The 223,296-nt window shown below is 65.6% G+C and carries 229 protein-coding genes (2 of these 229 cut by a window edge); 136 read left to right on the forward strand and 93 right to left on the reverse strand.

Annotated features, from left to right (window positions below):
* The 3 genes from AC1DWU_RS11525 to AC1DWU_RS11535 form a co-directional block, all read right to left on the reverse strand.
* Positions 1–2 carry a 2-nt sliver of a type II toxin-antitoxin system HicA family toxin gene (locus tag AC1DWU_RS11525; protein WP_477150122.1) on the reverse strand. Its footprint begins 196 nt before the window's first position, so a 2-nt sliver of its 198-nt coding sequence is all that appears in the window; the start codon is cut by the window's left edge — 2 of its three bases fall inside, at positions 1–2; its stop codon lies off the left edge, out of view.
* Positions 2–247 (reverse strand): DUF1902 domain-containing protein, encoded by a 246-nt coding sequence (locus AC1DWU_RS11530; RefSeq protein WP_477150123.1) that lies wholly within the window; start codon positions 245–247, stop codon positions 2–4. Before AC1DWU_RS11530 ends, AC1DWU_RS11525 begins: the two co-directional genes overlap by 1 nt.
* 87 nt (positions 248–334) lie before the next feature.
* Complete coding sequence (locus tag AC1DWU_RS11535) at positions 335–1,657, reverse strand: TIGR03808 family TAT-translocated repetitive protein (RefSeq protein ID WP_477150124.1); 1,323 nt, start codon at positions 1,655–1,657, stop codon at positions 335–337.
* 247 nt (positions 1,658–1,904) lie between these two features.
* On the opposite strand from AC1DWU_RS11535, the gene AC1DWU_RS11540 reads away from it, so the two are divergent.
* Together AC1DWU_RS11540 and AC1DWU_RS11545 are read left to right on the forward strand one after the other, a co-directional pair.
* Positions 1,905–3,422, forward strand: a complete 1,518-nt coding sequence (locus AC1DWU_RS11540; RefSeq protein WP_477150125.1) for a helicase HerA-like domain-containing protein — start codon at positions 1,905–1,907, stop codon at positions 3,420–3,422.
* Positions 3,412–3,978: an LOG family protein gene (locus tag AC1DWU_RS11545; RefSeq protein ID WP_477150126.1), complete on the forward strand. Its 567-nt coding sequence runs from the start codon at positions 3,412–3,414 to the stop codon at positions 3,976–3,978. Before AC1DWU_RS11540 ends, AC1DWU_RS11545 begins: the two co-directional genes overlap by 11 nt.
* Before the next feature lie 94 nt (positions 3,979–4,072).
* Here the strand turns inward: AC1DWU_RS11545 and AC1DWU_RS11550 are convergent, their stop codons facing one another.
* On the reverse strand, positions 4,073–4,495 hold the full coding sequence (locus tag AC1DWU_RS11550; RefSeq protein WP_477150350.1) for a winged helix-turn-helix transcriptional regulator: 423 nt from the start codon (positions 4,493–4,495) through the stop codon (positions 4,073–4,075).
* A gap of 40 nt (positions 4,496–4,535) precedes the next feature.
* On the opposite strand from AC1DWU_RS11550, the gene AC1DWU_RS11555 reads away from it, so the two are divergent.
* Complete coding sequence (locus AC1DWU_RS11555; protein ID WP_477150127.1) at positions 4,536–5,522, forward strand: NADPH:quinone reductase; 987 nt, start codon at positions 4,536–4,538, stop codon at positions 5,520–5,522.
* Between the two features lie 62 nt (positions 5,523–5,584).
* Here AC1DWU_RS11555 and AC1DWU_RS11560 read toward each other — a convergent pair whose 3' ends face one another.
* From AC1DWU_RS11560 to msrB, 6 genes are all read right to left on the reverse strand, one after another.
* Complete coding sequence (locus AC1DWU_RS11560) at positions 5,585–6,088, reverse strand: hypothetical protein (protein WP_477150128.1); 504 nt, start codon at positions 6,086–6,088, stop codon at positions 5,585–5,587.
* A 158-nt stretch (positions 6,089–6,246) separates the two neighbouring features.
* A complete protein-coding gene (locus tag AC1DWU_RS11565; RefSeq protein ID WP_477150129.1) occupies positions 6,247–6,855 on the reverse strand; it encodes a superoxide dismutase in 609 nt (202 codons plus the stop codon).
* Between the two features lie 103 nt (positions 6,856–6,958).
* On the reverse strand, positions 6,959–9,031 hold the full coding sequence (locus AC1DWU_RS11570) for a S9 family peptidase (RefSeq protein ID WP_477150130.1): 2,073 nt from the start codon (positions 9,029–9,031) through the stop codon (positions 6,959–6,961).
* 7 nt (positions 9,032–9,038) lie between these two features.
* On the reverse strand, positions 9,039–9,491 hold the full coding sequence (locus AC1DWU_RS11575; RefSeq protein ID WP_477150131.1) for a hypothetical protein: 453 nt from the start codon (positions 9,489–9,491) through the stop codon (positions 9,039–9,041).
* Positions 9,492–9,512: 21 nt separating this feature from the next.
* Entirely contained in the window at positions 9,513–9,980 is a 468-nt protein-coding gene (locus AC1DWU_RS11580) for a hypothetical protein (protein ID WP_477150132.1), read from the reverse strand.
* A gap of 44 nt (positions 9,981–10,024) precedes the next feature.
* A complete protein-coding gene (msrB, locus tag AC1DWU_RS11585; RefSeq protein ID WP_477150133.1) occupies positions 10,025–10,426 on the reverse strand; it encodes a peptide-methionine (R)-S-oxide reductase MsrB in 402 nt (133 codons plus the stop codon).
* 167 nt (positions 10,427–10,593) lie between these two features.
* Between msrB and mbhE the strand changes: the two genes are divergently transcribed.
* From mbhE to AC1DWU_RS11635, 10 genes are all read left to right on the forward strand, one after another.
* On the forward strand, positions 10,594–12,969 hold the full coding sequence (mbhE, locus tag AC1DWU_RS11590; RefSeq protein ID WP_477150134.1) for a hydrogen gas-evolving membrane-bound hydrogenase subunit E: 2,376 nt from the start codon (positions 10,594–10,596) through the stop codon (positions 12,967–12,969).
* The gene (locus tag AC1DWU_RS11595; protein WP_477150135.1) at positions 12,966–13,388 is read left to right on the forward strand and encodes an MnhB domain-containing protein; all 423 of its coding nucleotides are present in this window, start codon (positions 12,966–12,968) and stop codon (positions 13,386–13,388) included. The genes mbhE and AC1DWU_RS11595 overlap by 4 nt, the downstream gene beginning before the upstream one ends.
* Complete coding sequence (locus tag AC1DWU_RS11600; protein WP_477150136.1) at positions 13,388–13,765, forward strand: Na+/H+ antiporter subunit C; 378 nt, start codon at positions 13,388–13,390, stop codon at positions 13,763–13,765. The genes AC1DWU_RS11595 and AC1DWU_RS11600 overlap by 1 nt, the downstream gene beginning before the upstream one ends.
* The gene (locus AC1DWU_RS11605) at positions 13,765–15,342 is read left to right on the forward strand and encodes a proton-conducting transporter transmembrane domain-containing protein (protein ID WP_477150137.1); all 1,578 of its coding nucleotides are present in this window, start codon (positions 13,765–13,767) and stop codon (positions 15,340–15,342) included. The genes AC1DWU_RS11600 and AC1DWU_RS11605 overlap by 1 nt, the downstream gene beginning before the upstream one ends.
* Positions 15,339–15,818, forward strand: coding sequence for a Na+/H+ antiporter subunit E (locus AC1DWU_RS11610; RefSeq protein WP_477150138.1), 480 nt, complete (start codon positions 15,339–15,341; stop codon positions 15,816–15,818). Before AC1DWU_RS11605 ends, AC1DWU_RS11610 begins: the two co-directional genes overlap by 4 nt.
* The gene (locus AC1DWU_RS11615) at positions 15,815–16,120 is read left to right on the forward strand and encodes an MrpF/PhaF family protein (protein WP_477150139.1); all 306 of its coding nucleotides are present in this window, start codon (positions 15,815–15,817) and stop codon (positions 16,118–16,120) included. The genes AC1DWU_RS11610 and AC1DWU_RS11615 overlap by 4 nt, the downstream gene beginning before the upstream one ends.
* The gene (mnhG, locus tag AC1DWU_RS11620; protein WP_477150140.1) at positions 16,117–16,443 is read left to right on the forward strand and encodes a monovalent cation/H(+) antiporter subunit G; all 327 of its coding nucleotides are present in this window, start codon (positions 16,117–16,119) and stop codon (positions 16,441–16,443) included. The genes AC1DWU_RS11615 and mnhG overlap by 4 nt, the downstream gene beginning before the upstream one ends.
* A gap of 153 nt (positions 16,444–16,596) precedes the next feature.
* Entirely contained in the window at positions 16,597–17,019 is a 423-nt protein-coding gene (locus tag AC1DWU_RS11625) for a Ros/MucR family transcriptional regulator (RefSeq protein WP_477150141.1), read from the forward strand.
* Positions 17,020–17,163: 144 nt separating this feature from the next.
* Entirely contained in the window at positions 17,164–17,577 is a 414-nt protein-coding gene (locus tag AC1DWU_RS11630; RefSeq protein WP_477150142.1) for a helix-turn-helix domain-containing protein, read from the forward strand.
* Complete coding sequence (locus AC1DWU_RS11635) at positions 17,564–18,325, forward strand: DUF6456 domain-containing protein (RefSeq protein WP_477150143.1); 762 nt, start codon at positions 17,564–17,566, stop codon at positions 18,323–18,325. The genes AC1DWU_RS11630 and AC1DWU_RS11635 overlap by 14 nt, the downstream gene beginning before the upstream one ends.
* A gap of 20 nt (positions 18,326–18,345) precedes the next feature.
* Here the strand turns inward: AC1DWU_RS11635 and AC1DWU_RS11640 are convergent, their stop codons facing one another.
* The 3 genes from AC1DWU_RS11640 to AC1DWU_RS11650 form a co-directional block, all read right to left on the reverse strand.
* The gene (locus AC1DWU_RS11640) at positions 18,346–19,023 is read right to left on the reverse strand and encodes a class I SAM-dependent methyltransferase (protein WP_477150144.1); all 678 of its coding nucleotides are present in this window, start codon (positions 19,021–19,023) and stop codon (positions 18,346–18,348) included.
* A 21-nt stretch (positions 19,024–19,044) separates the two neighbouring features.
* The gene (locus tag AC1DWU_RS11645; RefSeq protein ID WP_477150145.1) at positions 19,045–19,464 is read right to left on the reverse strand and encodes a SufE family protein; all 420 of its coding nucleotides are present in this window, start codon (positions 19,462–19,464) and stop codon (positions 19,045–19,047) included.
* A 272-nt stretch (positions 19,465–19,736) separates the two neighbouring features.
* Positions 19,737–19,994 carry a hypothetical protein gene (locus AC1DWU_RS11650; RefSeq protein WP_477150146.1) on the reverse strand — a complete coding sequence of 86 codons (258 nt, stop codon included), beginning with the start codon at positions 19,992–19,994 and terminating at the stop codon, positions 19,737–19,739.
* 383 nt (positions 19,995–20,377) lie between these two features.
* On the opposite strand from AC1DWU_RS11650, the gene AC1DWU_RS11655 reads away from it, so the two are divergent.
* From AC1DWU_RS11655 to AC1DWU_RS11670, 4 genes are all read left to right on the forward strand, one after another.
* Positions 20,378–22,192, forward strand: coding sequence for a PAS domain-containing sensor histidine kinase (locus AC1DWU_RS11655; protein WP_477150147.1), 1,815 nt, complete (start codon positions 20,378–20,380; stop codon positions 22,190–22,192).
* Positions 22,189–23,526, forward strand: coding sequence for a peptidoglycan-binding domain-containing protein (locus AC1DWU_RS11660; RefSeq protein ID WP_477150148.1), 1,338 nt, complete (start codon positions 22,189–22,191; stop codon positions 23,524–23,526). The genes AC1DWU_RS11655 and AC1DWU_RS11660 overlap by 4 nt, the downstream gene beginning before the upstream one ends.
* A 97-nt stretch (positions 23,527–23,623) precedes the next feature.
* Positions 23,624–24,154, forward strand: a complete 531-nt coding sequence (locus AC1DWU_RS11665; protein ID WP_477150149.1) for a shikimate kinase — start codon at positions 23,624–23,626, stop codon at positions 24,152–24,154.
* Between the two features lie 32 nt (positions 24,155–24,186).
* The gene (locus AC1DWU_RS11670; protein ID WP_477150150.1) at positions 24,187–24,522 is read left to right on the forward strand and encodes a DUF1491 family protein; all 336 of its coding nucleotides are present in this window, start codon (positions 24,187–24,189) and stop codon (positions 24,520–24,522) included.
* On the opposite strand, the gene AC1DWU_RS11675 is transcribed toward AC1DWU_RS11670, so the two are convergent.
* Complete coding sequence (locus tag AC1DWU_RS11675) at positions 24,519–25,661, reverse strand: DUF2336 domain-containing protein (RefSeq protein ID WP_477150151.1); 1,143 nt, start codon at positions 25,659–25,661, stop codon at positions 24,519–24,521. The two genes, AC1DWU_RS11670 and AC1DWU_RS11675, sit on opposite strands and share 4 nt — an antisense overlap.
* Positions 25,662–26,026: 365 nt before the next feature.
* Between AC1DWU_RS11675 and AC1DWU_RS11680 the strand changes: the two genes are divergently transcribed.
* Positions 26,027–26,818 carry a hypothetical protein gene (locus AC1DWU_RS11680; protein WP_477150152.1) on the forward strand — a complete coding sequence of 264 codons (792 nt, stop codon included), beginning with the start codon at positions 26,027–26,029 and terminating at the stop codon, positions 26,816–26,818.
* A gap of 1 nt (position 26,819) precedes the next feature.
* On the opposite strand, the gene AC1DWU_RS11685 is transcribed toward AC1DWU_RS11680, so the two are convergent.
* The 3 genes from AC1DWU_RS11685 to AC1DWU_RS11695 are packed head-to-tail and all read right to left on the reverse strand — an operon-like array spanning position 26,820 to position 30,112.
* Positions 26,820–27,368 carry a DUF1254 domain-containing protein gene (locus AC1DWU_RS11685; RefSeq protein ID WP_477150153.1) on the reverse strand — a complete coding sequence of 183 codons (549 nt, stop codon included), beginning with the start codon at positions 27,366–27,368 and terminating at the stop codon, positions 26,820–26,822.
* The gene (locus AC1DWU_RS11690; protein ID WP_477150154.1) at positions 27,365–27,943 is read right to left on the reverse strand and encodes a DUF1214 domain-containing protein; all 579 of its coding nucleotides are present in this window, start codon (positions 27,941–27,943) and stop codon (positions 27,365–27,367) included. The genes AC1DWU_RS11685 and AC1DWU_RS11690 overlap by 4 nt, the downstream gene beginning before the upstream one ends.
* Before the next feature lie 3 nt (positions 27,944–27,946).
* Positions 27,947–30,112: a transglycosylase domain-containing protein gene (locus AC1DWU_RS11695; RefSeq protein WP_477150155.1), complete on the reverse strand. Its 2,166-nt coding sequence runs from the start codon at positions 30,110–30,112 to the stop codon at positions 27,947–27,949.
* Between the two features lie 132 nt (positions 30,113–30,244).
* Between AC1DWU_RS11695 and AC1DWU_RS11700 the strand changes: the two genes are divergently transcribed.
* Positions 30,245–30,700 (forward strand): YcgN family cysteine cluster protein, encoded by a 456-nt coding sequence (locus AC1DWU_RS11700; RefSeq protein WP_477150156.1) that lies wholly within the window; start codon positions 30,245–30,247, stop codon positions 30,698–30,700.
* A 144-nt stretch (positions 30,701–30,844) separates the two neighbouring features.
* Here the strand turns inward: AC1DWU_RS11700 and AC1DWU_RS11705 are convergent, their stop codons facing one another.
* From AC1DWU_RS11705 to AC1DWU_RS11725, 5 genes are all read right to left on the reverse strand, one after another.
* Positions 30,845–31,627, reverse strand: coding sequence for a sulfite exporter TauE/SafE family protein (locus AC1DWU_RS11705; protein WP_477150157.1), 783 nt, complete (start codon positions 31,625–31,627; stop codon positions 30,845–30,847).
* A 94-nt stretch (positions 31,628–31,721) separates the two neighbouring features.
* Positions 31,722–32,042, reverse strand: coding sequence for a protein tyrosine phosphatase family protein (locus AC1DWU_RS11710; RefSeq protein ID WP_477150158.1), 321 nt, complete (start codon positions 32,040–32,042; stop codon positions 31,722–31,724).
* 28 nt (positions 32,043–32,070) lie between these two features.
* On the reverse strand, positions 32,071–32,973 hold the full coding sequence (locus AC1DWU_RS11715) for an MBL fold metallo-hydrolase (protein ID WP_477150159.1): 903 nt from the start codon (positions 32,971–32,973) through the stop codon (positions 32,071–32,073).
* Positions 32,974–32,984: 11 nt separating this feature from the next.
* Positions 32,985–33,431 (reverse strand): DUF6691 family protein, encoded by a 447-nt coding sequence (locus AC1DWU_RS11720; protein ID WP_477150160.1) that lies wholly within the window; start codon positions 33,429–33,431, stop codon positions 32,985–32,987.
* Positions 33,431–33,859, reverse strand: a complete 429-nt coding sequence (locus tag AC1DWU_RS11725) for a YeeE/YedE family protein (protein WP_477150351.1) — start codon at positions 33,857–33,859, stop codon at positions 33,431–33,433. Before AC1DWU_RS11725 ends, AC1DWU_RS11720 begins: the two co-directional genes overlap by 1 nt.
* A gap of 104 nt (positions 33,860–33,963) precedes the next feature.
* Between AC1DWU_RS11725 and AC1DWU_RS11730 the strand changes: the two genes are divergently transcribed.
* Complete coding sequence (locus tag AC1DWU_RS11730) at positions 33,964–34,275, forward strand: ArsR/SmtB family transcription factor (protein ID WP_477150161.1); 312 nt, start codon at positions 33,964–33,966, stop codon at positions 34,273–34,275.
* An 86-nt stretch (positions 34,276–34,361) separates the two neighbouring features.
* On the opposite strand, the gene AC1DWU_RS11735 is transcribed toward AC1DWU_RS11730, so the two are convergent.
* The 4 genes from AC1DWU_RS11735 to AC1DWU_RS11750 form a co-directional block, all read right to left on the reverse strand.
* Positions 34,362–35,195, reverse strand: a complete 834-nt coding sequence (locus tag AC1DWU_RS11735) for an FTR1 family iron permease (protein WP_477150162.1) — start codon at positions 35,193–35,195, stop codon at positions 34,362–34,364.
* A 9-nt stretch (positions 35,196–35,204) separates the two neighbouring features.
* A complete protein-coding gene (locus tag AC1DWU_RS11740) occupies positions 35,205–35,546 on the reverse strand; it encodes a cupredoxin domain-containing protein (RefSeq protein ID WP_477150163.1) in 342 nt (113 codons plus the stop codon).
* A gap of 154 nt (positions 35,547–35,700) precedes the next feature.
* Positions 35,701–36,471, reverse strand: coding sequence for a nuclear transport factor 2 family protein (locus AC1DWU_RS11745; RefSeq protein WP_477150164.1), 771 nt, complete (start codon positions 36,469–36,471; stop codon positions 35,701–35,703).
* 185 nt (positions 36,472–36,656) lie between these two features.
* Positions 36,657–37,082, reverse strand: coding sequence for an Rrf2 family transcriptional regulator (locus AC1DWU_RS11750; protein WP_477150165.1), 426 nt, complete (start codon positions 37,080–37,082; stop codon positions 36,657–36,659).
* A 705-nt stretch (positions 37,083–37,787) separates the two neighbouring features.
* Between AC1DWU_RS11750 and AC1DWU_RS11755 the strand changes: the two genes are divergently transcribed.
* Positions 37,788–38,171, forward strand: a complete 384-nt coding sequence (locus tag AC1DWU_RS11755) for a response regulator (RefSeq protein WP_477150166.1) — start codon at positions 37,788–37,790, stop codon at positions 38,169–38,171.
* A 36-nt stretch (positions 38,172–38,207) separates the two neighbouring features.
* Entirely contained in the window at positions 38,208–38,570 is a 363-nt protein-coding gene (locus AC1DWU_RS11760) for a hypothetical protein (RefSeq protein ID WP_477150167.1), read from the forward strand.
* A 40-nt stretch (positions 38,571–38,610) separates the two neighbouring features.
* Here AC1DWU_RS11760 and AC1DWU_RS11765 read toward each other — a convergent pair whose 3' ends face one another.
* From AC1DWU_RS11765 to AC1DWU_RS11775, 3 genes are read right to left on the reverse strand one after another with little or no spacing between them, the layout of a single operon-like run.
* Entirely contained in the window at positions 38,611–38,865 is a 255-nt protein-coding gene (locus tag AC1DWU_RS11765; RefSeq protein WP_477150168.1) for a hypothetical protein, read from the reverse strand.
* Entirely contained in the window at positions 38,862–39,068 is a 207-nt protein-coding gene (locus AC1DWU_RS11770; protein WP_477150169.1) for a hypothetical protein, read from the reverse strand. Before AC1DWU_RS11770 ends, AC1DWU_RS11765 begins: the two co-directional genes overlap by 4 nt.
* On the reverse strand, positions 39,065–39,376 hold the full coding sequence (locus AC1DWU_RS11775; RefSeq protein ID WP_477150170.1) for a hypothetical protein: 312 nt from the start codon (positions 39,374–39,376) through the stop codon (positions 39,065–39,067). The genes AC1DWU_RS11770 and AC1DWU_RS11775 overlap by 4 nt, the downstream gene beginning before the upstream one ends.
* 858 nt (positions 39,377–40,234) lie before the next feature.
* Here AC1DWU_RS11775 and AC1DWU_RS11780 point away from each other — a divergent pair.
* Both AC1DWU_RS11780 and AC1DWU_RS11785 read left to right on the forward strand, forming a co-directional pair.
* Entirely contained in the window at positions 40,235–42,967 is a 2,733-nt protein-coding gene (locus tag AC1DWU_RS11780) for an autotransporter family protein (RefSeq protein WP_477150171.1), read from the forward strand.
* Between the two features lie 318 nt (positions 42,968–43,285).
* Entirely contained in the window at positions 43,286–43,669 is a 384-nt protein-coding gene (locus tag AC1DWU_RS11785) for a DUF2147 domain-containing protein (RefSeq protein WP_477150172.1), read from the forward strand.
* 176 nt (positions 43,670–43,845) lie between these two features.
* Here AC1DWU_RS11785 and AC1DWU_RS11790 read toward each other — a convergent pair whose 3' ends face one another.
* Complete coding sequence (locus AC1DWU_RS11790) at positions 43,846–44,427, reverse strand: TetR/AcrR family transcriptional regulator (protein WP_477150173.1); 582 nt, start codon at positions 44,425–44,427, stop codon at positions 43,846–43,848.
* Between the two features lie 147 nt (positions 44,428–44,574).
* On the opposite strand from AC1DWU_RS11790, the gene AC1DWU_RS11795 reads away from it, so the two are divergent.
* Together AC1DWU_RS11795 and AC1DWU_RS11800 are read left to right on the forward strand one after the other, a co-directional pair.
* Positions 44,575–45,162 carry a DUF308 domain-containing protein gene (locus AC1DWU_RS11795; protein ID WP_477150174.1) on the forward strand — a complete coding sequence of 196 codons (588 nt, stop codon included), beginning with the start codon at positions 44,575–44,577 and terminating at the stop codon, positions 45,160–45,162.
* A 208-nt stretch (positions 45,163–45,370) separates the two neighbouring features.
* Positions 45,371–45,892 carry an AAA family ATPase gene (locus AC1DWU_RS11800; protein ID WP_477150175.1) on the forward strand — a complete coding sequence of 174 codons (522 nt, stop codon included), beginning with the start codon at positions 45,371–45,373 and terminating at the stop codon, positions 45,890–45,892.
* A gap of 106 nt (positions 45,893–45,998) precedes the next feature.
* Here the strand turns inward: AC1DWU_RS11800 and AC1DWU_RS11805 are convergent, their stop codons facing one another.
* The gene (locus tag AC1DWU_RS11805) at positions 45,999–46,682 is read right to left on the reverse strand and encodes an STM3941 family protein (protein WP_477150352.1); all 684 of its coding nucleotides are present in this window, start codon (positions 46,680–46,682) and stop codon (positions 45,999–46,001) included.
* Between AC1DWU_RS11805 and AC1DWU_RS11810 the strand changes: the two genes are divergently transcribed.
* Positions 46,624–47,049: an alpha/beta hydrolase family protein gene (locus tag AC1DWU_RS11810; RefSeq protein WP_477150358.1), complete on the forward strand. Its 426-nt coding sequence runs from the start codon at positions 46,624–46,626 to the stop codon at positions 47,047–47,049. The genes AC1DWU_RS11805 and AC1DWU_RS11810 overlap by 59 nt on opposite strands.
* 870 nt (positions 47,050–47,919) lie before the next feature.
* Here the strand turns inward: AC1DWU_RS11810 and AC1DWU_RS11815 are convergent.
* The 9 genes from AC1DWU_RS11815 to AC1DWU_RS11855 form a co-directional block, all read right to left on the reverse strand.
* A complete protein-coding gene (locus AC1DWU_RS11815; RefSeq protein WP_477150176.1) occupies positions 47,920–48,237 on the reverse strand; it encodes a hypothetical protein in 318 nt (105 codons plus the stop codon).
* Positions 48,238–48,372: 135 nt separating this feature from the next.
* Positions 48,373–48,975, reverse strand: a complete 603-nt coding sequence (locus AC1DWU_RS11820) for a TetR/AcrR family transcriptional regulator (protein WP_477150177.1) — start codon at positions 48,973–48,975, stop codon at positions 48,373–48,375.
* A 27-nt stretch (positions 48,976–49,002) separates the two neighbouring features.
* Positions 49,003–49,788, reverse strand: coding sequence for a hypothetical protein (locus AC1DWU_RS11825; protein WP_477150178.1), 786 nt, complete (start codon positions 49,786–49,788; stop codon positions 49,003–49,005).
* 13 nt (positions 49,789–49,801) lie between these two features.
* On the reverse strand, positions 49,802–50,668 hold the full coding sequence (locus tag AC1DWU_RS11830) for an alpha/beta fold hydrolase (RefSeq protein ID WP_477150179.1): 867 nt from the start codon (positions 50,666–50,668) through the stop codon (positions 49,802–49,804).
* A 373-nt stretch (positions 50,669–51,041) separates the two neighbouring features.
* On the reverse strand, positions 51,042–51,614 hold the full coding sequence (locus AC1DWU_RS11835) for a dihydrofolate reductase family protein (protein ID WP_477150180.1): 573 nt from the start codon (positions 51,612–51,614) through the stop codon (positions 51,042–51,044).
* Entirely contained in the window at positions 51,614–52,129 is a 516-nt protein-coding gene (locus AC1DWU_RS11840) for an SRPBCC family protein (RefSeq protein ID WP_477150181.1), read from the reverse strand. Before AC1DWU_RS11840 ends, AC1DWU_RS11835 begins: the two co-directional genes overlap by 1 nt.
* Complete coding sequence (locus AC1DWU_RS11845; RefSeq protein WP_477150182.1) at positions 52,129–52,464, reverse strand: ArsR/SmtB family transcription factor; 336 nt, start codon at positions 52,462–52,464, stop codon at positions 52,129–52,131. Before AC1DWU_RS11845 ends, AC1DWU_RS11840 begins: the two co-directional genes overlap by 1 nt.
* Before the next feature lie 64 nt (positions 52,465–52,528).
* Entirely contained in the window at positions 52,529–52,942 is a 414-nt protein-coding gene (locus AC1DWU_RS11850; RefSeq protein ID WP_477150183.1) for a cupin domain-containing protein, read from the reverse strand.
* Positions 52,943–53,067: 125 nt separating this feature from the next.
* Entirely contained in the window at positions 53,068–54,471 is a 1,404-nt protein-coding gene (locus AC1DWU_RS11855; protein WP_477150184.1) for an MFS transporter, read from the reverse strand.
* Between the two features lie 128 nt (positions 54,472–54,599).
* Here AC1DWU_RS11855 and AC1DWU_RS11860 point away from each other — a divergent pair, with 128 nt between their 5' ends.
* Both AC1DWU_RS11860 and AC1DWU_RS11865 read left to right on the forward strand, forming a co-directional pair.
* Positions 54,600–55,559, forward strand: coding sequence for a LysR family transcriptional regulator (locus AC1DWU_RS11860; RefSeq protein ID WP_477150185.1), 960 nt, complete (start codon positions 54,600–54,602; stop codon positions 55,557–55,559).
* 32 nt (positions 55,560–55,591) lie between these two features.
* Positions 55,592–55,984: a VOC family protein gene (locus tag AC1DWU_RS11865; RefSeq protein WP_477150186.1), complete on the forward strand. Its 393-nt coding sequence runs from the start codon at positions 55,592–55,594 to the stop codon at positions 55,982–55,984.
* An 83-nt stretch (positions 55,985–56,067) separates the two neighbouring features.
* On the opposite strand, the gene AC1DWU_RS11870 is transcribed toward AC1DWU_RS11865, so the two are convergent.
* Positions 56,068–56,316 (reverse strand): KTSC domain-containing protein, encoded by a 249-nt coding sequence (locus AC1DWU_RS11870; protein WP_477150187.1) that lies wholly within the window; start codon positions 56,314–56,316, stop codon positions 56,068–56,070.
* Between the two features lie 45 nt (positions 56,317–56,361).
* Between AC1DWU_RS11870 and AC1DWU_RS11875 the strand changes: the two genes are divergently transcribed.
* Genes AC1DWU_RS11875 through AC1DWU_RS11885 form a run of 3 tightly spaced genes read left to right on the forward strand, consistent with a single transcriptional unit; the run spans position 56,362 to position 59,173 of the window.
* Positions 56,362–56,781: a hypothetical protein gene (locus AC1DWU_RS11875; protein WP_477150188.1), complete on the forward strand. Its 420-nt coding sequence runs from the start codon at positions 56,362–56,364 to the stop codon at positions 56,779–56,781.
* Positions 56,762–58,009: a DNA-packaging protein gene (locus AC1DWU_RS11880; RefSeq protein ID WP_477150189.1), complete on the forward strand. Its 1,248-nt coding sequence runs from the start codon at positions 56,762–56,764 to the stop codon at positions 58,007–58,009. Before AC1DWU_RS11875 ends, AC1DWU_RS11880 begins: the two co-directional genes overlap by 20 nt.
* Positions 58,010–58,024: 15 nt before the next feature.
* On the forward strand, positions 58,025–59,173 hold the full coding sequence (locus tag AC1DWU_RS11885) for a phage portal protein (protein WP_477150190.1): 1,149 nt from the start codon (positions 58,025–58,027) through the stop codon (positions 59,171–59,173).
* Positions 59,174–59,177: 4 nt separating this feature from the next.
* Here AC1DWU_RS11885 and AC1DWU_RS11890 read toward each other — a convergent pair whose 3' ends face one another.
* A complete protein-coding gene (locus tag AC1DWU_RS11890; protein WP_477150191.1) occupies positions 59,178–59,408 on the reverse strand; it encodes a DUF2442 domain-containing protein in 231 nt (76 codons plus the stop codon).
* A gap of 221 nt (positions 59,409–59,629) precedes the next feature.
* Between AC1DWU_RS11890 and AC1DWU_RS11895 the strand changes: the two genes are divergently transcribed.
* The 10 genes from AC1DWU_RS11895 (at position 59,630) to AC1DWU_RS11940 (ending at position 64,494) form a co-directional block, all read left to right on the forward strand.
* Positions 59,630–59,818 carry a hypothetical protein gene (locus AC1DWU_RS11895; RefSeq protein WP_477150192.1) on the forward strand — a complete coding sequence of 63 codons (189 nt, stop codon included), beginning with the start codon at positions 59,630–59,632 and terminating at the stop codon, positions 59,816–59,818.
* A gap of 141 nt (positions 59,819–59,959) precedes the next feature.
* On the forward strand, positions 59,960–60,445 hold the full coding sequence (locus tag AC1DWU_RS11900; protein ID WP_477150193.1) for an HK97 family phage prohead protease: 486 nt from the start codon (positions 59,960–59,962) through the stop codon (positions 60,443–60,445).
* Between the two features lie 10 nt (positions 60,446–60,455).
* Complete coding sequence (locus AC1DWU_RS11905; protein WP_477150194.1) at positions 60,456–61,673, forward strand: phage major capsid protein; 1,218 nt, start codon at positions 60,456–60,458, stop codon at positions 61,671–61,673.
* Between the two features lie 63 nt (positions 61,674–61,736).
* A complete protein-coding gene (locus AC1DWU_RS11910; RefSeq protein WP_477150195.1) occupies positions 61,737–62,300 on the forward strand; it encodes a head-tail connector protein in 564 nt (187 codons plus the stop codon).
* Positions 62,297–62,638 carry a phage head closure protein gene (locus AC1DWU_RS11915; RefSeq protein WP_477150196.1) on the forward strand — a complete coding sequence of 114 codons (342 nt, stop codon included), beginning with the start codon at positions 62,297–62,299 and terminating at the stop codon, positions 62,636–62,638. The genes AC1DWU_RS11910 and AC1DWU_RS11915 overlap by 4 nt, the downstream gene beginning before the upstream one ends.
* Positions 62,635–63,024, forward strand: coding sequence for a DUF3168 domain-containing protein (locus AC1DWU_RS11920; protein WP_477150197.1), 390 nt, complete (start codon positions 62,635–62,637; stop codon positions 63,022–63,024). Before AC1DWU_RS11915 ends, AC1DWU_RS11920 begins: the two co-directional genes overlap by 4 nt.
* Before the next feature lie 12 nt (positions 63,025–63,036).
* A complete protein-coding gene (locus AC1DWU_RS11925; RefSeq protein ID WP_477150198.1) occupies positions 63,037–63,450 on the forward strand; it encodes a phage major tail protein, TP901-1 family in 414 nt (137 codons plus the stop codon).
* A complete protein-coding gene (locus AC1DWU_RS11930) occupies positions 63,450–63,764 on the forward strand; it encodes a gene transfer agent family protein (RefSeq protein WP_477150199.1) in 315 nt (104 codons plus the stop codon). Before AC1DWU_RS11925 ends, AC1DWU_RS11930 begins: the two co-directional genes overlap by 1 nt.
* Entirely contained in the window at positions 63,761–63,958 is a 198-nt protein-coding gene (locus tag AC1DWU_RS11935) for a rcc01693 family protein (protein ID WP_477150200.1), read from the forward strand. Before AC1DWU_RS11930 ends, AC1DWU_RS11935 begins: the two co-directional genes overlap by 4 nt.
* Positions 63,958–64,494 carry a phage tail tape measure protein gene (locus tag AC1DWU_RS11940; protein ID WP_477150201.1) on the forward strand — a complete coding sequence of 179 codons (537 nt, stop codon included), beginning with the start codon at positions 63,958–63,960 and terminating at the stop codon, positions 64,492–64,494. The genes AC1DWU_RS11935 and AC1DWU_RS11940 overlap by 1 nt, the downstream gene beginning before the upstream one ends.
* On the opposite strand, the gene AC1DWU_RS11945 is transcribed toward AC1DWU_RS11940, so the two are convergent.
* Positions 64,491–64,796 (reverse strand): hypothetical protein, encoded by a 306-nt coding sequence (locus AC1DWU_RS11945; RefSeq protein WP_477150202.1) that lies wholly within the window; start codon positions 64,794–64,796, stop codon positions 64,491–64,493. The genes AC1DWU_RS11940 and AC1DWU_RS11945 overlap by 4 nt on opposite strands.
* Positions 64,797–64,879: 83 nt before the next feature.
* On the opposite strand from AC1DWU_RS11945, the gene AC1DWU_RS11950 reads away from it, so the two are divergent.
* The 11 genes from AC1DWU_RS11950 (at position 64,880) to AC1DWU_RS12000 (ending at position 76,647) form a co-directional block, all read left to right on the forward strand.
* A complete protein-coding gene (locus AC1DWU_RS11950) occupies positions 64,880–65,506 on the forward strand; it encodes a phage distal tail protein, Rcc01695 family (protein ID WP_477150203.1) in 627 nt (208 codons plus the stop codon).
* On the forward strand, positions 65,503–66,393 hold the full coding sequence (locus AC1DWU_RS11955; protein ID WP_477150204.1) for a DUF2163 domain-containing protein: 891 nt from the start codon (positions 65,503–65,505) through the stop codon (positions 66,391–66,393). Before AC1DWU_RS11950 ends, AC1DWU_RS11955 begins: the two co-directional genes overlap by 4 nt.
* Positions 66,390–66,806 (forward strand): NlpC/P60 family protein, encoded by a 417-nt coding sequence (locus AC1DWU_RS11960; RefSeq protein WP_477150205.1) that lies wholly within the window; start codon positions 66,390–66,392, stop codon positions 66,804–66,806. The genes AC1DWU_RS11955 and AC1DWU_RS11960 overlap by 4 nt, the downstream gene beginning before the upstream one ends.
* Positions 66,807–70,511 carry a baseplate multidomain protein megatron gene (locus AC1DWU_RS11965; protein ID WP_477150206.1) on the forward strand — a complete coding sequence of 1,235 codons (3,705 nt, stop codon included), beginning with the start codon at positions 66,807–66,809 and terminating at the stop codon, positions 70,509–70,511. It begins immediately after the preceding gene.
* A complete protein-coding gene (locus AC1DWU_RS11970; protein WP_477150207.1) occupies positions 70,504–70,779 on the forward strand; it encodes a hypothetical protein in 276 nt (91 codons plus the stop codon). Before AC1DWU_RS11965 ends, AC1DWU_RS11970 begins: the two co-directional genes overlap by 8 nt.
* Before the next feature lie 137 nt (positions 70,780–70,916).
* Complete coding sequence (locus AC1DWU_RS11975; protein WP_477150208.1) at positions 70,917–71,981, forward strand: DUF2806 domain-containing protein; 1,065 nt, start codon at positions 70,917–70,919, stop codon at positions 71,979–71,981.
* 164 nt (positions 71,982–72,145) lie between these two features.
* A complete protein-coding gene (locus AC1DWU_RS11980) occupies positions 72,146–72,400 on the forward strand; it encodes a hypothetical protein (protein ID WP_477150209.1) in 255 nt (84 codons plus the stop codon).
* A 94-nt stretch (positions 72,401–72,494) separates the two neighbouring features.
* Positions 72,495–73,154 carry a response regulator transcription factor gene (locus AC1DWU_RS11985; protein WP_291311524.1) on the forward strand — a complete coding sequence of 220 codons (660 nt, stop codon included), beginning with the start codon at positions 72,495–72,497 and terminating at the stop codon, positions 73,152–73,154.
* A 218-nt stretch (positions 73,155–73,372) separates the two neighbouring features.
* Positions 73,373–74,794, forward strand: a complete 1,422-nt coding sequence (locus AC1DWU_RS11990; RefSeq protein WP_477150210.1) for a sensor histidine kinase — start codon at positions 73,373–73,375, stop codon at positions 74,792–74,794.
* 26 nt (positions 74,795–74,820) lie between these two features.
* Positions 74,821–75,306, forward strand: a complete 486-nt coding sequence (locus AC1DWU_RS11995; protein ID WP_477150211.1) for a hypothetical protein — start codon at positions 74,821–74,823, stop codon at positions 75,304–75,306.
* A 135-nt stretch (positions 75,307–75,441) separates the two neighbouring features.
* Positions 75,442–76,647 (forward strand): hypothetical protein, encoded by a 1,206-nt coding sequence (locus tag AC1DWU_RS12000; protein WP_477150212.1) that lies wholly within the window; start codon positions 75,442–75,444, stop codon positions 76,645–76,647.
* Here AC1DWU_RS12000 and AC1DWU_RS12005 read toward each other — a convergent pair whose 3' ends face one another.
* Both AC1DWU_RS12005 and AC1DWU_RS12010 read right to left on the reverse strand, forming a co-directional pair.
* Positions 76,648–78,648: an FAD-dependent oxidoreductase gene (locus AC1DWU_RS12005; RefSeq protein ID WP_477150213.1), complete on the reverse strand. Its 2,001-nt coding sequence runs from the start codon at positions 78,646–78,648 to the stop codon at positions 76,648–76,650. It abuts the gene before it with no gap.
* Complete coding sequence (locus AC1DWU_RS12010) at positions 78,645–79,742, reverse strand: hypothetical protein (protein WP_477150214.1); 1,098 nt, start codon at positions 79,740–79,742, stop codon at positions 78,645–78,647. The genes AC1DWU_RS12005 and AC1DWU_RS12010 overlap by 4 nt, the downstream gene beginning before the upstream one ends.
* A gap of 101 nt (positions 79,743–79,843) precedes the next feature.
* On the opposite strand from AC1DWU_RS12010, the gene ccmI reads away from it, so the two are divergent.
* The 9 genes from ccmI to AC1DWU_RS12055 all read left to right on the forward strand — a co-directional run bounded on the left by ccmI (position 79,844) and on the right by AC1DWU_RS12055 (position 88,845).
* Positions 79,844–80,911 carry a c-type cytochrome biogenesis protein CcmI gene (gene ccmI, locus AC1DWU_RS12015; RefSeq protein WP_477150215.1) on the forward strand — a complete coding sequence of 356 codons (1,068 nt, stop codon included), beginning with the start codon at positions 79,844–79,846 and terminating at the stop codon, positions 80,909–80,911.
* On the forward strand, positions 80,908–81,351 hold the full coding sequence (gene ccmE / locus AC1DWU_RS12020; RefSeq protein WP_477150216.1) for a cytochrome c maturation protein CcmE: 444 nt from the start codon (positions 80,908–80,910) through the stop codon (positions 81,349–81,351). The genes ccmI and ccmE overlap by 4 nt, the downstream gene beginning before the upstream one ends.
* A 58-nt stretch (positions 81,352–81,409) precedes the next feature.
* Positions 81,410–83,377: a heme lyase CcmF/NrfE family subunit gene (locus AC1DWU_RS12025; RefSeq protein WP_477150217.1), complete on the forward strand. Its 1,968-nt coding sequence runs from the start codon at positions 81,410–81,412 to the stop codon at positions 83,375–83,377.
* Positions 83,374–83,820, forward strand: a complete 447-nt coding sequence (locus AC1DWU_RS12030; RefSeq protein WP_477150218.1) for a cytochrome c-type biogenesis protein — start codon at positions 83,374–83,376, stop codon at positions 83,818–83,820. Before AC1DWU_RS12025 ends, AC1DWU_RS12030 begins: the two co-directional genes overlap by 4 nt.
* Positions 83,821–83,920: 100 nt before the next feature.
* Positions 83,921–84,670, forward strand: a complete 750-nt coding sequence (locus AC1DWU_RS12035) for a sulfite exporter TauE/SafE family protein (RefSeq protein ID WP_477150219.1) — start codon at positions 83,921–83,923, stop codon at positions 84,668–84,670.
* Positions 84,671–84,787: 117 nt separating this feature from the next.
* On the forward strand, positions 84,788–86,344 hold the full coding sequence (locus AC1DWU_RS12040) for a Do family serine endopeptidase (protein ID WP_477150220.1): 1,557 nt from the start codon (positions 84,788–84,790) through the stop codon (positions 86,342–86,344).
* Between the two features lie 126 nt (positions 86,345–86,470).
* The gene (locus AC1DWU_RS12045) at positions 86,471–87,142 is read left to right on the forward strand and encodes a winged helix-turn-helix domain-containing protein (RefSeq protein ID WP_477150221.1); all 672 of its coding nucleotides are present in this window, start codon (positions 86,471–86,473) and stop codon (positions 87,140–87,142) included.
* 2 nt (positions 87,143–87,144) lie between these two features.
* Positions 87,145–88,554, forward strand: coding sequence for a sensor histidine kinase (locus AC1DWU_RS12050; RefSeq protein WP_477150222.1), 1,410 nt, complete (start codon positions 87,145–87,147; stop codon positions 88,552–88,554).
* 81 nt (positions 88,555–88,635) lie between these two features.
* Complete coding sequence (locus AC1DWU_RS12055) at positions 88,636–88,845, forward strand: hypothetical protein (RefSeq protein ID WP_477150223.1); 210 nt, start codon at positions 88,636–88,638, stop codon at positions 88,843–88,845.
* On the opposite strand, the gene AC1DWU_RS12060 is transcribed toward AC1DWU_RS12055, so the two are convergent.
* Positions 88,842–89,450 (reverse strand): hypothetical protein, encoded by a 609-nt coding sequence (locus AC1DWU_RS12060; protein ID WP_477150224.1) that lies wholly within the window; start codon positions 89,448–89,450, stop codon positions 88,842–88,844. The genes AC1DWU_RS12055 and AC1DWU_RS12060 overlap by 4 nt on opposite strands.
* A 92-nt stretch (positions 89,451–89,542) precedes the next feature.
* On the opposite strand from AC1DWU_RS12060, the gene AC1DWU_RS12065 reads away from it, so the two are divergent.
* On the forward strand, positions 89,543–92,311 hold the full coding sequence (locus tag AC1DWU_RS12065) for a bifunctional [glutamine synthetase] adenylyltransferase/[glutamine synthetase]-adenylyl-L-tyrosine phosphorylase (protein ID WP_477150225.1): 2,769 nt from the start codon (positions 89,543–89,545) through the stop codon (positions 92,309–92,311).
* A gap of 57 nt (positions 92,312–92,368) precedes the next feature.
* On the opposite strand, the gene AC1DWU_RS12070 is transcribed toward AC1DWU_RS12065, so the two are convergent.
* Positions 92,369–92,794 carry a VOC family protein gene (locus AC1DWU_RS12070; protein ID WP_477150226.1) on the reverse strand — a complete coding sequence of 142 codons (426 nt, stop codon included), beginning with the start codon at positions 92,792–92,794 and terminating at the stop codon, positions 92,369–92,371.
* 71 nt (positions 92,795–92,865) lie between these two features.
* Here AC1DWU_RS12070 and AC1DWU_RS12075 point away from each other — a divergent pair, with 71 nt between their 5' ends.
* Positions 92,866–93,570 carry a helix-turn-helix transcriptional regulator gene (locus tag AC1DWU_RS12075; protein ID WP_477150227.1) on the forward strand — a complete coding sequence of 235 codons (705 nt, stop codon included), beginning with the start codon at positions 92,866–92,868 and terminating at the stop codon, positions 93,568–93,570.
* Positions 93,571–93,584: 14 nt separating this feature from the next.
* On the opposite strand, the gene AC1DWU_RS12080 is transcribed toward AC1DWU_RS12075, so the two are convergent.
* From AC1DWU_RS12080 to pepN, 4 genes are all read right to left on the reverse strand, one after another.
* Complete coding sequence (locus AC1DWU_RS12080; RefSeq protein WP_477150228.1) at positions 93,585–94,091, reverse strand: hypothetical protein; 507 nt, start codon at positions 94,089–94,091, stop codon at positions 93,585–93,587.
* A gap of 306 nt (positions 94,092–94,397) precedes the next feature.
* The gene (locus tag AC1DWU_RS12085) at positions 94,398–94,691 is read right to left on the reverse strand and encodes a hypothetical protein (protein ID WP_477150229.1); all 294 of its coding nucleotides are present in this window, start codon (positions 94,689–94,691) and stop codon (positions 94,398–94,400) included.
* Positions 94,692–95,089: 398 nt separating this feature from the next.
* On the reverse strand, positions 95,090–96,346 hold the full coding sequence (locus tag AC1DWU_RS12090) for a sensor histidine kinase (RefSeq protein ID WP_477150230.1): 1,257 nt from the start codon (positions 96,344–96,346) through the stop codon (positions 95,090–95,092).
* A gap of 179 nt (positions 96,347–96,525) precedes the next feature.
* A complete protein-coding gene (gene pepN / locus AC1DWU_RS12095; protein ID WP_477150231.1) occupies positions 96,526–99,165 on the reverse strand; it encodes an aminopeptidase N in 2,640 nt (879 codons plus the stop codon).
* Between the two features lie 318 nt (positions 99,166–99,483).
* Here pepN and AC1DWU_RS12100 point away from each other — a divergent pair, with 318 nt between their 5' ends.
* From AC1DWU_RS12100 to AC1DWU_RS12110, 3 genes are all read left to right on the forward strand, one after another.
* The gene (locus AC1DWU_RS12100; RefSeq protein ID WP_477150353.1) at positions 99,484–101,334 is read left to right on the forward strand and encodes an ABC transporter ATP-binding protein; all 1,851 of its coding nucleotides are present in this window, start codon (positions 99,484–99,486) and stop codon (positions 101,332–101,334) included.
* Positions 101,335–101,522: 188 nt separating this feature from the next.
* On the forward strand, positions 101,523–103,391 hold the full coding sequence (locus AC1DWU_RS12105; protein ID WP_477150232.1) for an ABC transporter ATP-binding protein: 1,869 nt from the start codon (positions 101,523–101,525) through the stop codon (positions 103,389–103,391).
* 242 nt (positions 103,392–103,633) lie between these two features.
* Positions 103,634–105,502, forward strand: coding sequence for an ABC transporter ATP-binding protein (locus AC1DWU_RS12110; protein WP_477150233.1), 1,869 nt, complete (start codon positions 103,634–103,636; stop codon positions 105,500–105,502).
* A 6-nt stretch (positions 105,503–105,508) separates the two neighbouring features.
* On the opposite strand, the gene AC1DWU_RS12115 is transcribed toward AC1DWU_RS12110, so the two are convergent.
* The 4 genes from AC1DWU_RS12115 to AC1DWU_RS12130 form a co-directional block, all read right to left on the reverse strand.
* Positions 105,509–106,111, reverse strand: coding sequence for a dihydrofolate reductase family protein (locus AC1DWU_RS12115; RefSeq protein WP_477150234.1), 603 nt, complete (start codon positions 106,109–106,111; stop codon positions 105,509–105,511).
* An 81-nt stretch (positions 106,112–106,192) separates the two neighbouring features.
* Complete coding sequence (locus AC1DWU_RS12120) at positions 106,193–106,750, reverse strand: TetR/AcrR family transcriptional regulator (RefSeq protein WP_477150235.1); 558 nt, start codon at positions 106,748–106,750, stop codon at positions 106,193–106,195.
* Positions 106,734–107,150 (reverse strand): DUF4260 domain-containing protein, encoded by a 417-nt coding sequence (locus tag AC1DWU_RS12125; RefSeq protein WP_477150236.1) that lies wholly within the window; start codon positions 107,148–107,150, stop codon positions 106,734–106,736. The genes AC1DWU_RS12120 and AC1DWU_RS12125 overlap by 17 nt, the downstream gene beginning before the upstream one ends.
* A gap of 256 nt (positions 107,151–107,406) precedes the next feature.
* Positions 107,407–107,973, reverse strand: coding sequence for a TetR/AcrR family transcriptional regulator (locus AC1DWU_RS12130; RefSeq protein WP_477150237.1), 567 nt, complete (start codon positions 107,971–107,973; stop codon positions 107,407–107,409).
* Between the two features lie 112 nt (positions 107,974–108,085).
* Here AC1DWU_RS12130 and AC1DWU_RS12135 point away from each other — a divergent pair, with 112 nt between their 5' ends.
* On the forward strand, positions 108,086–109,258 hold the full coding sequence (locus tag AC1DWU_RS12135; protein WP_477150238.1) for an FAD-dependent monooxygenase: 1,173 nt from the start codon (positions 108,086–108,088) through the stop codon (positions 109,256–109,258).
* A 36-nt stretch (positions 109,259–109,294) separates the two neighbouring features.
* Here the strand turns inward: AC1DWU_RS12135 and AC1DWU_RS12140 are convergent, their stop codons facing one another.
* Both AC1DWU_RS12140 and AC1DWU_RS12145 read right to left on the reverse strand, forming a co-directional pair.
* Positions 109,295–109,603 carry a YciI family protein gene (locus AC1DWU_RS12140; RefSeq protein ID WP_477150239.1) on the reverse strand — a complete coding sequence of 103 codons (309 nt, stop codon included), beginning with the start codon at positions 109,601–109,603 and terminating at the stop codon, positions 109,295–109,297.
* 32 nt (positions 109,604–109,635) lie between these two features.
* On the reverse strand, positions 109,636–110,412 hold the full coding sequence (locus AC1DWU_RS12145; protein ID WP_477150240.1) for an ArsR/SmtB family transcription factor: 777 nt from the start codon (positions 110,410–110,412) through the stop codon (positions 109,636–109,638).
* 127 nt (positions 110,413–110,539) lie between these two features.
* Between AC1DWU_RS12145 and AC1DWU_RS12150 the strand changes: the two genes are divergently transcribed.
* The gene (locus AC1DWU_RS12150) at positions 110,540–113,032 is read left to right on the forward strand and encodes a beta-mannosidase (protein WP_477150241.1); all 2,493 of its coding nucleotides are present in this window, start codon (positions 110,540–110,542) and stop codon (positions 113,030–113,032) included.
* Positions 113,033–113,146: 114 nt separating this feature from the next.
* On the forward strand, positions 113,147–116,188 hold the full coding sequence (locus AC1DWU_RS12155) for an alpha-mannosidase (protein WP_477150242.1): 3,042 nt from the start codon (positions 113,147–113,149) through the stop codon (positions 116,186–116,188).
* Positions 116,189–116,251: 63 nt separating this feature from the next.
* Here the strand turns inward: AC1DWU_RS12155 and sseA are convergent, their stop codons facing one another.
* The 5 genes from sseA to AC1DWU_RS12180 are packed head-to-tail and all read right to left on the reverse strand — an operon-like array spanning position 116,252 to position 121,047.
* Positions 116,252–117,088 carry a 3-mercaptopyruvate sulfurtransferase gene (gene sseA, locus AC1DWU_RS12160; protein ID WP_477150243.1) on the reverse strand — a complete coding sequence of 279 codons (837 nt, stop codon included), beginning with the start codon at positions 117,086–117,088 and terminating at the stop codon, positions 116,252–116,254.
* 50 nt (positions 117,089–117,138) lie between these two features.
* Complete coding sequence (locus AC1DWU_RS12165; RefSeq protein ID WP_477150244.1) at positions 117,139–118,206, reverse strand: ABC transporter ATP-binding protein; 1,068 nt, start codon at positions 118,204–118,206, stop codon at positions 117,139–117,141.
* Positions 118,207–118,209: 3 nt separating this feature from the next.
* Positions 118,210–118,998, reverse strand: coding sequence for an ABC transporter permease (locus AC1DWU_RS12170; protein ID WP_477150245.1), 789 nt, complete (start codon positions 118,996–118,998; stop codon positions 118,210–118,212).
* Positions 118,995–119,933 carry an ABC transporter permease gene (locus AC1DWU_RS12175; protein WP_477150246.1) on the reverse strand — a complete coding sequence of 313 codons (939 nt, stop codon included), beginning with the start codon at positions 119,931–119,933 and terminating at the stop codon, positions 118,995–118,997. The genes AC1DWU_RS12170 and AC1DWU_RS12175 overlap by 4 nt, the downstream gene beginning before the upstream one ends.
* Position 119,934: 1 nt before the next feature.
* A complete protein-coding gene (locus AC1DWU_RS12180) occupies positions 119,935–121,047 on the reverse strand; it encodes an ABC transporter substrate-binding protein (RefSeq protein WP_477150247.1) in 1,113 nt (370 codons plus the stop codon).
* Positions 121,048–121,414: 367 nt separating this feature from the next.
* Between AC1DWU_RS12180 and AC1DWU_RS12185 the strand changes: the two genes are divergently transcribed.
* The 6 genes from AC1DWU_RS12185 (at position 121,415) to AC1DWU_RS12210 (ending at position 128,381) form a co-directional block, all read left to right on the forward strand.
* Positions 121,415–122,668, forward strand: a complete 1,254-nt coding sequence (locus AC1DWU_RS12185) for an imelysin family protein (RefSeq protein ID WP_477150248.1) — start codon at positions 121,415–121,417, stop codon at positions 122,666–122,668.
* A gap of 98 nt (positions 122,669–122,766) precedes the next feature.
* Positions 122,767–124,275, forward strand: coding sequence for a di-heme oxidoreductase family protein (locus AC1DWU_RS12190; RefSeq protein ID WP_477150249.1), 1,509 nt, complete (start codon positions 122,767–122,769; stop codon positions 124,273–124,275).
* Positions 124,275–125,348, forward strand: a complete 1,074-nt coding sequence (locus AC1DWU_RS12195) for an imelysin family protein (protein ID WP_477150250.1) — start codon at positions 124,275–124,277, stop codon at positions 125,346–125,348. The genes AC1DWU_RS12190 and AC1DWU_RS12195 overlap by 1 nt, the downstream gene beginning before the upstream one ends.
* Before the next feature lie 2 nt (positions 125,349–125,350).
* Complete coding sequence (locus AC1DWU_RS12200; RefSeq protein WP_477150251.1) at positions 125,351–126,448, forward strand: DUF1513 domain-containing protein; 1,098 nt, start codon at positions 125,351–125,353, stop codon at positions 126,446–126,448.
* Positions 126,449–126,638: 190 nt separating this feature from the next.
* Positions 126,639–127,532 (forward strand): alpha/beta hydrolase, encoded by an 894-nt coding sequence (locus AC1DWU_RS12205; protein ID WP_477150252.1) that lies wholly within the window; start codon positions 126,639–126,641, stop codon positions 127,530–127,532.
* A gap of 60 nt (positions 127,533–127,592) precedes the next feature.
* The gene (locus tag AC1DWU_RS12210) at positions 127,593–128,381 is read left to right on the forward strand and encodes a PP2C family serine/threonine-protein phosphatase (protein WP_477150253.1); all 789 of its coding nucleotides are present in this window, start codon (positions 127,593–127,595) and stop codon (positions 128,379–128,381) included.
* A 2-nt stretch (positions 128,382–128,383) separates the two neighbouring features.
* Here the strand turns inward: AC1DWU_RS12210 and AC1DWU_RS12215 are convergent, their stop codons facing one another.
* Complete coding sequence (locus AC1DWU_RS12215; RefSeq protein ID WP_477150254.1) at positions 128,384–129,403, reverse strand: substrate-binding domain-containing protein; 1,020 nt, start codon at positions 129,401–129,403, stop codon at positions 128,384–128,386.
* A gap of 474 nt (positions 129,404–129,877) precedes the next feature.
* Between AC1DWU_RS12215 and AC1DWU_RS12220 the strand changes: the two genes are divergently transcribed.
* The 7 genes from AC1DWU_RS12220 to AC1DWU_RS12250 all read left to right on the forward strand — a co-directional run bounded on the left by AC1DWU_RS12220 (position 129,878) and on the right by AC1DWU_RS12250 (position 137,218).
* The gene (locus AC1DWU_RS12220) at positions 129,878–131,140 is read left to right on the forward strand and encodes an ABC transporter substrate-binding protein (protein ID WP_477150255.1); all 1,263 of its coding nucleotides are present in this window, start codon (positions 129,878–129,880) and stop codon (positions 131,138–131,140) included.
* A 174-nt stretch (positions 131,141–131,314) separates the two neighbouring features.
* Entirely contained in the window at positions 131,315–132,208 is an 894-nt protein-coding gene (locus AC1DWU_RS12225) for a carbohydrate ABC transporter permease (protein ID WP_477150354.1), read from the forward strand.
* Entirely contained in the window at positions 132,208–133,047 is an 840-nt protein-coding gene (locus tag AC1DWU_RS12230) for a carbohydrate ABC transporter permease (RefSeq protein WP_477150256.1), read from the forward strand. Before AC1DWU_RS12225 ends, AC1DWU_RS12230 begins: the two co-directional genes overlap by 1 nt.
* Positions 133,048–133,052: 5 nt before the next feature.
* Positions 133,053–134,063 (forward strand): ABC transporter ATP-binding protein, encoded by a 1,011-nt coding sequence (locus AC1DWU_RS12235; RefSeq protein ID WP_477150257.1) that lies wholly within the window; start codon positions 133,053–133,055, stop codon positions 134,061–134,063.
* Between the two features lie 192 nt (positions 134,064–134,255).
* Positions 134,256–135,026: a ThuA domain-containing protein gene (locus tag AC1DWU_RS12240; RefSeq protein ID WP_477150258.1), complete on the forward strand. Its 771-nt coding sequence runs from the start codon at positions 134,256–134,258 to the stop codon at positions 135,024–135,026.
* A gap of 60 nt (positions 135,027–135,086) precedes the next feature.
* Positions 135,087–136,121: a Gfo/Idh/MocA family protein gene (locus AC1DWU_RS12245; RefSeq protein ID WP_477150259.1), complete on the forward strand. Its 1,035-nt coding sequence runs from the start codon at positions 135,087–135,089 to the stop codon at positions 136,119–136,121.
* A 50-nt stretch (positions 136,122–136,171) separates the two neighbouring features.
* Positions 136,172–137,218, forward strand: a complete 1,047-nt coding sequence (locus AC1DWU_RS12250; protein WP_477150260.1) for a Gfo/Idh/MocA family protein — start codon at positions 136,172–136,174, stop codon at positions 137,216–137,218.
* Between the two features lie 18 nt (positions 137,219–137,236).
* Here AC1DWU_RS12250 and AC1DWU_RS12255 read toward each other — a convergent pair whose 3' ends face one another.
* On the reverse strand, positions 137,237–138,223 hold the full coding sequence (locus AC1DWU_RS12255) for a quinone oxidoreductase family protein (RefSeq protein WP_477150261.1): 987 nt from the start codon (positions 138,221–138,223) through the stop codon (positions 137,237–137,239).
* Between the two features lie 102 nt (positions 138,224–138,325).
* Between AC1DWU_RS12255 and AC1DWU_RS12260 the strand changes: the two genes are divergently transcribed.
* The 4 genes from AC1DWU_RS12260 to AC1DWU_RS12275 all read left to right on the forward strand — a co-directional run bounded on the left by AC1DWU_RS12260 (position 138,326) and on the right by AC1DWU_RS12275 (position 141,223).
* Entirely contained in the window at positions 138,326–138,706 is a 381-nt protein-coding gene (locus AC1DWU_RS12260; protein ID WP_477150262.1) for a winged helix-turn-helix transcriptional regulator, read from the forward strand.
* 60 nt (positions 138,707–138,766) lie between these two features.
* The gene (locus AC1DWU_RS12265; protein WP_477150263.1) at positions 138,767–139,288 is read left to right on the forward strand and encodes a DUF6580 family putative transport protein; all 522 of its coding nucleotides are present in this window, start codon (positions 138,767–138,769) and stop codon (positions 139,286–139,288) included.
* Between the two features lie 102 nt (positions 139,289–139,390).
* Positions 139,391–140,302 (forward strand): DMT family transporter, encoded by a 912-nt coding sequence (locus tag AC1DWU_RS12270; RefSeq protein ID WP_477150264.1) that lies wholly within the window; start codon positions 139,391–139,393, stop codon positions 140,300–140,302.
* Between the two features lie 3 nt (positions 140,303–140,305).
* Complete coding sequence (locus tag AC1DWU_RS12275; RefSeq protein ID WP_477150265.1) at positions 140,306–141,223, forward strand: DMT family transporter; 918 nt, start codon at positions 140,306–140,308, stop codon at positions 141,221–141,223.
* On the opposite strand, the gene AC1DWU_RS12280 is transcribed toward AC1DWU_RS12275, so the two are convergent.
* The 4 genes from AC1DWU_RS12280 to AC1DWU_RS12295 are packed head-to-tail and all read right to left on the reverse strand — an operon-like array spanning position 141,220 to position 144,738.
* Positions 141,220–142,074, reverse strand: coding sequence for a metal ABC transporter permease (locus tag AC1DWU_RS12280; protein WP_477150266.1), 855 nt, complete (start codon positions 142,072–142,074; stop codon positions 141,220–141,222). The genes AC1DWU_RS12275 and AC1DWU_RS12280 overlap by 4 nt on opposite strands.
* On the reverse strand, positions 142,074–142,931 hold the full coding sequence (locus AC1DWU_RS12285) for a metal ABC transporter permease (RefSeq protein ID WP_477150267.1): 858 nt from the start codon (positions 142,929–142,931) through the stop codon (positions 142,074–142,076). The genes AC1DWU_RS12280 and AC1DWU_RS12285 overlap by 1 nt, the downstream gene beginning before the upstream one ends.
* Complete coding sequence (locus AC1DWU_RS12290; protein WP_477150268.1) at positions 142,928–143,845, reverse strand: manganese/iron ABC transporter ATP-binding protein; 918 nt, start codon at positions 143,843–143,845, stop codon at positions 142,928–142,930. The genes AC1DWU_RS12285 and AC1DWU_RS12290 overlap by 4 nt, the downstream gene beginning before the upstream one ends.
* Positions 143,842–144,738 carry a metal ABC transporter substrate-binding protein gene (locus AC1DWU_RS12295; protein WP_477150269.1) on the reverse strand — a complete coding sequence of 299 codons (897 nt, stop codon included), beginning with the start codon at positions 144,736–144,738 and terminating at the stop codon, positions 143,842–143,844. Before AC1DWU_RS12295 ends, AC1DWU_RS12290 begins: the two co-directional genes overlap by 4 nt.
* A 143-nt stretch (positions 144,739–144,881) precedes the next feature.
* Here AC1DWU_RS12295 and AC1DWU_RS12300 point away from each other — a divergent pair, with 143 nt between their 5' ends.
* Positions 144,882–146,270 carry a M24 family metallopeptidase gene (locus AC1DWU_RS12300; RefSeq protein ID WP_477150270.1) on the forward strand — a complete coding sequence of 463 codons (1,389 nt, stop codon included), beginning with the start codon at positions 144,882–144,884 and terminating at the stop codon, positions 146,268–146,270.
* A gap of 193 nt (positions 146,271–146,463) precedes the next feature.
* The gene (locus AC1DWU_RS12305; protein ID WP_055879654.1) at positions 146,464–146,673 is read left to right on the forward strand and encodes a cold-shock protein; all 210 of its coding nucleotides are present in this window, start codon (positions 146,464–146,466) and stop codon (positions 146,671–146,673) included.
* A gap of 82 nt (positions 146,674–146,755) precedes the next feature.
* Here the strand turns inward: AC1DWU_RS12305 and AC1DWU_RS12310 are convergent, their stop codons facing one another.
* The 6 genes from AC1DWU_RS12310 to AC1DWU_RS12335 all read right to left on the reverse strand — a co-directional run bounded on the left by AC1DWU_RS12310 (position 146,756) and on the right by AC1DWU_RS12335 (position 152,238).
* Complete coding sequence (locus AC1DWU_RS12310) at positions 146,756–148,030, reverse strand: NAD(P)/FAD-dependent oxidoreductase (protein ID WP_477150271.1); 1,275 nt, start codon at positions 148,028–148,030, stop codon at positions 146,756–146,758.
* Positions 148,031–148,151: 121 nt separating this feature from the next.
* Positions 148,152–148,505, reverse strand: coding sequence for a winged helix-turn-helix transcriptional regulator (locus AC1DWU_RS12315; protein ID WP_477150272.1), 354 nt, complete (start codon positions 148,503–148,505; stop codon positions 148,152–148,154).
* Positions 148,483–149,010 (reverse strand): TetR/AcrR family transcriptional regulator, encoded by a 528-nt coding sequence (locus AC1DWU_RS12320; protein WP_477150273.1) that lies wholly within the window; start codon positions 149,008–149,010, stop codon positions 148,483–148,485. The genes AC1DWU_RS12315 and AC1DWU_RS12320 overlap by 23 nt, the downstream gene beginning before the upstream one ends.
* Before the next feature lie 61 nt (positions 149,011–149,071).
* Positions 149,072–150,625 (reverse strand): DHA2 family efflux MFS transporter permease subunit, encoded by a 1,554-nt coding sequence (locus tag AC1DWU_RS12325; RefSeq protein WP_477150274.1) that lies wholly within the window; start codon positions 150,623–150,625, stop codon positions 149,072–149,074.
* Between the two features lies 1 nt (position 150,626).
* Positions 150,627–151,772, reverse strand: coding sequence for an HlyD family secretion protein (locus tag AC1DWU_RS12330; protein ID WP_477150275.1), 1,146 nt, complete (start codon positions 151,770–151,772; stop codon positions 150,627–150,629).
* Between the two features lies 1 nt (position 151,773).
* Positions 151,774–152,238: a MarR family winged helix-turn-helix transcriptional regulator gene (locus AC1DWU_RS12335; RefSeq protein ID WP_477150276.1), complete on the reverse strand. Its 465-nt coding sequence runs from the start codon at positions 152,236–152,238 to the stop codon at positions 151,774–151,776.
* A gap of 203 nt (positions 152,239–152,441) precedes the next feature.
* On the opposite strand from AC1DWU_RS12335, the gene AC1DWU_RS12340 reads away from it, so the two are divergent.
* On the forward strand, positions 152,442–153,860 hold the full coding sequence (locus AC1DWU_RS12340; protein WP_477150277.1) for a homospermidine synthase: 1,419 nt from the start codon (positions 152,442–152,444) through the stop codon (positions 153,858–153,860).
* A gap of 61 nt (positions 153,861–153,921) precedes the next feature.
* Positions 153,922–154,938 carry a tRNA dihydrouridine(20/20a) synthase DusA gene (gene dusA / locus AC1DWU_RS12345; RefSeq protein ID WP_477150278.1) on the forward strand — a complete coding sequence of 339 codons (1,017 nt, stop codon included), beginning with the start codon at positions 153,922–153,924 and terminating at the stop codon, positions 154,936–154,938.
* 168 nt (positions 154,939–155,106) lie between these two features.
* Here the strand turns inward: dusA and AC1DWU_RS12350 are convergent, their stop codons facing one another.
* Genes AC1DWU_RS12350 through AC1DWU_RS12360 form a run of 3 tightly spaced genes read right to left on the reverse strand, consistent with a single transcriptional unit; the run spans position 155,107 to position 157,268 of the window.
* The gene (locus tag AC1DWU_RS12350; RefSeq protein ID WP_477150279.1) at positions 155,107–155,598 is read right to left on the reverse strand and encodes a nucleoside deaminase; all 492 of its coding nucleotides are present in this window, start codon (positions 155,596–155,598) and stop codon (positions 155,107–155,109) included.
* Between the two features lie 43 nt (positions 155,599–155,641).
* Positions 155,642–156,328: a retropepsin-like aspartic protease family protein gene (locus tag AC1DWU_RS12355; protein ID WP_477150280.1), complete on the reverse strand. Its 687-nt coding sequence runs from the start codon at positions 156,326–156,328 to the stop codon at positions 155,642–155,644.
* 52 nt (positions 156,329–156,380) lie between these two features.
* Positions 156,381–157,268: a LysR family transcriptional regulator gene (locus AC1DWU_RS12360; RefSeq protein WP_477150281.1), complete on the reverse strand. Its 888-nt coding sequence runs from the start codon at positions 157,266–157,268 to the stop codon at positions 156,381–156,383.
* A gap of 119 nt (positions 157,269–157,387) precedes the next feature.
* Here AC1DWU_RS12360 and AC1DWU_RS12365 point away from each other — a divergent pair, with 119 nt between their 5' ends.
* Entirely contained in the window at positions 157,388–158,020 is a 633-nt protein-coding gene (locus AC1DWU_RS12365) for a glutathione binding-like protein (RefSeq protein WP_477150282.1), read from the forward strand.
* Here AC1DWU_RS12365 and AC1DWU_RS12370 read toward each other — a convergent pair.
* Positions 158,017–158,865 carry an adenosylcobinamide-GDP ribazoletransferase gene (locus AC1DWU_RS12370; RefSeq protein ID WP_477150283.1) on the reverse strand — a complete coding sequence of 283 codons (849 nt, stop codon included), beginning with the start codon at positions 158,863–158,865 and terminating at the stop codon, positions 158,017–158,019. The genes AC1DWU_RS12365 and AC1DWU_RS12370 overlap by 4 nt on opposite strands.
* 61 nt (positions 158,866–158,926) lie before the next feature.
* Here AC1DWU_RS12370 and AC1DWU_RS12375 point away from each other — a divergent pair, with 61 nt between their 5' ends.
* The 3 genes from AC1DWU_RS12375 (at position 158,927) to AC1DWU_RS12385 (ending at position 161,288) form a co-directional block, all read left to right on the forward strand.
* A complete protein-coding gene (locus AC1DWU_RS12375; protein WP_477150284.1) occupies positions 158,927–159,391 on the forward strand; it encodes an SRPBCC family protein in 465 nt (154 codons plus the stop codon).
* Between the two features lie 88 nt (positions 159,392–159,479).
* Positions 159,480–160,493 carry a nicotinate-nucleotide--dimethylbenzimidazole phosphoribosyltransferase gene (gene cobT / locus AC1DWU_RS12380; protein WP_477150285.1) on the forward strand — a complete coding sequence of 338 codons (1,014 nt, stop codon included), beginning with the start codon at positions 159,480–159,482 and terminating at the stop codon, positions 160,491–160,493.
* 3 nt (positions 160,494–160,496) lie between these two features.
* The gene (locus AC1DWU_RS12385) at positions 160,497–161,288 is read left to right on the forward strand and encodes an aminoglycoside adenylyltransferase domain-containing protein (RefSeq protein ID WP_477150286.1); all 792 of its coding nucleotides are present in this window, start codon (positions 160,497–160,499) and stop codon (positions 161,286–161,288) included.
* Between the two features lie 69 nt (positions 161,289–161,357).
* Here AC1DWU_RS12385 and AC1DWU_RS12390 read toward each other — a convergent pair whose 3' ends face one another.
* A complete protein-coding gene (locus AC1DWU_RS12390; protein WP_477150287.1) occupies positions 161,358–162,872 on the reverse strand; it encodes a sensor histidine kinase in 1,515 nt (504 codons plus the stop codon).
* Positions 162,873–163,052: 180 nt separating this feature from the next.
* On the opposite strand from AC1DWU_RS12390, the gene AC1DWU_RS12395 reads away from it, so the two are divergent.
* The 3 genes from AC1DWU_RS12395 (at position 163,053) to AC1DWU_RS12405 (ending at position 165,151) form a co-directional block, all read left to right on the forward strand.
* On the forward strand, positions 163,053–163,679 hold the full coding sequence (locus AC1DWU_RS12395; RefSeq protein WP_477150288.1) for a thermonuclease family protein: 627 nt from the start codon (positions 163,053–163,055) through the stop codon (positions 163,677–163,679).
* 109 nt (positions 163,680–163,788) lie between these two features.
* Positions 163,789–164,268 carry an Lrp/AsnC family transcriptional regulator gene (locus AC1DWU_RS12400; protein ID WP_477150289.1) on the forward strand — a complete coding sequence of 160 codons (480 nt, stop codon included), beginning with the start codon at positions 163,789–163,791 and terminating at the stop codon, positions 164,266–164,268.
* Between the two features lies 1 nt (position 164,269).
* Positions 164,270–165,151 carry an alpha/beta hydrolase family protein gene (locus AC1DWU_RS12405; RefSeq protein ID WP_477150290.1) on the forward strand — a complete coding sequence of 294 codons (882 nt, stop codon included), beginning with the start codon at positions 164,270–164,272 and terminating at the stop codon, positions 165,149–165,151.
* Here AC1DWU_RS12405 and AC1DWU_RS12410 read toward each other — a convergent pair.
* Positions 165,148–165,387, reverse strand: coding sequence for a helix-turn-helix domain-containing protein (locus AC1DWU_RS12410; protein ID WP_477150291.1), 240 nt, complete (start codon positions 165,385–165,387; stop codon positions 165,148–165,150). The two genes, AC1DWU_RS12405 and AC1DWU_RS12410, sit on opposite strands and share 4 nt — an antisense overlap.
* A 552-nt stretch (positions 165,388–165,939) precedes the next feature.
* On the opposite strand from AC1DWU_RS12410, the gene AC1DWU_RS12415 reads away from it, so the two are divergent.
* Positions 165,940–167,586: a GMC family oxidoreductase gene (locus AC1DWU_RS12415; RefSeq protein ID WP_477150292.1), complete on the forward strand. Its 1,647-nt coding sequence runs from the start codon at positions 165,940–165,942 to the stop codon at positions 167,584–167,586.
* A 9-nt stretch (positions 167,587–167,595) separates the two neighbouring features.
* Positions 167,596–168,363, forward strand: a complete 768-nt coding sequence (locus tag AC1DWU_RS12420) for an SDR family NAD(P)-dependent oxidoreductase (RefSeq protein WP_477150293.1) — start codon at positions 167,596–167,598, stop codon at positions 168,361–168,363.
* Between the two features lie 73 nt (positions 168,364–168,436).
* On the opposite strand, the gene moaA is transcribed toward AC1DWU_RS12420, so the two are convergent.
* Both moaA and AC1DWU_RS12430 read right to left on the reverse strand, forming a co-directional pair.
* Positions 168,437–169,477 carry a GTP 3',8-cyclase MoaA gene (gene moaA, locus AC1DWU_RS12425; protein WP_477150294.1) on the reverse strand — a complete coding sequence of 347 codons (1,041 nt, stop codon included), beginning with the start codon at positions 169,475–169,477 and terminating at the stop codon, positions 168,437–168,439.
* Positions 169,478–169,571: 94 nt separating this feature from the next.
* Positions 169,572–170,165 (reverse strand): L,D-transpeptidase, encoded by a 594-nt coding sequence (locus tag AC1DWU_RS12430; protein ID WP_477150355.1) that lies wholly within the window; start codon positions 170,163–170,165, stop codon positions 169,572–169,574.
* A 234-nt stretch (positions 170,166–170,399) separates the two neighbouring features.
* On the opposite strand from AC1DWU_RS12430, the gene rpiA reads away from it, so the two are divergent.
* From rpiA to AC1DWU_RS12450, 4 genes are all read left to right on the forward strand, one after another.
* Positions 170,400–171,092: a ribose-5-phosphate isomerase RpiA gene (gene rpiA / locus AC1DWU_RS12435; protein WP_477150295.1), complete on the forward strand. Its 693-nt coding sequence runs from the start codon at positions 170,400–170,402 to the stop codon at positions 171,090–171,092.
* 38 nt (positions 171,093–171,130) lie between these two features.
* Positions 171,131–171,670 (forward strand): DUF2059 domain-containing protein, encoded by a 540-nt coding sequence (locus AC1DWU_RS12440; protein WP_477150296.1) that lies wholly within the window; start codon positions 171,131–171,133, stop codon positions 171,668–171,670.
* Positions 171,671–171,737: 67 nt separating this feature from the next.
* A complete protein-coding gene (gorA, locus tag AC1DWU_RS12445; protein WP_477150297.1) occupies positions 171,738–173,111 on the forward strand; it encodes a glutathione-disulfide reductase in 1,374 nt (457 codons plus the stop codon).
* A 65-nt stretch (positions 173,112–173,176) separates the two neighbouring features.
* Positions 173,177–174,559 (forward strand): class II 3-deoxy-7-phosphoheptulonate synthase, encoded by a 1,383-nt coding sequence (locus AC1DWU_RS12450; RefSeq protein ID WP_477150298.1) that lies wholly within the window; start codon positions 173,177–173,179, stop codon positions 174,557–174,559.
* Here the strand turns inward: AC1DWU_RS12450 and AC1DWU_RS12455 are convergent, their stop codons facing one another.
* Entirely contained in the window at positions 174,560–174,988 is a 429-nt protein-coding gene (locus AC1DWU_RS12455) for a response regulator (protein ID WP_477150299.1), read from the reverse strand.
* Positions 174,989–175,219: 231 nt separating this feature from the next.
* Between AC1DWU_RS12455 and AC1DWU_RS12460 the strand changes: the two genes are divergently transcribed.
* The 3 genes from AC1DWU_RS12460 to AC1DWU_RS12470 all read left to right on the forward strand — a co-directional run bounded on the left by AC1DWU_RS12460 (position 175,220) and on the right by AC1DWU_RS12470 (position 179,478).
* A complete protein-coding gene (locus AC1DWU_RS12460; RefSeq protein WP_477150300.1) occupies positions 175,220–176,329 on the forward strand; it encodes a hypothetical protein in 1,110 nt (369 codons plus the stop codon).
* A 102-nt stretch (positions 176,330–176,431) separates the two neighbouring features.
* Positions 176,432–178,156 carry an NAD+ synthase gene (locus AC1DWU_RS12465; protein ID WP_477150356.1) on the forward strand — a complete coding sequence of 575 codons (1,725 nt, stop codon included), beginning with the start codon at positions 176,432–176,434 and terminating at the stop codon, positions 178,154–178,156.
* Positions 178,153–179,478: a glutamate--tRNA ligase gene (locus AC1DWU_RS12470; RefSeq protein WP_477150301.1), complete on the forward strand. Its 1,326-nt coding sequence runs from the start codon at positions 178,153–178,155 to the stop codon at positions 179,476–179,478. Before AC1DWU_RS12465 ends, AC1DWU_RS12470 begins: the two co-directional genes overlap by 4 nt.
* On the opposite strand, the gene AC1DWU_RS12475 is transcribed toward AC1DWU_RS12470, so the two are convergent.
* Positions 179,423–180,586 carry a DUF2865 domain-containing protein gene (locus AC1DWU_RS12475; RefSeq protein WP_477150302.1) on the reverse strand — a complete coding sequence of 388 codons (1,164 nt, stop codon included), beginning with the start codon at positions 180,584–180,586 and terminating at the stop codon, positions 179,423–179,425. The genes AC1DWU_RS12470 and AC1DWU_RS12475 overlap by 56 nt on opposite strands.
* A gap of 308 nt (positions 180,587–180,894) precedes the next feature.
* Between AC1DWU_RS12475 and AC1DWU_RS12480 the strand changes: the two genes are divergently transcribed.
* From AC1DWU_RS12480 to AC1DWU_RS12545, 14 genes are all read left to right on the forward strand, one after another.
* Entirely contained in the window at positions 180,895–181,368 is a 474-nt protein-coding gene (locus AC1DWU_RS12480; protein WP_477150303.1) for a c-type cytochrome, read from the forward strand.
* Between the two features lie 131 nt (positions 181,369–181,499).
* Positions 181,500–181,946 (forward strand): hypothetical protein, encoded by a 447-nt coding sequence (locus AC1DWU_RS12485; RefSeq protein WP_477150304.1) that lies wholly within the window; start codon positions 181,500–181,502, stop codon positions 181,944–181,946.
* 279 nt (positions 181,947–182,225) lie between these two features.
* On the forward strand, positions 182,226–183,623 hold the full coding sequence (gene cysS, locus AC1DWU_RS12490; protein ID WP_477150305.1) for a cysteine--tRNA ligase: 1,398 nt from the start codon (positions 182,226–182,228) through the stop codon (positions 183,621–183,623).
* Between the two features lie 121 nt (positions 183,624–183,744).
* On the forward strand, positions 183,745–184,137 hold the full coding sequence (locus tag AC1DWU_RS12495) for a VOC family protein (protein ID WP_477150357.1): 393 nt from the start codon (positions 183,745–183,747) through the stop codon (positions 184,135–184,137).
* Complete coding sequence (locus AC1DWU_RS12500) at positions 184,134–184,517, forward strand: VOC family protein (protein ID WP_477150306.1); 384 nt, start codon at positions 184,134–184,136, stop codon at positions 184,515–184,517. The genes AC1DWU_RS12495 and AC1DWU_RS12500 overlap by 4 nt, the downstream gene beginning before the upstream one ends.
* On the forward strand, positions 184,504–185,004 hold the full coding sequence (locus AC1DWU_RS12505; protein ID WP_477150307.1) for a GFA family protein: 501 nt from the start codon (positions 184,504–184,506) through the stop codon (positions 185,002–185,004). The genes AC1DWU_RS12500 and AC1DWU_RS12505 overlap by 14 nt, the downstream gene beginning before the upstream one ends.
* Positions 185,001–185,960 (forward strand): prolyl aminopeptidase, encoded by a 960-nt coding sequence (pip, locus tag AC1DWU_RS12510; protein WP_477150308.1) that lies wholly within the window; start codon positions 185,001–185,003, stop codon positions 185,958–185,960. Before AC1DWU_RS12505 ends, pip begins: the two co-directional genes overlap by 4 nt.
* Positions 185,957–186,499 (forward strand): GFA family protein, encoded by a 543-nt coding sequence (locus AC1DWU_RS12515; protein WP_477150309.1) that lies wholly within the window; start codon positions 185,957–185,959, stop codon positions 186,497–186,499. The genes pip and AC1DWU_RS12515 overlap by 4 nt, the downstream gene beginning before the upstream one ends.
* A 7-nt stretch (positions 186,500–186,506) precedes the next feature.
* Positions 186,507–186,995, forward strand: a complete 489-nt coding sequence (locus AC1DWU_RS12520; RefSeq protein WP_477150310.1) for a GFA family protein — start codon at positions 186,507–186,509, stop codon at positions 186,993–186,995.
* 10 nt (positions 186,996–187,005) lie between these two features.
* The gene (gene cimA / locus AC1DWU_RS12525; RefSeq protein ID WP_477150311.1) at positions 187,006–188,604 is read left to right on the forward strand and encodes a citramalate synthase; all 1,599 of its coding nucleotides are present in this window, start codon (positions 187,006–187,008) and stop codon (positions 188,602–188,604) included.
* 14 nt (positions 188,605–188,618) lie between these two features.
* Positions 188,619–190,364 carry a LysM peptidoglycan-binding domain-containing protein gene (locus tag AC1DWU_RS12530; RefSeq protein WP_477150312.1) on the forward strand — a complete coding sequence of 582 codons (1,746 nt, stop codon included), beginning with the start codon at positions 188,619–188,621 and terminating at the stop codon, positions 190,362–190,364.
* Between the two features lie 200 nt (positions 190,365–190,564).
* Positions 190,565–190,882 carry an ArsR/SmtB family transcription factor gene (locus AC1DWU_RS12535; protein ID WP_477150313.1) on the forward strand — a complete coding sequence of 106 codons (318 nt, stop codon included), beginning with the start codon at positions 190,565–190,567 and terminating at the stop codon, positions 190,880–190,882.
* A complete protein-coding gene (locus AC1DWU_RS12540; protein WP_477150314.1) occupies positions 190,882–192,780 on the forward strand; it encodes an ABCB family ABC transporter ATP-binding protein/permease in 1,899 nt (632 codons plus the stop codon). Before AC1DWU_RS12535 ends, AC1DWU_RS12540 begins: the two co-directional genes overlap by 1 nt.
* 131 nt (positions 192,781–192,911) lie before the next feature.
* Positions 192,912–193,901, forward strand: coding sequence for an acyltransferase (locus AC1DWU_RS12545; protein ID WP_477150315.1), 990 nt, complete (start codon positions 192,912–192,914; stop codon positions 193,899–193,901).
* Positions 193,902–193,968: 67 nt separating this feature from the next.
* Here the strand turns inward: AC1DWU_RS12545 and AC1DWU_RS12550 are convergent, their stop codons facing one another.
* The 5 genes from AC1DWU_RS12550 to nadC all read right to left on the reverse strand — a co-directional run bounded on the left by AC1DWU_RS12550 (position 193,969) and on the right by nadC (position 200,939).
* Positions 193,969–197,322 carry an efflux RND transporter permease subunit gene (locus AC1DWU_RS12550; RefSeq protein ID WP_477150316.1) on the reverse strand — a complete coding sequence of 1,118 codons (3,354 nt, stop codon included), beginning with the start codon at positions 197,320–197,322 and terminating at the stop codon, positions 193,969–193,971.
* Positions 197,319–198,539, reverse strand: a complete 1,221-nt coding sequence (locus AC1DWU_RS12555; protein WP_477150317.1) for an efflux RND transporter periplasmic adaptor subunit — start codon at positions 198,537–198,539, stop codon at positions 197,319–197,321. Before AC1DWU_RS12555 ends, AC1DWU_RS12550 begins: the two co-directional genes overlap by 4 nt.
* Before the next feature lie 15 nt (positions 198,540–198,554).
* Complete coding sequence (locus AC1DWU_RS12560) at positions 198,555–199,103, reverse strand: PadR family transcriptional regulator (protein WP_477150318.1); 549 nt, start codon at positions 199,101–199,103, stop codon at positions 198,555–198,557.
* Between the two features lie 142 nt (positions 199,104–199,245).
* Entirely contained in the window at positions 199,246–200,058 is an 813-nt protein-coding gene (gene cysQ / locus AC1DWU_RS12565) for a 3'(2'),5'-bisphosphate nucleotidase CysQ (RefSeq protein ID WP_477150319.1), read from the reverse strand.
* A complete protein-coding gene (gene nadC / locus AC1DWU_RS12570; protein WP_477150320.1) occupies positions 200,055–200,939 on the reverse strand; it encodes a carboxylating nicotinate-nucleotide diphosphorylase in 885 nt (294 codons plus the stop codon). Before nadC ends, cysQ begins: the two co-directional genes overlap by 4 nt.
* 181 nt (positions 200,940–201,120) lie before the next feature.
* Here nadC and AC1DWU_RS12575 point away from each other — a divergent pair, with 181 nt between their 5' ends.
* The 5 genes from AC1DWU_RS12575 (at position 201,121) to AC1DWU_RS12595 (ending at position 206,968) form a co-directional block, all read left to right on the forward strand.
* Complete coding sequence (locus AC1DWU_RS12575) at positions 201,121–202,950, forward strand: OmpA family protein (RefSeq protein ID WP_477150321.1); 1,830 nt, start codon at positions 201,121–201,123, stop codon at positions 202,948–202,950.
* A gap of 262 nt (positions 202,951–203,212) precedes the next feature.
* The gene (locus AC1DWU_RS12580; RefSeq protein WP_477150322.1) at positions 203,213–203,818 is read left to right on the forward strand and encodes a TetR/AcrR family transcriptional regulator; all 606 of its coding nucleotides are present in this window, start codon (positions 203,213–203,215) and stop codon (positions 203,816–203,818) included.
* A gap of 370 nt (positions 203,819–204,188) precedes the next feature.
* On the forward strand, positions 204,189–204,875 hold the full coding sequence (locus AC1DWU_RS12585) for a PspA/IM30 family protein (protein ID WP_477150323.1): 687 nt from the start codon (positions 204,189–204,191) through the stop codon (positions 204,873–204,875).
* A gap of 46 nt (positions 204,876–204,921) precedes the next feature.
* Entirely contained in the window at positions 204,922–205,185 is a 264-nt protein-coding gene (locus AC1DWU_RS12590; protein WP_477150324.1) for a YiaA/YiaB family inner membrane protein, read from the forward strand.
* Between the two features lie 250 nt (positions 205,186–205,435).
* A complete protein-coding gene (locus AC1DWU_RS12595) occupies positions 205,436–206,968 on the forward strand; it encodes an acyl-CoA carboxylase subunit beta (protein WP_477150325.1) in 1,533 nt (510 codons plus the stop codon).
* Between the two features lie 211 nt (positions 206,969–207,179).
* Here AC1DWU_RS12595 and AC1DWU_RS12600 read toward each other — a convergent pair whose 3' ends face one another.
* On the reverse strand, positions 207,180–208,130 hold the full coding sequence (locus AC1DWU_RS12600; protein ID WP_477150326.1) for a hypothetical protein: 951 nt from the start codon (positions 208,128–208,130) through the stop codon (positions 207,180–207,182).
* Between the two features lie 141 nt (positions 208,131–208,271).
* On the opposite strand from AC1DWU_RS12600, the gene AC1DWU_RS12605 reads away from it, so the two are divergent.
* The 6 genes from AC1DWU_RS12605 (at position 208,272) to AC1DWU_RS12630 (ending at position 215,268) form a co-directional block, all read left to right on the forward strand.
* Positions 208,272–210,248 carry an acetyl-CoA carboxylase biotin carboxylase subunit gene (locus AC1DWU_RS12605; protein ID WP_477150327.1) on the forward strand — a complete coding sequence of 659 codons (1,977 nt, stop codon included), beginning with the start codon at positions 208,272–208,274 and terminating at the stop codon, positions 210,246–210,248.
* On the forward strand, positions 210,245–212,368 hold the full coding sequence (gene scpA / locus AC1DWU_RS12610; RefSeq protein ID WP_477150328.1) for a methylmalonyl-CoA mutase: 2,124 nt from the start codon (positions 210,245–210,247) through the stop codon (positions 212,366–212,368). The genes AC1DWU_RS12605 and scpA overlap by 4 nt, the downstream gene beginning before the upstream one ends.
* Complete coding sequence (gene mce / locus AC1DWU_RS12615; RefSeq protein ID WP_477150329.1) at positions 212,365–212,790, forward strand: methylmalonyl-CoA epimerase; 426 nt, start codon at positions 212,365–212,367, stop codon at positions 212,788–212,790. The genes scpA and mce overlap by 4 nt, the downstream gene beginning before the upstream one ends.
* Positions 212,791–212,845: 55 nt before the next feature.
* Positions 212,846–213,688: a DUF2793 domain-containing protein gene (locus tag AC1DWU_RS12620; protein WP_477150330.1), complete on the forward strand. Its 843-nt coding sequence runs from the start codon at positions 212,846–212,848 to the stop codon at positions 213,686–213,688.
* Positions 213,689–213,778: 90 nt separating this feature from the next.
* On the forward strand, positions 213,779–214,567 hold the full coding sequence (locus AC1DWU_RS12625; protein ID WP_477150331.1) for an ABC transporter permease: 789 nt from the start codon (positions 213,779–213,781) through the stop codon (positions 214,565–214,567).
* The gene (locus tag AC1DWU_RS12630) at positions 214,567–215,268 is read left to right on the forward strand and encodes an ABC transporter ATP-binding protein (RefSeq protein WP_477150332.1); all 702 of its coding nucleotides are present in this window, start codon (positions 214,567–214,569) and stop codon (positions 215,266–215,268) included. Before AC1DWU_RS12625 ends, AC1DWU_RS12630 begins: the two co-directional genes overlap by 1 nt.
* A 111-nt stretch (positions 215,269–215,379) precedes the next feature.
* Here AC1DWU_RS12630 and AC1DWU_RS12635 read toward each other — a convergent pair whose 3' ends face one another.
* Positions 215,380–216,123: a creatininase family protein gene (locus AC1DWU_RS12635; protein WP_477150333.1), complete on the reverse strand. Its 744-nt coding sequence runs from the start codon at positions 216,121–216,123 to the stop codon at positions 215,380–215,382.
* A 68-nt stretch (positions 216,124–216,191) separates the two neighbouring features.
* On the opposite strand from AC1DWU_RS12635, the gene AC1DWU_RS12640 reads away from it, so the two are divergent.
* The 4 genes from AC1DWU_RS12640 (at position 216,192) to AC1DWU_RS12655 (ending at position 220,693) form a co-directional block, all read left to right on the forward strand.
* Positions 216,192–216,644 (forward strand): RbsD/FucU family protein, encoded by a 453-nt coding sequence (locus AC1DWU_RS12640; protein ID WP_477150334.1) that lies wholly within the window; start codon positions 216,192–216,194, stop codon positions 216,642–216,644.
* A 296-nt stretch (positions 216,645–216,940) separates the two neighbouring features.
* On the forward strand, positions 216,941–218,575 hold the full coding sequence (locus AC1DWU_RS12645; protein WP_477150335.1) for an extracellular solute-binding protein: 1,635 nt from the start codon (positions 216,941–216,943) through the stop codon (positions 218,573–218,575).
* 88 nt (positions 218,576–218,663) lie between these two features.
* Entirely contained in the window at positions 218,664–219,758 is a 1,095-nt protein-coding gene (locus AC1DWU_RS12650) for a carbohydrate ABC transporter permease (RefSeq protein ID WP_477150336.1), read from the forward strand.
* Positions 219,758–220,693, forward strand: coding sequence for a carbohydrate ABC transporter permease (locus AC1DWU_RS12655; protein WP_477150337.1), 936 nt, complete (start codon positions 219,758–219,760; stop codon positions 220,691–220,693). The genes AC1DWU_RS12650 and AC1DWU_RS12655 overlap by 1 nt, the downstream gene beginning before the upstream one ends.
* Positions 220,694–220,788: 95 nt before the next feature.
* On the opposite strand, the gene AC1DWU_RS12660 is transcribed toward AC1DWU_RS12655, so the two are convergent.
* Both AC1DWU_RS12660 and AC1DWU_RS12665 read right to left on the reverse strand, forming a co-directional pair.
* Positions 220,789–222,279: an FGGY-family carbohydrate kinase gene (locus AC1DWU_RS12660; protein WP_477150338.1), complete on the reverse strand. Its 1,491-nt coding sequence runs from the start codon at positions 222,277–222,279 to the stop codon at positions 220,789–220,791.
* Positions 222,276–223,296, reverse strand: the 3' portion of a protein-coding gene (locus AC1DWU_RS12665) for a M42 family metallopeptidase (protein WP_477150339.1). Its footprint extends 77 nt past the window's final position; 1,021 of the gene's 1,098 nt are visible here — the last part of the coding sequence; its start codon lies beyond the right edge, outside the window; the stop codon is at positions 222,276–222,278. The genes AC1DWU_RS12660 and AC1DWU_RS12665 overlap by 4 nt, the downstream gene beginning before the upstream one ends.

The following is a 223,296-nucleotide window of genomic DNA, read 5'->3' on the forward strand; positions in this document are numbered from 1 at the left end:
ATCAAGCGGCGTGAGACGCTTGAAGATCAGAGACTATCTGAACCGAGATCTGTTCGTCGGCGGCGCGGCCGCCGGGCACGAATTGGGCGTTGTCATCGAGGAGTTCCGGCGCGACCGCGTTGACGCGTTCGACTAGGGCATCGAGGGTCGCAGCCTCAGTGGTGAGGCCGGGAATGTCGTCGCTGGTGGCGACCCAAACCTTCGCCACGTCGTCCCAGAACGCGCTGACGATATACTTCTTGGCCATCTCGCTTCCCACTCGTTACACCCAATCATATGTCCACGCAGCTGCCGGCGACAAGACCGCGGGCGAGGGGCGCGAGGGGAAGACCGCTCAGGTCACCGAATTGTCCGCCACCGTTACGTGCGGGTACTTCGCGGCATCCTTGACCAGATCCTCCGTCACCACCTTGTCCCACTCCATGCCGACGATGGCGTGGTCTTGGGGGGCGTGGACGATGTTGCCGGTGATGGTGACCGGGCCGGGAGCGGGGTTCTGGACGACGCTGACGCCGATGCCGGTGTTCGTCGCGTAGAGCACGTTGTCGGCGATGATCACGTCGCGCAGGAACGTGCCGTAGCCGGCCATGATGCCGATGCCGGGGACGTTGTCGATGCTGTTGCCCGAGATGCTGGTTTCCGCTTCGGCGTAGATGCCGAAGGGCTTGGTGTCCGGGTTGACCTCGGAGCGGGCGCGGATGTTGCGCACGATATTGCCCGAGCAGACCGCGAGGCGACCGCCGGAATCGAGGTTGGTGATCGAGATGCCGGCGGCGGCGCCGTCGACGATGTTGTTGGAGATCACCGAGCCGGTGAAGGCGAACTCGGAGAAGATCGCGACCTCGCCGGAGTTGCGGCAGACATTGCCGGTGACGGCGACATTGCCGGTCGAGTTGAGGCGCACCGCGGTGAAGGCGCAATCGGCGATCTGGTTGTTGGAGATGATTACGTCGTTGCAGCGGAAGACGTTGATGCCGTTGCCGTTCTGCCCGTTGCCGCCATTGGTGTTGCCGACGCCGGTAATGGTGTTGCCGGTGATCACCGAGCCATCGTGGCGCGGCTGGCTGCCCCAGATCAGGAAGCCGCCATTGCCGCACTTGTCGACGCGGTTGGATGCGATGTTGAGGCCGCGGCCATCGACCGAGAAGATCGCGGCGAGTGCGTGGCCGGTGAAATCGCAATCCTCGATATCGGCGCCGGCATCGCGTACGGCAAGACCATTAGCCGCGCCGCCAACGAAGCTGCAATTGCTGATGGTGACGTGGTCGCTGGCTTCGATCTCGACAAGGCCGCGGTCGGCTCCCGAGGGGCCGCCATTGCCGCGGGTGAAGGTGACGCCGGAAAAGCTGACATGGGCGCTGCCGGCAATGCGGATCACCGGCGCGCCGTCTGCGGCGGCGAGGATGGTGCCGCCCGGGATGCCATGGACCACCACGTTGCTGGGGACCTGAAGGTTCTGCACGTAGTAGTTGCCGGATTGGAGGAACAGCGGCCGCCCTTCGCCCGCGGCGCGCAGCAGGGCCTCCTGCATCGCGCTGCTCTGATCGTCGAGACTGCCCGGCGTCAGGTTGAGCGACGACGAATCGAGCGATTGCGCGCGCACAGCGCCGACGAGCGGCAGGGCAGCGAGGCCGGCGAGGATGTGACGGCGGTTCATACGCATGGCACGGAGTGTAAGGGCGTAGGGGCGCTTTTGGGAACTGCCGAATGCTGTGGCTTCCCCAGGGGATGCGGGGTTGAAATTGGACACCGGTTCACGGGGCCGGCTCGCGGATAGGCTGGTGGGGGTATCCTTTGCGCACGATGGACGTGGCGCACAGCCTCCGTCGCCCCGCTTTCATTTGGCAGCCCAACCCCTCGCCGCTATAGAGTCCTGAACCGGCCATCGAATCCAGTGAGGCGTCATGCTCCTTCCCGACAAGATCTATCTCGGCCAAAGCACTCGGCCGGAATATCTGGCGCTGAAGTACGGCAACCGCCACGGGCTGGTGACCGGCGCCACGGGCACCGGGAAGACGGTGACGCTGCAGTCGATGGCCGAGGGCTTTTCGGCGGCCGGCGTGCCGGTGTTCGCGGCCGACATCAAGGGCGACCTGTCGGGCATTGCCGCCACGGGCAAGATGCTCGACTGGCAGGTGAAGCGGGCCGAGGAGATCGGCTTCACCGACTATGTCGCCGACAAGTTCCCGGTGATCTTCTGGGACCTGTTCGGGCGGCAGGGCCACCCGGTGCGGACCACGATTTCGGAGATGGGGCCGCTGCTGCTGAGCCGCATTCTCGACCTCAACGACACGCAGGAAGGCGTGCTCAACATCGCCTTCAAGTATGCCGACGATAACGGACTGCTGCTGCTGGATTTGAAGGACCTGCGCGCGCTGCTGGTGGAAATCGCCAACAACTCCAAGGACATCTCGGTTCAGTACGGCAACGTGGCTTCGGCGACCGTGGGTGCGGTGCAGCGCTCGCTCCTGGTGCTGGAACAGCAGGGTGGCGACCAGTTCTTCGGCGAGCGCGCGCTCGATATCCGCGACCTGATGCGCACCACGACCGACGGCAAGGGCTATGTCTCGATCCTCGCCGCGGACGAGCTCATGCGCGCGCCGCGGCTCTATGCGACGTTCCTGCTCTGGCTGATGTCCGAGCTGTTCGAGGTGCTGCCGGAAGTGGGCGATCCGGATAAGCCCAAGCTCGTGTTCTTCTTCGACGAGGCGCACCTATTGTTCGACGACGCGCCCAAGGCGCTGGTCGACAAGGTCGAACAGGTGGTGAAGCTGGTGCGCTCGAAAGGCGTCGGCGTCTATTTCGTGACGCAGAACCCGATCGACGTTCCGGACGCGGTGTTGGCGCAGCTGTCGAACCGGGTGCAGCACGCGCTGCGCGCCTATACGCCGAAAGAGCAGAAGGCAGTGCGGATGGCGGCCGACTCGTTCCGGCCCAACCCCGATTTCTCGACCGAGGAAGTGATCACCCAGCTCGGCACTGGCGAGGCGCTGGTTTCGGTGCTGGAGGAGAAGGGTGTGCCGTCGATCGTCGGGCGGACGCTGATCCGGCCGCCTTCGGGGCAGGTCGGGCCTCTCTTGCCGGAAGAGCGTCGCTCGGTGATCGCCAATTCGCCGGTAGCCGGGGTGTACGACACGCCGGTCGATCGTGAGTCAGCGTTTGAGGTGCTGACCAAGAAGACGCAGGAGCGGCAGGCGATCGAGGCGGGTGCGAAGCAGGCGGAACTCGACGCAAAGACGGCTGCTGCGGAGGCAAAGGCCGCGGCGGCGCAGGAGCGGGCCGAACGCGCGGCGCAGCCGCGGCGCTCGACCCGGCAGACGCCGACCGAGGCAGCGATTACCTCGTTCACTCGCACCATGGCGAATGGGCTCGGCAAGGCGCTGCTGCGCGGCATTCTCGGTGGCCTGACCCGTGGCCGGTAACGTCGCGCAGAACCACCCGGCGCTGGCCGTGTTTGCCTCGGACAAGGGGCCTGGCGATGCCGAACGCAGCTCAATCATGTCGCAGGCGGGAACGCTCCTGGCGCGGCATGGGGCGCGGATCATTTGCCTTGCTGACGAGACGCTGGACAACATCCCGCTGATCACCAGCGCCCGGGCCGCAGGCGGCGAAGTGCTGATCGTCGCCGATGCGGCGTTCCAGGCACCGGCGGCGCTGGCCGAAGTGCCGGTGGAGCGGATCGACGATCCCGAGGCGCGGGTGAAGCGGGTGGGCGAACTGGCGCAGGGCTTTGTCGGGCTGCCGGGCTCGCTGGCCTCGGCGGCGGCGCTCTATCGCACCTGGGTGCGGGCCGGCGCGGGCGGCGGTGGCAAGCCGGTGGTGCTGCTGAACCACCATCGGGCGTTCGAGGCGATGCGCGGCATGGCGACGGACATTCTCAGCCACTCGGTGAGCCATGCGGATCGGGTGGTGGTGTTCACCGATAATGTCGATGATCTGTGGAACAAGGTGGCCTGGGCGCTGAACGTGACCGCCTGAGGGCAGGCACGCTCTCCAAACCACACTCGATGTCATCCCCGCGTCGGAGGGTCGGCCTGTCTAGCAAGTTAGACGGACTGCCGCGAGAGCGCGCTTAGGGGCAAACATGGAGGTGCTCGCGCTCCTCGTCCGAGCTGAAGCCCATCCCCCAATTTCGCATGCTGAGCAGCACCGGCTCGAGCGAACGGCCCAGTTCCGTCAGCTCATATTCGACTCGCGGGGGCACTTCCGGATAAACGATGCGATTGATCACCCCGTCACGCTCCAGTTCGCGCAATTGCAGCGTCACCATGCGCGCCGTCGCATTGGGCACCATCCGGCACAGCGCATTGAAGCGCAATTTGCCGTCGAGCAGGTGAAACAGGATCACCGGTTTCCATAGGCCCCCGATTACCGAAAGGGTCACTTCCACCGCGCAACCGGTGCGGCCAGCCCTGCGGCGCGGGCGAGTCAGGATAGGGGTGCTATCATTCATGATAGTACATGATGCCTTTGTGCGTACTGTTCTCAGATGCATTGAAGACCTAGTTAGGCTGGGAAACAAGAGGAACGTGCGAATGAAAGCTGCCTGGTTTTCCACCAAGGGCCCCGCCCGCGACGTATTGCAGGTCGGCGAGTTGCCGACGCCACAACCCGCGCCCGGCGAAGTGCTGATCCGCGTCCGCGCCTCGGGGGTCAATCCGTCCGACACCAAGGGTCGCAGCGGCAGCGGCGCCCCGGCTTTCCCGCAGGTCGTGCCCAATCAGGATGGCGCGGGCGAGATCGTCGCCGTGGGTTCCCCCGAACTCGACAGCCGGATCGGTGAGCGCGTCTGGTTCTACGAATCCCAGCTTGGCCGCTGGAACGGCTCAGCCGCCGAATACACTACCCTCCCTGCCTGGAAGGCTGTGCACCTGCCCGATGGCGTCAGCTTCGAGGAAGGCGCCTGCCTCGGCATTCCCGCCATGACCGCCTATCGCTGCGTCTTCGTCGATGGTCCGGTCACTGGTAAGACCGTCTTCGTCTCCGGCGGTGCCGGCGCGGTCGGCCGCTACGCCATCCAGTTCGCCAAGCTCGGTGGTGCCCGCGTCATCGCCTCGGTCGGCAATGACGAGGCCGCCGCATCAGCCACTGCGGCCGGTGCCGATCTGGTCCTCAACCGCCATACTGATGATCTGCCCGCCCGGGTTGCTGCCTTCACTGGCGACAGCAAGGGCAGGGGTGTCGACCGCTTCGTCGAAGTCGCCTTTGGCGCCAATCTCGACCTGATCGGCAAGACCCTGGCGCCCAACGGCGTCGTCGCCACCTATGCCAGCGATACCGTGCCGCAGCCCACCCTGCCGTTCTGGCCGATGATCTTTCTCGACGCCACCATCCGCTTCGTGCTGGTCTATGTGATGACTGCTGAGGCCCATCGCGAAGCCGCCGCCGGCATCAACGCCGCGCTTGAGGCCAATCAACTCACCCACCAGATCGGCCGCGTGCTGACCCTCGACGACATCGTCGCCGCCCACGAAGCCGTCGAACGCGGCGAACTCGGCAAGACGATTATTGCGCTGGGCTGAGGCAACAGCTTGATTGGTCCACTGGGGAGGGTCGCCGGATGAGGGGTCGCGAAGCCCGGCTGTCAGTGCGTCGGCAGCGGTCGTTCGCGGGTCCACAGCGGGATGACGTTGCTGTACTGCGAGAAATCCGGGCGGCGCAGCGTTGGCTGGCGGGCCGGGCGGTAGCCCTTGAGGCTGGCGGCGCGGCGGGCGAGGCGTGATTGCACGCGCTCCAGCAGATATTTCGGCGACATCGGTTTGACGATGACTTCGTCGATGCCGGAGGCGATGCAGAGTTCCTTGGTTTCCGGCGACACGGTGCTGGCGAGCGCGATCACCTGGTAGTCGTGGTTCGAGATCGCGGTATCGGCGCGCAGGTCGCGGGTGACGCGGTCGGCGCGGGCCGACGCGCTGTCGAAATCGGTGACGACGACATCGACGGGGGCGAGCCGCATGTAGGTGACGAGCGCCAGTTCGGAGTCGAAGGGGCGGACGCGAAAGCTCGGCACGGACGCGAGCACCATCGAGAGAATCGAACTCAGCGCCGGGTTGGCGACGAGGACAGCGATGGTGCGTTGATCGGCCACGATCTTCCGGCTCCCAATGGTTAATCAATTGTTACCATTGTGCGACGGGACGGGGAAGGTGGTGACAGGCTGCGCGCGCTGTTTTTTGGGGGCCACAGCCTCCATGCCAAAAGCAAAGGGCCCGCCGGAGCGGGCCCTGAACTTGATCTGCGGGAAGCTTATTTGGCTTCGTCGAACAGCAGCTCGACATGTTCCCAGTTCACCAGGTTGTCGAACCAGGCTTCGAGGTACTTCGGGCGCGCGTTGCGGTAGTCGATGTAATAGGAGTGCTCCCACACGTCGACACCGAGCAGCGGCTTGGCATTGCCGTGCACCAGCGGCGACTCGCCATTGGCGGTCTTGGTGACCTGGAGCTTGCCATCCTTCAGCGACAGCCAGGCCCAGCCCGAACCGAACTGGGTGGTGCCGGCCGCGATGAAATCGGCGCGGAACTTGTCGAAGCCGCCGAGATCAGAGTCGATGGCTTTGAGCAGCGCCGCCGGGACCTTGGTGGCACCGCCGCCACCATTGGGCTTCATCCAGTTCCAGAAATGCACGTGGTTGTAGTGCTGGCCAAGGTTGTTGAAGAGCGCCGGATCCTTGCCGAACACTTCCTTCACCGCGTCCTCGAGCTCGAGCACTTCGAGACCCTTGCCCTCGGCGAGCTTGTTGCCGTTGGTGACATAGGCCTGGTGGTGCTTGTCGTGGTGGAACTCAAGCGTTTCCTTGCTCATGTAGGGGCCGAGCGCATCGTAGGCGTAGGGCAGGGGGGGAAGTTCGTATGCCATTCTGGATGCCTCCTTGGGGGACAGTCTCTATGATTGTTGGCCGCTGGGCTGGCTCCGATATAGGCCCTTTGGCATTGCTCAACAATTCCCGCTTTGGGTGGATTTATGCCAATCCTACGCACCAGAGCGCAAAGGCGTAGCTCAGGCCGGTCTCCTTGAGCTGGTCGAAGCGGCCCGAGGCGCCGCCGTGGCCGGCGCCCATGTGAGTCTTGAGATAGAGCGGCGCGTCGCCGAGCTTGGTGGCGCGGAGCTTGGCTACCCACTTGGCCGGCTCCCAGTAAGTGACGCGCGGATCGGTGAGACCGGCGAGCGCGAAGATCGGCGGATAATCGATGGCGCCCGCCTGCTCGTAGGGGGCGTAGCCGGCGATGCGGTCGTAGGCGGCCTTGTCGGTGATCGGGTTACCCCACTCGGGCCACTCGGGCGGGGTGAGGGGCAGGGTCTCGTCGAGCATGGTGTTGAGCACGTCGACGAACGGTACTTCGGCGATGACGCCGGCCCAGAGATCGGGGCGCAGGTTGGCGATGGCGCCCATGAGCAGGCCGCCGGCCGAGCCGCCTTCGGCGACGATGCGGCGCTTCGACGTATAGCCGAGCTCGATCAGCGTTTCGGCGGCGGCGATGAAATCGGTGAAGGTGTTGGTCTTCTGCTCGCGCCGGCCGGTCTTGTACCAGGCATAGCCCTTGTCCATGCCGCCGCGGACATGCGCCGTGGCGTGGACGAATCCGCGATCGACCAGCGACAGCTTTGACACTGAGAAGCCCGCGGGCAGCGCCATGCCGTAGGCGCCGTAGCCGTAGAGCAGGGCGGGCGCCTTGCCGTCGAGCTTCAACCCTTTACGGTAGAGCAGGGTGACCGGCACGCGCTCGCCATCCGTGGCGGTGGCGAAGATGCGCTTGGTCTCATAGTCGGCGGGGTTGTGGCCGGAAGGGACCTCCTGCTCCTTGAGCAGGGTACGCTCGCCGGTGACGAGGTCGAGATCATAGGTACGGGACGGCGTCGTCGGCGAGGAATAGGTGAAGCGGATAGTCTTGGTGTCGAACTCGTAGCCGGCCGACATGCCCAGCGCATAGGCCTCCTCATCGAACTTCACCGTCCACTCGTCGCCATCCTCGAGGTCGCGCACGACGATGCGCGGCAGGCCTTCGGAGCGCTCGAGGCGGATGAGGTGATGCTGCAAGAGGATGATGTCGAGGATCAACACGCCCGGCCGGTGCGGCACGACGTCGATCCAGTTCTCGGCGGCGGGGTTGTCCGCAGCGACGGTGACGATCTTGAAGTCCTCGGCGCCCTCGGCATTGGTGAGGATGTAGAACACCCCGTCGCGGTCCTCGACATCGTATTCGCGATCGGTGAGGCGGGGGGAGACGAGCTTGGGAGCGCCGCCGGTACGGGTGTCGATCAGCCAGAACTCGGAGGTCTGGTGGTCGTGCGCGTCGATGACGATGTAGTTACGCGACAGCGTCTCGTCGACGCCGACGAAGAACCCCGGATCCTTTTCCTCGTAGACGATCTCGTCATCGGCCTGCGGCGTCCCGAGCACGTGCCGGCGCACGCGGTACGGGCGGTGGTTGTCGTCGTACTCCGAATAGTAGATGGCGCTGGAATCGGCGGACCATACGCCGCCGCCGGCGATGTCCTCGATCACTTCGCCGGTGTCCTTGCCGGTCGCGAGGTCGCGGATATTGAGGGTGTAGAACTCCGAGCCCTGCCGGTCGGCGCTCCAGGCGAGCAGGCGGTGCGACGGGTCATGGTCGCCGCCGCCGAAGCCGAAATACTCGTCGCCCGCTTCGACGTTGCAGTCGAGGAGGATCTGCTCGTCGCCGCCGTCGCGCGGGGTGCGGACGAGGATCGGGTACTGCTTTCCCTCCTCCATGCGCGAGTTGTAGGCCCAGGGGCCGTCGGCCGACGGGATGCCGGTCTCGTCCTCTTTGATACGGCCGCGGATCTCGCGGTAGATCTTGTCGACGAGGGCTTCGTGCGGGGTCTCGAAGGCCTCGGCGAAATAGGCGTTCTCGGCTTCGATGTAGCCGCGGATATCGGCGGGCAGGGTCGACGGATCCTGCATCACCTCCTGCCAGTTGTCGGCGCGCAGCCAATGGTAGGGGTCCAGTCGCGTGATGCCGTGATTGGTCGTGGCATGCTGGCGGCGTTCGGCGACGGGTGGGGTGGGCATGGGGGACCTAAGACTGCTTGGTTACGAGGGTGCTGGTTTCCGTGGATGCCATCTTGGTGTCAATGAACCTTATGAACACGTTGGCGACCTCCTTGCCGATGTCGGCAAGGCCCAACTCCATTTGCCAAAACGAGTCCTCCAGAACTCGCCACCGCTCTCGCCACGAGTCGCTGAACTCAAGGCCAGGCCCTTGAAGGAGAGGGATCGTCCTATGGAAGAGCCAGCTGACCTCACAGAATCTGTTCATGAACATTGCATCCATGACCTCTGGGTCGGAGAAGATATGAAGCTTCCTTCTCTTCTTGATCCAATCCGTAGCTATTGCGGACGATGAGATGAATGACCCATGGGTCTCGCGATCGAAGAAACCAGACCAAAGAGTCAGCTCTCGAATATCATCTTCGGAAAGGCCAGAGTACTTGCCAAAACTCTCACCTAACACCGTTCGCTCAGTACGCATCCGGCGTTGCCGTTGATTGTCCTACACCAGCTCCGGTGCGAGGTTGGCGTCTTTGACCGGATCGATGCCCATCAGTTCGGAATAGCTGATCCTTCCCGTGAGTACTGAACTTAGAAGGATTGATCGATCCTTGACCTCCCGCAGCAGCGCCAAGGCGGGGCCAAGATACCCGCTAGTCGATAGTACGTGTGCCGAGCGGATTCGTCTGAAAACGAGACCGACATCGATATAGATGAGTGGATATTCAGGGCAGGGGTATGCTGCGGTTCCGGACAGATGCCTCTCGATGGCGCCGAGTGTCTCGACGAAGAACGACTGCGAAGCGTCACCGAGGTACCTGTGGCCATGATACGTGCTGTAGAGCTTCGCTCCAGCTGCCTCTTCTAGCCGCCCAAGCGGCAACAAGTGCCCTCCCACGACTCCATCGTAGGAGAAGTGTTTGGCGAGACGAGTTTGATACTCTTCCAGTGGAATCTTTTGTCGCGCCACGGCGGCCTCCAGCGGCGCGACAATTGCGCTTCAATCCGCCCGCGTCAAACCTTCGGCTCGAACTGCAAGCTTGTGCCGTTCATGCAGAAGCGGTCGCCCGTTGGGTTGGGGCCGTCGGGGAAGATGTGGCCGAGGTGGGCGCCGCAGTTGGCGCAGTGGGCTTCGACGCGGACCATGCCGTGAGTCTTGTCGATCGTCTGGGCGACAGAGCCCTCGATGGCCTTGAAGAAGCTCGGCCAGCCGGAGCCGGATTCGTACTTGGTGTCGGCCGTGAACAGCGCAGCGCCGCACGAGGCGCAGTGATAGATGCCGTCACGCTTTTCGGTGTTGTAGATGTGGGACCACGGACGCTCGGTGCCGTGCTCGCGTGCGACGCGATAGAGCTCGGGGGTGAGCGTGGCGCGCCACTCTTCATCAGACTTCTGAACCTTGAAGGTCTCGCTCATCGGGAATCTCCGTTACGGCGCAAGATATGGCGATTGTGCCCGTGGATCGCAAATCCCCCAGTGCTCACAAAGCTGTGGTGCATCTGGCCGGGTTGACCGGTTTGCCTTGCCGGGGCGGGGGGAGGGGCTAAGCTGACGCCAGCGAATCCCACAGGGGGCGGACCCGGGTGGAGGCCACACCGGCAATAGCGATTGCACTCGTCGTGCTGCTGCCCTTCGTGGCGGCGGCTTTGGCGCCGCTTGTGCATCGGCTGGTCGGCGACTTCGCCGGCTGGGTGGTGGCGCTGGTGCCGGTGGCCGGATTCATCGCGCTGTGGGGGCTGCTTGGGCGGATCGCCGATGGTGAGGTGATCACTGTCGCCTGGCCGTGGGCGCCGTCCTGGGGGCTCGAGCTGAGCTTCCTTATCGATGGGCTGAGCCTGGTTTTCGCGCTGACCATTGCCGGGATCGGGGCGTTGATCCTGCTGTACTCGGGTGCCTACCTGAAGGGGCACAAGCAGGGGCGGTTCCTCGGGTTCTTGCTGGCCTTCATGGGGGCGATGCAGGGGTTGGTGCTGGCCGACAACCTCGTGGCGCTTTACCTGTTCTGGGAGCTGACTTCGGTCGCCTCATTCCTGCTGATCGGCTTCGACCACACCCGGCAGGCAGCGCGGCGGGCGGCGATCCAGGCGCTGGTGGTGACCGGGTTGGGCGGGTTGGCGCTGCTCGCGGCGGGGGTGGTGATCTACGGCATTTCGGGTGGCTGGGAGCTGAGTGCGGCAGGCGATCTCAAGGGCAACGTCGCCTATCCGCTGCTGGTCGGCCTGGTGTTGCTCGCTGCCTTCACCAAATCGGCGCAGCTGCCGTTCCATTTCTGGCTGCCCAACGCCATGGAGGCGCCGACGCCGGTTTCGGCATACCTGCATTCGGCGACCATGGTGCAGGGTGGCGTGTACCTGGTGGCGCGGATGACGCCGCACTTGGGCGGTGAGGCGATCTGGAACTTGACGCTCATGGCGTTCGGCGGCGCGACGCTGCTGTGGGGGGCGATTGCGGCGCTGCGGCAGACTGACTTGAAGCAGATGCTGGCGCAGACGACGCTGGCGTCGCTTGGGCTGCTGATGCTGCTGCTTGGGGCGGGGACAGAACTCGCGGTGACGGCGGCGGTGCTCTATTTCATCGCCCACGCGCTCTACAAGGCGGGGCTGTTCCTCGTCGCCGGGGCGATCGACCATGGCACCGGGACACGCGATATCACCATGCTTGGGGGCTTGCGCGATCCGATGACGGTAAGCTTCATCGGCACCATCATGGCGAGCGCGGCGATGTTCGGGCTGCCGCCGCTGATCGGGTTCTTCGCCAAGGAAGAGATGTACGCGGCGCTGGCGCTCGGGCAGTTCGAGTCGCTGGTGGCGTTGGCCGCGCTGGTCGCCGGCAACGCACTGCTCGGGGCGATCGGGCTGGCGCTGCTGATCAAGCCGTTCATGGGGCAGCTGCTGCCGACGCCAATCGAGGCGCACGAGGCGCCGGTGGCGATGCTGGCGGGGCCTATCGTGCTCGGGGTGCTCGGCATCTTTTTCGGCTTCGTGCCGGCGCTGGCGGGACAACTGGCGGTGGCTCCGGCGACATCGGCGATCCTCGGGGTCGAGGTGGTGACGCACCTGGCGTTCGGCCTGGACCTGCTCGGGCCGGCGTTCTGGCTGTCGGTGGCGACGTGGCTGCTGGCGATCGGGCTGTTCATGCGGCTCGACTTTGCCCGGACGCTGTTGCGGCGGGCGGCGACGGTGATCGGCTGGAGCTTCGATATCGGCTTCGACTGGGTGTATTTCGGCATCGTGCGGATTGCCGGCGGGGTGACGCGGCTGCTGCATCACGGGCGGCTGGAGCTGTATTTGTTCGTGGTGTTCGTGCTGCTGGCGGCAGCGGCGGTCGGGCCGCTCTGGCTGATGGACGGGCTGCCGCGGGGGCCGCGGGCGATCGACCTCACATTCTACGAGTGGGGGCTGGTCGGGCTGGCGGTGCTCGGCGTCGTGACGGTGGTCTATGCGCGGAGCCGCCTGTTCGCGATCCTGGCGCTCGGGGTGCAGGGGCTGGCGGTGGCGCTGCTCTATTTGCTGGTCGGCGCACCGGATTTGAGCTTCACCCAGTTCATGGTCGAGATCCTCAGTGTGGTGATCCTGGCGCTGGTGATGACCCGGCTCGATCTCGACACCGCCGACCCGCGCCCGCTCGAGGACTGGGCCCGCGACGGCGCCGTGGCGCTGCTCGGGGGCGTGGCGGTGACGATGCTGCTCTGGGCGGTGATCGAGGGGCCGTTCGATGCGCGGCTCTCGACGTTCTTCAACGCGCACAGCGTGCCGTTGGCGCATGGCCACAACGTCGTCAACGTCATTCTCGTCGACTTCCGCGGGCTGGATACTCTGGGCGAGATTTCGGTAGTGATGACGGCGGGCATCGCCATCCTGGCGCTGATCCGCGGGGCGAAGCGGCGGAAGCCGGTAGTGCCTGAGACGGAGCCGACGCCTGCGTCGAAGCCTCGGCGGACGCGAAAGGCGGCGGCATGAACTCGCTGATTTTCCGCACCATCGCGCCGCTGCTGGTCGCCGTGATGCTGGTGTTCTCGGTGTTCGTGCTGCTGCGCGGGCACAACGAGCCTGGCGGCGGGTTCATCGGCGGGCTGATCGCGGCGTCGGCGCTGGCGATCTACGGCATGGCGATGGGGCCCGATGCGGCGCGCGTGGCGCTGAAGGCGCATCCGCTAGCCTATGCCGGGTTCGGCGTGGCGCTGGCGGCGCTGGCCGGGGTGCTGTCGATCCTGTTCGACGTGCCGTTCCTTACCGGGCTCTGGACCATTTTCGAGTTCGACGAGGTGGAGGTCGCGGTGTCGACGCCGATGGTGTTCGACATCGGGGTCTATTTCGTCGTCTTCGGCACCATCTCGGCGGTAGCGCTGGGCCTCGAAGACGAGGGGGGCGAGGGCTGATGGATCACGTCATCGCCGCGCTCTCGGGCGTGTTCCTCACCGCCGCGATCTACCTGCTGCTCTCGCGCTCGCTGATCCGCATGCTGCTCGGGCTGGTGCTGCTGGGGAACGCGGTGAACCTGCTGATCCTCGTCGCCGGACGGCTGGGGCGGATCGTGCCACCGATTGCGCTGGGTGATGCGAAGGCGCCGCTGGAGGGCGCGGCCAACCCGCTGCCGCAGGCGCTGATCCTCACGGCCATCGTCATCGGCTTTGCGATGTTTTCGTTCCTGCTGGTGCTGGCCTATCGGGCCTACCAGTCGCTCGAGGCCGACGATACCGACCGGATGCGCGTCGCCGAGCCGCGCGGTGGCCCCAAACCGCCGATGAGCTACTGATGGCCGGCGCGTTCCAGGATTTCGCGACGCATCCAACCGACTGGCTGGTGATCCTGCCGGTGGTGCTGGCGCTGCTCGGCAGCGCCGTGCTGCTGATGCTGCGCGAGGCGAGGGAAGCGCAGTTCTGGCTGGCGCTGGCGGTGGTGGCGGTGATCTTCCTCTCCGACATCGCGCTGGCGCTGCGGGTGGACGAACTGGGGCCGGTGGCGATGACCATGGGGCGCTGGCTGCCGCCGTTCGGCATCAGCCTTGTCGCCGATATCACCAGTGCAGTGTTCGCGATGGTTGCCGCCGGGGTGACGCTGCTGCTGCTGGTTTACCTCCGGATGGACATGCCTGACCGGGCGCGGCGGGACGGGGTGTATCCGCTGATGCTGCTGCTGCTGGCCGGCGTCAGCGGCTCGTTCCTCACCGGCGACCTGTTCAACCTCTACGTCTGGTTCGAGGTGATGCTGATCGCCAGCTTCGGGCTGATGGTGCTGGGCGGGCGCAACATCCAGCTCGACGGCACGGTGAAGTACGGCTTCCTCAACTTCCTCGCGACTACCTTCTTCCTCGCTGCGCTCGGGCTGCTCTACGGCACGCTGGGGACGCTCAACATGGCCGACATCGTGGCGCGCGCCGGCATGGCGAACCCGGCGATCATGACCTCGATCGCGGCGCTGCTGCTGTTGGCCTTCGGCATGAAGGCGGCGGCGTTTCCGGTGAATTCGTGGCTGCCGGCGAGCTATCACGCTCCGCCTGCGGCGATCTCGGCGCTGCTAGCGGGGCTGCTGACCAAGGTCGGCGTCTATGCGCTGCTGAGGGCGCTGGTGATGCTGCTGCCGGCGAGCCGCGAGGTGCTGGAACCGGTGCTGGCGGTTGTGGCCGTGGCAACGCTGATCCTTGGGCCGCTCGGGGCGATCGCTGAGACCAACCTCAGGCGGGCGCTGGGCTTCCTGGTGATTGGCGGGATCGGGGCAACCATTGCGGGCGCGGCGCTGGGCAACGCGGCGGGGCTGGCGGGCTCGGCGACCTACGTGCTGCACGCCATGCTGAGCATTACCGGACTCTATCTCGTCGCCGGGTTGATCGAGGCGATGACCGGGGAGACCGATACGCGACGGATGGGCGGGCTCTATGCCGCCGCGTCCTGGCCGTCGTTGTTGTTCTTCGTCTTGATGCTGGCGGTGGCGGGGGTGCCGCCGTTCCTCGGTTTCTGGCCGAAGCTGTTGTTGGTGCAGGGCGGTATCGAGGGCTGGGGTCTCGGGCGCGATGGCTGGGGGCTGGCGGTGTGGGTCGCTGTGCTGGTGAACGCGCTGCTGACGCTGATCGCGGTGAGCCGGCTCTGGGCCCATATATTCTGGCGCGCCGGGCATGAGGGGGCCGCGTCCGAGGCGCCGAACCCGGACCTGAGGCCGCTGACGCGACCGGCAAGCTGGTTGGGGCTCGGCTCGGCCGGGGTGCTGGCGTTGGTGGTGCTGGCGCTCGGGCTGTGGCCGGAGCCGCTGCTCGGCTTCGGCAAACAGGCGGCTGCTGGGTTGCTGCGGCCGGTGGGGTACATTGCCGCCGTCGGGTTGGAGGGAGCCGTGCCATGAGCCTTGTCCTCCTCACTGTTGTCCTCGCGTTGGGCTGGGCGGCGGCGACCGGCAGTTTCACGCTACCCAACCTGCTGCTGGGCGCTCTGGTCGGCGGTGCCGGACTGTTCGTGGTGCGCCGGTATGTGTCGCGCCCGCAACTGCTGCCGCGCGCCTGGCGAATCGTCTCGCTGGCGCTGCTGTTCATCGGCGAGCTGGTGATCAGCGCGCTGCGCGTGGCGCGGCTGGTGATCCGGCCTGATCTCAACGCGCATATCCGGCCGGCGATCATCGCGTTTCCGCTCAGCGTGACGAGCGACGCCGAAATCACGCTGCTGGCCAACCTGATCACCCTGACGCCAGGGACGTTGAGCGTCGATGTTTCCGAAGATCGGCGGTTTCTCTACATCCACGTCATCCACGTCACCGACCGTGCGGCGTTCATCAAGGATATCGCCGACGGCTTCGAGGCGAAGGTGATGGGAGCGTTCCGATGAGCGGCGCGCTGGCACTGCAGTGGGCGAGCCAGGCGGCGCTGGGGCTGCTGCTGGTCGGGATGCTGCTGGCGGTGATTCGGCTGATCCGTGGGCCGAATCTGGGCGACCGCATCCTGGCGCTCGACCTGATTACCGTGCTCGCCACCGGCTTCATCGTCGGGGTGGCGGTGCTTACCGGTTTCTCGCTCTATGTCGATATCGCCATCGCCTTGGCGCTGGTCGGATTTCTCTCCACCGTGGCGCTGGCGCGCTACCTGATGAGCCGTGCCGCGCGGCGTGAAAACCGGGGAACCGAGCAATGATCGTCGAGCTTGCTCAATATCTTGCGGCGTTGCTGATCATCGCCGGAGCGTTGTTCGGCCTGATCGCGGCGATCGGGGTTTTGCGACTGCCGGACCTCTATACTCGGCTCCACGCAGCATCGAAGGCGGGGGCTATAGGTGCCGGGCTGATATTTCTCGCCCTGGCGGTGACCTCGTTCGACGGCGCGGTGGTCCTTCGCGCGATCCTGGGCATTGTGTTCTTGCTGCTGTCGACGCCGGTGTCAGCACACTTGCTGGCCCGTGCGGCATATCGCAGCGGTGAGGCCCCGACGCCTACGACGACTGTCGACGATTTCAGTTGATGTGCTGATGCAACTGCACATTATTGCCGCAAATCAAAGGTTATACACATCGACGACAGTTGCTATTGCATTTGCAGTGCAGCGGTTCTAATGAACAGTCCAGGGCAAGGCTGCCACCCCTTCGCCCTGACATACCGCAGAAAAGGACCCGAAATGACCGACATCATCAGCGGCAATGCCGCGGCTGACAACGATCTCATCGATCTGAGCGCCGACATCGTCTCCGCTTATGTTAGCCACAATGCACTCAGCGTTACCGACCTGCCCAAGCTGATTGCAGACGTACACTCCGCCCTGCGTAACCTGCAGTCCCCCGTTGCCGCCGAACCGGCCGAGGAACTGAAGCCCGCCGTCCCGGTTCGTAAGTCCGTTGCTCCGGACTTCATCATCTGCCTCGAGGACGGCAAGAAGTTCAAGTCACTGAAGCGGCACCTCCGCACGCACTACAATCTCTCGCCCGAAGAATATCGCGAGAAGTGGGGCCTGCCGGCTGATTACCCGATGGTCGCGCCGAACTACTCGGCGACCCGCTCGCGTCTTGCCAAGGACAATGGTCTCGGCCGCAAGGCTGCCTGATCTCGTCCAGTTGATAGCCGATTTCGTCCGTGGCCGCTCCGAAAGGGGCGGCCACGCTGCATTTCCGGACTATCTCGACCGACTTATCCCCGCTCCAGCCATTGCCCGGTATAGGAATATCGTCCTATATCGTCGGAGGTGGCAATGCGGAGCGAATTGGCACAGGCGGGCGAGGCCCTCGCATCGAGACTGCGAACCCGGGGGCGGTTGCTGCGGCTCGACCCGCGCCGCGCCGACCCGCGTGGCTGGCGGCTGGCTGAACTGGTGGCGGCCGAGCGCGGCGTACGCCTCAAGGCGCTGTTCCAGCCAGACCGCGGACAGGCCGATATCGCGCTGGCGCGGCAGCTGGCGATGTACCTGATGCATGTCGAATTTGGCCGGCTGTATGCCGATGTCGGTCGCTTCTTCCATCGCGACCGCACGACGGTGTCGCACGCCTGTGCGCTGATCGAAGACCTGCGCGACGATTGCGAGTTCGACGCGATGCTGGAGCGGCTGCGGCTGGCGCTCCTCGACGAGGCAAAGCGCGAGCGGGAGGCTGCTGATGCAGCGGCCTAGCAAAGCGGCATTGCGGTTCGTGCGCGCGCTGTTGCCGGATGGGGTGGCACGAGTTGGGGATGAGGTGTTCGCCGTTGAACATGACGGGCGTCAGGTGTCGCTGGCCGCCGGGGAGGTGCAGCGTTTGGCGTCGCTCGGTGTGCTCGACGCCGATGCCGGGACCTGTCGGGCCAACCGGAGCACGGCGCAGTGGCTGAAGCGGCAGATGCTCGAGGAAGACGCGTTTGCGGCGCAGCACCGCGTCGAGGCACGCGGTGAGGGCGGCACCGTGCTCAACCTCGCGGAGAGCCCGCTGGCACGGCTGGCAGTGGCGACGGGTGAGGGCGAAGCCTTTCTTGCGCCGCATCAGGTAGAGGCGGGCGAACGGCTGCGCCGGCTGGTCGAGCGGGCGCAACTGCAGCCGCGGCTGACGATGAGCTATTCGGCAGCGCACACCGCCGGCAAGGGAGCCGGGCATGCCGGCGAAATCGGCTACATGGCGGCCGATGCGCGCAAGGCCCTGGCCGATCTGCACCGGCAACTTCCGCATGACTGCGCCGAGGTGGTGCTCGACGTCTGCGGCTTCGGCAAGGGCCTGCAGCAGATCGAGACCGAGCGCGGCTGGCCCCGCCGCAGCGCCAAGCTGGTGCTGCGGATCGGGCTCGACCGGCTGGCGGAGATCTGGGGGATCGGTGCTATGGCGATCGGGGTTGAGACGAGGCGGCGGCGGGCCTGGATGGATGGAGTGCGGGTCGCGATGTTTAGGTGAGGGGCTCTGCGGAGTGGCCGCTAGCCAGCGTAACCGACCCAGCCCCTGAAGCTCAGGCCGGCGTAGAACAGGCTGACCTCAGTAAAGCCGGCTTCGCGGAGCATGGCTTCGTCTTCCTCGGGCGGCAGGATCGTCAGCCTCGTGGCGATGGCTTCGCGGGCGCTGGCCATCTTGCTGGGGTCGCTGCCCTCCGGGGCGCCGTAGGCGACGTGGCGGGCGACCCATTGCGAACGCTCGGGCTCGGTCTGGGGGAAACTGATATGCGCCAGGGCGAAGGGGGCACCCGGCTTCAGGCGGGTGCGAACCTGCCGGAGTGTTTCGAGACGCTGGTCGCGCGGGATGAAGTGGAAGGTGAGGAGGCTGACGGCCGCGTCGAACGGGCCCGAAGGAGCGCCGTCGATGTAGCCTTCGTGCAGCTGCATCCGCGGCAGGTGCTCACCCACCGTGTGTTCAGCCAGCCGGAGCATGTCGGCGGACGGATCGACGCCGACGAAGGACCAGCCGGGATGCGCGTCGGCAAGCGCCTTGAGCTCGAGCCCGCCGCCGGCGCCCAGCACCAGTACGCTGGCCTCTGGCGGCGTGCGTTCAGCCAGCAGCAGCGAGACCATGCGATGGAGGCTCGCAAACCCCGGCACCTGCCGCGGCGGGCCTTCGGCATAGGTATGGGCGGCGCTGGCGCTGAAGGGAGTTTGGGTCATCGGAGGTTTCGGTACGACCGGCTAAGCCGCCGCCAGCGCCTTTGCCTCACCGCGCATGCGGTTGACCATCGCGACGAGCCCGTTCGAGCGCTGCGTCGTGAGGTGTTCGCGCAGGCCCAGTTCGTCGAAGATGGCGATGGCGTCGGTCTCGGCGATTTCGCGAGCCGGGCGGCCGGAATAGAGGGCGATCAGCACGGCAACGAGGCCGCGGACAATCATGGCGTCGGATTCGCCGCGATAGGTGAGACTCGCGCCGTTGTGGTTGGAGACCAGCCAGACCTGCGAGGTGCAGCCGTGCACCTTGTTCTCGGCGTTCTTTTCGCTCTCGGCCAGCGGCGGCAGGGCCTGGCCGAGTTCGATGATGTAGCGGTAGCGGTCCTCCCAATCGTCAAGGAAGGACAGGTTCTCGGCGATCTCGGCGAAGGCTGGCGGATGAGTCATAGGGGATAGATAGGCGATCAAGGGCGGCGATTGAAGCGCTTCCCGACTAATCGCGCGCAAAGAACGTGGCGAGGTCGGCGGCGGTCTCGGCCGGATGCTCCTCGGGAAAGAAGTGCCCGCCCGTTATCGCGTGGCCATGCTCCCTGAACTCGCCGGGCACGTGCAGGGTTCGTCGCCGCAGAAGAAAGAGAGCCGCAGTGCGGGGCAGCGCACTGCGGCTCGGCCAGGGATCGCTGTTGGAGTAGCGTCGGGGAAGCGACGCAACCCCTGGCTTAACCCATCCGATCCGGTCGCGGTCGGGGGAGCGGGACCGGGTTCGACGTCATTTGCATGGGCATGTCGACGGACGGGAACTTGCTGCCGGCGAGCACCGTGAGCGCGGCTTTGCCGCCGGCGCACTCGAGGGTGCTGCATTCGCTGGCGAGAACCTGAGAGACGATGGCTAGCTGGCCGGCCTTGAGGGCCTGCTCGGATGCCTCGCCGGCGGTCTTGCCCAGATCGAAGTCCTTCGGCGCGATGATGAGAAACATCACCGTCAGCCAGAATGCAGACCTCAACAAGAACATCGTCGCCTCTTCCCGTACCGGCAGACCTGCTGCCTTTGTTGGGGGGACATTGGGCGCGGCGGCTTAAGTCGGGTTTCGCCTATTCGATAAAATTAGACACAAATGCGTCGCGTCGAGTCGGATCGCGACTATTGCGAGTGTGGCGGGAGTTGGGTCGACGGGCCGCCGCCTCGGAACCACGCGTCGCTGCAAGGAACTGTTTACGCTAACCCCAGAAAGCCCCCGCGTAACCCCGTGGAACGGGTGCGGAACCCGCTCGGGACGGCTTCCCCTTAAACCCGCATTAGGCGTTCGGGTGGAAGCTCCGGGCAACAAGAAAAAGGGTGGCGGGGCGTTTGGTTCGAGTTATGCGTAGCCTCTGGTCATGGTTGAGCGATGTGTGGCGCACCGAGCCGGTGCGAGGCGCCGGCGGCCGTCCCGAGGCCCTGCGGCGGCAGGCCATTGCAACCAACGCCCGGCTGATCCTGATCCTCAGTCTCATCGGCATGCCGGCGGCGCTCTATGCGCTGACCCAGTCCATTCTGCTGCCCTTCGTCCTCGCCACCACAGGCATCGCCGCGGGCGTGCTGACCATGGCCTGGTGCCAGCGTGGCCAGTATGAGCGCGCGGCGGCCGGGCAGGTCTATGCCACGCTGCTCTGCGGGGCGCTTCTGACCGTCGCCGACCCGTCGATCGCCGATTTCGGCCTCGCCGTGGCGGTGCTCGGGCCGGTGCACGCGTCGCTCCTGACCCGCACCCCGGTGAAGAAGCGCGCGTGGGCGATGCTCGTCGTCGTGGTGGCGCTCGGGGTGTTGGCGAGCCTGGGCATTCTCGCCTGGCCGCAGCCGTTCCACTTCGGCAATACGCTGCTCGGCGGCTTCGTGTTCCTCGCCTCGGCGGCGATCGTTGCGCACTCGGCCAACCGGCTGAACTCGGTATTCGAGGTGTACGAGAAGGCGCAGATCAACGCCTATCGGCACCTGATCGAGCATGTGCAGGACGCGGTGATGCGCTTTGCCAGCGACGGCACGGTGCTGTTCACCTCGCGCTCGGCTGAAAAGCTGTTCGGCTGCCGGCGGTTCGAACTGAGCGGCAACGGCCTCGTCGAGCGCATCCACGTGATGGATCGCCCGACCTATCTCACCGCCTTCGCCGAAGCCAACCAGGACGGCCAGACCCGCCGCGTCGAGATCCGCATGCGCCGCGACGAGCCCGGCCCTTCCGCCGCCGCGCCGCGCTACGTGTGGGTGGAAGCCTCGCTTTCGCCGGTTATCGACGCCGATGCGCCCGGAGCGCGCAACGAGGTCGTGGTGCTCTTGCGCGACGTGACTGAGCGGCACGACTACATGAACGAGCTGCAGCGGGCCCGGAAGATCGCCGAAGAGGCGTCGAACGCCAAGTCGCGCTTCCTCGCCACCATCGGGCACGAGCTGCGCACACCGCTGAACGCCATTGTCGGCTTCTCCGAGATGATGACCTCGGGCGTCGTCGGCGAGCTTTCGCCGCAGCACAAGGAATACGCCACGCTGATCCAGCAGAGCGGCCATCACCTGATCGAGGTGGTGAAGATGCTGCTCGACATGAGCCGGCTGGAAGCGGGCAAGTTCGAACTGACCACCGAGCCGATCGCGCCCGAATCGCTGGTCGAGCCGTGCCTGAAGATGGTCGACGCCATGGCGCGGGCCAAATCGGTGCGGCTGATGACCGATATTCCGCGCAGCCTGCCGATGCTGGTGGCCGACGAGCGCGCCTGCCGGCAGATCCTGATCAACCTGCTGTCGAATGCCGTGAAGTTCTCCAACGAGCACTCGGTGGTGACCCTCGCGATGAAGCGGCAGGGCCGGCATCTTGCCATTTCGGTGGCCGACCACGGCATCGGCATGGGCGAGGAATCGGTGCGCCGAATCGGCGAGCCGTTCTTCCAGGCCCAGGACGGCCTGGCGCGCCGCTACGAAGGCACCGGACTGGGGCTTTCGATCGTCAAGGGACTGGTCGAATTGCATGATGGTGTGCTGCACACCAGCTCGTCGCCGGGCGAGGGCACCGTGATGACGGTTTTGCTGCCGATAAACGGTCCGGAAACCAAGGTGGAGGAAACTGCTGCCGTTACGCCCCTTCATCGGGACCCGGTTCAGCAGCAAATGCCCACCACATGGCACGACGAAAGAAAAAGAGCCCTATGACGGCAGCAACTCTTGCGCACCTGCCCTTGCAGGTCGGCGGCGTCGCATTGGCCCAGGCGGGCCGTGCGGCGCTCTGGGTCATTGCGCGCTACATGCGCTCGCCCCTCACCAATTCCGCGATCGCCGCGCTGGTGGTAACCACCGCCATGGCCGGCTCGAACGCACTTTACGGCCAGCGCCACCAGCATCCTGCGCCGCTGTTCTCGGCCGGGATCGATTCGCAGATCACCGCCGATATCGAGCCGGTGATTCCGAAGACGCGGCCGAAGAGCTTCGTCGTGGCGACGCCGGCCAAGGTGCAGCGCCAGCTCGCAGTGGCGACGCCGGTCGACACCCAGGGCGGGCCGATCGGCAACAAGGACGTGTTCGAGGTGCAGCGCAAGCTCGAGCGGCTGCAGCTGTTTACCGGCACCGTCGATGGCTATTACGGCCCGCAGACGGCGCGGGCGCTGAAGAAGTTCGAAGAGTTGCGCGGGCTGAAGCCGACCGGTGAGCTGACGCGCGATATTATCGAGATGGTGCTGGCAGCGCCGCTGTCGACGCCCGAGGCGAAGCCTGCGGCACCGGTTGCCGCGCCTGCCGCGGCGGTGGAACAGCCGGCCGCGGTGACGCTGCCCAAGCTGCAGGCGCCGCCTGTCGAGGCGGACCTGCCGGCGGCCACGAAGGTGAAGCCGCAGTCGCTGGCGGCGCTGGAAAAGCCGAAGCCGCTGACCGCGGACGTGGAGACGACCGGCTCGATCGAACCGGTGAAGCGCGCCAAATCCAACACCGTACTCGGCCGCGCCGTACCCGAGACGCCGGAAGCGGCGCTGGAGATGGCGGCGGATACCGCCGGCGACGCCATCAACACCATCATCGATGGCGTGCAGTCGATGGCGATGACGACGGCGCCCGAGAAGAAGCCGGTGAAGCAGCAGTTCGCCGCGGAGACGAACGCGCTGACGACGGCGGAAGCCGTCGCGCCGATCCCGCTGGTGCCGAAGTCGCAGCAGCGAACCGAGGTCGCGGCTCTACCCGACAACCCGCAGGTCGGCGTGCCCCTGCAGATCGAGGAAGCGCCGCCCAAGCCGGGCGAGGATATTGCCGTGCTCGACACCGAAGCGACCCCCGACCAGATCATGGCGCCGTTCTCGGTGACCGATCCGGTGATCGTTGCCAAGGTGCAGCGCGGACTGGGGAGCCTCGGCTTCCTACATGGCCCGGCCGATGGCGTGGCCGGCGAAGCGACCGCCAAGGCGATCCGCAACTTCGAGGTCTACTTCAACTACAAGGTGACCGGCCGGATCTCGCCCGAGCTGCTTGACCTCCTGGTTGACAACGGCGCTTCGATCTAGCGCCGTTTGAGGTTGCACCCATCGTCCGGTCGCGGTCCGATGGGGCATGGATTCGGCGGTTCATATTGAGAGTCGGCGACCCTGGCGGCAGGGTGAGATGCTCGTCCTGCTGGGGCCGGGAGGCGTCGGCAAGTCGACGCTTGGTCGATCGCTGGCCAGAACGCTCGGTTGGTCGCTGATCGATCTCGATCTCGAGTTCTGCGAGCGGATCGAGGTGATCGGCAGCTTCATCGGCACGCATGGCTACGAGCTGTATCGGGCCGAGAATCTTGCCTTGGCCGAGCGGCTGGTTGGCGAGGCGGCTCCGTCGAGCATCTTCGTTACGTCCTCCGGTTTCCTTGCGGCAACGCCGACCACCGACGATCGCCGCCGTGCAGACCGGTTGGTTGCCTCCGGCTATGGCGTGACCCTGCTGCCTTCGCTCGACATCGACATTGCTACCTCCATCGTGGTGGAGCGGCAGCTGACGCGTGGTTTTGGGTCTCAGCGCGAGTCGGAGGATCAGAAGTTTCGCGTGCGGTACGAGATCTACCGGGAGACGGGGGATATGCTTGTCTGCTCGGTGGCTGCGCCTGACCAGATCGCGGTAGCCGTGCTCGCCAGCCTTGGCCTGACGGCGCCAGCCTAGCCAGGCGCCGGGTTTTCCGGCACACGTGAACGATGTTTCGCACAGACCTCTGGGTTTCGGCGTTCGTTCGCCGGCATAACGATATCGGCCACATGTGCGTGGTGTCCCGCCGCGGCGATCCGATCGCCGGGCAGATCTTCGTCGAGGTGGATCACCTCAACGGCGAAGTTTCGCTCTACACACCGGCGCCGGCGACGAGCCTCGGCGACAATTCCGAGGCCCGGGTGTTCCAGCTACGCTTCGACCATGTGGAGCCCGAGAAGGTGCGCGAGCGGATTGCGCGCGAGCACGATTTCGACCCGGATTTGTGGGTGGTGTCGCTGGAGATGCGGAGCGGGGATTTAGGGCTGGAGTTGGCGAAGGGCTAGCTCGCCCTGGCCCCGATCCGCGCCAGTGCCTCGATCGCCTGATCCACCACCGGGTTGCGCTCGCGGGTTTGCGGGGGCGGGATGCGGCGGCGTTCGATTTCGAACGGCCGGTATTCCGGTTTGGTCATGTCGAGGAGGTTCACCTCGCCGCGCCAGGCGCTCATCAGGAAGGCCGTGGCGTCGACGCTTACGCTGTCGAACAGCTTGGAGAACTCGGCGAGCGCCTTGGAGCGATCCTCGTCGTGCGACGTGGCGTGGATCAGCACCTTGAGGCCGTCCTGGGCGTTGCAGCCAAAGGCCCGCAGCACCACGAACAGGGCGGCGCCGGAGGTATCGTGGGCGATCTGGCCGCAGCGGACTTCGTCGAGCCCCGTGATCTGATGCAGCAGCTTGGTGACTTCCGGGCGGCGGTTCTCGGAGAACAGCTTCATCAGCGCGCGGGTGAGCTCGCCGGTGGCGACCGATAGCTGTTCGAGCGTGCGCTTGATCGGGGCGTCCGGTGTCTCGCGCCTGGCGAAGGCGTTGATCACCTTGACCCGGTCGTTCTCGCCCAGATCGAAGAAGGCGGGGGCGAGGAGGGCGGCATCGAAATCCTCGCGGGCGGCGAGCGACCAGGCGACCTGGTGATCCATCTGCGCCGAGCGGGCGAGGGCGCTGAGATAGGGGCCACGCGGCGAGATCGCCGTGTTGGTGGCGAGCGCGCGATAGACCTTGCGGCTGTTCATCTGAAACAGGCGGCCGAGCACGTTGTTGGAGAGATCGGCCCGGCGAGCGAGGGCGGCACCAAGCGTCACGTCGTTCGACGAGATCACCTTCAGCATGGTGCCTTCGGAGAGCTTTGGCGCCGAAACGAGGAAATCCGGCAGGTCGTCGCCGAGGTGGCGCACGACGAGTTGCTCGAGCTCGGGGGACAGGTCCTCGGACCGGCCGAGCGTTGCCGCAGCCTTGGCGCGGGCAGCGGGCGCCGCAGCCGGGAACAGGCGCTGGGCGAGCGCCGCAAACTGTTCCATTTCGGCACTGGTCGGCCGTCCGCGACGCGCAAACGCATCGCATGCTGCGCAGAGCAGCGTGTTCGTTCGATCGACGCCGCCCGTCTCGATGAGGAGCTGAAACGTCTCGTAAGGCTGGAAACCGATCATATTTTGCCCTGAAAGGCCCCAGGATTCGGGCCTCAACCACAAGGCTGACTATTTCAGGGAAATCGTTAGCGAACTGTTAACCTTGACGAACTCTTAATGGCTTTCATCGGGTCCCTGCGTCGCTCCCGATCTGCCGATGGAAATGGGTCCCCGGCAGATATCGCCCGCCCGCCCGGAGGCAAGGTTGGGAAAGCTGGTTCAACTACCAAAGCGTGGACGCACGAAAACGCGCTCCCAATCGGCGGGCACGGGCGAGGTCCTGTTGTTCACCGGGATACGCTACGAGCGGGGAGGCAACTCGCCGCTGCCGGACAAGCCGGTCGGAACGGCATCGGGCGGCAAGCGCCGCCGTGGCTGACCGGACGATGCTTCGCGCGCTGGGGCTGGCGCTGCTGCTTTGTGCTGCGCCGGTGGCCGGGCACGAGCTTGGCGACTTCGGTCGGGTGAAGCCGGGCGTACTCAATGACGAGATCATTCCCGAGACCGACCGGCTGATGCGGCGGCTGGGCAACCAGCCTGTCTCGAACTTCAATATCACCGATCAGGAACGCGAGATGCACGGCCGGGTGTACCGGTTCCTCATCGCGCGCCACGCCAGGGACTGGGCCTTCGACTACGAGCAGATCGTTTTCGTGGCCGGCGTGTTCAGCTCTCGCCCGGACAGGGTTGATCTTTATTACCACTGGCTGACCAACGAGCGCTACGCCTCGTCGCGGGTGCGCTACAACACCATCGCCGATGACATCGGGGCGGACCTGCTGACTTTGCCGACCACTTTCGCGGCGATCTGCGCGGTGATCGAGATCGACCGGCAGCGCGCAGTGGCCGCCGCCGAGATCGGCGATATCGAGGCGGGCATGATCGAGCAGATGCACCTGCGCAAGGCCGAGAACGACCTCTATGTCGGTCGCTTCATCGCCGCGCTCGGCTACCGCTATGGCTCCTACAGCTACGCACTGGACCATTTCCTGGTGGAGACGCCACACGGCGAGGCCATCGAGGTGGATGAACGGCTGAGCCGCATGGCCCCGTGGGTCGATCGGGCCGAAGCCTGGGACTTCTGCGGCGGTGGTCCGAACGGCTGGGATGACGACGAAGCGGCCATCCCCGGCCGCGTGCTGCTCGATGCGCCCAGCGAGGGCGAGTTCCGGAAGTAGCTCAGGTAGCGATGGTGCCACATTTGAGGCCGGTCAGCGCCTTCTCGTAGCGGGCGCGCATTTCCGGATGGGACGGGGCCAGGCGGACGACGACGAACAGGTCGTCTTCCTTGGCTTCGACGATCAGCAGGCCTTCGGCGACATCCAGCTTCTGCTCGGCGAGGAGGCGCGTCTGGCCCGGGTTGAAGATCCCCAGGTCGAGCGCCGTGCCGATACCGTCGCGGTTGGTGGTGGAATAGACCACCGTGCCGGCGCGGCTGTAGACCGCGACCGACCAATAGGCCTGGGGCAGGGTGCCGCTGACCGAAGCGGGCCCGTTCCTGAGGTCGATCTTGCAGACGGCGTAGGCGAGTTCGGGGTCGAGCCGCAGCGGGTTGGCCTCGCCGGCCTTGGCCGCAGGCAGCACGGTGGGGCCGGGGCCGGCGCCGACTGCGGCGACACGATCCCAGGCGGCGGTGGCCGACAGCGACGGCAGGCTGAGGATCACCGCGATGTGGATGATGCCGCCGAGCACGACGCCGCCGAACAGCCAGAGCAGGGTGCGGATCATGCGCAGGCCTCGCGGATGATCGAGGGCAGGGCCGCGACATCAGCGCCGACGCCGGAGAGGCTGGATGTGTCGTAGAGCGTCAAGATCAGGTCGAAGGCGCCATTGCCGGTGATTTCCAGCCAGTTCTGCGGGGCAAGGGTCTTGGAGACATAGAGCTCGACCGAGCCGTCACCGGCCCGGCTGAGCCTGGCGCTGTGGAAGTCCATGGGGCCATCTTCGCGGCTGATCGGCGCGCCATTGTCGGGCGCCACGGGGACCAGGGTCCAGAAGCGCGCGGCTGGCGTCGTGCCATCGATGCGGTAGCGGCAGGCTCGATCGAGCCGGCGGTTGTCGCTGTCGGTGGTGGCGACGAACTGGATGCCCTCGCTGGCGCCGAGCTCGAGTGCGCCGGAGCGGGCGATGAAGGCGCGGGTGTAGGGATCGGGCGTGGGGATGCCGACATCGCGCCAGGCGGACCAAGGGCCGATCTCGATGGCGCCGAACAGCCGGCCGTCGCTGAGCGCGTACCAGCTGAGCCCGAAGCCCACGACCAGTGCGACCATCAGCATGGCCCCGAGATGAACGAGAAAGCGCAAGGGTTACAGCGCCTTGGCTGGAGTAGGGGGAGCAGCGACGGTGAGTGCGGCCTGGTTGCCGGCGCCGCCCAAGGCACTGCGCAACCGATCGGCAACCTCCAGTAGCTTGTCGGCGGCGCGGGGCTTCAGCCCCGGCGGGCGCTCGGCGACCGGGGCCAGCGGCTGGCCTTCCTCGGCGTTGGCGATGACGAACGGAGCGGGCTGGAAGTCGACGCCTTCGACCGGTTTGATCTCGATATTGGTATGGGCGTAGGCCATGAACTTCTGCCACGCGATGGTCGGCAGGATACCGCCGGTCAGCTTCTTGGTTGGCCGGTAGTCGTCATTGCCGAACCAGACGGCCGCCACGTAGTTGCCGGTGAAGCCGCAGAACCACGCATCGCGATAGGAAGAGGTGGTGCCGGTCTTGCCGACGGAGGGCACGCCCTCGATCTGCGCACGCCGGCCGGTGCCGCTTTCGACCACGGCGCGCATCATGCGGTTCATGTACTGCACGGTCTGCTCGCTGACCACGCGCACCTGCGGCGGGTTGGCTTCGGCGTCGAAGATCGGATCGCCGGCCAGCGTGGTGATGCGCGTGATGCCGTAGGCCGGCGTCTTGTAGCCGTGGTTCGCAAACACGGCGTAGGACGACGCCATGTCGATGACGCTGACTGAGGCGGCGCCGAGCGCCAGCGAGCGGGTGACCGGGAAATCGTTGGTGAGGCCGATCTTGTGCGCGAAATCGGCGATCGGCTGCCGGCCCATCTTGATCGAGAGGTTGACCGGCACGGTGTTGATCGACTGCTGGAAGGCCGAGATCAGGCTGATGCGGCCGACGGCGTTGCCCGAATAGTTGCGCGGGCACCAATTGCCGATGCATTGCGTCGCGCCGCTGACGACGGTGTCGGGGTCGTACTCGGGGATGTTCTCGAACGCCGCGCCATAGTCGAACAGCTTGAAGGCCGAGCCCGGCTGGCGGTTGGGGACGATCGAGCGGTTGAACTGGCTCTTGCCGTAGTCCATCCCGCCGACCATGGCGCGGATCTGCCCGTTGGGCTCGAGCACGACCATCGCCGCCTGGCTGACATTGTAGGCCTCGCCCTGCTCGCGGACGACGGAGGTGACGGCGTCCTCGGCATAGGACTGCAGCACCGGATCGATGGTGGTGCGCACGACGAAGGTGTTGGAGTTGCTGCTTGAGGTCTCGATGACCTTCTTGGCCTCCTCGAAGGCATAGTCGAGGAAGTAGTTCGGCGAGTTGGCCTCGGCCGAGCGATCGATCGGCACGGCAGGGTTGCGCCGCGCCGCCGTGACCTGCCCCTCGGTGAGAAAGCCCGCGTCGACGAGGTTCGAGAGCACCAGGTTGGCGCGACCGCGGGCTGCGGCGAGGTCGACATGCGGGGCGTACTTGGTCGGCGCCTTGAACAGGCCGGCCAGCATGGCCGCTTCGGCGAGGTTCACCTCGGTGATCTTCTTGCCGAAATAGAACTCCGCTGCGGCAGCAGCGCCGAAATTGCCGCCGCCCATATAGGCGCGATCGAAATAGAGCTTGAGGATCTCGTCCTTGGTGTAGTGCCACTCGAGCCAGACCGACAGGAACGCTTCCTTGATCTTACGCTCGAGCGTGCGCTCGGAGCTGAGGAACAGGTTCTTCGCCAACTGCTGGGTAATCGAGGAGCCGCCCTGGGTGGAGTTCTCGCCCTGGGCGTTCGAGACCAGCGCCCGCATGGTGCCGACGACGTCGATGCCCCAGTGGTCGTAGAAGCGCCGATCTTCAGTGGCGAGGGCCGCCTTGACGAAATAGTCCGGCAGCTTGTCGAGCGGGTAGGAATCGTCCGACCGGATGCCGCGCCGGCCGATCTCGTTGCCGTAGCGATCGAGGAAGGTGACCGCGAAATCCTCGGCCTTGTTGAAGCGGCCGCTGACCGTGGCATCAAATGCCGGCAGCGCCAGCGCGGTGACCAGCACCATGCCGATGGCGAGGAAGCTGAAACCGTCCGACAGAATCTCGACGAAGAAGCGCTTGATGCCCGAAACGCGGAAGCGCGAGAAGAAGTCTTCGACCTGCGTGAAGCCGCGGCCAAGCGACTGGCCGAACTCGTAAAGCGCCGAGTCGAGCCAGGCATCGGCTGCCAGCATGCGGGTTTTCTTGCGCCGCTTCTCTTTGTGGTAGAACGGGTCCTGCAACCGAAAACTCCGCGACGTGCCCCGACGCTGGTCTTGAATCTCCCCAATTTGGGGCGCATTGGCAAGGCAGTCGCTCGAATATGATCAGCGGATAGTTTGCGCAAGCGTGTTGGCGCCACACGGGAATTCTGAATGGCCTTCTGGGAAGAAAAGACGCTCGAGGAAATGACTGACGTGGAGTGGGAAGCGCTCTGCGACGGCTGCGGGCGCTGCTGCCTGATGAAGCTCGAGGATGAGGACACCGGCGACATCTACGTGTCGGACGTGCGCTGCAAGCTGCTCGACGGCGACAGCTGCAAGTGCTCGGACTATCCCAACCGGCTGAAAGTGGTGCCCGACTGCATCAAGCTGACGCCCGAGAATGTCCGCACCATCGAGTGGATCCCCAAGACCTGCGCCTATCGCCGCATCGCCGAAGGCAAGGGCCTCGCCTGGTGGCACCCGCTGGTCTCGGGCGACCCGGAGACAGTGATGGCCGTCGGCGTCTCGGTGCGCGGCCGCACCGTGCCGGAGCAATCGGTGAAGCCGGGCGAGTGGGAAGACCACGTGGCGGATTGGCCCAACTGGGAGCCACCGGAGGAGATTTAGGGGCAGGGGACGCCGCGCATAGCGGGACCGGGGCGGTGCGTCGCCGCGGAACCGACTGCTCTTGCGCCGCCAATATTGGTGCTGATGAGCGTCCGCTTTGCGCCGACCCGGCCGATGCACCGGCTGATGTTGGCTCGGTAATTTCTACAGGATCGCCAGCGCCGACCGTGCCGCCATATAGACGGCGACAATGATGATCAGCCCAGCAAACGCGCCATTGAGCACGCCCTTGCGCGTTGCGAGCCGTCCGGCGAACCAGGTGCCGGCGTACCCTCCCGCAACGCCGCCAACGACGAACACGGCCGCCAGCGCCCAGTCGACGAGACCCGACAGTGCATAGCTCGCCGCCGTGGTGAGGCCGAAGGCGGTTACTGCAACGAGCGAGGAGCCGATGGCGTTCAGGATCGGCATGCCGGTCGAGGCAACAAGGCCGGGCACGATCAGGAATCCGCCACCAATGCCGAAGAAGCCTGATAACGCGCCGGTGACGCCGCCATAACCCACCACCCGCGGCGCCTTTTCGCGGTTGCACACCACGTCCGGTGTGCCAGGGTTCCGGCGGGCCCGGAACATCAGCACGCTCACCACGACCATGAGCGCCGCGAACAGCAGCAGCAACACGTCACCGTTCATCGCCTTTCCAGCGATCGAGCCCAAGGTCGCACCCGCCACGCCAGCTATTGAGTACAGCATAGCGCAGCGCCAGATCACGTTGCCGCGCCGCGCATGTGCGACGAGGTTGGAAGCGGCATTGACCGCCACAGCGACCGCGCTGGTGCCGATAGCAACGTGCGGCAACGGCACACCCACGACGTAGACCATCAGCGGCACGGCAAGGATCGAACCGCCGCCGCCGAACAGTCCGAGCGTGAAGCCGACGAGGCCACCCGACGCGGCGCCAAGAAGATAGTGGAGTGTGTCGAGCATCGCGCCGTCCTGTGGATGAGACAATAGGAGGCCGTCCCCGCAGGGGGTGGGGGCAGCCTGGCATGTGGATGGAGGCGTTGGGCGTAAGGCGGTACTAGAGCAAGGCCTGGTACAGGCTGCCGGCCCGTCCGCCGGACCTGCAGTAGCCAAGAATCGGGCCCTCGATCTCGGCCAGCGCCTGCTCCATGCGTATCAACTGGGCCTCGCCGAGCGGGCCGGAGACCGGGATATGGATGGCCTTGATGCCGGCCTTGCTGGCCGCCGCAGCGATTTCGGCGAAGCTTGGCTGTCCAGCGTCTTCGTTATCGGGGCGGGCGCAGATGATGCCTTTGTAGCCGGCATCGGCCAGAGCGGACACGTCGTCGGGCTGGATCTGCGGGGCAATGGCGAAACGATCGTCGATCTTGCGGAACATGGAACTCACTGTCTGGAAAGTGGTGGGATCAGAGCTTGTTGATTGGGACCCGGAGGTAGGTCTGGCCTTCGTCGTCCTCGGGCGGGAACCTGCCGGCGCGCATGTTGACCTGCAGCGACGGAATGATGAGCCGTGGCATGGCCAACGTGGCGTCGCGTCCCTCGCGCATCTTGACGAAGGCGTCCTCGCTGGTGCCGTGGCCGACATGGATGTTGTGCTCGCGCTCGTCGGCCACCGTGGTCTCCCACTGGATCTCGCGGCCGTTCGGACCGTAGTCGTGGCACATGAAGAGCCGCGTCTCGCCGGGCAGAGTCAGCACGCGCTGGATCGAGCGGTAGAGCGTGCGTGCGTCGCCGCCGGGGAAGTCGGCACGCGCCGAACCGCCGTCGGGCATGAACAGCGTGTCGCCGACGAAGGCCGCATCACCGATGACATGCACCATGTCGGCTGGCGTATGGCCGGGGGTGAACAGGGCGTAGGCGACGAGGTTGCCGATCCGGTAGCTGTCGCCGTCTGCGAACAGGCGATCAAACTGCGAGCCGTCGCGGCGGAACTCGGTGCCCTCGTTGAACACCTTCCCGAACGTGTCCTGCACAACCCGGATCTGATCACCGATCCCGAGCTTGCCGCCAAGCTTGCCCTGGATATAGGGGGCAGCGGACAGGTGATCGGCATGCACGTGGGTTTCGATCAGCCACTCGAGCGTCCAGCCGTTGTCACGGATGTGCTCGACGATCCGGTCGGCACCCTCATAGGAGATGCGCCCGGAGGCGTAGTCGAAATCGAGCACGGAATCGATGACGGCGCAGGCGCTGGAGGTCGGATCCTTGACCACGTAGCTGATGGTGTTGGTCGGTGCATCGAAGAACGGCACCACTACCGGCTGTACGGTCAGGTCAGCGGCGAAGGGAAGAGGTAGGACCTTGGCCATAGCGGTTCCTTTCAGTTGACCAGTGTCTGGGGCGCCGCACGGCGCCAGACATGGCGAAGAAGTTGAGTGACGAGCAGGCCGGCCATCATGGCCGCGACGAAGAGGAGGACGCTCGGCTGACCCAGGCCAAGCGCCGGGATGGCGCCGCCGGGGCAGAAGCCCGAGATACCCCAGCCGACGCCGAACAACGCCGAGCCTCCGACTAGCGGCAGGTCGATGTCGCGCCGGGTCGGCAGGTGAAACCGGGAGCCGAACCGCGGGGCCGGCCGCTTTAGCACCACGCGGTAACCCGCGAAGGTGACGGCGACGGCCGACGCCATGACCAGCAGCAGGCTGGGATCCCAAGTGCCGAACACATCGAAGAAGTTCAGCACTTTGGCAGGGTTGGCCATGCCGGAAATTATGATGCCGGTGCCGAATGCCAGGCCGGCGACGCCGGCCGAGAGAAGGCTACGCATCAGAACCCTCCCAGCAGATGGCGGATGACAAACACCGTGGCCAGCGCGAAAGCCATGAATACGGCCGTTGCCACGATCGAACGCGGCGACAGCCTGGCAATTCCGCACACGCCGTGACCGCTGGTGCAGCCGCCGCCAAAGGTGACTCCGATCCCCACCAACACGCCGCTGAGTACCGTGGCCCAGCCGGGCATATCGGTCGCGAACGGCGCGGGCGCGCCCAGCGCCAGCCACATCAGGGCCGGAGCGAGGACCGACGCCGCAAGGAAAGTGATACGCCACGCGCGGCCATCGCCGTTCGGCGCCAGCGCGCCGGACAGGATGCCAGTCATCCCGGCGATGCGTCCGTGGAACGCCATCAGCGCCACGGCGCCGACACCGATCAAGGTGCCGCCGAGTATGGCTTGGATTGGGGTGAATTCTGTTATCATCGACAAGGGGTCCGGTCATGGAGTGGTAGGCCTGCGGCCGGGCCCGGCTACAAACACGTTGCATTAGCTAATTAGAATGTTCTAATATGTCAAGCATGGACATGACCAAGCTTCAGCCCCGCGCCGAGGAGGCCGCCCAGCTACTCTCCGCCATGGCGAACCCAAAGCGGTTGCTGATCCTGTGCAACCTGCTCGATCGCGAGCGGTCGGTGACTGAACTGAGCTCGATCGTCGAACTCGAGCAGTCGCCACTCTCGCAGCATCTGGCCAAGTTGCGGGCCCTCGGCCTCGTGCGCACGCGCCGGGACGGCCAATCCATCTACTACCGCTTGGCGTCTCAGGAGGTCTGGGAAGTGCTCGAGACGCTGTACCGGATCTATTGCGGTCCAGCCGTAGAGGTCGCGGCCAAGTAGGCCATCCCGACCGTCCGCTTGAGGTCAGAAGTGGTCGCTCGCGGTGTCAGCATCCGGGCGCTGATGCAACCCCGCTTCAGCCCAGCCTAGCCAGCGGCAGACCGAGCGGGCGCACGATGCGCCCGAAGCACCAGGGCCGAGGCCAGAAGGATGCCGATGAGGGTGGCCGCGTAGACCAGCACCTGGATGCCCATCGGCCGCGCCACATAGCCGACGAGGATGTGCAGGAACACCCCGATCGGGTTGTCCTGCGCGAGGAGCGCCGAGGAATCCCAGATATCGTAGCCGAGCGCCGGCAGGTACCCCGCCTGGACGAGATAGGCCGAGGCCTGCGCCGCGAGGCCTGCGGTCAGCAGCAGCATGATGATGCCGGTCACCTTGAAGATGTGCTTGACCGGCACACGCACGAGGCCGGCATAGAGCACCCATCCGAGCGCTGCGGCGGAGAGGACGCCGAGGCCCCCGCCCATAAGCATTGACTTGGTGTCGGCGGTGCCGTCGGCCGCGATGCCGTACATGAACAGCACCGTTTCCGAGCCTTCGCGCAGCACCGCGATCGCCGTCACCAGCGCCAGCGCCGATACCGGGCGTACGCCCTTTTGCACGCTTTGGCCCAGCTGGCGGCTTTCGGCTGCGAGCTCAGCGCCATGCGCCCCCATCCACACCTGATGCCAGGCCAGCATCAGCACCGCGATCAGCAGCACGCCAGCGTTGAACAGCTCGCGGCCCATGCCGTCGAAGAAGCCGGAAATGGCATCGGCGAACACCGCGACGAGGCCAGCGCCGAGCAGCCCGGCAACGAGCCCCCCGGCAACCCAGAGGGTCCGGCCCGGGATGTCGCGGCTTGCGCCCAGAACGATCGAGACGATCAGGGCCGCTTCGAGCGTTTCGCGGAAGGCGATGATGAAGGTCGAACCCACCGTGGGCTCCTACTTTGCGACGAGGGTGCCCTTGGCGGTGTCTTCGTGGAACTCGCCCACGAAATTGTAGGTGCCGGCCTCGAGCGGGCCGACGAAGACGGCGATGGTCTTGCCGCCGGAGACGATCTTTTCGACGTGCAGGTCGTGGCTCTCGAACTCTTCTTCGGAGGCGTCCTGGTTGATGACGATAAGCTTGATCTTCTGGCCGACCGGGACCTCAAGCGTCGCCGGCGTGAACAGATGGTCCTTGATCGTCAGGGTGAATTCGGGCTCGGCGGCGATAGCCGGCGCTGCGGTGACACAGATGGCAGCGGCGATGAGCATCGCCCCAAGGGTCGTCTGGCGGATCATGTTTCCTCGTTCGGGTCTGGCCGGTGATCGGGCGTCTTCGGTCAGGCCGCTCAGTAGGAAAGGTGATCGCGCATGTCAACTTACTTTCCCGGGAATGGTGGATGGAGCCCCGGCTCTGCGTCGAAAGGGGACGCCATAGGCGCCCCCTTCATGCTCAGAAACCGAACTTGCCGTTCTGGTTCTTCCATTCACCCTTGGGCGGAATGGTCTCGAGCGTGTCCCAGTGCTCGGCGATCTTGCCGGCCTCGACACGGAACAGGTCGTAGAACGACGTCGGCTTGCCGCCGAAGCTGCCCTCGCTGACGACCAGGACGAAGTTGCCCTCGCCCAGCACCTTGTGCACGGTGTCGTACTTCATGGTGATGCCGGCCTTGGCCAAACCCTCGAGCGCGGCGCCCAGGCCCGATAGGCCGTTGGCGATCTGCGGGTTGTGCTGGATGTAGTTGTCGCCATCGAAGTAGCCGGCGAGCTTGTCGAGCTCGCCGTTGACGAGGATGTCGTCGACGAACTGCGCAACCAGCGTCTTGTTCGCTTCGGTCTTGTCGAGATCGAGGACGGTGGTCGCGCCGTCGATCATGGTGTTGCCGCTCGGATTGGCCGAGGCCGGCGTCTCCTGCAGGTTGTCCCAATGCTCGACGATCTTGCCGTTCTCGAAGCGGAAGATGTCGAAGCCGATCTTTGGCCCGAAGAAGTCGTACTCGGTGTGGGAGAAGACGTAGTCGTCATCCTGGAAGACGCGGGCGGTGTTCACCTTCGCCGAGTTCGGCGGCAGGGCAGCGAGCAGGGCGCCAAAGCCGGCGAGCCCGTCTGCGGCCCCCAGATTGTGCTGCTTGTACTGATCGGGATTGATGACGGCCACCGGCCCTCCGGCGCCGGTCTCGATGGCTTTGAGGAGGTCGACGACCTGCTGTTCCTGGGCGCTCATGGTTTGCTCCTGTGCGAATGAGGCTGTGATCGGCAGAGCTGCTGCTGAAGCCAGCAAAGCTGCCAGGGCGACTGCGGCGAGGGTTCGGGTTGTCATGTGTGTATCCATGTTGGTCACATATATTGGTATCTAATATGGATACACATGTCTGTAAAGAGGCATCCGTTCTCGGGTCGATCGGTGGGTCAGGCTACCTTGTTTCGCTCGGCAATGTCGGCGGCGAGGTCTGCAATTGTGGTTTTGCCGAGCTGCGCCTGGAGCGCGCGTTCCGCCTCGAGCATGCGGCCCCTCAGGACCACGTCGATGTTGCGGCCGACCGGGCACTTTGGGTTGGGCGCCTCGTGCAGGGCAAAGACCTGCTGCTCCTCGTCAATCGCCCTGTACACGTCCAGCAAGCTGATCTTGCCGGCCTCGTGTGCAAGCAAGGCGCCTCCGCCGGCGCCCAGTTGCGACTTGGTAAGGCCTGCCTTTGCCAGCTGTGTCAGGAGGCGACGGATGAACGTCGGATTGGTGTTCACGCTTGCAGCGATGAGCTCCGACGTGGCGGGTTGCCCGGCCTGGTACGCAAGAAAGGTCAGAATGTGCGTAGCAACCGCGAAGCGGGTGTTCATCGGCAGATCTCCATGTGTGCCTAAGATAGGAACACACCGGGCGCCTGGCAACTGGGTGCCATGGCTTCGAGCGGGTGGCCGGCGCCGACCGGGTCACGGTCGCATTTTGGCCCACTGGGCTAAGTATTTTCCGTGCCTATGGAGATCTTGGATCGGCCTGCTGGCACGTATCTGATGATAAATGGCTTGTCCTACTCGGACTGGGAGGACGAAGCGGACCAGTTGCGGCGGTTGGGTAATGGTCTGGGCGCGGCGCGCAAATACCATGTGACACGGGCGCAGAAGCTGCTTGCCAGCCTTCAGGAGGAACTGGACGCGATCGATAGCGTGAGCCCGGGCCTCACCGGCTTCGATGCCATAAGGGTTGGGTGCGTTCGGGACCTGGTCGTCGCCATGCGGAGCAGCCTCGAGGAGACTCTGCGGCTGCTGCGGGAGCGAGTTCCAAAGCGAGCCAGTCGACCGCGGAAGACTGCGGCTGCCACTTAGGCCCTCGCGGCATCCGCCGGCGAAGCCGAGCATGTCTTGAAGCGAGCATGTCTTATTTAAGTGCGGGGGGCTCCTGATCGGCATAAAGTCTGTATGGACCGGACGAGCCGATGCCCTGCGGGCACCACCAAACTCGCTGCTTCCGGGCGTTTAGCAAGCGCACTGAGTTATGCCAGTCCACCAGCCGGTGGACGGTACTTCTGTGTTTGTGAAAAAGACATGTCAATCCAGCAGTTCCCTCGCACGGCCATAGTCGTGGAAACCAACTTTCTTGTCGCCTCGGTGATTGAATCGCCGCTGGCCAACGCCGGGTATCGGGTGCTGATTGCCACGGATCCGGCTGAGGCATTCACGTTGATGGGTGCCCATCAGGTGCATCTCGCCCTGATCGACTTCCGCCTGCACCATGGCGGGCCCGAAGGGCTCGTCGCCGAGCTGGATCGGCGCGGTATTCCTTTCATCATCTGCACCGCTGCCAGCGCGGAAGAGGTCTGCGAACATTTCCCCGATGCGCGCGTGATGCTGAAGCCATTCAGCGACCACGACCTGGTGGCGGCCGTCACGGCCCTGTTTTCCCCCGAAGGTTTCTACCAGGGGGCGTGAGGGGGAAATCGGCAGACGACGCATAGGGAGCATATCATGCAACGCCTCGACACAGCCCCACATCGACGTGCGCAGATCAGCGTTCTGGAACGGAAGCGTGTCGATGAGACGCTGAAACCCTTTGTCGGGCCGATCAGCGGCTGGAACGCGAAAGCGGCCCATCTTCGGGTGCGCGCCGTCTCCGCCTATAATTCAGAAGAGGAACGCAGCCTGGCCCGTCTTGAAAGCGGGGCGTTGCTCGCCGAGATCCGCCATCTGCACAGCGACTTTCGATCCGCCGTTAAAGGCGAACCCCCGCACAGTCGGTTGGATGATGTTATCGCGGCCTTTGAGCGGCTGATCGACCAGTTGCAGCGGATATCGGACGGCTATCGCGAAGAGTCTTCGCCACGCCGCTAATTGAAGGGCCCGCCTTTGAGAGAGACCGCATGCGGCCCGATCACGAGGGGGCTTTCGAAGTGGCTTGGTCCCGTGCAAGTGCCTCATCGAGCGTTGCCTTTGCGACCTGAAGGGCCTCGATCGTTCCACGCCCATCGGACAGCATGATCGTCGTCGTCACGCGAAATGCCGGGAAAGACACATCCAACGCCTCCCGATCGCTGACGACGGTGAAGGCTCCGGCCGGATGCGGCTGATCCAGCCCCGGAAGCAGGAACGGATGATGGAACGTCACGAGTTCCGAGGTGCTGGTCATTCCGCAGCCAATCGGGTGACGACTTGGCCCCTACCGGTCTCATCGTCCCAGACGATCTTCCACTTGCCGGACCTGCCCATGCGAACCAGTTCCTTGTCCAACCTCGGCGTATCTCCGAGCCGCAACTGCAGCGTACGCATCAAGCCCCCCGGCCCGGCCTCGTCGTAGATGCGGTCGAAATCGCTGCGCATGACCGCGGTCATTGCAGAGCCTCTCGATATCGCGTGATGGTCCAAGATTCGCGTGAAAAGCCGTCGGACAGCTTCAGTTCGTCAAAAGTCTCGCCGTGGGCGCGCTCGAGCCAGATCGATGTCCCGTCCGGAAGCCCGAGAAGCAATTTGCTGCCGGTCCGGTCAACCACCACTGCCGAAATGCGGCTGTATTCGGGTGCCTCGATCGATAATTGGTCTCCGGTTCTGACCGCGACTTGCAGGGAACCGCCGGTGACTAGAACAACGGCTCCAGCGTGCAGCCGGGGAGCATTGGAGTAAGCATGATAGGTCGCCATCATCGGACTATCGCTGCCGAAGTGGGTACCTGCGAGAACCCAGCAGGGAATTGCGTATCTGTTGGCGCCGCAACTCGACGCCTTCGATCAACGGTTCGGTGCCCTCGTGGATCGCGGCGAACCAGGACGAGCTGGCGCGAGGATGCCTCTGCAAGTGCTGCGAGAACATCAACTCGGCGCGATAGTTGCCGAAGTGGCTGCGCTCAATGGCGCGATTTAGTTGTGTCATTGGAAGGTCCAGTCCGCCAAATCCGCTGTGCGGATGGATCCTGGGTCAGGGGGCGGGAGTGGGGACCAAGGACGCGACACCTTGGCCGCATCCTCATGTGGTGCTTCGGCGAGCGAATAATAAGGGTCGATGTCGGTTCCCGTCGAACCCACCTGAGCAGTTCGGCATGGAATTTCGTGGCTGATGAGGACGAGCCACCTGTCTCCGAAGACGTGCGTTTTGCGGCGGCGGCGACGCGAGTCGCGCGGGAGCGCTTCGCACCAGGTCGGGACGTTGCTTCACCAGTGAAGCACTCGGCCGTACTGAGCTTGCCGTCGACTGGGGCGCTGTGCCCCGCGAAGCTCTGTCGCAAATCTTTCTTAATTATGACAATGCGTTAGGCCGAAAGGTGTGCTTGTCTAAGCTTTAGAATCCCGGCAACTTGGGTTCACTACTTATCGTCGTAGTTTTGCGGATTTTGAGGCGGCATGTCTATTGGGGCGACCGGGCGCGGCTACGCTAATCCTGTGCGGAATTTTGGCACGGCCAGGCTGCTCTCGGGAGTTGGTGTTGCGGCGCTGGTGATTGCGACCCTATCCGCAAGCCCTGCAATAGCCCAGACCTGGACCGGAACCACCAGCAACGACTGGACGGTGGGGACCAACTGGACGGGCGGCACGGTCCCGGCTGCCGGCACGGTCGTCATCAATACGAACTCGCCAAACCCGACCGTCCTCGGCGTGAGCGGCCCCGCCGTCGGTACCACAGGTCAGCTCATCGTCGGCAATTTGGGTGGATCGACCGGCAACCTGACGATTCAGAACGGCAGCGCGCTCACCTCAACGACCATCGTCGCCAACCCGTTTGTGATCGGCTCGGGTGCGGGGACCACCGGTATCGTCACGGTCACCGGAGCCGGATCGCAATGGACGACATCCGGGTCGTCGATCCGCGTCGGCAGTGGTGGCAACGGCACGCTCAACATTCAGAACGGCGGCACCGTTTTCGCTCCAGGGGTCATTCTTGGCGTGTCCGTCGGCGCCGGCACGCTGAACATTAGTGGCGGCACGCTTGAGACGACCAACCTCGGACGCGCCAGTGGCGGTGGAACGGGCCAGGTCAATTTCGACGGCGCCACTCTTCGCGCCGGGACAAACAACAACTTCTTCATCGCCGGATTTTCGGCGGGCGATCTCAACATTGCCGCGGGCGGCCTGACGGTTGACACCCAGGCCTTCACGGTGCGCGCCGGTTCCGAATTTTCCGGCGTCGGCGGATTGACCAAGACCGGCACCGGCACCCTCACTCTCCAAACTGCAAACACTTACGCCGGCGAGACCGTGATCCAGACAGGCACGCTCGCACTGGGGACCAATGGCTCGATTGCCGCATCGAGCCGGGTGGTGGCGAATGGGACGTTCAACATTTCCGGAATCACCGGAACAGGCGCCAGCATCCAGAGCCTCGCCGGCAGCGGCAGCGTCACACTTGGCGCAAAGAACCTGACCATCACCAACGCTAACGATACGTTCTCCGGCGTGATCTCCGGCACCGGCGCGCTGGCGCTCACCGGTGGAACGCAGACGCTGTCGGGCGCCAATACCTATAGCGGCGGCACGACGATCTCGGGCGGCGGCACGCTTGCAGTGACGAGCGACGCCGCGCTGGGCGCTGTGGCTGGCGCGGTGACCTACAATGGCGGCGCGCTGCGCGCTTTGGCGAGCTTCGCGACGAACCGTACGATGAACTTCACCTCCGTCGGCGGCATCGATGTCGTTGCGGGCGCCGTGCTGACGGTGAACGGGCCGATGACCGGGGCTGGTGGGTTGACCAAGCTCGGCGAGGGAACCCTGTTGCAGAACTCGGTGACGGGCTATCTCGGCGGGACCGTGGTAGCGGCGGGCACGTTGCAGGCGGGTGCGGCCGGTGTCTTCGCCGGCAGTTATATGACTTTGGCGGATGGCACGCTCGACCTGAATGGCTTCGACCAGACGATCGTCAACCTCCAGAATAGCGGACGGTTGCGGCTCGGCGGCGCGCCGGGAACGACGCTGACGATGACCGGCGGGTATCTGGGAATGGACGGCATCGTCGAACTGAACGTCGCGCTCGGCGATGACACTTCGGCCACCGATCGCCTCGTGGTGAACGGCGACACCGGGGGCAACTCGTCGCTGGTCGTGACCAATGTCGGCGGCGCCGGTGCACAGACTGGCCCGGCGGGCATCAAGGTCGTCGATGTCCTCGGCGCATCGAACGGCACCTTCTCGCTCATCGGCGACTATGTGTTCGAGGGCGATCAGGCGGTGGTCGGCGGCGCCTATGCGTACCGGCTCTACAAGGGCACCGAGACCACGGCGGATGGCGACTGGTACCTGCGGTCCGAGATCATCGACGCGGGCCCGCTCTATGCGCCCACCGTGCCGCTTTACGAGAATTACGCCAACGTGCTGCAGGCCTTCAATGAGCTGGGCACCTTGCAGCAGCGCGTCGGTAGCCGCGAATGGCTGAATGGCGGGCAGGCCGGCGAGCAGGGCGCGGTTGCGCCCGACGCCATCTGGGCGCGCATGGATGCCTCGCAGGCGCATTTCGAGCCCGGCGTTTCGACCACGGGCGCGAGCTATGACGTGAGCACCTGGCGGCTGCAGGCCGGCATGGATGGTGTGCTGCAGCAGGGTGAGGCCGGCTCGCTCGTGGCCGGGCTGAATGCGCAGTTCGGCACGGTCAGCTCCGATATCGCCTCGCTCTATGGTGCGGGCTCGATCAACGCCCTGGGCTACGGCGTGGGCGGCACGCTCACCTGGTACGGCGCCGGCGGGTTCTATCTGGACGGGCAGGCGCAGGCGACCTGGTACTCGGCCGATATCGTCTCCGATGATACCGGGACGACGCTGGTCGAGGGGAACGATGCCTTCGGCTACGGGCTCAGCCTCGAAGCGGGCCAGAAGATCGGGCTCGACGCCAACTGGTCGCTGACGCCGCAGGCGCAGCTCAGCTATTCGGCAGTACGCTTCAACGACTTCACCGACCAGTATGACGGCACGGTGTCGCTCAATAGCGGCGACACTCTGGTGGGCCGGCTTGGGCTTTCCGCCGACTACGAGGATGAGTGGCGGGATGCGTCCGGCGCGACCAACCGCACGCACCTCTATGGCGTCGCCAACCTCTACTACGACTTCCTCGATGGTACGTCGGTCGACGTGTCCGGGACCGAGTTCCTGTCGCAGAACCAGGGGCTGTGGGGCGGTGTTGGCGTCGGCGGCTCGCTGAGTTGGGCTGACGAGCAGTACAGCGTCTTCGGCGAGGCCCTGGTGCGGGGCAGCGTGGAGGACTTTGGCGGCAACAACGCCGTGGGTGCGAAGGTCGGCTTCAGCGGCAAGTGGTAGAGGCGGCGGCGCGGGTGCGACAGGCCTGACCGGGGCCGTCGGAGCGATCTGACGGCCAGTTTTGCTTCTTCACGACTTCGTGATCGAAACGTCATGCATGGCCGGGCCGTCTCGCCAAGACGAGATTGTGGCAGGCTGAATGTATGCTGAACAACCGTCTCGCCAGCAAGTCAGCGTCGCTGCCATTTCGGGGCCGTACTTTGCCGCAGAGATGAACGGCAGATGAACGAGGCCTTTATTCAAGATTCAGCCAAAGTTCCCATTTATCGGGCCAGCACCAACCGAACCCGAACTGACCCCGATCGTTTCCGGAGACGCATGACCATGCACCTCGCGACCAAACTCGCCGCCGCCGTGCTCGCTACTATCTGCGCCACGGCCCCCCTCGCCGCCCTCGCCGCCGACCCGACAGGCACCTGGCAAGCCGATGACGGCAAGAGCCGTTACAAGATCACCCAATGTGGCAGCGGCGCCCTGTGCGCGCGCCTGATCTGGCTCCGCGACAAGGATGACCAGAACCGGCAGTACCTGAACCAGGTCATTGTCCAGGGCACGCAGGCCTCCGACAACAAGTGGACGGGCACCGTCAAGAACGCCGGCGACGTCTACTCCGGCACGATGGTCATGACCGGCGAGAACAGCCTCAAGGTCAACGGCTGCCAGGGCGTCTTCTGCCAGACCGTCAAACTCAGCCGCGTCTGAGGCGCTGCTTGAAATAGGCAGCCTTCAAGAACTGCCGAACTCGAAACCCGCGCCTCCGCCGGCGCGGGTTTTTTATTGTCAGTATGCCGGCGGGACCGGGGGAGGGGGACAAACTCCACCGGTGTGCGGATGCGACTTCAAGACCGATGCGTCGAAGTCGACTGACCGAACAAGGTTCAGCGAGCCGTCAGCCTTGCAAGTGTGGGTTTGAGGATGGCGTCAAACAGGGCCGGGCTGTTCTGCGCCCGCGCCGACAGCATCGCGCCGTGAACGGTCGCCATGAACATCTCGGCTTCGACCTCTGCCGATGCCTCGATCGCGACAGTGCCCTGATCGGCGCCGCGCTCCATAGCCGCGGTCAGCCAGGACGACAGGAAACGGAAATACGCCGTCACCTCCAATGCCACCTCGGGCGGCAGAGCCGGTAGCTCGCAGGCGAGCAGAGCGCACACGCAAAACGGAATGCTCGCATCCTCGATGCACTTGGCCCAGTTGCGGGCATAGGACCGGAGCAACTCCAGTGAATCGGGAACGTCACCAGCCAGTTGGGTAAGGCCAGTCTCCGCATCCTCGCGGTACCGCGTCACCAGCGTGCGGACGAGATCGACCTTGCTGGGGAAGTGATGATGGATGCTGGCTTTGCGTATCCCCACCACGGCGGAAATATCCGCATAGCTGAAGCCGCTATAGCCACCCGAGATGATGAAGCTGCGAGCAGACGCCAGGATTTGATCCGAAGTCGTCGACGTGTTTGTCATCTTGACCGCCTACCTTCTAGTAGGTCTGGATGTCAATCCCAGGGCGCAGCCGATGGTCTGCGCAGCATGACAACGCTCTTCCGGCCGCCGCGTCGATTGACTCCTGTCGCCCTACCTTCTAGTAGGTAGTCAAAATGGAGATGTACCATGGCGAACCAGCCGCAAAACCAGTCCCTCCCTTTCGCTTCGAGCGACTGGCTGCGAACCTACTACTTCACCCGCGCGGCGGTTTCGATCGTCTGGATAACCCTGGCGTTCATAGTAGGGCGGGGTAATCCCGCGATTGCCGCGGTCCTGCTCGTCGGCTACCCCGCCTGGGACGCGCTTGCGAATTATCTCGACGCGAAGAACACTGGCGGGCTGCGTGCCAACCCGACCCAGGCGCTCAACCTCGTGGTGAGCGCCGTCGTCGCGGTCGCGGTCGCCTTCGCGCTGGGCGTCAGCATGAACGCCGTGCTGGTGGTCTTCGGCGTGTGGGCGATACTGAGTGGCTTGTTCCAGCTCGCAACGGCCGTCCGCCGCTGGAAGTCCGCTGGAGCGCAGTGGGTGATGATCCTCAGCGGAGCACAGTCAGCGCTGGCTGGCGGCTTTTTCATCCTGATGGCGGTCGGCCCCACGCCTGTCGACATCACGCCTATCGCTGGCTACGCGGGTTTCGGCGCATTCTACTTCCTGCTCTCGGCCATCTGGCTGACCGTCAAGCCGCCCCGCCATCGCTCGCCAGTTTTGAACTGACGGGCATCGAGCGCAGGCAGCCTTCAAGAACTGCCGAACTCGAAACTCGCGCCTCCGCCGGCGCGGGTTTTTATTGCGAGTATGCGGGTGAGGGCAGGGCTGGGGGATAAGTACACCGAGCCTGTGACCGGCAGAATGGCTGCGGGGCGAAGCAGTTGCGCTGTCCCACGCGACCCGCCAAAAGGGACCGGCAGTCCGGGAAGGGAAGATGGGCGTTCGAAACTACCTGATCGAAGGCGTTTCCGGCTCCGGCAAGACCACGGTGGCCGAAGAACTGCAGCGGCGTGGCCACCACGTCATCCACGGTGACCGGCAGTTCGCCTATTACGGCGATCCGGAGAGCGGCGAACCGCTGGACTGGCCGACCGGCAAGACTGAACAGGACACCGTGGACTGGGGCTACCAGCATTGGATCTGGCCGCTCGAAAAGGTCAGGCTGCTGATCGCCGATCAACGCGACGCGATGACCTTCTTCTGCGGCGGTTCGAGAAATCGTCATCGCTTCATCGATCTGTTCGATGCCGTTTTCGTTCTTGAAGTCGATCCGGGCAGTTTGAACCGGCGGCTGGCCGCGCGACCTGAGGACGTGTTCGGTGGCAAGCCAGCCGAACGGGAGCTGGCCTTGCGACTGCAGGCAACCAGAGAGGATGTTCCTGATAATGCGGTGACCATCGACGCCACGGCGCCGATCGCCCGCGCCGTCGATGAGATCCTGGCGAAGTGTCGATGAAGTGTGGAGGGCGCTAGCCCCAGGCGACCATCGCGATCGACACATTGAGGCCGGGGACCCGAACGGGGAGCTTGGCGCCCCGACGCGCCGGTCGGTCGACTGGAGTCTAGGCTAATTCATACGCCACGTGCACACCTTGCGCTCGAGCGTACGCAGCAAGCGACGCTTGGAAGTCGCGTCGAGAAACGTCCAACGCGGCATGCGGCAGTATGACGTACTTTATGCCAAGCACCCGATCGATGCCGTAGAGAAGCCTTGAGATGCGGGACCGTCGGATCAACCCATGGCCCTCTGGCGTGAGACGCAGAGTTAGGAATTTGTTGAAGCGAATCGTCCGCTCGCCGACGGACTGAACTTCGGACCAGGGGATAATCTTTGGCCCAAACCGTGAGACTCGAATTCCCGCGGGCGAGAGAACTATGCTGTCGACGGGCGACCTGAAAAAGCGCCAAACGCTCGTGGCAGCCAGGCCTCCGCATATGAGCAGACAGACCCATCCCCAAAATGGTTGGTCCCAGCCAGCGCTTCGATTGGGAACCCAGATCATCAGCGCACCGATGCCTGCGAGGGCAACGCACAAGGCAATGTTCCCGAGAACTCGCAAAGGGTTTTCCTCGAAGCGCAAGGCCTCGGATGTATTAGTTCCGTCGCTCACTTGTCCGCAGTCTGTGGAATCGACAAATAGGAGATGCAGCTTAGCGCAGCCTCCCCCATAGACTGCTGCAACCCAAATGAAATTTGAGAAGCTCCTCATACCCTCCGCGGAGCTCGGCGTCCGACTGGAAGTCATTGTTGCCAAGCCCGGCAACAAAGGTCCGTTTCCCGCGGTTGTGTTCAACCACGGCTCGACCGGAAGGGGGCAGAACAGGTCCCTCTATTCCAGAACGGTCGCTCCGGCCGTCATAGCAGGCTACTTCGTTGAGCAGGGATGGATGGCGGTGTTCCCGCAACGCCGGGGGAGAGGGAAATCAGGCGGAGCATATGGTGAGGGGCTTGCCCCGGGCGGCTTCAATCATCAGGCGATAGGCGGCGTGGGCCACGTCCTTTTTCTTCGCGCTGGGATGGCGCTCGAGGACCATCGCGGTTGGGCGGTGCTGAAGGAGGACATGGATGTGGTCGCTCGGTCCAGCAACCTCTCGGTCGATGCTATTGCGTAGGCGGCCTACAGGGGCCTGTACAGACTCGATAGCCGTCCAGGGTATCTTAGTAGAGACAGCCGTCCGGTCCGCAAGGGCTGCCCTCATCCTCCTTACCGCCACCTTCGCCGCCACCTCTGCCGCCCGGGCTCTCGGAGCCAGAGTCGCTGCGGTCAATGTTGTCGCCGTTTTGCAGGATACCGCGCAGCGACACGGCGCCTCTGATGGCGTCGGGCGTCCCGGCTGTACAGCGGCGATCACCATGACAGATGATCGAGCAATAGTCGCCCTTACCATTGCAGTTGGGCTTCACGCACGAATAGCCAAAACCTTTCAAGTTCGTGAAATTTGCCTTTACACTGCTGCAAATGCTCTGCAACTGACCCTCGTGTGGGCCTTCCTGCATCGGCTTAATATCCAGCCCCAGAGACGCGCGCTCCGTCTTTTGCGACGAACTGCTGCTGGAATCGGTAGTTATCCAACATTCTGAAAAGTCCCTAAGGCAAATGTAGCACGCTGCTCCATCACAACACTCAGCAGCGCTGTCAGTTATTGTTGCTTCAGTGTCTTGCAGGCATATCCAGAATGCCATCTCAACCACGCTCATCTCCGGGATACCATCATCCTCAGCTGGCGTGGGTGTCGACAGTCCGATGAGCAGTATCAGGGATAAGAGCGACTTGAGCCACTGGAAACGTCTAGGTGTTGACATCTGTCCACCCACCAAACGTATTCGCCGCACTTTTCTTTAGCACATCCTGGAATATTCGAACAGATGCTGGAATCCCTGAGCCGACATGCGGCAAAGGAAATGTCCGTTTTGGGCCAGAAGCAGACCTTCGTGAAACGTCCGTTTCCCGCCAGAAGCGGACATCCATCACGAACCGTGGTTCATCGTCGCGCGCTTACGCCCTGCCTTCTCGGCTCGTAGCGCAGCACCACAGCGCCTGAGCTGAGTTCCAGGCGGTCGACGGGCTTCAACTCGATGTACCTGGAGAGCCCGGCGAACAACGTCGGTCCATGACCGGCAAGTCTGGGCTGCACCACGAATTCGTACTCATCGATCGGCCCCAGCTCCGCCAGCGCCAACCAGGGTATCTTAGTAGAGACAGCCGTCCGGTCCGCAAGGGCTGCCCTCATCCTCCTTACCGCCACCTTCGCCGCCACCTCCGCCGCCCGGGCTCTCGGAGCCAGAGTCGCTGCGGTCAATGTTGTCGCCGTTTTGCAGGATACCGCGCAGCGACACGGCGCCTCTGGATGGTCTCCGCCCCGGCCCCGGAGCGAAGGTTGGAAGTGCCTTGCTCCGCCGCGATTACGTCGCGTTGTTGCAGCAGCGTTCGCGAGTTAGTGGGGCAGTATGACCCGCAGCCGGTTGGCCACCTCAGCGATGATGTCGTCGACGGTCCGGTTAGCGTTAACCGTCGCCGCCATGCTGAGGAACATGACCGCCGAAACGATTTGTGCCAGCGCGGCCGCGTCCTCAGAACTGATGCGCCCGTCACGACGCATCACCGCTGCCACCTCCAGTTCAGTCTGAACGGTGAGAGCAAGCGCGTCCCGATGATGCGGCTCTTCGGGGTCGCCGAAGACGAGTTCCCGCAGGTAGCTCCGCCCGTTCTCGACATGGGTGCGGTTGCATTCGACGATCGGGCGGATGATGGCGATCAGCGCTTCGACCATCCCGGGAATGTTTTTCGCGTCGGCCCGGCCCTGTTCGAGCGCCTCGGCATAGCTCGAGTTCTGCACCATCAGGAACAGCTCGCTCTTGCTCTTGGCATAGAGGAACAGCGTTCCCGTCCCGATATCGGCCTTGTCGGCGATCTGCTGGGTCGTCACCGCCTCGACGCCGTACGCGTCGAAGAGTTGGCGTGCGGCGGCGATGATGCGTTCCAGCTTGTCCCGCTTGTTCCGCTCGCGGCGTCCGATCGGTTGGGCGTCGACTGGCATGCCTTGTCCTTCTCGAGTTCTCACCAGTTACTCCTGATAGTGCGGAAGGATGGCGCCGTCCCGCACAAAGGTCAGCGCCTCGGCGACCTGGTAGGCATGGACCGCGGAGGCGAAGCGGGCCAGTGAGGTCGAGAGGCCCGTGAGCTTGCGGCTCTCGAGGAACGCCTCCTGCTCGATTGCGTCGGCGAAGCCCAGCATCACCGAGGCGTGGAACCGCTGATCGGCCGGGTTGTCATGCGCAACGTTGGGCGTATCCCACAGGCTCTTGCTCCAGGGTAGGAAAGTCTGGGTTCTCAGTTCCTTCAGTGCTCCGGTGCCGGCGAGAGCGGGCGCCAGCTCATCGTTGATGAACTTCCGAAACGCGCCGCCGCTGACGCCGTCCCGCCGCCTGACATAAAAGAGCACACGGGTGCCCACCTTCTCACCGGGTCGCGCCACGTCGTACCAGCGGGACCAGTTCGGCAGACCCAGATAGAGCAGCGTGCGCCTGAACACGTTGATCTCGTCCTTGAATGCCAGCTTGTTTTGCTCGCGCCCCGCCAGCACCGAAAACACCGACTGGAACGCGACCTGGGCGACGCCGTCGATCTTGCGCCCGGCGGGGATCGCCGTCTCGATGCCCGGCGTCGCCGGCCACAGGCCCGGGTTTGTCGCCGCAAGGTGGACTTGCAGGTACTCATCCAAGCCCGGAGCGGCGGAGATGATCTTGGAATGCGGGCCCTTCCAGTAGTTCATTCCAGTTTCACGGGGCTGATCGGCGCGCATCCACAACAGGATCGATGACGAGAAGCGCTTCCTGAATGTCGTGCTCATCTTCTCTTCCCCCTCAGCGATCGAGGAACTGGACGGCGACAGGGGCGAACTTCTCGTGGAACTGGAAGATACCGCCATGGCCCGAGTCCGGGTAGATGATCAGCTCCGATCCCTTGATGCGGCGGTGCAGGTCCGTCGAGAGAATCGAGGGCACCATCCGGTCATTGTCGCCATTGGCGATCAGCGTGGGCTGGGCAATCTGCGAGAGGTCAGCCGGGGCCGAGCGCCCCCACTTCGCAATCGCCTTGAGCTGCGTACCGAACGCCTTGAGCGTCACGGGTACGTCGCGGTCCCTCGTACGCTCCTTCAGCCGGTTGACGAAGGCGCGTGCCGCGGGCTTGCCGCTGGCGTTGCGGTTGAAGAACAGGAACTCCTTCGGGTCCGACCGAGTCACGGTGGCGCGGAGGATGTCGAAATAGGTGACGCCCGCGACCTTGTCGATGTCCTTGCCGCCGGCAGGGCCGGTGCCGGTGAGGATGAGCTTGCGGACGAGGTCGGGGTGCTTGACCACGAGGGCCTGCGCCACCATCCCGCCGAGCGAGAACGAGAAGATATCGATCTTTTCGAAGCCGAGCGCCTTGATGAAGGTAAAGGCATCATCCGCCATCGCCTCGATGCTGTCCGGCACCTGGCCGGTGGAGGCGCCAAGGCCCCGATTGTCGAAGGTGACGACATGGTGGCCTTTCGCGATCGGATCGATGATGCGCGGGTCCCAGTTGTCGAGGTTGGCGGCGAGGTGGACAAAGAAGACGACCGGAACCCCGCCCTTCGGTCCCAGCTCGCGGTAGGCGTAGGTGACGCCGCCGGCCGTGATCGTGCGCGCCGGGGCGTCCTTATAGGCAATGATGGTGGTGTCGTTCGGGTGGAAGTGGGCGTTCATGGTGAGCTCCTCGGTGGATGACGTCAGGTCAATTTCAGACTGTCATCATTGATGATTGAGATCAAATATGATCGCATTCAGTTTTTGTCAAGTGAGACCGATCGACGACGTCGAGACGAGCGCGGCAGATCAAGAAAGCCCGGACGCGGACGAGCTGGCGATCGAAGCTGGGAACGACTGGCGAATGCAGTGTCTGTCCATGCTGGCGGCGAGGCATAGCCGCGGGCCGCTACGGCCGGCGAAGGGAGCTCTTGGCTCGGTCAAGCAGCGTTCCGGATGGCCGCTGTGGGCCATAAGCAGACCTTCGTCCGCTACGCTAGAAGCGGGCATCGTCTCCGGCGCGAACCGTGGTTCATTGTCGGGTGCTCACCCACTACCTTCTCGGCTCGTAGCGCAGCACCACAGCGCCTGAGCTGAGTTCCAGGCGGTCGACGGGCTTCAACTCGATGTACTTGGAGAGTCCGGCGAACAACGTCGGTCCATGACCGGCAAGTCTGGGCTGCACCACGAATTCGTACTCATCGATCAGCCCCAGCTCCGCCAGCGCCAACGGAAGCTTCACGCCCCCCGTGAGCAGCGCCTTGCCCGGTTGCTGCTTGAGCGCCCGGACGGCCTCGGCCAGGTCTCCGCTCAGGAGCTCGGCGTTCCAGTCGACCCAGTCGAGCGTGCTCGAAACGACGTACTTCTTCATCGCGTCGATGCTGCGCGCGAAAGGCTCCGTCCAGTCAGGCGGCGTGCTGGTCCGCGTCGCCAGGCGCCACGCGCCTTCCATCATTCCGTAGGTGACGCGACCGAAGAGCAGGGCGTCGGCTCGGCCGAGGCTTTCAGTGGCGTGGAGATGTGTCGCGCGCAGTTGCTCCTGCTGCAGTGCCTCATCTGCCGGGATGGCGTTGTGGTCGACGCACCCGTCGAGCGTCACGTTGATGGAGTAGAGAAGAGGGCGCATTACGGTCGCTGGTCCTTTGTCGCTCGTGCCGCGATGGCCAGGTCGAAGCGTTGCAGCTGGCTGGTCAGTCCGACGATTGCGCCGCGTGTCATCTCGGGGTCCGGGTGACGATCGGCCGTCAGGATCATCCGAACCTGCCCGGTCTCGGCGCGGAGCTCGACCGCCATGTCGTAGGGATACGACTCGACGCCAGGGACGAAGTCGATGTCGAAGCGAATGCGCAGCTTACGGTGGCGCTCGATCTCCAGGAACCGACCGCTTACCCAGACTGACAGCGGCCTGTCGAGGTTCGCGAGGTAGGCGACTTGCTCAGTACCCACCGCGGTCATCACGTGATCGAACGCACCGCCGACCCACAGCTCGAGGATCGACACCTCGAAGCGCATTCCCTCGGGGGCGAACCACTCCTCGAGCCCTTCCTTCGTCGTCCACAGCGCCCAGACGTCCTCGATCGATGCGTTGTAGACCCGCTCGAACCTGATGGTCTCCGCACCGAGCTCTCTGGCGTGCGCCATCACTTCTTCCCCTCGGGTTGCCGCGAGCTGCGCCTAGCCAGGGCTGCGTCGAAGCGATCGAGCCGGCTCTCCCAAAGCTTGCGATAGCTCCCAACCCAGTCGTCGATCGCCTGGAACGGCTCGGGTCGGAGCGAATAGAGGCGCCTCGCCCCATCAGGCCTCATCGTGACGAAGCCAGCTTCGCCCAGGATCCGCAGGTGCCGCGAAACGCCGGACTGATCGATGTCCACGGCACGAACGAGGTCACCCACTGCCTGCTCGCCGCCTGCCAGCGCTTCGACGATGCGAAGCCGCGTAGGATCGGCCAATGTCTGGAATACGCTTTGTTGCATCATGATGCATATGTATTGTCGTGCATATGTTTAGTCAAGGCGCGCCCAGTGCCATCAGCAGGGCCGTCTAGCGTGTTGACTCAGGTGGCCAACCTTTGGGGGCATTCGGTGTCCAGGGCCCCTCGATGATCGTGGCCTCCTGGTCGCCGAGCCAGCGGGGCATGGTGATGCAGAGGAACTCGAGCGGGTCGGTGCCGGTGCAGCGATACTGGAAGGCGGTTCCGACCGGGATGTCGATGGATACGCCAGCCCTTAGCTCGGTCGTCTCCTCACCCGTGCCGTCGCGACGCCAGATCTGCCCCTCGCCCGAGAGAACGTGCCAGAACTCGCTCACGGTGGCGTGGACGGTGGCCCGGTTGACCTGACCCGGTGGGACGGTGGAGTGGATCATGTCGCCCGTGTCGCCGCCGATCAGGTAGCGGACCTCTGCCCCTGCGGGCGATCGGGCATGCGGGGCGGGCGGAAACGGGCGGGTCTGCATGATGAACCTCCTCCTGACCATACGACATCCGGCGCGCCTGGGTGAAGAGATGGTTCGGAGGGCAGTTCGTAGCGTTATGGCCCTGCTGACACCCCACGCCGCTTCTGGGCGTGGGGTGCGGGTGCTTACTCCGCCGCCTGCGGGACGGCGCTCGGGACGCTGCGGCTGGCGCGGGGGCCGGACGCGGCGATCAGGGTCGTGACCACGGCCAGCAGTGCGACGAATGTGCCGCCGGCGATGTAGGGCTCCCAGTTGAAGCCGGGGGCGGCGGTGAAGATGGCGGAGACCGCCGCCAAGACGATGCCGCCGCCGATCTGGAACGACGCGAACAAGAGGCCCGAGGCGAGGCCGGACTTGTCGTCTTCGACGTCCGAGAGGGCCGCGACCTGCACCGAGGGATAGGTGGCGGCGTAGCCGAGGCCGAGCAGCAGCTGCGAGATGATCACCAGGGTGATCGGATCGAAGCGGCCGATGGCCAGCACCCAGAAGATGTAACCGGCAGCCTGCAGCGCGACGCCGCCAGCCATCAGCCGCGTGGTGCCCTTGCGCTGGGCGAGGCCGGCCAGACGCGGGGCGAGGAACATGACGCAGGCGCCCCCGAGCGCGAAGCTGAAGCCGGTGGCGAAAGCCGACCAGCCATAGACGTGCTGGTAGTAGAGCGTGGCGAGGAACTGGAAGCCGACATAGACGCCTTGGAACAGCGCGGCGACGATGTTGGCGTGGCTGAGCTTGCGCCGCTTGAAGATCGAGAGCGGCACCATCGGATCGTGATGGCGGGCCTCGACGATGAGGAAGATGACGATCAGGGCCACGGAGGCGGCGAGCGGGCCCCAAGTGAGGGGGGCGGCGAAGCCGGCGGCCGAGGCATTGGTGACGCCGAAGACGAAGAGCAACAGGCCCGGGGTGATGGTGATGGCGCCGGCCCAGTCGAACGAGGCGCGCGACTTGCCGCTCTTCTGATCGGGCGGGAGGACGAACGGCGCGATAAACAGGACGAGCAGGGCGACCGGCCCGGCCATCACCAGCGTGGCGCGCCAGCTGAACACGGTGACCGCGCCACCCAGCACCATGCCGAGGACGAAGCCGGCCGCGCCGGTGGAGGCGAAGAGCCCGAGCGCCTTGGCGCGGGCCTGGCCTTCGCCGAACACGTTGAGCAGCAGCGCGAGGGCGGCCGGCGCGGTGAAGGCGGCGGCGATGCCCTTGATCAAGCGGGCGGCGATCAGGGTCGGGCCCGAATCGACGAAGGCGCCGGCGATGGACGCCGCGGCGAAGATGCCGAGCGCCCAGAGGAAGACGCGGCGGTGGCCGAAGATATCGGCGACGCGGCCGCCGAGCAGCAGGAAGCCGCCATAGCCGAGCACATAGGCGCTTACCGCCCACTGCAGCACGTTCGGCTGCAGCCCGAGTTCGGCCTGGATGGCGGGGAGGGCGACGCCGATGGTCGAAACGTCCATGGCGTCGAGGAAGTTGGCGGCGCAGAGCAGCAACAGAGCCAGCCCGGCGACGCCTCCGATCTTGGTGGAGGTCATCGAAATTATCCCTTTCGCTATGCCGGCGTCGCGAAGGGAGGTCCGCGCCGGACGGCAGAGGCAGCGGAAACTGACGACCTGCCATCCATATTGCAAATTGATAGTGATCATGCGAGGTATCACTGGCAATGATGAATGACACCGCCCTCCGCAAGATCGACCTGAACCTGCTGCTGGCCTTCTCGGTGCTGATGCAGGAACGCAACGTGAGCCGCGCCGCCGAACGGCTGCTGCTGGGGCAGCCGGGGCTCTCGGCTGCGCTGAAGCGGCTGCGCGAGGCGCTGGACGATGAGCTGTTCGTGCGCGTCGGGCGCGGACTGCAGCCGACGCCGCGGGCGCTCGAGATCGCGCCGGCGATCGAGGATGCGCTGGGTTCGATCGAGCGGGCGATCCGGGTGCCCGAGGCGTTCGATCCACGGAGCTTCGAGGGCACGTTCCGCATCGGCATGTGCGATAACCTCGAGACGGCGTTCTTCGGGCCCCTGGCGGCGCGGATCCGGCGCGAGGCGCCCGGGGCGAGGCTGGTGTCGGTGGCGGCGCACAGCCATCAACCGGGGCAACAGCTCGACGATGGGGATTTCGACCTCAGCGTGTCGGTGCACCCTGAGCCGGCGTCGTGGCACATCCGCCAGCCGCTGTTCAACCAATCCTCGATTTCGATCTACGACCCGCACCAGCTGAAGCTGAAGGCGCCGCTGAGCCTCGAGGATTTCACTCGCGAGGCGCATATCGCGGTGTCGTTCGAGGGGGATATGATGGGCGATGTCGACGCGGCGCTGAAGAAGGTCGGCCGCAGCCGCTCGGTGGTGGCGACGGTGCCGCGGTTTTCGGCGTTGCCGACGGCGCTGAGCGCCATGCCGGCGATCGCCACGATCCCTGAGTCGATTGCGCGCTGCATGGCGACGCTGCATGGGCTGGCGATTTCGGCGCCGCCGGTGGCGCTGGAAGCGGCGCCGGTGTCGCTGCTGTACCGGCGCGTGGACCGGGCGGATGGGCGGGCGCAGTGGTTCAGGCGGGTGTTCGTCGAAGTGGCCGCGGAGGCGCTGCAGGCGAGTGGGTGTAGTTGCGGGATCATGCAGGCGGCCTGAGGCCTTCGCTCGGACTTACTTGGAGGGATCGAATGACCAACACCGTGCATGAACTCCGCCTCGTCATCACCGTCGACGATTTCGAGCGGGCGGTGGCGTTCTGGCGGGACACCATGGGGCTGAAGGAGCAGATCTCGGTCGGGGACGACGACGGGCATGTGGCGATCCTCGGGGCAGGGATCGCGACGCTCGAGATCAGCGACCGGAAGCACGCCGAGTTCATCGACAAGATCGAGGTGGGTCGGGCGATGGGCGGGCAGTTCCGCGTGGCGCTGCGCTTCGACGATGTGCCTGCCGTGACCGACATGCTGGAGGCGGCGGGGGCCAAGGTGCTGGGTACGCCGCGGCCGACTCCGTTCAGGTCGACCAACTCGCGGTTGGAGGCGCCAGACGGGGTGCAGTTGACGCTGTTTGATGCGGAGTGATGCTGTAGAATTTCCAGCGAAATCAATCGGTTATCATTTTCTTTCACCCATCGAATCCCCGCGTCACGGTGGGCGGGTATAGTTCAGCTACGGTCGGAGAAGTGGGGCTGGAGCCGGGGGTGTGGCTCGGCGCGGTCCGACTGGGTGAATTCGTAGCCGTCGCGAATGTGGGCGTTGAAATAGCGACCCTTGGACGGTGAGTGCCGGAGCGCGTCGTACTCGACCGCCGGCACCTCGAAATAATCGTAGCGGCGGCCTGAGGGGCGGAACCAGACGCTGAGCGTCTGGGTCTCCGGGTCGTACGCCATATCGGCGATCACGGTGGATGGCATGGGTGCCTCCTCGGTCGCGGGATCAACGAGCCATTGGAGAGACGGTTGCCTTCGGACGAACAGATCCCCTGGGAGGTGGTTCGGCTGCAGGTGAAGCTGGGCGAGCTGACGCGCAACCGGATCTGCGCTGAGCACGGCATCACGCCGCAGCGGCTGGCGCGGCACATCAGGGAGAAGAAGTGGGATGTCGAAGTCGATACCGGCGAGCTGGACCGCAGGATCATCGTCGGCAAGCTCATGCTCGCTGTCGAACTTGAGATCGACCGCATCGTGGAGAACAGAATGAGCGACAGCGATGGGACGCGCCAAACGGCTCTGCTGGGTCGGCTGACGACAACGCTCGACCGGCTGATCGCGCTCGAGACAAGAGTGAGGGGCAAGCCGCCGACACCGAAACAGAGCAAGGAGATGACGGAACTCCGCTCCAAGATCGCAAAGCGGCTGGATGCTCTCAAAGTCAGTTAGGGCGCTGCTGGCAGCGATCGAAGACGACGAGCTCGGCACTTTCGCCCACGACTGGGAATTCTGGAGCCGCGACGAGCAGAAGCTGCCGCCCGGCGACTGGAACACCTGGCTGCTGATGGGTGGGCGCGGCTCGGGCAAGACCATGACCGGCGCCGAATGGGTGCGCCGTCTGGCGGCGCAACAGATCGGGCCGATCGCCATCGTCGGCGAGACGATAACCGAGGCGCTGCAAATAATGGTCCGCGGTGAGAGCGGGATCCTGAAGGTGACGCCGCAGGACGAGCGGCCAATCATCCGGGGCCACACGCTGCTGTGGCCTGGTGGTGTCGAGGGCATGTTGCTGGGCGCGTCGGACCCGGAGCGGTTTCGCGGCCCGCAGTTTGCGGCGGCCTGGTGCGACGAGATCGGCAAATGGCCCAACGCCGAGGCGGCCTGGGACATGCTGCAGTTCGGGCTGCGGGTGGGCGACCGGCCGCGACAGGTGGCGACCACCACGCCGCGGACAACGCCACTGATCCGGCGATTGATCGCGGAGCCGTTGACCGTGGTGACGCGGATGGCGACGCGGCAGAACGAGGACAATCTGGCCAAGGCGTTCCTCAAGGCGATCGTCGCTCGTTACGAGAACACCGTGCTCGGGCGGCAGGAGCTCGAGGGTGAGCTGATCGAGGATCGGCCGGATGCGCTTTGGTCGCGGGCGGTGTTTCGGGTGGCTGATGATGGGCCGCTGGAGCGGATCGTGGTGGCGGTGGATCCGCCGGTGAGCGGGCACAAGCGCTCGGATGCATGCGGGATAGTCGTGGCCGGGCGAGCTGGCGAGGGGGCGGTGGTGCTGGCGGACATGAGCTTTGCACCGGCGGCGCCCGATGCCTGGGCGAGGCGGGCGGTGTCGGCGTTCCACGAATATGGCGCAGACTGCATCGTCGCTGAGGTGAACCAGGGCGGCGATATGGTGAAAGCGGTGATTGCGCAGGAGGACCGGAACGTGCCGGTGCGCGAGGTGCGGGCGAGCCGCGGCAAATGGCTGCGGGCCGAGCCGGTGGCGGCGCTTTACGCCAACGGGCGGGTGACGCACCGGCCGGGGCTGACGGCGCTCGAGGACGAGATGTGCGCGTTCGGTGCGGACGGGCTGGCAGAGGGACACTCGCCGGACCGGGTGGATGCGCTGGTCTGGGCGCTGACGGAACTGATGCCGGTGGTGGCGGTACCGCGGGTGCGGAGCTTTTAGGACAAGGATTTGGGAATGCCCAACTGGTTCACCCGCCTTGGCGGGGCGATGGCGGCCGAGCGGAAGTCCGGCGGGCCGCAGAGTTTGATGACGCTGACGGCGCTGGGGGACGCCAGCTGGAGCCGGCGGGGGTTCGTGAGTCTGGCCAACGCAGGCTACGCCAGAAACCCGGTGGTGCATCGCTGCGTGCGGATGATCGCCGAGGCGGCGAACCGCGTGCCGCTGAAGGCGGAGGAGGGCGGCAGGCGACTGAGCGAGCATCCGGTCCTGGAGCTTCTCCGGCGGCCCAACCCGCGGCAATCGAGCGGCGAGCTGCTGGAGGCGGTGTATGCCTACCTGCAGACGGCGGGGAACGCCTACCTGGCGGCCGGGATTGTCGATGGGGCGGTGCGGGAGCTGCATCTGTTGCGGCCCGACCGGGTGAAGGTGGTGCTGGGACGGGACGGGTATCCGGCGGCTTATGCCTACACTGCCGGCGGGCGGACGGTGGAGTTGCGGCTCGACAGCAAGCCGGTGGCGGGCCTGCTGCACCTGGCACTGTTCCGCCCGCTCGACGACCACTACGGCATGGCGCCGCTCGAGGCGGCGGCGCAGAGCCTCGATATCCACAACGCCGCGGCCGAGTGGAACAAGGCGCTGCTCGACAACGCGGCGCGGCCGAGCGGGGCGCTGGTCTATTCGGCCGGCAGCGGCACGCTGACCGAGGCGCAGTTCACCCGGCTGAAGGACGAGCTGGAGGCAGGGTTCCAGGGCGCAAAGAACGCCGGCCGGCCGATGGTGCTGGAGGGCGGACTCGACTGGAAGGCGATGGCGCTGACCCCGGCCGAGATGGATTTCATCGAGCTGAAGCACACCGCGGCGCGCGAGATCGCGCTGGCGTTTGGGGTGCCGCCGATGCTGCTGGGGCTACCGGGCGACAACACCTGCGCCAACTATGCCGAGGCCAACCGGGCGTTCTGGCGCGGCACGGTGATCCCGCTGGTGCGGCGCGTGGCGGACGACCTGAGCTTCTGGCTTGCGCCGGGGTTCGGCGGGGTGACGCTGGTGCCGGACCTGGATGGGGTGGAGGCACTGGCCGAGGACAGGGTAGCGCTGTGGGCGCGCGTCGGGGGTGCGGATTTTCTCAGCGATGAGGAGAAGCGGGCGATGCTGGGGATCGGTTAGCCGATTACTCCAGCTCCTTGACCGAGATATCCACGTCGAGATCGGGCCAGTGGATGCCTTCGCCTTTGCCGGTGAAGCGCCAGTTGAGGCGGGCGGCGGGTGGGCCGTCGCGGAGGCGGGGGTAGTTGGAGAGCGGGGCGATCAGTTCGCGGCCGTCTTCGAGTTTCACTTCAAGCGTGGCGGTGCCGAAGCGGACGTCGATGGCCCGGGAGCCGGTGTTGGTTGTCGTGCTCATTGGTCCTCCTCCTCAGAGCATGCGGGGACGAGCGTAGCTGCGTTCCGGCGAGGGGAGAAGGTGGGAAACGCGACAGTCCCGCCCATCACAGATGTCATCCCGGCGAAGGCCGGGGTCCAACTCTCGGCTGGCTCAAGCGGCGGCATGGGTCCCAGCTTCCGCTGGGATGACAGCCGGTGCTGGGGCGCGGCCGAGCACTACACCTAACCACGGAGGCCATCATGGACGAGCTCACCAAATCGATCGTGACGCGGGGGGACCTGGCGCATCTGGCGCTGTTTCTTTGGGCGACGGGGGCGACGGGGCTGCTCGTCTGGACGCTGAAGGAGCTGGTGGCTGCGAACCGCCGCTTCAACGACTTCGTCAAAGAGATTTCGACGCTGAATCAATTGTTCCGCCGGGAGAAATAAGCCTATGGGCGCAAAGGGCAATTCTACGGATAAGCACATGGCCGGAGAGGTGTTCCGGCAGTTTGCCTGGCACCTGGCCGGCACGCTGGCGAAGCCGGTTAGGCGAGCGGTGAAGCCGCGGCCTGCGGCGGGGCCGAAACCGTGAGCGGGACGATCCCGATCGACGAGCGCGGGCGGTTCGCGGGGTATGCGAGCGTGTTCGGGCGGCTCGACGATGCGGGCGACCTGGTGATGCCGGGGGCATTCGCCAAATCGCTGGCGCGGCGCGGCGCGGCAAAGCTTCGGATGCTGTTCCAGCACGACCCGAAGGAGCCGGTGGGCATCTGGGACGTGGCGCGCGAGGACGGGTTCGGGCTGTGGGTCGAGGGGCGGCTGGTGCCGGGGGTGCCGCGGGCCGATGCGTTGCGGCGGTTGATTGAGCGGCGAGCGATCGATGGATTGTCGATCGGCTTTCGCACCGAACGGGCGACGCGCGAGGCGCGGGGTGGGCACCGCAAACTGTGGGCGATCGACCTGTGGGAGATCTCCATCGTGACGTTTCCGATGCTGGCGGATGCCCGCATTTCGCCCGGTGCGGCTGGGCATGACCGGTCGCTGCGCGCGGCCATTTCGCTTCTGAAGCAATAGAGGAAAATCGATGACCGATATGACCGAGCGCCTTGAAATCAAGGCGAGCGCTGGGGATTCCGACGGCATGTTCTCGGAGTTCATGAGCGCCTTCGAGGAGTTCAAGCGCACCAATGACGGGCGGCTGCAGGAACTCGAAAAGCGCGGCGCGACCGATGCGCTGACCGAGGAAAAGCTGGGGCGGCTGAACCAGGCGCTCGATGGCGCCAAGGCCGCAATGGAGCGGCTGAGCCTCGAGAAGGCGCGACCGGCGCTGGAGGCGGGGCGGCCCGACCTCGGCGACGAGTACAAGGACGCGTTCTCGGCCTATGTGAAGCGCGGCGAGGAAAAGGCGCTGTCGATCGGTTCGAACCCGGATGGCGGCTACCTGGTGCCGGCGGAGACCGAGAGCGAGATCACGCGGCGGCTGACGGCGGTGTCGCCGATCCGCGCCATCGCTTCGGTGCGGAACGTCTCGTCCACGGTGTACAAGAAGCCGGTGACGCTGACCGGGCCGGCGGTCGGCTGGGTGGCGGAGACGGCGAGCCGTCCGCAGACCAATTCGCAGACCATCGACCTGATCGATTTCCCCACCGCCGAGCTCTACGCCATGCCGGCGGCGACTTCGGCGTTTCTAGATGATGCGGCGGTGGATGTCGGCCAGTGGATCGCCGACGAGGTGAACGCGGCGTTCGCCGAGCAGGAGACGGCGGCCTTCGTCAACGGCAACGGCACCAACAAGCCCAAGGGGTTCCTGACGGAAACGCTGGTGGCCGAGAGCGCCTGGGTTTGGGACAAGCTCGGCTACATCGCGACGGGCGGGTCGGGCGCCTGGCCGGCGGGCGACGCCAGCGACGTGCTGATCGATCTCGTCTACGCGCTGAAGGCCGGCTACCGGCAGAATGCCAGCTGGGTGATGAACCGCAAGACCCAGGCCGCGGTGCGGAAGCTGAAGGACGCCGACGGCAACTATTTGTGGTCGCCGGGGGCTTCTGCCGGCGCCAAGGCGACGCTGCTAGGGTTCGAGCTGGTGGAGGCCGAGGACATGCCGGATGTGGCCGCCGCGGCGACCCCGATCGCGTTCGGCGACTTCCGGCGGGGGTATCTGGTGGTGGACCGCACGGGGGTGAATGTGCTGAGGGATCCGTATTCGGCCGAGCCGTATGTGCTGTTTTACACGACGAAGCGGGTGGGCGGCGGCGTGCAGGACTTTGACGCGATCAAGCTGCTCAAATTCGCGGTGAGCTGATCGGCCGAAGGCCGCAAGGAGCGCCGCGGGCGCTCCTTTTCTCTTCATTTCCAAGGACATCCGATGATTTCCTATCTTCTCGCGGGACCCGCGGAGGAGCCGGTTTCGTTTGTCGAGGCCAAGGCTTTCCTGCGGCTCGATGCCAGCGCCGAGGATGCGCTGGTGACGACGCTGATTGCGGCGGCGCGGCTGCATGTCGAGGGCACGACCGGGCGAGCGCTGGTGCGCCAGGGCTGGCGGCTGGTGCTCGATGCGTGGCCGGTGGAGCGCGTGGTGCGGTTGCCGGTGGCGCCGCTGCTCGAGCTGACCGAGATCCGGGTGTTCGACGAGCAGGACGATGAGCACGTGATCTCGCTCGGGCAGTTTCAGGCCGAGGCGGGCGTGGCGCCGGCGCGGTTGCTGCTGCCGGAGACGGTGGCCGGGATGCCGGGGCTGCGTGAGCGGCTGGGGATCGAGATCGACTATGTCGCCGGGTTTGGCGCGGCGGCCGACGTGCCACGTGATTTGAAGCAGGCGGTGCTGGCGCTGGTGGCGCATTGGTTCGAGCATCGCGACGCGGTGGCAGACGCGGTGGCGCCGGCGGGGTTCGAGCGGCTGGTTGCGGGTTACCGGCAGGTGCGGCTTTGAGCGAGGCAGCGCCGGCGGTGGGGAGCCTCACTGATCGCGTTGCGCTGCAGCGGCGCGAGACCACCGGCGAGGACGAGGGTGGGCACGCGGTGCTGTTCGTCCCGGTGACAGCGCTTTGGGCGCGGGTGCGGGCACTGAGCGGGCGGCAGGTGACCGAGGGCGATGCGCGCGGGGTGGCGGTGAGCCACTCGGTGGTGGTGCGGTTTCGGACGGATGTGAAGGCGGGGGACCGGTTCGGCTATCGCGGGCGGTGGCTGAGCGTGGTGTCGGCGGGGGACATGAACGGGCGGCGGGCGTGGCTGAGCTGCGCGTGTGTAGAGACGGGGGTGGTGGGGTGACGCATCCGATCATCGAACTCCAGGCTGCGCTGGTGGCTGCGTTGAAGGCCGACACCGAGCTTGTCGATGTCGGCGTGTTCGATGCGCCGCCTCAAGGGGCAACACCTCCCTATGTCGCCATCGCCCGCCACGACCTGCTGCCGCGCGATGGGGATATCGCGCCCGGCCATGAGCACCGCGTGACGCTGCATGTCTGGGCGGGGCAGCCGAGCCGGCGGGCGGCGCTGGCGATTGCCGAGCGCGTCGTGGCGGTAGCCGAGGGGCTGTCGCCCGCTGCGATCCGCGTGACGCATCGGCAGCACGAGCGGACCGATACGGCGATTGATGCTGACACCGGGCAGGCCCGGGCGGCGGTGGCGTTTCGCTTTTTCACCGAACCCAATTGAGGAGGACCTGACATGGCGGCCCAGAGCGGCAAGGACATGCTTTTGAAGCTCGACCAGACCGGGTCGGGGAGCTTTGCGACGGTGGCGGGGTTGCGCTCGCGAAGCCTCGCGTTCAACGCGGCGGCGATCGATGTGACGGACGCCGAGAGCGCTGGACGCTGGCGCGAGCTGCTGGCTGGGGGCGGCATCAAGCGGGCTGCGGTGGCGGGGTCGGGGATCTTCAAGGACCAGGCGTCGGACGCGACGATCCGTTCGTTGTTCTTCGCCGGGACGATCCGCAACTGGCAGCTGATCCTGCCCGATTTCGGCACGGTCGAAGGGCCGTTCCAGATCGTGGCGCTGGAGTTTTCGGCCGACCATGCCGGCGAGGTGACGTTTGAGCTGGCGCTGGAGAGCGCCGGGCAACTGAGCTTTGCGGTGGCGTGATGGCGAACGCACAGAGGGGTGAAATCTCGGCCGTGTTCGAGGGCGAAGAGCGGGTGCTTTGCCTGACGCTGGGAGCGCTGGCGGAACTCGAGGCGCGGTTGCAGGCGGGGGATTTGGTCGGGTTGAGCGAACGGTTCAGCTCGGGGCGGGTTTCGGCGCGGGACTTGACCGCGATCATCGGGGCGGGGCTGCGCGGCGGCGGCAACGCGGTGACCGATGACGACCTGGCGCGGATGGCGATCGAGGGCGGGCTGAAGGGCGCGGCGGAGATTGCGGCGCGGCTGCTTCGCGCGACATTCGGGGAGGCGGCATGAGGGCGTTTCCGTGGACTGAGGCGATGCAGCTGGGCTTCGGGGTGCTGAAGCTGAGCTCGAAGGAGTTTTGGGGGCTGACGCCGCGCGAGCTCGCGGCGGCGTTCGAGGCGACCAGCGGGCGGGCGCGGGGCGGGGCACCGGGGCGCGAGGTACTCGGCCGGCTGATGTCGGCGTTTCCCGATGAGGTGAGGTGATGGCGGACGCGTTTGGATCGAGCGTCGAGGCGCTTGGCGATGTGTCGCTGGAATTGGAGCGGATTGGTGATCTGGCCGATGGGGTAGGGCGCTCGCTGAGCCGCGCGTTTCGCGGCGCGGTGCTCGACGGCAAATCGCTGAAATCGGTGCTGGGCGAGGTGGCGCGGAGCTTTGCCGACATCGCGCTGAAGGCGGCGTTCCAGCCGATCGGCAACCTCGTCAGCGGGGCGATCGAGAGCCTGTTCCAGATGACCAACCCGGCGGTGACGCCGTTCGCCAAAGGCGGCGTGCTGGCGAGCCCGGCGTATTTTCCGCTGGGGCGCGGGCTGGGGCTGGCGGGCGAGGCCGGGGCCGAGGCGATCCTGCCGCTGGCGCGGGGCAGTGATGGGCGGCTGGGCGTGGCGAGCGGCGGCGGCGGGGCGGTGAACGTGACGTTCAACGTGACGGCGAGCGACGCGCGAAGCTTTGCGGCCAGCGAGGCGGAGTTGAGCGCGATGTTGCTGCGGGCGGTGAGAAGGGGGACGCGGGGGAGCTAGTCCCCACGCTTCCATCGGTCTGGCCGCATATCAAACACAAAGAACGCGATCCCCCCTAGGATCGGGAGGACAACCAGCAGGTAGGGCAGCACGGCGATCGTGACGATTCCGCAGCCTGGGTTTCCGCAGGTCAGGGCGTAGAGAATGATCAGCGCGGGGGGACCGAGTAGCACTGCGATCGATGCGATGATCGCTGCAACTCGCCAGCGACCGGCGGGGCGCATCCTCAGGAAGATCAGCAACAGCAGATATCCGAAGAACCAGAGTACGGCGGTGCCGACGATGGGGTCCTTGAGGTCCACGTCCAGCCTCCGAGCTAAGGCAGTTTTGCGGCCGGAAGCGCCCGGCCTGCCTGAGGCGCAGTGCGATCAAAGCAGAGGTTTTCATGGTGTTCCATGCAGTGCGCTTCCCCCTCGACGTTGCACTTGGCGCCCGCGGTGGCCCCGAGCGCGCTACCGATGTCCTCACTTTGGCCTCCGGGCGCGAGGAGCGCAACAGTCGGTGGGTGCATTCGCGGCGGCGGTACAATGCCGGATATGGGGTGAAATCGCGGGCCGATATGCGGGCGGTGCTGGCGTTCTTCGAGGAGCGGCGGGGGCGGTTTCATGCGTTCCTGTGGCGCGATGGGCTCGATTATTCGTCGAACGGGACGGAGGTGCCGACGGCGCTGGATCAGGTGATCGGGACCGGCGACGGGGTGCGGGTTTCGTTTGCGTTGACAAAGCGATACGGGGCGAACTTCGACCCCTATCTGAGACCCATCACCAAGCCCGTTGCAGGGTCGGTGATGGTGGCGGTGGCGGGCGCCTCCCTCGCTGCCGCCGACTTTTCCGTGGATGCGCTGACCGGGGTGGTGACGCTGGATGCGGCGCCGGCACCGGGCGCGGCGGTGACGGCGGGGTTCCTGTTCGATGTGCCGGTGCGGTTCGATATCGATCGGCTGGATGTCGAGCTGACCAGCTTCGACGCCGCCGAGGTGCCGGCCATTCCACTGATCGAGGTGCGCGAATGAGGGTGCTGGAGGCGGGGTTCGCCGCGCACATCGCGAGCGGTGCGACGACGTTGGCGACGTGCTGGCGGATCGAGCGCAGCGATGGGCTGGTTCTCGGGTTCACCGACCATGACGTGGCGCTGAGCTTTGGCGGGACGGACTACCTGCCGGCGCATGGGCTGGATGGCGGGGCGGGGACGGCGAAGCTCGGGGCAAGCGTGGACACCACCGAGGTGGTCGGCGTGCTGCATTCGGATGCGATCGACGAGGACGACATCCTGCTCGGGCGGTTCGATGGGGCCGAGGTCGAGGCCTGGCGGGTGAACTGGCGCGACGTGAGCCAGCGCATGCTGGTGAGCCGGACGACGATCGGCGAGATCGTGCGCGAGGATGGGGTGTTCCGGGCGGAGCTGCGCTCGGGGCAGCAGGCCATCAACCAGAAGCGCGGGCGGATCTACCAGGCGCTGTGCGACGCGGAGCTGGGCGATGCGCGGTGCGGAGTGGACCTCGGGGATCCGGCGTTTCGGACCGAGGCGATGGTGCTTGGGGTGCGGGATCGCTTTCGGCTGGTGCTCGACGGGATCGATGGGTTTGCCGAGGGCTGGTTTGCGTTTGGTGTGGCCACGTGGGGTGGCGGGAAGCGCGAGGGGTTGCGCGATCGCGTGGTGACGGCGGAGCGGCTGGGCGGGGTGGATGTGCTGGGGTTCGCCGCGCCGGTGGGGGACTGGGTGGTTGAGGGCGACGCGCTCATCCTGACCGCCGGATGCGACCGGCGGTTTGCGACGTGCCGGGCGAAGTTCGCCAATGCCGAGCGGTTCCGCGGTTTTCCGCACATTCCGGGCAACGACTTCGTGCTGCGCTATCCGCGGGCGGGTGGACAGCTGGACGGGCGGAAGCTGGTCGGATGAGGGCGGACATCGTGGCGGCGGCCCGCGACTGGGTCGGCACGCCCTATCGGCACCGGGCGGCGACGCTGGGGGCCGGATGCGATTGCCTCGGGTTGCTCGTTGGGGTGTGGCGGACGGTCTACGGGACCGAGCCGCCGGAGCTGCCGAACTATCGGGCGGACTGGCGGGATGCGTCGCATGCGGGGGAGTTGCAGGCGCTGGCCGAGACCTGGCTGCGGCCGGGCGTGATGGGGCCCGGCGCGGTGGTGCTGTTCCGCATGGGGGCGTCGGTGTTGCCGCGGCATTGCGGCGTGCTGTTGGGCGAGGGGCGGTTCGTCCACGCGCAGGAGCGGCTGGGCGTGGTGGAGGGCAACCTCACCGACGGCTGGCGGCGGCGGGTGGCTGGGGTGTTTGCGTTTCCGGAGGTGGTGTGAATGGCAACTCTCGCCCTGTCCGTTGCCGGGCAGTTCATTGGCGGCGCTATTGGCGGGCCGATTGGCGCGACGATTGGGCGGGCGCTGGGGGCGCTGGCGGGGAGCGTGGTGGACCAGGCGCTGTTCGGCGAAAAGCCGCAGCAGGCGCCGGGGGCGGATATCCGGCTTTCAGGCTCGGCCGAGGGCGGGGCGGTGCCGCGGCTTTATGGCTGGGGGCGGCTTGCCGGGAACATCATCTGGGCGACGGAGCTCGAGGAACTGGCGAGCGAGGATTCGGGCGCCAAGGGAACGGCGCAGCCGGAGGAGCGCGAGATTGTCGCGAGCTTTGCGGTGGGGCTGTGCGAGGGCGAGGTGCACCGGCTGGGGCGGATCTGGGCCGATGGGCAGTTGCTCGAGACCGAGGGACTGACGCTGCGGTTCTATCGCGGGACCGAGACGCAGGACGTCGACAGCCTGATCGAGGCGAAGCAGGGGGCGGATGCGGCGCCGGGCTATCGCGGGCTCTGCTACCTGGTGTTCGAGCGGCTGCCGCTCGGCGAGTTCGGCAACCGCATCCCCAACATCACGGTGGAGCTGTGCCGCGTGGTGGGCGAGCTGGAGCCGCTGATCCGCTCGGTGACGGTGATCCCCGGGGCGACCGAGTTCGGCTACGATCCGGTGGCGCGGGTGCGGGTGCTGGGGCGCGGGGCGACGGCGCATGAGAATGCGCACGCGTCGGCGCTGGTGAGCGACTGGACGCTGTCGATCGACGAGCTGACGGCGCTGTGTCCGAACCTCGAGCATGTGTCGCTGGTGGTGAGCTGGTTCGGCGACGATTTGCGCTGCGGCGAGTGTACGATCCGGCCGAAGGTCGAGGCCGCGAGCCGCAGCGTGCAGGGGGCGAGCTGGAGCGTTGCGGGGCTGACACGGGGGGCGGCGGAGGTGGTGAGCCAGCACGATGGCGCGCCGGCTTATGGCGGGACGCCTTCGGATGCGAGCGTGCGGGCGGCGATTGCTGACCTTCGGGCGCGCGGGCTGGCGGTGACGCTCTACCCGATGGTGCTGATGGATATTCCGGCAGGCAACCCAATGGGGCAGTCGGCTTATCCGTGGCGTGGGCGGATCAGCTGTGATCCGGCGCCGGGGACGGTGGGCTCGCCCGAGGGGACGAGCGCGTTGGATGCGCAGGTGGCGGCGTTTGTCGGTTCGTCCACCGGCTGGGGTTTTCGGCGCATGGTGCGGCACTACGCGGCGCTGACCGATGAGGCTGGAGCCGAGGCGCTGGTGATCGGCTCGGAGATGCGCGGGATGACCACCCTGCGCGGGACGGGCGGGTTCCCGTTCGTCGATGCGCTGGTGACGTTGGCGGCGGAGGCGCGGGCGCTCGCGCCCGGGGTGAAGCTGACCTATGCGGCGGATTGGAGCGAGTATCACGGGTTTCAGCCGCCGGATGCGCCTGACGATAAGCTGTTTCACCTCGATCCGCTGTGGGCGAGCGACGACATCGATGCGGTGGGGATCGACAGCTATATGCCGACCACCGATTGGCGCGACGGCGAGGATGGGCCGGATGCGGGGCAGGGTGGGCCGTATGGGCTCAGCTATATCGAGGCGGGGATCGACGGGGGCGAGGGGTTCGACTGGTACTACGCGTCGGACGCCGATCGGCTGGCGGGGGTGCGGTCGCCGATCGGCGACGGGGGCTACGGCGAGCACTGGGTCTGGCGGTTCAAGGATATCGCGGGGTGGTGGGCCAATGCGCATCACGACCGGGTGGGCGGGGTGCGCTCGGCGACGCCGACGGGGTGGTTGCCGGGGTCGAAGCCCGTCTGGTTGACCGAGCTTGGGTGCGGGGCGGTCGACAAGGGGGCGAACCAGCCGAATGTGTTTCCGGACGCCAAGAGCAGCGAGGGCGGGCGGCCGTATTTCTCGTCGGGCGCGCCGGATGCGCTGATGCAGCGGCAGTTTTTGCGGGCGCACCTCAGCCATTGGGACGGCGATCCGATGGTCGAGCGGGTATCGCTGTGGACCTGGGACGCGCGGCCTTACCCGGCGTTTCCGGCGGATGCGGGGACGTGGGCGGATGCGGAAAACCATGCGGCGGGGCATTGGCTCACCGGGCGGCTCGGGGCTCTGGCGGCGGATGAACTGGCTCGCGCGGTGGCGGCGGATTACGGCGTGACGCTCGGGGCGGCCGATTTGGCGCCGCCGCTGGTGCACGGGGTGACCATCGAGGGCGTGGTGTCGTGGCGCGAGGCCACCGGTTCGGCGTTGGCGGCTGCCGGGTTGAGCGTGCGCGACGCGGCGGATGGGCTGGAGCTCGTGCGGCCGGGGGCGGTGGCGGCGACGTTGGCTGCGGATGATTTGGTCAAGGAGGATGGGCCGCTGACGACGCGGCGGCGGCCGGATCCGTCTGAGGAAGTGGCGCGGCTGGCGCTGGGGTTTGTCGATCGCGAGCGGGACTACCTGGCCGGCACGGTGACGGCGATGCGGCCCGAGGGAGCGGCGATGGCGGCGGAGAACTCGGCGCTGGTGCTCGATGCGGCTTCGGCCCGGGCGGCGGCGGAGCAGCTGTTGCTGTCGGCGAGCGCGCGGCGCGACACGCTGGAATTTGCGCTGCCGCCATCGGCGGCGGGGCTCGAGGTGGGCGACGTGGTGGCGTTGGCGGGGGCGGGCGAGGGGCCGTTCGAGGTTGCCGAGATCCGCGATGGACTGGCGCGGAGGGTATCGGCGCGGGCGGTGCCGCCGGTGTTGCGGGCGGCGGTGTTGAGCGACCGGCCGGCGCGGGCGGCGGCGGGACCGGCGCCGGGGGCGGTGCCAGAGTTGCTTGCGGCGCATTTGCCGCCGGATGCGGCGAGCCCGGGGCAATCGCGGTTGCTGCTGGCGGCTTATGCCAGCCCGTGGCCGGGGCAGGTGGATGTGCAGCTGGCGGCGACTGGCGCTCGGCTGGCGCGATTGGCTCGACCGGCGGCGATGGGCGAGCTGGTGACGCCGCTGACGCGGGGGCCGCTGCACTTGCGGGATCGGCGCGGCGTCGAGATTTCGCTGGTCGGCGGGCATCTTGCGCCGGTGGATTTCGAGGTGGCGCTGGCGGGCGGCAACCGCATCGCGGTGGAGACCGACGCGGGCGAATGGGAGGTGCTGGGCTTCGCCGGCGCCGAACTGATCGCGCCGGGGCGTTATCGGTTGACCGATTTGCTGCGCGGGCTCGGGGGCAGCGATGTGGCGATGGGCCCAGCCGCGGTGGGCAACCGGCTGGTGGTGCTCGACACAACTGTCGCGGTGCTGCCGGTGGAGCCGGATTGGCTCGGCGGTGAGCTGGCGCTGCGGGCCTTTGCCGGGCGGCACGATGCGACCGGGACGGCGTTCACGGCGACGCTGGGGTTGGGCCCGGTGCTGCCGCTGCCGCCGGTGCATCTGCGCGCGGTGCGCGGGGCAGGGGGCGACGTGGCGCTGGGCTGGGTGCGGCGGAGCCGGGCCGATGCCGGCGCCTGGGCGGCGATGGAAGTGCCGCTCGAGCACCTGCCCGAGGCCTATCGGGTGACCATCCTCGATGGCGCGACGCCGGTGCGGAGCCTCGATGTCGCGGCGCCCGCGGCGCTCTACACCGCCGCGATGCAGGCGGCGGATTTCGGCGCCCCGCCGGCGGCGTTCGATTTCACCGTGGCGCAGGTGAGCCCGGTGTTCGGGGCCGGGCACGCCGCGGCGGGAAGCTTCGATGCGTAAGACCATCTTCGACGGCCTCGGCGACGCCCTGGCCCGCCAGCGGCTGAGGCTGCTGGCCAGCCTCGTTTCTCACAACCTCAGGAGACTATTGATGACTCTCGGTTTTCTCGACGGCTTCAAAACCTACCTCGTCGCCACCGCCATGGTGCTGGCCGCGATCAGCCAACTGGTCGGCGTGGATCTCCCCAGCTTCGAGGGACACTCGGCGGGGCAACTGCTGATGGAGGGGCTGGCGATCTTGTTTTTGCGCAAGGGGATCAAGGGGTGAGGGGGCACGCGCTCCTGGGGAACTGAAGGCCTACCACGCAGGTGCCGGAACTCGGCAAGTGGAAGACGCGAGAGTCAACTGCATAACCAACAAGCGGGGATAATCGCGAAGCATCTCGATACACGCGGGAGGCCGCCATGATAGTCCACGTCATCTTTGGGGGAGTGATCGTGGCGAAGGATGTGCTTTCTAAAGAAATCACGGTCTCCGGCAAACTGGAAGAAAACGGTATCAGCGCAGGCACCAATAGCCGCTTCCTGGTGAGCATCGATCGGTTGGCCGGAAGCGCTGCAGACTGGGTGAACCTCTTGTTTGAGCCAGGCAACTCAAAGCGTAGGGCGCTGTCCGATGCTGAAGTAAAGATAATTGAAGCTGCTGCAACGGCCGCGGCGGGAGCCTTGAAGGCAGACCCCGACAAAGCCATGCGCGTCCTCACGTCAACGCTCAGTTCTGGCGCTCGGAAGCAGGCCGCAAAGGATGCCGTCCTCACGGAGGCGCTAGAAGACCTTCGAGAGGATCCTCCAACGAAACCACAGACCAAGGATGAGACGCCTCTGAGCGAAGAGTTCCTCAGTCGGCTGGAGCGATACGCGGAAGACGCCACGACCGAGGAGCTCCAAAAGCGATGGGGCCGCGTTCTCGCCTCAGAGGTTAGAGTCCCTGGTACATTCAGCCGTAAGGTATTGCGGGTTGTGGATGAACTCGATGCAGGTATCGCGCAGATTTTCGAAGGGGTTTGCATCCATCGAATAGGAAATGCCCTTCCTAGGGCGCTGACTGGAAAGCTGCCCTATAACACCACTGCTGCGCTGGTAACGGCTGATCTGCTAACGGAGCCGTCAATAACGGGCCAACGGCGACTAAGCTCAGCAGTTGCTGATTCAGGCGGGACCAGCCTCTGGGTGGCGTACCTGGGGTCGTTTGCGCTTGGTTTTTCCAGCGATGTGGACGTGCTGGGCGTGGACGATGGAGAAGCGGCGGTAACGAACACCCGTGATCCCGGCCCGTCGATTCCAATCTACCTTCTAACTGCGGCTGGCGCCGCGCTAGCGTCCATTCTTAAGAACGACGAGGAGGCCAACATTCACAGACTTGCCCAACTGGCTGCTAACCAGCTGGCGGTGGGGGAAGTACGAGTGTATCGCCAACGGGACAATGCCGCCCACCTGATTGGAACCGTGGCAGCTGCGCGCCAAGCCTGACTTCTCAAAGTCGTCTCCGAAGCTCCATAGACGCTTGGTTTAGTCTCTCGGGCGCTTGACATGCTTGCCCGGAGCTCGGCGCGCCTCCGTTCATCCCACATTCAGCCATCCTCCCCCATAACCGTCCGATGAAACACGTACTGACATTGGTGGCGGCCGGCGCCTTGGCGTTCGGGCTGGCTTTTGGCATTGCCGCGCCGGCTATGGCGCAGGAGTGCCTGAGCAAGCGCGAGATCCAGGAGAGGATCGATTCCGGCGAATTGATCCAGCTGTCCGAGGCGATGGAGGCTTCGGGCGTCGAGGGCAAGATCATCAGCTCGGCGGCCAAGGTGTGCTTGATTGGCGGCCAGTGGGAGTGGCAGGTCAACGTCATGGACGAATATGGCGAAAGCAAACCTGTGAGCTTGCCGGCTCAGTGAAGCCTCACGTAAAATCAAAGTCGGACGTTCTTCGCGCGTAGGGCCGGCTGTTGCCGGGCGCGGGAGCTGTCGTGGCGGCAAAGGGGACGTATCGATGCGCATTCTCGTCGTGGAAGACGACACCAATCTCAACCGGCAGCTGAAGGACGCGCTGACCGAGGGGGGCTACGTCGTCGACGTGGCGTTCGACGGCGAGGAGGGGCACTTCCTCGGCGATACGGAGCCGTACGACGCCGTGGTGCTCGATATCGGCCTGCCCCAGATGGACGGACTCTCGGTGCTCGAGGAATGGCGCCGTGCCGGCAAGAAGATGCCGGTGCTGCTGCTGACCGCCCGCGACCGCTGGAGCGACAAGGTGCAGGGCATCGATGCCGGCGCCGACGATTATGTGGCCAAGCCCTTCCATATGGAAGAAGTACTGGCCCGCGTCCGCGCCCTGGTGCGCCGGGCGGCGGGGCAGGCGAGCAACGAGATCAGCGCCGGCTCGGTGCGGCTCGACGTGAAGGCCGGCAAGGTCACCGTGGACGGGCACTCGGTGAAGCTGACCAGCCATGAGCTGCGGCTGCTCAGCTATCTGATGCACCACAAGGGCAAGGTGATCTCGCGGACGGAACTGACCGAGCATCTCTATGATCAGGACTTCGACCGCGATTCGAATACGATCGAAGTGTTCGTCGGGCGGCTGCGCAAGAAACTGCCGGAGGATTGCATCCAGACGGTGCGCGGGCTGGGCTACCAGATCGCTGAGGACTGAGGCTGTCATTCGTACCGGGACACTATCGGCGAGCGGCCTTCTCCCCTTGTGGGAGAAGGTGCCCGAAGGGCGGATGAGGGGTATCTCTCCGCGCGCTTGGTCGCTCGTCGCTTCGCTCCGATCGCGCAACCCTTGGTTGCGGAACCCCTCATCCGGCCTTCGGGCACCCTCTCCCACAGGGGGAGAAGGCATCCCGACTGATAGAGCAGGGCCTGGCTGTGACTGACGCACCGCCGGTGCAACCCGCGTCGCAGCGGAAGGGCTCGATCGCGGCGTCGCTGTTCCTGCTGTCGGCGGGGTGGCTGATCGTGGCGCTGGTGGCGACGGCGTTTCTGCTCACCGAGCTTTACTCGCGGGCGCTGGACAACAGCCTCGTCGAGACGCTGGAATTCCACATCGAGACGCTCACCGACCTGAGCCTCCTCTCCGACACGCCGAAATCGGAGGCCATCAAGGTGGCCGACCCGCGCTTCGATCGCACCGGCTCGGGCTGGTACTGGGCGATCCGCGACGACAAGGGCGAGCTGCTCAACTTCTCCAATTCCTATGTCGGCATGGTGCTGGGCCCGCTGCCCGGCGAATTCGACGAGACGAACACCAAGTCGGCGGTGCTCACCGACCCGTTCAACATCAAGATCCGGGTGATCGAGCGTGCCGTGACGGTGAACGGCCTGCCGCTGCACATCATGGTGACGGGCTCGCTCGACGAAATCCTGTCGCTGGTCGACGAGTTCCGCGGGCAGACGCTGATCGTGCTCGGTGCAGTGGCGATCATGCTGGCGGTGATGTCGACGATCGTCGCACGGCTGGCATTGCGGCCGATTGGCCGGTTGCGGCGCGAGGTGGAGCGGGTGCGCGAGGGCGATGCGGCATCGCTCACCGGCGCTTATCCGGCAGAGCTCGCGCCACTGTCGGAGGAGATCAACGAGCTGCTGCGCTCCAACGAGCAGATTGTCGAGCGGGCGCGCAACCAGGTGGGCAACCTGGCGCATGGGCTGAAGACGCCGATCGCCGTGCTGCGCAACGAGGCGGGGGCCGACAAGAAGAACGGGCTTGCGAAGGTCGTCGCGACCGAGACCGAAAAGATGAGCCAGCTGGTGACCACCTATCTCGACCGCGCCCGGCTGGCGGCGCGCTCGACCGTGGTGGGGAAGAAAGCGGACGCTACCCACGTGATGCTGCGGTTGACCCGGGTGATGCAGAAGCTCAACCCGCAGGTGACCATCGCCATGGTGCGGCCCGACGCATCGCTGCCCTGGTTCCGCGGCGACGAGGGCGACCTCGAGGAGATGGCGGGGAACCTGCTCGACAATGCCTGCAAATGGGCGAAGTCTTCGATCGGCGTCACAGTGGTGGCGGAGCGTGGCAGCGGCACGGCTAACCTCCTGATCAAGATCGACGACGACGGGCCCGGGCTGACCGAGGAGGAGGCGACCAAGGTGTTGCGCCGCGGTGTCAGGCTGGACGAGAAGACCCCCGGCTCGGGCCTGGGGCTGGATATCGTCAAGGAACTGGTTGACGTCTACGGCGGCTCCCTGCAATTGAAGCGCTCAGTGCTGGGGGGGCTCCTGGCAGAATTGCGGCTCCCGGCCGCAAAGGTGGCGGGTTTCCGCACTTTCGCCTCAATACGCAAGGAATAAGGGCCCGGCCACCCCTAGAGACCCACATGCAGCTGATCGCCCGCGCCCTTCCAGTTCTCGCCCTGCTCTTGCTCGCCGGTTGCGGCACCACGGGCTCCTCCGACATGGCCCTCGGCCCGACGCTGCCGGCTCCGAATTCGGCGCTGGCGACGCAGCCGACGATTACCCCCGCCTCGCTTCCGGCGGCCGGCGCCATCCAGACCGCTGGCACCACCATGAACGACGTGACGGCGTTCCTCGATGCCTCGATCGTCGGCAAGCTCAGCGCCAAGGACAAGTCCGAGGCGGCGAGCGCGCAGTTCAATGCGCTGACCTTCGGCCGCCCCGGCGCGCCGCGCGCCTGGACCGGCGACAAGGGCACCTCCGGCAACGTGACGGTTGGCCCCTATGTCACTGTCAACAACATCAACTGCCGCGATTTCACCCACACCGTGACCATCGGTGGCACCGCCGTCGCCCGCAAGGGCACCGCCTGCCGCGAGATCGACGGCACGTGGAGTGTCGCCGGCTGACGGCCCGTAGTGTGGCCGGCTGATTGCCGGCCGGCAGCGATGTGATCGGCCAGAAACGGCCTGCATAGTCATTTGTTTACCGGCGAGCGCTAGGTTCGGGGACTACCCTTGGACCCATGACGCCCACCGGTTTGCATGCCTGACACTTCCGTTCGTTCCCAGCCCTCTGAAACCGCGACGTCGCGCCGGTCCCGGCACGTCGGCCGGCCGTTCCTTGGGTTGATCGACGCGGTGCTGGTGCCTGATCCGGCCGGCTTCGATTTTGACGGCGGCATCGCCGAGGCGCATGCCCGGGCGGCATGGACCTGGTTGGTGCGCGACGTGGCGCCGGACCTGATCGACGCCAACGCCTCCGACAGCGACCCCGCCGCCCGCGCCGCCCTCGAGCTGCTGATGCCCGAGTTGCTGCAGCGCGCCCGTACCGCTTTTGCGGCGACGGCAGCGACGCAGGAATCGGTGCGGCGGATGCAAATCCAGTTCGGCAGCGACGAGGCCTATGCCCGGCTGCCGATGGTCCTCAATGCGCTCAAGTGCCGGAGCCTGCTCGACAAGGCGCAGGCTTTTGGCCGCGCCGCCAACTCGATGACCGACGAGACGGCGCTGGGGATGGCCCTGCAATCCATGCCGCTCAACGATCATGCCGTCTCGGCGCTGCTGTTCCAGGCGGCGATGGGGCAGGTGGGCAATCCCGGCCGGCTGATGGCCGCGGCGATCCGGTTGGCGGGTTCGGCCACCGAGAGCGCCGTGGCGCGCGCCGGATTCGGGCCGCTGATCGACGCGATGCTGTCGCAGGCACAGGCGCAGATCCCGGCACTGCATCAATATGGCGCCTTCGCCGACATCGACCTCACTTGCCGCGCCATCGACCGGTTCCACCGGCTGATGCGGGCGGTGACCGGCTATGTCGAGCTCGGACGGCTGACGCGCTGGTCGACGGCGGTGGCCGCGCTGACCAAGACAGTGTCGGAGCTGGTGGAGCCCAAGCTCCGCGACGTGGCGCCGGACGTGAACCTGGCACTGCGCCGGCATGCGGGCACCGACCGGCTCGACAGCGACCAGGTGCTGGCCGCGCTCAACGGCTGCTACGTGCTGGCGACGATCCGCGATTGCCGCGATTCGCTGGCGCTCAACGCCATGTTCGACCAGACCTGGACCCAGGTGGGCCAGGCGCTGGAAGTGCACGTGCAGCGCAACCTCGAGATCTTCCGCCAGAACCCGGGCGACCGGGTCACCGGCGCGCGGCTCGATGCGGCGATCAAGATGGCTGAGCTGCGGTTCAACCCGGAATATGCGGATGTGCTGCGCCGGGCGCGCGAGAGCGCGGAGAAGCGGGCGGGCTGATCAGCCCTTTGCCTTCAGCCGCTCGACCAGCCTTGAGGCCACCGCAGTCCCCGCATCTCGCACGTAGAGCTCAGCCGCCTCGGGCACCTTTCCCATGATCGCGATGCCGCCGTTGGCGCCGGGGCGGTGGGGGGCGTAGGTGACGCCGATGGCTTTGAGGGGGTCGCTGGTTTCGGAGTTTTCGAAGATCAGGCAGCCGGGCTCGAACGAGCGGGCATCGGCGGCGGTGAGCACCCAGATCTGCGGTTTGTCGCCGAACCGGCCGGTGAGATAGGCGGGCGGCGTGGGGACCTCCTCCTCCGGCGCCGGCGTGACGGGAACGCGCCAGCCGGTGTCGGTGACTTCGCCCGACAGGGCGCAGCGCTCGGCGGCCACTGAGCCGGCGTCGCGTGGCGCCATGGCGCCGATGTCGACAGCGGCGGCGATGTCGCCGAGCCCGAGTTGTACAGCGCGGGTGGCGAGGCCCGAGACGCCGTGCTTGCTGGCCGCGGCGGCACGGCGGGTGATCAGCGAGGGGCCGCGGTCGAGATAGGTGGCGCTGCGGGCAGCGTCGCGGAATGGCGAGACGGGCGTCCGGGCATTGGGGGTCTCGAAGGCTTCCTCGATGACCGTGTCGACCACCGGCGGGGCGGTCTTGCCCAGAAAGCCCAGCACCGCGGCCTTGCCGCTGCTGAGGGCTGCGGCGGTGGTGTGGAGCCCGGCGGCTGCCCCGGCGAGCGCCATCGCTGGCAGGGTGCCGCGCGGGGCGAGCCAGCCATTGGCGGCGTCCCACGCGGCGGCGCCGCCGGCGCGCAGCCAGAGCAGGATCTCGGGCTGCCAGGCGCCGGCAGCGATCAATTGGTCGGTCTCGATGGCGGTCGAGTCCTGGCGGATCTCGTCGATGGCCACGGCGAAGCCGACCCGCAGGCCCGGCTTGTTGCGCTCGAGCGGCTCGGCGTGGCTGGGCGCCAGCGCCGAGGCGAGGGTGATGCCGGTGGCCTTGGCGAAATCGACGAAGCGCGAGGTGGGGGAAAGGCGGCTGTCGACGATGCGTTGCACCTCGACCCCGGCATCGGCGGCGTGCAAAGCGAGCCGGTAGGCGAAGCTGTGCGGGGTGGTGAACAGCGCCCGCCGGCCGGGCCAGACGCCGAAGCGTTCGGCGCGGAGGAAGGCGGTGAGCGCGCCGACGATGCCGGGCGTGCGGTTGCCCGGGAACAGCGGCAGGCGCTCGGTCGCGCCGGTGGCGAGGATGATGTGCCTGGCGACGATGGCGATCACCCGCGAGGCGGGCTTGTCGGCCTCGACCACCACCTGGTGGACGCGCAGCGTGGTGCCGGTGATGGCGAAGGCTTCGGCACGGGTGAGGGTGGTGACCCGGCCCTTGCCGTCGAGGCTGGCGACCAGCTGCTCGATCGTGGTATCCGGCGAGGCCTCGGCATCGACGGCGCCGAAATAGCGGATGGTGCCGCCAAGACTGGGGGTGCGCTCGATCAGCACAGCGCGCTTGCCCGCGGCCGAGGCGGCGGCTGCAGCGCTGAGGCCCGCGACGCCACCACCGACAATGGCGAAATCGGTCTCGATGGTTTCGTCGATGGGGGCGCTGTGCCAGGGCGGGGTGCCTACCGCGCCATCGCCGAAGCGGTGGTTGAGGGTGCGGGCGGGGCCGACCAGCTTGTTGCGCAAGGCGCCGAGGATGCCGCCCGAGGCGATGGGATCGCGGCGGAGGCCGATGGTCACGAGGTTGAGCCCGGGCAAGGCCGGCGTGCGGTCCATCGGCAGCGCGCCGCCTTTGCCCGAGGAGACCAGCGGCGAAAAGCTCTCGTCGAGCGCCAGCGCGTCGTCGCCGTGGCGGCCGGCGATCTGGATGCCGGTCGCGAGGGCCGCCGAGAGGACGGTGTCGCCGAGGAAGCCGTCGATCATTCGCCCGTTGAGGCGGAACTGTACCGGCGTCTTGCGATCGAGCTCGGCGCCGCCAAGCCCGTGCGGGGCGTCGGCCCGGAGCCGGTGGGGAGTGTCGCTCACGCCGGCACCGCCTGGTAGTCGGCGGCCTGCAGCCGGAGGTTGCCGCGGGTGGGGCCGCGGGCGGCGAACCATTGCGCCTCGTCGGCGGGCGAAACGTCGGCGATATGGCGGGCGAGCGCGGGGGCGAGGAACGCCGCGGTCGGGCCGAGACCGGCTATGACGGTGGTCTTCTGGCCGCGGGCCTGGCCGACGAACGGCGCGCCATCGCTGGTGCGGAGGCTGCCGACCATGGTCTCGCCAGCAAGGCGCAGTGGCCCGGTCTTCGCCGCGGCGCTACCGAGTCGAGCGCGCGCCGTCGCCGGATCGCCGGCGACCAGCGCCGAGACGCTGACCTTGCCGTCCTGCCCGAGGATGACGCCACGGTCGAGGAAGGCGATGTAAGGGGCAGGGAGGGGCTTGCCGGTCTCGAGGAGGTGCGCGGACCCCGATATCGCCTCGAGGCTACGATCGCGTGCGTCCTCGGGCAGGTGCTCGAGCACGGCGTCGTCGCCCGCGAGGATCACCTGTGCCGCCTCGACGCTGCGGCCGTCATGGACGATGCGGGCGGTACCGTCCTTGCGGATGGTGAGCTCAGTCTGGGCGCGATCGAGATGGCGCACCTCATGCGCGGCGAGCCAGGCCTCGATGGCCGGCTCCAGTCGGCCGTGGCAAAGCATCTGCGCATCGCGGACGCGCAGCATGAGGCCTTCGGAGATGCTGCGGTCGGCGACCGGCTCGACCGCATAGTCGAGCGCCAGGGCCAGATGGCGGAAATGGCCGAGCGCCGCGATGCTGTAGGGGGTTTCGGCGACGAACAGCGGATCGACGCGGCCGAGCAGGCCCTTGCCCCAGCCGCTCACCAGCCTGGTGGTTTCGGCAGCGACGCGCTTGGTCAGCAGCAGCGTTTCCGGCCGGGTGACCGGCGCGACGGAGATATCGATGCTGCGCTGCAGGCGGAACGGCGAGAACGGCTCGCCGACGAGGCAGACGCGCCGCTTGTGCTCGATCGCGAGCAGGCCGGCGAGCAGCCCGGCAAGCTGGGTCGAGCCGACGATCAGGTAGTCGTAGCTGCCATCGGCCATGAGTTTAGCGGACCATTGTTCGGGCTGCGGCAATGCGCCTCCCACACATCGATGTGTGCGGGTGCATAAATTGCCAGAATGCCTTTATAGATCGGGCGCGTTTCCGCACCTTCGCATGAGGCAGAGCCCTGCACATGATATTTTGGTCGCTCGCTTTTGTGGTCACAGCCATAGCCTGCGCCGCCCTCTATTATGCGGGGGCCGGGCGGAGGGTCAACGCGACTGCCGCTGTTGTAGACAGCCCTGAGGTCGCGCACCTGAAACTGCAGCTGAGGGAAATCGAGTCGGACCTGGCGCTCGGGCGGCTCGGGCCGGCTGAAGGCGTGGCCGCAAAAGGTGAACTGGCGCGTGAACTGATGCGGCTGAAGGGGACGACCAAGCCTCTGACCGACACCGGATCGCGGCGCGGCATCGCTGCGGGTGCAGCGGTGGCGACCGCACTGCTGGCCTTCGGCGTCTATGGTGCGCTTGGCAGGCCGGACCTGCCGGCACAGCCGCTGACCGAGCGCAAAGACGTGCCGCCGCCGGAGATGACGCTGGACGATGCGATCGCTCGCATCGAGGCGCAGCTCAAGGCCAAGCCCGACGATCTGCGGGGCTGGAGCGTGATCGCGCCGGCCTACATGCAGCTGGGGCGTTTTGCCGATGCGGCAGCGGCACTGCGCAAGGTGATCGAGCTCGATGGGCCGACTGCGGATCGCGAGACCGACCTGGGCGAGGCGCTGATGATGGCCAAGGACGGCGACGCCAGCGGTGAGCCGCTCACGCTGTTCCGTAGTGCATCGAACCGGGATGTGAAGCACGTGCGCTCGCGCTACTACCTCGCCAGCGAAGCGACGCGCGAGGGCGACTTCGCCAACGCCAAGGCCCAGTGGCAAGCGCTGCTGAAGCTGAGCACCGGTGGCGAAAGCTGGGTCGCCAATGCCGAGGCCGGACTGGCAGCGGCCGAGGCGGGGCTCGGCGGCGACATGCCAGCCAATGCCGACGTCGCCGGCATGGTCGAGGGGCTGTCGAAGCGTCTGATGCAGAGCGGCGGCACGATCGACGAATGGACGCGCCTGGTGCGCTCGCGGCTGGTGCTGGGGCAGACCGAGGCGGCACAACTGGCCTATGATGCGGCCCGCAAGGCCTATCCCGATGCGGGCGCTCGCGCGGAACTCGATGTTCTCGCAGCGGATAATGGATTGGTAGCAAGCAATTGACTCGCAAGCAGAAACGTCTCGCCATCATCGGCGGCCTCGGGGCCGTTCTGGTCGTTGCGGCGACGCTGATCTTCGTGGCCCTGCGCGACCAGATCGTGTTCTTCTATTCGCCGAGCGAAGTGAAGGAACGCTCGATTGCCGCCGGCACGCCGATCCGATTGGGCGGGCTCGTCAAGGAAGGCACCTGGAAGAAGACCGGCGAAACGTCGGACTTCGTGGTGACCGACGGTGAGACCGAGATGCCGGCGCATTATGTGGGGCTGCTGCCCGACCTGTTCCGCGAGGGGCAGGGCGTGGTGATCGAGGGCAGCGTTACGTCCGAGGGGACGTTCGCCGCGACCAACGTGCTGGCCAAGCACGACGAGAATTATATGCCCAAGGAGCTGGTCGAGGAGTTGAAGAAGCGCGGCGAGTGGCAGCGCGAGGGGGCTCCGCTGTGAGGATGTTTTTGGCATCGGGGCTGAAAGATACCGCACCAGCGCCTATCGGGGGTGCTCGATGAGCATCGAACTCGGCCATTTCGCCCTCGTTCTCGCCTTCGCCATCTCGGCGATCTCGGCGACCATCGGGCTGGTGTTCTGGAAGCGCGAGGCGCTGGCCGGGTATCTGCAGCAGGGGGCGATCCTGCAGTTCCTGCTGGTTGCGGCGGCGTTTGCGGCGCTGGTCCAGGCGTTCGTCACCTCGGATTTCTCGCTGAAGCTCGCCTATGAGCACGCCAATTCGGCGCAGCCGCTGATCTTCAAGATCACCGCCGTGTGGGGAAACCACGAAGGCTCGATGATCCTGTGGGTGCTGATCCTCGTGATCATGGGCGCCGCCGTCGCGGCTTTCGGGCGCAACCTGCCCAAGGATCTGCTGACGCTGGTGCTGGCGGTGCAGAGCCTGATCGCGGCGGCGTTCACGGGGTTCACGCTGTTCACTTCGAACCCGTTCCTCAGGCTCTCGCCGGCACCGTTCGAGGGGCAGGATCTCAACCCGATCCTGCAGGATATCGGTCTCGCGGTGCATCCGCCGCTGCTCTACATGGGCTATGTCGGCTTCTCGGTCTGCTTCAGCTTCGCCATGGCGGCGCTGATCTCGGGCCGGATCGATGCGGCATGGGCGCGCTGGGTGCGGCCGTGGACGCTGGTGAGCTGGTGCTTCCTGACGCTCGGCATCGCGATGGGCTCGTACTGGGCCTATTACGAGCTCGGCTGGGGCGGCTGGTGGTTCTGGGACCCGGTGGAGAACGCCAGCTTCATGCCGTGGCTCGCCGGCACCGCGCTGCTGCATTCGGCGCTGGTGATGGAAAAGCGCAACGCGCTGAAGATCTGGACCATCTTTCTCGCCATCATCACCTTTTCGCTGAGCCTGCTCGGCACCTTCATGGTGCGCTCCGGCATTCTCACCTCGGTGCACACCTTTGCCTCCGATCCGACGCGCGGCATGGTGATCCTGGCGCTGCTCGCGGCGTTTATCGGCGGAGCATTCTCGCTGTTCGCCTTCCGCGCTTCGACGCTGCGGCATGGCGGGCTGTTCGCGCCGATCAGCCGCGAGGGGGCGCTGATCCTCAACAACTTGTTCCTCGCCTCGGCCACCGTGGCGGTGCTGGTGGGAACGCTCTATCCGCTGCTGCTCGATGCCATCGCGCATGAGACCATTTCGGTGGGCGCGCCCTTCTTCAACCTGACCTTCGGGGTGATCATGGCGCCGCTGCTGATCATCCTGCCGTTCGGGCCGTTCCTTGCCTGGAAGCGCGGCGACCTGATCGCGGTGACGCAGCGGCTGGCGGGAGCGGCCGGATTGGCGCTGTTCGCGGCGATCCTCTGCTTTGCGCTTGGTGGAGCCGAGGTATCGCTGGCGCCGCTGGGGCTCCTGCTCGGCTTCTGGGTGGCGTTCGGGGCACTGGCCGAGCTGGTCGACCGGGCGAAGTTCTTCCGCACGGACGTCTTGACCTCGTTCAAGCGGCTGTTCGGGCTGCCGCGCACCGCGTGGTCGACGGCGATCGCGCATTTCGGCATTGGCGTCACGGTGATCGGCATCGTCGCGGCGAGCGCCTGGGGCACCGAGCTGGTGACCACCGTGGTGCCGGGACAGGGCGTGGTGATTTCGGACCACCAGGTGACGTTCGACGGCATGCAGCATGTCGAGGGGCCGAACTACGTCTCCGATACCGGGCGCTTTTCGATCCGGGCGCCGGGCGGCGGGGTGCGCGAGGCGCTGGCCGAGCGGCGCGTCTACAATGCCAGCGGCCAGCCGACCACCGAGGCGGCGATCGAGACCTATGGCTTCAGTCAGCTCTACCTGCAACTGGGCGAGCCGCAGCCCGACGGCAAGTCGGTGGTGCGGCTGTGGTTCAAGCCCTATGTGACGCTGATCTGGCTCGGGTGCCTCTTGATGGCGGGCGCCGGCTTCTTGTCGCTGAGCTATCGCCGGCTGCGCATCGGCGCGCCAAAGCCCGCCGCGCAGCGGGTGGCAGCCGAATGAGGGCGATCCTCGCGCTAGTGATGCTGGCGTTGCTGAGCGTTCCGGCGTTGGCCGTGCGGCCGGATGAGCTGTTGTCCGACCCGGCGCTCGAGGCGCGGGCCCGGACGATCTCCGAGGGACTGAGGTGCCTCGTTTGCCAGAACCAGTCGATCGATGATTCCGATGCGGACCTCGCGCATGACCTGCGCGTGCTGGTGCGCGAGCGGCTGACCGCCGGGGATACCGACGACCAGGTGCGGGCTTATCTTGTGGCGCGGTACGGCGAGTATGTGCTGCTGAACCCGGTGATGGCGCCGCACACGATCTTGCTGTGGGTCGCGGCGCCGGTGGTGCTGGTGATCGGCGGGATCGCGGTGCTCATCGGCGCGCGACGGAAACGGGTGGCGGGGCAGGCGTCGCTGACCGAGGATGAGGCGAAGGCGATCGAGGAGCTGGAGCGGTAGGCACGATGCTGCCGCAGTCGCCTTCTCCCACACGGGGAGAAGGCGCTGTGGAGAGCTCGGGGTCGGTGACGACTCGGTCCGCGACCGGTAGTCCTCTTTCGTGTCCCTCACCGACCTGCTTCCTGCCGATCTCCCCCTCACTACCGCCCTCGCGCTCATCGCGCTGAGCTTCATCACCTCGCTCATCACCGCGACCTTCTCGCTCGGCGGCGGCTCGCTGATGGTGGCCGTGCTCGCGCTCGTCTTCCCTCCGACCGTCGTCGTGCCGCTGCATGGCGCCATCCAGCTTGGCTCGAATGCCGGGCGGGCGGTGGTGCAGCGCGGGCATATCCAGTGGCCGCTGGTGCTGTGGTTGTCGCTGGGCGGAGTGATCGGCACCGTTGTCGGCGGGCAGTTCGCCAGCCTGTTGCCGGCGACGGCGCTGCAGGTGGCCATCGCGGCGTTCGTGTTGCTGACCACCTGGCTGCCGCAGCCGAAGGTCGTCGGGAAGTCCCGCGTGGCGCAGGTGATCGGCGGTGCGGTGATTGCGGCGGTGTCGATGGTGGTCGGGGCCACCGGGCCGCTGGTGGCGGTGTTCATCAAGGGGTTGGCGGACCGGCGGCAGTTGGTTGCGACTCACGCCATGTTGATGACGCTGCAGAACAGCTTCAAAGTCGTCATGTTCGTGCTGCTTGGCTTCGCGTTCGCGGCCTATCTGCCGCTGATCCTGGCGATGATCCTTTCCGGCTTCGCCGGCACGGCGATCGGCAGCCGGCTGCTGGTGAAGGTGCCGGAAGCGGCATTTCGCTGGGGTTTCAAGATCGTGTTGACGCTGGTGGCGCTCGACCTGCTGCGCGAGGCGCTGCTCTGAGCGCGGCCTCCGCCGGGCCGAACATTACCGATTATTAACACCCGGGTCACGGTGCAGAAAGGCGGCCGGCTCCATATGTCTGGCCCATAAATGAGTGCCTGACTGAAGGAGATCATCATGCCCTCGACTAACTCTTCCCGCGCTCGCCGCTGGATCGGGGCCTCGGCTCTGGCGATCCTCGCCGGTATCGGCGGCGGCACCGCGTTCGTTGCGGCGACCGCACCTTCCACCGCCCAGAGCGCCAAGCTCCTGCCAGCCGCGCAGATCACCCCGCCGGCCGTGACCAACGCCCCGAACTTCGCCGATCTCGTCGAAGCCGTGAAGCCGGCGGTGGTTTCGATCATCGTCGAAGGCGGCGAGAAGCAGGATACGCGCCAGTTGCAGCGCGGTGGTCCGCAGTTCCGCTTCGATTTCCCCGACCTGCCGGACGATCATCCGTTCAAGGACTTCATGGACCAGTTTGGCCAGCAGTTCGGCCAGGATGGCGGGCAGGGCTCCGGCCAGCCGCAGCCGCCGCGCAAGTTCATGGCAGCCGGTTCGGGCTTCGCCATTTCGGCTGACGGTTACATCGTCACCAACAACCACGTCGTCGAGAACGCCGACAAGGTGACCGTCGTGTTCGACGACGGCAAGGAAATGACCGCCAAGGTCATCGGCACCGATGAGAAGACCGACCTCGCCGTGGTGAAGGTCGAGGGTGCGACCGACCTGCCGTTCGTCAAGCTGTCGGAAACCGAAGTGCGCGTCGGCGAATGGGTCGTCGCGGTCGGTAACCCGTTCGGCCTCGGCGGCACCGTGACCGCCGGTATCGTTTCGGCTCGTGGCCGCGATATCGCCGGCTCGGCCTATGGCGATTTCCTCCAGATCGACGCGGCGGTGAACACCGGTAACTCGGGTGGCCCGGACTTCAACATGAACGGCGAAGTCGTCGGCGTGAACACCGCGATCTTCTCCCCCAACGGCGGCAACGTGGGCATCGCCTTCGCGATCCCGGCCAGCGTCGTGAAGCAAGTGACCGGCCAGCTGATCCAGAGCGGCAGCGTGACCCGTGGCTTCCTCGGCGTCGGCATCCAGGATGTCACCAGCGACATCGCCGACAGCGTGGGCCTCAAGGATGCGGCTGGTGCTCTCGTCACCGAGCCGTCCAAGGACAGCCCGGCCGACAAGGCCGGCGTGAAGTCCGGCGACGTGATCACTGCGGTTGACGGCCAGTCGGTCAGCAACGCGCTCGATCTGAGCCGCACTATTGCCGGCAAGAACCCGGGCACGGCAGTCGAACTGTCGATCTGGCGTGACGGCAAGGAGCAGAAGATCTCCGTGACGCTCGGCAAGCTCGACGAAGCTGCCGCTCCGACTGAAGAGCAGCAGCAGGCGCCTGCCGAAGAGCCCGCCGCTCCTGCTCCGACCAGCGTCGGCCTGACGCTGGTGCCGAACGCGGGTGGCGAAGGCCTGCTGATCCAGGACGTCGATCCGAACTCGCCGGCCGCCGAGAAGGGCTTCGCCGTGGGCGACACCATCCTCGAGGTCAACAACCAGGCCGTGAAGTCGGTCGAGGACTTCGAGAAGGCCATCACGGCCGTCAAGGATGCGGGCCGCAGCACGGCGCTGGTGAAGGCACAGCGCGACGGCAACACCCGGTTCATCGGGCTGCCGATCACTGAAGCCAAGTCGTAATCACTAACGGGCCCCGGAGCACTCGCTCCGGGGCCCTTTTTCCCTTACGTCCTCCTCGCAAAGACCGGGATCCGCAAGGGTTCCGGTCTTTGCCGGAATGACGCAGAATAGCGCAGGGCTAGCGACATGAAGATTCTGCTGATCGAAGACGACCGCGAGGCGGCGAGCTACCTGATCCAGGCGCTCGACGAGGCGGGCCATATCGCCCACCACGCCAGCGACGGCGAAACCGGCTACGCCATGGCGTCGTCGATGGACTACGACGTGCTGGTGGTCGATCGCATGCTGCCGCGCCGCGACGGGCTGTCGATCATCGAAAGCTTGCGCGCCGAGGACAACCAGACGCCGGTCCTGATCCTGTCGGCGCTGGGCGAGGTGGACGACCGGGTGACCGGGCTGCGCGCCGGCGGCGACGACTACCTGGTCAAGCCCTACGCCTTCACTGAACTGCTGGCGCGCATCGAAGTCCTGGCACGGCGCTCGTCGCCGGCCGAGGCGGCGACGAGCTTCGAAGTCGGTGGGCTGGCGCTCGATCGGTTGAGCCGCAAGGTGGAGCGCGACGGCGAGCAGATCCTGCTCCAGCCGCGCGAGTTCCGGCTGCTCGAGTACCTGATGAAGAATGCCGGCAAGGTGGTGACACGCACCATGCTGCTGGAGAATGTCTGGGACTATCACTTCGACCCCCAGACCAATGTCATCGACGTGCACATGTCGCGGCTGCGCGCCAAGATCGACAAGGGCCACGCCAACCCGCTGCTGCACACCATCCGCGGCGCGGGCTACATGATCCGCGACTGACCATGTTCCGGCTCGCCCAGCTCTGGCGCACGACCACCGTGCGCCTCACCGCGCTGTTCATGCTGATCTTCGTGATCTTCGCGGTGGTGCTGCTGGGGCTGATCACCTGGCAGACCTCGGTGCAGTTGCAGCGCCAGCAGACCGACGCGATCGATCGCGAGGTGGGCCAGTTCAAGCGCCTCGACAGCGAAGCGGGTTTCCGGGGCACCATCGTCGCCGTGCAGCGGCTGGCGAGCCAGCCCGGGCCGGGGATCTACTTCCTCGCCGACCCCTCAGGGCAGCTGATCGTCGGCAATGTCACCGACCTGCCTCCCGAAGTGCTGGCCGAGCCCGGCACCTACAGCTTCAACTATTCCAAGCCCCGGCCGTTCGACGATCCGGATGCCGAGGACGCCGCATCGCCGCAGCGCCAGGGCTACGCCATGGTGCGCTCCGAGAAGCTGACCAGCGGGCTGATCCTCGTCGTTGGCCGCGACGTGGTGGAGCGGCGCGGCTTTACCGCGATCGTGCTGCAATGGTTCGCGGTCGGCGCAGGCGGCATCCTGCTGTTCTCGCTGGTGGCGGGTGTGGTGACCGCAGTGCGGGTGCTGCGCCGCATCGACACCATCTCCTCGACCTCCAACAAGATCATGTCCGGCAACCTCAGTGAGCGCGTGCCGGTGACCAAGCGCAACGACGAGTTCGATGCGCTCGCCACCAACCTCAACCTCATGCTCGACCGCATCGAACAGCTGATGCAGGGGATGAAGGAGGTGACGGACAATGTGGCTCACGACCTGAAGACGCCCCTGACCCGCCTGCGCAACAAGGCGGAGTCGGCGCTGCGCGAAGGGCAGGGCGAGGAGACGCGCAAGGAAGCGCTGGAGACGACCATTGAGGAGAGCGACAAGCTCATCAAGACCTTCAACGCGCTGCTGATGATCGCCCGCGCCGAGGCGGGAACGCCCTCGGGGGCGCTGAGCGAGATCGACCTGAGCGCCGTTTTGGTGGACGTCGCCGAGCTCTACGGGCCTCTCGCCGAGGACGAGGGGCTGACCCTGGAGACCGACATTCCGGACGGAGTGAAGATCAACGGCAACCGCGAGCTGCTGGGGCAGGCGCTGGTCAATCTGATTGAGAACGCGCTGAAATACTACGAGCCGGAAGAAGGCAAGGCCGGACTGATCAAGGTGAGCCTGAAGCGGGAGCCGGGCCGGGTGCGCATCGAGGTGGCGGACAACGGGCCGGGCATCGCTGCCGAGGACCGGGGCCGGGTGGTCGAGCGCTTCGTGCGGCTGGAGAAAAGCCGAACCGAGGCGGGATCCGGATTGGGGTTGTCGCTGGTGGCGGCAGTGGCGCAACTGCACAAGGGCGAGCTCCGGCTGGAGGACAACGCCCCGGGTGTGCGGGCAGTGATTGATCTGCCGGCCTAATGCGCCCGCGCTGCGAAACTATGCGCAAATTGCTGGCGGCGCGTAAGCAAATGGAGACCGGCACCGTGGCATGAGGCGGCTATGACCACGTTCATAGTCCATCTGCCGGCAACCGATTTTCACCGGCTGTCCATGTTCGACCAGGCATCGGTCGAGCGGGTACATATCCCACAACTCGTCAGCCTGAGGCCGGATCGCAGGATCACGCTTGTCCGCACGACCTTCCGCACGGTCGGCAAGCTGTCCAAGATGTTTCCCGACTGGCAGTTCCAGGCGCTGCTCGGCGGCTAATGCGCGGTCTGGACCGAGGTCTCACCGATGCCGATGCCGGCGACTTTGCCGCTCTTCAGCACGTAGCCGATGTACTGCGCGATGTCGGAGTAACCGCCCGGACGGTCGGCGCGGTAGGCGATCTTGCCGCCTGAGGCGGCGCCGAACGTGGCCTTGAGGTCGGCGGTCGAGGCGCCGAGGCCGGGAATGCCGAACGCGGGGACCGCGAAGCTGGCGGGGGCGGCGTCGCAGCCGGCGGCGGGTTTCTTTGCAGCTTCCGCAGCCACCATCATGACGAACTCGAAGCCGCCCAGCGCGTTCGAGATGAACCACACATTGGCGCCCTCGGTGCCGTAGCAGAGCCAATCGGCCCGGCCGGCGCCGTCACCCTCGTGCTGGATGGTGCCGCCAAAGGCCTTCTGCACATCCTTGAGCTTGGTGCGCTGCAGCTGAACAGTCAGCTTGCCCACGCCGATTGCCTTCACCGGCGGCTTCTCGAGATTGGCCTTGGCGAAGTTGAAGCTGTTGCCGAAGATCGCTTCGCCCATGCCACCCAGGGAGGCGGCGGAAGCGGGGACGACACTCAGGGTGAGGGCGGCGACGAGGGCGGCAAGCTTGCGGGACATCGGGAGCTCATGGGATTTCGCTGGCGCGGGAACATAGCGATGCCGATGGCGAAATCCAGTGACATTTGGGCGGGGCTTGATATCGAACGGGGATGAAAGTCGCGCTCGAAACCCTGCTGTCGTCCGCCCCCTACCTTAGGGATCTCGCCGAACGCCACGCCGACTGGTTCGCCGCGGCGCGGAAACTGTCGCCGGACGTCGCGTTGGCGGCGGTGCTCGATCAGGTGACGAAGGCCGGGCAATCGGCCGCTACCGAGGACGAAATCGGCCGGGAATTGCGCATCGCCAAGGGGCGCGTGGCGCTGCTGGCCGCAGTGTCCGAGGTCGAGGGGCGCTGGACCACGGCGCAATCGACAGCGGCGCTGTCCGACCTCGCCGATGCTGCACTCGATGCGGGGCTCGAGGTGCTGCTGCGGCTGGCGTCGGCGCGCGGGCTGATCGAGGCGACGGCAGCGAACTGCGGGCTGGCGCTGTTCGCGCTCGGCAAGCACGGCGGGCGCGAGCTCAACTATTCGAGCGACATCGATATCGTGGCGTTCTTCGATCCCGAGAAGGGCGCGGTGACGGAGCGGGGCGAGGAGACGAAGTTCTTCACGCGTATTGTTCAGCGGCTTGCCTCGTTGATGCAGGACCGTACCGCGCATGGCTACGTGTTCCGCACCGACCTTCGGCTGCGGCCCGACCCCGGCGCGACGCCGGTTGCGCTGCCGACCGAGGCCGCGCTCGCCTATTACGAGAGCCGTGGGCAGAACTGGGAGCGGGCGGCCTGGATCAAGGCGCGGCCCTGCGCTGGGGATAAGGCGGTGGGCGAGCGGTTCTTGAAGGACCTCGCGCCGTACGTGTGGCGCAAGCACCTCGACTTCGCGACCATCGCGGATATCCAGGCAATGAAGCGCCAGATCAACATCACCAAGAACGTCGGCGATGCGCGCGTGGCCGGGCACAACGTCAAGCTCGGGCTGGGCGGCATCCGCGAGATCGAGTTCTTCACCCAGACGCAGCAACTGATCGCCGGCGGGCGCGACCAGACGCTCAGGGTGCGGCCGACTGCCGAGGCGCTCAAGGCATTGGCGGCAGCGAACTGGATCTCGAAGCGGGCGGCCACTGACCTCACCCGCATCTACTGGTTCCTGCGCGGCGTCGAGAACCGTCTGCAGATGCTGCGCGACGAGCAGACCCATGTAATGCCCGAGGCGGAAGCCGACATCGCGGTGATTGGCACGCTGATGGGCGAGAAGGATCTGCCAGCGTTCGAAACGGTTTACCGGGCGGCGTTGAATCAGGTTGTGGGCTACTACTCGGACCTGTTCGCCGAGGGCGAGAGCCTTGCGGCGGGTGGCGGCAACCTGGTGTTCACCGGCTCGGACGACGACCCGGAGACCATCGAGACACTGTCGGGGATGGGCTTAAAGCAGCCCTCCAAAGCCATCGAGACGGTGAAGAAGTGGCACTATGGCAGCTACGCCGCGACCCGCGCGTCGGCCGCCCGGGCGCATCTGACCGAGCTGCTGCCGGCGCTGCTCTCGACCATCTCTGGCGCCGGCAACCCGGATGAGGCGCTGGGGCGCTTCGACAACTTCCTGTCCCGGCTGCCCTCTGGCGTGCAGCTCTTCGCGCTGCTGCGCAACCACGAGAACCTCCGCAGCCTGCTGGTCGCGCTGATGGCCTCGGCGCCGCGCATGGCCGACGCGGTGATCCACCGCGCGCATGTGATGGACGGGCTGATCGATCCGGCCTTCGCCGACGACGTGCGGCGGCGCGAGACGCTGCTGGCCAAGATCGAGGCGTTCTTCGCCGACGCGCGCGACTACCAGGACGTGATCGATCGCGCCCGCATCATCGGGCAGGAGCAGATGTTCCTGATCGCAGCGGGGCTGCTCGCCGGCTCGATGGATGCGGCGCGGGCAGGGGAGCAGTTCACGACGCTCGCCGAAGCGCTGCTGACCCGGCTGTTCGACGCAGTGCGGCGCGAGTTCGAAAAGCGCCACGGCGTGGTGCCCGGGGCGCGGGTGGCATTGCTGGCCTTCGGCAAGATGGCGAGCCGCGAGATGACGGCACGCTCCGACCTCGATTTCATCATGCTCTATGACGCGAGCGGCGAGGAATCGAACGGCGAGAAGCCGCTGGCGGCGAGCCAGTATTACGCCCGGCTGACGCAGCGGCTGCTGGCGGCGCTGAGCGCTCCGACCTCAGAGGGTGTGCTCTACGAGGCCGACATGCGGCTGCGGCCCTCCGGCAATGCCGGCCCGCTGGCCACCAGCCTTTCGGGCTTCATCCAGTATCACCACGAGAGCGCCTGGACCTGGGAGCACCTGGCGCTGAGCCGGGCGCGTGTCATCTACGCCGACGGCGAACTCGGCGCCAAAGTGGATGCGACGGTGGCGGAAATCCTGTCGCGGCCGCGGGAGGTGGCAAAGACCATCGACGATGTGCTGGCGATGCGGGCGCTGATGAGCAAGGAACGGCCGCCGCGGCACGCCTTCGACCTGAAGCTGGCGCCGGGCGGACTGGTCGACCTCGAGTTCATCGCTCAATCGGCCCAACTGGTGGCGGGAGACACCGTCGCGGCGCCCCAGGCCACCACCGGCGTGGTGCTGCGGCGGCTGGCCGAGACTGGGCTGGTCCCCGCAGGGCTGCGGCTGGCCGAGATCCTCGAACTCTATTCGACCGTGTTGCAGGTGATGAGCGCCGCGCTGGCCGACCCGTTCAAGGACGAGGGCTGGACCGAAGCCTTCCGCGAACTGCTGGCGCAGCGGACGAACACGCCGAACTTCGAGCGGCTGGCGTCAGATGTGCGCGAGATGGAGGCTGAAGTAAGCGCGGCGGCTGAAGGTTGGTACGCTCGGGCCGAGCGGATGTAGCCCTCACGGGTGCCGGGTAGCGGGCAGGGGAGTGGCCTCCCGTGCCCGCGCCCACAATCATGCCGCGGTGTATGCGACCTCCACGTCCAGCACCCAGGTAACACCGAAGCGGTCCTTGAGCATGCCGTAGAGCGGCGACCACCCGGCGGGGGCGAGTTGCTGGAGGATGGTGGCGCCGTCGGAGAGCTTTTCCCAGTAGCGGCTGATCTCGTCGGCGCCGTCGCCGCGGATCGAGACGAAGAACGGGATTTCGCCCGGGTTCCACGACAGGCGCGACGGCACGTCGTAGGCCATGATGCGGAAGCCGCTCTCGGCGGCGACCTGGCCCCACATCACCTGATCGGCCTCTGCCGGGTTCTGTACCGCTCCGGCATCCCTGTAGGTGATCAGTGCCTGATCGCCACCGAAGACGGAGTGGTAGAACGCCAGCGCGGCGCGGGCATCGCCCCGGAAGTTTAGGTGGGTCGTGGCTTTGATGGTCATGGTGGCTCCTTCTGTGTTTGGCCTGAAGCTGCTATACGCCACGGCAACTGCCACTTTCTGTCAGTTGGATGATGGCCCGACCCGACCGGCTTTTCCGGCTCCTGCAGGCGATGCGCGTCATGCCCGCGCCGATCACCGCGACCCGTCTCGCCGACGAGATGGGCGTATCGCTGCGCTCGCTCTATCGCGATATCGACAGCCTGCGGGCAGCCGGCGCCCGGATCGAGGGCGAGCGGGGCTATGGCTATCGGCTGATCGAGGACTATGCGCTGCCGCCGCAGACCTTCGATCGGGCGGAAATCGAGGCGCTGGCATTGGGCCTGGCGCAGGTGAAGCTGATGGGCGACCCGGACCTGGCGAAGGCCGCCACCGCGGTGCTGGCCAAGGTCGCGGCGACGCTACCCGATGACGGCGAGCAGCATCTGTTCCACGCTATCTCGCAAGTCTATCGGCCCGATGTGCGCCATGCCTCGGCTCTCGACATGAACCTGATCCGGCAGGCCTGCTGGCGCGAACAGGCCCTGACCATCCGCTATGCCGATAAGGGCCACGCCGTGACGGAACGCACCATCCTGCCGCTGGCTGTCGTCTACACCGACCGGACGCTGACTGTGCTCGCGTGGTGCTGCCTGCGCGAGGCGTTCCGCATGTTCCGGTCGGACCGGATCACGGAGCTGCGGATGGCGGGGACCAGCTTTCGGCCACGGCGCGCGGCGTTGCTGCGGGACTACCTGACGGAGTTGCGGGCGCGCGAAACAGGGCCGGCAACCGCCTGATCTTGCCGATGCCGCTACTTCGGCAGCGCCGCGATGCACTCCTCCAGCGGGCCGCTGGCCTCGTGTGAACCGGAGAGGTCGACGGCGAGCTGGCCGGCGTTGTCCGGCAAGGTCAGGACCAATGTACGGGCCAGCTTGATCGGGCCAACGAGCTCCGCCGGCGCTACCTTCGGGGCGACCGTTACCATGCTCAACCCGTCGACAATCTCGACCTTGCCGCTGAGCTCGGTCCACTGCGCCGGCTGGATGTCGAGTGTGAGGCCCTTGAGCGAGGCCGCTGCGGGGATGCTGGCATCGGCGGCGGTGACCTGCAGCCGGGGCGTCAGCTGCCGCTGGTTTTCACCATTGAGCGAACTGAAGACGGTCAGCAGGAACTTCGGCTGCTGCGGGGTGACGGGCGATCGCAGGGTGCAGGTTCCGCCCGCCAGCCATGACGGAGGAGGTGCCTCCTGGGCCATGGCGGCCCCAAGGCCGGCGCAGGTCATGGCGGTGGCCGCAAGCAGGGAGTGGGTTGGGCTCATAATAGTCTCCAAATGCAGACAATACGGCAGTGCCCTGTTCCACTATTCTAGCGGCTATCCGCCGGTCATGTCGATCAGCGTCGGAAATGACTTCGTCCTCGACGCAAAGCACACCAAACAATCGCAGAATACGCGCGACCAAATCTTCGAGAATTTGTATTGCTGCCGATCTTGCAGGCGGAGATCGCGGTGGGAACTAACCTATGCGGTGCGGACGCCCCTAGGCGGCGTTTGCATTTTCCTCCGCCAGCATCGAGGGAGGTGCCGCATCGAGGATGCGGCACCAGGCGGGATGCACCCGCTACATCACTTGCAGTGGCCCGGGTTGCCTGTGCAGGTGGTAACGGGGTCATTGCCGAGGTTACCTTGCCCGGTCGTCGTATCCTGCGTCGCCGTGCCGTTGGCGTTTCCCTTAACGTCCTTGGTGGTCACGGGGTACGTACAGGTCGAGTCGGGACCGTTCTTGGTGTAGGTCCCTCCGTCGGCCTCGCACGCGGCCGACGATCCCGACGCCAGGGCGCTGCCGGTGCCGATCGCGAGGCCTCCGCCGAGCAACGTGATCGTAGCCGCCGCGGCCACAAGCATAGTGTATCCACGCATGATTTCTCTCCTTGCTCGTCGCCAGAGCCGATCCACCCACACCGCAAGCAGTCAGCCACCTCTGGCAGTGACCGAAAGCAGAACGCGGTGCAGAATCACGCACGTTCCGCCAATGCAGGACGGCCGAGTCGGTTGGGATGAGAGAAAAAATCTGGGCAATATGCTCTGCAGATAGAGGGTACACAGACGCTCTCGCAGGCGCAGCGAGCCATTCCCCGAATAGGAGACGCACTAACAAGACATACTCAATAGTTGAGCACCCTAACCCCGGGCGTCATACGCTGGCATGGCTACATTTTAGCCTAATTGTACTGTGCGCCGACTTACGCCCTATCGCAACAGGCGAGAGATAAAGTGATCACGGGGGCGGGCCACACCTTCAGGCGTGTCGCTGACACTTAAGCCGCCTTCGCGCCTTCCTCGGCCAGCAGCGGCAAGCTCACCGCTACGGTTGTGCCCAGCCCCTGCCGGCTGTCGATGGCGAGGTGGCCACCGCTGAGCTCCGCTATCGCCCGCGCAATCGCAATCCCCAGCCCCGCGCCTTCGCGGTCCCGCGTCAGCGCGGCGTCGCCGAAGACGAACGGCTGCGACAGGGTGTCCAGTCGTTCGGTGGTCATGCCGATGCCGGTGTCGGTGATTTCGAGGACGACGCCGTCGGCGGCGGCGTAGGCGGCAAGGGTGACTTTGCCACCGCGCGGGGTGAAGCGGACGGCGTTTTCGACGAGGTTGGACATCATGCGTTCGATCGCGAAGCGGTCGGCGGTGAGCAGCGCGGTGCAGGGGCCGCCGAGGCCGAAGGTGACGCCCGCCTGCTGCGCCTGGCTGGCAAAGCGGCGGAATACGCCGACCAGCAGTTCGTCGGCGGTGAAGCGGTCGGACTTCAGCTCGCGGCGGCCGCCTTCGAGTTCGGCGAGTTCAAGGATCGAGCCGAAGAAGCCGAGCAGGCGTTCGCCGGAGCTTTTCACGGCCTCGACATAGCTCACGTATTTGGGGTCGCCGAGCGGCCCGTAGGGCTGCTGGCGCAACATGTCCGCGAAGCCGATGATGTGGTTGAGCGGGGTGCGGATGTCGTGGCTGAGATGAGCGAGGAAGCTGGTCTTGGAGCGGCTGGCGGCTTCGGCGCGGAGCTTTTCCTCGTGGTAGCGGCGGGCCAGCAGGCGCTGCTCTTCACGGATCGAGGTGAGCAACTGGTTGGTGCGGCGGCTCTCGGTGACGTCCATCACCAGCGTGACGAAGCCCGAGCCTTCGAGCGGGCGCTCCTCGATGAGGAGGGTGGAGCCGTCCTCGCGGTGGAGTTCGAGCAGTCGGTTCTCCCAGTCCTCGCGGACCGATTGCATGTAGCCGCCCTGGGCGAGGCTCTTGACCACTTCGTGGTAGGCGGAGCCGGAGGGGAGCGCGTCGTGCGTCACGCCGAGCCGCTCGGCGAAGCGGCCATTGCTGGCGATGAGCCGCGCATCGGCACCCCAGCAGGCGACGCCGAAGGGCAGCGTTTCGATCAATGCAGCGTAGCCGCTGGTCGCGGTGCGACCAGTCAAACGGGTGAGCAACCACTCCAGCACGCCGATGGCGGTGCGACGCAGCCAACTGCTTCGTACCACACCGTCAGGCGCACGGAATCGCTTCGCCTCGTCGCCGGATTGCTCCGTCGGCCGCATCAAGTTCTCCGTCTATGTGATTGGGACGACCCAGTGATTTGCCCCGTAGGGGGACTTTGAATCCGCTTCGCCGTCACTGTCCAGAGGGGTTCCTGAACGGGGTGGCGGCGAAGCGCAAAATCGTGAGTCGGCTGAATCACTTAGCGCCGAAGAAAAATTCTTCTAGCGCTAAGGTTCTGTTAACCAGCCAGGGTCCGCTCGAGGATATCGGCGGTGTTGCGGCTGAGGGTGCCGGATTCCTGAAGCGATTTCAGCGCTTTCTCGGCTTCGCTTCGACGTACGGATTCGTAGCTGCGCCATACGCGGAAAGCCGTAAGCACGCGCGCCGCGACCTGCGGGTTGCGCTTGTCGACGTCGCCCACGAACTCGGCGAGGAAGCGGAAACCGGCGCCGTCCTTGCGGGCGAACTGCGTCGGGTTGTTCATGCCGAACGTCGCCATCAGTGCCCGCAGCCGGTTGGGGTTGTTCTGCGGGAAATCCGGCGAGGCAAGGATCGCCTTGATGCGGGTGAGCGCAGCGTCGTCGGAGGCGAGCGCGTTGAGCGACAGCCACTTGTCGAGCACCAGCGGATCGGCGGTGAACTGCCGGTAGAAATCCGACAGCAGTGCATCGGCGTCCGGCGTCCAGGACTGGACGACCGTGGAGAGCGCCGACAGCCGGTCGGTCATGTTGAGCGCCCGCTCATACTGCTCGCGCGCCAGCTGGTCGGCGCCCGTGGCCTTGCCGAGGACGAGCAGGCCGAGCGCCGTGTTCTTCATCGAACGGCGGCCGGTCTGCTGGAAATCCGGCGAGTAGGCGAGGCGGCTGTCATTAGTGAGGTAGACCTTCTCCAGCGTCGGGGCGAGGCGGGCGACCAGTGCCGTCACTAGGCCCGTCCGCACTTCGTGGATGCGGTCGGGATCGACATCGTGGCCGATCTCGCGGGCGATGGTCTGCTCGTTGGGCAGGACGAGCGCCAGCGCCTTATAGGCCGGGTCGAGTTCCTTCGAGGCCAGCGTTTCCTCGAGCGCATCGGCGATGGCCGTAACCTGCGCGTCGCTCCACGCCATGCCGCCGACGGCAGCGACGAGGAGGCGCATCGAGACGTCCTGCAGCGCCTGCCAGCGGTTGAACGGATCGGCATCGTGCCGCGCGAGGAACAGCTGGTCCGCCTCGCTGGCATTGCTGTTGAGCGTCACCGGGGCGGAGAAGCCGCGGAACAGTGACGGCACCGGCCGGTTGGGGATGCCGGTGAAGCTGACACTGATCTTGTTGGTGTCCATGACGATCAGGTCATCGCGCACTTCGCCGCCGGAGACCGAGGCCCAGCTCATCGGGCTGCCGTTCGGACCGATGAGGCCGAACTTGATCGGCAGCACCATGGGTTGCTTGTTGTCCTGGCCGGGGGTGGGCTTGTTCTCCTGCACGATGTCGAGCGTGTAGGTCTGCGTCGCCTGGTCGAACCGGTCGATGACGGTGACCTCAGGGGTGCCGGCCTGCAGGTACCACTGCTGGAAGTGCTGCAGGTTCTGGCCCGAGGAGTCCTCGAACACCTTGATGAAGGCTTCGATGGTTGTGGCCTCGCCGTCATGGCGCTCGAAATAGAGGTCCATCCCCTTGCGGAAGCCGGCCTCGCCGAGCAGCGTCGCCAGCATGCGGACGATCTCGGCACCCTTCTCGTAGATGGTTGCCGTGTAGAAGTTGTTGATCTCCTTGTAGCGATCCGGGCGCGGCGGATGGGCCAGCGGGCCGCCATCCTCGGGGAACTGCGTCTGGCGCAGCTGGCGCACGTCGTCGATGCGGTTCACCGGGCGCGAGCGCTCGTCCATCGAGAATTCCTGATCGCGGTAAACCGTCAGGCCTTCCTTGAGGCAGAGCTGGAACCAGTCGCGGCAAGTGATTCTGTCGCCGGTCCAATTGTGGAAATACTCGTGCGCGATGACGCTCTCGATATTGATGTAGTCAGCGTCGGTGGCGCTCTCGGGCTTGGCGAACACCAGCTTGTCGTTGAAGATGTTGAGGCCCTTGTTCTCCATCGCGCCGAAGTTGAAATCGCTGACGGCGACGATGTTGAACACGTCGAGGTCGTATTCGCGGCCGAAGCGGCGCTCGTCCCAGGCCATGGACCGCTTCAGCGAGTCCATGGCGTAAAGGCACTCGTTCTCCTTGCCATGCGTGCAGTAGATGCCGAGTGCCACCTCGCGACCCGACGAGGTCGTGAAGCTGTCATGGATCGAGCCGAGATCGCCGGCGACCATTGCGAACAGGTAGGCCGGCTTCGGGAACGGATCTTCCCACACGGCGAAATGCTTGCCGTCGGGCAGGGCGCCTTTCTCGACCAGGTTGCCGTTGGAGAGGAGGATCGGCGCCAGCACCTGGTCGGCGGTCATCCGCACCTTGAACGGCGCCAGCACGTCGGGACGATCGAGATAGTAGGTGATGCGGCGGAAGCCCTCGGGCTCGCACTGCGTGCACCAGGTGCCGTTGGAGCGATAGAACCCCATCAGGCGGATGTTCTTTTCCGGCTCGACCGCCACTTCGGTCTCGAGCACGAAGCGCTTGGTCGGCGGTTGGTGGATGGTGAGGCCGGTGGCCGTCGCCTCGTAAGCGGTGAGCGCCTGCGGCAGCCCATCGATCGCGACGCTGCGCAGCGTCAGCTCCTCACCATCGAGCACCAGCGGCGTGCCCGGCGCGGTATTGGCCCGCGGCACCAGGGTCAGCAGCGCTCGGATGACCGAGGTCTCCGGCGCGATCTGGACATCCAGCTCGACCTTCTCGATCGCGTAGGGCGTCTCGGCATAATCCTTGAGAAAGACCGTCTCTTCGTTCTCGCCGCGCATTAAATTCTCCGCAACATCAACTCGTTAACCAACTGTGGCGCAGGCGCAACAGCCGAATCCCATGGTTAGTGTATTCTGTGCGGCTGACAACCAGCCATTTGGACACGATCCTTGCCGATTTCGGCAGTATTGGGATTGGCGCCTGGCTGGCCCGCCAGCACGCACCTCCGTCACGCTATTGGCGCGACGCGTGCGTAATCCAGAATACAGAAGAGGGTAAAGCCCTCGGATGGGCAAGAGCCGCTTGACCTCAACCTATGTTGAGGCCGTAGCCGTGCCGCCATCCTGACTAAGAGGGAGACGGTCGTGTTCGACAAAGTGTTCAAGTGGTTCGAGGATCGGCTCAATCCCTATCCGCTGGGCGAACCCGTGCAGCCGCCAAAGGGCCTCGTCGCGTTCTGCCTGCACTACTGCAAGGGCGCCAAGCGCTGGCTGATCGCCATGGCCGTGCTCGGCGCCGGCGTGGCGCTGGGCGAGATTCTGCTGTTCAGCTTCATGGGCTCGATCATCGATTGGCTCGGCACGGCCGATCGTGCCACCTTCCTCCAGACCGAGGGGTGGAAGCTCGCCCTGATGACGGTGCTGCTGTTGCTGGTGCTGCCGTCGCTGCAGATCTTCGACACGCTGATCATCCACCAGACGCTGATCGGCAACCTGCCGCAGCGCATCCGTTGGATGGCGCACCGGTACCTGCTGCGCCAGTCGATGAGCTACTTCCAGGACGAGTTCGCCGGCCGCATCGGCGCCAAGCTGATGCAGACCGCGCTCGCCGTGCGCGAAGTGGTGATGAAGCTGCTCGACGTCACGGTGTTCGTGGTCGTCTATTTCGCCGGCGCCGTGGTGCTGGCGGCGATGAGCGACCTGTGGCTCGCCGTGCCGTTCCTGGTCTGGCTCGTCGTCTACGTGTCGCTGCTGCGCTACTACGTCCCCCGCCTCGGCAAGGTCGCGGAAGTGCAGGCCGATGCCCGCTCGCTGATGACCGGGCGCATCGTCGACAGCTACACCAACATCGCGACGGTGAAGCTGTTCTCGCATTCCCACCGCGAGGAAGCCTATGCGCATGAGGCCATGGATCAGTTCATGGGCACCGTGCACAAGCAGATGCGGATGTTCGCGCTGCTGCAGATCGTCATCCCGCTGATGAACAACCTGCTGCTGTTCGCGGTGATGGCGGTGGGCATCAACCAGTGGCTGAACGGCTCGATGACGCCGGGCGCGATTGCGGTCGCCACGGCGCTGGTGCTGCGCTTCCAGGGCATGAGCCAGTGGGTCATGTGGGAGATGTCGCAGCTGTTCGAGAACATCGGCATCGTCCGCGATGGCATCAACTCGATCTCGCTGCCGCGCGTCGTCGCCGACCAGCCCGACGCCAAGCCGATCGGCCCGGTGAAGGGTGACGTGCGCTTCGACGACGTGGGATTCCACTACGGCAAGGCGTCCGGCGTCATCGATCACCTCGACCTCAAGATCGCGCCCGGCGAGAAGATCGGTCTCGTCGGTCGTTCCGGTGCCGGTAAGTCGACCATCGTCAACCTGCTGCTGCGGTTCTACGACCGCGAGAGTGGGAAGATCACCATCGACGGCACCGACATCGCCACCGTGCAGCAGGATACGCTGCGCGAGCAGATCGGCGTGGTGACGCAGGATACCTCGCTGCTGCACCGCTCGGTGCGCGAGAACATCCTCTATGGCCGCCCCGACGCGACTGAGGATGAGATGCTCGCGGCGGCGCGGCTGGCCGAGGCCGATGCGTTCATCGAAGGGCTGGTCGATTTCAAGGGCCGCAAGGGCTACGACGCCCATGTCGGCGAGCGCGGCGTGAAGCTGAGCGGCGGACAGCGGCAGCGTATCGCCATCGCCCGGGTGCTGTTGAAGGACGCGCCTATCCTGGTGCTCGACGAAGCGACGTCGGCGCTGGACTCCGAAGTCGAGGCCGCGATCCAGGGCCAGCTGCAACTGCTGATGCGCAACAAGACGGTGATCGCCATCGCGCACCGCCTCTCGACCATCGCGATGATGGACCGGCTGGTGGTGATCGACGAGGGCAAGATCGTCGAGCAGGGAACGCACGCCGAGCTGATTGCGCTGGGCGGAGTCTACGCCAAGCTCTGGGCCCGCCAGTCCGGTGGGTTCCTGGAGATGGACGTGCAGGAGGAGGCGGCCGAGTAGGCCGCCTCGCAATAGAGAACTTCAACCATCCCAAGGAGGGATCAAATGGAAACTCGTAACTTCATCGGACTCATCGACCTCAGCGCGGGCCCCAATGCCAGCTGGACCAAACTAAAGCGAAAACAATCTGTTAGAGCCCTGACCTGACTCAGTAAGTCGGATACCGGGCTCGGGAAAATGAGTTCAAAATGCTCAACCGAGTCATCGACTGGTTCAATGCCCGTTACTCTCCGGTAGCGCTGGCGAAAAATCCGCAGCCCCCGCAGGGCGTGCGCCAATTCATTACTTACTTCGTTGCCCAGTTCCGTGCGGCGTTCGCGCTGCGCATGGTGCTGGTTGCCATCGGCTCCATCGCCGACGCGATGATGCCGATCTTCGTCGGCCTGATCGTCGGCATGCTGGCGACAACGCCGCCGGGCGAAATGTTCACCCTCAACTGGCAGACCTTCCTCTGGATGATCGCGGTTGTCGTGCTCATCCGGCCGATCACCTTCGTCATCGATACGATGATCCGTAACCACGCGATCGTCCCCAGCCTCGTCAACGTCGTCCGCTGGCAGAGCCACTGGCACGTCATCCGGCAGAGCTGGACTTACTTCCAGAACGACTTCGCCGGCCGCATCGCCAACAAGATCATGCAGGCGGGCGAGGCGATCGAAACGGCGGTCAACCTGGCGATCGACGCGGCCTGGTATGCGGCGGTGTTCGTCGTTGTCGCGATCGTCGTGCTGGCCCGGCTCGACTGGGTGCTGCTGGTGCCGATCGCGGTCTGGATGCTGCTCTATGGCATCCTGTTCACGGTCACCATGCCGCTGATCGCCAAGCATTCCGAGGATCTCTCGGAGGCCAAGTCGGTGATGACCGGGCGTATCGTCGACAGCTACACCAACATCCACACGCTGAAGACGTTCTCGACCGACGGGCACGAGGACAAGTACGTGTCGGACTCGGTGCTGGAGCACACGGTCGAGTTCAGGAAGCTCATGCGGGTGTTCACCTACATGTGGTCGATCCTGTTCATCCTGAACGCCGGCCTTGTGGTGTCGATCACCTGGATCGCGCTGACCGGCTGGAACCAGGGCACGCTGAACGCCGCGGCTGTGGCGACGGCCATCCCCTTCGCACTGCAGATCATGAACATGTCGGGCTGGATCCTCGAGATCGGCTCCAACATCTTCCGCCAGATCGGCACCGTGAAGGACTCGATGGACACCATCGCGCAGCCGATCACCATGATCGACAGCCCGACGGCGCCCAAGCTGCTGGTGAAGGCCGGCGACATCGCCTTCGACAACGTCAGCTTCAACTACTGGCGCGGCAAGGAAGGCACGGTGATGGAGAACTTCAACCTCCACATCAAGCCGGGCGAGAAGGTGGGTCTGGTTGGCCGCTCAGGCGCCGGCAAGTCGACGCTGGTGAACCTGCTGCTGCGTCTGTTCGACGTGGAAGCCGGCACCATCCGCATCGACGGACAGGACGTTCGCGAAGTGACGCAGGAGAGCGTCCGCGCCGCGATCGGCCTCGTCAGCCAGGACACCTCGCTGCTGCATCGCTCGGTGCGCGAGAACATCAAGTACGGCCGCCAGAGTGCGACCGACGAGGAGATGATCCGCGCTGCCGAACAGGCGAAGGTGGCCGACGTGATTGCCGGGTTGAAAGACCCGCGCGACCGCACCGGCTATGACGCCCATGTCGGCGAGCGGGGCGTCAAGCTCTCGGGTGGGCAGCGCCAGCGCGTCGCCATCGCCCGGGTGCTCTTGAAGAACGCCCCGATCCTGGTGCTCGACGAAGCGACTTCGGCACTCGATAGCGAAGTCGAGGCGGCCATCCAGGAGCAACTGGTGTCGCTGATGGCGGGCAAGACGGTGATCGCCATTGCCCACCGCCTATCGACCATCGCCGCGATGGATCGGCTGGTGGTGCTCGAAAAGGGCCAGATCGTCGAAGAGGGCACACATGCCGAACTGCTGGCCCGTGGCGGGCACTACGCCCAGCTGTGGGAACGCCAGTCCGGCGGGTTCCTGGATATGAAGGCCGAGGCGGAAGCCGCGGAGTAAGCACCGTCTCACCCTCCCCCTCGCGGGGAGGGTAGCGAAGCTGAACTTGGTGCTCGCCAAGTTCGTAGCGCAGCTAGGGTGGGGGGAGCAGGGCGCACCGAGCGTGTGGCGCCCCCCACCCCTGATCCCTCCCCGCAACGGGGGAGGGAGACGGTGTGGGGCCGCCGGTGTGGGACACCTTACCCCGATTTCATGTTTCCTTCGTTTGAATTCAAGCTATTGAGTGTTCAACGAGAACATCAATGAAGCCCCTCGAACCCATTCACCGGCTGTTCGAAAACTGGATCGACCCATTCGGGAAGTCCGGCGACCTGCGGCCGTCTGCGGTGACGTGGCGGTTCTTCTGGTTCTACATCTCGCAGGCAAAGCTGCCGTTCCTGGCGCTGCTGGTGCTCGGCGGTGCGGTGGCGCTGGTCGAAGCGGCGCTGTTCTACTACGTCGGCCGCATCGTCGACATTCTCGATAGCTCCAACCAGGCCGAAGGCTGGGCCGGGCTGATCGCCGGGTTCGGGCCGGAGCTGGTGTGGATGCTGGTGGTGACGCTGGGCATCCGCTTCGTCATCACCTGGCTGTCGGCGACGGTCGAAGAACAGACGGTCAACCTCGGCTTCTACAACCTGGTGCGCTGGCAGGCCTATGCGCATGTGATCCGGCAGAACCTGACCTTCTTCCAGAACGATTTCGCCGGCTCGATCGCATCGAAGGTCTGGCAGTCAGGCGGCGCTGTCGGCGACTTCATGGTCAGCCTGCTGCAGGTGGTGTGGTTCATCGGCATCTACACCGTGACCACTATCGTGCTGGTCGGCCAGCTCGATTGGCGTCTGGCAGCGGCCGTGCTGCTCTGGGTGGCGGCCTTCGCGGGGCTGGCGCGCTACTACGTGCCGCGCATGCGAAAGCTGTCGGCCGGGGCGGCGGAGCAGGCCTCTGTTCTGACCGGGCGCATCGTCGACAGCTTCTCCAACATCCAGACGCTGAAACTGTTCGGCACCGCCGAGACCGACGACAACTTCGTCAAGGGCGGGTTCGAGACCTTCATCGCGGCGATGACCAGGCTGGCGCGCACGCTGGTGGGCGTGCGGACAGCGATGGGCATGCTCTCGGGTGTCGCCATTGCCGGCATCGCGGCGCTCTCGGTGCACCTGTGGACCGAGGGGCTGATCAGCGTCGGCGGCGTCGCCTTCACCACTGGCCTGATCCTCAGGCTCTATAACCTGCTCGGCCGGCTGATGAACCAGCTCAACGGCCTGATGCGCAATTACGGCACGGCGCAGAACTCCGCCGAACTGATCGCCCGGCCGCTGGGGCTGGTCGATGCGGCTGATGCCAAGCCGTTGGTGGTGACCAAGGCTGCGATCTCGTTCGACCATGTAAGCTTCAAGTACGACAACGCCTTGCCGGTGATCGATGACCTGCAACTCGAGATCAAGGCGGGCGAACGGGTCGGGCTGATTGGCCGCTCCGGGGCGGGCAAATCCACTATCGTCAACCTGCTGCTGCGCTTCTACGACGTGCAGGGCGGCACGATCTCCATCGACGGGCAGGACATCGCGCACGTCACCCAGGAGTCGCTGCGCGCCAATATCGGCGTGGTGACGCAGGACACCTCGCTGCTGCACCGCTCGATCCGCGCCAACCTCACCTATGGCCGGCCGGATGCCACCGACGACGAGATGTTCGCCGCGGCGGCATCGGCAGAGGCCGACGATTTCATCGAGCAACTGATCGACCAGAAGGGCCGCACCGCCTACGACGCCTTCGTCGGGGAGCGCGGCGTGAAGCTGAGCGGCGGGCAGCGCCAGCGCGTCGCCATCGCCCGCGTGCTGCTGAAGAATGCGCCGATCCTGGTGCTCGACGAGGCGACCTCGGCGCTCGACAGCGAAGTCGAGGCGGCGATCCAGAGTCAGCTGAAGACGCTGATGGACGGCAAGACCGTGCTGGCGATCGCGCACCGGCTCTCGACCATCGCCGAGATGGACCGGCTGATCGTGCTGGAGCAGGGTCGGATCGTCGAGCAGGGCACGCACGCCGAACTGCTGGCGACGGGCGGGCACTACGCTTCGCTGTGGGCCCGGCAGTCGGGCGGGTTCCTGGATCTCAAGGCGGCGGAGTAAGGGCCCTCAGCGCCGGATGCGGTAGCGGAGGTGCGTGACGCCGTCGCCCTCGAGCACCCGGACACGTTCCAGTTCGCGCTGCCCGGCGCCGAGATGCTCGAACAGGCGCCGGCCGTCGCCGAACAGCACCGGCACCAGGTGGATCTCCAGTTCGTCGAGCAAGCCGGCCTTGATCGCCATGGGGCCAACGCTCGCGCCGTGCACCAGCACGTTCCTGCCGCCGGCAGCCTTTTTTGCCTCGCGCATGGCGTAGGCGAGATCGTCGACGTAGTGGACCAACGGCCACTTGGCTGCCCAGTCGGGAGCAGCGTGGCGGCTGAGGATGTAGATGGGCGCCCCGCCGTGATTGTCGCCGTTCCAACCGCCGGCCGGCTCGAACGTGCCGCGTCCGGCGACCACGGCGCCGGTCGCCATCATCTCATCCCAGACCTGCCGGTTTACCCCGCTCAACCGGGCCAAGGCGGCGTCGAAATCGCCGCCTTCGGCATCGGGGAATATCCACTCGTGCAGCCGGTCGCCGCCGTCGCCAAGGCCGTTGTCGGGGCGCTCGTTGGGGCCGGCGATGAAGCCGTCGAGGGACATGGACATGTAGAGCACGCTCGAAGACATGGGTTTCACTCCTTTTCGGTGGAACGCCGGAACTGGCCTCCTATGTTCCCGACGAACGAGCGATCCCGATTTCGACAGCGACTAGCCGATCTCCTTCAAGATCGTCTCCAGCGACGAGGTGAACGCCTCCTCGACGCTGCCGCCAAGGCTGAAGGCGTTGCCGATCTCCATCAGGATAAAGCCGTGGAGGAACGCCACCAGGGTGCGTGACAGCGGCAGGATGCGCGCCTCGGCGATGCCGGCGGCCTTCAGTTCCTCGAACAGCGGCTGGGCCGAGAACAGGCAGGCGGCGCGGATCTCCGGGTCGTTGAAGGCGTTGCCGCTATAGATCGCCTTGTAGCGGTTGGGCGTCGTGAGGCCGAAGCGGCGATAGGCGGTGGCCATGGCGAGGAGCCGCGCCTTGGGTGTGTCGCCCTGGGTTTCGCGACGGAGATAGGCCTCTAGCCCGTTGAGGATCTCGATCTCGACGACCTTCAGGATCGCTGCGCGGTCGGCGAAATGCTTGTAGAGCGAGGGGGCTTTCACCCCCGCGCTCTGTGCTACGGCACCCATGGTCAGTGCCTCCGGACCCGACGCCTCGACCAGCGTCAGGGCGATGGCGGCGAGTTCTCTGGGCGAGGTTTTAGCGGGCGTCGGCAAGCTTTTGCGCCTTCCTGGCTGGGCCGATGAGGCCGAGATGCGTGTGGTGGTCGAAGCCGGGATACTTGAACCCGTAACCCACAGCGCGGTCCATGCCGATATGGGCGGCCCAGATCAACGCCAGTTCGGTGAGCCAGAAGATGCCACCGAACCAGCCGATGGCGCCGAGCACGGCGGGCACCGCGTAGGTATGGGCCAGGTTGTAAATCTTCGCCCCGGTCTTCGGACCAGCATAGAGGCCGAAGAACGACAGGTCCGGGGCGAGCAGCAGGATGGCGAACAGCCACCAGTTGCCGCCGAGGAACCAGTAGGCGGTGACAGCGGCGGCGAGTGCCACGAAGCCTTCGATGCGAAGGTGCGTGACCACGGACTTGGGCGGAAAACCGGGGGTGACGGACATAGAGAACCTCAATGGCTAACGTGTGTAGCTATGATAGCTACATGTGTTAGCCATGAGAGTCAAGCGGGGTGTGGTGCGGGGCGTAGGGATGGTGCGGATACACCTCCGCCGTCATTCCCGCGAAGGCGGGAACCTAGTGGGATGCTGCGTCGCAGGTGAACGTTGAGAAATCCCACTGGATTCCGCCTCCGCGGGGATGACGCCGGTGGGAGGGAGTAGTGGGGGCTGAATGGCGCGGCTACTGCGGTCGGCTCCGCTATTTCCGCCCGAACGCATCGGCGATGGCGTGGAAGGCTTTGACGATGTCGTCGGGGGTAGGGGACCTCTCCGGGTCGACCAGCCACTGGGCAATGACACCGGTGGTCACCGCCAGCATCAGCGAACCGACGGCGCGTTTGGTTTCGGCATCAGCATCGGTGGCGGCGAAATCGTCGCCGAGACCGGCGCGGGCATCCTCCTGTCCGCTCGCGATGATGGTGGCGAGTTCGGGGATGCGCATGGCGGTGGCGGCGTTCTCGAAGCTGGCGAGCGACAGCTGGCGGTCGCTGGCGACGGCCGCGGCGAGGTCGCGCCAGTGCTTTTCGAAGCGCTCGCCGTAGTCGGGGATCGAGGCGGCCGGCTCAGCGCCGAAATGCTCACCCCACTCGCCCAGCATCTCGACGATCGCCTGGGTCATCAGCGCGTCCTTCGAGCCGAAATGATAGCCGATCGAGGCGAGGTTGGTGCCCGAGGCGGCGACGATGTCGCGCGCCGTGGTGTTGGCGTAGCCCTTCTCGCGGAGGCACTTCTTGGCGCCGGCGAGCAGATCTTCCTTGTGTCCCATAACCCTTCCTAACGGCTTCGACGAGTCGGTTCTATACGGTCGTATGAAATTCATCTAGACAACCGTTTTATACATACGTATGAATATCGGCATCGCAACAGGAGATGCCGTGATGACCCACCACCCGATCCGTACCGTGCTGATTTCCGGCGCCAGCGTCGCCGGCCCTTCCCTCGCCTTCTGGCTCAGCCGCTTCGGCTTCGAACCGACCATCGTCGAGCGCTCCAAGAAGCTGCGCGAGGGCGGCTACGCGGTGGATTTCCGCGGCACCTCGATGGAGGCGCTGCGCCGCATGGACCTGCTCGAGGCGGTGCGGGGCGAGGCGACCAACATGGGCGACATGTACTATGTCGATCGCCGCGACCGGCAAGTCGCGACCATGCCCGCCGCGGCGTTCAGCGGCGAACTAGAGATCATGCGCGGCGACCTGGCGCGGATCCTTTACGACGCTACCAAGGCAGGCACCGAGTACATCTTCGGCGACTCGATCGCCGAGCTCGCCGAGTTCGGCGATGGGGTGGAGGTCCGCTTCGAGAGCGGCATGCACCGGACCTTCGACCTGGTGATCGGCGCCGACGGTCTCCACTCCAACGTGCGCGCGCTGGCCTTCGGGCCGGAGGAGCAGTTCGTGCGCGATCTTGGGCTCTATGCCTCGATCTTCACCGTGCCGAACCGCCTGAGCCTCGATTATTCCGGCCGGCTGTTCAGCGCCCCCGGGACGCTTGCCGGCGTCTACAGCGCGCGGCAAAACCGCGAAGCCCGGGCGTTGATGTTCTTCGACGGCGATTTCGGCGATTACGACTATCGCGATGTGGGTGCGCAGAAGCGGTTCGTGCGCGAGCGCTTCGCTGGGCAGGGCTGGCACGTGCCGCAGATCCTCGCCGACATGGACGTAGCGCCGGATTTCTACTTCGATACCATCAGCCAGGTGGTGATGGAGCGCTGGTCGAAGGGCCGGGTTGCGCTGCTCGGCGACGCGGCGCACTGCGCCTCGCCGCTATCGGGCATGGGCACCGGCATGGCGGTGGTCGGCGCATACATCCTGGCGCATGAGTTGAACGCCTCTCGCCATGATCACGAGACGGCATTCGCCAACTATCAGCGGAAGCTCCAGCCCTTCGTCGATGCCAGCCAGTCGCTGGCTCACAAGGCGGTCGGCGGCTTCGTGCCGAAGGGCAATTTCGGCATCTTCATGCGCAACTTGATGATGAAGCTGCTGCCGCTGCTGCCCGTCGAGGTGATGCTGAAGGAAACCTACGCGGCAGCGAACGCGATCAGCATCTGAGTGGAGAGGGCGGCGTCGGAACGCCGCCCATCCTATTCACATCGGCATCAGTTCGGCGACTTCGACCGAGCCGCCGGCCGCATAGATCGGGCAGCCGCGCGCGAGCGAAATCGCGTCGTCGAGGCTCTTGGCTTCGAGGATGGAGTAGCCGGTCAGCGCGTTGCCGTTGGTGCTGGTGACGCGTCCATCGGCGCCGATGGTCTTGCTCGGCCCGGCCGGGTTGCCCATGTCGGCGACCGCGCCGCCCATGCCCTTGTACCAGGCGATCCACTTGGCCATCGAGTCTTCGACGTCTGCGGGTGAGGAAGCGGGCGATCCGTGAAAGCCCAGGATGTACTTCGCCATTTTTCTGTTTCCCTGTTTGCCGCTGCTTACGGTCACATACTGGTCGGCAGGTTCAGCGGTTTGCCTGTCTCGAGCAGCGTCTTGAGACCCGCGACGACCACCGGCCAGCCGGTATCGATGCCGGCATTGGCCTTCTCGTAGTCGTGGTGGGTGATGGTGAACTTGACGACCTCGCCCATCGGCTCGATCGCGAAGGTGACGACGGTTGGCTGCGAGTTCTCGGCCCAGCTCGGAATGAAGGTCGAGACGATCTTCTTGAGCGGCTCGATCTCGATCACTTCCCCATCGAGCATCACCTGGCCGTCGCCAACCAGGTAGCGGAACGCTCCGCCGCGCTTGAGGTCGGCATCGATGCGCGTGCCGTAGTAGTATTGCGCGGTCAACTCGGGCTTGGTGAGCGCATCCCAGAGCGCTTCCGGTGTCGTCCGGATGTAGGTCTCGAGCACGAAGTTCGGTTTGTCGGCCATCGGTACTGAACTCTCCAACTGGTTCTTCAAATCGAGTGCGAAGCGCGCGAACGGTTTCTGGTACGGCGCGATCCAGCGATCGGCGACTTCCTGGATAGGGGAGGCGTTCAGGTAGTGATACTTGAACCGCCCCTCCTTGCGGCTCGTCACCAGCTTCGCCTCTTCGAGCACCCTGAGGTGCTTCATCACCCCGAACCGCGTCATCCCGAGCCCCTGTTCGAGTTCGGTAAGGGTCTGTCCGGCCTTGTCCCGAAGACTATCGAGAAGTTGTCGCCGGGTCGGATCGGCCAGGGCTTTGAAGACGGCATCCACAGTCACAACAATAGGTGACCAAATGGTCACGTGTCAAGTGTCGACGATAGCGGCTGCTACGGAGGAGGGATTGGCAGCTGGAATGGTAGCGGCTAGAGAGTCGTCCGCTGGCGGTGAAATCGATTTCGCGGCCGCGCATCGATCGGAGGATCCCCAAGTGGCGAAGACCAAGACTGCGGCTGTTTCGGCCGCAACCGGCTATGGCGAACTCAATCTCGCGGGCCAGTTCCAACTCACCTCGCCAAAATCCAAGATCAAGGCGCCGATCACGCTGCCCGGCGACGTGCACACCGCGCTGCTCGACGCCAAACAAATCCCCGATCCGTATTTCGGCCAGAACGAGGTCGACGTCATGTGGGTCAACAAGACCCCATGGACGGTGGAGCGGAAGTTCGATGCCGAGGCTGCCGATATCGACGGCTACCTGACGCTGACGCTCGAGAACGTCGACACCATCGCCACGGTGATCCTCAACGGTGAGCCGATCGCCGAGACGCAGAACCAGTTCATCCGCTACGACATCGACGTCACCGGTAAGGTGAAGATCGGCACCAACACCCTGCGCATCGAGTTCGCGGTCACCCGTGAGGTGGCGAAGGCGCGCTCCGACGCCCATCCGTTCCCGATCCCGTTCACCTACAACTACCTGTCGAACGGCCTCGAAGGCGTGCACATGAACTTCGTGCGCAAGGCCGCCTGCCATGCCGGCTGGGACTGGGGCATCTGCCTGATGCCGACAGGCGTCTACGGCAAGATGGCGATCCGCCGCTCGCGCCTCGCCCGCCAGGAGAGCGTCACGGTCGAGCAGTCGCATGGCAAGAAATCCGTCGAACTCTCGATCACGACTCGCGTTTTCGCCTTCGCCGAGGGTTCGGTCGAGCTGACGCACGAGGTCGACGGGCAGAAGCTCGCCGACAAGGTGGTAGTGGGGCCGGGCGAGAACGTCTTCACCCACAACGTCACCATCAAGAACCCAAAGCTCTGGTGGCCGAACGGGCAGGGCGAGCAGCCGCTCTACGAACTCTGGACCACGCTCGACGGCGAGGTGACCAAGCGCAAGCTGGGCTTGAGGAAGCTCGAGTGGCTGGTCGAGAAGGACGAGATCGACCACAGCTTCAAGGTGCGGATCAACGGTCGCGATATCTCGATGTTCGGCGCCAACTGGATCCCCGCCGACGCCATCCCCTCGCGCATCACCCCCGACACCGTTCGCGACCTGCTCGAAAGCGCGAAGGCCGTGAACATGAACATGCTGCGCATCTGGGGCGGTGGGCAGTACGAGCCGGATTATTTCTACGAGATGTGCGACGAGCTCGGCATCCTCATCTGGCACGACTTCATGTTCGCCTGCATGAGCTACCCCTCGGATCGCGCCTTCCTCGCCGACGTGCGCACCGAGATCACCCAGCAGATCCGCCGCCTCAGCCACCACGCCTCGATCGCGCTGTGGTGCGGCGACAACGAGGTTATCGGCTCGCTCCACTGGTACCCCGAGACCAAGGCGGCGCCGGAGCGCTATGTCGCCAACTACGACCGGCTGAACTCGATGCTCGGCTATATCGTCGAGGACGAGGACCCCTCGCGCCGCTTCTGGCCGTCCTCGCCGTCGCTCGGCTACATGGACTATTCAGACGGCTGGCTGATGGATACGCGCGGCGACACGCACTACTGGAGCGTCTGGCACTCGGCCAAGGACTTCTCGGCCTATCGCGACGTCAACCCGCGCTTCGCCTCGGAGTTCGGCTTCCAGAGCTTCACCTCGATGAACGTCATCGAGAGCTTCACCAACACCGAGGATCGCAACCCGACCTCGCCGGTGATGGAGGCGCACCAGCGCAACACCGGCGGCAACTCGCGCATCCTCGAAACGATGACGCGCTACTTCCGCTTCCCGTCGGGCTTCGAGAACATGGTGTTCCTGAGCCAGGTGCAGCAGGGCCTCGCCATCAAGACTGCCATCGAATACTGGCGCTCCACCAAGCCGCGCTGCATGGGCACCCTCTATTGGCAGATCAACGACGTCTACCCGGTCGCCAGCTGGTCGAGCCTCGACTACGGCGGGCAGTGGAAACTGCTCCACTACATGGCGAAGCGCTTCTTCAACCCCATCAACGTTGTGGCGGTGCCGGACGGCGACACGATCCTCCTCAAAGCGATCAACGATACGGCCGAAAAGGCTGAAATCGCTGTGGAAGTCCAGGCGGTGGATGCCAATGGCAAAGCCCGCGTGATTGCTACCGCGAAGGCGAAGACCAACCCCGACAAGGCTGTGGTCGCGACCAAGGTGAAGCTCAGCGACCTCGGTCCGAACGAGTTCCTGTTTTTCGCCTGGACCGCCGAAGACGGAAAGCTCCTGGGCGAGAACGACTACTTCCCCAAAGCGTACAAGGCCTACGACCTCGCCGAAGCCAAGGTAAAGGCAAGCTGGTCGGGCGGCGACAAGGCGCCGGTGCTGACGCTGACCACCGACAAGCCGGCGGTGTTCGTCACCGCCACGGTGGACGTGCCGGGCTACTTCTCCGACAACGCCGTGACCCTGCTCCCCGGCCGCGAAGTAAAGCTGAGCTTCACGCCGCGGCATGGGGCGAAGGTGAGCAAGGACGACCTCGCTAAAGGGCTGAAGCTCAGCCATCTGCGCGAGACCTACTGACCCATAAAGATCCGTTGAGACGCATCGTCAAAAATGCGTCCCGACCCTAGCGAGGCGGGGGCAGTTGTGGTTTTGTCCGCCGCGCATTGTAACGTTGCAAAAGAGGATATTCGCATGGCTCTCTCCATCGAGCAGCGGCTGGACCGGATCAAGGTGCGGCTGGAAGAGCTCACCTGGTGGCGGGAGCGCGAGACCGTTCCGGTTAGCGGCTGGATGCTGAACGGCAAGCCGATCGAGGTCGGGGCGCCGTGGCCGAGTCGCGACGGAGTGCAGAGCTTTGCCGTGGGTGTATCGGTGCCGCCGAACTGGCCGATTGGTGAGGCGCGGCTGTTCCTCGATCTCGGTGGCGAGGCGCTGGCGACGCTGATCTATGCGGACGAGAATATCGGCTTCGGCAACGACCCTTATCACAAGGAATTCCCGGTCAGGGCCCACAACTTCCGCATCGAGGCGGAGGCGGTGGCGCGGTTGCCGTTCGGCGAGCCGGTGCGAAAGCCGCACCTCAACGAGGCGAAACTCTATTGGCTCGATGGGGCGGTGGATGCGCTGCGCCTGCGGCTGCTGCAGGTGCATGAGGCAGCGGGGGAACTCGGGGATCACGAGGTGGTGCCGCATCTCGTCGCGGCGGCCGAGGAGGCGTTCTATGCGCTCGAGTGGCCGTCGGCGACGCAGGACTATGTCTCGCGCTTCGCAGCGGAGCGGGGGCAGCAGCGGATCTGGCAGTTGCCGCCGCTGAAGGACAATCCAGCCCCGCTCACCGATGAGCAGCGGCAGAGCGTGGTGAAGGCCGATCTCAAGCTGATCCGCAGGCTGCGCGAGCTGCAGGAGCGGTTCCCGCAGCAGGGCGAGATCGCGCTCACCGGGCATGCGCATATCGATCTCGCCTGGCTGTGGCCCTATGCCGAGACGCGGCGGAAGATGCGGCGGACGTTCTCCACGGCGGTGACGCTGATGGAGGGCTCGAACGAGTACCTGGCGCAATCCGGCTTCCGCTTCAACCAGTCGACGGCGCACTACTACGCGCAGATCGAGGAAGACGATCCGGCGCTGTTCCAGAAGATCAAGGCCAAGGTCAGCGCCGGCGGCTGGGAGACGGTGGGCGGCATGTGGGTCGAGCCCGACACCAACATGCCGACGGGCGAGAGCCTGACGCGGCAGATCCTCTACGGGCAGCGCTACTTCCAGCAGAAGTTCGGGGTGCGGCATACGGTGTGCTGGCTGCCGGACTGCTTCGGCTTCTCCGGCGGGCTACCGCAGCTGCTCAAACAAGGCGGTATCAGTTCGTTCTTCACCATCAAGGTGAACTGGAACGATACCAACACCATCCCGGCGGACCTCTTCTGGTGGGAGGGGATCGACGGCTCGCGGGTGCTGACCCACACGTTCAACAACCCCTGGCACGGCTACAACGGGGCGGTGAACCCGCTGAGCATTTTGAAGACCTGGCGCAACTTCATGCAGAAGTCGGCGCATCCGACCTCGCTGTTGGCGGTGGGCTATGGCGACGGCGGCGGCGGGGTGACGCCGGAATATGTCGAGCGCGAGATGCAGTTGCGGGATTTCCCCGTGCTGCCGAAGGCGCGCTGGAGCCGGGTCGAAGACTTCTTCGCTGCGGCGCATGAGACGGGGAAGAGGGCGCAGCTGCCGGTGTGGCAGGGCGACATTTATCTCGAGTTGCATCGGGCGACGCTGACCACGCAGAGCGCCACCAAGAAAGCGCACCGCCAGGCGGAACGCGCGCTGATCACCGCGGAAACGCTGGCCTCGCTGGCGGCGCTGCTGGGTGGCGAGCAGCCGGAGAGCCTAGAGCATATCTGGCGCGTGGTGCTGAAGAACGAGTTCCACGACATCCTGCCGGGCTCCTCGATCGCCGAGGTGTATGACGACGCCGAGCGCGAGCTGAACGACGCCATCGGGCGGGCGCTGGCGCGCCAGCAGATGGCGATGTCGGCGATCGTCGCGAAGATCCCGGATGGCGACGTGGAGGACGCAGTGGTGGTGGTCAACCCCTCGCTCAGCCGCCGGCCGGTGCGCGTGACGATGAGCGATGGCGCGCACTACTCGAGCACCGACGTAATGGCACCGCTCGGCATCAAGGTGTTCACGCGCGCCGATCTCGAGCCGCTACCGGGGCTGTCGGTAGGCGAGGGGCATCTCGAGAACGCGCATATCCGCGCAACCATCGGGCTCGATGGCTCGGTCACCAGCCTCATCCACAAGGCGACCGGGCGCGAGGCACTGGCCGGGCGGGGCAACCAGCTCTGGGTCTATCCGGCCGACAAGCCGCGCGACTGGGACGCCTGGGACATTGAGGAGGACTACGCCAAGAAGGGTATCGAGCTGAACCGGCCCGAGAGCATCAAGGTGGTCGAGGACACGCCGGCGCGGGCGGCGGTTCGCATCGTGCGGCGCTTCCGCGCCTCGACGGTGACGCAGACCTACATCCTCGAAGCCAATGGGGTGCGGCTGGACATCCTGACCGAGATCGACTGGCACGACCGGCATTGCCTGCTGCGGACGCAGACGCCGGTGGCGGTGCGGACGACGCACGCGACGTTCGAGCACGCCAATGGCGTGGTGCAGCGTACGACGCACACCAACACGTCGTGGGATCAGGCGCAGTTCGAAGTGCCGGGGCATCGCTTCCTCGATATGAGCGAGCCGGGGTTCGGCGTGGCGCTGCTCAACGACGCCAAGTACGGGCACAGCGCCAAGGGCAACGTGCTGGGGCTGAGCCTCGTGCGCTCGCCGGTTTACCCCGATCCGCTCGCTGACGAGGGCGGGCAGCGGTTCACCTATTCGCTCTATCCGCATGCCGGGGATTGGCACGAGGGCCGGGTGCGCGAGGAGGCCGAGGACCTGAACCAGCCGCTGCTGGCGGCGGCGGCGAGTGGGGTGGCGTCGGTGCACTACGAGCCGATTGGCGCGGAGGGTATTGCGGCGGCGCTGTCGGGGCTGAAGCCGGCCGAGGACGGCAACGGGCTGGTGCTGCGCGTCTATGAGCCGTCGGGCCGCCGCGGCGATTTTGCGCTGAGCGTGCCGGATGGGTGGGCTTTGGGTGAGAGCCTCAGCATCCTCGAGGAGCCGATGGACCGGGGACCGGGCGCGGAGCTGCGGCCGTTCGAGGTTCGGAGTTGGCGGATTTCTCGGGAGTAGGCCGGAGCGCGTTGCTCCCACTGGCGGCGGTGGGGGCAACTCGCGCCGGAGCAGCGGTCACCCTCAGCCCTTGTCCACCGGAGCATCCGCCCGTCCGCCCCACTCAGTCCACGAGCCATCATACACCGCGACGTCCTTCGCCCCGGCAATGGCTAGCGCCAGCGCTACCGTCGACGCCGTAACCCCCGAGCCGCAGCTGGTGACGATGGGTTTGGTCACGTCGACACCGGCTGAAGCGAACAGCGCGCTCAGTTCGGCCGCCGACTTCATCTTGCCGTCGGCGGTGACCGCCGAGGACGGCACGCTGAGGCTGCCCGGAATATGCCCCGAAGCCAGCCCCGGTCGAGGCTCGGGCACTTCGCCACGGAAGCGCTCGGCAGGGCGGGCGTCGACGATCGTCTTGGCCTTCGACGATGTGAGGCTAAGGACGCTGTCGAAGTCTTCCACCTGGTTGGGCTGGAAGTTGGGGACGAACGTACGCGCCGCCCGCGTCACTTCGCCCGATGCGGTGGGGCGGCCTTCGGCGCGCCATTTCAGGCCGCCGCCGTCGAGCACGCGCACGTCCTTGGCGCCCATGGTGCGGAGGCTCCACCAGACGCGCGGGGAAGCGAAGATGCCGGCTTCGTCATAGACCACGATCGTATCGGTATCGGCGATGCCCAGCTTGCCGACGGCTTCGGCGAAGGCCTCGGGTGTCGGCAGCATGTGGGGCAGCGTGGTGGTCTTGTCGGCGATGTCGTCGATGCCGAAGAACACCGCGCCGGGGAGATGGCTCTCGAGATATTCGGCATGGCCCTTGCGGCCCGTCGCGGGCATGTACCAACTGGCATCGACGAGGACGACGTTGGGGGCGTCGAGGTGTTCGGCGAGCCAGTCGGTGGTGACGAGAGGGTTGGTCATGGGTGCTCCGCTATTCGGCGGCGCACCCTAAAAGCTTCGTCCGGTTTCGGCTAGCGCTCCAGCACCAGCACATCGCTGGAGGCGATGCCGACGCGGACCGGGGCGCCATGCGCCGGCGGGGGTGTGCGTTGGTCGTTGAAGGTGTCGAGGCTCACCGAATTGTCGCCGAGATCGACCTTCAGCCGGATCACCGAGCCGAGGAAGCTGACCTCCGAGACCTTGCCGTCGAGCACGATGTCGCGTGCCACGCCATTCGCCAGCGACACCGCTTCGGGGCGCATGGTCAGCGCGATGGCCTCGCCGTTACGCGCAGTGGCCGGCAGGGCAGGGATGGTGACGGTGTTGCCGCCGAGCGTCACAGTCTTTGCGCCGGCGTCGGCGACGGTGGCATTGAGGGTATTGAGGGTGCCGACGAAGGTCGCGACGAAGCGGGTCTGTGGCCGGTTGTAGATGTCGAACGGCTTGCCGAACTGCTCGACATTGCCGGCGTTGAGGACGACGATCCGGTCGGAGATCGACAGTGCTTCTTCCTGATCATGCGTCACGAACACTGTGGTGATGCCGAGTTCGCGCTGGATCTGGCGGATCTGCTCGCGCAGCGATACGCGGATCTTGGCATCGAGCGCCGAGAGCGGCTCATCGAGCAGCAGCATGCGCGGACTGGGCGCCAGGGCGCGGGCGAGCGCAACGCGTTGCTGCTGGCCGCCCGAGAGCTCGAACGGATAGCGCTTGCCGTAGCCGGCGAGGCCGATGAGCTTCAGCATCTCCTCGACGCGCGCCTCGCGCTGCGGCTTGGGCATCGCGGCAATCTTCAGGCCGAAGCCGATATTGTCGGCGACGTTCATGTTGGGGAACAGCGCGTAGGCCTGGAACACCATGCCGATCTTGCGCTGGTTCGGGGCCAGGCCGGAGATATCCTTGCCCTCGACGAGGATGCGGCCCGAATCCGGCCGCTCGAAGCCGGCGATCATCCTGAGGATGGTGGTCTTGCCGCAGCCGGACGGGCCAAGCAGGGTGACGAACTCGCCCTTGTCGAATGAGAGGTCGACGCTCTTGACCACGGCGTTGCCGGAGAAGGTCTTGACCAGCTTTTCGATGCGAAGGAATTCCTCGGCCATGGTCTAGTCCCTACGAGCGGTTTTGGGGGCGAAGCGGGCGAGCAACTGGATCATGCCCATGGCGCCCCAGGTGATGACGAAGGAGATGATTGCCAGCGCAGCGGGCTCGAAGGCCCGGTTGGCGCCGACGTTCTGCATGTAGACGCCGAACACTTGCCGGTTGAGCAGGCTCGCGATCGTGAACTCGCCGATGACGATGGCGAGCGTCAGGAAGGCGCCCGACAGTACGGCGACGATGATGTTGGGAAAGATCACCCGGGCGATGATGGTCACCTGGTTGGCGCCCAGGATGTTGGCCGCTTCCGTGAGCGTTTGCACGTCGATGGTGCGCAGGCCCGTGTCGACCGCACGATACATGTAGGGCAGCGCCAGCGCGACATAGGCGAGGGTCAGCAGGATGTCGGTGCCGAGGTTCGTGCCGAGCAGCGGCAGGACCGACGACGTGTTGTACATCCGGATGTAGCCGAACACCAAAATGATGGCCGGGATGATCAGCGGCAGCAGTGTGACGAACTCGATGATCGGCCGCAAATGCGGGGCGCGCAGCCGCACGTAGTAGGCGGCGGGCACGACGATCAGGAGGCCGACGATGATGGCGCAGACGCCGACAATCAGCGAGTAGCTGAAGGCGGCCTGGAAGCGGCCATCGGAGAACACCGAGGTATAGGCATCGAAGGTGTAGCCAGTGCGGCGGATGCGCAGCGAGAACTCGAAGGTGGCGAGCAGCGGCACGAGGAAATAGGCCGCGCCGAGCCCGAAGATCACCCAGCTCCAGAGCTTGCTCGACTTCATTTGAGCCACCTCTCCGCGCGAGTGCGAATGACAAGATAGATGACGTTGGCGAAGGCGGTGATGACGATCATGCCGAGCGCCAGCGCGGCGCCGAGGCCGGGATTGTGCAGTACGTCGCCGCGGATTTGCGCATAGAGCAGGATCGGCACGATGTTGAGCGACGAGCCGGTCAGCGCGTAGGCGGTGGCGATGGCGCCAAAGGCGTTGGCAAACAGCAGCGACAGCGTGCCGAGCAGGTTCGGCCACAGCACCGGCAGCCCGATATAGCGCCAGAACTGGCCGTTAGTGGCGCCGAGCGTCGCGGCGGCCTCGCCCCATTCCTTCTTCAGCCCGTCGATCGCCGGCGCGATGATCAGGATCATCAGCGGGATCTGGAAATAGAGGTAGGTGATCGTGAGGCCCCAGAAACTCAGCACGTTGAAGCCCGACTTGTAGAGATCGAAGCCGACGAACTTCAGCAACACCGTGACCAGCCCGAGCCGGCCGAGAGTGGCGAGGAAGGCAAAGGCCAGCGGGATGCCGGCGAAGTTGGAGGCGACGCCGGAGAAGGTCATCACCGTGGCCCGGATCGCCGGCGGCAGGCGACCGCGGATGATGGCGAGCGCGATGACCAGCCCGATGCCGGCGCCAAGCAGCGCCGAGGCAGCCGAGACCCGGATCGAGATCCAGAACGAGGCGACGATTTGCGGCGTGCCGAGATCGATGACGTTCTGCAGGGTGAAATTGCCCGCCGGATCCTGGAAGGCGCCGACCACGAGGCCGAGCGTCGGGATCAACAGGAACAGCAGGGCGAACAGAATGAACGGCGCGATGGCGAGGATGTCGCCCGGGCGGAGACTGGTGATGAACCGGAACGGGTTTCCGCCGACGCGCACAACCGGCCCGGTCGAAACCGGGCCAGTCGCGGTGTCAGCTGCAGAGCTGACGTTGGCCATATTACTCTGCGACGTTCGCGCCGACGACGCTGTCCCAGTTAGCGGTGATTTCCGTCTTGGCGGCACCCTGCTCGTCGAGCGTGGGGAACACGGCCTTGGCATAGGCATCCGCCGGCGGGAGCTTGGCGAGCAGGTCGGCCGGGATCACGCCGCGGGCCGCCATGTCGTTGAAGCGGATCGGGTGGCAATAGCCCGCAAGCCAGCCGAGCTGGCCTTCGTCCGAATAGAGGTACTCCATCCAGAGCTTGGCCGCATTGGGATGCGGAGCGTAGGCCGAGATGGCCTGGATGTAGACACCGGCGACCACTGCGTCGCTGGGCACGATCACTTGCGCGGCGGGGTTGCCGGCAAAGCCATCCTTCCAGGCAAGCGCGTTGTAGTCCCAGGCGGCGACGATCGGGGTGGTACCCTGCGCCACCGAGGCGGCCTTACCGATCACAGGCACGAAGTTGCCGGCTTTGTTCAGGTCGGCAAAGAACGCGAGGCCGGCCTTGCCGGCATCGGCACCGGCGGCGGCGCCAGTTGCGAGGCCGGCGGCGTGCACGCCCGAGATCGCCTGGTTGGCAGCGCGCGGATCACCGGCGAGCGCGAAGGCGTTGGCATATTCCGGCTTCTTGAGGTCGGCCCAGCTGGTCGGCGGAGTGGCGACGAGGTCGGTGTTCACAAGGAACGACAGCACGCCGTAGTAGTCGCCGGTCCAGAAACCGTCGGCATCCTTGGCCGAGTCCGGGATCGAGTCCCAGGTCGAGACCTTGTAGGCCTGCACCAGGCCGTCGGCCTTCGAGGACGGGCCGAAGCTCAGGCCGACGTCGATCACGTCGGGAGCCTGCGGGCCGGTGTTGCCCTTGTTGGCCTTGATGGCCTCGATTTCGTCAGCCGAGCCCGCATCGGGGTTCAGTTCGTTGACGGTGATGCCGGGGTACTTGGCCTTGAAGGCCTCGATGACGGCACCGTAGCCGCACCAGTCGTGGGGCAGCGCGATAACGGTGAGCTGGCCCTCGGTCTTGGCGGCGTCGTAGAGGGCGGTGAGGTCGGTCTGCGCCGAGACGGAAAAGGTCGAAGCGGCGAGTGCCGCGACCGAGACCGATGCGACGAGCGCGTTCTTGAAGATCATTCTGCGTCTCCCTGGAATATTTGGCTTCTTGTCCTGACTCGGGAGGAGCCCCAAAAGCCGCGTTTCACCTATTTTGGCCGTGTGACAGGCGCGTGACACCGACGAGCGGCGTGCACAGGGCGCCGTATTGCCAGGGCTGCAAGAAAGTCCCGCAGCGCAGGCGATTCACCCGTCGGATTTCCCCCGAGGTCATTTGTGACAATTGTGACAGTGCCCGTTTTACTTGGACGAGTCGAGATGGACCGCTGAGGGCGATGGAGGGCTAGTTTAGAGCCGTTCCAGCCTTGGTCGATATTTCTTGAACCACGCAATCCACTTTGATAGGTCGCGCTCCAATGGACGCTAGGCGTCCCGCCGGAGAACCCCAATGAAGACGATCAGCACGCTCGCCATTTCGATCGGCATCGCGGCCATGGGCAGCGACCTCGTGTCGGCGGCCGAGCCCACCGCCGATGCCATCCTCAAGACCTATGCGGATATCGGGCTCGCCACCTACGAGGACGCGCTCGCCACCGCCAAGGCCCTGGATGCGGCGACCGACGCGCTGATCGCCAACCCGAGCGACGAAACGTTGACCGCAGCGCGCGAAGCCTGGAAGGCATCGCGCCCGTCGTATCAGCAGACCGAGGCGTTCCGCTTTGGCAACGCCATCGTCGACGAGTGGGAGGGCAAGGTGAATGCCTGGCCGCTCGATGAGGGCCTGATCGACTATGTCGATGCGTCGTACGGCACCGAGAGCGACGAGAACGGTCTCTACACCGCCAACATCATCGCGAACTCCAAGATCACTATCGACGGCACCGAAGTCGATGCGGCCGAGATCACTCCGGCATTCTTGCAGGATACGCTGCAGGAAGCCGGCGGCATCGAGAGCAATGTCGCGACCGGCTATCACGCTATCGAGTTCCTGCTGTGGGGCCAGGACCTGCACGGCACCGAGGCCGGCGCCGGCGAGCGGCCGTTCACCGACTATTCGACCGAGACCAATGCCAAGCGCCGCGGCCAGTATCTCGATTCAGCGACCGACCTGCTGGTCGCCGATCTCGAGGAAATGGTGGCCAACTGGCAGGAGGGTGGGGCGGCTCGCACCGCGCTTGCCGAGACCGGCGTGGCGACCATTCTCACCGGCATGGGCTCGCTGTCGTTCGGCGAATTGGCCGGCGAGCGCATGAAGCTCGGCCTGCTGCTGCACGATCCCGAGGAGGAGCATGACTGCTTCTCCGACAACACTTATGTCTCGCATCTCAACGACGCGATCGGCATCCAGAACGTCTACCTCGGCAAGTACACCCGGGTTGACGGTTCGGTGGTCGAAGGCCCGTCGATCTCGGAGCTGATCGCCGCCAAGGATGCGGCGCTCGATACCGAGATCAAGGCGCTGCTGGCTGACACGGTCGCCAAGATGGAAACGATGAAGACCCGCGGCGACACCGTCGAGAAGTACGACCAGATGATCGCCGAGGGGAACACTGAGGGCAACGCCGTGGTGCAGGCCGCGATCGACGGGCTGATCGCCCAGACACGCGGTGTCGAACGCGCCGTGGCGCTGCTGGAACTGGGCGACACCGTGACCATCGAGCAGTCGGACAGCCTCACCAATCCGGACGCTGTGTTCCAGTAAACGAGCGTTTTCCATAGTTTTCTCGGCGTCGCGGGTTGAAAGAATCCGTGGCGCCGCATTTCATCCGGTCTGTGGCCGGGAAGCCTAGGGTGCGAGACATGCACAAGCGCTTGACCGCGTTCCTGGTCATAACCCTTATCGCGGGTCTCGCCGTCGCCAGCGATGGCGGGACCCGTACCGATTTGACGCCCAAGGACCTGAAGCGGGTCCAGAGCGTCACGGCGCTGACCAGCGATTTTACCAAGCCTGAGAACTTCGAGCAGTTGCCCGGTGGGGCAGGCACGATCAAGAAGCGCGTCAACCAGGACATCTTCTCGTTCTCGTCGGCCAACCTCACCTTCGAGCAGGAGAGTGAGTTCAAGCTCGGCAACGCGTTGTTCCGCAAGCTCTGGGTCTCGTCACCATCCTCGACCGAGGCCTCGGACGGGCTGGGGCCGATCTTCAATGCGCGCGGCTGCCAGAACTGCCACCTGAAGGACGGGCGCGGACATACGCCGTCGGGCAATGGCGACGATGCCGTCTCGATGTTCCTCCGCCTGTCGGTCCCGCCGCATAGCGATGCGGACAAGCAGGCGCTGGCCGATGGCGCCAAGGTGATCGCCGAGCCGACCTATGGCGGCCAGCTGCAGGATTTCGCCGTTCAGGGCGTGAAGCCCGAGGGCAAGATGGCGATCAGCTATGCCGACGAGTCGGTGACACTCGGCGATGGCACGGTGGTGACGCTCAGGCGGCCGACTTACTCGGTGACCGATCTCGCCTACGGGCCGATGGCCGACGATGTGATGCTCAGCCCGCGCGTCTCGCCGCAGATGATCGGGTTGGGCCTGCTTGAGCAGGTTCCTGCCGAGGACATCCTGGCGAAGGTTGACCCGGACGACCGTGACGGGGATGGCATTTCGGGTCGGGCGAACATCGTGCTCGACTCGGTGAGCGGGCAGCGCAAGCTGGGTCGGTTCGGCTGGAAGGCCGGGGCGGCGAGCATTCGGGCCCAGTCGGCCGATGCATTTGCCGGCGATATCGGTATCGCGACGCCGCTGGTGATGAAGCCGCATGGCGATTGCACGGCCGCCGAAGCCGAGTGCCTCGCGGCGCCGACCGGCGAGCAGGCCCGGCTGGGCCCGTCCGAGGCGCCCGATCCGGTGCTTGATCTCGTGACGTTCTACTCGCAGAACCTCGGCGTGCCGCAGCGGCGCGATGTCGGGGAGCCGCAGGTGCTGCGCGGCAAGCAGGCGTTCTACGAGGCCAATTGCACCGCTTGCCACACGCCGAAATACGTGACCTCGCGGGACGCGCCAACCAAGGCGCACAAGTTCCAGTTGATATGGCCCTACACTGATCTGCTGTTGCACGATCTAGGCGAGGGGCTGGCGGACAACCGGCCGGAAGGCGATGCGGATGGCTACGAGTGGAAGACGCCGCCGCTGTGGGGAATCGGGCTGACCGAGACGGTGTCCGGGCACACCGAGTTCCTGCATGACGGGCGGGCGCGCAACCTGACCGAGGCCATTCTCTGGCATGGCGGTGAGGCGCAGAAATCGCGCGACGCGTTCGCAAACATGCCGAAATCGCAGCGCGATGATCTGCTGGCCTTCTTGGGGTCACTGTGATGCGCGTACTGCTTGCCCTCGTTCTGGCGCTGATTGCGATGCCGGCGATGGCTGAGGAGCAGAAGCTCACGGCGGAGCAAGTGGTGTCGCTAGCGATCACCGAGGCGATCCGGCCGGGTTTTGCGCAGTATGCCGAGGAGACGGCGGCGCTGACGATCAGTGTCGGCGGGCTCTGCCTGGCGCCTTCGGACACCGGGCTTGAGGCAGCACGGGCGCAGTTCAAATCGACGGTGGTGGCGTGGTCGCGGGTCGAGCTCTACCGGCTCGGGCCGCTGATGAGCGAGAACCGCTACGACAAGATCCTGTTCTGGCCCGACCGCAAGGGCATCGCGCTGAAGCAGGTGCAGGGGATCCTCGCCGAGCCCGATTGGGACGCAGCCGATCCAACCAAGCTCGCGATCAAGAGCGTGGCGGTGCAGGGGCTGGGAGCGCTGGAGTTCCTGCTGTTCGGCACCGGGGCAGAGCAACTGGAAACGCCGCAATGGGCCTTCCGCTGCCGCTACGCACTCGCCGCCGCGACGCTGCAGGCTGACATGGCGGCGCAGCTCTCGGCCGAGTGGAACGACCCCGAGGGCATTTCGAAGCGGCTGCTGGCGCCGTCCGAAAGCGATCCGGACTATCGCAGTTTTCGCGAGGTGGCCGAGGCGTTGACCGGGCTCCTCGCCCACGGCACCGAGGCGATCCGCGATCAGCGGCTGCTGCCGTTCCTTGGTCGCGATGGCGCGGCGCCGAAGCCGAAATCGGCGCTGTTCTGGCGCTCCGGCATGACGGTGCCGTCGATCAACGCCAATTTCGAAGGCCTCAGAGCCTTGCTCGAAAAGTCCCGTATCGCCGAGGCGACGACGCCAGACCAGCTCTGGGTCGGCAACAGCGCCAGCTTCGAGTTCGGCAATGCCGAACGGGCGGGCAAGGTAGTCACCCAGCCGGTCGAGCAGGCGCTGGCCGACCCTAAGCAGAAGAAGGCGCTGGATTACCTGGTGATCGTGACCCAGTCGCTCGACACCATCCTCGGCGAGAACCTCGCGGCGGCGCTTGGCCTGTCGGTCGGGTTCTCGTCGCTCGACGGAGACTGACGATGTGGCAGCGTCGGGCATTCCTCAAGGCAGCGGGGGCGGGGTTCGCCGCGTCGCTGCTGCCGCGACGGGCCGAGGCGCTGGAGCGGGCCGAGATGGTCTTCGCCTCCTCGATCCAGAAGCGTGAGGGCGGTTTTGCCGCGGCGCTGGTGAACGAGGCCGGCTCGGTGATCTCGACTGTCGAGCTGCCCGATCGCGGCCACGACATCACCTTCTCGCCGACCACGGGCCAGGGGGTGGTGTTCGCCCGCCAGCCAGGCACCTTTGCGGTGATCTTCGACCCCAAAGGCAGCACGCCGCCGCTGACGCTGACCAGCATCGAGGGCCGGCACTTCTTCGGCCACGGCGCGTTCTCGCCGGACGGCAAGCTCCTCTATGCGACCGAGAACGACTTCGACAACGCCCGCGGCGTGATCGGCATCTATGACGTTGCCGGCGGCTACAAGCGGATCGGCGAGTTCGACACCTATGGCACCGGCCCGCACGAGATGCTGCTGATGCCGGACGGCGAGACGTTCGTTGTCGCCAATGGTGGGATCGAGACGCATCCGGACTATGGGCGGACCGAGCTCAATATCGAGACGATGGACCCGTCCATCGCCTTCGTCGACCGGCGTTCGGGCGATTTGATCGGGCAGCTGCGGCTCGATGGCGGGCTGCACCAGCTGTCGATCCGGCACATGGCGTTCGACCACAAAGGCAGGGCCTGGTTCGGCTGCCAGTTCCGCGGTCCCTCGGCCGATCGCCCGCAACTGGTGGGCTATGCGACACGTGACGGCGAGATCCGGCTGATCGAGCTGCCTGATGCGACGCTGGGGGAACTGCGCAACTACATCGGCTCGGTCGCCGCCTCCGCCGATGGCGGGCTGATCGGCGTGTCGTCGCCGGAGGGGAGCACCATCCTCGCCATCGACCCGGACACCGCCACAGTCGTCGCCAGCCTCGGCCTCGAGAACGGCTGCGGCATCGCCCCGGACACGGTCGGATTTCTGGCCTCAAGCGGGGAAGGCGTGCTCGGCGGCTTTGCCGGTTCACCTGCGCCGCTGACGACGTTCGAGCTGAACTTCGACAATCATCTGAGGCTGCTGCGGGCGGTTTGACACCCGGCCTCTCGGCCATCTCTCACCCGCCAAGGGAGAGATGGGCATCGCGCGTGTGGCACGCTCATCCCCCACCTTTCGGCCAGTTGCCCGGAGCGACCGGCACCGGTAGGATGCAATTAGGAAAACGTTTTCCTGCATGCTTTCAAACATGGAATCCGCCGCATACCGGCGATCTGAGGGGATCAACTTGAAACTGAAATTTCTGGCTGCGCTTGGCGCGGCCGCGATGGTGTTTGCCGGCTCCGCAGCGTTCGGCGCTGGGATCGTGGAGTTTGGGCTCGAGGCGGAGAGCCCGACGCTGGGGCGGCCGATCCCGTATGCCGTCTACACGCCGTTTCCGGCGCCGGCCGAGGGTGAGCGCTGGCCGGTGGTGTATCTGCTGCACGGGATGACCGGGGCGGATGGCGACTGGTTCACCTGGGGGAACCTGGCACCGATCCTCGACCGGGCGATTGCCGATGGGCGGATTCCACCACTCGTAGTGGTGGCGCCGGGGGCGGGGGATAGCTGGTACGTGGACAACCCCGATCCGGGTGGCTTCGGGTTGATCGACACGGCGTTCGCGACTGACCTCGTGGCAGCCATCGACAAGAAGCTCCCGACGGCGAAGTGCCGTGAGGGGAGGGCGATCGGCGGCGTATCGATGGGCGGGGTTGGGGCAGTGCTGCAGGTGATCAACCACCCCGACACTTACGCGGCGGCGATGAGCTTTGCCGGAGCGCTGCACAAGCCGCTGGAGAAGAATGATCCGCGCAGCCGTTGGATCCCGGACCTCTATCGCAACGTCTTCGGCGCGCCGTTCGATCGCAACCGGTTCAACGCCGCCAACGCGTTCACACTGATGCCGCAGCTGCGGCGGGCGGAGAACAAGCCAGCGTTCTATTTCACCATCGGCGACGACGACTTCCCCGACCTTATCGCGGCAGCCGTGGAGTATCACAGCGGCCTCAGGCAGCTGAGCATCGACACGACGCTGCGGGTGGGGCCGGGGCGGCATTATTGGGACACCTGGCAGCAGCAGATCGTCCCGGCGCTGGAATGGCTGGTGCCGAAGCTCGATGCGACGTGTGGGCGAGGCTAGCGGCCGGTCGTTGACACCCCGGCGGGTCGACCCCATCGTCGTGCCCGAGCGGAGGGGGTGATGATGCAGGCCTATGTCTGGAGCGGCAGCGTCGATCCATGCCTCGATGGTCCGCGTATCCAAGCCGCCGGCCGGGTCACCGTCGGGCTCTACGGCGGCAACGCGGCCTTCGGGGCGAAGAAGAACGAAGACGCTGCGCTGGTCTGGGCCGGGGAGGACTGGGTCTTCGCCGTCCTCTGCGACGCGCATGCGAGCTCCGCCAGTGCCGACGCTGTGCTCGGGCTGTTTGCGGAAAGCAGGGCGGAGCTCGCTGCCCTGATGGGGCGGCCGGAACCCTCCCACATCATCGAGGTGCAGGCAGCCGTGTCGCGCCTGCTGCTGTCCGCGCGAGAACGCATGGCGAAGGTGCGCGGCGAGACGGCGTGCCTCGTCTGCTACCAGCACGGCAGCTATCTGTACTGGCTGTCGATCGGCGACAACGCGCTCTACCTGCTGCACCCCGATCTGCAGCGGCTGGGCCAGCATACGCTGACCGTCCGCAACTACTTCGAGTGGGTCGGCGAGCGCAGCAGCTTGGCGCTCGAAGTGCCGTGCTTTTCGAGCGGCGTTCGCGAACTGAGGCAGGGGTTGAGTACCATCGCGATGATCACCGACGGGCTGCTCGAGGTCGCGCACCGGCCTTATGAGGATGCGGCGGCCTTTAGCCAGGCGCTGTTGTCCGATGCAGGGCTGGGCGGTTCGGTGTCACGGATGCTGGACGACGTTCACGCCCTCGGTGGAACTGACAGCGCCACGGTGATCGCCTGGCAGGTCAACGATCCGCGCGCCGGCTTAATGCCGAGCGGCTAGCGCTACTTCGGCGCCGGCCCCGTCGACTCGCGCAGCACCAGTTCCACCGGCCACAGCTCATGGATCGACGCCACCGGCTTGCCGTCCTGCATCTGCAGCAGCAGTTCGGCGATGCGCGCGCCGGCGGCGCGGATCGAGGAACGGGTGGTCGACATCGAGGGGACCATGTTGTCGGCGTTGAGATAGGGGAAGACGTCGTCGTGGGCGATCATTGACACGTCCTTGCCGAGCTCGAGGCCGGCGAGGCGGATGGCGCGGAACACGCCGAGCGCGGTCATCATCGAGCCGGCGAGGAAGGCGGTGGGACGCGGGCGGCGCTCGAGGAAGGCCTGGGCGAGGCGGAAGCCGTTTTCGTCGGTGAAACGGCCGCCGCCGATCAGTTGCGGATCCGCGGTCAGCCCGCGCGCCTGGAGCGCGCTGCGGAAACCGCGGTCGCGGTGGATGGCGAAGGTTTGGTCCTCGGGTCCGTTGATCATGGCGATGTGGCGATGGCCGAGATCGAGCAGGTGGCTGGTGGCGCGGCGAAACGCGCCCTCGTTGTCGATGTCGAGCCAGGCGTGCGGGACGTTCACTTCGCAGCGGCCGTGCAGCAGGAAAGGCATGCCGAGCTCGGTGAGCGCGGCGATGCGCGGGTCATTCGGGGTCGGGGCCGAGAGCACCAGGGCGTCGACGCGCTTGCTGGCGGCAAGACGGCGGAACACCGGGACTTCATCATCAGCATCGATCGGGGTAACGACGATGTCGATCTCGTGCTGGGCCAGCCGTTCGCTGATGCCGGAGAGGAATTCGGACGTATGCGGGCCGAAATGCATCGAGCGCTGCAGCGGCAGGGTGACGCCGATGGCGCCGGCACGCCCGGTAGCGAGACGGCGGGCACTGACATTGGGGCGATAGCCCAAGCGGTGGGCGGCCTCGCTGACGCGCTGGCGGGTCGCCTCATTGACCTCCGGAAAGCCGTTCAAAGCACGGCTGACCGTCGTCTGCGACAGCCCCAGCTCTGCGGCCAAGTCTTTGAGTTTCATCACCAAATGCGTACTCGCCCAACTGCGGCACGCGGCGGTTTCCGCTCGCGAACCAAGCCCCGGACCGGAGCCCAATGCCGGACGTCCTCCTCCACAAGTGCGCCATTCAAAGCGATTTGAATCGCAAACGCAAGTGGCGCGTTCATACTAACATTTCTGAGGTTCGTACCTCAGGCCAGACGGCGCTAGTTTTCGAGCGTTAACAGATGTGCCAATGCAACATGCTGTTATCAAAGGATAATTTGCGCCGGCAATGCCGATGTTAAGGAATGGCGGCTGAATCCCGCTTGACAGGATTTCGTCCATTTGGGTAGGTTTCATTCAAAGCGCTTTGGAAGACTTTAGCGGGGCGAACTGCTCGCTTTCCGGAGTGTTTTTGTGGGAGGAACTAGTGCCGATCAACGCCGCCTCGGCGTCGATCGCCTTTGGCTGCCTCCCGGTCATGTTTGTCCTTTGGGAGGAAGAATAATGAGAATGAAGTCCCTGATCGCGGCCCTGCTTGCCAGCGCCACGCTCGGCGTCGTGGCTGCCCAGGCCGCCGATCTCTCGATCGTTTCGGGCGATACCGGCAATGGCCTCGAGTTCCTGCGCTCGCAGCTCGACCGCTTCGAAGCCGAGACCGGCAACAAGGTGACCGTGGTCCCGATGCCGTCCTCGACCACCGACCAGTTCGGCCAGTACAAGCTGTGGCTCGCGGCCGGCAACTCCGATATCGACGTCTACCAGACCGACGTGATCTGGGCTCCGCAGCTGGCGGACCAGTTCCTCGACCTGACCGATGCCGCCAAGGACGTGGTGGCGAACCACTTCCCCTCGATCATCGAGTCGCAGACCGTGAACGGCAAGCTCGTCGCTTTGCCCGCTTTCACCGACGCCCCGGCGCTCTACTACCGCAAGGACCTGCTCGAGAAGTACGGCAAGACGCCGCCCAAGACCTGGGCCGAGCTGACTGCCACCGCACAGGAAATCCAGGACAAGGAGCGCGCTGCCGGCAATCCGGACATGCAGGGCTTCGTGTTCCAGGGCAACGCCTACGAAGGCCTGACCTGTAACGCCCTCGAGTGGGTGATGTCGAACGGCGGCGGCCAGATCGTCGAGCCCGATGGCACCATCTCGATCAACAACGAAAAGGCCGCTGCGGCCATCGACATGGTCAAGGGCTGGGTCGGCACGATCTCTCCGGCCGGCGTCCTCGCCTACCAGGAAGAAGAAAGCCGCGGCGTGTGGCAGCTCGGCAATGCCGTGTTCATGCGCAACTGGCCGTATGCCTACCAGCTCGGCAATGGCGACGACTCCGCCGTGAAGGGCAAGTTCGACGTGGTGCCGCTGCCGATGGGCGAGGGCGAGGGTGCTCGCTCGGCCGCAACCCTCGGTGGTTGGAACGTCGCTGTGTCGAAGTACTCCAAGGCCCCGGAAGAGGCGATCAAGCTCGCCCTGTTCCTGTCGTCGACCGAAGTGCAGAAGGAACGCGCGATCAAGCAGTCCAACCTGCCCACGATCGTCTCGCTCTATGACGACGCCGATGTTGCGGCTGCCCAGCCGATCATCCCGAACTGGAAGGAAGTGTTCCAGAATGCCGTGCCGCGTCCGTCGGCTCCGACCAAGGTGAAGTACAACGAGGTCTCCTCGCTGTTCTGGTCGGCCGTGCATGATACGCTGTCGGGCAACGGCACCGGTGCCGAGAACCTCGAGCTCCTGGAAGCTAAGCTGACCGAGCTCAAGGGCGACGCCTGGTAAGGCTTTCGTTCTGACGATTGGCGCGGACGATCCGTTTCGGGTTGCCCGCGCCGTCTCCTCCTCTTCTGCAGCAGGAAGACCGCCCCCATGACCGTCGAAGCCACAGCCGGACCGGTTGTCCGGACCCAGCCCAAGATTCAGTCCGAACTGCTCAAGTCCCGCGTCGGCGCGGCGATGTGGTTCCTGCTCCCGATGCTCGCGGCGCTCGCCGTGGTGGCTGGGTGGCCGCTGCTCCGGACGATCTATTTCTCGCTGACCAATGCCTCGCTGACCAACCTCTATGAGGCGCAGTTCGTAGGCTTCAAGAATTACCTGAGCTGGACCACCCTGAAGAGCGGCCGCACCGTGTTCTCCGGCCTCCTGGTCGATCCCGCCTGGTGGAACGCGGTGGGCAATACGCTGCGCTTCGCGGTGGTGTCGGTCACACTCGAGACGGTGCTCGGCATGGTCGTGGCGCTGGTGCTCAACGCGGAATTCAAGGGCCGCGGCATCGTTCGCGCCGCCATCCTGATCCCGTGGGCGATCCCGACGATCGTTTCGGCCAAGATGTGGTCGTGGATGCTCAACGACCAGTTCGGCATCATCAACGACCTGTTCATGAAGCTGGGGCTGATCAGCCACAAGATCGCCTGGACCGCCTCCGCGGATACGGCGATGACCGCGGTGCTGATCGTCGATATCTGGAAGACCACGCCGTTCATGGCGCTGTTGATCCTCGCCGGCCTGCAGATGATCCCCAAGGATATCTACGAGGCGGCCGAGATCGATGGCGTGCACCCGGTGAAGGTATTCTTCAAGGTGACGCTGCCGCTGGTACGGCCGGCGCTGATGGTGGCGGTGATCTTCCGCCTGCTCGACGCCATGCGCATCTTCGACCTGATCTACGTGCTGACGCCCAACAGCGCGGCCACCAAGACCATGTCGGTGATCTCGCGCGAGAACCTCTTCGACTTCGACAAGTTCGCTTACGGCTCGGCGCAATCCACCTTCCTGTTCCTGCTGATTGCGGTGATGACCGCGCTCTATATCTGGCTGGGCAAGGTACGGTTCGACGGGGGAGACCGCTGATGACCCTTGACCTTTGGGCAATTGCCAAGCGGACGGCGTTCTACGCGCTCGTCATCTTCATCGTCGTGGTGTCGATCTTCCCGTTCTATTACGCGATCCTCACCAGCTTCAAATCCGGCACCGACCTGTTCCGGGTCAGCTATTGGCCGACCTCGTTCTCGATCGAGAACTATCTCTCGGTGCTGACCACCGGCAGCTTCCCGCGGAACCTCCTGAACTCGATCTTCGTCGCCTCGGTGACGGTGCTGGCGGCGCTGTTCCTCGCCATCACCGCGTCGTTCGCGCTGAGCCGCGTGCGGTTCCGGGGCAGGGGGCTGCTGCTGATGACCATCCTCGCGGTCTCGATGTTCCCGCAGATCGCGGTGCTCGCCGGCCTGTTCGAGGTGATCCGCTTCCTGGGCATCTACAACACGCCGTGGGCGCTGATCTTCAGCTACACGATCTTCACGCTGCCGTTCACCGTGTGGGTGCTTACAACCTTCATGCGTGACCTGCCGATCGAGATCGAAGAGGCGGCAATCGTCGACGGGGCGACCCCGTGGATCATCATCTGGCGCGTGTTCCTGCCGCTGCTGTGGCCGGCGCTCGTGACGACGGGCCTCCTGGCCTTCATCGCGGCCTGGAACGAGTTCCTGTTCGCCCTGACCTTCACCTCGTCGAACAACACCCGCACCGTGCCGGTAGCCATCGCGCTGCTGTCGGGCGGCAGCCAGTACGAAATTCCGTGGGGCAACATCATGGCGGCATCGGTGATCGTCACCGTCCCACTGGTCGTCCTCGTCCTCATCTTCCAGCGCAAGATCATTTCCGGCCTGACCGCCGGCGGCGTAAAGGGCTAAATTCCATGGCGCATATCGAACTCAAGAACATCAAGAAGTCCTTCGGCCTCGTCGACGTCATCAAGGGCGTAGATCTCGAAATCTTCTCGGGCGAGTTCATGGTCTTCGTCGGCCCGTCCGGCTGCGGCAAGTCCACGCTGCTGCGTCTGATGGCCGGCCTCGAGGACATCACCTCGGGCGAGATGACCTTCGACGGCACACTGGTGAACGCGCTGGCGCCCTCTAAGCGTGGCATCGCGATGGTGTTCCAGTCCTACGCGCTCTACCCGCACATGACGGTTTACGAGAACATGGCGTTCGGCCTGGAACTCGCCAAGTCGAGCAAGGAAACGATCAAGGAGCGGGTGGAGAAGGCGGCTGAGCTGTTGCAGATCACCCCGTACCTGAGCCGCCTGCCCAAGCAGCTCTCCGGCGGGCAGCGCCAGCGCGTCGCCATCGGCCGGGCCATCGTGCGCGACCCCAAGGTGTTCCTGTTCGACGAGCCGCTTTCCAACCTCGACGCGGCGCTGCGCGTCGCCACCCGGCTCGAGATCGCCAAGCTCCATCACGCGATGAACAGCGCCACCATGGTCTACGTCACGCACGACCAAGTCGAGGCGATGACGCTGGCCGACCGCATCTGCGTGCTGCGCGACGGGCTAGTCGAGCAGGTCGGCACGCCGCTGGAGCTCTATGAGAACCCGCAGTCGCTGTTCGTCGCGGGCTTCATCGGCTCGCCCAAGATGAACTTCCTCAATGGCGAGATCGCTTCGAAGTTCGGCGCCAATACCATCGGCGTCCGTTCCGAGCATATCGAGATCGCCGATCGCGACGGCGCCTGGAAGGGCAAGGTCGTGCACTCCGAAAGCCTCGGCTCGGACAGCTATGTCTATGTCGATATCGGCGCCGGCGGCGATCCGATCATCGTGCGCCAGGAAGGCACCCACATGCACCAGCCCGATGCGGCAATCTCGATCGCTCCAATTCCGGGCAAGGTCTACCGCTTCGACAAGGCCGGTAAGCCGGTCAAGAACTGACGATATTCAGCTGACGTTCCGCCCGGCGGCAAAATTGCCGCAGGGCAACCGATTTTTGACGCACTTGCTTGCCATTCACGGCAAGCCGATGCAGTGAATCGCTTCAAAGTTCAAACCGCTTTGGAAGATATGTTCGAAGCCTGGGGCCGGAGCCGTCGTCCGGCCCTTTCCACGAATTCAAGGAGTTGACCCATGCCGATCAGAGCCACCATTTGGGGCGAGAATGTCCACGAGCAGAAGAACAAGGCCGTGGCTGAGAATTACCCCATCGGCATGCACGGCCAGATCGCCAAGCTGATCGGCGAAGACAAGAATATCGTCACCTCGACCGTGACGCTGCAGGACGCCGAGCACGGCCTGACCGTCGACAAGCTCGCCAACACCGACGTGCTGGTTTGGTGGGGCCACGCGGCGCATGGCGAGGTGAAGGACGAGATCGTCGAGCGTGTGGTGCAGCGCGTCTGGGAAGGCATGGGGCTGATCGTGCTCCACTCCGGCCACCACTCGAAGGTGTTCAAGCGCTTGATGGGCACGCCGGCCAACCTCCACTGGCGCGAAGCCGGCGAACGTGAGCGCATCTGGGTGGTGAACCCGGGCCACCCGATCGCCAAGGGCCTGCCGGCCTATTTCGAGCTCGAGAACGAAGAGATGTACGGCGAGCCGTTCTCGGTTCCCGAGCCGCTGGAGACGGTGTTCGTCTCGTGGTTCCAGGGCGGCGAAGTGTTCCGCTCGGGCCTCACCTACCGCCGCGGCGCCGGCAACATCTTCTACTTCCGTCCCGGCCACGAAACCTATCCGACCTACCACGACGCCACCGTCGGCAAGGTCATCCGCAACGCGGTGAACTGGGCCTACAACCCGGACAACCACGCGCACCTCTTGAAGGCGCCGAATACTCCGGTGGACAAGGCAATCGAGCACATCGTCGAGCGCGGCGCCAAGCTGACGCACCACCCGAAATGATCTGACACCAGGGCCGCCTTCGGGCGGCCCCACGCCATTCTGTTACGGACGACCTTGACGATGCGCCTGCTGATGCTCGGCACTGGCCGAATGGCCATCAATCACGCGAAAGCCTTCCAGGCCATCGATGGCGTGGAAATGGTAGGCGCCGTCGATCCCGTCGCCGAGAATCTCAACAGCTTTGCCGACACATTCGGGATCGCCAACCGGTTCGCCTCGCTGGACGATGCGCTAGCCTGGGGCGATTTCGATGCGGTGGACAACATCACACCGGACTCGATCCACCACCCGACGACGCTGAAAGTGCTGGCCGCCAGCAAGCACGTGTTCTGCGAAAAGCCGCTGGCACCGAGCTATGGGCTGGCCATGGAAATGGTCGAGGCAGCGGAGCAGGCCGGCCTGATCAATATGGTCAACCTGACCTACCGGAACGTCGCCGAACTCCACAAAGCCCGCGAAATCACCGCGGCGGGCACGATTGGGGAGGTGAAGCATGTCGAGGCGAGCTACCTGCAGCACTGGGTGGCGCTGCGCGATTTCAACGATCCCGGTCCGTGGCTGTGGCGCCTGAGCAAGGGTCACGGCTCGAACGGCACGGTCGGCGATATCGGCATTCACATCATCGATTTCACCACTTTCGCCATCGGCCAGCCGATCGTTGCAATGAACAGCCGGCTGCAGACCTTCCAGAAGGTGCCGGGCGACCGCATCGGCGAGTACGTGCTCGACGCCAACGACAGCTTCATCATCAGCGCCGAGTTCGCCAACGGCGCCATCGGCACCATCCACTCGTCGCGCTGGGCCTCGGGCCACTCGAACGACCAGCGGCTGCGTGTTTATGGCAACAAGGGCGGGCTGGAACTCAGCCACGGGCACTGGGGTTCTCTGCTGCGCGTATGTGCGGGCGAGGACGTGGCCACCTCGACCTGGCGCGAAGTGAAGGCCGAGCCAGTGCAGACCAACTACCAGCGCTTCGTCGAGGCCGTGCGAACCGGCGTTCAGACGGAGCCGGGCTTCCGCCACGCCGCGGGGCTGCAGAAGATCCTCGATCTGGCGCTCGTCGCCGATCTCGACCGCAAGGAACACCGGATATGAACGAACTCTCCGCGACGCTTCGCGCGTCCGACTCTCTAGGGAACACCAACATGCGAATGCTCATCCTCGGCACCGGCGGCATGGCCGCCCAGCACGCCAAGCACTTCGCCGCCATCGACGGGGTGACCCTGGTCGGCGGCGTCGACGTCGATCCGAACCGGCTCGAGAAGTTCAACACCACGCACAACATCCCGAACGGCTTCGCTTCGCTCGACGCGGCGATCGCCTGGGGTGAGTTCGATGCGGTGGCCAACGTCACGCCGGACTCGATCCACCACGCGACTTCGATCGCGGCGCTGAAGGCCGGCAAGCACGTGTTCTGCGAGAAGCCGCTGGCGACCGACGCGACCAAGGCCTTCGAGATGGTCGACGTTGCCGAGAAGGCCGGGCTGATCAACATGGTCAACCTGACCTACCGGAACGTCGCGCAATTGCAGAAGGCCCGCGAGATTGTGCTGTCCGGCGCTATCGGCGCGGTCAAGCACGTCGAGTCGAGCTACCTGCAGAGCTGGCTGGTGTCGAAGGCCTGGGGCGACTGGCGCACGGAAAGCCAGTGGCTGTGGCGGCTGTCGAAGAAGCACGGCTCGAACGGCGTGCTGGGCGACATCGGCGTGCACATCCTCGATTTCGCCTCGTATGGCTCGGGGCTCGAGATCGAGCACGTGTTCGCGCGGCTGAAGACTTTCGACAAGGCTGATGGCAACAAGATCGGCGAGTACGAACTCGACGCCAATGACAGCTTCACCATGGCGGTGGACTTCGACAATGGCGCGCTGGGCGTGATCCATGCCAGCCGCTGGGCCACCGGCCACATGAACGAACTGCGCCTGCGCGTCTATGGCGAGAAGGGCGGGGTCGAAGTGCAGCACCGCCACGACGGCTCGCGCCTGCGCGTCTGCCTCGGCGACAACGTCGAGAGCGGCACCTGGGAAGAGATGGAAGTGCCGCCCGTGCCGACCAACTACCAGCGCTTCGCCGAAGCGGTGCGGACCGGCAAGATGCAGGAGCCGAGCTTCCGCCACGCGGCGGAACTGCAGAAGGTGCTGGACCTCGCAACGGTGTCCGAGCAGCAGCGCAAGGAACTGGCGACGCACTGAGCGTCGCCAACCCGGGCCTCAGGGCACCAGCACGATCTTGCCGATCGAGGCCCGGCTCTCGATCAGGCGATGCGCATCGGCGGCATCGGCCAGCGGAAAACGGTGGCCGATGTCGACGCCGAGCGTGCCGTCGGCGACGGCCGCGAACAGCCGATCGTACGAGGCCTGCAGGGTAGGGCCGCGACGTGCGGGATCGCCGAGCAGGGACCACAGTGAGAAGCCGGAAATGGTCTGCGCCGCGGCGGTGACGCCGGCCATCTGCGCCGGGGTGAAGCCGGGATAGGCGCCGCTGGCGCCGCCATAGACGGCGTAGCGTCCCTCGGGTGCCAGCAGCGGCAGGCTCGCGGTGCTGACCTCGCCGCCCATCGCATCGAAGATCACGTCGTATGGGCCGGGTGCCTGTTCGGCCCAGCCCGAGGCGGAAACCACGACCTGGTCCGCGCCTGCCGCCAACGCCGCATCGACCTTGGCCGCATCGCCTACCGTTCCGACGACCCGCGCGGCACCGGCGAGCCGAGCCAGACGTACCAGTAGTTGGCCAACCCCGCCGGCCGCAGAGTGGACCAGCACGCGTTTGCTGGCGGCCGGATGGCGCGCCAGCAGTTGCTCCGCCGTCAGCCCCTGCACGGCCAGCGACACCGCCGCATCGAACGATACGGCGGCCGGCAGTTTAAACGCCACGTCCGCCGCGAGCGCTACATGCTCGGCATAGCCGCCATCGAGCCGTGGCTCGGCGAAGATCGCCCCGAGCACCCGGTCGCCGATCGCCAGCCCGCTGACGCCATCTCCGAGGGCGATGACGGTACCTGCAACCTCGCCGCCCGGGATAAAGGGCATCGGCAGCTGCAGTCCCGAACGACCGGAGCGGATGATGGCGTCGCCGAGGTTCAGCCCGATTGACGCCACCCTGATCAGCACCTGGTCGCGGCCGGCGACCGGCATCGGCACCTCGCGGACCTGCAACTCACCGGGACCACCGAACTGCGAAATCGAAACCACCTGCATGGAACTCTCCTTGTCGAATGCGTCCCTTGTTCCGATATCGAGCCGAGCCCGCTACAGACTTTCTGGTGTCATACGCACCGGCTGGTGCGCTTGGAGAATGCGATGAACCGGCTCTCGACCTGGCCCCTCGAACGCACCCTGCAGATCATCGGCGGGCGCTGGAAACTCTATATCCTGTTCCACGTCCTCGCCGGCCCACAGCGGCTGTCCGAGCTGCAGCGCGGCATTCCAGGCATTTCGCAAAAGGTGCTGGTGCAGCAACTGCGCGAGATGGAGGAGCACGGGCTGATCACCCGCACGGTGTTTGCCGCCGCGCCGCCGCATGTCGAGTACAGCGCCACGCAACTCGGTCTGTCGCTGGCGCCGCTGATGGATAGCCTGCAGCAATGGGGCATCCATCAGGCCAAGGCCACCGGAGACCACGAGCGCATGGTCTATTGCGATGCCTTCGCTGCCGAGAACCGCGCCGCTACGGCGGCCTGAGACGCACTGGGCAGTTGACCCTTCACGGCGTTCGCCCGACAATCGGTGGAGGAGAAGCCCGTGACCAATAGCGAACGACTGGCCCTAGGATTGATCGTTGTCGGCGTGCTGAGCCGGGTGATCCCGCACCCGCCCAATGTCACGGCCGTCGTCGGCGTAACGCTGCTCGGCGCCTACGCCTCCCGCAGTCCGTGGCTCGCGGCGCTGATCCCTCTTGCGGTGATGGCGCTATCCGACCTCGTCCTCGGCTGGCACAGCTCGGCGCTGTTCACCTATGCCGGCATGCTGGCCGGCACCTTTATCGGCCGCGGCCTGCTTCGGCAGCTTTCGGTTGTCCGACTGGGCGGAGCCGCGTTCCTCGCGAGCCTCGCGTTCTTCGTCATCTCGAATTTCGGCGTCTATCTGGGCGGCTACTACGGCTTCGGGATAGATGGGCTGGTAGCGTGCTACGTGGCAGCCATTCCGTTCTGGGGTTACAGCCTCGTGGGCGACATCGGCTCGACCGCGCTCCTGTTTGCCCTGTTCGTACTCGCACGCCGCTATGTCGACCGCGGCGCCGGCGCAGCAGGCGCCAGACTTTAGTTCAACTGAACCGTTTGCCGCCGCCGCGCCATTGACAGGCCGGGGCGGCGCGCCCTTTGGTGATCCTGCCGCCGCAGATCTTCGCGGCCTCCGGACCAGCCAATGACTTCCACCATCGCCCCCGTCGAGGAGCGCCGCAATCTCGGCATCGGCATCCTGCTGTTCTCGCAGCTGTTCTTTGCCACGCTCGATACCTCAGCCAAGTACCTCTCCGTCATCGGCATTCCCCTGACCGAGATCGTCTTTGTCCGCTATGCCATCCACGTGGCGCTGGCGATCGCGCTGTTCGCGCCGATGCAGCGCGGGCTGTTCGTCACGCGGAACTGGAAGCTGCAACTGCTGCGGGGGCTGTGCCTGCTTGGCGTAACCGGCGCCAACTTCCTCGCCATGCGCTTCCTGCCGTTGACGGTGACCGGCGCGCTGATGTTCACCATGCCCCTGATGGTGACAGCGCTCTCCGGCCCGTTGCTCGGCGAGACCATCGGCTGGCGCCGCTGGGCCGCCGTCGGCGCCGGCTTTGTCGGCATCCTGATCATCGTGCGCCCCGGCACCGAGGCGTTCCATCCGGCCTCGCTGATCTGCCTCGCCGGTGCGCTCTCGGCGGCGTTCTACTCGATCATCACCCGCAAGCTCGCAGGCGTCGACTCCGCCGCGACGCAGCAGGTCTATTCCGGCCTGATCGCGCTGACCTGCATCACCCCGTTCGCCTTTAACGGCTGGGTGTGGCCGAGCACCGGGTCAGGTTGGTTCGCGTTCATCGCCATCGGCGTCACCGGCATGATCGCACACCAGCTCAACACCATCGCGCATCGCTTCGCCCCACCCTCGGCGCTGGCGCCGTTCAGTTACACCGAACTGCTGCTGCTGGCGCTGGCGAGCTGGCTGATCTTCGCCGAACCACCGGACGTCTGGTTCTATGTCGGCGCTCCGATCATCATCGGCTCAGGCGTCTACATCTGGTTCCGCGAGCGCCAGCTGGATCGCCAGATCACGGTCGAGCCGGTGGAGGACTGAGCCGTGGCCAGCGTGGTGAAACCCGTCGAGGACCGCCGGCCATTCGCCATCGGCCTGATGATCGCTGCCCTGTTCTGCTACACGGTGATCGACAGCTGCGCCAAACTGATGGTGCAGGCCGGGCTACCTCCGATGGAGGTGGTGTTCGTCCGCTATGCCGGCCAGTTCATCCTCGTGCTTGCGTTCTTCGTGCCGCGCGACCGCAAGGCGCTCGTCGCGACGCGGAACCTGAAGCTCGAGGTGGCGCGTGGGCTGTTCCTGCTCGGCTCGACCATCTTCAACTTCATCGCTGTGGTCTACCTGCCACTGACCATCACCTCGGCCATCTCCTTCACCATGCCGTTGATCCTCTGCGCACTGTCGATCCCGCTGCTAGGTGAGACGGTCGGCTGGCGGCGCTGGCTGGCGATCGGCGTCGGCTTCTTGGGCGTGATGATCATCGTGCGGCCGGGCACCGAGGCCTTCCATCCGGCCGTGCTGCTGTCGCTGGGCACAGCCGTCTGCAGCGCGCTCTACAACCTCTCGACCCGCCGCCTTGCCGGCGTCGACAGTACCTCGGCGCAGCAGTTCTATGCCGCCGGTGTCGCGACGGTTTGCGTGCTGCCCTTCTCGTTGGGCGGCTGGACCTGGCCGACCGATCCGCTGATCTGGGGTTGCTTTGCCGGCATCGGCGTCGCGGCGCTGATCGGCCACCTGTTCATCACCACCGCGCACCGCTACGCCCCCGCCTCGGTGCTGGCCCCGTTCGGTTACCTGCAGATATTCTTCATGACCGGAGCCAGCTGGCTCGTCTTCAACCAGCCGCCCGACGTCTGGATCTACATCGGCGCCCCGATCGTCATGGCCTCCGGCCTCTACATCTGGCTACGCGAGCGCCAGCTGTCGAAGTCGGTGGTCACGGAAGTCACGATCGAGGACTAGGCTGCCGGTGTCGCCATCCGCTTCCTGAGCATCCCGCTTCCCGGCGCGAACAGCAGGGCGAGCAGGAACACTCCCGCCTGGATCAGCACGATGCAGGGTCCGGTGGCGCCGTTGATGCTGAAGCTGATCAGCGTCCCCAGCACGCCCGAGGCGATGGCGACGGTCATGGCGATGGCCAGCATCGTTTCGAAGCGCTTGGCGAGGAGGAAGCCGATAGCGCCGGGGGCGATCAGCATGGCCACGACGAGGATGATACCGACGGCTTTCAGTGAGGCGACGATGGTGATCGAGAGCAGCGCGAGCAGGCCGTAGTGGAGGAGTTTGACCGGCAGGCCAATGGCGCGGGCGTGTTGCGGATCGAAGGCATAGAGCAGGAAGTCGCGGCGTTTTGCGAGGACGATGAGCAGCGTGCCGAGCGCGATGATGGCGGTCTCGATCAGGTCCTGCCAGGTGACGCCGAGCATGTCACCGAACAGGATATGGCTCAGGTGCTGGTCAGTTTCGATGCGCGAAAACAGCACCAAACCGACTGCGAACATGCCGGTAAAGACGATGCCCATTGCGGTATCTTCTTTGATCCGGCTGTTGTCTTTCAGGTAGCCCGTGCTCACCGCGGCAAAGAGTCCCGCGACGAACGCGCCGATGGCGATCGGCAGCCCGATCACATAGGCGATGACGATGCCGGGTAGCACGGCGTGCGAGATCGCGTCGCCCATCAGCGACCAGCCCTTCAGCACCAGGAAGCACGACAGCACGGCGGAGACCGCGCCGACAAGGATCGCGACCAGCAGGGCGCGCTGCATGAAGTCGTAGGTCAGCGGCTCGACGAAGAAGGCGTAGAGCGCGTCCATCAGTTTGCTCCCGCTTCGCGCAGCGCCCGGCGGCGGGCGGCGATGCGCCCGTGCTTGGGGGCAAAGAAGAACGCGAGGAGGAACAGCAGCGTCTGCAGTGAGACGATCACCCCGCCGGTCGCGCCATCGAGGAAGAAGCTGACATAGGCGCCGATTGCTGCGCTGGCCGAGCCGAGCACCACGGCGATGATGATGAGGTTCCGGAACCGGTCGGTGAGGAGGTAGGCCGTGGCACCCGGTGTCACCACCATGGCGATCACGAGGATGGCGCCGACGGTCTGTAACGCCGCCACGGTACAGGCGGCGAGCAGGGCGAAGAACAGCACCTGCAGCAGGCGCGGATTGAGGCCGACGGTGCGGGCGTGGTTCTCATCGAAGAACACCAGCATCAGGTCCTTCCACTTGAGGATAAGGATCGCCAGCGAGACCAGCGAGATGATCACCACCTGGATGACGTCGCCGTCGGAGATGCCGAGGATGTTGCCCATGACGATCGCCTGCACGTCGACTGCGGTGGGGTTGAGCGAGACGATCAACAGGCCGAGCGCGAAGAACGAGGTGAATATGATGCCGATGACGGCGTCCTCCCTCAGTTTAGTCCGCGCCCGCACCAGCACCATCGACGCTGCAGCGAGGCCGCCCGCAACGAACGCCCCGGCGGCGTAGGGCAGGCCGAACAGGTACGCCGTCGCGACGCCGGGCACCACCGCGTGGCCGAGGGCATCGCCGATCAGCGACCAGCCCTTGAGCATCAAGTAGGCGGAGAGGAAGGCGCAGACGGCGCCCACCAGTGCCGACACCCACATCGCCTTGACCATGTAGTCGTAGGTGAAGGGGACAAGCAGGTCTTCGATCATTTCTCGTCCTGCGACCTGCTGGGCGAGGCCGGCTTGCTGCCGCCGTTCTCGCCGTAAAACACCACCGGTCGCTCGTCATCGGTGAGCACGGTAACGCGGCGCTGGTCCTTGTCGTCGTGGAGGTCCTCGCCGGCGAGGTGGAAGTGCCGCAGCACGCCGCCGAACGCCTTCTCGAGGTTGGCCTGCGTGAACACTTCGGCTGTTGGGCCGGAGGCGAGAACGGTGCGGTTGACCAGCACCACCTGGTCGCAGAAATCGGGAACGCTGCCGAGGTTGTGGGTCGAGACCAGCATCAGCTGGCCCTGGCCGCGCAGTTCGCGCATCAGGGTGATGATCGCTGCCTCGGTCTGCACGTCGACGCCGGTGAACGGTTCATCGAGGAGGATGATGCGGCCTTCCTGCGCTAGGGCGCGAGCCAGGAACACCCGCTTCTTCTGCCCACCCGACAGCTCGCCGATCTGGCGCTTGCGATAGTCGCTCATGCCGACGCGGGCCAGCGACTGCTCGACCAGCTCGCGGTCGCGCGCCGATGGCATGCGGAAAAAGCCCATATGACCCTGCCGCCCCATCATCACCACGTCCTCGACCAGCACGGGGAAGTTCCAGTCGACTTCCTCGGCCTGCGGCACATAGGCGACGATGTTGCGCTTCAGCGCCTCGCGCACCGGCAGTCCGGCGATCCGGACCTCGCCGGCGATTGGCTGTACGAAGCCCATGATGGCCTTGAACAGCGTGGATTTGCCGCTGCCATTGACCCCAACGAGACCGGCAATGGTGCCGGCGCCGAGCCCGAACGTTGCGTCGCGCAACGCCACATTGCCGTTGGGATAGGCGACGGTGACGCCCTCGACCTCGAGGCTCGGCTGCGGGGCAGGGTTCCACGCCTCGTGCGGCACGTTTGCGGTAAGCGTCACTTCCCGAACCCCTTGGCGATAGTGTCGACGGTAACTTCGAGCAACTTGAGATAAGTCGGCGTCGGGCCGTCGGCTTCGCTGAGCGAGTCGACATAGAGGACGCCACCATAGGCGGCGCCGGTTTCCTTGGCGACTTGCTTGGCCGGCTTGTCCGACACCGTGCTTTCCGAAAATACCACCGGGATCTTGTTCGCACGCACCGCGTCGATGACCTTGCGCACCTGCTGCGGCGTGCCTTGCTGGTCGGCATTGATCGGCCAGAGGTAGAGTTCTTTCATCTGGTAGTCGCGGGTCAGGTAGCTGAAAGCCCCCTCGCTGGTAACGAGCCAGCGCTGCTCGACCGGGATCTGCTCCAGCCGGGCGCGCAGCGGCGCATCCATCGCCTTGATCTGCGCCGAGTAAGCGGCGGCATTGGCGTTGTAGGTCGCGGCGTTCGTTGGGTCGTACTGCACCAGCGCCTTGCGGATGTTCTCGACGTAGATCAGTCCGTTGTTTGGCGACATCCAGGCGTGCGGGTTCGGCTTGCCGGAGTAGGGGCCCTCGCCGATGCTCATTGGCTCGACGCCGTCGCTGACCACGACCTGGGGCACGTCCTTCACATTGTCGAAGAACTTCTCGAACCAGCGTTCGAGGTTCATGCCGTTCCACAGCACCAGGTTGGCGCCCTGCGCCCTGACGATGTCGCGCGGCCCCGGCTGGTAGCCGTGGATTTCGGCGCCCGGCTTGGTGATCGATTCAACCACAGCCGCGTCGCCGGCAACGTTGCGGGCGATGTCGGCAATGATGGTGAAGGTCGTCACCACCTTGAACTTCCCCTGTGCAAGGGCAGGCAAGGTCGTCATCCCGGCCAGCGCAGCGAGGGCCAGGACAGCGAGGCGGCGGCGGGTGATCATTGTTCGGGCAATCTCTTGTTGCGAATGGTTTGCAATAGCATCTAGTTTCGCCCCGTTGTCAACTCTTTCCGGCTTGAGTTGCTTTCGTCGGCGCTTTCCGTGACAACCAAAGAAAAGTGCCTCCGGGATGGGGACCCCGCTCAATGCCTGCCTTCCGCATGATCGACGCCAAGCTGCCTGAGTTCGGCATTCCCTCAACGCGTCCTGAACTCGACCGTTCCGTCTATCTCGCCCGCTTCGCCGCGCTCGGCAGGGCACGCCGTGCGGCGGGGCTCGATGCGCTGGTGGTCTATGCTGACCGCGAGCATTCGGCGAACCTCGCCTACATCACCGGGTTCGATCCGCGCTTCGAGGAAGCGCTGCTGCTGATCACCCCGGACACCACGCCGACGCTGCTGGCCGGCCCCGAGAACCTCGGCCGCGCCGCCAATGCCGCCATCGATCTGGAGGCCCGGCTCTACCCGCCATTCGGCCTGTTGGGACAGGATCGCACCAAGACCCCGGCGCTGGCCGAGGTGCTGCGCAACGCCGGCATCGCCCACCACCAGCGCATCGGCGTACTCGGCTGGAAGTACTTTGGCCCCGATGAGGCGGCCAAGCCCGAGGCCTGGCTCGAGACGCCATCGTATATCGTCGACACATTGCGCCAGATCGTCGGGCCGGATGGCCGGGTCGTGAACGCCAACGCGCTACTGATGCACTCGGTGACCGGGCTGCGCGCCGTCAACGAGATCGTGCAGATCGCGCAGTTCGAGTTCGGCGCGGTGGCCTGCTCGGAAGCCGTGAAGGCGGTGATCGCCAATGTACGGCCGGGGATGAGCGAGTTCGAGGCGGTGCAGCAGATGCGGCTCGGCGTGCTGCCGCACTCGTGCCACACCATGTTCTCGTCCGGCGATCGGTTGGTCGGGCTCAACAGCCCGTCCGGCAAGAAGCTCGAGAAGGGCGACCCGATGACCTCGGCGGTCGGCTACTGGGGAGGCCTGTCGAGCCGCATGGGCTGGCTGGTGGCCGATGAGTCGGAACTGCCCGAGAATGTCCGCGACTATGTCGACCGCCTCGCCGGACCCTATTTCGCCTGCGCCGCCGAGTGGTACGAGACCATCGGCATCGGCGTCACGGGGGGCGAACTCGACGCGCTGGCGCGCCGGCACCTCGACACGCCGTTCTTCAAGCTGGTGCTCAATCCCGGGCACCTGATCCACATCGACGAGTGGATGAACACGCCGGTATATCCGGGTTCGAAGGAGCCGTTCCTGTCGGGCCAGGCGGTGCAATGCGACATCATTCCGGCGGCCGGGCCGCCATACCAGGGCGCCAACATCGAGGATGGCATCGCGCTGCTCGACGACAAGGGCAGGGACGAGCTGAAAGCCGACTTCCCCGACGTGTGGAATCGCGTCGAGGCGCGGCGCGCCTTCATGGGGGATGTGCTCGGAATTCGGCTGAAGCCGGAAGTTATCCCGCTATCGAATTTGGCCGGCGCCATGCCACCTTACTGGCTGTCGCCCGACCGGATCGTTTCCAAAGCGTGATGCGCACACCGAGCCGTGCTTGCCAATTTGCTAAACGCCATTTATCTCGTTTGCATCGACATTTGGCTGACTTCCGGCCGTAAGCCACCGCGATCGGTCAGGCGCACGATAGGACTTCCAAAATTCGACTGACCGGGCAGGGTGATAGCACGTCGTTCTGTCCACCAACATCACTGCGAAGAGGGACTACCCGATGGAAAAGGGCACCGTCAAATTCTACAACGATCAGAAGGGCTACGGCTTCATTCAGCCCGATAGCGGCGCGAAGGACGTGTTCGTTCACGCCACCGCTCTGCAGCGCGCTGGCCTGACCGGCCTCAGCGAGGGCCAGAAGGTCTCGTTCGAGACCGGCGAAGATCGCCGCACCGGCAAGATCGCCGTCACCGAGATCTCCGCCGCCTGATCTGGCGTAGGATTTTGCATTGAAGAGGCCGGGTACCGCGAGGTTCCCGGCCTTTTTGTTGCCGTCGCGCGGAGCCGCGCCGCTACTTCTTCCCGCTGCCTGCCTCGCCCCAGGTGATCAGCCGCGCACTGCGGTGGCCGGTAAGGTAGATCCACAGCCAGCTGATCGCCACCGAGACGCGGTTCTTGAGACCGATCAGGAAATAGATGTGGGCGAGCCCCCAGGTCCACCAGCCGATCCAGCCGGTGAGCTGGATCCAGCCGAAGTCGATCAGCGCGGCGCTCTTGCCCACGGTCGCGATGTCGCCCAGGTGGCGATAGCGGAACGGTCCCACGGTCTGCCCCTTGAGCCGCGCCATGATCACCGAGGCGGCATACTTGCCGCCCTGCTTTGCCGCATCGCCGATTCCCGGCACGGGTTTGCCATTAGGCGCCAGCACCGTCACCGTGTCGCCGATGGCGAAGATGTTTGGGCTGCCCGGCACCGTAAGGTCAGGCTCGACCTTGATCCGCCCGGCACGATCCGCCTCGACGCCGAGCCACTTGGCTGCCGGCGACGCCAATACGCCCGCCGCCCAGATGATGGTGTTGGCATGCAGCACATGGCCATCGAAGCGGACGGTATCCGCCGTCACCTCGGTGACCGGCTGGCCCAGCAGCACCTCGACGCCGAGCTTTTCCAGCGCCGACTTGGCGTAGCCCGAGAGGTTCTCTCGGAAGTTCCCCAGCACGCGCGGCCCCGCTTCGATGAGGATGACGCGCGCCTCTTCCGGTTTGATCGAGCGGAACTCGTGCCTCAGCGAGGTGCGCGCCAGCTCGATCACCGCGCCGGCCAGCTCTACGCCGGTGGGGCCTGCACCGATGATGGCGAAGGTCAGCAAGGCCTTGCGCTTCTCCGGATCGGTCTCCCGCTCCGCCGCCTCGAATGCCAGCAGCAGCCGGCGGCGCATTGCGGTCGCGTCCTCCAGCGTCTTGAGGCCCGGCGCGAATGGCTCCCAGTCGTCATGGCCGAAATAGGCGTGCCGGGCGCCGGTGGCGATGATCAGGCTGTCATAGGGAACGCGCCCGCCATCCTCCAGCTCGACCAGCTGCGCCGCCTTGTCGATGCCGGTGACGTTGCCGAGCAGCGTCGTGACCTCCGGCCGGTGCTTGACCAGCATGCGGATCGGCCAGGCGATTTCCGACGGGCTGAGGGCGGTGGTCGCCACCTGGTAGAGCAGCGGCTGGAACAGGTGGTGGTTGCGCCGGTCGATGACGGTGATGTCGACATCGGCGCCCCGGAGCTTCTGGATTGCCGCCAATCCGCCGAACCCGCCGCCGATGACGACGACGCGATGTCTTTGAGCCGAGTTGGTCATCTCAAACCCCAAACTTTGCGCCCGACCTGCATGTAAGCCTCGGCGAGATCAGCAACAACGGTCGAGCCAAGGCGTCAGCGCAGGTCACGCATGCGAGGGTCGCAGGGGCCTCTGTCGGCCGCTAGAGCGAGGGCGCGTCGAAGTCCCGGCGCGCCGCTTCGATGCTCTGCTGGTTGCGCACGGCGAACGCCCCCAGCGGGCGAACGCTGGCGACGAAGTCCTGGCCAAGCTCGGTGAGCTCGTATTCCACCCGCGGCGGGATGGTGGCGAAGGCGACGCGCAGGGCGAAGCCGTGACGCTGCAGGCTGCGCAGCGTCTGGGTGAGCTGCTTCTGCGAAATGCCGTCGACGGTGCGCGCAATCTCGTTGAAGCGCAGGCGCTCGCCGCGCAGCGCAGTCAACACGTCGATGGTCCAGCGGGCGCCGGCCAGATCGAGGATCTCGTGCACAATCTCAAACTGGCTGGCTGCGGCCATCATGCTCTCCTTCAATCTCGGGATATCCTTCGAACAGCACGCGGGCGGCCATGCGCCCGAAGGCGCCGGCGACCCCGGCCCGTACGGCGTCGATGTTGTCAAAACTCTGCCAGCTGCTGACGCGTCCGACGATAGCGGTGACATAGAGCCGGCCCAGCGACGGTAGCCGGCGCTGCTCGGTCATGACGAAGCGGAGCACTTTGGCAGCGGTAGGCTGCGCGAGGCCCGCCTCGATGGCTTGTTCGGCCGTGCCCACGGGCGTCGCCGGCAGGCAGTGGGTGGCGACGACACTGGCCACCAGCGCCAGCTTCGAGCCGAAGTGGTAGAGCACCGCCGATTTGCCGACGCCGGAGAGCTTGGCCACGTCCTCGATGCGGCCGCGCTCGTAGCCCTTGTCGAAGAACACCTCGAGCGCCGCGTCGATGATCTGGTCGCGTCGCCCCGCCTGCCGGCGGAAGTTCGGCACGCGGCGTTCGGCAGGTCTGCCGGGAAGAGCTGAAGTCATAGAGCACCCATAGTCGTAGTTGCCCCGGTCGCCGGCTGACGACCGGGATTGGTCGGTGTCGCTATTCGCCCATGGCGTGCGCGCGTTCCTCGGCGGTCATCGGCTTTGCGGCCTTGGGGCGGCGCAGCAGGAAGACGATGGGCAGCGAGGCGAAAGTGATGATCATCATCAGCTTGAAGTCATCGAGGAAGGCGAGCATCGCGGCCTGCTGCGTGATCATGCCGTGCAGCGAGCCGACGACATTGGCGAAGCCGCCCGCGGCCGTCGCGAAGTCGCGCAGCGGGCCCGAGTCGAGGGTGATGCGCTCGGCCAGCTCGCCATAGTTCACCACCTGCATCTGCGCCAGGATCATCGTGACGAACGAGATGCCGACCCCCTGGCCCACGTTACGGATGAGGCTGAACATCGAGGTCGCATCGACCCGGTACTTCGCGTTGATGGTGGCGAATGCCAGCGAGTTGAGCGGCACGAAGATGAAGCCCATGCCGACGCCCTGGATAAAGCCCGATACGAGGATCGGCCCGGAGCTCATCACGATGTCGAACTCGGTCATCATGAACAGCGAGTAGCCCATCAGCAGGGTACCGGCGACGATCAGCAGGCGCGGGTCGTACTTTGACACCAGGCGGCCGACGACGATCATCGACACCATCGTTCCGATGCCGCGTGGACCCATCAGCAGTCCGGTTTCGATCACCGGAAAGCCCATCAGCCCCTGCAGCATTGGCGGCAGCAGTGCCAGGCCGGAGAACAGGGTGATGCCGGTGATGAAGATCAGCGTCAGGCCGGTGACGAAGTTGCGATCCCTGAACATCGCCATGTCGATGAACGGGTTTTCGGCGGTCAGGCAGTGAACCACGAACACCCACACGCCCGAGATGGCCAGCAGCAGGTAGATCCAGATTTCGGCCGAGTCGAACCAGCCGACGCCCTGGCCGCGATCGAGCAGCATCTGCAGCGACGCGACGGCAAGCGCCAGCATGCCGAAACCGAAGAAATCGAACTTGCGGACCTTGATGGCCGTGTTCGGCATCAGCGCGAACAGCATGAAGAAGGCAAGAATGCCGACCGGCAGGTTGACGAGGAACACCGCGCGCCAATTGAACGTCTCGGTCAGCCAGCCACCCAGCGTCGGCCCGATGATCGGCCCGAACATGATGCCGGCGCCGAAGATCGCCATCGCCTGCCCGAGCTGCTCGCGCGGGTTGATGTCCATCATTGTCGCCTGCGCCAGCGGCACCAGCATGGCGCCACAGACGCCCTGGATGACGCGGAACAGCACCATCTGGGTCAGATTGGTGGCGATACCGCACAGCAGCGACGCAGCGGTGAAACCCACGACGGCAGCGAGCAGCAGGTTACGCCGGCCGAAGCGGTCGGAGAACCAGCCGGTGAGCGGCGTCGCGATGGCCGCGGCGACGATGTAGGAGGTCAGCACCCAGTTGATCTCGTCCTGCGACGCACCAAGGCTGGCCCGCATGTGGGGCAGGGCAACGTTCGCGATAGTGGTGTCGAGCACCTGCATGATCACCGCCACCATGATGGCGGCCGTCAGCAGGCCCTTGTTCTTCACCACAACGGTCGGGGCCGAGATAGCGGGAGCGGCGGCAGCCATTTTAGAGCGCCTTCGGGCCTTCGGCAGCCTGGGCCCCTTCGGGCTTGGTGTCGACGTTGACGGAGGCGCTCATGCCGGCGCGGAGCAGGTCCGTTCCCGTGTCGCACGAGATGTTGACCGGCACGCGCTGCGTAACCTTCACCCAGTTGCCGGTGGCGTTCTGCGCCGGGATCAGCGCGAACTCCGCGCCCGTTGCCGCGCCGATCGACGCGACCTGGCACTCGATCGCCAGCCCGGGATAGGCGTCGACCTTCACCTCGGCCGGCATGCCGACCGATAGAGTGGTGAGCTGCGTTTCCTTGAAGTTGGCCTCGACCCAGGTGTCGCCGGTTTCCACCAGCGTAGCGATGGTCGAGCCGGTGTTGATGAACTGGCCGACATTGAGGCTCGCGACCTGGCTGACGATGCCGTCCGCGGGAGCGACGATCGTGCTCTTGTCGAGGTTGCGCTGGGCGTTGTCGCGCGCCGCGAGGGCTGCGCGCACCGCGGGATGGTCGTCGGTCTTGATGTTGGGATCGCCACCGAGTGCCGCCGTGGCGTTGGCCACGTCCTGCTCCTCGAGCGACACGTTCGACTGCGCCTGCTGCAAGGCTAGACGTGAGTCATCGAGTGCAGACTCGGCCGAGATGCCCTGCTTCTGGAGGTTCGACGCGCGGTCCCATTCCTTCTGCCGGATGGCGAGGGTGGATTTGGCGGCCTCGAGCTTGGCGGTGGCCGTCGAATAGCCGACGCGCAGCTGCTCGACATTCACCCGGGCGGTGGCGAGCGCGGCGTCGGCCTGGCTGAGGGCGATGCGATAGGGCTCGGCGTCGATGGCGAACAACGCATCGCCGGCCTTGACCAACTGGTTGTCCTTTACCGCCACCGAAACGATGCGGCCTGCGACGTCGGACGACACCGACACCTTTGGCTGCTGCACGTAGGCATTGTCGGTTTCGACATAGCGCCCGCCGGTCAGCCAGAAATAGCCGCCACCTGCCGCCAGCACCACCGGCACCGCCAGCATCAATGCCAGCCGCTTGCCAGAACGCTTCTTCTTGGCCGGCGCCTCGGGGGTGGCGACCGCCTCCGGCTTCGCTGCCTCGGCGGCCGGGACCAGAACCGGCTTGGCTTCGCCGGGAGCAGGGGGTGTAACGCGGGCGTTCATTTCAGACTTCCTCGAGTTCGGCCGCCTGGCCGGAAAGATTGTCGCGCATCCTCATGAGCGCAGAAATTACTGTTTGCCGATCCTCGGGGGAGACTCCCTCGAGCGCGGCCTCATACATGGCGAGCCCGACCTTCCGGGCCGTTGCATAAACTTCTTCGCCCTCGGTCGTCAGCCGGGCGAGCTTGGCGCGGCTGTCGGTGGGGTCGGCATAGCGGTCGATCAGGCCCCGCTTCTCCAGCCGGTCGAGCACGCCCGATACAGTCATCGGGTCGGTGTCGGTCGCCGCGGCCAGCGCCACCTGCGTGATGCCTTCGTTCATGCCGACATGCGCCAACACCTTCCACTGTGGCAGCGTGATGCCGTGGATGCGGGCCTCTTCCTCGAAGCGGCGCTTCATCAGTCGGCCCACTTCGTTGATCAGGTAGCCCAGCGGGGCTTGGTGCTTGTATCCGAAATTCGATTTCATAAGTGCACATATAATAAGTGCACATACGAAGTCAATGAGCCGGACCGTTAGCATGCTATCTAAAGACGCGTTGCTCCCATGCATGGCGCGCGGGACGACTCGATCGGCCTTGCATTGAGAAAGCGTTGCGCGATGAAACTTAAAGCAGGGTCAGACAGTTATCTTCGCAGAGGCCCAAAACACGCGCGCGAAGGCGAGCGAAAATGGACAGCCACATCAAGCACGCGCCACTCTCGGGTCGACTTGTCATGTTGGGGTTCGGCAGTATCGCGCAGGCAAGCCTGCCGCTGCTGCTGCGTCACCTCGACCTGCCACCAGAGCGGATCGAGATCATCACCGCCGATGACAACGGCGCTGAGATTGCTCGCGCCTATGGCGTGGGACACCGGATCCTGCCGCTGACGGAGCACAACTATCGCGAAGTGCTCGAGCCGCTGATCGTGCCGGGGAGCTTTGTGCTCAATCTCTCGGTCGGCCTCTCCAGCACCGCCTTGATTGAGTTCTGCCGTGCCCGCGGCGCCCTCTATCTCGATACTTGCATCCAGCGCTGGCCGGGCGACGACCCCTTCGGCTTGCGTACGCAATCAGAGCGGTCCAACTACGCCCTGCGCGAGGAGGTGCTGGCCCTCCGCGGTGAGCGCCCCGCCGGTCCCACCGCGGTCATGACAATGGGGGCCAACCCCGGCCTTGCCTCGATCTTCGTCAAGGAGGCGCTGTTGCGCATGGCGGACGACGCCGGCATCGATCCGCCCCACGAGGCAGAGCGGGTCGCCTGGGCCAAGATCGCCCGCACGCTCGGGATCAAGGCGATCCATGTCGCCGAGCGCGATACCCAGTTGAGTGCGCAGCGCAAGCAACGGGACGAGTTCGTCAACACCTGGTCGGTGCCGGGCCTCGTGACCGAGGGGCTGCAGCCGGCCGAGCTCGGCTGGGGCACGCATGAGCGTCACTGGCCTGAGGATGCCGAGCGGCACTGCTTCGGCTGCGGCACCGCGATCTATCTCAACCGCCCCGGCGCCTCGACCCGCGTGCGCAGTTGGACGCCGCTCGAGGGCGCCTACCAGGGGTTCCTCATCACCCATTGCGAGTCGATGTCGATCAGCGACCACCTGACCGTCCGAGAGGCCGGGCGCGTGGTGTACCGGCCGACCGTCCACTACGCCTACCACCCCTGCGACGACGCCGTGCTGTCATTGCACGAGATGGCGGGCAGGGGCTGGGTGCCGCAGCACCGCGCGCGGATCATCCGGGACGATGTCGTCTCCGGAATGGACGAACTGGGCGTGCTGCTGATGGGCAACGAACAGGGCGTCTACTGGTTCGGCTCGCGCCTCGGCATCGAACAGGCCCGGGCGCTGGTGCCGCACAATAACGCCACCAGCCTCCAGGTCGCGGCGGGCATCCTCGCCGGCACCGTCTGGGCCATTCAGCACCCCGATGCCGGCATCGTCGAACCCGACGACCTCGGCCATGAGGACATCATGCGCGTGGCGCGGCCCTATCTCGGCGACGTGGTCGGTGTCTACGGCGATTGGTCGCCGCTCGATGGCCGGGGGCAGCTCTTCGCCGAAGACCTGGACCGGGACGACCCCTGGCAGTTCAAGAACCTGCGCGTCTGCTGAGGACGCTCCTCGACCGGGTGACCCGCCCCGGTGGTCGTGGCGTCTGGCATTTTCGATCAGCATGCCCTATTTCCCGGGCATGGCACACGACCTCGCAACCGCCCGCCGCCTTTCGGTGGCCCCGATGATGGACTGGACCGACAGGCATTGTCGGTACCTGCATCGGCTGCTGACGTCTCGTGCGCTGCTGTTCACCGAGATGGTGACCAGTGCAGCCGTCGTGCATGGGCCGCGCGAGCGGCTGCTGGGATTCGATGCGGTGGAGCAGCCGGTAGCGGTGCAGCTCGGCGGGTCGGACCCCAAGGAACTGGCCGAGGCGACCCGCATCGCCACCGAGTTCGGCTATGCCGAGATCAACCTCAATGTCGGCTGCCCGTCCGATCGCGTGCAGTCGGGCCGTTTCGGCGCCTGCCTGATGGCGGAGCCGGACCTGGTTGCGGAGTGCGTCCGCGCCATGCGCGACGCCACCGACAGGCCAGTGACGGTGAAGTGCCGCATCGGCATCGACGATCAGGATACCGAAGAGAGCCTCGACCGCTTCGCCGACACCATGGTCGCGGCCGGCGTCGATGCGCTCTATGTTCATGCGCGCAAGGCCTGGCTCAAGGGCCTGAGCCCCAAGGAAAACCGCGAAATCCCGCCGCTCGACTACCCTCGCGTTCATCGCCTGGCCGAGCGGCTGGCGCCACTGCCGGTGATGCTGAACGGCGGCATCAAGTCGATCAAGGACGCCGAACTGCACATGGCGCACATGTCGGGCGTGATGCTCGGGCGGGTCGCCTATCACGAGCCGATGCTGCTGACGCTGGTCGACGAGCGCTTCTTCGGCGCGCGGGAGCGGACCGTTGAACTGCGCGACGTGATGCTTGCCATGGCCGACTATGCCGAGCGCGAGATCGGCAAGGGTGCGCGGCTCAACAACATCACCCGCCATATGCTGGGCCTCGCCAACGCCCGCGCCGGCGCCCGCACCTTCCGCCAGATCCTGAGCGTCGACGCCTGCAAGCGCGGCGCCGGTCCGGAAGTCATCATGCGCGCCTTCGACGCGCTGGAGCCGGAACTGGCGCTGGCGGTTTAGTTGAGGCCGTCCCCGTGGGACGACCCCTCATCCGTCTCGGCCTGCGGCCGATCCACCTTCTCCCACAGGGGGAGAAGGCACCCGACTGAGAACCCACGGTCCCATCGCCTTCTCCCCTTGTGGGAGAAGGTGCCCGAAGGGCGGATGAGGGCAGGGAGCCACCGGCCTCTAGTGCTTGTCCTTCCAGAAGTCCGCCTGCAGTTGCGCCGCTTCCTCCGCTAGCATCGGCCCGACGATCTCGGTCGGCCGTTGCCCCGCCTCGAACACGATGTGGCAGGGCAAGTCGAGCGTCGGGTTCTCCTCGTGCGCGCCAGTCTGGGCCTTGAGGTCGCGTTCGGTCTGGCCGAAAACCACCCGGCCGATGCCGGCCCAGTAGATGGCGCCCGAGCACATCGCGCAGGGCTCGGCCGAGGTATAGAGCGTGCAGTCTTTCAGCTCTTCGAGGCTGAGGTTCTTGGCCGCCCACGAAGCCAGCAGCTTCTCGGCATGTGCGGTGCGGTCGCCGCCTTCCGAGCTGTAGCCGTTGCCCTGTTCGCGCAGCACCTTGCCGTGCTTGTCCGCCAGCACCGAGCCGAACGGATGGTCGCCGCCATCGCGCGAGCGCTTGGCCACGGCGAAGGATTGGCGCAGCAGGGCTTCGTCATAGGGGCGTGCGGGCATCGGGGTCTCCGTTGATTGCCCGCAGACTATGCCCGAGCCCGGCTCAGTCGACCAGTTCGAGCGCGTTGCCGGTCACCGCATAGCGGCTCAGCGTACCGAGAAAGCTCATGCCGAGGAGGCTCGTTTCCAGCGCGCCGCGTTCCGCAATGAAGGCGCGCACATTATTGCGCACGATGCCGCCGACCTCGATCTGGTCGAGCGTAACGCTCGCCGCCTTGCCGGTGCCGTTGGCGGTGGAGACCGAGACGTTGTAGTTCAGCACGTCCGTAGCGATGCCGGCTTTCTCGGCGTCGCCATGCGTCAGCACCACGGCGCTGGCGCCGGTATCGAAGATGGTCCGGATGTCCGAGCCGTTGATGGTGGCGTTGATCTGGAAGTGCCCGTCGCGCCCGCCACGGAACGTGGCCGTGCCGCGCTCTCCGTCGACCACTGCGATGCCGGGCATCAGCTCACCGAACACCCGCGACGCGACCCCCGAGAGGTCGTCGCGATAGGTGTAGCCGACCAGCACGACGCCGAAGATGCCGGCCCACAGGATCAGGTTGCCGAACAGCTCGGAGAACCTGTATCGCCGAGAGAACAGCCCGCCCGCGATGAAGATCAGGATGACCAGCAGCGGCAGCAGCTGGCCCAGTTGTTCCTGCGTGAGGCCGACCATCGTCCCGGCGTCGGCGCTGACCAGGAGGGCCAGCCCGATGGCGATGACGATGGCGAAACCGATGAACAGCATGCAGATCCCTTAGCTGGCACTCCCCTCGATAATGGGGTGGTGCCGGCGCAATTCAAGCAGTGCGCTGACCGGCAAACAGTGAACTCTGCGCGATCAGCCCATCGCCGACGATATCGAAGAAGGCCCGGACTCGCGCCGTCTTCCTGAGGTCAGCATGGGTGACGATCCATAGCTCGCGTGTCAACTCGATGACCGGACCGGCGCTGGCCCGCACCAGCCCCGGCTCGATGTCGCCGAGGTAGCAGGGCAGCACCGCATAGCCGATGCCGGCCTTTGCGGCAGTGAACTGGTTGATGAGGCTGCTGGCGCGATAGACGATATGACGCGGCTCGATCTTCTCGCCGAGCCAGTCCGCCGCAGCGATACCGGTCACCTCCGCGCCCCAGCCAATGAAGTCGCGCCCGGCCAGGTCGTCGACCGGCCCGAGCGAGGGCGCTCCGTAGATGGTCCAGGCGATGTCGGCGAGCTTCCGTCCGAACAGGTCTGGCTCCTTCGGCCGGGTGACGCGCAGCGCGATATCGGCCTCGCGCCGGCTGAGGCTCAGCACCCGGTTGTCGACCACCAGCTCCACCACGATCCCTGGATGCGCCCCGCGGAACCGAGCCAGCTGCTGTGTCAGGACGCTGTAGGCCAGCGTCTCCGACGAGGTGACGCGCAACGCGCCGGTGAGCCGCTGGTCGCGCCCGCCGACTTCGCGGCTCAACGCATCCGCCTCCGTTTCGACCCGCTCGGCGGTGGTCGCAACGCGTTCGCCTTCGGTGGTCGTCTGGTAGACACCACCAGGCAACCGCTCGAACAGCCGCACGCCGAGCTTTTCCTCCAGCGTATTCAGCCGCCGGAAGGCGGTGGAGTGGTTGACGCCCAGCGCATTGGCGCCGCCGCCGAGGGTGCCGGCACGGGCGATGGCGAGCACCAGCTTCAGGTCGTTCCAGTTTTCCATGGCTCTCGATATAGCATGGGCGCCGCTTGCAAGCATGCAAATGCTGATGGCGAAATCACCATTCGCCTTTCGAAGTCGCCGCGACTAGCTCTCTGGCATCACCAACCCGGAGAGACCAAATGCAGCTCTACTACCATCCCTACGGATGCTCGCTTGCCCCAGCCATTGCCGCCGCCGAGGCTGGCGTCCCGCTCGATTTCACCTATGTCGACATCATGGGCGAGCCGCACACGCTGGCCGACAGCACGCTCTACACCGACATCAACGCCCGCAACTATGTGCCGCTGTTGGCGCTCGACGACGGCAGCGAAGTCAGCGAGGCCGGCATCATCCTGCAGTATCTCGCCGACCTGAACCCGGCGGCCGGTCTTGCGCCCGGCCTCGGCACGATCGAGCGGCGGCTGCTCAACCAGTGGCTGACCTTCCTCGGCACCGAACTGCACAAGACCTACTCGCCCTGGCTGTTCCACCCCGAAGTCGGGGAACAGGCGCAGGACTATGCCCGCAAGCGTGTCGCCGCCCGCTACGCCATCGTCGAGCAGCAACTCGCCGGCAAGACCTGGCTGCTCGGCGAGCAGTTCACCGTCGCCGACGCCTACCTGTTCGTGATGGTCAACTGGGCAGCCGCGGCGAAAACGCCGCTCAGCGACTTCCCCAACATCCGCGCCTGGTTCGAGCGGATGAAGGCCCGCCCGCACGTCCGCGAGGCGATCCGCCTCCACTCGGCCAGCCCAGAGGCCAAGGCCGCCTAGACGAACATCAGCAACACCGTCAGCACGGCGACCTCGATCAGCGCTTGCAGCGCCCCGATCAGGTCGCCGGTCTGCCCGCCGATGAGCTTGCGGCAGGCCCACACCCACGCCGCTGCGACACCCGCTGCGACGCCCAGCGACACGATCACCGCGACGACGCTGGTGAACGGTGCCGCGAGCACGAAGGCCAGCAGCACGGCAAAGCCCATGCCGCCGAAGAAGGCCCGTCGCGACACCCGGCCAACCGCCGCCGAAGCACCGCCCTCGCGCGCATTGGGCAGCGCGACACTGAGCCACAGCGAGGCGGACCGTCCGATCACCGTCGAGGCGAGCCAGATGGCGCCGGCCGCAAGCGGGTTGTGGGCAGCGACCCCGCCGATCGCCGTGATGCGGAACAGCAGATAGAGTCCAAGCGCCGCCACCCCATAGGTGCCGTGCCGGCTGTCCTTCATGATCTCGAGCCGGCGCTCGACACTTGCTCCGCCGAACAGCCCATCGGCGCTGTCGGCAATCGCGTCGTCGGCCATCGCCCCGGTGGCCACCAGCATGGCCGCGACGCCCAGCGTGGCGGCGAAATAGCTCGGGATCCCGGCCCAGGCCGTCAGCATCATCAGCAGCGCCGGCAGGAACCCGATGGCGACGCTGGTGAAGCCCAATCCCACCGCGATGCGGTTGAGAACGGGCTTTTCGAACGGGCTGTCACCGGTTGGCAACCGCGAGAAGAACCGCAAGCCCATGATCAGGTCGTCGGTCAGCCGCCAGCCATAGGCAGGAGGCGCCTCGGGTGGCGTGACCGGGCGATGATTGTCCTGCCGTGGGGGCGATCCGGGGGCGTCGTCACTCACTTGCGGTTCCCTTGCCATGGGGCGATGCTCGCTTGTCCTTCAGCCTTCGGGGCAATGCAAGATGAGTGTCACCCAGTTCGAACTGGTGTCGCGTTGGCGGATCGCTGCGCCGTTGGATCGCGTCTGGCCCGAGATCGCCGATGTCGACGCCTGGCCCTCGTGGTGGCGTGCCGTTCGCAAGGTGGAGCGGCTGCGCGACGGCGACGCGAGCGGGGTTGGAGCGGTCCGCCGCCTGACCTGGGTCACGGCGCTGCCTTACACCATCACGTTCGACGTCGAGTCCACCCGCATAGAGCCGATGCGCCTGATTGAAGGCCGCGCCAGCGGCCAGCTAAACGGTGTCGGACTTTGGACGCTCACCACCGACGGCGACGGCACGGCAGTGCGCTACGACTGGCGCATCGACCTCGGCAAACCCTGGATGCGCGCCTTCGCGCCAATCCTGCGTCCCGCCTTCGCCTGGAACCACAATGTGCTGATGGGCTGGGGCGAGTCCGACCTCAAGGCCCGGCTGGGCATCGGCTGAGCCCGGGTCAGCACTGCTGATCCCGATCGTGCTGGACTCTTGGGGCCGGACTCGCCCATGAGTGGCGTCCCCCGATCCGGAGCTGAAATTGCCGTCCCCCTTCGCCGACATCATCGACCTCCTGCATATCGCCCCCTCGGGCGACGAAGCCGCGGTCGCTGCCATCCGCCAGCGCGATCGCCAGCTCACCAAGCCGCCCGGTTCGCTCGGCGAGCTAGAGGGGCTGGTCGAGTTTCTCGGCCGCTGGCAGGGGAAGGCGAAACCGACGCTCGATAACCCCATGGTCGCGATCTTTGCCGCCAACCACGGCGTCACCGACCAGGGCGTCTCGGCCTTTCCGCGCGAGGTGACGGCGCAGATGGTCGCCAACTTCACCGCCGGAGGCGCTGCGATCAGCCAGATCTGCGCGCTGCACGAGCTGAACCTGCGCGTCTTCGAACTCGCGCTCGAACTGCCCACCGGCGACATCACGCGCGAAGCGGCGATGGACGACAAGATGTGCGCCGCGACCATTGCCTACGGCATGGAGGCGATCGCCGGAAAGCCGGACCTGCTCGCCATCGGCGAAATGGGCATCGGCAACACCACCATCGCCGCCGCGCTCTACACCGCCCTCTATGGTGGCACCGGTGCTGACTGGGTCGGTCGCGGCACCGGCGTCGACGATGCCGGCCTCAAGCGCAAGGCCGATGCGGTCGACCGGGCCATCGCCTTCCATGGCGGCGCACTCACCGATCCACTCGCCATCCTCGCCCGCCTCGGCGGTCGCGAGATCGCCGCCATGCTCGGCGCCATCATCGCAGCGCGCCAGCAGAAAATCCCGGTGATCGTCGATGGTTTCGTCGCCACCTCCGCTGCGGCGATCGCCCATGCCGTGAACCCGGATTCGATCGACCACTGCATCTTCGGTCACGTGTCCGCGGAGCATGCCCATGCCCGCGCGCTCGAAGCGATGGGCAAGCGCTCGCTGCTCAGCCTCGGCATGCGGCTGGGGGAGGGGAGCGGCGCGGCCCTCGCGGCGGTGCTTGCCAAGACCGCGCTTCACCTGCACAAAAACATGGCGACCTTCGGCAGCGCCGGGGTCAGCGACAAGGAGGCGTAGGCGATGATCGCGGCCGGTGCGCAGTCGACCATCGACCTCGCCACTGGCCATCTCGCCGCTCTGTTGCAGCGCAATACCGGCGACCTGATCCGCAGCCTGCATCTTGTCGGCTCCGTTGCCGATGGCGATTTCCGTCCGGGCAGGAGCGACCTCGATTTCGTCGCTGTGCTATCGCGGGAACTGACTGATGACGACGCCGAGGCGCTGGTCGTCGTCCACCGCAGCTATCGCACCGACCCGACCCTGCCGAGCCTCGATGGCGTCTGGCTGACGGAGGATGAACTGCACGCCGGCCCCGACGCTGTCGCGGATGGGCCGACGTCCCAACAGGGCGATTTCGTCATCGTGGCGCGCGGCAACCGCAACCCGGTGACGTGGTTCGCGCTCGCCGACGCCGTGACAGTCATCGGGGAGCTAGACCGCGACGCGCTGTGGCACGACCGGGAACGGCTCGTCGCATGGGTGCGCGGGAACGCCGAGAGCTACTGGCGGCGTTGGTTGGCCCGAGCGTCGGGCGTTTCGTCGACAGGAGTCCAGATGTTCGGCCGCGCCATGCCGATGTGGGGCGTCCTCGGCATCAGCCGCCTCCACTACACCAATGCCACGGGCAAGATTGCTTCCAAGTCCGCGGCCGGCGAGTGGGCACTAACGGCGTTCGATGCGCGGTGGCGGCCGATTGTGGAGGAAGCGCTGGCGTATCGGAAAGGTGAGCCATCGCGATACGGCAACCCGTTCGCGAGGCGGAGGGATGCACTGGCATTTGTGGAGATGGCGATTGAGGAGATTGTGGACTGACGTGGCCGGTTACTCGACGCCCATCTCCCCCCTCGCGGGGAAGAGCGGGGCCGGTGGATGTCGTCCCGCTCAGCTCGCTTCCGAGTAAATCTGCAGCCGCGGCTTCTTCTCCACCACCGGCGCCAGCGCATCCATCACCCGCGCCCGGGGGAAAGTCGCGATCACCTCGGTTCCGAACCGCAACTTCGAGAACAGGTCGAAGCGCCCCTGGTGCAGTTCCATGATCTTCTGCACGATCGGCAGCCCCAGCCCCGCACCCTGCTCGGCGGTCTTCTGCGCCAGCGAACCCTGGCCGAACGACGACAACACCGTCTCGATCTCGTTCTCGGGAATGCCCGGCCCGTTGTCGCGCACGCTCAGCAACTGCCCGCCATCGCCCGAGCGCGTCACCATCAGGTGCACCTTGCCCGATTGCGGGGTGAACTTGATGGCGTTGGAGAGCAGGTTCAACACCACCTGGCGGATCGCCCGCTCGTCGCCCCAGAGCTTGGGCAGGTTGTGCGCATAGCTGACCGACAGCTCGATGCTCTTGGCCTTGGCGCGGATCTCCACCATGCGCCGGCAATCCTCGGCGATATCGATCAGCGAGACCGCCTCTTCGTTGAGGTCGTACTTGCCCGCCTCGATGCGGCTCAGATCGAGCAACTCGTTGATGAGGTTGAGGAGGTGCTGGCCGGAGCTATGGATGTCGCCGGCATATTCCTTGTACTGCGGCACGTTATGCGCCCCGAGCAGTTCGGACTGCAGCACTTCGGAAAAGCCGATGATGGCGTTGAGCGGCGTCCGCAACTCGTGGCTCATCGTGGCGAGGAACTGCGACTTGGCGATATTGGCCTGCTCGGCGTGGCGCCGAGCCTCGTCGCTCATCTCGCGAGCTTCCTCGAGCTCGTTGATCAGCGAGTCCTTTTCCGCCTGGTGCTCGATCGTCTCGAGTTCCGACTTGTACAGCTGCTTGGCCAGGTAGACGAAGAACATCTCGCCGCCAACGACGACCGCGGCCAGCGCCCAGTTCAGCGTGCCGCCGGCCGTGACGAGGCTCATCGTCACCGTCACCGCGGAGGGCAGCGTGCTCGACAGCGTGGCGCCAGGCAGCGTGCGCGTCGATACGGCGTTGGCGGCAATACCGATCAGCGCCATGGCGAACATTGCCACCAGCAGCGGTCCGGCATCGGTGGTCATCAGCGTGAACAGTGACAGCAGCGCCCAGGCGATGCCGTTCACCATCTCGGCGACGACGAAGCTGGCGGTCCAGCGCCCGGCGTTGAACTTCTCCTGCGGCTCGTCCTTGAAGCGGCGGCAGAGCCAGGCCACGGCCAGATTGGCGACGATCACCAGGGCCGCCCAGCCCGCGGCGGCCAGCGGCGACACCCACAGGCTGGCGAACAGCGCCAGGATCAGCACCAGGGCCGGCACGGCCAGCAGCCCGCCAAGCCGGGAGCTGGCATATTCGTCCAGCAGTTCGAAATCGAAGGAAGCGCGGGTGCCGGAGCTTGAGGTGAGGCGCTGGCGCGCGTCGAACACCGTCCGCTGCGAGTTACGGCGAAGCTCGCGACCCATCTGGGCGCGCACGTCTTCATCGTGCATCGCGGGCTTCAACGCCATTACTCAAATACTCAACACAACACTATCGCGAACAGGAAACGCGTTCGTTACGCTTGTGCAAAAACCCTATGCGCCGCATGGTTAAGTTACGGTGAACTGCCGGGTGGCCAAATGGGTAAAGCCCAAGACAATCGGCAGTGTTCGCCAGTAGTGCAGGGCGCCATGCCGGCTTGGGCAAGCGGGCGCCGCACGCCGCTGCCGCGCCGTTTCCGCATGCGTTGGCGAAGCTGGATCATCGTGGTGGTCGGGGCAGGGTTGCTCGCAGTCTACCTCATCATGCCCGACGCACCGTTCTCACTCGACGGCCCGCCGCTGACCGGAAGCGTGGAGCGCGTGGTCGACGGCGATACCATCGACATCGCCGGCCAGCGCATCCGGCTTACCGGCCTCGATGCGCCCGAGTGGAACCAGACCTGCCGCACGGCTGACGGCGGCACCTGGAAGTGCGGCGCCCGCTCGTCGCGCTGGATGCGCGACCTGACGCGCGGCAAGACACTCACCTGCCGGCCGGAGGGCCACGACCGCTACGGCCGGCTGCTCGCCCTCTGCCGCGATGGCAAAACCGACATCGCCGAGGCCATGGTAGCCGACGGATTTGCAGTTGCCACAAGCCGTTACGCCGGCGTAGAGGCATCAGCCCGCAAGGCGCGGCTCGGCATCTGGCAAGGCAGTTTCGACGCGCCTGCCGCATGGCGCCGGCGCGAGGCGGCTGCTACCGCCGCCGAGACCGGAAATCCCAGTCGATTTGATCGGTTTCTGGCGTGGCTTTGGAAGCTTCTGTCTAGTTGACAGGCGCAAGATATTTGCGTTGTATGGCCGCCTGCACTGGGTATTTTTGCGCTGCATCGGTGATTTTTCCACCGTCACGCAATCTGATTTCAAGGGGGCTGCCATAGCTTTGGACAAGATCGATCGCAAGATTCTTGCGCTCCTGCAGAAGGACGCGACCACTCCGGTTGCCGAAATCGGCCGCAAGGTGGGGCTGTCGACGACGCCGTGCTGGCGCCGGATCCAGAAGATGGAAGAGGACGGGATCATCAAGGGCCGCGTCGCGGTTCTCGATCCCACCAAGATCAACGCCGGCGTCACCGTGTTCGTCTCGATCCGCACCAACGAGCACAACGACGCGTGGATGCGGAAGTTCGCTGCGGTGGTCGACGACTTCACCGAGGTGGTCGAGTTCTACCGCATGAGCGGCGAGGTCGATTACCTGCTGCGCGTCGTCGTGCCCGACATCGCGGCCTACGACTCGTTCTATAAAAAGCTGATTTCGAAGATCAATCTGACCGACGTCAGCTCGTCCTTCGCCATGGGGCAGATCAAGTACACCACGGCTTTGCCGCTCGAGTTCGCCATCGTTTCGGACGACGACAAGTAGCATGCCCGTTACCCGCGAAAGACTGCGCCAGCTCGTCGGGCTGGTGGAACCGGCTATCTCGCTCAGCGCCGCCCATATCGAGCAGCGCGACGGCTACGAGGTCGAACACCTGACCCTGCTGCTCGACGACACCGAGGTGCGCGGCATCCTCACCCGTCCGCTCAAGGTCGAGGGCCGCCTGCCGGCCATCCTCTACGGCCACTCGCATGGCGGGCGCTACGACATCGGCGCCGACGAACTGCTCGACGGCCGCGAGTATCTGCTCGATCCGCTCGGGCCGGTGTTCGCCCGCGCCGGCTATGTGACGCTCTGCATCGACATGCCGGTGTTCGGCAAGCGCGCCACCGTGTCGGAAGGCGCCGCCGCCAAGGCGCTGCTCTGGTACGGCAAGGGCCTGTTCGGCCAGATGCTCTGTGATCACTCGGCCGCGCTGACCTACCTGGCGTCGCGCCCTGAGGTCGATCCGCTCCGCATCGGCGCCTTCGGCATCTCGATGGGCTGCACCCTGAGCTATTGGCTCGCCGCCATGGACGAGCGCATCAAGGCCGTGGCGCATCTCTGCTGCTTTGCCGACCTCCGCACCATGATCGAGCTGGGCGCCCACGACGGGCACGGTGTCTATCTCGTGGTGCCGGGCCTGCTGAACGAGGCCGATGCCGGCGCCATCGGAGCGCTGGTCGCGCCGCGCCCGCAACTCATCTGCATCGGCGAGGCGGACTCGCTCACCCCCCCGGAAGCCGTGGCGCTGGCCTGGGACGAGACAAGCGCGGCCTACGCCGGCCACCCCAACCGGTTGCAACTGGTGTCGGAACCCGGCGTCAAGCACCAGGAAACGCCGCGCATGCGGGAAGCTGCGCTGGCGTTCTTCGCCAAGAGCCTCTAGCGCGGGCCTGCAACCCCAAGCGTCCCATCGTCATGCGTGACGAACCGCATGCCATGGCGGGCAAAGGCGTCGCATATGGCGGCGAAGTTCTCGTCGCGTACCGCCCGCGGGCCAGGCATTTCGACGCGCCGCACGGTCGAGAACGAGACGCCTGCCTCGGCGGCAAGGTCCAGGGCGGTCCAGCCGAGATAGGCGCGCGCCGCGCGAATTTGTGCATGCGACGGACTGTCGGTCACGCTCCGGGCGCTCCGCAAACCAGCCAATCCCGGCGCCGCTGCGCAACATTATCCGGCGGCGCGATGCGACGCGCATCAATACGTATCTCGGTATTCACTTGTCCCAGCCCTACATCGCCTCGCCGGAAGACCATTCGGGCTCATCCGGGACTGCGCTGGCGTCTCCAATTCGCAGAATATGCGGCGAAATTTAGTCAAACAGGCGGCGATACCAATCACATTTTTCGAGAAGAGGCGAATGGTTAAGTTTAGGCGGTCAAAGCGGATGGATGAGGACAGAAAGTGCTCTCAGATACTTGCAGGCAATGCTTCTCCGGCAGGGTGGGATTACGTCTTACATGATGGAACGAGCGCGAAGTTTGCCGATTCGCGTATCCGTAAGTAACGCGAACATAACGGACCGCCGTTATCTGCGCGTCCCCTGACTTTTGAGCGGTCCGGCCTCCTCCGACCGTTCGACTTTTTCTACGGCCCGTCTATGGTAGGCGAACAAGATGGCGCAAAGCGCCTGACCTGCGCGCCGGTTAGGGCGCGGTCCTGGAGGGGGCGAATATGCGGGAGGAATTCGATCACATCGTGATCGGAGGGGGAGCGTCGGGCTGTGTCGCGGCCGCCCGGCTGGTGACCGATGGCGGGCGGCGCGTGCTGCTGCTCGAGGCGGGCTATTCGCACCATCATCCGCTGCTCGACATGCCGCCGGGGATCTTCAAGCTGATCAACGGCTCCAAGTACATGACCTATCACCACACCGTGCCGCAGCAGCACCTCGATGGTCGCGTGCACGACATTCCGCAGGGCAATGTGCTCGGCGGCGGCACCTCGGTGAACGCGCAGGTCTACATGCGCGGCCGGCCCTCGGACTACGACGAGTGGGACCAGATCCTGCGCGGCAGCAATGACGGCGCCGCCTGGGACTGGTCGACCGTGCTGCAGCACTTCCGCCGCATCGAGGGCAACAACCGGCTGAGCAACGACTACCACGGCAATGACGGCCCGCTGCTGGTCTCCGACCCGGGCCACATCGACGACGTGTCGCGCTGGTTCGTACAGAGCGTGCAGCAGAAGGGCGAGCCGTTCACCAACGATTTCAACGGCGTGACGCAGCGCGGCGTCGGCTTCTACCAGTTCATGAACCGCAAGGGGAAACGCTCGAGCGCCGCCTACGCCTATGTCGAGCCGCTGAAGGACGACCCGCGGCTGACGGTGCGCCTCCGCGCCGCGGTGCAGAAGATCAACATCGAGAAGGGCAGGGCGGTCAGCGTCACCTACCGAGACGCGGCTGGCACCGAGCACACCGCCTACTCATCTGGCGACATTGTCCTCAGCTCGGGCGCGCTGGTGACACCGAAACTGCTGATGCTCTCAGGCCTCGGCCCCGCCGAGCAGTTGCGTAGCCACGGCATCGATACCCTCGTCGATCTGCCCGGCGTCGGCCAGAACCTCATCGACCATCCCGAAGTCCCGGTGATCTCGGTCGCCAACGGGCCTTACGGCTATTTCAAGCAGGGCGTCGGCTGGCGCATGCTGAAGAACGGCCTCAACTTCAAGCTGTTCGGCAATGGTCCGATCCTCTCGGCCGGCTTCGAGGCCGGCGCCTTCATCAACCCCGTCGACCGCGACGCACCGCCCTCCATCCAGGCGTTCTGCGTGCCGATCGTCTACCTCGATCGCGACCTGCTGAAGGTGTTCGACGACACCTACGGGGTCACCATCACCACCGTGCTGGTGAAGCCCAAATCGCGCGGTTACGTCGAGCTGCGCTCAGCCAACCCCGCCGACATGCCGCTGGTCTCGCCGCATCTGCTGCAACACCCGGACGACATGAAGATGATGGTCGAGGGCCAGCGCTTCTTCCGCGACGTGCTCCTCACCGGCGCCCTCGGCAAGCGCATCGAAAAGGTCATCGCGCCGCCCGGCCCGGACCTCAGCGACGAGGTGATGGCCGAGCACTGCCGGCGCTTCGTCAAGACCAACTACCATCCGGCCAGCACGGCGAAAATGGGCGCCGACGGCGACCCGATGGCCGTTCTCGATGCGCGCCTGCGCGTCCGCGGCGTGGATAACCTCCGCGTCTCCGACATGTCGGCGGTACCCAACATCAACGCCGGCAACACCACGGCGCCCGCCATGATGCTGGGCGATCGCTGCGCCGATTTCATTCTCGGCCTCGACCGGCCGCCAACAGCTGTGCTGCATTAGGAGAGAGCAATGATCTTCGATCTGTTTCGTCTGGACGGCAAAGTCGCGCTGGTCACCGGCGCCACCCGGGGCATCGGCCTTGGCATCGTCGAAGCGCTGACCGACGCGGGCGCCCACGTTATCCTCTCGTCCAAGGTCCCTAAGCCGGATGTCGTCGCGCGCTTCAAGGACGCCGGCCACAAGGTCGACTATATCCAGGGCGACGTGCAGGACCCCGCGGTGCCCGCGCAACTCGTCGCCGAGGCAGTAAGGCTCGGCGGCGGCAAGCTCGACATCCTCGTCAACAATGCCGGCGTCGCCCAGCACGGCGAGACCCACAGCTTCCCAGAAGAGCAGTATCGCCGGCTGATGGATATCAACGTCGACAGCGTCTTCCGCGCCTGCCAGGCGGCGCTCATCCCAATGCGCGCCCAGAAGAGCGGCGTGATCCTCAATATCGGCTCGATCTCCGGGCTGATCTCGAACATCCCGCAGCCGCAGGCAGCTTACAATGCGTCCAAGGCCGCAGTGCACATGCTGACCAAGAGCCTTGCCTCGGACTACGCCGAAGACGGCATCCGGGTGAACGCGATCGCCCCCGGCTACATCACCACCGACATGACCAATGGCGGGTTGGCGGATCCGGTCTGGGGCCCGGTCTGGCGCGACATGACCCCAATGAAGCGGCCGGGTTCGGCCACAGATATCGGCGCAGCGGCGCTATACCTGTGCTCACCGGCGTCGGGGTATGTAACGGGCGAAGTGCTGGTGGTGGATGGGGGATATACGGTGCGGTGATCACACCAACACCGGCGCGAGCCAGGGGTGGGGGGCGGCAAACCACCGACGTGTCAGGACGACTGGGGCGCCGTCAACCGCCGGTCACACTCATATGCCGGCTCAGCGCCGGCGCCGTGTGGTCCCGGTCCAGCACGAAATCGTGCCCCTTGGGCTTCAGCAGCATCGCGCGGTCGAGCGCCGCGTCCAGCGCCTCCGGCCCGCCGTCGCGGATGGCACCGCGCAGGTCCACCATGTCGTCCTGCCCCAGGCACATGTAGAGCTGTCCCGTCGCAGTCAGCCGCACGCGGTTGCAGCTCTCGCAGAAATTGTGGCTCATCGGGGTGATGAACCCGACGAGGCCGTTGGTCTCCGCCACGTAGTCGTAGCGGGCCGGCCCGCCGGTGCGGTGCCCGGTCGGCTCCAGCGTGTATTTCGACTGCAGCCGCTCACGCAGCTCCTTCAGCGGCAGGTAGGTGTCGACGCGGTCTATCCCGACCTCGCCCAGCGGCATGCCCTCGATCAGCGTCAGCCCGAAGCCGCGGCCATGCGCCCAATGCAGCATCGGCTCGATCTCGTCTTCGTTGACGCCGCGCATCGCCACCATGTTGATCTTGATCTTCAGTCCGGCCTCGTCGGCGGCGTCGATCCCATCGAGCACGTCGGCGATCCGTCCCCGGCGGGTGATTTCGGTGAAGCGCTTGTCGTCGAGCGTATCCAGCGACACGTTGAGCCGCTTCACCCCAGCTCGGGCCAGGCCTTCCGCATGCCGGCGAAGCTGGCTGCCATTGGTGGTGAGCGTCACCTCCTCGAGCCCTTGCCCGAGATGGCCGCCGATCTTTTCGACCAGTTCCATGATGTCGCGCCGCACCAGCGGCTCGCCGCCGGTCAGCCGCACCTTCTTCACCCCGCGGGCGACGAAGGCGGTGACGATACTGTCGATCTCCTCAAAGCTCAGCACTTCGTGCTTGGGCAGGAACGTCATGTGCTCGGACATGCAATAGACGCAGCGGAAATCGCAGCGGTCGGTCACCGACACGCGCAGATAGGTGATCCGCCGGCCATATCGATCGATGAGCGGGCGCTCTGCACCGGTGGGCGCGAGGTTCGGCTGTTCGAGAAGCGTCAGGGACATCAGGCCTTTTACCGCAACCAGCCGGTCGCCGCCTAGCACTGAAAATGAAAAGGCCGGCCACCAGGGCCGGCCAAATCGAAAACTTGATCCGTCGTTACTGGTGAACGACCACCAGCGCGCCGACCTTCACGCGCTCGTAGAGGTCGGTAACATCTTCGTTGGTGAGACGGATGCATCCCGACGACACAGCCTGGCCGATCGTCCACGGCTCGGACGTGCCATGGATGCGGTACAGCGTCGAGCCGATGTAGAGCGCGCGGGCGCCCAGCGGATTGTCCGGGCCACCGGGCATATAGGCCGGCAGGTCCGGAACGCGCTTGCGCATCTGCGCCGGCGGCGTCCAACCCGGCCACTCGGCCGTGCGGGTGATGCGGTGCTGGCCCGACCAGCGGAAGCCGTCACGGCCGACGCCGACGCCGTACTTCATCGCCTTGCCGTCGGCGAGCACCAGGTAAAGCCGGCGCTCCGAGGTCTCGATGACGATGGTGCCCGGCTTGAACTTGGTTTCGTAGTTGACGATCGAGCGTGCGATCGGGCTGCCGCGCTTGGTCCGGGCTTTGACGGTGGTCGAGTCTTCCCAGATGTTGGAATCGGGATTGTAGATCCGTGCCGCCGCGGCCGGAGCAACTACCGACAGGCTGACGATCGCCGACAACAAGGCGGCAATCGCTATTCTGCTCTTGGACATGTTCTTCAAACTGCGCCTCTTGACGAAATTGACCCTGCTAGCGAGCCAGTCAGTTATGGTTGATAGACTGTTCCTAACAGGCCGTGAATGGCGATGCCACGATTCGGACAAACTCCGAACACCCAAGCCACATTGTGTTGCGGCGAAGCGACATTTCCATTCACCTCTGCGTGAAGCCGCCGGTTGACAGGCCCCCGGACCTCTCCTAGGTCCGGCGCAGGGGAGGGCCTTGTTGTGTCAGATGATCCGAAGTTCCGCGCCGCCGCTGCGGCGATGGCAGAAGTAGAGAGCGGCATGCGCCTGGGCCTGGGCACAGGCTCGACGGCGAAGCATTTCGTCGACCTCGTCGGCCGCGCCGTGCAGGAAGGGCTGAAAGTCGTCTGCATCCCGACATCCGAGGTCACCGACGCGCAGGCACGAAGCCTCGGTATTCCGCTCACCGATCTCGAAACCACGCCCGAGCTCGATCTCACCGTCGACGGCGCCGACGAGATCGGTCCCGGCCTGGCGCTGATCAAGGGCGCGGGTGGCGCTCTCCTGCGCGAGAAGATCGTCGCCACCGCTTCCAAGCGGATGATCGTCATCGCCGACGCCAGCAAGCGCGTCGAGATGCTCGGTCGCTTCCCCTTGCCGATCGAGGTCAATCATTTCGGCCTCGGCGCCACGACCGCCGCGATCCGCGTCGTGATGGCCGATTTCAATGCCGAGGGCGATCTGCGCCGTCGCCTCAAAGCCGATGGAACGCCCTACGTAACCGACGGCGGGCACGCTATCCTTGACGCTTTTTTTGGCCGTATTCCTCAGCCAGAAGCGCTGGCGAAGGCCTTGGTCGACATCCCGGGCGTAGTGGAGCACGGCCTGTTCATCGGGCTGTGCAAGCGGGCCTACGTGGCCGGTCCCGCCGGTGTCGACGTTCTGGACGGCTGAGAGCCGCTCGGATAGAGGCTATAGGGGAAACACAACCAATGGGCACCAAGCTGATGACGTCCACCTTCAAGCGCGCGCCGATGCTTGTCGCCGCCGTGCTGTCGCTGATCCTTTCGAGCTTCGTCGCGCTGCCGGCCATGAGCCAGTCGCCGACCGAGATTGCGCCCGAGCACCTGGCGCTGGCACGCAAGTATGTCGACCTGACCGACACCGGCGGCCTCTATGAAGCCAGCGTCGTGCAGGCGGGCATCAACACCTACAAGCAGCTGCTGCCGCAGAATCCGGAGATCGCCGAGCCGCTGAACGCCGCGATCGAGGCTGTCATCTCCACCTACAAGGGCAAGAAAGGCGAGCTGTTCGACCAGTTCGCGCGCATCTACGCGCTCTCCTTCACCCAGGAAGAGCTGCAGCAGATCGTCGATTTCTACTCCTCGCCGACCGGCATCAAGCTGGCCAAGTCCAACGCCACGCTGAGCGGCACCATCAGCCGCGTCATGGATGTGTTCTCGTCGAACCTCAACACCGAGTTCTTCGCCCGGGTTCGCGCCGAGCTGAAGGCCAAGGGTATCGACACCTGAGCTTCGGCACCCTATCTGATTGCAGGCCCCGCCATCGCGCGGGGCCTTTTTACGTTCGGGGTATGCGATGAGTGACAGTTTCGATCTCGTGGTGATCGGTGCCGGTTCGGGTGGCGTGCGTGCGGCGCGCGTAGCCGCAACGTACGGCGCCAAGGTCGCGATCATCGAGGAGTATCGCGTCGGCGGCACCTGCGTGATCCGCGGCTGCGTGCCCAAGAAGCTGTTCGTCTACGGCTCGCGCTTCAAGGACCTGTTCGAGATCGCCCCGAGTTTCGGCTGGACCGTCGATGCCAGCTTCGACTGGCCGACGCTGGTAGCGAACAAGGACAAGGAGATCGCCCGGCTCGAGGCGACCTATGTCGCCGGGCTGGAAAAGCCCGGTGCCGAGATCATCCGCGACCGCGCCGTGCTCACCGGGCCGAACAGCGTCAAGCTCGTCAAATCCGGCCGCGAGCTCACCGCCAAAACCATTCTCGTCGCTACCGGCGCCCACCCCTACATCCCTGATATCGCGGGCAAGGAACTGGGCATCACCTCGAACGAGGCCTTCCACCTCGAAAAACTGCCGCACTCGATCCTCATCGAGGGGGGCGGCTTCATCGGGGTCGAGTTCGCCACCATCTTTGCCGGCCTGGGGGTCAACACCACCATCGTCTATCGTGGCGAAAAGCTGCTGCGCGGCTTTGACGAGGATCTGCGCACCGGGCTCGAGGCCGGCCTCGAGGCCCGCGGCATCAAGATCATCCACCAGACCAATGTGCGCGGTCTTCGCCAGACTGGAAACGACATCACGGTGAGCTTCTCCGATGGCGTCGATGCGCCATTCGGCGCGGTGATGTTCGCGACTGGCCGCACGCCGAACGTCACCGGCTTCGGCCTCGAAGAGCTCGGCGTGGCGATTGGCGAGGATGGCGGGATTGTCGTCGACAAATACTCACAGAGCAGCGTGCCCTCGATCTACGCCGTCGGCGACGTCACCAATCGGGCGCAATTGACCCCCGTTGCCATCCGCGAAGGGCAGGCCTTTGCCGAGACGCTGTTCAACAACAATCCAATCGCCGTCGATCACTCGCTGATCGGCGAGGCGGTGTTCGGCGAGCCGGAAGTCGGGACCGTCGGCCTCACCGAGCACGATGCCGCCACACACGGCGACATCGACGTTTACATCACCCGCTTCCGCCCGATGATCAACACGCTGTCGCTGAAGTCGGACCGCATGATGATGAAGCTCATCACCCTCGCCGATGGCGGCAAGGTGCTGGGCGTCCACATCCTCGGCCCGGGCGCCGCCGAGCTGATCCAGATGGCGGCGATCCCAATGGGCATGAACGCCACCAAGGCCGATTTCGACCGTGCCATGGCGATGCACCCGACCGCCGCCGAGGAACTGGTGACCTTCAAGAAGCCCAGCTACGTCTATCGCGGCGGCCAAAAGCAGTAGACCGCTGCGGCTTGGCATCGCCCCAATCCCCTGCTATTCCGCCCGCCGACCGGGAGATGACGCCTATGCCGACGACTTGGACGCCGCAAAGCTGGAGACAGAAACCCATTTCGCAGGTGCCGGTTTATCCCGACGCGGCGAAACTGGAAGCGGCCGAGGCGCAGCTCAGGAAGTTCCCGCCGCTGGTGTTTGCCGGCGAGGCCCGTGAGCTGAAGCACCAGTTGGCCGAAGTCGCCGAGGGCAGGGCGTTCCTGCTGCAGGGCGGCGATTGCGCCGAGAGCTTTGCCGAGCACGGCGCCGACCACATCCGCGATTTCTTCCGCGTCTTCCTGCAGATGGCGGTGGTGCTGACCCACGGCGCGTCCAAGCCCGTGGTAAAGGTCGGCCGCATCGCCGGCCAGTTCGCCAAGCCCCGCTCGTCCGACACCGAGACCATCGATGGCGTGACGCTGCCGAGCTACCGCGGCGACATCATCAACGACATCGCCTTCACCGAAGCCGCCCGTGTCCCCGATCCGGAGCGCCTGCTGCTCGCCTACCGGCAGTCGGCGGCAACGCTCAACCTGCTGCGCGCCTTCGCCTCGGGCGGCTACGCCGACCTGACCCGCGTCCATGACTGGACCATGGGGTTCATGAAGGACTCGACCGCCTACCCGCGCTTCGAGGAGCTGGCGCAAAAGATCGACGACGCCATCGACTTCATGCGCGCCCTCGGCCTCAACGGCGACAACACGCCCTCGCTGCGTGAGACCAAGTTCTACACCTCGCACGAGGCGCTGCTGCTGGGCTTCGAGGAAGCGCTGACCCGCCGGGACTCGATCACCGGGGACTACTATGCCACCTCTGGCCACATGCTGTGGATCGGCGATCGCACCCGCCAGGCCGACGCCGCCCATGTCGAGTACTTCTCCGGCATCCGCAATCCCGTCGGCATCAAGTGCGGCCCGAGCCTTGCGGCTGATGACCTGCTGCGCATCCTCGACAAGTTGAACCCGGCAAACGAAGCCGGCCGCATCACGCTGATCGGTCGCTTCGGCTCGGATAAGATCGCCGACCACCTGCCGCGCCTGATCGAAGCGATCAAGGCAGAGGGCAAGGTGGTCGTCTGGTGCTCCGACCCCATGCACGGCAACACCATCAAGGCCTCGAACGGCTACAAGACCCGGCCGTTCGAGCGCGTGCTGAGCGAAGTGAAGAGCTTCTTCGACATCCACCGCACCCTGGGCACCTATGCCGGCGGCATCCATATCGAGATGACCGGCGACGACGTGACTGAGTGCACCGGCGGCGGCGTCGCGGCCATCACCGAGGCTGGCCTGCAGGACCGCTACCACACCTATTGCGACCCGCGCCTCAACGCCAGCCAGGCGCTGGAGCTTGCTTTCCTCGTCGCCGAGGAACTGCGGCTACAGCGTCCGGTGCGCGAGCGGATCATCGCGGCGGAATAGTCAGGCGACGGCGGCACTGGCGCCGAGCCCGTCGAACAGCTTCAACCGAAGCGGCGGACGGGCATCCGCCTGGTGGCGGCGTCGCACGGCGATCGCGTACTCGACAGCCTGGCGAAGTTCGTTGTTGTCGGCCGGCTTCGGAATGACCCCGATGGTGCCGGGGACGCCGTCGCCGAGCTGCTCCGGATTGGCAGTCATATAGATCACCGTTACCCCACGGTCGGCGAGGGCGCGCCCAACCTCGACGCCGGTTGGTCCGTCCGCGAGATTGAGGTCGACAAACGCCAGCTCGGCCTCTGACGCCAATGCCATGGCGCGCCGGCTGTCGGGGGCGATGCCGATCGGTTCGTGGCCCAGGTCGTGCAACAGGTCTTCAAACGCCATCGCGATGAAGATCTCGTCCTCCACAACCAATATCTTGCTGCTCATAAGTCTGCCTAACTCGGTCGGCTGTATTGCTGGTGCAACTCATCTGCCCGCCCAAGGGTTGCAGTCCCATGGCGCATAGCCGCCCTGTAGCAGTGGAAAACCTCGTCAGCGTTAGCAAATCGTGCAGTTCGAAGGGCTTGCGGGCGTTCGATTGCATTGTGCCACTGCCGTTTAGCGGAACATTAACCCTAACGGGGCATAAACGAGGACAGTACTGTAGCGGAGTTTTCCATGTCCCGTCTGGCCACGAGCATCATCGTTCTTGCCGCCGCCATCGGCGGCCCGGCCCTCGCCGCGGACTGGGGCGACGACATGTCGCCGGAGGAAATCTACCGCGGCGCCTACTCAGTCGAGCCCAAGGACTGGAACGAAATGGGCGACGAGAGCGACGGCATCCACATCGAAACGGGTCTGCGCTACTGGTACTCGTGGGGCAGCCAGAATTTCGATCTCGGGGCGTTGAGCTTCGAGGAAAGCGACAACGCCCACTCGGTCGAGGCGCATATTCGCATCGAGGACGACGCCACGCGTACCTATGCCAAGGCATGGGCCGGCTACACCTCCGTTATCAACGGCGAGTACTCCGATCCATACGGTTCCGCCCCCGTCGTCGATGGCATCCTCGGCTATGCCGGCGCCGATTTCGGCTGGAACGCCTTCGGAGACGGCAAGGGCAACGGGATAGGCGGCCTGATCGGCTACAACTACTGGAACAATTCACCGCGCACCGGCCGCGTCAACTTCACCACCGCTACGAGTGCCGCCGACGTCAACTTCGACCCTGACACCGGCATCTGGTCGTTGCCCGGAGATAGCGTTGACGACAGGCTGGAACTGAACATGCTGCGCCTCGGCCTCAGCGGCAAAGCCGAGATCAACGAGTTTCTCGACGTCAGTGCCGAACTCGCCGCCGTGCCGTTCGCCACCATCAACGGCGTGCTCGGCGGCCATGCCGGCAGTGCCAGCGGCGACCTTGGCCCATTCCCCGGCTGCGCCCTCGGCGACCCGTGCACACCCTACGTCTTCGCCGGTTCCGCCACCGACGTCTCCGGGTGGGGCTATGGTGCGATGGGCGAGGCGATGGTTGGCATCACCCCAGTCGACAACCTGACCATCCGTCTCGGCGGTCGCGCCTGGTACGTCGGCGGCACCTACGATGCCACCTGGCGCCAGGTTACGGTCATTCCCCCAGTGGAGCAGCCGCCGGTCGGTGCTCCGCCGGCGCCGCCCGATCCACTCTACTCGCAACCCAACGTGAGCGTGCAGAACGTCATCTCCACCGAGAACCCGTTCTCCCTCTTCCGCTACGGCCTCCTCGCCGAGCTGACCTACTCGTTCTGATCTCCTGATCAGACTTCTCTGATCAGATCCAGCATGACCGGCTGTCCGCTTGCCCCGACCGGGGTGAGCGGATAAGTCTTGCCGCGTTTTCAAACGGCTCGGATTTCTAACGTGACCGATCGTCTCCGCATCGCCCTCGCGCAGCTCAATCCGACGGTTGGCGCCATCGCGCAGAACCTGGTGCTGGCCAAAGAGGCGCTGGCCGATGCGGCCGGGCAGGGCGCCGATATCCTCCTGTTCTCCGAGCTGTTCCTGACTGGCTATTTCCCGGACGACCTGTTGTTCAAGCCGCGCTTCATCGCCGACGCGATGGCCGCTGCCGAGGATTTCGCACGCGCCACCGCCGGCACCAGCGTCACCGCCATCATGCCGACGATCTGGCGCGAGGAAGGCAAGCTCTTCAACGCCGTGATCGTCTGCGAGCAGGGCACCGTCATCGCCCGCCGCTACAAGCGCGAGCTGCCCAACGACGACATCTTCTACGAGAAGCGCTACTTCGAGCGCGCCGAGCTGCAGGAGCCCGTGACCATCAAGGGCGTCTCGATCGGCATCCCGATCTGCGAGGATATCTGGCACCCCGAGGTCTGTGCCCACCTCGTCGACCACGGCGCGCGCATCCTTCTCTGCCCCAACGGCTCGCCCTATTGGCGCAACAAGCAGGCCACCCGCTACAAGCTGGTGACCGACCGCGTGGCTGAAGACAACGTGCCGCTGCTCTATCTCAACCAGGTCGGCGGCCAGGACGAACTGGTCTATGACGGCGCCAGCTTCGGCATCGAGCCGGGCGGCCGCCTCGTCGTGCAGGCCAAGAGCTTCGAGCCCGAGATCCTGATGTCGAACTGGGCCCGCACCGAAGACGGCTGGCGCTGCACCGACCCGCACGTGACCCCGCTCTCGAGCGTGGACGAAGCGCCGTGGCGCGCCTGCGTCCTCGGCCTGCGCGACTATGTGAAGAAGAACGGCTTCAAGTCCGTCGTGCTCGGCCTCTCGGGCGGCGTCGACAGCGCCATCGTCGCGGCCATGGCGGTGGATGCCATCGGCGCCAAGAACGTTCACTGCCTGATGCTGCCCTATCGCTACACGTCGCCCGAAAGTCTCGCCGACGCCAAGGATTGCGCCGAACGGCTCGGTGTCCGCTACGACGTCGTCTCGATCGGCGATCCGGTCGAAGCAGCCCTCAACGAGCTGCAGCCGGTGTTCGGCAATCGCCCGCAGGACCTCACCGAAGAGAACATCCAGTCGCGTATGCGTGGCGTCTACCTGATGGCCGTCTCCAACAAGCTCGGCTCGCTTCTCCTCACCACCGGCAACAAGTCCGAGATGGCGGTGGGCTATGCCACCATCTACGGCGACATGAACGGCGGCTTCAACCCGATCAAGGACATGCTGAAGATGCGTGTCTACGAACTGGCCGACTGGCGCAACAAGCACCGCCCGGCCGATTGCCTCGGCCCCGATGGCCTGGTGATCACCCAGAACATCATCGACAAGGCGCCCTCGGCCGAACTCCGCCCCAACCAGACCGACCAGGACTCGCTGCCGCCATACCCGATCCTCGACGAGATCCTCGTCGGGCTGGTCGAACTCGAGCTCAGCGTCGCCGAAATTGTGGCGCGCGGCGATGGCCGCTTCGACCGCGCGTTGGTCAAGCGCATCGAGAAGCTGGTCAACATCGCCGAATACAAGCGCCGACAGTCTGCCCCCGGCGTGAAGATCTCGCGCAAGGCCTTCGGCCTCGGCCGCCGCTACCCAATCACCAACGGCTACCGCGACGAGAACCTGATCGCCGAGCCGATGGCGCGGCTGGATAGCAAGGGCCTCGAATGACCATCGTCCGCTACGCGCCGTCGCCGACGGGCCGCCTGCATCTGGGCAATGCCCGCCCGGCGCTGATCAACTGGCTGTTCGCCAAGGCCAACGGCGGCAAGTACATCCTCCGCCTCGACGACACCGACACCGCCCGTTCCACCGAAGAATTCGCCCGCGGCATCGACGCCGATCTCGCCTGGCTCGGCATTACCCCCGACCTGCGGGTCCGCCAGTCCGACCGCACAGCGCTCTACGACGCCGCCCGCGACAAGCTGATCGCCGCCGGCCGGCTCTATCCCGCCTACGAAACCGAGGAAGAGCTCGACAGCAAACGCGCCCGCGCCCGCCTGCTCGGCCGCCCACCCATCTACGATCGCGCCGCTTTGAACCTCACCCCCGAGCAGAAGGCGAAATACGAAGCCGAAGGCCGCAAGCCCCACTGGCGCTTCAAGCTCGATGGCCGCCCGGTCGAGTTCAACGACCTGGTCAAGGGTCCGCAGACCGTCAACACCGCCTCGATGTCCGATCCGGTGCTGATCCGTGCCGATGGCTCCTACCTCTACACGCTGCCCTCGGTGGTCGACGACATAGATCTCGCGATCACCCACGTGATCCGCGGCGAGGACCATGTCAGCAACACCGGCACGCAGATCGAGATCATCGAGGCTCTGGGCGGCAAGGTTCCCGCCTTCGCCCACCACAACCTCCTGACCGGCGCCGAAGGCGAGGGCCTCTCCAAGCGCCTCGGCTCGCTGTCGCTGGCCGAGTTGCGCGAGGCCGACTTCGAGCCGATGGCCGTGGCGATGGCCGCAGTGCTGACCGGCACCAGCCTGCCCCTCGAGCCCTATGCCGACCTTGCAGCGCTGGGCCAGGTCTTCACCCTCGACGCCGTCTCCCACGGCTCCGCCCGCTTCGATCCCGCCGAACTCGCGAGCCTCAACGCCCGCATCCTCCACCAGATGCCCTACGAGGCGGCCCGTCCGCGCCTCGAGCCACTCGGCCTCGCCTCCGAACCGCTCTGGCTCGCTTTGCGCGGCAATCTGTCGGTATTCGGCGATATTGCCGATCTCGGCACGCTGGTCTCAGGCCCCGTTACCCCGGTCATCGCCGACGAAGACCGCGAGTTCATTTCCCAGGCGCGCGACCTGCTGCCTGCCGAGCCATGGGACGAAACCACCTGGTCCAAATGGACCGAAAGCCTGAAGGCCGCCACCGGCCGCAAGGGCAGGGCGCTGTTTCACCCGCTTCGTCTCGCCCTCACCGGGCGGGAGCAGGGGCCCGAGCTTAAGTCCCTGCTGCCACTTGTGGGGCGTACGGCGTGCTTGGCCCGACTACCCTGACGCGCTTGTCGCCGAACTGCACGATCCGCTCGGGCTGATTGGCCACCACCGGCACGGCCACCACCACCGGCTTCGGCGTCTCGCCGGGCGCGGCAGGGCGCCGGCGCGGCAGCGGCACATCCGCAAAGGTGGTCAACTCCGCCACCTGCGTCACCGGTGCGTCGATGACCGTCGACGCAATCCGCCGCCCGTCGCGCAGCGGCAGCGGGAAGGTCGCGCCGCGGAACGTCACCATGGCCCGCGTGCCACCGGTCGGTAGCTCGGCCAGGGTGATAGACCCCTGGTCCTGCGTCGAGGTGCACTTGCTGGCGGTGTCGAACTCGGTTCGGAACTTGAATGCGTTGGGCAGCGACGAATAGGGTTCGCCCCATTCGTTGATCATCTGCTCCGGTTCCTGCCCCGGATTGTCATAGTAGTAGAGGTCGACATCCAGCCCCGGACATTGCGCCCGGCATTGCTGTGCGTCGTTGGAGACATAATCCACCAGCGTCGAATAGCTGATCGGCCACCAGAACCCGTCGGTCTTGCGGACGCACAGCGTACGCACCGTGTGGTAGTCGCCATACGGGTCGAACTCGTCACCGCGGATCCCGCCCTCGCCGTCGAAGTCCTCGGTGAACCCCCCGAACAGCTGCTCGAACAGGTTGCCGCGGCCTTCGCGCTGCACGTTGACGCGCGAGCGGCCGTCGCAATCGAAGCGCGCCATTTCCTGCAGGATCGCCTCGCGCTGCTGCGCCACGGCTTCTCCGGTGTCGACGCTCTGCGACAGCTGCTTCACGTCCTCGCGCCCGCGCAGCACTTCGCGCGCCAGCGCCCGGCACTCGCCGTTGAGCTTGCGGCCGGCCTTGGCGTCGTCATTGCAGCCCTGGCGCACATAGGCGCTCTCGGAGCGCTGCACCTCGCGCTGCAGCCGCTTCAGCTGGCCACCCTGTGAGTTCTGGAAATCGGAGTTCCGGTCGAGCGAACGTAGCGTCGACTGCAAGCGCGCGCAGCTGTCGGCCTGCGCATAGGCCGTCGAGACGTCGATCAGCAGCCCCACCCAAGCGGTGAACAGCAGCACCGCAAAGCGGAGGAGGAATGTCGTGGCCCTGGGCCAGGCGCGAGTCATCAGTTCGAACCGGATCGTGTGGCCCTCCGTTAGTCGGCCAATACGCCTAAAGCGAGACAGCGCCGTGAGATTCGTTCATGTCTAACACAGCACGGGCGTGCGTTAACGCCCGATAAGCAACCCCGCAACCGACGCTCGCGACGATAACGCAGCCGTGACTGGGCATCCCGAGTTTGTGAGGTCGAACCGCCTGCCCGCCCGCAGAAATCACGGCTACGCTCCCGCCCGGATGTTTGCCAAGCAGCGGTATCCGTTGGCAAATCCAGCGTCACCAGGCCCGATCCCCCAGGACCTTCAGGAGTTGCACAATGCCGTCGAATAGAATCGCAGCGTTCGCGCTGGCCGTTGTCGTGGCCGCCGCCGCGACCTTCGCCTTCGCCCAGGATGTGACCATCACCGCCGATCCATCGCTTGCCTCGCTCTCCCCCGAGGAGATGGTGGCCAAGCGCCAGGCCATCATGAAAGAAGATGGTGGTATCCTCAAATCTGCCGGTGGGCTGAGCGGCGCCGACGCCGCAACCGCAGCCGGCCACCTGATCACCAACTTCTCCAACCTCACCGTGCTGTTCCCCGAGGGCTCAGCGGTCGGCGACAGCGAGGCACTGCCGGCCATCTGGGAGAACAATGCCGGGTTCCAGGCGATTCTCGCCAAGGCGGTCGCCGCGGCGACGACGCTGAAATCCGCAGCCGAGGCCGGCGACACCGCCACCTATTCCGCCACCATCAAGACCATCGGCGGGTTCTGCGGCGAGTGCCATCAGCAGTTCCGCGAGAAATCCTGACGTTTTTTGCGCGCCAAACGCACGCGGGCGGTCCGGCAACGGGCCGCCCGCTGTATTTCTGCCCGATAGTCGCGGCAGGGTTTGTGTGATAGGTGCGCCGTCGCGCGCCACGCGCTCGTAGGAGTACCCCCGTGCAAGTTCGTACCGTTTTTGCCGCGCTTGTCGGCCTGATGACCATTTCCGCGACGCCCGCCGCGTTCGCCCAGACCCCGGCCGATTTCGCCAAGTTCACCGAGTCCTGCCTCACCGCCGAGGCCTTCCTGCTCGGCGAAGTGCCGGCCGGTGTCGATTCCTCGCTGATCCTCACCCCGCTCTGTGGCTGCCTGACCGGCGCCTTCAAGGATCTGCCGCAGAAGGACGTCGACATCCTCGCCGCCGATCTGCGCGGCGAAGGCACCGATGAAGCGCACACCGCTCACGGTAGCTACGAGAAGGTGTCCGAGTCCGCCCGCGAGGGCCTGACTACCTGCTTCGCCAGCCCCGAGGTCACCGCCGCCATGCAGGCTGCGACGCCGCCGGCCCCCGCACCGGCCGATCCGGCCGCCGCGCCGGCGACACCCGCTGCACCCGCGCAGTAACCTCGCAAAAACCTCTTCGGCAGGGGCGCTTCGGCGCCCCTTGCTTTTTGCCGGGGCTGCAGTCAGATTGCGCCCCATGAAAACCGGCACCGCAAACTGCATTTTCGGCTGCATTATTATCCGCTAGGCATCTGCTTACGGCTCGGTTTTCTTCATCCTTGATTTCTAGACCCGAAGAATCCGGCCGCGAGCACGTGGAGCGTTGTCAGGAAAAGTTGCAGACTTTTCCGGTTCGACAGCGCGACCATTCAAGACGATCGTGCGCGAGGAACACTGGCTTTGGGCGAGACCACACTTAAGCTCCACAACACGCTGACCCGGGCGAAGGAGGACTTTGTCCCCATCGATCCCAACAACGTCCGCATGTATGTCTGCGGGCCTACGGTCTACGACTATGCCCATATCGGCAACGCCCGCCCGGTGATCGTCTTCGATCTGCTGTACCGGCTGCTGCGCCACATCTACGGCGCCGACCATGTCACCTATGCCCGCAACATCACGGACGTCGACGACAAGATCAACGCCCGTGCCGTCCGCGATTACCCCGGCCTGCCGCTCAACGAGGCGATCCGCAGGGTCACTGAGAAGACCGCCTCGCAGTATTTCAAGGATGTCGCGGCGCTCGGCACGCTCGAGCCCGACCACCAGCCGCGCGCCACCGACTTCATCCCCGAGATGCAGTCGCTCATCACCACGCTGATCGGCAGCCACCACGCCTACGAGGCGGCCGGCGAAGTGCTGTTCGACGTCGGCTCGATGCCCGACTACGGCAAGCTCTCGGGCCGCAACCTCGAGGACAACCTCGCCGGCGCCCGCATCGCTGTCGATGCGCACAAGAAGAACCCGGCCGACTTCGTGCTCTGGAAACAATCCAGCGCCGATGAACCCGGCTGGGACAGCCCATGGGGCAGGGGCCGCCCTGGCTGGCACATCGAGTGCTCGGCCATGAGCGAGCGCTATCTCGGCCAAGTCTTCGACATCCATGCCGGCGGCCTCGACCTCATCTTCCCGCACCATGAGAACGAAATCGCCCAGTCGCGCTGCGCCCACGGCACGCCTGTCATGGCCAACTACTGGCTGCACAACGGCTTCCTGCAGGTCGAAGGCCAGAAGATGTCGAAATCGCTCGGCAACTTCATCACCATGCACGAGCTGCTGGAGACCGATAAGTTCGGCGGCCGCAAATGGCCCGGCGAAGTGCTGCGCCTCGCCATGTTGATGACCCACTACCGCGAGCCGATCGACTTCTCGGTGAAGCGCCTCGAGGAAGCCGAACAGAAGCTCCGCGACTGGCAACGCGCCGCCAAGCCCAAGCCCGGCACCCCGCCCGAGCCGTCCGTCGTCGCCGAACTCACCGACGACCTGAACTTCCACCGCGCCGCCGTGGCACTGGACGTCGTTGCTCGCAAAGCCAACCGCGGCACCGAAACCGCCGCCAACTGCCTCGCCGCGACGCTGGAGTTCCTCGGCTTCACCGCCGACGGCCTGCTGACAGCCGCCACAGACGCGCCCGCCGGCGTCGCGCAGGCCGTAGCCGCCCGCCTCGCCGCCCTCAACGCCAAGGACTTCGCAAAGGCTGACACGATCCGAGCGGAATTGCTGACACAGGGTGTCCAACTGATGGACTACAAGGATGAGACCGGTCAGCGGCAGACGAAATGGGAGGTAGTGAGGTGAGCCCGGATCGGAGTGGTTTGACACCATCGAGCGCCAGCCTCCCCTCTCCCCTTGAGGGAGAGGGTGCCTCGCGAAGCGAGGCGGGTGAGGGGCAGTTCAGCCAAGGGAATCACCCATGACCATCATCGACCACGTCGGCCTAAAGGTCGCCGATTTCGCCCGCTCCCGCGACTTCTACACCGCCGCCTTGGGCGCCCTCGGCATCAAGCTGCTCGCCGAGTTCGAGTACGAGGGGGTGAAGTCCGCCGGCTATGGCGACGACGCCGGCCCCACCTTCTGGATCGGCACCGGCAAGCTGATCCGCAGCGGTGACTCCCATGTCGCCTTCGTCGCCCCCAGCCGGCCCGCCGTCGAGGCCTTCTACACCGTGGCGCTGGCCGCCGGTGGCCGCGACAATGGCCCGCCGGGCCTGCGTCCGCACTATGCTCCGGATTACTACGCCGCATTCGTGCTCGATCCAGATGGGAACAATGTCGAGGCCGTCTATGTCGGCCCAGAGGGAGGACGCCAATGAGCGCACTTGATCACGTAGCCATTTCGACTGCCGACTACCCGACCTCCCTGGCGTTCTACGAGAAGGCGCTGGCCCCGCTCGGCATCAAGACGCATATGAAATTCGAGGGCGAGGAGGGCAACGTCGCTGGCCTCGGCTCCGACCAGCCGTTCCTCTGGATCGGCGATGGCGGCAAGCTGACGGGCGGCCGGGTGCACTTGGCATTTCGCGCCGATACCCGGGCGGCGGTCGATGCGTTCTATGCCGCCGCGATCTCGGCCGGCGGCAAGGACAACGGCCCGCCGGGCATCCGCGCGCACTACCACGCCAACTACTATGCAGCCTTCGTCTACGATCCGGACGGGCACAACATCGAAGCCGTCTGCCATGCCCCAGAGTAAGTCGACCGGTGAGGCGCCCTTCACCGGCGGCTGCCAGTGCGGCGCCGTGCGCTTCAGCGTTGCTGCGCTGGGCGGCGCCGCGATCTGCCATTGCCGCATGTGCCAGAAGGCCTTTGGCGGGTTCTTCGGGCCGCTGGTCACCGGGCACCGGGTCACCTGGTCGCGCGGCGCCCCGGCCTGGTTCCAGAGCTCCAACCGGGCCCGCCGCGGCTTCTGCCGCGATTGCGGCACGCCGCTCGCCTATGACACCGGCGTCGACAGCCTGGAAATGGCCATCGGCGCCTTTGACGATCCCACCGTCGCGGCCCCGACCCGCCAGGTCAACGCCCACGGCAAACTCGCCTTCTTCGATGGCTTGACCGCGCTGCCCACCCGGCCGCTCGGCGCCGCGCCCGAGATCGACGCCTTCAATGCCGCGGTGGTCAGCCACCAGCACCCCGACCACGACACGGCCGAATGGCCGCCCAGACAAGGTTTCCCCGCGTGAGCGCTCTGCGTACCTACTATCCCGAGATCGAACCCTATGCCTCCGGCTACCTCGACGTCGGCAACGGGCACCGTGTCTATTGGGAGCGCGTCGGCACGCCGGGCGCCAAGCCGGCGGTGTTCCTCCACGGCGGCCCGGGCGGCGGCCTCAGCCCCAACCAGCGCCGGGTGTTCGACCCATCCCGCTACGACGTGCTGCTGTTCGATCAGCGCGGCTGCGGCAAATCCACGCCTTTTGCGGAACTCGAGCACAACACCACCTGGGACCTCGTTGCCGATATCGAGCGACTGCGCGAGATGGTGGGCGTCGAGCAATGGCTGGTGTTCGGCGGCTCGTGGGGCTCGACGCTGGCGCTGGCCTACGCCCAAAAGCACCCCGAGCGCGCCACCGAGCTGGTGCTGCGCGGCATCTTCACGCTCCGCCGCTGGGAACTGCTCTGGTACTACCAGCACGGCGCCTCACTGCTCTTCCCGGACAAGTGGGAGCGCTTCGTCGCGCCCATCCCGCCCAAGGAGCGGCACGACATGATGGCCGCCTATCGCCGCCGGCTCATCAGCCCCGATCGCGACATCCGGCTCGGCGCGGCGCGCGAATGGGCCCGCTGGGAAGGCGAGACCATCACGCTGCTGCCCGATCCGCAGGTCAGCGAAGCCTTCTACGGCGAGGAATACGCGCTCGCCTTTGCCCGGATTGAGAACCATTATTTCGTCCATGCCGGCTGGATGGACGAGGGCCAGTTGATCCGCGACGCCGGCAAGGTCCGCGACATCCCGGGCGTCATCGTCCAGGGCCGCTACGATGTCTGCTGCCCGCCGCAGACTGCGTGGGAGCTACACCAGGCCTGGCCGGAGGCGGAGTTCATCATGGTCGAAGGGCAGGGGCACGCGCTTGGCCAGCCGGGCATCCTCCATCATCTCATCGAAGCAACGGACCGGTTCGCAGGAGGCGGAATGTGAGCCAAGTGACGACGAGCCAGGTGACGACGAGCAACGACAGCTATCGTTTCCGCGAGTACTCGGGCGGCTGCCAGTGCGGCGCCGTGCGCTGGCACGCCACCGAGCTGCGCGACAACCCGCATGTCTGCTACTGCCGCATGTGCCAGAAGGCGTCGGGCAACTTCTTCGCCGACCTCGTCGGCATCCGCCACGAGCACCTGACCTGGACCCGCGGCAAGCCGAGCGAGTTCAACAGCTCCGACGTTGCGGCCCGCGGCTTCTGTCGGGATTGTGGTACGCCGCTCTACTACCGCAGCCTCGGCGGTCCGCACGTGTCGATGACCATCGGTTCGTTCGACGAGCCGCATCTGATCCCGATCCGCTACCAGCTTGGCCTCGAAGGCCGGCATCCGGATTTCCCCCTGCTGCCCGGCGCTGAAGCAGTCGGCACCACCGAAGAAGCGGAGTCGCCCGACGACATCGCCGCCATCCGGGCGTCGAACCATCAGCACCCCGACCACGACACCACCGACTGGGTCCCGCGAGTAAGCCATGTCTGAAAGTCCGATGTCTGAAGTTCATCTGAGCGGTGGCTGCCAATGCGGCGCTGTCCGCTTCCGCGTCGATCAGCAGCCCGAGGGTGTGCATGTCTGCCACTGCCGCATGTGCCAGAAGGCCGTCGGCGGCCCGTTCGCGGTCATCTGCCCCGTCGACAAGGTGAACTTCCACGTCACCCGCGGCGAGATCAGCTGGTTCAAGAGCTCCGAGCTCGCCAACCGCGGCTTCTGCAAGAATTGCGGCACGCCCCTGATCTTCGACTACCCTTGGGCCCCCGACATCGGCATCCTCTCCGGCGCCTTCGACCAGCCGGACCGCGTGCCACCCGTCGTGCAATACGGCAACGAGAGCCGCGTCAGCTGGTACGCCCACATTGCCGAGCTGCCGGGCGATACCGCAACCTATTCGGTCGACCCAGAAGGCCGGCTCGGGCGAATTAGTGCCTCCAACCGGCAACACCCCGACCACGACACGGCCGAATGGCCGCCCCGTAACTGAGTACCTCACGATGACTGCCCACAAGGAACGCCTCTACCTCTTCGACACCACGCTGCGTGACGGCGCGCAGACGGCCGGCATCGAGTTCTCGCTCGAGGACAAGATCTCGGTCACCGCGCTGCTCGAGCGCCTCGGCGTCGATTACATCGAGGGCGGCTACCCGGGCGCCAACGTCGTCGACGATCAGTTCTTCGCCGAAAGCCGCACCCGCGACGCCACCTTCACCGCCTTCGGCATGACCAAGCGGTTCGGCCGTTCGGTCGGCAACGATCCGGGCGTCCAGGCCATCCTCAATTCCGCCGCCGATGCCGCCTGCTTCGTCGGCAAGGCCTGGGACCACCAGGTGAAGGTAGCGCTCGAAATCACCCCCGAGCAGAACCTCGGCAACCTGCGCGAAACCGTCGAGGCCGGCGTTGCCGCAGGCAAGGAAGTGCTGGTCGATTGCGAGCACTTCTTCGATGGATACAAGGCCAACCGCCCCTACGCGCTGAGCTTCGTGAAAACCGCCCTCGACGCCGGCGCCCGCTGGATCGTGCTCTGCGACACCAATGGCGGCACCATGCCGTCCGAGATCGCCGACATCGTAGCCGAAGTGCTGAAGGTTGCTCCCGGCGATCACCTAGGCATCCACGCCCATGACGATACCGGCCAGGCCGTAGCCAATACGCTCGCCGCCGTCACTGCCGGCGTCCGCCAGATCCAGGGCACCCTCAACGGCATCGGCGAGCGCTGCGGCAACGCCAATCTCGTCACCCTCATCCCTACGCTGATGCTGAAGCCAGGCTTCGCCGATCGCTTCGAGACCGGCGTCACGCCCGAGCAGTTGAGCGACCTGACCTCGATCTCGCGCGCCTTCGACGACCTGCTGAACCGCGCCCCGGCGCGACAGTCGCCCTATGTCGGCACCTCGGCTTTCGCCACCAAGGCCGGCATCCATGCCTCCGCCCTCGCCAAGGACGTCTCGAGCTACGAGCACGTGACCCCCGAGAGCGTCGGCAACGAGCGCTCGATCATGGTCAGCCAGCAGGCCGGCAAGTCGAACCTCCTCGCCGCGCTCAAGCGCCACGGCATCGAGCTCGCCAAGGACGACGCGCGCCTCGAGCGGCTGCTCCGCACCGTCAAGGAGCGCGAAGCCCGCGGCTATTCCTACGACGGCGCCGACGCCTCCTTCTTCATCCTCGCCCACGGCGTGCTCGGCACGCTCCCCGAGTTCTTCGACGTCGAGAGCTACCGCGCCAGCGTCGAGCGTCGCCACAACGCCCGGGGCGAGCAGGTCGTCGTCACCGAGGCGGTGGTGAAGATCCGCATCGGCGACGAACTGCTGATGTCGGTGGCTGAAGGCAACGGCCCGGTGAACGCGCTCGACCTTGCCATGCGCAAGGACCTGGGCGTGTTCTCGGCCCGTATCGCCGATCTCGAACTGGTCGATTTCAAGGTCCGTATCCTCGACGGCGGCACGGGCGCGGTCACCCGTGTGCTGGTCGAAAGCCGCGATGGCACCGGCGAGCGCTGGTATACAATCGGCGTCAACACCAACATCATCGACGCCTCATTTGAGGCGCTTTACGAGTCGATTACGTATAAATTGATGAAGTCAGAGGCAGCCTGAGACGCCGGAACGGTATGGGGCAGGTTGCCCCTATACTCCCGGAGGCCTCGCTGAGCCGGACCGACGATCGCCGCAACTTGCTCATCGCCCTCGGCGCCGCCGGGGTGACCTTGGCCGTCGCGCTCGGCGTCATCGGCATCCCCGCCGTCGATGCCTGTTCCGCCGATCCGCGCGGCGTCGTCACCTGCCTGCGCGACATGGCCGACCGCAAGTTCGATCTCCCGGGCACGGTGCCCGGGTCCTCGGCCGAGCAGGTTCCGGAGGCACCACCTGCGCTCAGCCCAGTGTCGGCGCCCGTGGCCGCTGTCGACCCGCAGCCCGCCATCCCGACCGAACCGCGGCCCTCCGTACCCGAACCGGTGCCCGCCGCTTCAGAGCCGCCCCCGACCGCGTCGAGCGAGGCCAGCATCGTCGAAACCACCGCCGCGGCGGAAGCCGACAGTGCCGCGCCGAGTGGCGTACCACCCGACAATCAGCCTGCGGCGTTTGAAATGGCTGTAGCGGCGGAAACCTCCGCCATCCCGGAAACTGCCCACGCGCCAGCCGCTACTGCCTACGATCCGCCGATGTGGAAGGCCGACCTCACCCCACCGCCGGGCTCGATCCCAGAGGCTCCCGAACCCGCGCCTGCATCGCCGGCGGTTGTGCCTACCCAGATCCCACCCTTCGCAGTCGCGCCACTGGGCATCGATCTGGCCAACACCGCGCCGGTCCAGACCCAGTCCGACGCAACGCCCGTCATCGCCGCGCCGCTGGTGCTGGCCCCGACCATTGACGCCATCGAACTCGATGGCGAGCAGAGCTTTGTCTCCGGCTCCGGTCCCGCCGGCGCATTGATGCGGCTCTACGCCGATGGCGAGCTGATCGGCGAGAGCCCCGTCGAGCAGGGCCGCTGGCTGGTCGAGGGCAGCAACCTGCTCGATAGCCCGCGCCGCGAACTGCGCATCGAAGCGATCGAACCCGAGACCGGCAAGCTGCTCGGCACCGCGGCTATCACGGTGGAGATCGAGTTGCCGCACGATCGCACGCCACCCGACGAGCAGCCCGCCGACCCCCCCGACCTCGGCAGTGGTGTCGCTCCAGCCGCTGGACCGGATCCGGTCGCGGAAGCCGTGGCCACGGCGCCGACGGTTCCGGCCGAGCCGGCCACTCCGTCAACCACGGTCGCACCGGAAGAAGTTGCCTCAACCTCCGAGCCCGCACCCCTTGCCGTACCAGAGCCGGCGCAACTGTCCGAGCCACCCCCCGCCCAGCCCGAACCGCCGCCCGTCACCCGTGATCCGCCGATCGAGGAAGCCATCGTCCTACCGGCTCCGTCAGAGCCCGAGCCGCTGCCCGAACTCTCCGCCGTAAACCCTCAGCGCGAGTCCGCCTCCGTCGACATCCTGCGCCCATCGGAGCTCCAGCCGACCACTCTGCCGCCGATCGACACCATCACGCACGAGCCGGCGACCATCACGCTCGACCCGCCCGATGCCCCCGCGCTGCTTGCGGACCTGGTGGTGCCGGCCCCAAAGCCCGCCGGCCAGCCGGTCACCGTGCTGCGCCTCCTGCCGTTCGGTGATCCCGATAGCGGCCGGTACAATGTCGGCAAGGCCATCATCCGCCGTGGTGACACGCTGTGGAGCCTCGCGCACCGCTATTACGGCCACGGCATCCACTACCGCACTATCTTCCACGCCAACCGCGACCTGATCCGCCGCCCCTCCCGCATCTTCCCCGGCCAGATCTTCGACCTGCCCTTGGTCACGGACGACTGAGGGGCCGCGCTGATCCTCCCCTGCGAACGGGGGAGGGGGACCGGCGAAGCCGGTGGAGGGGGCGGCCGCATACGCCATCGCCCGACCCCCATTCCCTGACAGCGCCCCGCCGCAAATCCCGTTCAACTGCCCAGTAGGGCAGGTGGTTTCGCCTTGCCTTGCCGCGGCCGATCTTTTATCGCTGAATGACGATGAACCCCATGCACGACGATGACATCGCCAATGTGATGCGGGCGCTCGGACACCCGGTCCGGCTCAACATCCTGCGCATCCTCGCCGCCCAGAGTGCGGGCGATTGCTGCTGCACCGATGTCACGCAGAATTTGTCGCTGGCGCAGTCCACCGTCAGCCAGCACATCAAGGTGCTGCTCGATGCCGGGCTGGTCGAGCGTCATCCCAAGGGCACGCGCAACTGCTACTCGCTCCGGGCCGATCGCCTCGCCGAGTTCGGCATCGCCTGCAACGGCCTGTTCTCGGGCCTCACCACCACCGATCTCCCGGTCAAAGAGCTCGCCTGATGTCTACTGCCGAAGAGGCAACCAAGGGCCCCACCGTTAGCGCGGAGGAGGGCGGCCTGCTCGCTACCGTGCGCAATCTCTGGGGCTACATGTGGCCCGAGGGCCGGCCGGACCTCAAGTTCCGCGTCATCCTCGCCATCGGCGCCCTGCTGGTGTCCAAGGTCGCCACCACGCTGATCCCCTTTGTCTACAAGGGCATCATCGACAGCCTCGATGGTTCGACGCCGGATGCCGGGTTGATCCTCGGGCTCGCCGTGCCCATCGTCCTCGTCGTCGCCTATGGGGTCGGCAACATCATCGACGCCGGCTTCCAGCAGCTGCGCGACGTGCTGTTCGCCTCGGTCGGCCAGCACGCGGTGCGCAAGCTCGCTCTGCAGACCTTCGAGCACCTGCACAAGCTGTCGCTGCGCTTCCACCTCGCCCGCCGCACCGGCGGCCTGAGCCGGGTGATTGAGCGCGGCACCAAGGGCATCGAGACCATCGTGCGCTTCACGATGCTCAACACCGCCCCCACGCTGGTCGAGTTCATCATCACCGGCGTGATCTTCATCGTCATGTTCGGCGTCAGCTACCTCAGCGTGCTTGTCGTCACCGTCTGGCTCTACCTGTGGTTCACCATCAAGGCCTCGAACTGGCGCATCTCGATCCGTCGCGACATGAACGACAGTGACACCGATGCCAACGGCAAGGCCATCGACAGCCTGCTCAACTTCGAGACGGTGAAGTACTTCGCCAACGAGAAGATGGAAGCCCGGCGCTTCGACGCCTCGATGGAAAAGTACGAGCGCTCCGCCATCCGCATCTGGACCTCGCTCGGGTTCCTGAACTTCGGCCAGGCGCTGATCTTCTACGCCGGCACCGTGGTCATCCTGGTCATGGCAGTGCTGGGCGTCATGAACCGCACCCTGACGCTGGGCGATTTCGTCCTGCTCAACACCTTCCTGATGCAGATCTACCGGCCGCTCAACTTCATCGGCTTCGTCTACCGCGAGATCCGCCAGGGCCTCACCGACATCGAAGAGATGTTCAAGCTGCTCGATCGCGCCCCCGAGATCCAGGACAAGCCCGGCGCCAAGCCGCTGGCGGTCACTGGCCCGGTGGTGAAGTTCGACGACGTGAAGTTCCACTACGACACTGATCGCCCGATCCTGAAGGGCATCAGCTTCGAGGTCCCGGCCGGCAAGACCATCGCGGTTGTCGGCCCGTCGGGCGCCGGCAAGTCGACCATCTCGCGGCTCCTCTACCGGTTCTACGATGTCATCGAGGGCAAGATCACCATCGACGGCCAGGACCTCCGCGACGTAACGCAGGAGAGCCTCCGCGCCGCCATCGGTATGGTCCCACAGGATACCGTGCTGTTCAACGACAGCATCGAATACAACATCCGCTACGGCCGCCCCGACGCCACCGATGCCGAGGTGAGGAAGGCCGCGGAGCAGGCACAGATCGGCCATTTCATCGAGTCGCTGCCCAAGGGTTACCAGACCCAGGTCGGCGAGCGTGGCCTCAAGCTGTCCGGTGGGGAGAAGCAGCGCGTCGCCATCGCCCGCACCATCCTCAAGGGTCCACCGATCCTCATCCTCGACGAGGCCACATCGGCGCTGGATTCGAAGACCGAGGAAGACATCAAGTCCGCCCTCGACGTGGTCTCGGCCAACCGCACCACGCTGGTGATCGCCCACCGACTCTCCACCGTCGTCAATGCCGACGAGATCATCGTCCTCCGCGACGGCCAGATCGCCGAGCGAGGCACCCATTCGGGCCTCCTTGCCAGGCAGGGCCTCTACGCCCAGATGTGGAGCCGCCAGCGCGAGGCCTCCGAGGCCGAAGAACTCGCCCGCCGCGCGGCCAACGACCCAGAGGGCTTCGTCAAACGCGGGCTTCCAGCAGCGGAGTAGACCGTCGCATTGCGGCTGTGGCCATCCCCACCCCATGCCGGGTGGAGATGGCCAGTCGCTCCGGCTTCAGCGCCCGCATGCAACCCACCCCTTGACCAATTCGTTGCGCCCGACCATCACAGCGTCGGCCAATGACCTCAGCACCATCCCGCAACGCCTCGCTCGACGCGCTCCGCGTCCTCAGCCTCCTCGGCATCGTGACGCTCCACGTCGCGGGCGGCGGCTTCTCCGACGACAAGCCGCTCGGCTTCGTGCTCGATGAACTGAGCCGCTTCGCCGTACCGGTCTTCTTCCTGATGTCGGCCTATTTCTGGAAAGACGCCGACCTCGCGCGCCCTCTCAAGCTCGTCGGCCGCGTCGCCTGGCGCGTCCTCCCGGCCTTTGCGGCGATTCTCGCTTTGACCGTCGCCCTTCGCCTCCTCGACAATCCCGGCCGGCCCGGCTTCGAGCTCTCGCCATGGGGGGTGACGCTCCTCATCTGGAGCGGCGGTCCGGCATTCCACCTGTGGTTCCTGCCCGCGCTGGTCCTCGGCACGGCCGTCGTCGCGACACTGCTGAAGTTCATCGGCCTGCGCTGGACCATCGCCGCGACGCTGCTGCTCTATGCAGCGGGGACCGTCATCGGCGCTTATTCCAAACCGCTGTTCGGCCACGGCTTCCCGTTCTGGATGGATCGCAACGGCCTGTTCTTCGCACCGGTTTTCCTCGTCGCCGGCATCGTCCTCCGCCGCCGCCGCGACGACCTGCAGAGCCTGCCTATCGCCGCCCTCGTGTTGGCGGCGCTCGCCTTCGCCGCCCTTCATGTCGCCGAGGGCTACTTCATCGTCGGCCGCTACGCGCTGGGCCACGACTACTCCCTCGCCACCCTCGGCTACGCCCTCTCCGTCGCCATCCTGTTCATGCGCCTCGAGCTGAAGAGCCCGCTCTGGTCCACCCTCGGCCAGGCCACCTTCGGCGCCTACCTCATCCACCTGCTGGTACTGAAAGTTCTAGCCTCCGACCTCGGCCTCGGCCGCTATTCCTGGCTGATGATCGCGCTGGGCTTCGGGGTGAGCCTGGGCCTGACCGTAGCCTTTCGCGCCGTCCGCTCGGCTCTCGGGAGCCGCCCGGCAAGGGCCTAGAGTGTAACCCCCAAAAACGAAAGGCCCGGATCGCTCCGGGCCTTTCCAATTCGTATCTGCCGTCTGGCTATTCGGCCGCCTGGCGGCTGACCACCGTGACGCCGTCCTGCTCGGTTTCCACCAGGCCCGAACCTTCGGTCTTGATGAAGCGCTTCGAGCTGTCGATGTCGGCCGGGATCTCGACCGTCTCGCCTTCCGGTGTCACCGCGACGTGCTTGCGGCCGCCGAAGATTGCCCGGAACGGCCATGCGAGGACGCTCCAGATCGCTCCGAAGATCGAGCCGACCAGCTGGCCGAGCCAACCGTTCCTGATCACGCTCGGCGCGGTGATCATCACCGGCACCATCACCAGCGTCAGCGCGGTCGAGACGAACAGGCCCGAAACCAGTGCTGCCGACAGGTGCGTGAACCACGAACCGGCAAGGCCGCCCGACACGATCTCGCGCCGGATGAAGTCGAACTCGACGTTCACCGCCATCGGGATCACGCCCAGCGCCGTCACCGTTGCGGTGAGCAGCACTGGCCGCACGCGCTGCGCGGCGGTGATCAGCATCGCCTTGGTCGGCTCCACCCCGTCACCACGGTTGTAGTGGTTGTAGGTGTCGATCAGCACGATGCCGTTCTTCACCACGATGCCTGCCAGCGCCACGATACCGAGGCCGGTCATGATCGCCGAGAAGCTCATCCCGGTGACCACCATACCCAGCATCACGCCCGCCAGCGACATGACGACCGTCGAGAGCGTCACCAGCACCTGGTAGAAGCTGTTGTACTCGAGCAGCAGCACCAGGAAGATGATGAACAGCGCCGCGGCGAGGGCCTGCATGATGAACGCGTTGGTGTCGCCGATCTGCTCGTCGGCACCGCCGAACTTCACCGTCGTCGTCGCCGGGATGTCCTGCGTCTTCACCCACTCCTTGAGCTGGGCGATCTTGGCGTCCGCCGCGATGCCCGGGTTCAGGTTGGCAGCCACGCCCATGACATAGAGGCCATTCTTGCGGCTGATATTGGCGACCTTCGGCACTGCTTCGCGCTTGATGAAGTTCGAGACCGGCACAAGGCCCTGTTCGGTCACGATCCTCAGCGAGTCGAGGCTGTCGAAGCTGCGCTCGTCGAGCGGCAGGCGCACGCGGATATCGAGTTCGTCGTCCGCGTCGTCCGGCCGGTACGAGCCGAGCTTCACGCCCGACGTCACCAGCTGCACGTAGGGGCTGAGCTCACGCACGCCGATGCCGTACTTGGCCGCGGCAGCGCGATCGATCGTCACTTCCCAGTCGATACCGGGGGAGGGGCGGCCGTCTTCCACGTCGATGGTGTCGCCGAGATCGTTCTCGACGTAGTTGCGCAGCTTCGTCACCACCGGTGCCAGGTCGGCATAGTTGGTGCTCTGGACCGTCAGGTTGATCGCCTTGCCGGCCGGCGGACCGTTCTCCTGCGCCGCGATCTGCACTTCGAGGCCCGAGATGCCCTTCACCCGCTCACGGATGTTCTGGAAGATCTCCTCGGCCTTGACGCGTTCGTTCCACGGCTGCAGCTGCAGGTTGAACTGCCCGATGGTGTCCGGCGGACCGCCGCTCGAGAAACCGTCACCGCCACCGCCCGAGAACGTCATGATCGAGTCCTGCACACCCTGCACCTGCAGGATCTGCGTCTCGACCTCGGCCAGTAGGTCGCGGACCTGGACAGGCGAGTAGTTGCCGCGGGCGATCACGTTGACGGTGCCGAACTCGGCCTCGGAGGCCGGGAAGGCTTCCATGCCGGTCGGGTTGGCGATGTAGGTGTAGAACATCAGGCCAACGATCGTGAAGCCGCCGAGCAGCGTCAGGATCGGGTGCCGGATCAGGTGCTGCAGCGTGCGCACATAGACGCCCGTCGGCCCCTTCACCTTCTTGGTGTCGAACTTGTCCGGATACATCACGACGTCCGCGGCTTCCTTGGCCTTGGCGTCCACATGGGTCGAGGCGATGATCGCGCCGATCACCGGCATGAACACCAGCGCCGAAAGCAGCGAGGCGCACATCACCACGATCACGATGATCGGCAGGTAGCTCATGAACTTGCCGATGATGCCCGGCCAGAACAGCAGCGGCACGAACGCGCCCAGCGTCGTGAAGGTGGCCGAAACCACCGGCACGAACATCTTGCGCGCCGCGAGGATGAATGCCTCCTTCTTCGAGACTCCCTCCTGCAGCTTTCGTTCTGCGTATTCCACCACCACGATTGGATCGTCGACGAGCACGCCCACCGCGAGCACCAGGCCGAACATGATCATCATGTTGATGGTCATGCCGAGCATCTGCACGATCAGGAACGCGATCATGAACGAGATCGGGATCGAAGTACCGATCATGAGCGCTGGGCGCACGCCGAGCGTCGCCACGCACGTCACCATCACCAGGGCCACAGCGGTCAGCACCGCCGCTTCGAGCGAGCGGAACAGGTTCTTGGTCTGGTCCGCCTGGTCGATCAGGAAGCTGTGCTGGATGCCGGTCGGCCAATCCTTGGTGAACGCGGTCGTCACGCTGCGGACCTGGTCGGAAACGTCGATGACGTTCGTTCCGAGCTCCTTGATGACGCCCAGGGTGATGGCCGGCTGGCCGTTCACGTGGGCGAACTGCGTGGCGTCCTGGAACGTGCGGGTGATCGTCGCAACGTCGCCGAAGGTGACGACGGTGTTGCCGTCGGTCTTGATCGGCAGCGAATAGACGTCCTGCGCGTTGGTGATGAGGCCCGGGACCTCGACGTTGAATGAACCACGGCCGGTATCGAGCGTACCGCCCGGCACCACCATGTTGTTCTTGGCGAGCGCATCGAGCAGCTGGCCGGCCGTGAGGTTGAACGCCTCGAGCCGGTTCATGTCGATGGTCACGGCCAGCATCTCGTCGCGCGAACCGGAAATGGTCACGCTCTGCACGGTCGGGATATCTTCGAGTGCTTCCTTGAGGTCCTTGGACCGCTGCACCAGAGTGCGCTCCGGCACGTCGCCGTAGAGCGCCACCGAGATCGAGGGCTGGTTGGTGAACGAGATCTCGGTCACCGACGGCACCGTCGCATCGTCCGGCAGGTCGCCGGCGACGCCGTCGAGCTTGGCGCGGATGTCGGCCAGCGCTTTGTCGCTGTTGGCATTCACGTTGAACTCGAGGAACACCGAGGCGTGACCGGTGGTCGCGGTCGAGGTGTAGTTCTCGAGCCCGTCGATGTCCTTGACGCGATCCTCGATGGGCTTGGCCAGGAGGCGCTCCGCATCGCGCGGCGACACGCCGGTCTGGCTGGTCGACACGTAGAAATACGGAATGTCGATTGCCGGGAAGCTCTCCTTGGGCAACGACACGTAGGCGCTGAAGCCGGCAAACAGCAACAGCACCATCACCGTCAACACGACCCGCGGCATGCGCAGGACGCGTTCGAGGAAATTCATCATGACTGCACCCCTTCAGCAGCGGCTTCGGCCTCGCTCGAAGCCGGCGTCCCCGTAACGTTGGTCGCGTCGACCTTTTGGCCCGGCACGACGAATTCCTGGCCCACGGTGATGACGTCCACCGTCGGCGGCAGCCCGGTCACCCAGACGCCCTGGCGGGAGTCCGAGATAATCGTCACGGGATAGAACTCGACCACGCCGTCCTTGACGGCCCGCACCCCAAGTGCGCCGTCGTCATCGAGCGTCAGCACCGACTGCGGCAGCAGATGCGCCGGAACGGTGCCCAGATTGACCGTCGCCGTGGCGGTGATGCCCGAGAGCACCTTGCCGTCCTTGTTCGGCAATTCGATCTCGATCGGGAACGACCGGGTCGCCTCGTCAGCAAGCGACGCGATGAAGCTCACCTTGCCCTCGACCGTCTGGCCGGTGACGGTCGTCACCGCAGCCGGCAGGCCGAGTTCGGCGCGGGCGATCCGCGATTCCGGTACGTTGGTGATGAACAGCATCGGATCGAGCTCCACCACCGTCGCGCATGCCTGGCCGGGGCTCAGCACGCTGCCCACGGTAGCCATCGGGTCCTGCACGATGCCGGACACCTTGGTGGTCACCTTGGCGCGGTCGAACTCGAGCCGGGCCTGGTCGAACGCGGTCTGCGCCTGGCGCAGCGTCGCTTCCGAGGCGATACCGGTGTTGGCGGCGGCCAACCCCTTGTCGCGCAGCGCCTTGTTGGAGTCGTAGGCGGTCTGTGCCTGGGCCAGCGCAGCCTCGGCCTGCGCCACGGCAGCGGCACGGGTGCCTTCGTCGAGGGTGCACATCAGGTCGCCCGGCTTCACCAGCTGACCCTTGGTCACGTTCACCGCAGTGACGATGCCGCTGGTCTCGGGGGTGATCGTCGCGGTCGACTTGGCCTTGGTCCGGCCGCGCAGCGGCACGTCCAGCGGCATCGGCTGAACCTTGTAGGTCTCGGTCCGCACTGAGCGCACGGTGCCCTCGCCGCCATTGTTCTCGGCGACGCGCTCGGCGATGGTCAGGTGCGGGTCGATCCCGCCCGCCTCGGACTCATGCTCGGCAGCCGTAGCGCTGCTGTGCAGGAATGGAATGATCGGCCGTTCGCCGTTGCCCGGGCCGTTGCCCCCGGCCACAAATACGCCGCTGCCGAGCCACAGGGCTCCAGCTATGACGATGGCGCCGGCAACGCCGTAAGAAATGATTGCTCGCATAATCTGAAAGTCCCTCTATTCCGCCGCAGCGGCATCGTCCCGATCCGGACGCGCCAGCGCTATCAGTTCGGCCCCATGTGCCTCGATGTAATCACGGGCCGCTTGCATACAAGTGCGCCCATAATCGATGACCCAGGCGTCACCGGGGTGGTTGTGTTGTTGCTTGAGCCGGTCGAAGTCTTTGAGCGTTGCGTCGACCTCGACGATTCGCTCGTTCAGACGCTGCTCGACCAGCGATTGGGGAAGCTCGGAGGCGAAGCGCAGGAACAGCAGAAATTCGCTGCGGAACTCGTCCTCGCCAAGCTTTTCGAATAGTGACTGGATGAAGGCCGAACGGCCCGCTGTTGTGATCGAGTAGATCTTCTTGGCGGGCTTGCCGTCCTGTTGCTCGACACGCGAAGTGACTAGCTGTTCCTGTTCCAGCTTGGCCAAAGCCGGATAGATCGAGCCATAGCTGGCGTCGATGAAATACGAATACTCCCCTTCAACGGAGAGCTTCCTGATCTCATATCCAGTAGCTTCGCCATCATAGAGGATGGCAAGGCAGATGGTTCTGACGTTCATGGCTTCCTATCCGGCTGGCATATAACGGACCAGCATATGCCGGGCCTATATATGGAGCCGCGAGAAAGCGCAACAAGGGGTGAAGTACGGGCTGCCATGCATTTTCTTCATGGCCAACCGTTTGAATACTAACGGTTTCCCGTCAGGCGTCGGCCAGACGCACCATTTCGACCAGTGCCTTCAACGCGAGTTCCTGGCTGGCAGCGGCCACAAACCAAGCATTGAGGAAGCTGGCGTCCCGGTGTCCGCAGGTTAGCGGCAACCGGTCGAGACCCAGTACCACACCGCCCGCCGCCTGCAGCACTGCCTGGCCTGCGGCGGTGTCCCATTCCGAAGTTGGGGTAAACCGCGGGTAAAGCTGCGCTGCGCCTTTGGCCAGAAGGCAGAACTTCAGCGACGAGCCCACCGACACGTCCTCTGCCACCTGCAACGTGTCGCAAAGCTCGGCCAGTGCAGCATGCCCGTGCGACCGGCTGGCGACGATCCGCAACGGGTGCTCGGTTTCGCTCACCCGCAGCGCGCGAATATCGGTGATCTGCCTGCCGACGACCTTGCCGGCGAACGCCCCGGCGGTCCCGCCCCAATAGATGTCGTCGGTCGCCGGCGCCAGCACGACACCGCTCACCGGATGGCCGCCTTCGCAATAGGCGATGTTCACGGTGAACTCGCCGTTGCGCTTCAGGAACTCCTTGGTGCCATCGAGCGGATCGACGACGAAGAAGCGCTCGCCCAGCTCGGGAATACGCCCAGCCGCCACGCTCTCCTCGGCCAGCACCGGCACGCCGGTCGCCTCGAGTACGGCGAGGATAATCGCCTCGGCCTTCTGGTCGGCCTCGGTTACCGGCGAGCCGTCCGCCTTCTCCATGGCGACGGCGCCCCGCTGATATACCTCGCGGATCGCCTCGGCCGCCTCGATCGCAGCCTCGTTCATCAGGTCGGTGAAGTCGCTGCTCATTGGATTTCCGAGACTCTTTGGACTTCAACGTCCAGTCCTAGGTCGAGCGGCTTGGCGCCCATGGTGATCTGGCTCGATGAGATATAGTCGACGCCGGTTTCGGCGATGCCGCGCACCCGCTCCAGCGTCACCCCGCCAGAAGCTTCGAGCCGCGCCCGCCCATCATTGAGCCGAACCGCTGCCCTCAGCAGTTCGTTGTCCATATTGTCGAGCATTACGATAGTGGCGCCCGCGTCCAGAACCTCCTCGAGTTCGCTGAGGCTCGTCACCTCGATCTCGATCGCCACCAGATGCCCAGCCGCTGCCCGCGCCGCGCGATAGGCCTTGCCGGCGCCGCCTGCCACCGCGACATGGTTGTCCTTGATCAGGATCGCGTCACTGAGCGCATAGCGGTGGTTCGAACCACCGCCGCAGCGCACCGCGTATTTCTCGAACGCCCGCAGCCCGGGTGTGGTCTTGCGCGTATCGCAGATCCGCGCACCCGTTCCGGCGACCGCTTGCACAAACTTCTGCGTATGCGCCGCGATGCCACTGAGATGATTCAGGAAGTTGAGCGCCGTCCGCTCCCCCGCCAGCAGTTGCCGCGCATCGCCGGCCACCACCGCGACAATGTCGCCCTTCGCCACCGTGGCGCCGTCGGCCACCTGCGGGTCGAACGAAACCCCGCCGCCCACCTGTCGGAACACTTCGACCGCCAGCGGCAGTCCGGCGATCACCCCGGCCTCGCGTGCCGACAGCGTCGCCGTTGCGACAGCCCCGGCCGGGATCGTCGCCTGCGAGGTCAGGTCGCCGGCTAGTCCGAGATCCTCGGCAAGTGCCCGTCGGACTGCGTCCTCGACAAGGGCAGGGGGCGGGGCGGCGATGGTGGCAGTGTCGCGCATTTGCTGGGCTCTGATGGCGTGGTCGGTTTACGCGACGGCGCCCCGGCAAGCAATGCCACGGGCGTTCAGCCGGCGGACCGTTAGTTTCATAGCCGGAACGAAACCCCCGCCAACCCGTTGAGTAGTAAGCGCAGTTCCGGGCGGGTTGGCTGTTGCATAACAAGAAAACTGGAGAATAAGCATGCAACTCAAGCGATTGTTGCTGACCACCACGAGCCTATGTCTGCTCTCACTCATGCCGCTTCCGGCCATGGCGCAGGATGCGGGTCTCACCGCCGCCTACAATGCCTATGTCGCAGCCAGTTCCGGCACCGACGCCGACGCCAAGGCCGCCGCCGAAGCCGCCTTCCTCGCTGAATGCCAGCGCGTCGGCACGCCCGAACTCGAGGCGTGTATCGCACTCGCCACCGGTGCCGCGGCAGCCGAGCAGCCCGCTGCTCCGGCTGAAGAGCCAGCCGCTCCGGCTGAAGAACCCGCTCCGCCGGCTGAAGAGCCTGCGCCGCCGGCCGCTGAAGAACCGGCTCCGGCATCCGAACAACCGGCCGCTCCCGCTGAGGAGCCTGCCGCGCCTGCTGCTGAGGCACCTGCCGCTCCTGCTGAGCAGCCCGCAGCCGAACCCGCACCTGCTGATCAGCCCCCGGCTGAGCCAGCGCCTGCCGAGCAGCCCGCTGCTGCCAACGATCCGGCCCTCAAGGCCGCCTTCGAGGCTTATGTCGCGGCCAGTTCCGGCACCGATGCCGGCGCCAAGTCGACGGCCGAAGCCGCCTTCCTCGCCGAGTGCAACCGCTTGGGCATCCAGTCGCTCGACGAGTGCCTGGCCCTGATGGGTGGTGCCCCGGCAGCTCCGGCTACGCCTGCCGCACCGGGCGAAGCTCCGGCGGCCCCGGCCACTGACCAGTCCGGCCAGCCGCTCGAGCAGGTCACCGACCAGCAGACCCCCGATGCTCCCGTCGCTCCGGTGCTCGATAGCGCCAAGGACGCCGCCGGTGCCGGCACCGAGGCGCCTGCGCCTGCCGAAAAGCCCGCCGAACCCGTCGCGGCTCCGGCATCCGATGCAGATGCACAGGCCGCCGCACCGCCGCCTGCCGAACAGGTCGAAGCCACGGTGGTAACGCCTGGTGAAAAGGTCGATCAGTTGCCGGTCGCCGAACCGCCGAAGAATGCCGATGTCGTTCAGAAGACCGACGACGATCGGCTGATCATCAAGATCGGCATCAACTTCGATATCTTCACGCCCTACAAGGACCGTGACCGTATCGGCCGCGACAACGACGTGACATACGAGCGGCTGGACAACGACCGCTACCGCCAGACCGTCATCCGTCCTGACGGCACCCGCATCATCACGGTGTGGAACCGCGATGGCGAGATCATCCGCCGCGTAAAGGTGCTACCGGACGGCACGCGCATCATCATCGTCTTCTACGCTGACGACGATCGCGACGACGATTGGCGCGATCCGGGCGACGACCTGCCGCCCTTCTTCCTGCCGATCCCGGTCAACGAATACGTGCTCTACAGCGAACGCGCCGATGAGAACGATATCGAGCTGTTCCTCAGCGAGCCGCCGCTGGAACAGGCCGCCCGCGTCTACACCGTCGACGAGGTCAAGCGCTCTGCCCGTATCCGCGACACGGTCCGCCGCGTCGAGATCGGCGACCTGACCTTCGAAACCGGTTCGGCCGAACTCGGCCGCGACCAGGTCGGCTCGCTCGGCAAGGTCGCCGCCGCGATGCAGAAGATCCTCGACCGCAACCCAGGCGAGACCTTCCTCATTGAAGGCCACACCGATGCCGTCGGTTCGGACGAATCCAACCTCGTCCTCTCCGATCAGCGTGCCGAGACAATCGCCAACCTGCTCACCGAGTTCTACGACATCCCGCCGGAGAACCTCACCACGCAGGGTTATGGCGAGCGCTACCTGAAGGTCGAGACCGACGGCGAAGAGCGTGCCAACCGTCGCGTCACCGTCCGCCGCATCACCTCGCTGGTGACGCCTAAGGCGAGCTGATCGCTGGATCATCAAGCACAGAGCCCCGGGCCACGGCCCGGGGCTCTTCCTTGTGCGCCAAAACTCCCAGTCGTCTCCCTCCCCCCATCGCGGAGGGGATCAAAAGTGGGAGCCACCCGCTCGATCCCCCGTGATCCTCCCCCGCGTGGCGGGGGAGAGGGACCGGCGAAGCCGGTGGAGGGGGCGGCCACAACCTCGATGCCCACCCTAGACAAGCCACAATCCCTCAGTCTAATTGAACAACGTTCAGTTGGAGTTGCCGATGGCCCGTCGTGCCGATCACTCAAAAGAAGAACTGGCGAGCCTAGTCGTCAACACCGCCGAGGAGTTGATCGCGGAGGAGGGGATCGACGCCTTCTCCGCCCGCTCGCTGAGCCGCGCCATCGGCTACACCGCCGGCACCCTCTACCACCACTTCAAGGACCTCGACGACATCGTCACCCAGGTGAATACCCGCACCTTGGTCGGCCTCGCCCAAGCCTTCGCCGACGCCACCCCATCGTCCGATCCCCGCCAGATGCTCCACAACTACGCCGATGCCTTCCTCGGCTACATCACCCTGAAGCGGAACCTCTGGAACGCCCTGTTCGAGTTCCGCCGCAAAGCCGATCAGCCGGTCCCCTCCTGGTACATCGAAGCCATCGCCTCGCTGATCCGCATCATCGCCCAGTGCTTTACCGACATCCGCCCCGATCTCGACGAGAAGACCGCCCGCCAGTCCGGCCAGCTGGTCTTCGCCTCCATCCACTCCGTCGTCTCCCTCGACAGCTCCGGCCGCCTCAGCCTCGTCATGGACCGCGACATCGGCAAGGTCGTCCACGAACTGGTCGACATGCACATCCTCGCCTACACGCACCGGGCGAAGTAGGCGGGCGGTTGCGCTCGACGCTCCCACCACCACCAGCTGTCATCCCGGCGAAAGCCGGGACCCAGTGCACGACACCCTCCACACGAACGCCCTCTCCGACCCATCCGTGAAAGACCGGATGGTGTCGCTACCGCCGAATCTTCCGACCAGTGGGTCCCGGCCTTCGCCGGGATGACGGCCGGATATGCTCTGTTCTCCACAGCCAAAGCTCACCTCATTTCCCACCCAAACCATTGATTCCACTTAGCTTAAACTCCAATCTAAACGCCGTTCAATTTTCCACTTGAACACCGTTTAAAACCCTGTATGTTGATCCTCGTGAACAGCGTTCAATTAAACGCCGACACCAACCGAAGGGAGACGTACTGCGATGTTGAACGTTCTGAAGACCTTATTCCTGGGAGCCTCGGCCCGTGCCGAAGAGCAGCTCACCGACCATTTCGCCATCGACCTGATCGAGCAGAAGATCCGCGAAGCCGAGGGCGCGCTGTCGCTCGCCAAGACAACGCTGGCCGCGCTGATCATCCGCCAGCGCAACGAAGAACAGACCCTCAACCGCCTCAACACCCAGATCGCCGATCTGGAAACCCGGGCCCGCCAGGCGCTGGCTGCCGGCCGCGAAGACCTCGCTGCCGACGCCGCATCGGCCATCGCCAATCTCGAGAACGAGCGCGCCGTGCGTCGCGACACGCTCGATCAGCTGGCCAACCGCGTCGCCCGCACCCAGGCCGCGGTCGAGAAAGCCCATCGCCGCATCCTCGACCTGCGGCAGGGGATGATCTCGGCCCGCGCCGCCGATGCCGAACGCAAGGCACAGAAGTCGCTGAACCGCTCGATCGGCTCCACCACCTCGATCCGCGAAGCCGAAGAACTGATCGCCCGCGTCGTCAATGGTCCCGATCTTTTCGCCGAAAGCGAAGTACTGGACGAGATCGATGCTGGTCTCAACCAGACCGGTATTCAGGATCGTCTGGGTCAGGCCGGCTTCGGCAGCAAGAACAAGGTCGATGCATCAGATGTTCTTGCCCGGCTTAAAGGTTCGTCCACGGTTCTCTGAGCAACTGAAGCAACTTATTCAATTCAAATCCAACGGGAGATAAATCATGGAATCCAATAACGGCATCTACATTCTGTTCAACGCCTGCGGCGTCGCCGCCGCGCTGTTCCTTCTTGCCCTGTCGCTCTGGTTGGCGCCGGTCGACCTCGCCACCAAGGGTTACTGGGGCATGGGCATCGTGCTGCTGATGGGCAGCCTCGTGAACCTGGTCAAATACCGCATGGACGACCGCCAGAGCCGCGACGCCGTTCGCCAGCTCGAGCAGGCCAAGAACGAAAAGATCCTCAAGGACTACGTCGGCAACCAGTAACGCCAGTCACTGTCGAATGAAGGAGCCCCGGACCGCAAGTCCGGGGCTCCTTCATGTCTACCCACCGGCCCGCACCTCCCCCTCGACGGGGGAGGCAAGCGAAGCTTGTGAGCGCTGCGAACTAGCGAAGCCGGAGGGGGGGCATCCCGCGCACCGGGGTGCGCGTCCCTCCGTTGCCTTTTCCCGCGCTCCGTCCCATTCTCCGCTTCGACTAACCGGTCAACCCGGGCGACTAAGGGCAGGGGACTCCATGCAAAAGATCATCGCCGCGCTCGATCAGCGGCGCACCGACGCCCGTCTCGGCGGCGGCCAGAAGCGGATCGACGCACAGCACGGCAAAGGCAAGCTCACGGCCCGCGAGCGCCTCGATGTCCTGCTCGATCCTGGCAGCTTCGAAGAATACGACATGTTCGTCACCCACCGCGCGGTGGATTTCGGCATGGAAAAGACCATTATCCCCGGCGACGGCGTCGTCACCGGCTGGGGCACCATCAACGGCCGCCTGACCTACGTCTTCAGCCAGGATTTCACCGTTTTCGGCGGCTCGCTCAGCGAAACCCACGCGCAAAAGATCTGCAAGATCATGGACCTCGCCGTGCAGAACGGCGCCCCGGTGATCGGGCTCAACGATTCCGGCGGCGCCCGCATCCAGGAAGGCGTCGCGGCCCTCGGCGGCTATGCCGAAGTGTTCTGGCGCAACGTCCAGGCCTCCGGCGCCATCCCGCAGATCTCGGTCGTCATGGGCCCCACCGCCGGCGGTGCGGTCTATTCCCCCGCCATGACCGACTTCATCTATATGGTGAAGGACACGTCCTACATGTACGTGACCGGCCCGGACGTGGTGAAAACCGTCACCTCCGAGATCGTCACCCACGAAGAGCTAGGCGGCGCCTCGACCCACACCAAGGTCAGCTCCGTCGCCGACGCCGCCTTCGACAACGACATCGAGACCCTGCTCGAAGTCCGCCGCCTGTTCGATTTCCTGCCGCTCAGCGCCGCCGACAAGCCTCCAGTCGCCGCCGTCAACGACAGCGTCGACCGCGCCGAGCCCAGCCTTGACACCCTGATCCCGGACAGCGCCCAAAAACCCTACGACATGCGCGAGGTGATCCTCAAAATCGCCGACGAAGGCGATTTCCTCGAGATCCAGAAGGACCACGCCGGCAACATCCTCGTCGGCTTCATCCGCCTCAACGGCTCCACCGTCGGCGTCGTCGCCAACCAGCCCCTCGTCCTCGCCGGCTGCCTCGACATCAACAGCTCCAAAAAGGCCGCCCGCTTCATCCGCTTCTGCGACGCCTTCTCGGTCCCCATCCTCACCCTCGTCGACGTCCCCGGCTTCCTCCCCGGCGTCGCCCAGGAATATGGCGGCATCATCAAGCACGGCGCCAAGCTCCTCTTCGCCTACGCCGAAGCCACCGTCCCCAAGGTCACCGTGATTACGCGCAAGGCCTACGGCGGCGCCTACGACGTCATGGCCTCCAAGCACATCCGTGCGGACGTCAACTACGCCTGGCCCACCGCCGAAATCGCGGTAATGGGCGCCAAGGGCGCCACGGAGATCCTCTACCGCTCCGAGCTGACCGATAAAGACAAGATCGCCAAACGCACCGCCGACTACGAAGCCCGCTTCGCCAACCCCTTCGTCGCCGCCGAACGCGGCTTCATCGACGACGTCATCATGCCAAATGAGACGCGACGGCGTGTGGCCCGGGCATTCGAGATGCTGAAGGGGAAGAAAGCGGTCATCCCCCTGAAAAAGCACGGGAACATCCCGCTGTGATTGGCTCGATGCTCTTCCACGAGTGGAGCGGCACCCTCCCCCTCGCGGGGAGGGTTGGGGAGGGAGGCGCCAAACGCTCGAACGCTGGTGAGACCAGCCCGTGATGTTCAGCGGCCCGCAAACGAGAAAAAGGGGCGGTTCTCCAGTGAGAACCACCCCCTCGACTTTCAATGGAGAAGCTGGAGCTTCCGGCTCCCCCACCCATGCACCCCTACTGCTGCGCCTGATACTGATCCGTCAGGGCGTCGAGCCGCGCCGTCGCCCAAGCCATGATTTCCGGCGTCAGGTAAGCCTCGCCACCCGCTTCGGCGACGCGGTTCTTGTTGGCGGCCGCCAGCAGCGCGGCCTTCAGGGCGTCCTCGCCGGTAAGCGGCTCCAACTCGGCGATTTCGGTTTCCAATCCGTCGATCACCAGCTGCTGGTCATTCACCGCCGCCAGTTCGGGGCTGGCATTGATGGTTTCCAGCGCCGCGACAAGCGCAGTCTGTTCATCGATCGCAGCTTGGTTCGTCGGGTCGGTGGCAATCGCCGTTTCGAGCTCGCCCAGCCGGGCATTAAGCCCGTCGAGCGTCGGGGTGTCGTAGACCGTCGAGCCATCGAAGGCGACCAGTCCGGATACGGACGTACCGATAATCGCGTCCAGTTCGGTCTGCAGGCCCGCCAGGGTCTCGTTGGCGGCAGCGAGGTTTGCCGTCGCCGTTTCCAGCGCCGCGCTGGCCGCGACAAATTCACGAACCTGCTCCATCCGCTTGTCCGAGCTGTTCATCAGCCCGTTGATGTTGCGCTTCAGCGAATTGAGCCCGGCCAGCTGGGCGTTGAGGTTCTTGGTCTTGGCCGCCTTGGTCGTGGTCGTCGTCACCGTCTCGGTATCGGCGACCTTCTTGGCCTTGCCCTGCGACTGCCCTTCGGCGCCACCACCGCCACCCCCGTGGCCGTTCCCGCCGGCGTTGCTGTGCTCGCTGCCGCCGCCGTTGCCCCCGCCGTTGCCGTTACCCCCACCGTTTCCACCACCACCGCCATTGCCGTCCCCACCGCCATCGCTCTTGTCCTTTGCTATCGCCTGCAGGTCAGAGAGCGCGGTGTGGTTCATCAGCACCGGAGCGGCGATCAACGCCAGCGCCGTTGCAGAGAGCACGATCATATTGCGGATTGGGTGAGACATTTGGGCTTCCTCCTCCCCGGGACGATGCGTAGCCGGGGTGCGGATGAGGCCTATCTGCGCGTTAAGAACGTAAGCCTTCGTCCCGCAGCATTTGATGAAAATGCCGCGCAACCCGCCAGCAGGATCGCGTAAACTCCAGTGATGTTCTCCTCACTCCTCATCGCCAATCGCGGCGAGATCGCCTGTCGCGTCATCCGCACCGCCAAGCGCCTCGGCATCCGGACCATCGCCGTCTATTCCGACGCCGACCGTGAGGCCGTCCACGTCAGGCTCGCCGACGAGGCCGTCCACATCGGCGGCTCGGCCGCCCGCGACAGCTACCTCTCGATCGAAAAGATCGTCGCCGCCTGTCGCGCCACCGGCGCCGAAGCCGTGCATCCCGGCTACGGCTTCCTCAGCGAAAACCCGAGCTTCGCCGCCGCCCTCGACGCGGCCGGCATCATCTTCGTCGGCCCGCCGGTCAAGGCCATCGAGGCGATGGGCGACAAGATCACTTCGAAGAAGCTCGCCGCCGCGGCTGGCGTCTCCACCGTGCCCGGCCACATGGGCCTCATCGCCGATGCCGAGGAAGCCGTCACCATCTCGCGCTCCATCGGCTACCCGGTGATGATCAAGGCCTCGGCCGGCGGTGGCGGCAAGGGCATGCGCATCGCCCACAATGATGCCGAAGCCCGCGAAGGCTTCGAGCGCTCCAAGTCCGAAGCCGCCTCCAGCTTCGGCGATGATCGCATCTTCATCGAAAAGTTCGTCACCGAGCCGCGCCACATCGAAATCCAGCTGATCGGCGACCAGCATGGCAACGTGCTCTGGCTCAACGAGCGCGAATGCTCGATCCAGCGCCGCAATCAGAAGGTCATCGAGGAGGCGCCGTCGCCATTCCTCGACGCCGCCACCCGCAAGGCGATGGGCGAGCAGTCCGTCGCCCTCGCCAAGGCCGTCGGCTACACCTCAGCCGGCACCGTCGAGTTCATCGTCGACAAGGACCGCAACTTCTACTTCCTCGAGATGAACACCCGCCTGCAGGTCGAGCACCCGGTCACCGAGCTGATCACAGGCCTCGACCTCGTCGAACTGATGTTCCTCGCCGCCGCCGGCGAAAAACTGCCACTCACGCAGGAGCAAGTCCCGCTCAACGGCTGGGCCATCGAGAGCCGCATCTACGCCGAGGACCCGTTCCGCAACTTCCTGCCCTCCACCGGCCGTCTCACCCGCTATCACCCGCCAGCCGAGCAGGCGACGCCCGACCTCGTGGTGCGCAACGACACCGGCGTCGCCGATGGCGGCGAGATCTCCACCTTCTACGACCCGATGATCGCCAAGCTCTGCACCTGGGCCCCCACTCGGATCGAGGCGATCGACGCCATGGAGGACGCGCTCGACGAGTTCGAACTCGAAGGCGTCGGCAACAACATCCCGTTCCTCGCCGCCGTCATGGGCCAGGAGCGCTTCCGTTCGGGCCGTCTCACCACCGGCTACATCGCCGAAGAATTCCCCAACGGTTTCAGCGGCGTAGAGCTGGATGCGGAATCACTGACGCATCTCGCCGCGCTCGCCTGCTGCTCCGCTTTCGCCCTCGACAAGCGGCTCTATCCGACTACCCCGGAACCCCGAGCCGTCATCATCGGCAACCAGCGCTGGGATTTCTCGGTCCGCGCCGACGGCATCGAGTACTGGCTCACCGCCCCCGACGGCAAGAAGCTGCTGGTCGAAAGCGGCTGGAAGCCCGGCAACTCCATCTGCATCGGCCGCGTCGACGGCCACCTGCTGCACGTCAAAGTGCAACGCCTCACCAGCGGCTTCCGCCTCCGCCACCGCGGTGCCGACCTCATCGCCAAGGTGCTGCTGCCCCAGGTCGCCGACCTGATGCCGCTGATGCCGGTCAAGCTCCCGCCGGACCTCAGCAAGTTCCTCCTCTGCCCGATGCCCGGCCAGATCGTCCGCATCGACGTCGCCGAAGGCGATATCGTCGAAGACGGCCAGACCCTCGCGATCGTCGAAGCGATGAAGATGGAAAACGTGCTGAAAGCCGAAAAGCGCGCCCGCATCAGCAAAGTCCGCGTCCAGGCCGGCAGCGTGCTCGCGGTGGACGAGGTGATCCTGGAGTTCGAGGCGATATGAGTGGCCCCACCTTCGCCGACTGGGCAAAGCTCGCGCAGAAGGACCTCCGCGACACCCCGGTCGAGTCGCTCAACCGCGACTACGGCGATCTCCCAATCCGCCCGGCCTACTTCCCCGAAGACGCCGCCGACCCCGGTCTCCCGGGCGCCGCCCCGTTCACCCGCGGCGTCCGCGCCACCATGTACGCCAACCGCCCGTGGACCATCCGGCAGTACGCCGGCTTCTCCACCGCCCGCGAGTCCAACGCCTTCTACCGCCAGAACCTCGCCGCCGGCCAAAAGGGCCTGAGCGTCGCCTTCGACCTCGCCACGCATCGCGGCTATGACAGCGACCACCCACGCGTCACCGGCGATGTCGGCAAGGCCGGCGTCGCCATCGACAGCGTCGAGGACATGAAGATCCTGTTCGACGGCATCCCGCTCGATCAGATGTCAGTCTCGATGACCATGAACGGCGCGGTCCTCCCCGTCCTTGCCATGTTCATCGTCGCCGCGGAAGAGCAGGGGGTGAAGCCGGCCCAGCTCGACGGCACCATCCAGAACGACATCCTCAAGGAGTTCATGGTCCGCAACACCTACATCTATCCGCCCGAGCCGAGCATGCGGATCGTCGGCGACATCATCGCCTACACCGCCCAGAACATGCCGAAGTTCAACTCCATCTCGATCTCCGGCTACCACATGCACGAGGCAGGAGCGACGGCGGTCCAAGAACTCGCCTACACCCTCGCCGACGGCCGCGAGTACGTCCGCGCCGCCCAGGCCCGCGGCCTCGATATCGATGCCTTCGCCGGCCGGCTGAGCTTCTTCTTCGGCATCGGCATGAACTTCTTCCTCGAGGTGGCAAAGCTCCGCGCCGCGCGCACCCTCTGGCAGAAGATCATGGTCCAACTGGGTGCCAAAGACCCCCGATCGCTGATGTTGCGCACCCATTGCCAGACTTCCGGTGTGTCGCTCACCGAGCAGGATCCGCACAACAACATCGTCCGCACCACCATCGAGGCGCTCGCCGCGGTGCTCGGCGGCACCCAGAGCCTCCACACGAACAGTTTCGACGAAGCCATTGCGCTGCCAACGGAATTCTCCGCCCGGATTGCTCGCAACACCCAGTTGATCCTGCAGCACGAGAGCCGCGTCACCGACGTCGTCGACCCGCTCGGCGGCTCCTACTACATCGAAAGCCTCACCGCCGACCTCGTCGCCCGCGCCGAAGCCCTGATCGCCCAGGTTGAAGCCGAAGGCGGCATGACCGCCGCCGTGCAGGCCGGCACGCCAAAGCTCGAAATCGAAAAAGCCGCCGCCCTCCGCCAGGCCCGCGTCGACCGCGGCGAAGACGTCATCGTCGGCGTCAACCGCTATCGCCTCGAGAACGAGCACCCGATCCAGATCCGCGAGATCGACAACAACAAGGTCCGCGAGGAGCAGGTCGCCCGCCTCGCCGAAGTCCGCCGCACCCGCGATCCCGACAGGCTCTCCGCCGCTCTCGCTTCCCTCCAGGCCGCCGCCCGCGCCGATGGCAATCTCCTCGCCGCCAGTATTGAAGCCGCCCGCGCCCGCGCCACCCTCGGCGAAATCTCGGCGACCCTCGAGCAGGTCTTCAACCGCCACTCCGCCATCACCCGCGTCATCTCCGGCGTCTACGCCGAAAGCTACGCCGCCGACCCGCAATACGCCGCGCTCACGGAGCGCATCGCCGCCTTTGAGAAGGCCGAGCACCGCCCGCCAGCGCTGTTCATCGCCAAGATGGGCCAGGACGGCCACGATCGCGGCGCAAAAATCATTGCGACCGCCTTCGCCGACCTCGGTTTCACGGTCCACATGGGCGACCTGTTCGAAACCGCCCCGGAAGTCGCCACCCACGTCGCTGAGCTCAAGGTCGACGCCGTCGGCGTCTCCTCCCTCGCCGCCGGCCACAAGACGCTGGTCCCCGAACTGATCTCCGAGTTGCAGGGCAGGGGCCTCGGCGACGTCACCGTCATCGTCGGCGGCGTCATCCCCGAACAGGACTACGCCTTCCTCCGCCAAGCCGGCGTCGCCGAAATCTTCGGCCCCGGCACCAACGTGCTGGAAGCCGCGTTCAGCGTGCTCAACCAGATCGAGGGAAAGCTAAGCAACCGATGATCGGCCGCCTCAACCACGTCGCCATCGCCGTCCCCGATCTCGCCGCCGCCGCCGCGAAATATCGCGATCTCCTCGGCGCCGACGTGCACCACCCGCACGACCTGCCCGAACACGGCGTCACCGTGGTATTCGTCCACCTCGAAAACACCAAGATCGAGCTGATGACCCCGCTCGGCGCCGACTCCCCCGTCCGCAAGTTCCTCGAAACCAACCCCTCCGGCGGCATCCACCACGTCTGCTACGAAGTCCCCGACCTCGCCAGCGCCGCCCGCACCCTCACCGAAGCTGGCGCCCGCGTCCTCGGCGACGGCAAGCCGCGCATCGGCGCCCACGGCCTCCCGGTCCTCTTCCTCCACCCCAAGGATTTCGACGGCACCCTGATCGAGCTCGAAGAGGTGAAGCCCGAGCTGCAGCCCGCCTGACTTATCCCCGCGCGAAACCGCCCGCCTATCCTCGGCTCACCGACCCGAGGACACCATGACCACCAGCACCCACCTGAAGCTCCCCTTCATCCTCCCGGCCCAGGCCGGCAAGCACATCACCCACAACGAGGCGATCGCCGCCCTCGACACCCTGGCGCAACTCGCCGTGCTCGACCGCGACCTCTCCACCCCGCCGTCCAGCCCCGCGACCGGCGCTCGCTACATCGTCGGCCCAAGCCCCACCGGCCCATGGTCCGGCAAGACCAACCAGATCGCCACCCACGACGGCGCCATCTGGCTGTTCCACGCCCCCGAACCGGGCTGGCTCGCCTTCGTGCTCGACGAAAACGGCCTCCTCGCCTGGAGCGGCAGCGCCTGGCAGCCGACGCTGGGCCTCGATGCCACCGCGGCCAAACTCGGCCTCAACACTGCCGCCGACGGCACGAACCGCCTCGCCGTCAAATCCGACGCCATCCTCCTCAGCCACGACGACGTCACCCCCGGCTCCGGCAATGTGCAACTGAAGCTCAACAAGGCGGGTGCCGGGCAGTCCGCCAGCCTCCTCTACCAGACCGGCTTCTCCGGCCGCGCCGAACTCGGCACCACCGGCGATGACAAGCTTCACCTCAAGACCAGCCCGGACGGCACCACCTGGCACGAGGCCCTAGTGGTCGATCCGGCCACCGGCCACATCGGCATCGGCACCGCCGCGCCAGCCGTCCGTCTCGACGTCGATGGCCCGATCCGCCCCAAATCCTACACCATCGCCACCGCCCCCGCCGCCMGCGCCGGCGCTGGCCAACTTATCTACTTCGCGGATGAATCCGGCGGCGCCACGCTCGCCTTCTCCGACGGGACCGATTGGCGCCGCCTCGCCGACCGCGCCATCGTCAGTTAGCGGTGGCAATCGCCCAACATGGCATCGCTGCAATTGGCCCCGGCGTCTCCCTGTGCTACGCGAGCACGCGACTAACCGCCCGGGGCACCCATGCTCAAGATTCTCAGCAACGCGCTCACCGACATCGTCGGCGGCTACGAGCAGCGGCGCGTCTGGATCGCGCTGGCCACCGAGGACATCTTCGATCAGCACCGTCGCACAACGCTCGGCCCCCTCTGGCTGCTGGTCAACTATTTCGCCTTCGCAGCCACCTTCATCTTCATTTTCACCCCGGCGCCGTTGGACCCGCTGCACGCCATCTACATTGGCGTCGGTCTCCTCGTTTGGCTCTACATCACCGACACGATCACCCAGGCGGTATCGCTGTTCGAACGCGAAGAGGGGTTCATCAAGGGCACGACCCTTCCGCTGTCGGTCTACGTCATGCGCCTGACGCTGCAGAACCTCATCCGTTCCGGCTACGCCCTGGCTGGCTGCGTCATCATCTTGCTCCTTGCCGGGGTAGCCGTCACCGGTGCCTGGATGTGGTCGGCGCTGGGTATCGCCCTTGTACTCATCGCCTCCCCCGCTGTGGTGACGGTCTTTGCCTTCCTCGGCGTGTTCTTCCCCGATAGCCAGTTTGTCGTCGCCAACCTGATGCGCGTCGCCATGTTCGCCACTCCGGTATTCTGGGGCAACGCCGGCGGCGATCCGCTGCGTACCGCGCTCTACTACTGGAACCCCTTCACCTACTTCCTCGACATCGTCCGCGAGCCGATCGTCGACGGCACCGCGCCGCTCAATTCCTTCGGCGTTTGCCTCATCATCACGCTGGCAATGTGGGCCATCGCCGTCCTGCTGCTCGGCACCTTCCGTCGCCAGGTGGCTTTGATCGTCTGATGGTTTCCATTCGCGCCGACGATCTGCATCTCAACTACCAGGTGCGGGAAAAGCTGACCCTCCGCCCCCGCGACAAGCGCTTGCCGCAAACCGGCGGCACCATCTCGGGCAGCGGCTCGCATCGCTTCGTCACCGCCCTCGATGGCGTCAGCTTCGAACTCAAGGCCGGCGATCGCCTCGGCCTCGTCGGCGCCAACGGCGCCGGCAAGACCACCTTGCTCAAGGTGCTCTACGGCATCTACGAGCCCACCGCCGGCAGCCTCGACATCCGCGGTAAGGTCGATGCCCTGTTCAACATCAACCTCGGCTTCCGCCCCGAAGCCACCGGCCGCCGCAACATCCTGCTGCGCGGCCTGATCAACGGCTGGACCGAGGCCGAAATCGCCGAGCGCACCGACGAAATCATCGAGTTCTCCGAACTCGGCGAATTCATCGACCTGCCCTTCAAGAGCTACAGCCAAGGCATGGGCGCCCGCCTCGCCTTCGCCATCGCCACAACGATGGAGCCGGAGATTTTGTTGATGGACGAATGGATCGGGGCAGGGGACGCGAGCTTCCAGAAGAAGGCGACGGACCGGATGAACCTGCTGGCCGAGAAGGCGGGCATCATTGTGCTGGCCAGCCACAGTGAAGAGCTGCTCGCGAAGACCTGTAACAAGCGGCTCGAAATGGAAAAGGGCAAGGTGAAGGCGTTTGGCTGAGGATTTCCCTTGGGCCACTGATCGCCCAGCCTCTCGTTAGTACGTCACCCGGGCCGCCCTCAAGCCTCCGCGTCACCTTCGCCTCCAACCCAGCGATCGACCAACCGGGCGCTACGGTGCTGACAGCACGTCCCTCAGATGCGCCTCGATCATCGTGACGCCCTTCCACCCCAGTTCCGCCGTCCCTTCGCGGGCGCTGCGCGTGTACCACTTCGCGTCGTCTATCCGGGCCATCTCCACCGCCTCCGGACAGAGCGCCAGCATCAACGAGGTCTCGCCGATCCCCGCGTGATCGAACGGGTACTTGCTTATGATCTCCGCCGTCATCAGCGGGTGGCCCTTGATCCAGTTGAACGGGTCGTCGCCTGTCGCGTGCTGCTGGTAGTAGTCGTCCATCCCGGCCTGGCCCCACCAGCCTTCGCCCCGATGCTCCTCGAGCCACGCGAAGATCGCCTGCCGCGCCGCGAACTTGAAGCTGAGGTCGGTCGGCATTCCGGCCGCGAAGTTCTCGCTCTGGTGGTGGATGAAGAAGTGGATGTTGCGAAATCCCACCCGCAACAGGCTGCGGAACAGGTCGCCCGCAAACGGCGCCAGCGCCTGCTGGCCAACCTGGATCGAGCCGTTCCCCTCCGGCGGCTCCACGGCGTAGCTGGCGGCGCCGTAGTAGAACGGCGGCAGGATCACCAGGTTCATCTCGGCCTCCAGCCGCTCCAGCACCTTGATCACCACCAGCGTATCCATGCCCACTGCCATGTGCTCGCCATGGTACTCGAGCACCCCCAGCGGCAGCACGACCGGCCAGTTCTCCTCGATCGCCCGCCGAATCTGGTGCGGCAGCATCATCTCGTAACGCATCGTCTCCCCTCGCTTGCGTCTCTCCGGCTTTCCATGGACATTAGCCGGCAAGGGCAGGGGAGAAAATCATGCTCAAGGGGATCGACCCAATTCTGAATGCCGACGTGCTGCATGCGCTCAAATCCATGGGGCACGGCGACGACCTGATCATCGCCGACATGAACTTTCCCTCGGATTCGATCGCGCGCCAGACCGTCTACGGAAAGCTCCTGAAGCTGGAGAATGTCACCGCCGGCCGCGCCGCCGAGGCGATCCTGTCGCTGATGCCGCTGGACAGCTTCGTGCCGCACCCGGCGTTGCGCATGGAAATCGTCGGCAAGCCCGACGAGGTGCCCGCGGTGCAGCAGGAGGTCCAGGCCGCCATCGACAAGGCCGAGGGTAAGCCATCTCCCATGGGCTCGATCGAGCGCTTCGCCTTCTATGAGGCCGCCAAGCAATCCTACGCCGTCATCCAGACCGGCGAGCGCCGGTTTTATGGCTGCTTTGTCTTCAAGAAGGGCGTCCTGCCGCCCGAAGCATAGGCGGAAGTGCGCATTCATTGGTGAAAGCAAATGCCGCTCACCCATGAATGCAAGTGCTCTTTGTGCAGTCCGGTGCGCCGGCTCGCGCCGCCAACCTGTTGACTTCTAACATGTTAGCTCCGTACCATTCATCAGCATCCCGCACATAAGGATGCGCTCCCTGGGGAGGGACTTAGGCAGGGGTTGAGGGACTTGGGTTGCGCTGTGGCGCCGCCCGACCTGCCATTCAGTTTCCCATCGAGCGCCGGCGCGGAGGCGACAACGCCGCTCGAGCGGCGATTTGAGGGAGAACTGACGTGAAACTCGAACTCTACAACGCGGTTGCTGCCATGCAGGCGAACCGCCGCAACTTCCTGAAGGGCGCTGCCGCGCTTGCCGCCGGCACTGCCCTGAGCAGCTCTTTCGCCGGCCGCGCCCTCGCCCAGGACAGCGTGCGCGCCCAGATCCTGCAGATCCCCGGCGTCGGCAAGGGCTCGCCCACCGATGCCGACTGGCAGAAGGTCGGCGAACTCTGCCTCGCCGCCACCAAGGCAAACGTCGCCGAGGGTGAATTCGCCGGCGTTGAGCTCACCTTCATGGGCCTCAACAACCAGAACCTGCACAACTTCCTGTTCCGCGGCTTCCTGAAGCCGTGGGAAGCCTATACCGGCGCCAAGATCAACTGGATCGACCTCGCCCAGGCCGACTACAACCCGCGCCTGCAGCAGTCGATCGCCACCGGCACCGTCGATTTCGATATCGTCGAGATGGGTGCACCCTTCGAGGGCGATACCGCCAGCAAGGGCCTGCTCGACGAGATGCCCGACTGGGTGAAGACCCAGATCGAGGCCGACGACCTCGTGGACTATCTGAAGGCGCCGGTCGGCACCTGGGATGGCAAGACCTACCGCATTAACATCGACGGCGATTGCCACACCTTCGCCTACCGCAAGGACTATTTCGGCGACGGCTCGATCAGTGGCATGGCCGACGTTCCGACGCACTGGGAAGATTTCCCGGCGCTGGCCACGGCCCTTGCCGGCAAGAACGATCCGATCACCGGAACCCCGGCCTACGGCTTCATCGACCCGCTGAAGTACCAGTGGGGCGGCTTCGGCTTCTACTTCCTTGAAGACCGCGCTGCCGCTTACGCCAAGCATCCGGACGATCCGGCCTGGCTGTTCGACCCCGACACCATGAAGCCGCGCGTCAACAACCCGGCCTGGGTGCAGGGCATCCAGGACGTGCTCGATCTGGTCAAGGCCAACGCCTATCCGCCTGATCAGCTCAACGCCGATCCGAACGCCACTGCCTTCTCGCAGTTCCTCGGCGGCACCGGTGCGGCCCTCACCTGGTGGGGCGACGTCGGCTCCAACGCCCGCACTTCGGACACCTCCGTCGTCGGCGATGTCGTTGGCTTCTCGATCAACCCTGGTGCCAAGAAGGTCTACAATTCGAAGACCAGCGCCTGGGAAGAGAAGGAGAACTTCGCTCCGAACATGGCCTATATCGGCTGGGGCGTTTACGTCACAAGCCGCGTCTCCGCCGACGAGAAGAAGCGCAAAGCTGCCTGGTCCGCCGCTGCCCATCTCGGTGGCAAGGACATCTCGCTGTGGACCGCCGCCTATCCGTCCGGCTTCCAGCCCTACCGCAACTCGCACTTCCAGTACGAGGAGTGGGAAGCGGCCGGTTACGATCGCGCCTTCGTCGAGGATTATCTCGGTTCCAACCTCGACAGCTACAATCACCCGAACGCGGCGATCGAGCCGCGTATCCCCGGCATCTTCCAGTACTATTCCATCGCCGAGGACGAACTGGTGAAGGGCATCAACGGCCAGTACGCCGGCGCTCAGGAAACCGCCGACGCCATCGCCGCGGCCTGGGAGAAGATCACCGACCAGATCGGTCGCGACAATCAGATCAAGCTCTATAAGGCCTCGCTTGGGCTCTGACGCCCTGCGCTGATTGACAATCCACGGCTGGTGGCGGACCGTCACCAGCCGATTTCGTTCTGAGCCCGAACTGTTCGATGAGGCGTGGATGGCGTTGACTGAATCACCAAGCTACGGCGTCGTTGCGCCCCGCCGCAAGGAAGCGGGCAGGGCGCTGATCGCCGCCGCCACCGTCCTGTTCCTGGCCGTCGGCCTCTTGCAGGCGCTCAACTCGGCGGGCATCCTGCCGCTCGGCCTCAGGGATTGGCGTCCGACGCTTTACGCCTACGTGCTCTGGGCCGTCGCCCTCGGCACCGGCATGGTAATGATGCGCGGCGAGGCGGGCCTCAAGGCCCTGTTCATCCTGCCGGCCGCGCTCTTCACCGTTGCCATGGCGATCTTCCCGACCCTGTTCGGCTTGTCGATCGCCTTCACCGACTGGAACCTCGCCTCCCTGACCGGCCAGAAGTTCAACGGCTTCGACAACCTGGTGCAGCTGGTCCGCGACCCGTTCTACTGGAACGCCCTGCGCAACATGGTGATCTATGTCCTCTTCGTCCTCGTCGAGTACGCCATCGCCTTCGGCCTCGCGCTGCTTCTGAACGCCGAGATTCGCGCGCGAAAATTCTGGCGTGTCGTCTTCCTCATTCCGTTGATGCTGTCGCCCGTCGCCGTGAGCTGGATGGTCGGCAAGTCGATGCTCGAATACCGCTTCGGCCCGGTGGCGCGCTTCGCCCGCTGGCTGGGCTTCAACAACCCGAGCTTCTTCACCGACCCCTGGGTCGCCCGGCTCTGGATCGAGGCGATGGACGCCTGGGTTTCGATCCCCTTCGTGATGATCCTGCTGCTGGCCGGCCTCCAGGCCATGCCCAAGGAAGTCATGGAGGCCGCGAGAGTCGATGGCGCCTCGCCATGGCAGCGCTTCTGGCAGATCACCTTCCCGCTGATGCTGCCGGTCTCGATCACCGCGATCGTCCTCCGCATCATCTTCAAATTGAAGCTCGCCGACATCATCATCACCGTCACCTCCGGCGGCCCCGGCGGCGCTACCGACAGCGTCTCGAGCTTCATCTATCGCGAGTACCGCGACCGCTCGAACGTCGGCTACGGCACCATGCTGGCGATGTTCTACCTGGTGGTGATCGTGGTCTTCATCACCATACTGCTGAGGGTGCTGAGCAAGCGCATGCGGAGAATGACCTGATGGCCGCCGAAGCAACAATCTCCGCCGCGGCCCACCCAGATACCGGTGTTGCGGTCCGCCGAACCAAGTGGCTGCTCGGCCGCATCGGCATCTACGCGGCGCTGGTATTCTGGGCCTTCGTCTCGCTGTTCCCCGTCTACTGGACCATCACCACCTCGATGAAGGTGGCCAAGGACGTGCAGCTCGGCCACCTCATCCCGTGGGTCGACTACCAGCCCAACTGGCTGGGCTGGCGCTCGCTCGGCCTCTCCCCCGACACCATCGGCCAGATCTCGACCGTTCGCGACGAGTTCCTCGGGCGGTTCCTCAACTCGGTCTACACCGCCTTCGGCGCCTCGACGCTCGCCGTGATGATCGGCGCGCTCGCTGCCTATGGCCTCAGCCGCTTCCAGTACAAATTCCTCTGGATGAAGAACGAAGACCTGAGCTTCTTCTTCCTCAGCCAGCTCATCCTGCCGCCGGTCGTTCTCGCGCTGCCATTCCTCGTCCTCTACCGCGAGCTGGCGCTGCTCGACAGCCTCACCGGCCTGATCCTCCTCTACACGCTCACCGTGCTGCCCATCGTCATCTGGATCATGAAGGACCAGTTCGACACCATCCCGATCGAGCTCGACGAAGCTGCGCAAGTGGACGGCCTCGGCCCCTGGGGCACCTTCCTCCGCATCATCCTGCCGATGGCGCTCCCCGGCATGGTCGCCGCCTTCATCCTCAGCCTGATCCTGTGCTGGAACGAGTACTTCTTCGCCGCGCTGCTCACCGGCTCCAACGCCAAGACGCTCCCCGTCATGGTCGCCAGCCAAACCGGCTCGCAAGGCATCAACTGGTGGAGCATGGCCGCCCTCTCCACCGCCGCCATCGCCCCGTTGGTGGTCGTCGGCATCCTGCTGGAGCGCTACATCATCAAGGGCCTGACAGCGGGATCGATTAAGGGGTAGCGGCGCGATCCGGCCAGAACCACCGGCCCCCACCTCCGCCTAGACGGGGGAGGCAAGCGAAGCTCGGAGGGTGCGCCAGGCACTCGATGCCGGGGTTAGAGCTCCCGCATCAAATCCTTGTTCCGCTCGTACAGCTCCCGGAACACCCGATACCGCCGCCGATACAGCTCCGCTAACCCCGCATCCGGCGTGATCTCGTGATCCACCGGGTTCCACGTCCGGATATCATCCGGCTGCACATCCCCGATCGCCAGCGCCGCGATGAACGCATCGCCATACGATGCCCCCACCGTCTTCTGCCGCACGATCTGCGTTCGCCCCGAAACGTCCGATGTCGCCTGCGCCCACACCCGGTTCTTCGTGCCGCCGCCCGCCGCGAGGATCGCCTTGGGCGGCTGCCCCACATCGGCATAGGTCTCGAACACGTGGTTCGTGCCGAAGGCGATGCCCTCGAAGATCGCCCGGTAGATGTCCCCGCGCGTATGCGTCAGGTCCATCCCGAACAGCACACCCTTGGCCTCGGTGTCATGGATCGGCGTCCGCTCTCCCGAGAAATACGGCAGCATTACCAGCCCGTTCGCCCCCGGCGGCGAGCCCTCGGCTTCCAGCGCCAGCGCCATCACCGCCGTCGCCGGATCGAGCTCCTTGGCGAACTGCTCGCGGAACCAGTGGCTCAGCGTTCCCGAGGTCGCGAGCCCCGACATCGCGGCATGCTTGCCCGGGAAGAACCACGGCGCATACCACAGCCGCGCATCCGGCACCCGCACCGGCGTGATCTCGATGATGAAGATGGTCGAGCCATACATCAGCAGCATGTCGCCGCTATCGAGCACCCCGACGCTCAGCGCCTCGGCACCCGCGTCGATGGTCCCGGTGGTCACCGGCGTCCCCACCGCCAGCCCGGTCGCCGCCGAAGCCTCCGCCGTCACTGTCCCGGCAATATCGGTGGTCCAGATCGCCTCGGGCAGCTTGTCCAACCCGATGATGTCGTCCGCCAGCTCGTCGGTCCACGCCAGCTTCTCGACATCATACAGCGGCGAGAAATTCGCCGCCGAATAGTGGTCGATCACGTATCGCCCGGTCAGCTTCTGCACAATGTAGGTGGTCGAGGTCAGGATCTTCGCGGTCTTGGCATAGATCTCCGGCCGGTTCCGCTTCAGCCACAGGATCTTCGGCCCGATCGACTGGCTGGTCAGCGCATTGCCGCAGCGGCTGAGCAGAACATCCTCGCCGATCCGCGCCGTCAGCTCCTCGATCTCCTTGGCCGCCCGCGTATCGACGCCATAGAGCACGCCGTTCATCAGCGGCTCGCCGTCGGCATCCACCGGCAGCATGCACGGCCCGATGGCGCTTGCCGCCACCGCCACGATGTCCTTGGGGTCGACGCCGCTATCGGCGATCAGCGCCTGACTCAGGAAGCAGAAGTCGCCCCACCAGTCCTCGCGCGGCCGGTGCTCGGCCCAGCCGGGCTGCGGCACCAGCATCTTGTGCGGCCGGGCGGCGCTGGCGACGATCCGCCCCTCCGCATCCACCAGCACGCCCTTCGATTCAAACGTCCCGATATCGATGCCGAGATAGTGCCTCATCCGATGTAATCGTCCCGATCGAGGCTGAACTTGCTGTCGATCCGCGGCAGCGCTTCCACCAGCAGCATCGTCAGTTGCTCGAGATCGGCCATGTCGCAAACCTCCAGCGACGAGTGCGAGTAGCGCATCGGGAAGCCCACATCGATCGACGCCACGCCCTGGCCCACCAGCTGCACATAGCTGAGGTCGGTCAGCGCCCCGATATGTGCGCTCCGCTGCAGTGGCAGTTTCGCCGCATTGGCGCTGTCCTCGAACAGCTTCACCATCGCCGGATGCGGCAGCGTGCCGTTCAGCGTCCCACGCCCGTGGAACGAGTAGAGCGAGATCGCTGGCCCGCCGCCGAGCTTCACATCGCCGCGGGCGGTCATGTCCGGCGTGTCCGTCGCAAGGATCAGATCAAGCTGGATCGCCACATCCGGCATCAGCACCTGCGCCGCCGTCACCGCGCCACGCAGGTTGAACTCCTCCTGCACCGAGAACACGAAATGCACCGTCGGCCGCTTCTTCACATCAGCGAGCGCCTTCGCCACCTCGATCATCACAGCGCAGGCCGCCCGGTCATCCACCGCCGTGCCGGCGATCCGCCCGTTGGCGAGTTCGGTCACCTTCGGCGCGTAGACGATGGGCGTCCCCACATCGATCCCCGCCGCCAGCACCTCGGCTGCCGACTTGAACCCGGCGTCGATATAGAGCTCGGGGTAGGGCAGTACCTTGTACTTCTCGTCCTGCGACGTCGCGTGGTGGCTCTTGTGCGCAATCAGCCCGGGCACATCCTTGCCCTCGCCGATGCAAAACAGCACCTCCGTCGAAGGCAGTGCCCGCTCCGGCACGCCGCCCAGCCGCTCGACTCGAACCATGCCATTGGCTTCGATCTTCCTGACGATCAGCCCGAGCTGGTCCATGTGCGCGAACAGCATCACACTCGGCGCGCCCTTGTCGCCCTCAAGCGTCGCGATCAGGTTGCCCATCCGGTCGGTCGTCGAGGTGATCCCCAACCCGGCCATCGCCGCCTTCAGG

Source organism: Devosia sp. P2_G7 (genome assembly GCF_056403495.1).

Coding starts and splice junctions, on each gene's coding strand:
- AC1DWU_RS11530 (WP_477150123.1), bottom strand. CDS start 247: ATGGCCAAGAAGTATATCGTCAGCGCGTTCTGGGACGACGTGGCGAAG.
- AC1DWU_RS11535 (WP_477150124.1), bottom strand. CDS start 1,657: ATGAACCGCCGTCACATCCTCGCCGGCCTCGCTGCCCTGCCGCTCGTC.
- AC1DWU_RS11540 (WP_477150125.1), top strand. CDS start 1,905: ATGCTCCTTCCCGACAAGATCTATCTCGGCCAAAGCACTCGGCCGGAA.
- AC1DWU_RS11550 (WP_477150350.1), bottom strand. CDS start 4,495: ATGCATCTGAGAACAGTACGCACAAAGGCATCATGTACTATCATGAAT.
- AC1DWU_RS11555 (WP_477150127.1), top strand. CDS start 4,536: ATGAAAGCTGCCTGGTTTTCCACCAAGGGCCCCGCCCGCGACGTATTG.
- AC1DWU_RS11565 (WP_477150129.1), bottom strand. CDS start 6,855: ATGGCATACGAACTTCCCCCCCTGCCCTACGCCTACGATGCGCTCGGC.
- AC1DWU_RS11570 (WP_477150130.1), bottom strand. CDS start 9,031: ATGCCCACCCCACCCGTCGCCGAACGCCGCCAGCATGCCACGACCAAT.
- AC1DWU_RS11575 (WP_477150131.1), bottom strand. CDS start 9,491: ATGCGTACTGAGCGAACGGTGTTAGGTGAGAGTTTTGGCAAGTACTCT.
- msrB (WP_477150133.1), bottom strand. CDS start 10,426: ATGAGCGAGACCTTCAAGGTTCAGAAGTCTGATGAAGAGTGGCGCGCC.
- AC1DWU_RS11595 (WP_477150135.1), top strand. CDS start 12,966: ATGAACTCGCTGATTTTCCGCACCATCGCGCCGCTGCTGGTCGCCGTG.
- AC1DWU_RS11600 (WP_477150136.1), top strand. CDS start 13,388: ATGGATCACGTCATCGCCGCGCTCTCGGGCGTGTTCCTCACCGCCGCG.
- AC1DWU_RS11605 (WP_477150137.1), top strand. CDS start 13,765: ATGGCCGGCGCGTTCCAGGATTTCGCGACGCATCCAACCGACTGGCTG.
- AC1DWU_RS11610 (WP_477150138.1), top strand. CDS start 15,339: ATGAGCCTTGTCCTCCTCACTGTTGTCCTCGCGTTGGGCTGGGCGGCG.
- AC1DWU_RS11615 (WP_477150139.1), top strand. CDS start 15,815: ATGAGCGGCGCGCTGGCACTGCAGTGGGCGAGCCAGGCGGCGCTGGGG.
- mnhG (WP_477150140.1), top strand. CDS start 16,117: ATGATCGTCGAGCTTGCTCAATATCTTGCGGCGTTGCTGATCATCGCC.
- AC1DWU_RS11625 (WP_477150141.1), top strand. CDS start 16,597: ATGACCGACATCATCAGCGGCAATGCCGCGGCTGACAACGATCTCATC.
- AC1DWU_RS11630 (WP_477150142.1), top strand. CDS start 17,164: ATGCGGAGCGAATTGGCACAGGCGGGCGAGGCCCTCGCATCGAGACTG.
- AC1DWU_RS11635 (WP_477150143.1), top strand. CDS start 17,564: ATGCAGCGGCCTAGCAAAGCGGCATTGCGGTTCGTGCGCGCGCTGTTG.
- AC1DWU_RS11640 (WP_477150144.1), bottom strand. CDS start 19,023: ATGACCCAAACTCCCTTCAGCGCCAGCGCCGCCCATACCTATGCCGAA.
- AC1DWU_RS11645 (WP_477150145.1), bottom strand. CDS start 19,464: ATGACTCATCCGCCAGCCTTCGCCGAGATCGCCGAGAACCTGTCCTTC.
- AC1DWU_RS11650 (WP_477150146.1), bottom strand. CDS start 19,994: ATGTTTCTCATCATCGCGCCGAAGGACTTCGATCTGGGCAAGACCGCC.
- AC1DWU_RS11655 (WP_477150147.1), top strand. CDS start 20,378: ATGCGTAGCCTCTGGTCATGGTTGAGCGATGTGTGGCGCACCGAGCCG.
- AC1DWU_RS11660 (WP_477150148.1), top strand. CDS start 22,189: ATGACGGCAGCAACTCTTGCGCACCTGCCCTTGCAGGTCGGCGGCGTC.
- AC1DWU_RS11665 (WP_477150149.1), top strand. CDS start 23,624: ATGCTCGTCCTGCTGGGGCCGGGAGGCGTCGGCAAGTCGACGCTTGGT.
- AC1DWU_RS11670 (WP_477150150.1), top strand. CDS start 24,187: ATGTTTCGCACAGACCTCTGGGTTTCGGCGTTCGTTCGCCGGCATAAC.
- AC1DWU_RS11675 (WP_477150151.1), bottom strand. CDS start 25,661: ATGATCGGTTTCCAGCCTTACGAGACGTTTCAGCTCCTCATCGAGACG.
- AC1DWU_RS11680 (WP_477150152.1), top strand. CDS start 26,027: ATGCTTCGCGCGCTGGGGCTGGCGCTGCTGCTTTGTGCTGCGCCGGTG.
- AC1DWU_RS11685 (WP_477150153.1), bottom strand. CDS start 27,368: ATGATCCGCACCCTGCTCTGGCTGTTCGGCGGCGTCGTGCTCGGCGGC.
- AC1DWU_RS11700 (WP_477150156.1), top strand. CDS start 30,245: ATGGCCTTCTGGGAAGAAAAGACGCTCGAGGAAATGACTGACGTGGAG.
- AC1DWU_RS11705 (WP_477150157.1), bottom strand. CDS start 31,627: ATGCTCGACACACTCCACTATCTTCTTGGCGCCGCGTCGGGTGGCCTC.
- AC1DWU_RS11710 (WP_477150158.1), bottom strand. CDS start 32,042: ATGTTCCGCAAGATCGACGATCGTTTCGCCATTGCCCCGCAGATCCAG.
- AC1DWU_RS11715 (WP_477150159.1), bottom strand. CDS start 32,973: ATGGCCAAGGTCCTACCTCTTCCCTTCGCCGCTGACCTGACCGTACAG.
- AC1DWU_RS11720 (WP_477150160.1), bottom strand. CDS start 33,431: ATGCGTAGCCTTCTCTCGGCCGGCGTCGCCGGCCTGGCATTCGGCACC.
- AC1DWU_RS11730 (WP_477150161.1), top strand. CDS start 33,964: ATGACCAAGCTTCAGCCCCGCGCCGAGGAGGCCGCCCAGCTACTCTCC.
- AC1DWU_RS11740 (WP_477150163.1), bottom strand. CDS start 35,546: ATGATCCGCCAGACGACCCTTGGGGCGATGCTCATCGCCGCTGCCATC.
- AC1DWU_RS11745 (WP_477150164.1), bottom strand. CDS start 36,471: ATGAGCGCCCAGGAACAGCAGGTCGTCGACCTCCTCAAAGCCATCGAG.
- AC1DWU_RS11750 (WP_477150165.1), bottom strand. CDS start 37,082: ATGAACACCCGCTTCGCGGTTGCTACGCACATTCTGACCTTTCTTGCG.
- AC1DWU_RS11755 (WP_477150166.1), top strand. CDS start 37,788: ATGTCAATCCAGCAGTTCCCTCGCACGGCCATAGTCGTGGAAACCAAC.
- AC1DWU_RS11760 (WP_477150167.1), top strand. CDS start 38,208: ATGCAACGCCTCGACACAGCCCCACATCGACGTGCGCAGATCAGCGTT.
- AC1DWU_RS11765 (WP_477150168.1), bottom strand. CDS start 38,865: ATGACCAGCACCTCGGAACTCGTGACGTTCCATCATCCGTTCCTGCTT.
- AC1DWU_RS11770 (WP_477150169.1), bottom strand. CDS start 39,068: ATGACCGCGGTCATGCGCAGCGATTTCGACCGCATCTACGACGAGGCC.
- AC1DWU_RS11775 (WP_477150170.1), bottom strand. CDS start 39,376: ATGATGGCGACCTATCATGCTTACTCCAATGCTCCCCGGCTGCACGCT.
- AC1DWU_RS11785 (WP_477150172.1), top strand. CDS start 43,286: ATGACCATGCACCTCGCGACCAAACTCGCCGCCGCCGTGCTCGCTACT.
- AC1DWU_RS11790 (WP_477150173.1), bottom strand. CDS start 44,427: ATGACAAACACGTCGACGACTTCGGATCAAATCCTGGCGTCTGCTCGC.
- AC1DWU_RS11795 (WP_477150174.1), top strand. CDS start 44,575: ATGGCGAACCAGCCGCAAAACCAGTCCCTCCCTTTCGCTTCGAGCGAC.
- AC1DWU_RS11800 (WP_477150175.1), top strand. CDS start 45,371: ATGGGCGTTCGAAACTACCTGATCGAAGGCGTTTCCGGCTCCGGCAAG.
- AC1DWU_RS11810 (WP_477150358.1), top strand. CDS start 46,624: ATGAAATTTGAGAAGCTCCTCATACCCTCCGCGGAGCTCGGCGTCCGA.
- AC1DWU_RS11805 (WP_477150352.1), bottom strand. CDS start 46,682: ATGACTTCCAGTCGGACGCCGAGCTCCGCGGAGGGTATGAGGAGCTTC.
- AC1DWU_RS11820 (WP_477150177.1), bottom strand. CDS start 48,975: ATGCCAGTCGACGCCCAACCGATCGGACGCCGCGAGCGGAACAAGCGG.
- AC1DWU_RS11825 (WP_477150178.1), bottom strand. CDS start 49,788: ATGAGCACGACATTCAGGAAGCGCTTCTCGTCATCGATCCTGTTGTGG.
- AC1DWU_RS11830 (WP_477150179.1), bottom strand. CDS start 50,668: ATGAACGCCCACTTCCACCCGAACGACACCACCATCATTGCCTATAAG.
- AC1DWU_RS11835 (WP_477150180.1), bottom strand. CDS start 51,614: ATGCGCCCTCTTCTCTACTCCATCAACGTGACGCTCGACGGGTGCGTC.
- AC1DWU_RS11840 (WP_477150181.1), bottom strand. CDS start 52,129: ATGGCGCACGCCAGAGAGCTCGGTGCGGAGACCATCAGGTTCGAGCGG.
- AC1DWU_RS11845 (WP_477150182.1), bottom strand. CDS start 52,464: ATGATGCAACAAAGCGTATTCCAGACATTGGCCGATCCTACGCGGCTT.
- AC1DWU_RS11850 (WP_477150183.1), bottom strand. CDS start 52,942: ATGCAGACCCGCCCGTTTCCGCCCGCCCCGCATGCCCGATCGCCCGCA.
- AC1DWU_RS11855 (WP_477150184.1), bottom strand. CDS start 54,471: ATGACCTCCACCAAGATCGGAGGCGTCGCCGGGCTGGCTCTGTTGCTG.
- AC1DWU_RS11860 (WP_477150185.1), top strand. CDS start 54,600: ATGATGAATGACACCGCCCTCCGCAAGATCGACCTGAACCTGCTGCTG.
- AC1DWU_RS11865 (WP_477150186.1), top strand. CDS start 55,592: ATGACCAACACCGTGCATGAACTCCGCCTCGTCATCACCGTCGACGAT.
- AC1DWU_RS11870 (WP_477150187.1), bottom strand. CDS start 56,316: ATGCCATCCACCGTGATCGCCGATATGGCGTACGACCCGGAGACCCAG.
- AC1DWU_RS11880 (WP_477150189.1), top strand. CDS start 56,762: ATGCTCTCAAAGTCAGTTAGGGCGCTGCTGGCAGCGATCGAAGACGAC.
- AC1DWU_RS11885 (WP_477150190.1), top strand. CDS start 58,025: ATGCCCAACTGGTTCACCCGCCTTGGCGGGGCGATGGCGGCCGAGCGG.
- AC1DWU_RS11890 (WP_477150191.1), bottom strand. CDS start 59,408: ATGAGCACGACAACCAACACCGGCTCCCGGGCCATCGACGTCCGCTTC.
- AC1DWU_RS11895 (WP_477150192.1), top strand. CDS start 59,630: ATGGACGAGCTCACCAAATCGATCGTGACGCGGGGGGACCTGGCGCAT.
- AC1DWU_RS11905 (WP_477150194.1), top strand. CDS start 60,456: ATGACCGATATGACCGAGCGCCTTGAAATCAAGGCGAGCGCTGGGGAT.
- AC1DWU_RS11910 (WP_477150195.1), top strand. CDS start 61,737: ATGATTTCCTATCTTCTCGCGGGACCCGCGGAGGAGCCGGTTTCGTTT.
- AC1DWU_RS11925 (WP_477150198.1), top strand. CDS start 63,037: ATGGCGGCCCAGAGCGGCAAGGACATGCTTTTGAAGCTCGACCAGACC.
- AC1DWU_RS11930 (WP_477150199.1), top strand. CDS start 63,450: ATGGCGAACGCACAGAGGGGTGAAATCTCGGCCGTGTTCGAGGGCGAA.
- AC1DWU_RS11935 (WP_477150200.1), top strand. CDS start 63,761: ATGAGGGCGTTTCCGTGGACTGAGGCGATGCAGCTGGGCTTCGGGGTG.
- AC1DWU_RS11940 (WP_477150201.1), top strand. CDS start 63,958: ATGGCGGACGCGTTTGGATCGAGCGTCGAGGCGCTTGGCGATGTGTCG.
- AC1DWU_RS11950 (WP_477150203.1), top strand. CDS start 64,880: ATGGTGTTCCATGCAGTGCGCTTCCCCCTCGACGTTGCACTTGGCGCC.
- AC1DWU_RS11955 (WP_477150204.1), top strand. CDS start 65,503: ATGAGGGTGCTGGAGGCGGGGTTCGCCGCGCACATCGCGAGCGGTGCG.
- AC1DWU_RS11960 (WP_477150205.1), top strand. CDS start 66,390: ATGAGGGCGGACATCGTGGCGGCGGCCCGCGACTGGGTCGGCACGCCC.
- AC1DWU_RS11965 (WP_477150206.1), top strand. CDS start 66,807: ATGGCAACTCTCGCCCTGTCCGTTGCCGGGCAGTTCATTGGCGGCGCT.
- AC1DWU_RS11970 (WP_477150207.1), top strand. CDS start 70,504: ATGCGTAAGACCATCTTCGACGGCCTCGGCGACGCCCTGGCCCGCCAG.
- AC1DWU_RS11975 (WP_477150208.1), top strand. CDS start 70,917: ATGATAGTCCACGTCATCTTTGGGGGAGTGATCGTGGCGAAGGATGTG.
- AC1DWU_RS11985 (WP_291311524.1), top strand. CDS start 72,495: ATGCGCATTCTCGTCGTGGAAGACGACACCAATCTCAACCGGCAGCTG.
- AC1DWU_RS11995 (WP_477150211.1), top strand. CDS start 74,821: ATGCAGCTGATCGCCCGCGCCCTTCCAGTTCTCGCCCTGCTCTTGCTC.
- AC1DWU_RS12000 (WP_477150212.1), top strand. CDS start 75,442: ATGCCTGACACTTCCGTTCGTTCCCAGCCCTCTGAAACCGCGACGTCG.
- ccmI (WP_477150215.1), top strand. CDS start 79,844: ATGATATTTTGGTCGCTCGCTTTTGTGGTCACAGCCATAGCCTGCGCC.
- AC1DWU_RS12025 (WP_477150217.1), top strand. CDS start 81,410: ATGAGCATCGAACTCGGCCATTTCGCCCTCGTTCTCGCCTTCGCCATC.
- AC1DWU_RS12030 (WP_477150218.1), top strand. CDS start 83,374: ATGAGGGCGATCCTCGCGCTAGTGATGCTGGCGTTGCTGAGCGTTCCG.
- AC1DWU_RS12040 (WP_477150220.1), top strand. CDS start 84,788: ATGCCCTCGACTAACTCTTCCCGCGCTCGCCGCTGGATCGGGGCCTCG.
- AC1DWU_RS12045 (WP_477150221.1), top strand. CDS start 86,471: ATGAAGATTCTGCTGATCGAAGACGACCGCGAGGCGGCGAGCTACCTG.
- AC1DWU_RS12050 (WP_477150222.1), top strand. CDS start 87,145: ATGTTCCGGCTCGCCCAGCTCTGGCGCACGACCACCGTGCGCCTCACC.
- AC1DWU_RS12055 (WP_477150223.1), top strand. CDS start 88,636: ATGACCACGTTCATAGTCCATCTGCCGGCAACCGATTTTCACCGGCTG.
- AC1DWU_RS12060 (WP_477150224.1), bottom strand. CDS start 89,450: ATGTCCCGCAAGCTTGCCGCCCTCGTCGCCGCCCTCACCCTGAGTGTC.
- AC1DWU_RS12065 (WP_477150225.1), top strand. CDS start 89,543: ATGAAAGTCGCGCTCGAAACCCTGCTGTCGTCCGCCCCCTACCTTAGG.
- AC1DWU_RS12070 (WP_477150226.1), bottom strand. CDS start 92,794: ATGACCATCAAAGCCACGACCCACCTAAACTTCCGGGGCGATGCCCGC.
- AC1DWU_RS12075 (WP_477150227.1), top strand. CDS start 92,866: ATGGCCCGACCCGACCGGCTTTTCCGGCTCCTGCAGGCGATGCGCGTC.
- AC1DWU_RS12080 (WP_477150228.1), bottom strand. CDS start 94,091: ATGAGCCCAACCCACTCCCTGCTTGCGGCCACCGCCATGACCTGCGCC.
- AC1DWU_RS12085 (WP_477150229.1), bottom strand. CDS start 94,691: ATGCGTGGATACACTATGCTTGTGGCCGCGGCGGCTACGATCACGTTG.
- AC1DWU_RS12090 (WP_477150230.1), bottom strand. CDS start 96,346: ATGCGGCCGACGGAGCAATCCGGCGACGAGGCGAAGCGATTCCGTGCG.
- pepN (WP_477150231.1), bottom strand. CDS start 99,165: ATGCGCGGCGAGAACGAAGAGACGGTCTTTCTCAAGGATTATGCCGAG.
- AC1DWU_RS12105 (WP_477150232.1), top strand. CDS start 101,523: ATGCTCAACCGAGTCATCGACTGGTTCAATGCCCGTTACTCTCCGGTA.
- AC1DWU_RS12110 (WP_477150233.1), top strand. CDS start 103,634: ATGAAGCCCCTCGAACCCATTCACCGGCTGTTCGAAAACTGGATCGAC.
- AC1DWU_RS12115 (WP_477150234.1), bottom strand. CDS start 106,111: ATGTCTTCGAGCGTGCTCTACATGTCCATGTCCCTCGACGGCTTCATC.
- AC1DWU_RS12125 (WP_477150236.1), bottom strand. CDS start 107,150: ATGTCCGTCACCCCCGGTTTTCCGCCCAAGTCCGTGGTCACGCACCTT.
- AC1DWU_RS12130 (WP_477150237.1), bottom strand. CDS start 107,973: ATGGGACACAAGGAAGATCTGCTCGCCGGCGCCAAGAAGTGCCTCCGC.
- AC1DWU_RS12135 (WP_477150238.1), top strand. CDS start 108,086: ATGACCCACCACCCGATCCGTACCGTGCTGATTTCCGGCGCCAGCGTC.
- AC1DWU_RS12140 (WP_477150239.1), bottom strand. CDS start 109,603: ATGGCGAAGTACATCCTGGGCTTTCACGGATCGCCCGCTTCCTCACCC.
- AC1DWU_RS12155 (WP_477150242.1), top strand. CDS start 113,147: ATGGCTCTCTCCATCGAGCAGCGGCTGGACCGGATCAAGGTGCGGCTG.
- sseA (WP_477150243.1), bottom strand. CDS start 117,088: ATGACCAACCCTCTCGTCACCACCGACTGGCTCGCCGAACACCTCGAC.
- AC1DWU_RS12165 (WP_477150244.1), bottom strand. CDS start 118,206: ATGGCCGAGGAATTCCTTCGCATCGAAAAGCTGGTCAAGACCTTCTCC.
- AC1DWU_RS12170 (WP_477150245.1), bottom strand. CDS start 118,998: ATGAAGTCGAGCAAGCTCTGGAGCTGGGTGATCTTCGGGCTCGGCGCG.
- AC1DWU_RS12175 (WP_477150246.1), bottom strand. CDS start 119,933: ATGGCCAACGTCAGCTCTGCAGCTGACACCGCGACTGGCCCGGTTTCG.
- AC1DWU_RS12180 (WP_477150247.1), bottom strand. CDS start 121,047: ATGATCTTCAAGAACGCGCTCGTCGCATCGGTCTCGGTCGCGGCACTC.
- AC1DWU_RS12185 (WP_477150248.1), top strand. CDS start 121,415: ATGAAGACGATCAGCACGCTCGCCATTTCGATCGGCATCGCGGCCATG.
- AC1DWU_RS12190 (WP_477150249.1), top strand. CDS start 122,767: ATGCACAAGCGCTTGACCGCGTTCCTGGTCATAACCCTTATCGCGGGT.
- AC1DWU_RS12195 (WP_477150250.1), top strand. CDS start 124,275: ATGCGCGTACTGCTTGCCCTCGTTCTGGCGCTGATTGCGATGCCGGCG.
- AC1DWU_RS12200 (WP_477150251.1), top strand. CDS start 125,351: ATGTGGCAGCGTCGGGCATTCCTCAAGGCAGCGGGGGCGGGGTTCGCC.
- AC1DWU_RS12210 (WP_477150253.1), top strand. CDS start 127,593: ATGATGCAGGCCTATGTCTGGAGCGGCAGCGTCGATCCATGCCTCGAT.
- AC1DWU_RS12215 (WP_477150254.1), bottom strand. CDS start 129,403: ATGAAACTCAAAGACTTGGCCGCAGAGCTGGGGCTGTCGCAGACGACG.
- AC1DWU_RS12220 (WP_477150255.1), top strand. CDS start 129,878: ATGAAGTCCCTGATCGCGGCCCTGCTTGCCAGCGCCACGCTCGGCGTC.
- AC1DWU_RS12225 (WP_477150354.1), top strand. CDS start 131,315: ATGTGGTTCCTGCTCCCGATGCTCGCGGCGCTCGCCGTGGTGGCTGGG.
- AC1DWU_RS12230 (WP_477150256.1), top strand. CDS start 132,208: ATGACCCTTGACCTTTGGGCAATTGCCAAGCGGACGGCGTTCTACGCG.
- AC1DWU_RS12235 (WP_477150257.1), top strand. CDS start 133,053: ATGGCGCATATCGAACTCAAGAACATCAAGAAGTCCTTCGGCCTCGTC.
- AC1DWU_RS12240 (WP_477150258.1), top strand. CDS start 134,256: ATGCCGATCAGAGCCACCATTTGGGGCGAGAATGTCCACGAGCAGAAG.
- AC1DWU_RS12245 (WP_477150259.1), top strand. CDS start 135,087: ATGCGCCTGCTGATGCTCGGCACTGGCCGAATGGCCATCAATCACGCG.
- AC1DWU_RS12250 (WP_477150260.1), top strand. CDS start 136,172: ATGCGAATGCTCATCCTCGGCACCGGCGGCATGGCCGCCCAGCACGCC.
- AC1DWU_RS12255 (WP_477150261.1), bottom strand. CDS start 138,223: ATGCAGGTGGTTTCGATTTCGCAGTTCGGTGGTCCCGGTGAGTTGCAG.
- AC1DWU_RS12260 (WP_477150262.1), top strand. CDS start 138,326: ATGAACCGGCTCTCGACCTGGCCCCTCGAACGCACCCTGCAGATCATC.
- AC1DWU_RS12270 (WP_477150264.1), top strand. CDS start 139,391: ATGACTTCCACCATCGCCCCCGTCGAGGAGCGCCGCAATCTCGGCATC.
- AC1DWU_RS12280 (WP_477150266.1), bottom strand. CDS start 142,074: ATGGACGCGCTCTACGCCTTCTTCGTCGAGCCGCTGACCTACGACTTC.
- AC1DWU_RS12285 (WP_477150267.1), bottom strand. CDS start 142,931: ATGATCGAAGACCTGCTTGTCCCCTTCACCTACGACTACATGGTCAAG.
- AC1DWU_RS12295 (WP_477150269.1), bottom strand. CDS start 144,738: ATGATCACCCGCCGCCGCCTCGCTGTCCTGGCCCTCGCTGCGCTGGCC.
- AC1DWU_RS12300 (WP_477150270.1), top strand. CDS start 144,882: ATGCCTGCCTTCCGCATGATCGACGCCAAGCTGCCTGAGTTCGGCATT.
- AC1DWU_RS12305 (WP_055879654.1), top strand. CDS start 146,464: ATGGAAAAGGGCACCGTCAAATTCTACAACGATCAGAAGGGCTACGGC.
- AC1DWU_RS12310 (WP_477150271.1), bottom strand. CDS start 148,030: ATGACCAACTCGGCTCAAAGACATCGCGTCGTCGTCATCGGCGGCGGG.
- AC1DWU_RS12315 (WP_477150272.1), bottom strand. CDS start 148,505: ATGGCCGCAGCCAGCCAGTTTGAGATTGTGCACGAGATCCTCGATCTG.
- AC1DWU_RS12320 (WP_477150273.1), bottom strand. CDS start 149,010: ATGACTTCAGCTCTTCCCGGCAGACCTGCCGAACGCCGCGTGCCGAAC.
- AC1DWU_RS12325 (WP_477150274.1), bottom strand. CDS start 150,625: ATGGCTGCCGCCGCTCCCGCTATCTCGGCCCCGACCGTTGTGGTGAAG.
- AC1DWU_RS12330 (WP_477150275.1), bottom strand. CDS start 151,772: ATGAACGCCCGCGTTACACCCCCTGCTCCCGGCGAAGCCAAGCCGGTT.
- AC1DWU_RS12335 (WP_477150276.1), bottom strand. CDS start 152,238: ATGAAATCGAATTTCGGATACAAGCACCAAGCCCCGCTGGGCTACCTG.
- AC1DWU_RS12340 (WP_477150277.1), top strand. CDS start 152,442: ATGGACAGCCACATCAAGCACGCGCCACTCTCGGGTCGACTTGTCATG.
- dusA (WP_477150278.1), top strand. CDS start 153,922: ATGCCCTATTTCCCGGGCATGGCACACGACCTCGCAACCGCCCGCCGC.
- AC1DWU_RS12350 (WP_477150279.1), bottom strand. CDS start 155,598: ATGCCCGCACGCCCCTATGACGAAGCCCTGCTGCGCCAATCCTTCGCC.
- AC1DWU_RS12355 (WP_477150280.1), bottom strand. CDS start 156,328: ATGCTGTTCATCGGTTTCGCCATCGTCATCGCCATCGGGCTGGCCCTC.
- AC1DWU_RS12360 (WP_477150281.1), bottom strand. CDS start 157,268: ATGGAAAACTGGAACGACCTGAAGCTGGTGCTCGCCATCGCCCGTGCC.
- AC1DWU_RS12365 (WP_477150282.1), top strand. CDS start 157,388: ATGCAGCTCTACTACCATCCCTACGGATGCTCGCTTGCCCCAGCCATT.
- AC1DWU_RS12375 (WP_477150284.1), top strand. CDS start 158,927: ATGAGTGTCACCCAGTTCGAACTGGTGTCGCGTTGGCGGATCGCTGCG.
- AC1DWU_RS12385 (WP_477150286.1), top strand. CDS start 160,497: ATGATCGCGGCCGGTGCGCAGTCGACCATCGACCTCGCCACTGGCCAT.
- AC1DWU_RS12390 (WP_477150287.1), bottom strand. CDS start 162,872: ATGCACGATGAAGACGTGCGCGCCCAGATGGGTCGCGAGCTTCGCCGT.
- AC1DWU_RS12395 (WP_477150288.1), top strand. CDS start 163,053: ATGCCGGCTTGGGCAAGCGGGCGCCGCACGCCGCTGCCGCGCCGTTTC.
- AC1DWU_RS12405 (WP_477150290.1), top strand. CDS start 164,270: ATGCCCGTTACCCGCGAAAGACTGCGCCAGCTCGTCGGGCTGGTGGAA.
- AC1DWU_RS12415 (WP_477150292.1), top strand. CDS start 165,940: ATGCGGGAGGAATTCGATCACATCGTGATCGGAGGGGGAGCGTCGGGC.
- AC1DWU_RS12420 (WP_477150293.1), top strand. CDS start 167,596: ATGATCTTCGATCTGTTTCGTCTGGACGGCAAAGTCGCGCTGGTCACC.
- moaA (WP_477150294.1), bottom strand. CDS start 169,477: ATGTCCCTGACGCTTCTCGAACAGCCGAACCTCGCGCCCACCGGTGCA.
- AC1DWU_RS12430 (WP_477150355.1), bottom strand. CDS start 170,165: ATGTCCAAGAGCAGAATAGCGATTGCCGCCTTGTTGTCGGCGATCGTC.
- AC1DWU_RS12440 (WP_477150296.1), top strand. CDS start 171,131: ATGGGCACCAAGCTGATGACGTCCACCTTCAAGCGCGCGCCGATGCTT.
- gorA (WP_477150297.1), top strand. CDS start 171,738: ATGAGTGACAGTTTCGATCTCGTGGTGATCGGTGCCGGTTCGGGTGGC.
- AC1DWU_RS12450 (WP_477150298.1), top strand. CDS start 173,177: ATGCCGACGACTTGGACGCCGCAAAGCTGGAGACAGAAACCCATTTCG.
- AC1DWU_RS12455 (WP_477150299.1), bottom strand. CDS start 174,988: ATGAGCAGCAAGATATTGGTTGTGGAGGACGAGATCTTCATCGCGATG.
- AC1DWU_RS12460 (WP_477150300.1), top strand. CDS start 175,220: ATGTCCCGTCTGGCCACGAGCATCATCGTTCTTGCCGCCGCCATCGGC.
- AC1DWU_RS12470 (WP_477150301.1), top strand. CDS start 178,153: ATGACCATCGTCCGCTACGCGCCGTCGCCGACGGGCCGCCTGCATCTG.
- AC1DWU_RS12475 (WP_477150302.1), bottom strand. CDS start 180,586: ATGACTCGCGCCTGGCCCAGGGCCACGACATTCCTCCTCCGCTTTGCG.
- AC1DWU_RS12480 (WP_477150303.1), top strand. CDS start 180,895: ATGCCGTCGAATAGAATCGCAGCGTTCGCGCTGGCCGTTGTCGTGGCC.
- AC1DWU_RS12500 (WP_477150306.1), top strand. CDS start 184,134: ATGAGCGCACTTGATCACGTAGCCATTTCGACTGCCGACTACCCGACC.
- AC1DWU_RS12505 (WP_477150307.1), top strand. CDS start 184,504: ATGCCCCAGAGTAAGTCGACCGGTGAGGCGCCCTTCACCGGCGGCTGC.
- AC1DWU_RS12520 (WP_477150310.1), top strand. CDS start 186,507: ATGTCTGAAGTTCATCTGAGCGGTGGCTGCCAATGCGGCGCTGTCCGC.
- cimA (WP_477150311.1), top strand. CDS start 187,006: ATGACTGCCCACAAGGAACGCCTCTACCTCTTCGACACCACGCTGCGT.
- AC1DWU_RS12530 (WP_477150312.1), top strand. CDS start 188,619: ATGGGGCAGGTTGCCCCTATACTCCCGGAGGCCTCGCTGAGCCGGACC.
- AC1DWU_RS12535 (WP_477150313.1), top strand. CDS start 190,565: ATGCACGACGATGACATCGCCAATGTGATGCGGGCGCTCGGACACCCG.
- AC1DWU_RS12540 (WP_477150314.1), top strand. CDS start 190,882: ATGTCTACTGCCGAAGAGGCAACCAAGGGCCCCACCGTTAGCGCGGAG.
- AC1DWU_RS12545 (WP_477150315.1), top strand. CDS start 192,912: ATGACCTCAGCACCATCCCGCAACGCCTCGCTCGACGCGCTCCGCGTC.
- AC1DWU_RS12550 (WP_477150316.1), bottom strand. CDS start 197,322: ATGATGAATTTCCTCGAACGCGTCCTGCGCATGCCGCGGGTCGTGTTG.
- AC1DWU_RS12555 (WP_477150317.1), bottom strand. CDS start 198,539: ATGCGAGCAATCATTTCTTACGGCGTTGCCGGCGCCATCGTCATAGCT.
- AC1DWU_RS12560 (WP_477150318.1), bottom strand. CDS start 199,103: ATGAACGTCAGAACCATCTGCCTTGCCATCCTCTATGATGGCGAAGCT.
- cysQ (WP_477150319.1), bottom strand. CDS start 200,058: ATGAGCAGCGACTTCACCGACCTGATGAACGAGGCTGCGATCGAGGCG.
- nadC (WP_477150320.1), bottom strand. CDS start 200,939: ATGCGCGACACTGCCACCATCGCCGCCCCGCCCCCTGCCCTTGTCGAG.
- AC1DWU_RS12575 (WP_477150321.1), top strand. CDS start 201,121: ATGCAACTCAAGCGATTGTTGCTGACCACCACGAGCCTATGTCTGCTC.
- AC1DWU_RS12580 (WP_477150322.1), top strand. CDS start 203,213: ATGGCCCGTCGTGCCGATCACTCAAAAGAAGAACTGGCGAGCCTAGTC.
- AC1DWU_RS12585 (WP_477150323.1), top strand. CDS start 204,189: ATGTTGAACGTTCTGAAGACCTTATTCCTGGGAGCCTCGGCCCGTGCC.
- AC1DWU_RS12590 (WP_477150324.1), top strand. CDS start 204,922: ATGGAATCCAATAACGGCATCTACATTCTGTTCAACGCCTGCGGCGTC.
- AC1DWU_RS12595 (WP_477150325.1), top strand. CDS start 205,436: ATGCAAAAGATCATCGCCGCGCTCGATCAGCGGCGCACCGACGCCCGT.
- AC1DWU_RS12600 (WP_477150326.1), bottom strand. CDS start 208,130: ATGTCTCACCCAATCCGCAATATGATCGTGCTCTCTGCAACGGCGCTG.
- AC1DWU_RS12605 (WP_477150327.1), top strand. CDS start 208,272: ATGTTCTCCTCACTCCTCATCGCCAATCGCGGCGAGATCGCCTGTCGC.
- scpA (WP_477150328.1), top strand. CDS start 210,245: ATGAGTGGCCCCACCTTCGCCGACTGGGCAAAGCTCGCGCAGAAGGAC.
- mce (WP_477150329.1), top strand. CDS start 212,365: ATGATCGGCCGCCTCAACCACGTCGCCATCGCCGTCCCCGATCTCGCC.
- AC1DWU_RS12625 (WP_477150331.1), top strand. CDS start 213,779: ATGCTCAAGATTCTCAGCAACGCGCTCACCGACATCGTCGGCGGCTAC.
- AC1DWU_RS12630 (WP_477150332.1), top strand. CDS start 214,567: ATGGTTTCCATTCGCGCCGACGATCTGCATCTCAACTACCAGGTGCGG.
- AC1DWU_RS12635 (WP_477150333.1), bottom strand. CDS start 216,123: ATGCGTTACGAGATGATGCTGCCGCACCAGATTCGGCGGGCGATCGAG.
- AC1DWU_RS12640 (WP_477150334.1), top strand. CDS start 216,192: ATGCTCAAGGGGATCGACCCAATTCTGAATGCCGACGTGCTGCATGCG.
- AC1DWU_RS12650 (WP_477150336.1), top strand. CDS start 218,664: ATGGCGTTGACTGAATCACCAAGCTACGGCGTCGTTGCGCCCCGCCGC.
- AC1DWU_RS12655 (WP_477150337.1), top strand. CDS start 219,758: ATGGCCGCCGAAGCAACAATCTCCGCCGCGGCCCACCCAGATACCGGT.
- AC1DWU_RS12660 (WP_477150338.1), bottom strand. CDS start 222,279: ATGAGGCACTATCTCGGCATCGATATCGGGACGTTTGAATCGAAGGGC.